Annotated in this window: 220 protein-coding genes and 6 tRNA genes (2 of these 226 cut by a window edge); 77 read left to right on the top strand and 149 right to left on the bottom strand. The window is 58.8% G+C overall.

Translation table 11 applies throughout. The features are described 5' to 3' along the window. From AB4Z23_RS13465 to AB4Z23_RS13500, 8 genes are all read right to left on the bottom strand, one after another. Positions 1 to 274, bottom strand: partial view of an SGNH/GDSL hydrolase family protein gene (locus AB4Z23_RS13465; protein WP_003512881.1) — the start only. Its footprint begins 371 nt before the window's first position; 274 of the gene's 645 nt are visible here — the first part of the coding sequence; its start codon is at positions 272 to 274; the stop codon falls past the left edge of the window. Positions 275 to 286: 12 nt separating this feature from the next. After that, positions 287 to 1657 carry a pyruvate dehydrogenase complex dihydrolipoamide acetyltransferase gene (locus tag AB4Z23_RS13470; protein ID WP_025593356.1) on the bottom strand — a complete coding sequence of 457 codons (1371 nt, stop codon included), beginning with the start codon at positions 1655 to 1657 and terminating at the stop codon, positions 287 to 289. 14 nt (positions 1658 to 1671) lie between these two features. Further along, on the bottom strand, positions 1672 to 3093 hold the full coding sequence (locus AB4Z23_RS13475; RefSeq protein WP_003512876.1) for a pyruvate dehydrogenase complex E1 component subunit beta: 1422 nt from the start codon (positions 3091 to 3093) through the stop codon (positions 1672 to 1674). Positions 3094 to 3110: 17 nt separating this feature from the next. Beyond that, a complete protein-coding gene (pdhA, locus tag AB4Z23_RS13480; protein WP_003512874.1) occupies positions 3111 to 4154 on the bottom strand; it encodes a pyruvate dehydrogenase (acetyl-transferring) E1 component subunit alpha in 1044 nt (347 codons plus the stop codon). Positions 4155 to 4307: 153 nt separating this feature from the next. After that, entirely contained in the window at positions 4308 to 4625 is a 318-nt protein-coding gene (locus AB4Z23_RS13485) for an FtsB family cell division protein (protein WP_003512872.1), read from the bottom strand. A 336-nt stretch (positions 4626 to 4961) separates the two neighbouring features. Next, on the bottom strand, positions 4962 to 6236 hold the full coding sequence (gene eno / locus AB4Z23_RS13490; protein ID WP_003512870.1) for a phosphopyruvate hydratase: 1275 nt from the start codon (positions 6234 to 6236) through the stop codon (positions 4962 to 4964). Between the two features lie 147 nt (positions 6237 to 6383). After that, a complete protein-coding gene (gene kdsA, locus AB4Z23_RS13495; protein WP_113473216.1) occupies positions 6384 to 7229 on the bottom strand; it encodes a 3-deoxy-8-phosphooctulonate synthase in 846 nt (281 codons plus the stop codon). Then, complete coding sequence (locus tag AB4Z23_RS13500) at positions 7229 to 8110, bottom strand: VOC family protein (RefSeq protein ID WP_441360281.1); 882 nt, start codon at positions 8108 to 8110, stop codon at positions 7229 to 7231. The genes kdsA and AB4Z23_RS13500 overlap by 1 nt, the downstream gene beginning before the upstream one ends. Positions 8111 to 8321: 211 nt before the next feature. Here AB4Z23_RS13500 and lexA point away from each other — a divergent pair, with 211 nt between their 5' ends. Both lexA and AB4Z23_RS13510 read left to right on the top strand, forming a co-directional pair. After that, entirely contained in the window at positions 8322 to 9044 is a 723-nt protein-coding gene (gene lexA, locus AB4Z23_RS13505) for a transcriptional repressor LexA (RefSeq protein WP_065657947.1), read from the top strand. 439 nt (positions 9045 to 9483) lie between these two features. After that, positions 9484 to 10167, top strand: a complete 684-nt coding sequence (locus AB4Z23_RS13510; RefSeq protein WP_025593350.1) for a glutathione S-transferase family protein — start codon at positions 9484 to 9486, stop codon at positions 10165 to 10167. Between the two features lie 16 nt (positions 10168 to 10183). On the opposite strand, the gene AB4Z23_RS13515 is transcribed toward AB4Z23_RS13510, so the two are convergent. Then, the gene (locus tag AB4Z23_RS13515) at positions 10184 to 12619 is read right to left on the bottom strand and encodes a ComEC/Rec2 family competence protein (RefSeq protein WP_441360282.1); all 2436 of its coding nucleotides are present in this window, start codon (positions 12617 to 12619) and stop codon (positions 10184 to 10186) included. A 306-nt stretch (positions 12620 to 12925) separates the two neighbouring features. Here AB4Z23_RS13515 and gltA point away from each other — a divergent pair, with 306 nt between their 5' ends. Then, on the top strand, positions 12926 to 14215 hold the full coding sequence (gene gltA / locus AB4Z23_RS13520) for a citrate synthase (RefSeq protein WP_003496202.1): 1290 nt from the start codon (positions 12926 to 12928) through the stop codon (positions 14213 to 14215). Positions 14216 to 14345: 130 nt separating this feature from the next. On the opposite strand, the gene lpxB is transcribed toward gltA, so the two are convergent. The 15 genes from lpxB to AB4Z23_RS13595 all read right to left on the bottom strand — a co-directional run bounded on the left by lpxB (position 14346) and on the right by AB4Z23_RS13595 (position 28670). Continuing rightward, positions 14346 to 15527 (bottom strand): lipid-A-disaccharide synthase, encoded by a 1182-nt coding sequence (gene lpxB, locus AB4Z23_RS13525; RefSeq protein ID WP_035198207.1) that lies wholly within the window; start codon positions 15525 to 15527, stop codon positions 14346 to 14348. Next, positions 15524 to 16405, bottom strand: coding sequence for an LpxI family protein (locus AB4Z23_RS13530; RefSeq protein WP_441360283.1), 882 nt, complete (start codon positions 16403 to 16405; stop codon positions 15524 to 15526). The genes lpxB and AB4Z23_RS13530 overlap by 4 nt, the downstream gene beginning before the upstream one ends. A 3-nt stretch (positions 16406 to 16408) precedes the next feature. Next, complete coding sequence (gene lpxA, locus AB4Z23_RS13535) at positions 16409 to 17224, bottom strand: acyl-ACP--UDP-N-acetylglucosamine O-acyltransferase (RefSeq protein ID WP_013636021.1); 816 nt, start codon at positions 17222 to 17224, stop codon at positions 16409 to 16411. Next, complete coding sequence (fabZ, locus tag AB4Z23_RS13540; RefSeq protein ID WP_111803668.1) at positions 17221 to 17688, bottom strand: 3-hydroxyacyl-ACP dehydratase FabZ; 468 nt, start codon at positions 17686 to 17688, stop codon at positions 17221 to 17223. Before fabZ ends, lpxA begins: the two co-directional genes overlap by 4 nt. Beyond that, positions 17681 to 18748 (bottom strand): UDP-3-O-(3-hydroxymyristoyl)glucosamine N-acyltransferase, encoded by a 1068-nt coding sequence (gene lpxD / locus AB4Z23_RS13545; RefSeq protein WP_003512851.1) that lies wholly within the window; start codon positions 18746 to 18748, stop codon positions 17681 to 17683. Before lpxD ends, fabZ begins: the two co-directional genes overlap by 8 nt. 49 nt (positions 18749 to 18797) lie before the next feature. After that, positions 18798 to 21122, bottom strand: a complete 2325-nt coding sequence (gene bamA, locus AB4Z23_RS13550; RefSeq protein ID WP_019565536.1) for an outer membrane protein assembly factor BamA — start codon at positions 21120 to 21122, stop codon at positions 18798 to 18800. Positions 21123 to 21321: 199 nt separating this feature from the next. Then, positions 21322 to 22443, bottom strand: coding sequence for an RIP metalloprotease RseP (gene rseP, locus AB4Z23_RS13555; protein ID WP_003512847.1), 1122 nt, complete (start codon positions 22441 to 22443; stop codon positions 21322 to 21324). Positions 22444 to 22492: 49 nt separating this feature from the next. Next, on the bottom strand, positions 22493 to 23326 hold the full coding sequence (locus AB4Z23_RS13560) for a phosphatidate cytidylyltransferase (RefSeq protein WP_003512845.1): 834 nt from the start codon (positions 23324 to 23326) through the stop codon (positions 22493 to 22495). Next, the gene (locus AB4Z23_RS13565; protein WP_003512842.1) at positions 23326 to 24069 is read right to left on the bottom strand and encodes an isoprenyl transferase; all 744 of its coding nucleotides are present in this window, start codon (positions 24067 to 24069) and stop codon (positions 23326 to 23328) included. The genes AB4Z23_RS13560 and AB4Z23_RS13565 overlap by 1 nt, the downstream gene beginning before the upstream one ends. Positions 24070 to 24133: 64 nt before the next feature. Next, on the bottom strand, positions 24134 to 24691 hold the full coding sequence (gene frr, locus AB4Z23_RS13570) for a ribosome recycling factor (protein ID WP_003512840.1): 558 nt from the start codon (positions 24689 to 24691) through the stop codon (positions 24134 to 24136). Between the two features lie 66 nt (positions 24692 to 24757). Then, positions 24758 to 25480 carry a UMP kinase gene (gene pyrH, locus AB4Z23_RS13575; protein WP_003502561.1) on the bottom strand — a complete coding sequence of 241 codons (723 nt, stop codon included), beginning with the start codon at positions 25478 to 25480 and terminating at the stop codon, positions 24758 to 24760. A 97-nt stretch (positions 25481 to 25577) separates the two neighbouring features. Then, complete coding sequence (gene tsf / locus AB4Z23_RS13580) at positions 25578 to 26504, bottom strand: translation elongation factor Ts (RefSeq protein WP_003512838.1); 927 nt, start codon at positions 26502 to 26504, stop codon at positions 25578 to 25580. Positions 26505 to 26866: 362 nt separating this feature from the next. Continuing rightward, the gene (gene rpsB / locus AB4Z23_RS13585) at positions 26867 to 27634 is read right to left on the bottom strand and encodes a 30S ribosomal protein S2 (RefSeq protein ID WP_003512836.1); all 768 of its coding nucleotides are present in this window, start codon (positions 27632 to 27634) and stop codon (positions 26867 to 26869) included. A 6-nt stretch (positions 27635 to 27640) separates the two neighbouring features. Beyond that, positions 27641 to 27766, bottom strand: coding sequence for a hypothetical protein (locus tag AB4Z23_RS13590; RefSeq protein ID WP_003512833.1), 126 nt, complete (start codon positions 27764 to 27766; stop codon positions 27641 to 27643). A gap of 61 nt (positions 27767 to 27827) precedes the next feature. Beyond that, positions 27828 to 28670 (bottom strand): cell envelope integrity EipB family protein, encoded by an 843-nt coding sequence (locus AB4Z23_RS13595; protein WP_112681829.1) that lies wholly within the window; start codon positions 28668 to 28670, stop codon positions 27828 to 27830. Between the two features lie 116 nt (positions 28671 to 28786). Between AB4Z23_RS13595 and AB4Z23_RS13600 the strand changes: the two genes are divergently transcribed. The 4 genes from AB4Z23_RS13600 (at position 28787) to AB4Z23_RS13615 (ending at position 31748) form a co-directional block, all read left to right on the top strand. Continuing rightward, positions 28787 to 29257, top strand: coding sequence for a RidA family protein (locus AB4Z23_RS13600; RefSeq protein ID WP_003512829.1), 471 nt, complete (start codon positions 28787 to 28789; stop codon positions 29255 to 29257). Then, positions 29254 to 29994 (top strand): glycerophosphodiester phosphodiesterase, encoded by a 741-nt coding sequence (locus tag AB4Z23_RS13605; RefSeq protein WP_112752820.1) that lies wholly within the window; start codon positions 29254 to 29256, stop codon positions 29992 to 29994. The genes AB4Z23_RS13600 and AB4Z23_RS13605 overlap by 4 nt, the downstream gene beginning before the upstream one ends. Then, entirely contained in the window at positions 29991 to 31190 is a 1200-nt protein-coding gene (locus AB4Z23_RS13610) for a GNAT family N-acetyltransferase (protein WP_421476375.1), read from the top strand. Before AB4Z23_RS13605 ends, AB4Z23_RS13610 begins: the two co-directional genes overlap by 4 nt. Before the next feature lie 126 nt (positions 31191 to 31316). After that, positions 31317 to 31748: an HIT family protein gene (locus AB4Z23_RS13615; protein WP_111789258.1), complete on the top strand. Its 432-nt coding sequence runs from the start codon at positions 31317 to 31319 to the stop codon at positions 31746 to 31748. Between the two features lie 176 nt (positions 31749 to 31924). Here the strand turns inward: AB4Z23_RS13615 and AB4Z23_RS13620 are convergent, their stop codons facing one another. Continuing rightward, on the bottom strand, positions 31925 to 32776 hold the full coding sequence (locus AB4Z23_RS13620) for an urea carboxylase-associated family protein (protein ID WP_441360284.1): 852 nt from the start codon (positions 32774 to 32776) through the stop codon (positions 31925 to 31927). 110 nt (positions 32777 to 32886) lie between these two features. Between AB4Z23_RS13620 and AB4Z23_RS13625 the strand changes: the two genes are divergently transcribed. Beyond that, positions 32887 to 33777, top strand: a complete 891-nt coding sequence (locus tag AB4Z23_RS13625; RefSeq protein ID WP_421476379.1) for a LysR family transcriptional regulator — start codon at positions 32887 to 32889, stop codon at positions 33775 to 33777. Here the strand turns inward: AB4Z23_RS13625 and AB4Z23_RS13630 are convergent. The 7 genes from AB4Z23_RS13630 to AB4Z23_RS13660 all read right to left on the bottom strand — a co-directional run bounded on the left by AB4Z23_RS13630 (position 33756) and on the right by AB4Z23_RS13660 (position 42250). Then, complete coding sequence (locus AB4Z23_RS13630) at positions 33756 to 34706, bottom strand: phosphatase PAP2 family protein (protein WP_421476381.1); 951 nt, start codon at positions 34704 to 34706, stop codon at positions 33756 to 33758. The genes AB4Z23_RS13625 and AB4Z23_RS13630 overlap by 22 nt on opposite strands. 70 nt (positions 34707 to 34776) lie before the next feature. Continuing rightward, positions 34777 to 35121 (bottom strand): AzlD domain-containing protein, encoded by a 345-nt coding sequence (locus AB4Z23_RS13635; protein WP_421476383.1) that lies wholly within the window; start codon positions 35119 to 35121, stop codon positions 34777 to 34779. Further along, a complete protein-coding gene (locus AB4Z23_RS13640; protein WP_013636011.1) occupies positions 35118 to 35876 on the bottom strand; it encodes an AzlC family ABC transporter permease in 759 nt (252 codons plus the stop codon). Before AB4Z23_RS13640 ends, AB4Z23_RS13635 begins: the two co-directional genes overlap by 4 nt. A 158-nt stretch (positions 35877 to 36034) precedes the next feature. After that, positions 36035 to 38551, bottom strand: coding sequence for an ATP-dependent Clp protease ATP-binding subunit ClpA (clpA, locus tag AB4Z23_RS13645; RefSeq protein ID WP_421476385.1), 2517 nt, complete (start codon positions 38549 to 38551; stop codon positions 36035 to 36037). A gap of 10 nt (positions 38552 to 38561) precedes the next feature. After that, complete coding sequence (gene clpS / locus AB4Z23_RS13650) at positions 38562 to 38915, bottom strand: ATP-dependent Clp protease adapter ClpS (RefSeq protein ID WP_003512812.1); 354 nt, start codon at positions 38913 to 38915, stop codon at positions 38562 to 38564. A 293-nt stretch (positions 38916 to 39208) separates the two neighbouring features. Further along, positions 39209 to 41797, bottom strand: a complete 2589-nt coding sequence (gene cckA, locus AB4Z23_RS13655; RefSeq protein WP_003512808.1) for a cell cycle histidine kinase CckA — start codon at positions 41795 to 41797, stop codon at positions 39209 to 39211. A gap of 165 nt (positions 41798 to 41962) precedes the next feature. Next, on the bottom strand, positions 41963 to 42250 hold the full coding sequence (locus tag AB4Z23_RS13660) for a hypothetical protein (protein WP_421476387.1): 288 nt from the start codon (positions 42248 to 42250) through the stop codon (positions 41963 to 41965). 232 nt (positions 42251 to 42482) lie between these two features. Between AB4Z23_RS13660 and AB4Z23_RS13665 the strand changes: the two genes are divergently transcribed. After that, positions 42483 to 43721 (top strand): flagellar biosynthetic protein FliO, encoded by a 1239-nt coding sequence (locus AB4Z23_RS13665; protein WP_421476389.1) that lies wholly within the window; start codon positions 42483 to 42485, stop codon positions 43719 to 43721. 126 nt (positions 43722 to 43847) lie between these two features. Here the strand turns inward: AB4Z23_RS13665 and dksA are convergent, their stop codons facing one another. Next, the gene (gene dksA, locus AB4Z23_RS13670; RefSeq protein WP_003512796.1) at positions 43848 to 44267 is read right to left on the bottom strand and encodes an RNA polymerase-binding protein DksA; all 420 of its coding nucleotides are present in this window, start codon (positions 44265 to 44267) and stop codon (positions 43848 to 43850) included. Between the two features lie 268 nt (positions 44268 to 44535). Between dksA and AB4Z23_RS13675 the strand changes: the two genes are divergently transcribed. The 4 genes from AB4Z23_RS13675 (at position 44536) to AB4Z23_RS13690 (ending at position 48421) form a co-directional block, all read left to right on the top strand. Continuing rightward, entirely contained in the window at positions 44536 to 45045 is a 510-nt protein-coding gene (locus AB4Z23_RS13675; protein WP_035198195.1) for a SixA phosphatase family protein, read from the top strand. 131 nt (positions 45046 to 45176) lie between these two features. Then, the gene (locus AB4Z23_RS13680; protein WP_421476391.1) at positions 45177 to 46655 is read left to right on the top strand and encodes a YcjX family protein; all 1479 of its coding nucleotides are present in this window, start codon (positions 45177 to 45179) and stop codon (positions 46653 to 46655) included. After that, positions 46652 to 47731 carry a YcjF family protein gene (locus AB4Z23_RS13685; RefSeq protein WP_038490816.1) on the top strand — a complete coding sequence of 360 codons (1080 nt, stop codon included), beginning with the start codon at positions 46652 to 46654 and terminating at the stop codon, positions 47729 to 47731. Before AB4Z23_RS13680 ends, AB4Z23_RS13685 begins: the two co-directional genes overlap by 4 nt. A 129-nt stretch (positions 47732 to 47860) precedes the next feature. Further along, positions 47861 to 48421 carry a hypothetical protein gene (locus tag AB4Z23_RS13690; RefSeq protein ID WP_003512790.1) on the top strand — a complete coding sequence of 187 codons (561 nt, stop codon included), beginning with the start codon at positions 47861 to 47863 and terminating at the stop codon, positions 48419 to 48421. A gap of 14 nt (positions 48422 to 48435) precedes the next feature. On the opposite strand, the gene folK is transcribed toward AB4Z23_RS13690, so the two are convergent. From folK to folP, 3 genes are all read right to left on the bottom strand, one after another. Further along, entirely contained in the window at positions 48436 to 48951 is a 516-nt protein-coding gene (gene folK / locus AB4Z23_RS13695) for a 2-amino-4-hydroxy-6-hydroxymethyldihydropteridine diphosphokinase (RefSeq protein ID WP_112496944.1), read from the bottom strand. 4 nt (positions 48952 to 48955) lie between these two features. Beyond that, positions 48956 to 49321 (bottom strand): dihydroneopterin aldolase, encoded by a 366-nt coding sequence (folB, locus tag AB4Z23_RS13700; protein ID WP_013636000.1) that lies wholly within the window; start codon positions 49319 to 49321, stop codon positions 48956 to 48958. A gap of 77 nt (positions 49322 to 49398) precedes the next feature. Further along, the gene (folP, locus tag AB4Z23_RS13705) at positions 49399 to 50259 is read right to left on the bottom strand and encodes a dihydropteroate synthase (protein ID WP_162692011.1); all 861 of its coding nucleotides are present in this window, start codon (positions 50257 to 50259) and stop codon (positions 49399 to 49401) included. A gap of 104 nt (positions 50260 to 50363) precedes the next feature. On the opposite strand from folP, the gene AB4Z23_RS13710 reads away from it, so the two are divergent. After that, positions 50364 to 50990, top strand: a complete 627-nt coding sequence (locus AB4Z23_RS13710) for a DUF922 domain-containing Zn-dependent protease (RefSeq protein ID WP_038490810.1) — start codon at positions 50364 to 50366, stop codon at positions 50988 to 50990. A 308-nt stretch (positions 50991 to 51298) separates the two neighbouring features. On the opposite strand, the gene AB4Z23_RS13715 is transcribed toward AB4Z23_RS13710, so the two are convergent. Together AB4Z23_RS13715 and AB4Z23_RS13720 are read right to left on the bottom strand one after the other, a co-directional pair. Beyond that, entirely contained in the window at positions 51299 to 51619 is a 321-nt protein-coding gene (locus tag AB4Z23_RS13715; protein ID WP_003512782.1) for a 2Fe-2S iron-sulfur cluster-binding protein, read from the bottom strand. Positions 51620 to 51746: 127 nt separating this feature from the next. Next, the gene (locus AB4Z23_RS13720; protein WP_003512780.1) at positions 51747 to 52115 is read right to left on the bottom strand and encodes an Hpt domain-containing protein; all 369 of its coding nucleotides are present in this window, start codon (positions 52113 to 52115) and stop codon (positions 51747 to 51749) included. Between the two features lie 479 nt (positions 52116 to 52594). Between AB4Z23_RS13720 and AB4Z23_RS13725 the strand changes: the two genes are divergently transcribed. Beyond that, on the top strand, positions 52595 to 59146 hold the full coding sequence (locus AB4Z23_RS13725; RefSeq protein ID WP_441360285.1) for a hypothetical protein: 6552 nt from the start codon (positions 52595 to 52597) through the stop codon (positions 59144 to 59146). A 104-nt stretch (positions 59147 to 59250) separates the two neighbouring features. Here the strand turns inward: AB4Z23_RS13725 and AB4Z23_RS13730 are convergent, their stop codons facing one another. Beyond that, positions 59251 to 60168, bottom strand: a complete 918-nt coding sequence (locus AB4Z23_RS13730) for a PhzF family phenazine biosynthesis protein (RefSeq protein ID WP_421476499.1) — start codon at positions 60166 to 60168, stop codon at positions 59251 to 59253. Positions 60169 to 60474: 306 nt separating this feature from the next. Between AB4Z23_RS13730 and AB4Z23_RS13735 the strand changes: the two genes are divergently transcribed. Both AB4Z23_RS13735 and AB4Z23_RS13740 read left to right on the top strand, forming a co-directional pair. Continuing rightward, on the top strand, positions 60475 to 61248 hold the full coding sequence (locus tag AB4Z23_RS13735) for an NAD kinase (protein ID WP_003512774.1): 774 nt from the start codon (positions 60475 to 60477) through the stop codon (positions 61246 to 61248). 21 nt (positions 61249 to 61269) lie between these two features. After that, complete coding sequence (locus AB4Z23_RS13740) at positions 61270 to 61770, top strand: hypothetical protein (RefSeq protein WP_065688310.1); 501 nt, start codon at positions 61270 to 61272, stop codon at positions 61768 to 61770. Between the two features lie 80 nt (positions 61771 to 61850). Here the strand turns inward: AB4Z23_RS13740 and AB4Z23_RS13745 are convergent, their stop codons facing one another. The 4 genes from AB4Z23_RS13745 to AB4Z23_RS13760 form a co-directional block, all read right to left on the bottom strand. After that, entirely contained in the window at positions 61851 to 62321 is a 471-nt protein-coding gene (locus AB4Z23_RS13745) for a cysteine hydrolase family protein (RefSeq protein WP_003512771.1), read from the bottom strand. A 73-nt stretch (positions 62322 to 62394) separates the two neighbouring features. Then, a protein-coding gene (gene prfB, locus AB4Z23_RS13750) for a peptide chain release factor 2 (RefSeq protein WP_097102382.1) occupies positions 62395 to 63526 on the bottom strand; the annotation gives its coding sequence in 2 pieces (ribosomal slippage) (positions 62395 to 63456 and positions 63458 to 63526; 1131 coding nt in all). A gap of 99 nt (positions 63527 to 63625) precedes the next feature. After that, a complete protein-coding gene (locus AB4Z23_RS13755) occupies positions 63626 to 66070 on the bottom strand; it encodes a penicillin-binding protein 1A (RefSeq protein ID WP_003512768.1) in 2445 nt (814 codons plus the stop codon). A gap of 326 nt (positions 66071 to 66396) precedes the next feature. Next, entirely contained in the window at positions 66397 to 67668 is a 1272-nt protein-coding gene (locus tag AB4Z23_RS13760) for an N-acetylmuramoyl-L-alanine amidase (RefSeq protein WP_421476397.1), read from the bottom strand. Positions 67669 to 68313: 645 nt separating this feature from the next. Between AB4Z23_RS13760 and AB4Z23_RS13765 the strand changes: the two genes are divergently transcribed. Continuing rightward, entirely contained in the window at positions 68314 to 71271 is a 2958-nt protein-coding gene (locus AB4Z23_RS13765) for an Rne/Rng family ribonuclease (RefSeq protein WP_421476399.1), read from the top strand. A gap of 206 nt (positions 71272 to 71477) precedes the next feature. On the opposite strand, the gene AB4Z23_RS13770 is transcribed toward AB4Z23_RS13765, so the two are convergent. From AB4Z23_RS13770 to AB4Z23_RS13780, 3 genes are all read right to left on the bottom strand, one after another. Then, positions 71478 to 72182, bottom strand: a complete 705-nt coding sequence (locus AB4Z23_RS13770; protein ID WP_025593304.1) for an SDR family oxidoreductase — start codon at positions 72180 to 72182, stop codon at positions 71478 to 71480. Between the two features lie 147 nt (positions 72183 to 72329). Beyond that, positions 72330 to 72695: an antibiotic biosynthesis monooxygenase family protein gene (locus tag AB4Z23_RS13775; RefSeq protein ID WP_421476401.1), complete on the bottom strand. Its 366-nt coding sequence runs from the start codon at positions 72693 to 72695 to the stop codon at positions 72330 to 72332. After that, on the bottom strand, positions 72692 to 73018 hold the full coding sequence (locus tag AB4Z23_RS13780; protein ID WP_421476403.1) for an NIPSNAP family protein: 327 nt from the start codon (positions 73016 to 73018) through the stop codon (positions 72692 to 72694). The genes AB4Z23_RS13775 and AB4Z23_RS13780 overlap by 4 nt, the downstream gene beginning before the upstream one ends. A gap of 74 nt (positions 73019 to 73092) precedes the next feature. Between AB4Z23_RS13780 and AB4Z23_RS13785 the strand changes: the two genes are divergently transcribed. Beyond that, positions 73093 to 73776 (top strand): ArsR/SmtB family transcription factor, encoded by a 684-nt coding sequence (locus AB4Z23_RS13785; RefSeq protein ID WP_025593299.1) that lies wholly within the window; start codon positions 73093 to 73095, stop codon positions 73774 to 73776. A 30-nt stretch (positions 73777 to 73806) separates the two neighbouring features. On the opposite strand, the gene AB4Z23_RS13790 is transcribed toward AB4Z23_RS13785, so the two are convergent. Next, positions 73807 to 74964, bottom strand: a complete 1158-nt coding sequence (locus AB4Z23_RS13790; RefSeq protein WP_421476501.1) for a pyridoxal phosphate-dependent aminotransferase — start codon at positions 74962 to 74964, stop codon at positions 73807 to 73809. A gap of 171 nt (positions 74965 to 75135) precedes the next feature. Between AB4Z23_RS13790 and AB4Z23_RS13795 the strand changes: the two genes are divergently transcribed. The 5 genes from AB4Z23_RS13795 (at position 75136) to aat (ending at position 78955) form a co-directional block, all read left to right on the top strand. Then, positions 75136 to 75903: a DsbA family protein gene (locus tag AB4Z23_RS13795; RefSeq protein ID WP_421476405.1), complete on the top strand. Its 768-nt coding sequence runs from the start codon at positions 75136 to 75138 to the stop codon at positions 75901 to 75903. 124 nt (positions 75904 to 76027) lie between these two features. Continuing rightward, entirely contained in the window at positions 76028 to 76465 is a 438-nt protein-coding gene (gene aroQ / locus AB4Z23_RS13800) for a type II 3-dehydroquinate dehydratase (RefSeq protein WP_003496340.1), read from the top strand. A 25-nt stretch (positions 76466 to 76490) separates the two neighbouring features. Further along, positions 76491 to 76976 (top strand): acetyl-CoA carboxylase biotin carboxyl carrier protein, encoded by a 486-nt coding sequence (accB, locus tag AB4Z23_RS13805; RefSeq protein WP_003512759.1) that lies wholly within the window; start codon positions 76491 to 76493, stop codon positions 76974 to 76976. Positions 76977 to 76988: 12 nt separating this feature from the next. Beyond that, entirely contained in the window at positions 76989 to 78335 is a 1347-nt protein-coding gene (accC, locus tag AB4Z23_RS13810) for an acetyl-CoA carboxylase biotin carboxylase subunit (protein ID WP_097171841.1), read from the top strand. A gap of 5 nt (positions 78336 to 78340) precedes the next feature. Continuing rightward, entirely contained in the window at positions 78341 to 78955 is a 615-nt protein-coding gene (gene aat, locus AB4Z23_RS13815; protein WP_003512757.1) for a leucyl/phenylalanyl-tRNA--protein transferase, read from the top strand. A 16-nt stretch (positions 78956 to 78971) separates the two neighbouring features. Here the strand turns inward: aat and AB4Z23_RS13820 are convergent, their stop codons facing one another. The 5 genes from AB4Z23_RS13820 to gatB all read right to left on the bottom strand — a co-directional run bounded on the left by AB4Z23_RS13820 (position 78972) and on the right by gatB (position 82696). Continuing rightward, positions 78972 to 79409 carry a DUF2155 domain-containing protein gene (locus AB4Z23_RS13820; RefSeq protein ID WP_003512756.1) on the bottom strand — a complete coding sequence of 146 codons (438 nt, stop codon included), beginning with the start codon at positions 79407 to 79409 and terminating at the stop codon, positions 78972 to 78974. Positions 79410 to 79555: 146 nt separating this feature from the next. Further along, entirely contained in the window at positions 79556 to 79954 is a 399-nt protein-coding gene (locus AB4Z23_RS13825) for an NADH:ubiquinone oxidoreductase subunit NDUFA12 (protein ID WP_003512753.1), read from the bottom strand. Between the two features lie 109 nt (positions 79955 to 80063). Then, complete coding sequence (locus AB4Z23_RS13830) at positions 80064 to 80537, bottom strand: GNAT family N-acetyltransferase (RefSeq protein ID WP_112152854.1); 474 nt, start codon at positions 80535 to 80537, stop codon at positions 80064 to 80066. Then, the gene (locus tag AB4Z23_RS13835; protein WP_025593289.1) at positions 80534 to 81031 is read right to left on the bottom strand and encodes a GNAT family N-acetyltransferase; all 498 of its coding nucleotides are present in this window, start codon (positions 81029 to 81031) and stop codon (positions 80534 to 80536) included. Before AB4Z23_RS13835 ends, AB4Z23_RS13830 begins: the two co-directional genes overlap by 4 nt. Before the next feature lie 159 nt (positions 81032 to 81190). Then, on the bottom strand, positions 81191 to 82696 hold the full coding sequence (gatB, locus tag AB4Z23_RS13840; RefSeq protein ID WP_112152853.1) for an Asp-tRNA(Asn)/Glu-tRNA(Gln) amidotransferase subunit GatB: 1506 nt from the start codon (positions 82694 to 82696) through the stop codon (positions 81191 to 81193). Positions 82697 to 82847: 151 nt separating this feature from the next. Between gatB and AB4Z23_RS13845 the strand changes: the two genes are divergently transcribed. Further along, positions 82848 to 83180: a DUF1294 domain-containing protein gene (locus AB4Z23_RS13845; protein ID WP_173992534.1), complete on the top strand. Its 333-nt coding sequence runs from the start codon at positions 82848 to 82850 to the stop codon at positions 83178 to 83180. Here the strand turns inward: AB4Z23_RS13845 and AB4Z23_RS13850 are convergent. After that, positions 83162 to 83671, bottom strand: a complete 510-nt coding sequence (locus tag AB4Z23_RS13850) for a GNAT family N-acetyltransferase (RefSeq protein ID WP_041694376.1) — start codon at positions 83669 to 83671, stop codon at positions 83162 to 83164. The two genes, AB4Z23_RS13845 and AB4Z23_RS13850, sit on opposite strands and share 19 nt — an antisense overlap. 299 nt (positions 83672 to 83970) lie before the next feature. Between AB4Z23_RS13850 and AB4Z23_RS13855 the strand changes: the two genes are divergently transcribed. Next, positions 83971 to 84228: a YjhX family toxin gene (locus tag AB4Z23_RS13855; protein ID WP_003512746.1), complete on the top strand. Its 258-nt coding sequence runs from the start codon at positions 83971 to 83973 to the stop codon at positions 84226 to 84228. Positions 84229 to 84287: 59 nt separating this feature from the next. Here AB4Z23_RS13855 and gatA read toward each other — a convergent pair whose 3' ends face one another. The 3 genes from gatA to AB4Z23_RS13870 all read right to left on the bottom strand — a co-directional run bounded on the left by gatA (position 84288) and on the right by AB4Z23_RS13870 (position 86942). Next, positions 84288 to 85769 carry an Asp-tRNA(Asn)/Glu-tRNA(Gln) amidotransferase subunit GatA gene (gene gatA, locus AB4Z23_RS13860; protein WP_421476409.1) on the bottom strand — a complete coding sequence of 494 codons (1482 nt, stop codon included), beginning with the start codon at positions 85767 to 85769 and terminating at the stop codon, positions 84288 to 84290. Positions 85770 to 85824: 55 nt separating this feature from the next. Then, positions 85825 to 86112, bottom strand: coding sequence for an Asp-tRNA(Asn)/Glu-tRNA(Gln) amidotransferase subunit GatC (gene gatC, locus AB4Z23_RS13865; RefSeq protein WP_003512734.1), 288 nt, complete (start codon positions 86110 to 86112; stop codon positions 85825 to 85827). A gap of 125 nt (positions 86113 to 86237) precedes the next feature. Beyond that, positions 86238 to 86942, bottom strand: coding sequence for a metal-dependent hydrolase (locus AB4Z23_RS13870; RefSeq protein WP_003512733.1), 705 nt, complete (start codon positions 86940 to 86942; stop codon positions 86238 to 86240). An 84-nt stretch (positions 86943 to 87026) separates the two neighbouring features. Between AB4Z23_RS13870 and AB4Z23_RS13875 the strand changes: the two genes are divergently transcribed. Then, the gene (locus tag AB4Z23_RS13875; RefSeq protein ID WP_025593281.1) at positions 87027 to 87329 is read left to right on the top strand and encodes an alkylphosphonate utilization protein; all 303 of its coding nucleotides are present in this window, start codon (positions 87027 to 87029) and stop codon (positions 87327 to 87329) included. Positions 87330 to 87344: 15 nt separating this feature from the next. Further along, positions 87345 to 87824, top strand: coding sequence for a Holliday junction resolvase RuvX (ruvX, locus tag AB4Z23_RS13880; protein WP_003512731.1), 480 nt, complete (start codon positions 87345 to 87347; stop codon positions 87822 to 87824). On the opposite strand, the gene AB4Z23_RS13885 is transcribed toward ruvX, so the two are convergent. The 5 genes from AB4Z23_RS13885 to AB4Z23_RS13905 form a co-directional block, all read right to left on the bottom strand. Continuing rightward, positions 87776 to 88093 carry a DUF6105 family protein gene (locus AB4Z23_RS13885; RefSeq protein WP_003512730.1) on the bottom strand — a complete coding sequence of 106 codons (318 nt, stop codon included), beginning with the start codon at positions 88091 to 88093 and terminating at the stop codon, positions 87776 to 87778. The genes ruvX and AB4Z23_RS13885 overlap by 49 nt on opposite strands. Then, a complete protein-coding gene (locus AB4Z23_RS13890; protein WP_013635969.1) occupies positions 88090 to 88251 on the bottom strand; it encodes a hypothetical protein in 162 nt (53 codons plus the stop codon). Before AB4Z23_RS13890 ends, AB4Z23_RS13885 begins: the two co-directional genes overlap by 4 nt. Positions 88252 to 88509: 258 nt before the next feature. Continuing rightward, a complete protein-coding gene (locus tag AB4Z23_RS13895) occupies positions 88510 to 89154 on the bottom strand; it encodes a TetR/AcrR family transcriptional regulator (protein WP_003512728.1) in 645 nt (214 codons plus the stop codon). A 135-nt stretch (positions 89155 to 89289) separates the two neighbouring features. After that, a complete protein-coding gene (locus AB4Z23_RS13900; RefSeq protein WP_003512727.1) occupies positions 89290 to 89901 on the bottom strand; it encodes a GNAT family N-acetyltransferase in 612 nt (203 codons plus the stop codon). 139 nt (positions 89902 to 90040) lie between these two features. Then, positions 90041 to 91693, bottom strand: a complete 1653-nt coding sequence (locus tag AB4Z23_RS13905; RefSeq protein ID WP_025593276.1) for an acyl-CoA dehydrogenase family protein — start codon at positions 91691 to 91693, stop codon at positions 90041 to 90043. Between the two features lie 129 nt (positions 91694 to 91822). Between AB4Z23_RS13905 and AB4Z23_RS13910 the strand changes: the two genes are divergently transcribed. The 4 genes from AB4Z23_RS13910 to dprA are packed head-to-tail and all read left to right on the top strand — an operon-like array spanning position 91823 to position 95880. Beyond that, entirely contained in the window at positions 91823 to 92764 is a 942-nt protein-coding gene (locus AB4Z23_RS13910; protein WP_003512724.1) for an aspartate carbamoyltransferase catalytic subunit, read from the top strand. Further along, complete coding sequence (locus AB4Z23_RS13915) at positions 92761 to 94053, top strand: dihydroorotase (protein WP_065657978.1); 1293 nt, start codon at positions 92761 to 92763, stop codon at positions 94051 to 94053. Before AB4Z23_RS13910 ends, AB4Z23_RS13915 begins: the two co-directional genes overlap by 4 nt. Before the next feature lie 48 nt (positions 94054 to 94101). Beyond that, entirely contained in the window at positions 94102 to 94719 is a 618-nt protein-coding gene (gene plsY / locus AB4Z23_RS13920; RefSeq protein WP_003512722.1) for a glycerol-3-phosphate 1-O-acyltransferase PlsY, read from the top strand. A 21-nt stretch (positions 94720 to 94740) separates the two neighbouring features. Continuing rightward, a complete protein-coding gene (dprA, locus tag AB4Z23_RS13925; RefSeq protein ID WP_441360286.1) occupies positions 94741 to 95880 on the top strand; it encodes a DNA-processing protein DprA in 1140 nt (379 codons plus the stop codon). On the opposite strand, the gene AB4Z23_RS13930 is transcribed toward dprA, so the two are convergent. Further along, entirely contained in the window at positions 95836 to 96066 is a 231-nt protein-coding gene (locus AB4Z23_RS13930) for a hypothetical protein (protein WP_019565491.1), read from the bottom strand. The genes dprA and AB4Z23_RS13930 overlap by 45 nt on opposite strands. 258 nt (positions 96067 to 96324) lie before the next feature. Between AB4Z23_RS13930 and topA the strand changes: the two genes are divergently transcribed. The 6 genes from topA (at position 96325) to rpmG (ending at position 103977) form a co-directional block, all read left to right on the top strand. Further along, positions 96325 to 99009 carry a type I DNA topoisomerase gene (gene topA, locus AB4Z23_RS13935; RefSeq protein ID WP_025593271.1) on the top strand — a complete coding sequence of 895 codons (2685 nt, stop codon included), beginning with the start codon at positions 96325 to 96327 and terminating at the stop codon, positions 99007 to 99009. Next, on the top strand, positions 99006 to 101360 hold the full coding sequence (rnr, locus tag AB4Z23_RS13940; RefSeq protein WP_003512718.1) for a ribonuclease R: 2355 nt from the start codon (positions 99006 to 99008) through the stop codon (positions 101358 to 101360). Before topA ends, rnr begins: the two co-directional genes overlap by 4 nt. 46 nt (positions 101361 to 101406) lie before the next feature. Continuing rightward, the gene (locus AB4Z23_RS13945; RefSeq protein ID WP_003512717.1) at positions 101407 to 101850 is read left to right on the top strand and encodes a DUF983 domain-containing protein; all 444 of its coding nucleotides are present in this window, start codon (positions 101407 to 101409) and stop codon (positions 101848 to 101850) included. Between the two features lie 20 nt (positions 101851 to 101870). After that, on the top strand, positions 101871 to 102539 hold the full coding sequence (locus AB4Z23_RS13950) for an NUDIX domain-containing protein (protein WP_174049401.1): 669 nt from the start codon (positions 101871 to 101873) through the stop codon (positions 102537 to 102539). Between the two features lie 17 nt (positions 102540 to 102556). After that, positions 102557 to 103720 carry an MFS transporter gene (locus AB4Z23_RS13955; RefSeq protein WP_019565488.1) on the top strand — a complete coding sequence of 388 codons (1164 nt, stop codon included), beginning with the start codon at positions 102557 to 102559 and terminating at the stop codon, positions 103718 to 103720. A gap of 89 nt (positions 103721 to 103809) precedes the next feature. Then, positions 103810 to 103977: a 50S ribosomal protein L33 gene (gene rpmG / locus AB4Z23_RS13960; RefSeq protein ID WP_003496403.1), complete on the top strand. Its 168-nt coding sequence runs from the start codon at positions 103810 to 103812 to the stop codon at positions 103975 to 103977. Between the two features lie 878 nt (positions 103978 to 104855). Here rpmG and AB4Z23_RS13965 read toward each other — a convergent pair. Beyond that, on the bottom strand, positions 104856 to 106226 hold the full coding sequence (locus tag AB4Z23_RS13965; protein ID WP_019565487.1) for a PleD family two-component system response regulator: 1371 nt from the start codon (positions 106224 to 106226) through the stop codon (positions 104856 to 104858). 18 nt (positions 106227 to 106244) lie between these two features. After that, on the bottom strand, positions 106245 to 106616 hold the full coding sequence (locus AB4Z23_RS13970; RefSeq protein ID WP_003496409.1) for a response regulator: 372 nt from the start codon (positions 106614 to 106616) through the stop codon (positions 106245 to 106247). Positions 106617 to 106747: 131 nt separating this feature from the next. Between AB4Z23_RS13970 and AB4Z23_RS13975 the strand changes: the two genes are divergently transcribed. The 3 genes from AB4Z23_RS13975 to AB4Z23_RS13985 all read left to right on the top strand — a co-directional run bounded on the left by AB4Z23_RS13975 (position 106748) and on the right by AB4Z23_RS13985 (position 109813). Beyond that, a complete protein-coding gene (locus tag AB4Z23_RS13975; protein ID WP_421476412.1) occupies positions 106748 to 107056 on the top strand; it encodes a DUF3572 domain-containing protein in 309 nt (102 codons plus the stop codon). Positions 107057 to 107125: 69 nt separating this feature from the next. After that, positions 107126 to 108409 carry a DNA polymerase IV gene (locus tag AB4Z23_RS13980; protein WP_025593266.1) on the top strand — a complete coding sequence of 428 codons (1284 nt, stop codon included), beginning with the start codon at positions 107126 to 107128 and terminating at the stop codon, positions 108407 to 108409. Between the two features lie 165 nt (positions 108410 to 108574). Then, entirely contained in the window at positions 108575 to 109813 is a 1239-nt protein-coding gene (locus AB4Z23_RS13985; RefSeq protein WP_112154933.1) for a L,D-transpeptidase family protein, read from the top strand. A gap of 12 nt (positions 109814 to 109825) precedes the next feature. Here AB4Z23_RS13985 and dnaE read toward each other — a convergent pair whose 3' ends face one another. From dnaE to AB4Z23_RS14115, 26 genes are all read right to left on the bottom strand, one after another. After that, on the bottom strand, positions 109826 to 113326 hold the full coding sequence (dnaE, locus tag AB4Z23_RS13990) for a DNA polymerase III subunit alpha (protein ID WP_421476413.1): 3501 nt from the start codon (positions 113324 to 113326) through the stop codon (positions 109826 to 109828). A gap of 482 nt (positions 113327 to 113808) precedes the next feature. Continuing rightward, on the bottom strand, positions 113809 to 114492 hold the full coding sequence (locus AB4Z23_RS13995) for an ABC transporter ATP-binding protein (protein WP_013635957.1): 684 nt from the start codon (positions 114490 to 114492) through the stop codon (positions 113809 to 113811). Between the two features lie 15 nt (positions 114493 to 114507). Continuing rightward, positions 114508 to 115815, bottom strand: coding sequence for a lipoprotein-releasing ABC transporter permease subunit (locus AB4Z23_RS14000; RefSeq protein ID WP_003512696.1), 1308 nt, complete (start codon positions 115813 to 115815; stop codon positions 114508 to 114510). A 122-nt stretch (positions 115816 to 115937) separates the two neighbouring features. Continuing rightward, positions 115938 to 117260 (bottom strand): proline--tRNA ligase, encoded by a 1323-nt coding sequence (gene proS / locus AB4Z23_RS14005; RefSeq protein WP_111795870.1) that lies wholly within the window; start codon positions 117258 to 117260, stop codon positions 115938 to 115940. 686 nt (positions 117261 to 117946) lie between these two features. Continuing rightward, on the bottom strand, positions 117947 to 118252 hold the full coding sequence (locus AB4Z23_RS14010) for a DUF1467 family protein (RefSeq protein ID WP_162633693.1): 306 nt from the start codon (positions 118250 to 118252) through the stop codon (positions 117947 to 117949). Between the two features lie 148 nt (positions 118253 to 118400). Continuing rightward, positions 118401 to 120068: a ribonuclease J gene (locus AB4Z23_RS14015; RefSeq protein ID WP_003512693.1), complete on the bottom strand. Its 1668-nt coding sequence runs from the start codon at positions 120066 to 120068 to the stop codon at positions 118401 to 118403. Positions 120069 to 120275: 207 nt separating this feature from the next. Then, complete coding sequence (locus tag AB4Z23_RS14020) at positions 120276 to 121016, bottom strand: biotin--[acetyl-CoA-carboxylase] ligase (protein ID WP_421476414.1); 741 nt, start codon at positions 121014 to 121016, stop codon at positions 120276 to 120278. A gap of 26 nt (positions 121017 to 121042) precedes the next feature. Further along, positions 121043 to 122485, bottom strand: a complete 1443-nt coding sequence (gene nuoN / locus AB4Z23_RS14025) for an NADH-quinone oxidoreductase subunit NuoN (RefSeq protein ID WP_003512691.1) — start codon at positions 122483 to 122485, stop codon at positions 121043 to 121045. A gap of 18 nt (positions 122486 to 122503) precedes the next feature. Further along, positions 122504 to 124015 (bottom strand): NADH-quinone oxidoreductase subunit M, encoded by a 1512-nt coding sequence (locus AB4Z23_RS14030; protein ID WP_421476415.1) that lies wholly within the window; start codon positions 124013 to 124015, stop codon positions 122504 to 122506. Next, positions 124015 to 126012, bottom strand: coding sequence for an NADH-quinone oxidoreductase subunit L (nuoL, locus tag AB4Z23_RS14035; RefSeq protein ID WP_013635952.1), 1998 nt, complete (start codon positions 126010 to 126012; stop codon positions 124015 to 124017). Before nuoL ends, AB4Z23_RS14030 begins: the two co-directional genes overlap by 1 nt. A gap of 7 nt (positions 126013 to 126019) precedes the next feature. After that, positions 126020 to 126328, bottom strand: coding sequence for an NADH-quinone oxidoreductase subunit NuoK (nuoK, locus tag AB4Z23_RS14040; protein ID WP_003496445.1), 309 nt, complete (start codon positions 126326 to 126328; stop codon positions 126020 to 126022). 29 nt (positions 126329 to 126357) lie between these two features. Beyond that, a complete protein-coding gene (locus AB4Z23_RS14045; protein ID WP_003512680.1) occupies positions 126358 to 126972 on the bottom strand; it encodes an NADH-quinone oxidoreductase subunit J in 615 nt (204 codons plus the stop codon). Between the two features lie 141 nt (positions 126973 to 127113). Next, positions 127114 to 127605 (bottom strand): NADH-quinone oxidoreductase subunit NuoI, encoded by a 492-nt coding sequence (gene nuoI / locus AB4Z23_RS14050; RefSeq protein WP_003512679.1) that lies wholly within the window; start codon positions 127603 to 127605, stop codon positions 127114 to 127116. 36 nt (positions 127606 to 127641) lie between these two features. Next, positions 127642 to 128688 carry an NADH-quinone oxidoreductase subunit NuoH gene (gene nuoH, locus AB4Z23_RS14055; RefSeq protein ID WP_013635951.1) on the bottom strand — a complete coding sequence of 349 codons (1047 nt, stop codon included), beginning with the start codon at positions 128686 to 128688 and terminating at the stop codon, positions 127642 to 127644. Between the two features lie 12 nt (positions 128689 to 128700). Then, complete coding sequence (gene nuoG, locus AB4Z23_RS14060; protein WP_041694373.1) at positions 128701 to 130782, bottom strand: NADH-quinone oxidoreductase subunit NuoG; 2082 nt, start codon at positions 130780 to 130782, stop codon at positions 128701 to 128703. A 156-nt stretch (positions 130783 to 130938) separates the two neighbouring features. Next, a complete protein-coding gene (gene nuoF, locus AB4Z23_RS14065) occupies positions 130939 to 132243 on the bottom strand; it encodes an NADH-quinone oxidoreductase subunit NuoF (RefSeq protein ID WP_003512673.1) in 1305 nt (434 codons plus the stop codon). A 10-nt stretch (positions 132244 to 132253) separates the two neighbouring features. Next, the gene (locus tag AB4Z23_RS14070) at positions 132254 to 133363 is read right to left on the bottom strand and encodes an NADH-quinone oxidoreductase subunit E (RefSeq protein ID WP_003512671.1); all 1110 of its coding nucleotides are present in this window, start codon (positions 133361 to 133363) and stop codon (positions 132254 to 132256) included. Positions 133364 to 133379: 16 nt separating this feature from the next. Next, the gene (locus tag AB4Z23_RS14075; protein WP_025593255.1) at positions 133380 to 133640 is read right to left on the bottom strand and encodes a hypothetical protein; all 261 of its coding nucleotides are present in this window, start codon (positions 133638 to 133640) and stop codon (positions 133380 to 133382) included. Next, complete coding sequence (locus AB4Z23_RS14080; RefSeq protein ID WP_003512668.1) at positions 133640 to 134830, bottom strand: NADH-quinone oxidoreductase subunit D; 1191 nt, start codon at positions 134828 to 134830, stop codon at positions 133640 to 133642. The genes AB4Z23_RS14075 and AB4Z23_RS14080 overlap by 1 nt, the downstream gene beginning before the upstream one ends. 1 nt (position 134831) lies before the next feature. Further along, positions 134832 to 135260, bottom strand: a complete 429-nt coding sequence (locus tag AB4Z23_RS14085; RefSeq protein ID WP_421476417.1) for a GFA family protein — start codon at positions 135258 to 135260, stop codon at positions 134832 to 134834. Continuing rightward, positions 135257 to 135859 carry an NADH-quinone oxidoreductase subunit C gene (locus tag AB4Z23_RS14090; RefSeq protein ID WP_003512657.1) on the bottom strand — a complete coding sequence of 201 codons (603 nt, stop codon included), beginning with the start codon at positions 135857 to 135859 and terminating at the stop codon, positions 135257 to 135259. Before AB4Z23_RS14090 ends, AB4Z23_RS14085 begins: the two co-directional genes overlap by 4 nt. A 21-nt stretch (positions 135860 to 135880) precedes the next feature. Then, positions 135881 to 136465, bottom strand: coding sequence for a NuoB/complex I 20 kDa subunit family protein (locus tag AB4Z23_RS14095; RefSeq protein ID WP_003512655.1), 585 nt, complete (start codon positions 136463 to 136465; stop codon positions 135881 to 135883). Continuing rightward, a complete protein-coding gene (locus AB4Z23_RS14100) occupies positions 136456 to 136821 on the bottom strand; it encodes an NADH-quinone oxidoreductase subunit A (RefSeq protein ID WP_003512653.1) in 366 nt (121 codons plus the stop codon). Before AB4Z23_RS14100 ends, AB4Z23_RS14095 begins: the two co-directional genes overlap by 10 nt. A gap of 435 nt (positions 136822 to 137256) precedes the next feature. Then, a tRNA-Asp gene (locus AB4Z23_RS14105) sits at positions 137257 to 137333 on the bottom strand. A 41-nt stretch (positions 137334 to 137374) separates the two neighbouring features. Then, a tRNA-Asp gene (locus tag AB4Z23_RS14110) sits at positions 137375 to 137451 on the bottom strand. Between the two features lie 89 nt (positions 137452 to 137540). Next, the gene (locus AB4Z23_RS14115; protein ID WP_003512651.1) at positions 137541 to 137672 is read right to left on the bottom strand and encodes a hypothetical protein; all 132 of its coding nucleotides are present in this window, start codon (positions 137670 to 137672) and stop codon (positions 137541 to 137543) included. A 226-nt stretch (positions 137673 to 137898) separates the two neighbouring features. Here AB4Z23_RS14115 and AB4Z23_RS14120 point away from each other — a divergent pair. Further along, positions 137899 to 137974: transfer RNA gene (locus tag AB4Z23_RS14120), tRNA-Val, on the top strand. A 298-nt stretch (positions 137975 to 138272) separates the two neighbouring features. Beyond that, positions 138273 to 138413 (top strand): hypothetical protein, encoded by a 141-nt coding sequence (locus AB4Z23_RS14125; RefSeq protein WP_003512649.1) that lies wholly within the window; start codon positions 138273 to 138275, stop codon positions 138411 to 138413. A 208-nt stretch (positions 138414 to 138621) separates the two neighbouring features. On the opposite strand, the gene AB4Z23_RS14130 is transcribed toward AB4Z23_RS14125, so the two are convergent. From AB4Z23_RS14130 to clpP, 5 genes are all read right to left on the bottom strand, one after another. Then, positions 138622 to 140820: an esterase-like activity of phytase family protein gene (locus tag AB4Z23_RS14130; protein WP_441360288.1), complete on the bottom strand. Its 2199-nt coding sequence runs from the start codon at positions 140818 to 140820 to the stop codon at positions 138622 to 138624. Between the two features lie 358 nt (positions 140821 to 141178). Further along, positions 141179 to 141454, bottom strand: coding sequence for a DNA-binding protein HupB (gene hupB / locus AB4Z23_RS14135; protein WP_003496481.1), 276 nt, complete (start codon positions 141452 to 141454; stop codon positions 141179 to 141181). Between the two features lie 288 nt (positions 141455 to 141742). After that, a complete protein-coding gene (lon, locus tag AB4Z23_RS14140; RefSeq protein WP_003512645.1) occupies positions 141743 to 144160 on the bottom strand; it encodes an endopeptidase La in 2418 nt (805 codons plus the stop codon). A 412-nt stretch (positions 144161 to 144572) separates the two neighbouring features. Further along, the gene (clpX, locus tag AB4Z23_RS14145; protein ID WP_003512644.1) at positions 144573 to 145850 is read right to left on the bottom strand and encodes an ATP-dependent Clp protease ATP-binding subunit ClpX; all 1278 of its coding nucleotides are present in this window, start codon (positions 145848 to 145850) and stop codon (positions 144573 to 144575) included. A 291-nt stretch (positions 145851 to 146141) separates the two neighbouring features. Then, positions 146142 to 146774 (bottom strand): ATP-dependent Clp endopeptidase proteolytic subunit ClpP, encoded by a 633-nt coding sequence (gene clpP, locus AB4Z23_RS14150; RefSeq protein WP_003496491.1) that lies wholly within the window; start codon positions 146772 to 146774, stop codon positions 146142 to 146144. 455 nt (positions 146775 to 147229) lie between these two features. Here clpP and AB4Z23_RS14155 point away from each other — a divergent pair, with 455 nt between their 5' ends. Continuing rightward, positions 147230 to 148477: a GGDEF domain-containing protein gene (locus tag AB4Z23_RS14155; RefSeq protein WP_174068294.1), complete on the top strand. Its 1248-nt coding sequence runs from the start codon at positions 147230 to 147232 to the stop codon at positions 148475 to 148477. Between the two features lie 84 nt (positions 148478 to 148561). Beyond that, positions 148562 to 149815 carry a cytochrome P450 gene (locus AB4Z23_RS14160; RefSeq protein WP_421476421.1) on the top strand — a complete coding sequence of 418 codons (1254 nt, stop codon included), beginning with the start codon at positions 148562 to 148564 and terminating at the stop codon, positions 149813 to 149815. Positions 149816 to 149873: 58 nt separating this feature from the next. Here AB4Z23_RS14160 and AB4Z23_RS14165 read toward each other — a convergent pair whose 3' ends face one another. The 4 genes from AB4Z23_RS14165 to AB4Z23_RS14180 all read right to left on the bottom strand — a co-directional run bounded on the left by AB4Z23_RS14165 (position 149874) and on the right by AB4Z23_RS14180 (position 152694). After that, complete coding sequence (locus tag AB4Z23_RS14165) at positions 149874 to 150242, bottom strand: cupin domain-containing protein (protein WP_421476423.1); 369 nt, start codon at positions 150240 to 150242, stop codon at positions 149874 to 149876. Between the two features lie 15 nt (positions 150243 to 150257). Continuing rightward, positions 150258 to 151541, bottom strand: a complete 1284-nt coding sequence (locus AB4Z23_RS14170; protein WP_003512640.1) for an O-acetylhomoserine aminocarboxypropyltransferase — start codon at positions 151539 to 151541, stop codon at positions 150258 to 150260. 73 nt (positions 151542 to 151614) lie between these two features. Beyond that, on the bottom strand, positions 151615 to 152049 hold the full coding sequence (locus tag AB4Z23_RS14175; RefSeq protein WP_421476425.1) for a CoA-binding protein: 435 nt from the start codon (positions 152047 to 152049) through the stop codon (positions 151615 to 151617). A gap of 498 nt (positions 152050 to 152547) precedes the next feature. Then, positions 152548 to 152694 carry a hypothetical protein gene (locus AB4Z23_RS14180; RefSeq protein ID WP_162163069.1) on the bottom strand — a complete coding sequence of 49 codons (147 nt, stop codon included), beginning with the start codon at positions 152692 to 152694 and terminating at the stop codon, positions 152548 to 152550. A 239-nt stretch (positions 152695 to 152933) separates the two neighbouring features. Between AB4Z23_RS14180 and AB4Z23_RS14185 the strand changes: the two genes are divergently transcribed. From AB4Z23_RS14185 to AB4Z23_RS14210, 6 genes are all read left to right on the top strand, one after another. Beyond that, positions 152934 to 153770 carry an EamA family transporter gene (locus AB4Z23_RS14185; RefSeq protein ID WP_441360290.1) on the top strand — a complete coding sequence of 279 codons (837 nt, stop codon included), beginning with the start codon at positions 152934 to 152936 and terminating at the stop codon, positions 153768 to 153770. Between the two features lie 251 nt (positions 153771 to 154021). Beyond that, positions 154022 to 154486, top strand: a complete 465-nt coding sequence (rplM, locus tag AB4Z23_RS14190) for a 50S ribosomal protein L13 (RefSeq protein WP_038490710.1) — start codon at positions 154022 to 154024, stop codon at positions 154484 to 154486. A 2-nt stretch (positions 154487 to 154488) separates the two neighbouring features. Next, complete coding sequence (gene rpsI, locus AB4Z23_RS14195) at positions 154489 to 154956, top strand: 30S ribosomal protein S9 (RefSeq protein WP_003512631.1); 468 nt, start codon at positions 154489 to 154491, stop codon at positions 154954 to 154956. A gap of 131 nt (positions 154957 to 155087) precedes the next feature. Next, entirely contained in the window at positions 155088 to 156041 is a 954-nt protein-coding gene (speB, locus tag AB4Z23_RS14200; protein WP_441360291.1) for an agmatinase, read from the top strand. A gap of 71 nt (positions 156042 to 156112) precedes the next feature. After that, positions 156113 to 157045 (top strand): N-acetyl-gamma-glutamyl-phosphate reductase, encoded by a 933-nt coding sequence (gene argC, locus AB4Z23_RS14205; protein ID WP_019565461.1) that lies wholly within the window; start codon positions 156113 to 156115, stop codon positions 157043 to 157045. Positions 157046 to 157055: 10 nt separating this feature from the next. Further along, entirely contained in the window at positions 157056 to 157901 is an 846-nt protein-coding gene (locus AB4Z23_RS14210; protein ID WP_112752845.1) for an aminoglycoside phosphotransferase family protein, read from the top strand. Between the two features lie 6 nt (positions 157902 to 157907). Here AB4Z23_RS14210 and AB4Z23_RS14215 read toward each other — a convergent pair whose 3' ends face one another. After that, the gene (locus AB4Z23_RS14215) at positions 157908 to 159026 is read right to left on the bottom strand and encodes a COX15/CtaA family protein (RefSeq protein WP_421476429.1); all 1119 of its coding nucleotides are present in this window, start codon (positions 159024 to 159026) and stop codon (positions 157908 to 157910) included. 227 nt (positions 159027 to 159253) lie between these two features. Between AB4Z23_RS14215 and AB4Z23_RS14220 the strand changes: the two genes are divergently transcribed. After that, on the top strand, positions 159254 to 159466 hold the full coding sequence (locus AB4Z23_RS14220) for a DUF2842 domain-containing protein (RefSeq protein ID WP_003512618.1): 213 nt from the start codon (positions 159254 to 159256) through the stop codon (positions 159464 to 159466). Between the two features lie 98 nt (positions 159467 to 159564). Continuing rightward, on the top strand, positions 159565 to 160797 hold the full coding sequence (gene uppA / locus AB4Z23_RS14225) for a polysaccharide biosynthesis GNAT family N-acetyltransferase UppA (protein ID WP_421476431.1): 1233 nt from the start codon (positions 159565 to 159567) through the stop codon (positions 160795 to 160797). A 21-nt stretch (positions 160798 to 160818) separates the two neighbouring features. Here the strand turns inward: uppA and uppB are convergent, their stop codons facing one another. Beyond that, positions 160819 to 163083 (bottom strand): polysaccharide biosynthesis protein UppB, encoded by a 2265-nt coding sequence (gene uppB, locus AB4Z23_RS14230; RefSeq protein WP_421476433.1) that lies wholly within the window; start codon positions 163081 to 163083, stop codon positions 160819 to 160821. 209 nt (positions 163084 to 163292) lie between these two features. Between uppB and uppC the strand changes: the two genes are divergently transcribed. The 6 genes from uppC to AB4Z23_RS14260 all read left to right on the top strand — a co-directional run bounded on the left by uppC (position 163293) and on the right by AB4Z23_RS14260 (position 169176). Further along, on the top strand, positions 163293 to 163865 hold the full coding sequence (gene uppC / locus AB4Z23_RS14235) for a polysaccharide export protein UppC (RefSeq protein WP_003512614.1): 573 nt from the start codon (positions 163293 to 163295) through the stop codon (positions 163863 to 163865). A 17-nt stretch (positions 163866 to 163882) separates the two neighbouring features. Next, the gene (gene uppD, locus AB4Z23_RS14240; RefSeq protein WP_111795798.1) at positions 163883 to 165025 is read left to right on the top strand and encodes a polysaccharide biosynthesis type 4 glycosyltransferase UppD; all 1143 of its coding nucleotides are present in this window, start codon (positions 163883 to 163885) and stop codon (positions 165023 to 165025) included. Positions 165026 to 165246: 221 nt separating this feature from the next. After that, positions 165247 to 166800 carry a polysaccharide biosynthesis glycosyltransferase UppE gene (uppE, locus tag AB4Z23_RS14245; protein WP_019565455.1) on the top strand — a complete coding sequence of 518 codons (1554 nt, stop codon included), beginning with the start codon at positions 165247 to 165249 and terminating at the stop codon, positions 166798 to 166800. Next, positions 166797 to 168038, top strand: coding sequence for a polysaccharide biosynthesis O-antigen ligase family protein UppF (gene uppF / locus AB4Z23_RS14250; RefSeq protein WP_013635932.1), 1242 nt, complete (start codon positions 166797 to 166799; stop codon positions 168036 to 168038). Before uppE ends, uppF begins: the two co-directional genes overlap by 4 nt. A gap of 78 nt (positions 168039 to 168116) precedes the next feature. Continuing rightward, positions 168117 to 168266, top strand: a complete 150-nt coding sequence (locus AB4Z23_RS14255; protein WP_003512607.1) for a hypothetical protein — start codon at positions 168117 to 168119, stop codon at positions 168264 to 168266. A 229-nt stretch (positions 168267 to 168495) separates the two neighbouring features. Then, complete coding sequence (locus AB4Z23_RS14260) at positions 168496 to 169176, top strand: hypothetical protein (RefSeq protein ID WP_113291476.1); 681 nt, start codon at positions 168496 to 168498, stop codon at positions 169174 to 169176. A gap of 96 nt (positions 169177 to 169272) precedes the next feature. Here the strand turns inward: AB4Z23_RS14260 and AB4Z23_RS14265 are convergent, their stop codons facing one another. After that, positions 169273 to 169809 carry a DUF1269 domain-containing protein gene (locus tag AB4Z23_RS14265; RefSeq protein WP_421476436.1) on the bottom strand — a complete coding sequence of 179 codons (537 nt, stop codon included), beginning with the start codon at positions 169807 to 169809 and terminating at the stop codon, positions 169273 to 169275. Positions 169810 to 170028: 219 nt separating this feature from the next. On the opposite strand from AB4Z23_RS14265, the gene AB4Z23_RS14270 reads away from it, so the two are divergent. The 3 genes from AB4Z23_RS14270 (at position 170029) to AB4Z23_RS14280 (ending at position 170878) form a co-directional block, all read left to right on the top strand. Then, positions 170029 to 170105, top strand: a tRNA-Pro gene (locus AB4Z23_RS14270). Between the two features lie 138 nt (positions 170106 to 170243). Continuing rightward, positions 170244 to 170504, top strand: coding sequence for a hypothetical protein (locus AB4Z23_RS14275; protein ID WP_003512603.1), 261 nt, complete (start codon positions 170244 to 170246; stop codon positions 170502 to 170504). Between the two features lie 170 nt (positions 170505 to 170674). After that, positions 170675 to 170878: a hypothetical protein gene (locus AB4Z23_RS14280; protein WP_013635930.1), complete on the top strand. Its 204-nt coding sequence runs from the start codon at positions 170675 to 170677 to the stop codon at positions 170876 to 170878. 59 nt (positions 170879 to 170937) lie between these two features. On the opposite strand, the gene AB4Z23_RS14285 is transcribed toward AB4Z23_RS14280, so the two are convergent. From AB4Z23_RS14285 to AB4Z23_RS14315, 7 genes are all read right to left on the bottom strand, one after another. Beyond that, a complete protein-coding gene (locus AB4Z23_RS14285) occupies positions 170938 to 171435 on the bottom strand; it encodes a ferritin (protein WP_003512602.1) in 498 nt (165 codons plus the stop codon). Between the two features lie 116 nt (positions 171436 to 171551). Beyond that, positions 171552 to 172007, bottom strand: a complete 456-nt coding sequence (locus AB4Z23_RS14290; protein ID WP_421476438.1) for a pseudoazurin — start codon at positions 172005 to 172007, stop codon at positions 171552 to 171554. Next, positions 172004 to 172825 (bottom strand): ABC transporter ATP-binding protein, encoded by an 822-nt coding sequence (locus AB4Z23_RS14295; protein ID WP_421476440.1) that lies wholly within the window; start codon positions 172823 to 172825, stop codon positions 172004 to 172006. Before AB4Z23_RS14295 ends, AB4Z23_RS14290 begins: the two co-directional genes overlap by 4 nt. Beyond that, positions 172822 to 173874, bottom strand: a complete 1053-nt coding sequence (locus AB4Z23_RS14300) for a FecCD family ABC transporter permease (protein ID WP_065704973.1) — start codon at positions 173872 to 173874, stop codon at positions 172822 to 172824. The genes AB4Z23_RS14295 and AB4Z23_RS14300 overlap by 4 nt, the downstream gene beginning before the upstream one ends. Positions 173875 to 173994: 120 nt before the next feature. Then, entirely contained in the window at positions 173995 to 175089 is a 1095-nt protein-coding gene (locus tag AB4Z23_RS14305) for an ABC transporter substrate-binding protein (RefSeq protein WP_421476503.1), read from the bottom strand. 312 nt (positions 175090 to 175401) lie between these two features. Continuing rightward, on the bottom strand, positions 175402 to 175956 hold the full coding sequence (locus tag AB4Z23_RS14310) for a dual specificity protein phosphatase family protein (protein ID WP_003512595.1): 555 nt from the start codon (positions 175954 to 175956) through the stop codon (positions 175402 to 175404). A 138-nt stretch (positions 175957 to 176094) separates the two neighbouring features. Beyond that, positions 176095 to 176682, bottom strand: coding sequence for a YqaA family protein (locus AB4Z23_RS14315; RefSeq protein ID WP_003512594.1), 588 nt, complete (start codon positions 176680 to 176682; stop codon positions 176095 to 176097). A 516-nt stretch (positions 176683 to 177198) separates the two neighbouring features. On the opposite strand from AB4Z23_RS14315, the gene AB4Z23_RS14320 reads away from it, so the two are divergent. Then, complete coding sequence (locus AB4Z23_RS14320; RefSeq protein WP_003512591.1) at positions 177199 to 177843, top strand: exopolysaccharide biosynthesis protein; 645 nt, start codon at positions 177199 to 177201, stop codon at positions 177841 to 177843. A 3-nt stretch (positions 177844 to 177846) separates the two neighbouring features. Here AB4Z23_RS14320 and AB4Z23_RS14325 read toward each other — a convergent pair whose 3' ends face one another. After that, positions 177847 to 178125, bottom strand: coding sequence for a hypothetical protein (locus AB4Z23_RS14325; protein ID WP_013635921.1), 279 nt, complete (start codon positions 178123 to 178125; stop codon positions 177847 to 177849). Between the two features lie 176 nt (positions 178126 to 178301). On the opposite strand from AB4Z23_RS14325, the gene AB4Z23_RS14330 reads away from it, so the two are divergent. Next, positions 178302 to 178376, top strand: a tRNA-Asn gene (locus AB4Z23_RS14330). Positions 178377 to 178467: 91 nt separating this feature from the next. Here AB4Z23_RS14330 and AB4Z23_RS14335 read toward each other — a convergent pair. After that, the gene (locus tag AB4Z23_RS14335) at positions 178468 to 178860 is read right to left on the bottom strand and encodes a DUF2934 domain-containing protein (protein WP_065688224.1); all 393 of its coding nucleotides are present in this window, start codon (positions 178858 to 178860) and stop codon (positions 178468 to 178470) included. 167 nt (positions 178861 to 179027) lie between these two features. Between AB4Z23_RS14335 and AB4Z23_RS14340 the strand changes: the two genes are divergently transcribed. Beyond that, positions 179028 to 179267 (top strand): hypothetical protein, encoded by a 240-nt coding sequence (locus AB4Z23_RS14340; RefSeq protein WP_013635919.1) that lies wholly within the window; start codon positions 179028 to 179030, stop codon positions 179265 to 179267. 69 nt (positions 179268 to 179336) lie between these two features. On the opposite strand, the gene AB4Z23_RS14345 is transcribed toward AB4Z23_RS14340, so the two are convergent. The 3 genes from AB4Z23_RS14345 to AB4Z23_RS14355 form a co-directional block, all read right to left on the bottom strand. Then, the gene (locus AB4Z23_RS14345) at positions 179337 to 179780 is read right to left on the bottom strand and encodes a TIGR02594 family protein (protein ID WP_025593218.1); all 444 of its coding nucleotides are present in this window, start codon (positions 179778 to 179780) and stop codon (positions 179337 to 179339) included. Positions 179781 to 179893: 113 nt separating this feature from the next. Continuing rightward, positions 179894 to 180451, bottom strand: coding sequence for a methylated-DNA--[protein]-cysteine S-methyltransferase (locus AB4Z23_RS14350; RefSeq protein WP_065704975.1), 558 nt, complete (start codon positions 180449 to 180451; stop codon positions 179894 to 179896). A gap of 131 nt (positions 180452 to 180582) precedes the next feature. After that, entirely contained in the window at positions 180583 to 180870 is a 288-nt protein-coding gene (locus tag AB4Z23_RS14355; protein WP_003512562.1) for a DUF982 domain-containing protein, read from the bottom strand. Between the two features lie 189 nt (positions 180871 to 181059). On the opposite strand from AB4Z23_RS14355, the gene AB4Z23_RS14360 reads away from it, so the two are divergent. The 4 genes from AB4Z23_RS14360 to sseA all read left to right on the top strand — a co-directional run bounded on the left by AB4Z23_RS14360 (position 181060) and on the right by sseA (position 185847). Beyond that, entirely contained in the window at positions 181060 to 182499 is a 1440-nt protein-coding gene (locus AB4Z23_RS14360) for a cryptochrome/photolyase family protein (RefSeq protein ID WP_065661108.1), read from the top strand. Positions 182500 to 182621: 122 nt separating this feature from the next. Then, a complete protein-coding gene (locus AB4Z23_RS14365) occupies positions 182622 to 183659 on the top strand; it encodes a cysteine synthase A (protein ID WP_003512558.1) in 1038 nt (345 codons plus the stop codon). Between the two features lie 12 nt (positions 183660 to 183671). Next, positions 183672 to 184409 (top strand): alanyl-tRNA editing protein, encoded by a 738-nt coding sequence (locus AB4Z23_RS14370; RefSeq protein WP_003512557.1) that lies wholly within the window; start codon positions 183672 to 183674, stop codon positions 184407 to 184409. A 16-nt stretch (positions 184410 to 184425) separates the two neighbouring features. After that, positions 184426 to 185847: a 3-mercaptopyruvate sulfurtransferase gene (gene sseA, locus AB4Z23_RS14375; protein WP_025593211.1), complete on the top strand. Its 1422-nt coding sequence runs from the start codon at positions 184426 to 184428 to the stop codon at positions 185845 to 185847. A 138-nt stretch (positions 185848 to 185985) separates the two neighbouring features. Here the strand turns inward: sseA and AB4Z23_RS14380 are convergent, their stop codons facing one another. Both AB4Z23_RS14380 and AB4Z23_RS14385 read right to left on the bottom strand, forming a co-directional pair. Beyond that, positions 185986 to 186630, bottom strand: coding sequence for a dihydrofolate reductase family protein (locus tag AB4Z23_RS14380; RefSeq protein WP_441360292.1), 645 nt, complete (start codon positions 186628 to 186630; stop codon positions 185986 to 185988). A gap of 54 nt (positions 186631 to 186684) precedes the next feature. Then, a complete protein-coding gene (locus tag AB4Z23_RS14385; protein WP_013635909.1) occupies positions 186685 to 187569 on the bottom strand; it encodes a DUF4344 domain-containing metallopeptidase in 885 nt (294 codons plus the stop codon). A 162-nt stretch (positions 187570 to 187731) separates the two neighbouring features. Between AB4Z23_RS14385 and AB4Z23_RS14390 the strand changes: the two genes are divergently transcribed. The 3 genes from AB4Z23_RS14390 to AB4Z23_RS14400 all read left to right on the top strand — a co-directional run bounded on the left by AB4Z23_RS14390 (position 187732) and on the right by AB4Z23_RS14400 (position 190836). Then, positions 187732 to 188199, top strand: a complete 468-nt coding sequence (locus AB4Z23_RS14390) for a DUF1203 domain-containing protein (protein WP_111799001.1) — start codon at positions 187732 to 187734, stop codon at positions 188197 to 188199. Positions 188200 to 188297: 98 nt separating this feature from the next. After that, the gene (locus tag AB4Z23_RS14395; protein ID WP_019565441.1) at positions 188298 to 188633 is read left to right on the top strand and encodes a PilZ domain-containing protein; all 336 of its coding nucleotides are present in this window, start codon (positions 188298 to 188300) and stop codon (positions 188631 to 188633) included. Positions 188634 to 188847: 214 nt separating this feature from the next. Continuing rightward, positions 188848 to 190836: a bifunctional 2',3'-cyclic-nucleotide 2'-phosphodiesterase/3'-nucleotidase gene (locus AB4Z23_RS14400; protein WP_141193683.1), complete on the top strand. Its 1989-nt coding sequence runs from the start codon at positions 188848 to 188850 to the stop codon at positions 190834 to 190836. Between the two features lie 45 nt (positions 190837 to 190881). Here AB4Z23_RS14400 and AB4Z23_RS14405 read toward each other — a convergent pair whose 3' ends face one another. Next, entirely contained in the window at positions 190882 to 191433 is a 552-nt protein-coding gene (locus AB4Z23_RS14405) for a DUF2087 domain-containing protein (RefSeq protein WP_121556521.1), read from the bottom strand. A gap of 200 nt (positions 191434 to 191633) precedes the next feature. Then, positions 191634 to 192602 carry a LysR family transcriptional regulator gene (locus AB4Z23_RS14410; protein WP_013635904.1) on the bottom strand — a complete coding sequence of 323 codons (969 nt, stop codon included), beginning with the start codon at positions 192600 to 192602 and terminating at the stop codon, positions 191634 to 191636. Positions 192603 to 192751: 149 nt separating this feature from the next. On the opposite strand from AB4Z23_RS14410, the gene AB4Z23_RS14415 reads away from it, so the two are divergent. Then, positions 192752 to 193369 (top strand): FMN-dependent NADH-azoreductase, encoded by a 618-nt coding sequence (locus AB4Z23_RS14415; RefSeq protein WP_003512545.1) that lies wholly within the window; start codon positions 192752 to 192754, stop codon positions 193367 to 193369. Between the two features lie 42 nt (positions 193370 to 193411). Here the strand turns inward: AB4Z23_RS14415 and AB4Z23_RS14420 are convergent, their stop codons facing one another. The 3 genes from AB4Z23_RS14420 to ilvA form a co-directional block, all read right to left on the bottom strand. Further along, positions 193412 to 194677 (bottom strand): GGDEF domain-containing protein, encoded by a 1266-nt coding sequence (locus tag AB4Z23_RS14420; RefSeq protein ID WP_025593206.1) that lies wholly within the window; start codon positions 194675 to 194677, stop codon positions 193412 to 193414. A gap of 117 nt (positions 194678 to 194794) precedes the next feature. Then, positions 194795 to 195103 carry an HlyU family transcriptional regulator gene (locus AB4Z23_RS14425; RefSeq protein WP_421476452.1) on the bottom strand — a complete coding sequence of 103 codons (309 nt, stop codon included), beginning with the start codon at positions 195101 to 195103 and terminating at the stop codon, positions 194795 to 194797. A gap of 76 nt (positions 195104 to 195179) precedes the next feature. Next, positions 195180 to 196454, bottom strand: coding sequence for a threonine ammonia-lyase (gene ilvA, locus AB4Z23_RS14430; protein ID WP_441360293.1), 1275 nt, complete (start codon positions 196452 to 196454; stop codon positions 195180 to 195182). Between the two features lie 79 nt (positions 196455 to 196533). Here ilvA and AB4Z23_RS14435 point away from each other — a divergent pair, with 79 nt between their 5' ends. Beyond that, the gene (locus AB4Z23_RS14435; protein WP_421476454.1) at positions 196534 to 197991 is read left to right on the top strand and encodes a TrkH family potassium uptake protein; all 1458 of its coding nucleotides are present in this window, start codon (positions 196534 to 196536) and stop codon (positions 197989 to 197991) included. Between the two features lie 107 nt (positions 197992 to 198098). After that, complete coding sequence (locus tag AB4Z23_RS14440) at positions 198099 to 198353, top strand: heavy-metal-associated domain-containing protein (RefSeq protein WP_003496638.1); 255 nt, start codon at positions 198099 to 198101, stop codon at positions 198351 to 198353. Between the two features lie 281 nt (positions 198354 to 198634). Here the strand turns inward: AB4Z23_RS14440 and AB4Z23_RS14445 are convergent, their stop codons facing one another. The 16 genes from AB4Z23_RS14445 to AB4Z23_RS14520 all read right to left on the bottom strand — a co-directional run bounded on the left by AB4Z23_RS14445 (position 198635) and on the right by AB4Z23_RS14520 (position 214508). Continuing rightward, the gene (locus tag AB4Z23_RS14445; RefSeq protein WP_421476456.1) at positions 198635 to 200128 is read right to left on the bottom strand and encodes an ABC transporter substrate-binding protein; all 1494 of its coding nucleotides are present in this window, start codon (positions 200126 to 200128) and stop codon (positions 198635 to 198637) included. 239 nt (positions 200129 to 200367) lie between these two features. Further along, positions 200368 to 201378, bottom strand: a complete 1011-nt coding sequence (locus AB4Z23_RS14450) for an ABC transporter ATP-binding protein (protein ID WP_025593203.1) — start codon at positions 201376 to 201378, stop codon at positions 200368 to 200370. A 12-nt stretch (positions 201379 to 201390) separates the two neighbouring features. Continuing rightward, entirely contained in the window at positions 201391 to 202455 is a 1065-nt protein-coding gene (locus AB4Z23_RS14455) for an ABC transporter ATP-binding protein (protein WP_003512538.1), read from the bottom strand. 141 nt (positions 202456 to 202596) lie between these two features. Further along, entirely contained in the window at positions 202597 to 203502 is a 906-nt protein-coding gene (locus AB4Z23_RS14460; protein WP_013635895.1) for an ABC transporter permease, read from the bottom strand. Continuing rightward, entirely contained in the window at positions 203492 to 204436 is a 945-nt protein-coding gene (locus AB4Z23_RS14465) for an ABC transporter permease (protein WP_003512536.1), read from the bottom strand. The genes AB4Z23_RS14460 and AB4Z23_RS14465 overlap by 11 nt, the downstream gene beginning before the upstream one ends. 72 nt (positions 204437 to 204508) lie before the next feature. Beyond that, positions 204509 to 204997, bottom strand: coding sequence for a Cu(I)-responsive transcriptional regulator (gene cueR / locus AB4Z23_RS14470; RefSeq protein ID WP_421476458.1), 489 nt, complete (start codon positions 204995 to 204997; stop codon positions 204509 to 204511). An 11-nt stretch (positions 204998 to 205008) separates the two neighbouring features. Further along, positions 205009 to 206031: a 2Fe-2S iron-sulfur cluster-binding protein gene (locus AB4Z23_RS14475; RefSeq protein ID WP_441360303.1), complete on the bottom strand. Its 1023-nt coding sequence runs from the start codon at positions 206029 to 206031 to the stop codon at positions 205009 to 205011. A gap of 12 nt (positions 206032 to 206043) precedes the next feature. Then, positions 206044 to 208548 carry a heavy metal translocating P-type ATPase gene (locus AB4Z23_RS14480; protein ID WP_421476460.1) on the bottom strand — a complete coding sequence of 835 codons (2505 nt, stop codon included), beginning with the start codon at positions 208546 to 208548 and terminating at the stop codon, positions 206044 to 206046. A gap of 247 nt (positions 208549 to 208795) precedes the next feature. Further along, positions 208796 to 208881: transfer RNA gene (locus AB4Z23_RS14485), tRNA-Leu, on the bottom strand. Between the two features lie 141 nt (positions 208882 to 209022). Continuing rightward, the gene (locus tag AB4Z23_RS14490; RefSeq protein ID WP_013635890.1) at positions 209023 to 209751 is read right to left on the bottom strand and encodes a hypothetical protein; all 729 of its coding nucleotides are present in this window, start codon (positions 209749 to 209751) and stop codon (positions 209023 to 209025) included. A 116-nt stretch (positions 209752 to 209867) separates the two neighbouring features. Continuing rightward, positions 209868 to 210401, bottom strand: a complete 534-nt coding sequence (locus AB4Z23_RS14495) for a MerR family transcriptional regulator (RefSeq protein ID WP_003512531.1) — start codon at positions 210399 to 210401, stop codon at positions 209868 to 209870. Positions 210402 to 210676: 275 nt separating this feature from the next. After that, positions 210677 to 211015, bottom strand: coding sequence for an integration host factor subunit alpha (locus AB4Z23_RS14500; protein WP_003512530.1), 339 nt, complete (start codon positions 211013 to 211015; stop codon positions 210677 to 210679). A gap of 244 nt (positions 211016 to 211259) precedes the next feature. Further along, positions 211260 to 212231 carry a beta-ketoacyl-ACP synthase III gene (locus tag AB4Z23_RS14505; RefSeq protein WP_003512529.1) on the bottom strand — a complete coding sequence of 324 codons (972 nt, stop codon included), beginning with the start codon at positions 212229 to 212231 and terminating at the stop codon, positions 211260 to 211262. Between the two features lie 4 nt (positions 212232 to 212235). Then, positions 212236 to 213297 (bottom strand): phosphate acyltransferase PlsX, encoded by a 1062-nt coding sequence (plsX, locus tag AB4Z23_RS14510; RefSeq protein WP_003512528.1) that lies wholly within the window; start codon positions 213295 to 213297, stop codon positions 212236 to 212238. Between the two features lie 99 nt (positions 213298 to 213396). Continuing rightward, complete coding sequence (locus AB4Z23_RS14515) at positions 213397 to 213960, bottom strand: YceD family protein (RefSeq protein ID WP_441360294.1); 564 nt, start codon at positions 213958 to 213960, stop codon at positions 213397 to 213399. Between the two features lie 8 nt (positions 213961 to 213968). Then, on the bottom strand, positions 213969 to 214508 hold the full coding sequence (locus tag AB4Z23_RS14520) for a ubiquinol-cytochrome C chaperone family protein (protein ID WP_112154955.1): 540 nt from the start codon (positions 214506 to 214508) through the stop codon (positions 213969 to 213971). A 270-nt stretch (positions 214509 to 214778) separates the two neighbouring features. Between AB4Z23_RS14520 and AB4Z23_RS14525 the strand changes: the two genes are divergently transcribed. Further along, a complete protein-coding gene (locus tag AB4Z23_RS14525) occupies positions 214779 to 215309 on the top strand; it encodes an outer membrane protein assembly factor BamE (RefSeq protein WP_003512524.1) in 531 nt (176 codons plus the stop codon). Between the two features lie 74 nt (positions 215310 to 215383). On the opposite strand, the gene AB4Z23_RS14530 is transcribed toward AB4Z23_RS14525, so the two are convergent. The 12 genes from AB4Z23_RS14530 to AB4Z23_RS14585 form a co-directional block, all read right to left on the bottom strand. Further along, positions 215384 to 217522: a sodium-translocating pyrophosphatase gene (locus tag AB4Z23_RS14530; RefSeq protein ID WP_013635889.1), complete on the bottom strand. Its 2139-nt coding sequence runs from the start codon at positions 217520 to 217522 to the stop codon at positions 215384 to 215386. Positions 217523 to 217741: 219 nt separating this feature from the next. Beyond that, positions 217742 to 218965: an MFS transporter gene (locus tag AB4Z23_RS14535; protein WP_111789307.1), complete on the bottom strand. Its 1224-nt coding sequence runs from the start codon at positions 218963 to 218965 to the stop codon at positions 217742 to 217744. Positions 218966 to 218986: 21 nt separating this feature from the next. Continuing rightward, positions 218987 to 219484 (bottom strand): transcription antitermination factor NusB, encoded by a 498-nt coding sequence (gene nusB, locus AB4Z23_RS14540; protein WP_013635887.1) that lies wholly within the window; start codon positions 219482 to 219484, stop codon positions 218987 to 218989. A gap of 4 nt (positions 219485 to 219488) precedes the next feature. After that, positions 219489 to 219935 carry a 6,7-dimethyl-8-ribityllumazine synthase gene (gene ribH / locus AB4Z23_RS14545; RefSeq protein WP_013635886.1) on the bottom strand — a complete coding sequence of 149 codons (447 nt, stop codon included), beginning with the start codon at positions 219933 to 219935 and terminating at the stop codon, positions 219489 to 219491. Between the two features lie 164 nt (positions 219936 to 220099). Next, positions 220100 to 220732, bottom strand: a complete 633-nt coding sequence (locus AB4Z23_RS14550; RefSeq protein ID WP_421476463.1) for a LysE family translocator — start codon at positions 220730 to 220732, stop codon at positions 220100 to 220102. A 262-nt stretch (positions 220733 to 220994) separates the two neighbouring features. After that, positions 220995 to 221606: a riboflavin synthase gene (locus AB4Z23_RS14555; protein ID WP_003512512.1), complete on the bottom strand. Its 612-nt coding sequence runs from the start codon at positions 221604 to 221606 to the stop codon at positions 220995 to 220997. After that, positions 221606 to 222847, bottom strand: coding sequence for a bifunctional diaminohydroxyphosphoribosylaminopyrimidine deaminase/5-amino-6-(5-phosphoribosylamino)uracil reductase RibD (gene ribD / locus AB4Z23_RS14560; RefSeq protein ID WP_421476465.1), 1242 nt, complete (start codon positions 222845 to 222847; stop codon positions 221606 to 221608). The genes AB4Z23_RS14555 and ribD overlap by 1 nt, the downstream gene beginning before the upstream one ends. 2 nt (positions 222848 to 222849) lie before the next feature. Further along, positions 222850 to 223329, bottom strand: a complete 480-nt coding sequence (nrdR, locus tag AB4Z23_RS14565; RefSeq protein ID WP_003512508.1) for a transcriptional regulator NrdR — start codon at positions 223327 to 223329, stop codon at positions 222850 to 222852. A 12-nt stretch (positions 223330 to 223341) separates the two neighbouring features. Then, a complete protein-coding gene (gene glyA, locus AB4Z23_RS14570) occupies positions 223342 to 224631 on the bottom strand; it encodes a serine hydroxymethyltransferase (RefSeq protein WP_003512506.1) in 1290 nt (429 codons plus the stop codon). A gap of 210 nt (positions 224632 to 224841) precedes the next feature. Beyond that, positions 224842 to 226173 (bottom strand): L,D-transpeptidase family protein, encoded by a 1332-nt coding sequence (locus AB4Z23_RS14575; protein WP_013635882.1) that lies wholly within the window; start codon positions 226171 to 226173, stop codon positions 224842 to 224844. A 375-nt stretch (positions 226174 to 226548) separates the two neighbouring features. Then, entirely contained in the window at positions 226549 to 227058 is a 510-nt protein-coding gene (gene ldtR / locus AB4Z23_RS14580) for a transcriptional regulator LdtR (RefSeq protein ID WP_025593036.1), read from the bottom strand. A 234-nt stretch (positions 227059 to 227292) separates the two neighbouring features. Continuing rightward, positions 227293 to 227730 carry a DUF6163 family protein gene (locus tag AB4Z23_RS14585; protein ID WP_003512497.1) on the bottom strand — a complete coding sequence of 146 codons (438 nt, stop codon included), beginning with the start codon at positions 227728 to 227730 and terminating at the stop codon, positions 227293 to 227295. A 180-nt stretch (positions 227731 to 227910) separates the two neighbouring features. Between AB4Z23_RS14585 and hemB the strand changes: the two genes are divergently transcribed. Continuing rightward, on the top strand, positions 227911 to 228461 hold the 5' portion of the coding sequence (gene hemB / locus AB4Z23_RS14590; RefSeq protein ID WP_003512495.1) for a porphobilinogen synthase. It continues 463 nt past the right edge of the window; 551 of the gene's 1014 nt are visible here — the first part of the coding sequence; its start codon is at positions 227911 to 227913; its stop codon lies beyond the right edge, outside the window.

The following is a 228461-nucleotide window of genomic DNA, read 5'->3' on the forward strand; positions in this document are numbered from 1 at the left end:
CGTTGGTGCCGAGCATGATGATGACCAGATCAAGCGGCGCGTGGCTGTGCAGAAGCGTCGGCAAGAGCCTTGCGCCGTTGCGATCGCAATCAGCGGTATGATCATCATAGGCGGTGGTTCGTCCACCCAGCCCTTCGTGGATCACCTTCACATCAGGCCCGAGCGCCTTTTGCAAGACGCTCGGCCAAAGATCGTCATGGCTGTGCCGGCCACCCGTTTCCGCATCTGATCCCCATGTCAGGGAATCGCCAAAGCAGAGGACCGACTTCACCATCTCACTCTCCGATCAAACCAGCATGCCCATCGGGTTTTCGATGTAGCGCTTGAAGGCGCCGATCAGCTCGGCTCCGAGCGCGCCATCGACGCAACGGTGGTCGGTAGAGAGCGTAACCGTCATGACATTGGCGATCTTGATCTCGCCGTTCTTCACGACAGCACGCTGTTCGCCCGCGCCGACTGCCAGAATGGTGGCATGCGGCGGGTTGATGACGGCGGAGAAGCTCTTGACGCCCATCATGCCCATGTTGGACACGGCCGTCGTGCCGCCCTGATACTCCTCGGGCTTCAGCTTGCGCTCCTTGGCGCGCTTGCCGTAGTCCTTCATCTCGTTGGAGATGGTGGAGAGCGACTTCTCTTCCGCCTTGCGGATGATCGGCGTGATCAGGCCACCCGGAATGGAAACGGCAACGCCGACATCCGAATGCTTGTGCTTGACCATGTTGCTTTCCGTCCAGGAGACGTTGGCATCAGGCACATCGCGCAGCGCAAGAGCCAGCGCCTTGATGACCATGTCGTTGACCGAAAGCTTGTAGGCGGGCTTGCCGTCCTTTTCGGGAGCGGCGGCGTTGAGCTGGGCGCGCAGCGCCAGAAGCGTATCCAGTTCGCAATCCACGGAAACGTAGAAATGCGGAACGGTCTGCTTGGATTCGACCAGACGCTTGGCGATGACCTTGCGCATGCCGTCATGCGGCACCAGTTCGTAAGAACCGGGTTCGAACAGCTTGAGAACAGCTTCTTCGGACGGGCCCTTGGCAAGTGCGGCAGCCGGTGCGCCTGCGGATGCTGCGGCGGCAGGAGCTGCCTTCGCACCACCGGAAGCGGCGGCCTTTTCTACGTCTGTCTTGACGATACGGCCATGCGGGCCGGAACCGGACACGGCCGTGAGGTCGAGACCGGCTTCCTTGGCGAGACGACGGGCAAGCGGCGAAGCGAAGATGCGCTCGCCGGATTTTGCAACCGGGGCCGGGGTGGAAGGTGTGGAGGCCTGGTCGGCAGCTGGCTTTTCAGCCTTGGCCGGGACAGCTTCTTCCTTTGGCGCTTCGGCCTTTGCAGCTTCCTGCTTAGGAGCCTCGGCTTTGGCCTGGGACGCGGCAGGAGCAGCATTGCCGCCCTTTGCTGCCTCAGCCACATCCTCGCCATCGGCGGCGAGGATAGCGATCAGGGCGTTGACCTTGACCGCTTCCGTGCCTGCGGGAACCACGAGCTTGGCGACCGTGCCCTCATCGACGGCTTCCACTTCCATGGTTGCCTTGTCGGTCTCGATCTCGGCGATCACGTCACCGGGTGCGACCTTGTCGCCTTCCTTGACCAGCCACTTGGCCAGATTGCCCTCTTCCATGGTGGGAGAAAGGGCAGGCATGGTGATGTTTATCGGCATCGAAACGCCTCCCCTTACTTGTAGCAGACGGTTTTGACAGCCTGAACGACTTCATCGACGTTCGGCAAAGCCAGCTTTTCGAGGTTTGCCGCGTAAGGCATCGGAACGTCTTTGCCGGCAATCGTCAGGATCGGCGCATCGAGATAGTCGAAAGCGGCACGCATGACCTGATTGGCGATGAAGTCACCAACCGATGACTGCGGGAAGCCTTCCTCGACGGTGACCAGACGACCGGTCTTCTTGACCGATTCGATGACGGTGGGCAGATCCATCGGACGGATGGTGCGAAGGTCGATCAGTTCGACGTCGATGCCGAGCTTTTCGAGTTCCGCAACCGCCTTGATTGCGTAGGTCATGCCGATGCCGAAGGAAACGATCGTCGCATCCTTGCCCTTGCGGTGAATGCGCGCCTTGCCGATCGGCAGCACGAAATCGTCGAGCTTCGGCACTTCGAAGCTCTGGCCGTAGAGAATTTCATTCTCAAGGAAGATGACCGGGTTCGGGTCACGGATGGCTGCCTTCAGGAGACCCTTGGCGTCCGCTGCCGTGTAGGGCATGACGACCTTGAGGCCCGGAATATGGCTGTACCATGCGGCGTAACATTGCGAGTGCTGAGCGCCAACGCGGGCAGCAGCACCCGAGGGGCCACGGAACACCATCGGCGCACCCATCTGGCCGCCCGACATGTAAAGCGTCTTCGCAGCCGAGTTGACGATCTGGTCGATCGCCTGCATGGCGAAGTTGAAGGTCATGAATTCGACGATGGGCCGCAGGCCCGTCATTGCCGCACCGACGCCGATACCGGCAAAACCGTGCTCGGTGATCGGGGTGTCGATAACGCGGCGTTCGCCGAATTCCTGCAACAGGCCTTGGGTAATCTTGTAGGCGCCCTGATATTCGGCGACTTCCTCCCCCATGACGAAGACTTTTTCGTCGGCGCGCATTTCTTCGGCCATGGCGTCGCGCAGCGCTTCACGCACCGTCGTCATCACCATTTCCGTGCCTTCAGGAATATCCGGATCGGCAGCGACTTCGATCTTAGGTGCTGCCGGAACCTTTGCGGCTTCCTTGGCAGCGCTCGGCTCCTCGGATGCTTCGCGGGTCTTGCCGCCTGCGGCATCCGAATCGGAATTTGCAGCTTCAGCCTTCGGCTCTTCCTTCTTGGCAGAAGAAGAAATGTCGGCAGCGCTTTCGCCTTCCTGGATGAGAACGGCGATCGGCGTGTTGACCTTGACGCCTTCGGTGCCGGCGTCGATCAGCAGCTTGCCGATAACACCTTCATCCACAGCTTCCACTTCCATGGTCGCCTTGTCGGTCTCGATCTCGGCAATCACGTCGCCGGAAGTGACCTTGTCGCCTTCCTTTTTAAGCCATTTGGAAAGCGTGCCTTCCTCCATGGTCGGGGAAAGGGCGGGCATAAGAATTTCTACTGGCATGGGTTTCCCTTTCCCGATCAGAGCAGAATGTCGGTGTAGAGCTCGGATACATCCGGCTCTGGGTCGTTCTGGGCGAAGTCTGCGCTATCGGCGACGATATCACGGACATCCTTGTCGATGGCCTTCAACTCGTCTTCGCTTGCCCAGCCCTGCTCCAGAAGCCGTGCCTTGACCTGCTCGATCGGGTCATGTTCGGAGCGCATCTTCTGCACTTCGTCTTTCGAACGGTATTTCGCCGGGTCGGACATGGAGTGACCACGGTAACGGTAGGTCAGCATTTCCAGAATGATCGGACCCTTGCCGGAGCGGCAATGTTCCAGCGCCTGATCGGCGGCTGCCTTTACGGCGCGCACATCCATGCCATCCACCTGGATGCCGGGAATGCCGAAGGACTGGCCGCGCAGCGAATAGTTCGACTGTGCGGTGGCGCGGGCGGTCGAGGTGCCCATGGCGTAACGGTTGTTTTCAACGATATAGATGATCGGCAGTTTCCAGAGAGCGGCCATGTTGAAGCTCTCGTAGACCTGACCCTGGTTGGCGGCGCCGTCACCGAAATAGGTCACGGAGACATTGTCGTTGCCGCGATATTTATTGGCGAAGGCAAGACCGGTTCCGAGCGAAACCTGCGCACCGACGATGCCGTGGCCGCCGTAGAAATGTTTCTCCTTGGAGAACATGTGCATCGAGCCGCCCTTGCCCTTCGACAGGCCGCCCTTGCGACCGGTCAATTCGGCCATGACGCCACGCGCGCTCATGCCCAGAGCCAACATATGGCCGTGGTCACGGTAAGCGGTGATGACCTGATCGCCTTCCTTCTGAGACATCTGCATACCGACAACAACGGCTTCCTGACCGATGTAGAGGTGACAGAAACCACCGATGAAGCCCATGCCGTAAAGCTGACCGGCCTTTTCCTCGAAGCGACGGATGAGAAGCATCTCACGATAGGCGTGAAGCTCTTCTTCCTTCGAAAAGTCCGGGCTGTTCTTACCGGTGAATTCGCCTGCAGCCTTTGCCGTTGTCTTTCGGCCGGATACGGACGCGGTTTTTCGCGGCGCCATTCATCCCTCCCTGAGTTGTCGTTTGAATGGATAGATTGGCGCGTACCATATGCAAGAAAATGCCATGCAGCAATGCTTTAAACGCATGGCACATATTCATGCTAAAGTGCTGTGAATAAATCACAAATCATTAATTAACTTTATTTCGGTTAATTAGAAGTAGGTATTCATGATGACAATTTCGTCCGTACGGGACATATTCAACTGATAACGGGAAATCTCGTCAATCATGTCACGTTCGAGAGAACCGTCGCTCAATAATTCGACCTGCCGCTCCAGCGCAACGCGCGCCTGCGTCAGCTTGGCAAGCTCTGCCGTTCTGGCAATACGCTGCCGCTCCAGCCGCTCCGTCGCCTGAAGGCCGAAGTCGCCGTGGATGGAATGATACCCGAAATAGGAAAGAAAAGCGATCGTAATGGCCGGAACGATCAAACGGCCGAATCGTCTCTTTTTATGATGTCTGGTCCACATGCCGGAGAGAAGCCTTAAAACGCATAATGTGAGTCTCGAGACTAATGCGGATTGTTTAACTATCCGTTGACCTTAAATTCCGGGCGACTGATAGACGCAAAAAAGCCCGCCAGAGGCGGGCTAATAATGACGACGATATCAGAGAGAGTTCGTTATGCCGAGCGTGATCCGGCATCAAGCCACAGCGCGTCTTTGCCGTGAAAAGAGTCCTTTCAACCCAGGGACCTGGGCTGACTGAACCCCGGATCAACTCGGGAGTGAGCAGTGCGGATAAACCGCCCATCCCTGAGACTGGCCCGCCAGGCGGCGGGCCATATCGCGAAACCCGAACGCGGATTATCCGCGCAGGATCGAACGGCCGGCGTAAGCAGCCTGCGGGCCCAGCATTTCTTCAATGCGGATAAGCTGGTTGTACTTTGCGAGCCGGTCGGAACGGGCAAGCGAGCCGGTCTTGATCTGACCGCAGTTGGTTGCGACCGCGAGATCGGCGATGGTGGAATCTTCCGTTTCGCCCGAACGGTGCGACATGACGGCGGTGTAACCTGCCTTGTGCGCCGTTTCGACTGCGTCCAGCGTCTCGGAAAGCGAACCGATCTGGTTGACCTTGACGAGGATGGAGTTGGCGACACCCATCTTGATACCGTCGCGAAGGCGGGCGGAGTTGGTGACGAAAAGATCGTCGCCCACCAGCTGGCACTTGTTGCCAATGAGATCGGTCAGCGCCTTCCAGCCATCCCAGTCGTCTTCAGCCATGCCGTCTTCAACGGAGATGATTGGATATTTCGCGACGAGTTCGGCCAGGTATTCGGCCTGCTCGATCGGCGAACGGGTCTTGCCTTCGCCTTCATAAACGTAATTGCCGTTCTTGAAGAATTCGGTCGCCGCACAGTCGAGACCGATGAACATGTCGTCGCCTGGACGGTAGCCAGCCTTTTCGATCGACTTCATGATGAAATCGAGTGCTGCCGGCGCGCTTTCGAGACCCGGTGCAAAACCGCCCTCATCGCCGACATTGGTGTTGTGGCCCTGTGCGGACAGTTCTTTTTTCAGCGTATGGAAGACTTCGGAGCCCATGCGCACGGCTTCGCGAATGTTTTCTGCACCGACCGGCAGGATCATGAATTCCTGGAAGTCGATGGGGTTATCGGCATGCGCGCCGCCGTTGATGATGTTCATCATCGGAACCGGCAGCAGATGCGCGTTCGGGCCGCCGACATAACGGTAAAGCGGCAGGCCGGAGGCTTCAGCGGCAGCCTTCGCAACGGCGAGCGACACGCCGAGGATGGCGTTGGCGCCGATGCGCGACTTGTTCGGCGTGCCGTCGAGCGCGATCATCATCTGATCGATCTGGATCTGGTTTTCAGCGTCGAAACCGCCAATCGCGTCGAAGATTTCTGTATTGACGGCTTCGACCGCCTTTTCCACGCCCTTGCCGAGATAACGCTTGCCGCCATCGCGCAGCTCAACCGCCTCATGCGCGCCGGTGGAGGCGCCGGAGGGAACGGCGGCACGGCCCATGGAGCCGTCTTCGAGATAAACGTCGACTTCAACGGTCGGATTGCCGCGGCTGTCGAGAATTTCGCGCGCGATGATATCGGTAATGGCAGTCATGGTCTCTCCCTTGGGAATGGAACAGATATTTTCCGTCGCCTGTCTTAGACGATGGCGAAGAAATTACAATGACGGTGGGCAGCGGAAACGGCCCGCCCGCCATTAAAATCGATTGGCACAAAAGTGCCCGCCGTCACGGTCAGCCGATCAGGCTTTCGTAATCGCGTCGAAAGCCAGAAGCTTTTCGAGCAGTTTCGGCATGTCCTTCAGGTGGACCATGTTAGGGCCGTCTGACGGCGCATTGTCCGGATCCTCATGGGTCTCGATGAAGAGGCCGGCCACGCCAACCGCAACGGCCGCACGCGCCAACGTCTCGACGAATTCGCGCTGGCCACCTGTGGAGCCGCCCTGCCCGCCCGGCTGCTGCACCGAATGGGTGGCATCGAAAACGACAGGTGCGCCGAGCGCTGCCATGATCGGCAACGAGCGCATGTCGGAAACCAGCGTGTTGTAACCGAAGGACGCGCCGCGCTCGCACAACATCACATTCGGATTGCCGCTCTCATTGAGCTTGGCAAGCACGTTCTTCATGTCCCAGGGCGCCAGAAACTGGCCTTTCTTGACGTTGATGACGCGGCCGGTCTTGGCGGCAGCAACGAGAAGATCGGTCTGGCGGCTGAGGAACGCCGGAATCTGCAGAACGTCCACCACCTCGGAAACGACGGCGCATTGCTCTTCCGTGTGGATGTCGGTCAGAACAGGAAAACCGAATTCCTTCTTGAGATCGGCAAAAACCTGCATCGCGTTATCCAGGCCGATGCCGCGTTTTCCGGAAAGCGAAGTGCGGTTCGCCTTGTCGAAAGAGGACTTGTAGACAAGCCCTATTCCCAGCTTGTCGCAAAGCTCCTTCAGGACGCCAGCGATCATGAAGGCATGTTCGCGGCTTTCCATCTGGCACGGACCGGCAATCAGCGAAAACCGCTCGGTATTCGAGAAGGAAACCTTGCTGGCGCCGTCGCCGGCAGTGACTTTAAGATTGTTCGTAACGCTCATCATTTTTCCTCGAAGGCGAAGGCAACGCCCTGACCGGGTGCCGCGGGCACCACCAGACGGCCGTCCGCTTTTGCGCAGGACACGCCATTAGCAGCAAGCACCGCCTCTGTCACGGCAAGATCGTGTGACGAAAAGACGATGCCCGCGCCGCGCAATCCGCCTTCGTTGCCATCCTGAGCATTCAGGGTCTGCCCGCCGAAAGGCGGTTTTCCGGTCAATCTGATGCTGGCATTGCCGGTCGCGAAAACCATATCACCGCCCGGAGACCATTTGCCTTCACAGCCAAACACCGTCTCGATCAGGCCCGCCACCTTCGTATCGCCGCCGGTAAACAGGACGATTTCACTGAGGCCGGTGACACCATTGGCGTGGCGCTCCAGCATGGTGCGATCGCCCGGAAGGGCTTGAAGCCGTTGACAACTGAACAAAAAGAAATCCGCGGCCGCCCCGCTTGCCGCAAAAGCCAGCCGGAACGCCGCCTCGCCTTGCGAGCCATCCGGCATCCGAACAGGCCGCGAAAACTCGAAAACATCGCCCGCCGAAAGGCCGGCTGCCCGAAACCGCTCATGGTCAACCAAGGCGTCTTCAGTCTTGGCAACAAGAGCCGAAAAACCCTCCTGCCCGTCCCGTTGCCGGAAGGCCACATCCCTGCCGGTGAATACATCACCCCTCTCTATTGAGGCATTATATTTAGCCGGATCAGCAATTGCGAGCGGCTCCAGATAGGTGCCATCGGCGAAAAATACGCAGGCATTTTGGGTGCCGAAAGGATGCAGAGCCTCCGGCGCAACCGTAAAGCCAAGACTGACGAGGCGCTTCACGGCGACGCCTATGACTTCCACGGGCAAAACGAGATGGTCGACGCTATAGGGTTTCGTCATGAAAATGTATCCTGCTGGCCTTCCGCTCGGAGCATGCCGGGACGGGTTTGACCGCACAAAAGCACAATTGCGTGCTATGAGGCAAATCATCACAGCAACGGATGGCACCTTCACGAAATTTTAGGGGATTGCAGAACACATATGGAACATATAGTGTTCGTTCTGTATTTGTTTCGCGACTTCCACTACGATTCTAAAGGGTGTTTTCCTCATGCTCACGCGCAAACAGCAGGAATTGCTTCTCTTCATTCATGAACGAATGAAAGAGTCCGGCGTGCCGCCCTCCTTCGATGAAATGAAGGACGCACTCGATCTTGCTTCGAAATCCGGCATCCACCGCCTGATAACCGCTCTCGAAGAGCGCGGGTTCATTCGTCGGCTACCGAATAGAGCTCGGGCGCTGGAAGTCATCAAGCTGCCCGAGGCTTATACGCCGGGTGCAAGGCCGCAGCGCGGCTTTTCGCCGAGCATTATCGAAGGCAGCCTTGGCAAGCCCAAGACGCCGGAACCGGCCCCTGCCCCCAAGACGCCGGCCAACGATCTGGGCGGGGCTGTCACCGTGCCGGTCATGGGCCGCATCGCTGCGGGCGTGCCGATTTCCGCCATCCAGAACAACACCCATGATGTGGCCGTGCCAGTAGACATGCTTGGCACGGGCGAACATTACGCTCTTGAGGTCAAGGGTGATTCGATGATCGAGGCCGGCATTTTCGACGGCGACACAGTCATCATCCGCAACGGCAACACCGCCAATCCCGGGGATATCGTTGTGGCTCTGGTAGATGACGAGGAAGCCACGCTGAAGCGCTTCCGCCGCAAGGGTGCCTCCATTGCGCTCGAGGCGGCAAACCCAGCCTATGAGACCCGTATCTTCGGGCCCGACCGGGTGAAAATTCAGGGCAAGCTGGTGGGGCTGATCCGTCGCTACCATTGATCTTATCGAACCGAACGTATTCGCTTTACAATAGGCGTCATCGTGAAGATGGCGCCTATATTGGGTTTGGCTGTTTCCAAACGTGGCGGGCTTTTGCGGGTGCACGAGGATATGCGCCATCCAGCCTATGCGCGTTGCCCTTTCTAAACTGAGTTCCTGGTCCATAAAGATGCTTCGGTTTCGCTACAGGCGTGGTGGCGAATGGGCTGCTCGCTGTAATTGTCGAAGCGATCACATCCGCTGTTTTTTAGCGACGCTGTTCTGTCGTGTTGCGCAGTCAGTTTTAGTGGTCACCAAAGGGTGACTTATCGCAAGGCGCGCTCTCAGCGACCCCACATCACCATTCATCAACGGCGTTTATGGGAGCCATGGATAATTTTCGATATTCCGTGAACGCTTGGCAGGTGTAGAAATACGCGTCATATCCGGGAGATACGCCATGTACGATCTTTATATAGCCAACAAGAACTATTCTTCATGGTCGCTGCGGCCGTGGGTATTGATGCGCACGCTCGGTATCGCCTTTGATGAAAAGCTCATTCCGTTCGGCGAAGGCGTCTCCTTCTCCTCCTTTTCGCCGACGGGCAAGGTGCCCTGCCTAGTCGACGAGGGTATGACGGTTTGGGAAACGCTTTCGATCGTCGAATATCTTGCCGAAAGACACCAGGGTGTCTGGGCAAGCGACAAGCATGCGAGGGCCTGGTCGCGTTCGGCCGCAAGTGAGATGCATGCCGGCTTTTCCTCGCTGCGCAATCTCTATCCCATGTCGGTGGGCATTCGGGTCAAACCCAGGGGCGGCGATGCCGGGCTTAAGGCCGATATAAAGCGGATCGATGCGTTGTGGAGCGAGGGTCTCACAAAATTCGGCGGGCCATATCTTGCCGGTCAGAAGTTCACGGCGGTCGATGCTTTCTTCTGCCCGGTTGCATTCCGTTTCCAGACCTATGGCAGCGCGGATCTTTCGCCAGCAGCGAAAGCCTATTGCGACCGGCTGCTCGCCCTGCCTGCCATGCAAGAATGGTACGAGGCCGGTTTGAAGGAGAGCTGGCGCGACGCTGGTCATGAAGAGGAAGTTGGCGGGATCGGCGAATTGACTGAAGATTTGCGCGCCAAGGCCCGATGATCCATGCTGGCGGCTGTCATTGCGACGCCGCCAGCAGCCGGATGATGGGCTGCGGCAGATCACGGTCGAAACGTCCGCTTTTCCAGTCGTAATAACGGTGCTGGCTCCAGGGCCTGTCCGTTCCGGCGATTGCGGCGCGCAGCCCGCTCGCCACACCCTCCTCCCTCTTGTCAGCAAAATCTATTTCCACAGAACCGAGACGCCGCAAGATGTCACGGCTGAGCAGGAGTGCACCCGAGCGGCACTGCGAAAAAGAGGTTCTGCGGGAAACAACGACGATATCGGCAATATCGCAGGCTTTTCCGGCGAAGCGGCCATCGTCCAGAACGACGATCCACTCTCCGCTCGCAGCGCTCGCTACGCACCATATGTCTTTCCTGCAGGTGAAGACGCCAACTTTGGCGTCTTTGAGCGCCGCCGTCATCTCGCGTACCACCACAGCCATGTCTTCCGGCGACAGTTTCGATCTCGAGTCAGAACCAGCAGTATTTGCCATGCTCTCACCATTTATAAAACCCGGCGGCACGGTTTTTTCCGGCAGCAGCAGCGCCCTTTGCCACTGGCCGTAAACGAAGCCCTGCGGACGGGCTTTTGTGGTTGAGACCTTGCCGTCCTCCAGGAGTGCCACCAATTCGCCGTCCTCGTGAATCAATAGATCCGGCAGATCACGATAGGCCGTAACTGCCGACACACCGAAGGCGAAGAGCAGAAACGGGATGCCAAGAAGCGCAAGCCGGCTGCGCAGCAATGTCAGCAGCAGGAAACCCACCGAAGCCAAACCGATAAACCAGCCATGCGGACGCCCAGTCGCTGCGCTGCCGCCCCAGGAGGCCACCTCGTTTGCAACCTCGATGACGAGTGCCATGCCATAACCCATGATCTTCAGGAACGGCGCATCGAGCCCGAAGGGCATCAGCAGCATGGCGATAAGAGCGAATGGCATGACGATCAGCGACATGAGCGGCATTGCAGCCAGATTGGCGAACAGTCCATAGGTGGTGACACGGTGAAAATGTTCGGCTGAATAGATCGCCGTCGAAAGGCCCCCGATCAGCGACGTCGTGATAACGCCGCCAATGACCGCGCCCATCATTTCCGCCACCTTCAGCCATGCGGGCTTGCGCCCGATGAACAGCCTTTCGCGATCCGTGCGCCAACGGCTCCAGAAGGCATAGGCGGACACAAGCGCTATGGTGGCCGCAAATGACATCTGAAAACTCGGACCCATGATTTCCGAGGGCGAGAAAGCCAGAATGATCAGGGCGGAAATGGCAACGTTTCTGAGGCTGAGTGATGGCTGATCGAAAAGGACCGCGATCAGCATCACAGACATCATCAGCCAGGCACGCTCGGCGGAAACGGCGAAACCGGAAATCAGATAATAGGCAAGCGTCATCAGCAGTGCCGCGAAAGCCGCGATCTTCTTGACCGGCCAGCGCTGCGCAAAGGCGGGAAACAGGCTGAAAGCCAGTCTCAGGCCAACAAAGAATATGCCGGAGGCCAGTGCCATGTTGAGCCCGGATATGGCAACGATATGGGCAAGGCCGGAGAGCCGCAACGCCTCCATCGTCTCCGCCGATATAGCCTGTCTCTCATCGGTGATGATGGAGGCGGCGAAGGCTCCGGCATCACCGCCGATGGTGGTGCGGATGCGTTCGGCAATTGCGCTGCGAAGGCCGTAAAGCCGCATATCGGCCCATTCCAACCAACCCTTGTCAGGCCTTGCGTCACCAACGGGTGATACAAGCGCATCCGGTGATTTATAAAAGAAACCGGTCGCGCCTATGCCTCTGAAATAGGACGTGAAGGCGAAGTCGTTCAGTCCCGGTAAGGCCGGGCCGGATGGCGGCGAGAGGCGGACCTTGCCGCGAAGGGTTGCGCCGAGTGCGATCGGCTCGCCTCCGCCACGCGAAAGCACCGATATCCTCTGCGGCGGACGCGACAATGTCGGGTCCGCTGTTGCGGTCAGATCGACGACATATCGCCAGTAGCCGCGTGCATCGACCTCCCGGCGCGCCACGGTGCCGGTGATGGTGGTGGTCACGGGGGTATCCAGCACCACGGTCCCTGCCCGTCGGGTTTCGAAATCGGCCAGGAGCATGCCGAGCAATAGAAAAGCGAAGGGGCCGCAAACCGCCGCCGCAATGCCAGCTTTATATCTCACTAAGAGCGCCAGAACGGCGACAAATAGAAATGTGGCAATCAAAATGACCGGGGAAGGCGTGGCATCTAGAGAAAACCAGAGTACCGCGCCGCAGCCGATGGAAACGGGAATGAAAAGAAAATCGTGGCCGAATGCGCGCTCCTCGGCCAGGCACGTGGCGATTTTTTCGGCCAAGGTAGTGTTGCGGTTAATCTCGGGAATAATGGCGGGAGTGTCATATGTTGTCGCATCACTGCTTCGGCGGAGAGGAAACAGAATTTCCCGTGTGCCGGGCAAGTCTCCCTGCATCGTTTTAGCATATTCGAAATGCTGTTTTTCCCCTTGACCGAGCAATCCCCACCGCCCCTTGCCGCACCAAAAACAGGTTTGCAGACCAGCGCTGGGGATTGCAATCCTTTACTTTAACGATGCGTTGACCGAGATTGAATTGCTGCTGCCGGGAAAGCCTGAAGCAACGCGATTGCGTTTGCCGCAATGCACAATTTGACCTTTGGATAGCTTGGCATCCGCGCAAGGATCATATAGCTAATCGGTAGACGCTTAACCGCGGGGCGTATCTCAACGCCCCCACCCGCATGTTTTCGGAGGATCAGTATGACGGAAAAAAGCGCTACAGTGACACTTGGCGAAAAACAGGTCGAACTCCCGGTCAGGGAAGGCACGATTGGACCAAGCGTCGTCGATATCGCCACGCTGTACAAGCACACGGGCTCCTTCACCTACGACCCCGGCTTCACCTCGACAGCCTCCTGCGAATCCAAGATCACCTATATCGATGGTGACGAAGGCGTTCTTCTGCACCGCGGATTCCCCATCGAGCAGCTTGCCGAACAGGGCGACTTCCTGGAAACCTGCTATCTGCTGCTTTACGGCGAATTGCCGACGGCTGCGCAGAAGAAGGACTTCGACACCCGCGTAACGCGCCACACCATGGTGCACGAGCAGATGAGCCGCTTCTTCACCGGCTACCGTCGCGACGCACATCCGATGGCTGTCATGTGCGGCACGGTCGGCGCTCTCTCGGCCTTCTATCACGACTCGACCGACATTACGGATCCGCACCAGCGCATGGTCGCTTCGCTGCGGATGATCGCGAAAATGCCGACGATCGCCGCCATGGCCTACAAGTACCATATCGGCCAGCCCTTCGTTTACCCGAAGAACGACCTCGATTACGCTTCCAACTTCCTGCACATGTGCTTTGCCGTGCCTTGCGAAGAGTACAAGGTCGATCCGGTTCTGGCCCGTGCCATGGACCGCATCTTCATACTGCATGCGGATCACGAGCAGAACGCTTCCACCTCCACGGTGCGTCTTGCCGGTTCGTCGGGTGCAAACCCGTTCGCCTGTATTGCAGCGGGCATCGCCTGCCTCTGGGGTCCGGCACATGGCGGCGCCAACGAAGCGGCGCTCAACATGCTCAACGAAATCGGCACGGTTGACCGCATTCCGGAATACATTGCCCGCGCCAAGGACAAGAACGATCCGTTCCGCCTGATGGGCTTTGGCCACCGCGTGTACAAGAACTACGACCCGCGCGCCAAGATCATGCAGAAGACGATGTACGAAGTGCTGGAAGCCACCGGCAACTCCGACGATCCGATCATGCAGGTCGCGCTCGAACTCGAAAAGATCGCTCTTTCCGATCCTTATTTCGTCGAGAAGAAGCTGTACCCGAACGTCGACTTCTATTCGGGTATCACGCTGAAGGCGCTTGGCTTCCCCACGACCATGTTTACTGTGCTGTTCGCACTGGCCCGCACCGTCGGCTGGATCGCGCAGTGGAACGAAATGATCGAGGATCCGCAGCAGCGCATCGGCCGTCCGCGCCAGCTCTACACGGGCGCCGGCAAGCGTGACTACGTTCCGGTTTCCAAGCGTTAAGCCGGGAAACCAACCAACATAAAAAAGCCGGCGGGTTTTATCCGCCGGCTTTTTTGTTGGATATGATCATCGAGAAGAATAGCGAAACCTGCCCTGCCAACCCCAGGAAGCAGAGAGGATCGCTGCCGGTTCAGCCTTGCTGCTTGCGGCTGTTCAGCACATCGAGAAGGATAAGGGCGCCGGTTTCGCCAGGAGGCACTTCGGTGTGCAAACGCTCCTGCACAAGAGCATAGCCTTCCAGCATCGCCCGCCGTTCGGTGGTGTCGGATGAGAGCCGTTCGGCCCAGCGCAACATCGACCCTGCCCGTACCACCTCGTTGAAATATTCCGGCACCACGACATAGTCGGCAATCAGGTTCGGAAGCGCACCGGTCCAGGTTTTCACCCGCTTGCTCAGCATCGTGAAAATCCAGTCGGTCTTGTAGACCGATATGGTCGGTACGCCGACGAGAGCGAGCTCGAGAATAACGGTGCCGGACGCGGCAATCGCCGCATCGGCGCGCGCAAATGCATTCCACTTGAAGGCGGGATCGATGCCGATTTCAGGCCTGATATCCTGCGGCCATGTTGCCGCCAGTTCGCGGATGCGGTTTTCCTGGCGCGGCACTGTCGGCAGCAGAAACTTCGTCGGGCCGTTGCGCTCGACATAGGCTTTTGCCGCTTCCTGAAACGGCTCCATCAACCGGGTCGTTTCGGTGGAACGTGACCCCGGCAGGAGCAGAATGGTTTTCGGTTCGCCGTTGGCAGGCAGGGGCCGCTCAGCCCGCCTCTGCCGCACGGAGAGCACGTCTTGATCGACGCTGAGGCGATGGCCGACAAAGGTTGTCGGCGGGCCGCCGAGACGCCGCATCGCCTCCGGCTCGAATGGAAGCAGGGCCAGAACGTGATCGACATAGGACAACATCGCGGTGGCGCGATATTCCTTCCACGCCCAGACGCTGGGGCAGACATAATTGACGACCGGCAGATGCGGCAATTGTTTGCGGACTTTTTTCGCAACACGATGGGTGAAATCCGGGCTGTCGATGATCAGCAGAATATCCGGCTTGGCGACAATGATTGCCTGCGCAGTCTGGTTGATCCGCGAAATCAGCTTCGGCAGCTTCTTCAGAACCTGCGTGAAGCCCATGATGGAGAGTTCGGAATAATCGAACAGCGAAACCAGCCCCTGCGCCTCCAGAGCCTCACCGCCGACGCCCATCAACTCGACAGAACCCGAGTAATGGCCTTTCAGGGACCGGATGAGATCGGCACCCAGAAGATCGCCCGATACCTCGCCGGCTATAACCGCCACCTTCAACGTTGCCGTCATCCCACCATGTCTCCGCCCATCATGTCTTCACCGAGTGACGTATCGATACCGCAGACGAATATGCCGGCCTGATCTGACGCCTTCAACATCTCATCGCGATCAAGTACCAGCGCGCGCCCGGCTTCAACGGCGATCCCCGCCAGCCCGGCCTTATGCGCGTTCTCCACCGTTTCCACGCCGATGGTCGGCAAGTCAGCGCGGATATCCTGCTGCGGCTTGCAGAGCTTCACCAGAACACCCTTGCGACGGGTCGAGATGCGGCCCTCAGCGCGTAATGCCGCGACACGCGCCAGCATCGCGTCTGTGCCCTCGACGCCCTCCAGTGCAACGATACGGCCGCCAACGGCGACTGCGCCCTGCCCGACATCAAGCGTGCCGAGTGCCAGTGCGGCCTGCGCGGCCTTGCGTATGTCGCGCAGATCGTCTTCAGCAGGTTTATGCGCACCGAAAGGGCCGGTCGTAGCAAGCAGACCGGGTGCGATCTCGTGGGCGCCAATGACTTTTGCCCCAAGCGTGCCGATGACCTTGATGACCATCTGCAAAACGGCGTCATCGCCGCTCGACAGCAGGGTGCGGACGATGGATGGCAGTTTCAGCAATATGCCGATCGTGGGGCGGATTTCCCGCCATTCAGGGCGGCGCGCCACGGCGCCGGAAAGCACGACGCGGTCCACCTGGTTTTCGCGCAGCAGGCGACCAAGCCCGGCGACATCGCCGACGCTAATCACCGCACTGTCGAAACCGCTCCAGTCAAACTGGGAATCATCGCGTAGCTGTACAATGAAGGGGTCCTCCCCCATCTCGCGCGCAGCCGCCGCGACATGCAGCGGCAGCTGACCGCTGCCGGCCACGATGGCGAGACGCCCGCCGCCTGTCACGGCTCACTTGCCCCGGTTTGGCGAGGAAAGCGCGCGGTCGCTGTCCGCACCGATGAAATCGAGGATTTCGATGACCTGGGGGCAATCGAGATATTCTGCGCGGTCAATCGCAGCCGCATTGCTGCGGATAGCGCCTTCGCCTTCGAAGATCTGCTTGAAGACGCGCCTGACCTTGTGAATATCCGCGCGGTCGATACCGGAACGCGTCATGCCAACGACATTCAGCCCGCCGAGAATGCCGGGATTACCGTTCAGCATGCCATAGGGAATGACGTCATAATTGACCGCCGACAACCCGCCGATAAAGGCCTGACGACCGATTCGGGTGAACTGGTGCACGGCACAGCCGCCGCCCAGGATAGCGCGGTCCTCAATGGTGACATGTCCCGCCAGCATCACATTGTTCGACAGAATGATATGGCTGCCGAGGCGACAATCATGCGCCACATGCGAATTGGCGAGGAACAGGTTGTCATCGCCGACAATCGTCTTGCCGCTACCATCGGAGCTGCCCGCATTCATCGTTACGCCTTCGCGCATGATGCAGCGGGCACCGATCTCGAGCGTCGTTTCCGAGCCATCGTGGCGAATTGCCTGCGGTGTACCGCCAATAACGGCCATTGGATGGATGACCGAACCACGGCCAATGACGGTGAGACCGGAGACGACGGCATGATTGTGCAGCGTGACCTCGTCTTGCAGAGTAACTTTCGCGCCGACATAGCTCAGGGCACCGATGACGACATTTTCACCGATAACCGCGCCGTCTTCGACAACGGCGGTCGGGTGAATTTTTGCCGAAGCCGCGATAGTGCTCATTGCTGGTCCTCGGGGATCATCATCGCACCGACGTCAGCTTCCGCCACCAGCGCGCCTTCGACCTTGGCCTCGCAATGAAATTTGAAGACATTGCCCCGCTGGCGCTGCTTGACCACGTGAATTTCCAGACGATCGCCGGGAACGACGGGTCTGCGGAAGCGCGCGTTGTCGATTGTCATGAAATAGACGAGATAACCGCCCTCACCCTGGCTGCGGGCGCAGATCGCACCTGCCGTCTGGGCCATGGCCTCGACGATCAAAACGCCCGGCATGATCGGGCGATCCGGGAAATGACCGGTGAAATGCGGTTCGTTGACCGTCACGTTCTTGATGCCAATCGCCGAATTATTACCATCGATCTCGATGATCTTGTCGATGAGCAAGAACGGGTAACGATGCGGCAAAAGCTTCATGACTTCCAGAATGTCAGCCGCGGCGAGCGTCGTCTTGGTTTCTTCAGCCATCGTTTTTTTCTCCTGTTTTTTTATCACGCCCTTCAGCGCGCGCCAGAATATCGGCCATGTCGCGCAGGAAATACTTCATCGGACGCGCTGGCGTCCCACCATAACGGGCGCCGGCCGGAACGTCGGCGACAACACCGCTCATCGCCGCAATCTGCACGCCGTCACCAATAGTGATATGGCCGTTGATACCCGCCGCGCCGCCGATCATCACACCATCGCCGATGCGGGTGCTGCCCGCAATGCCGACCTTGCTGACGATGCCGCAATGGCGGCCGATGCGGACGTTGTGGCCGATCTGAACCTGATTGTCGATCTTGGTACCTTCGCCGATGACCGTGTCGTCCATCGTGCCACGGTCGATCGTCGTATTAGCGCCGATCTCAACATTATCCTGAATGATAACCCGGCCGATCTGCACGATTTTCAGCATGCCGCGCGGACCGGGCGCATAACCGAACCCGTCCTGACCGATGCGCGCTCCGTTGTGAATAATCACATTGTTGCCGATGAGAGCGGCAAGAATGCTCGCGCCGCCGGCAATCGTGCAATCACGCCCCACCTGAACATCCGCGCCGATGATGACACCAGGCCCGATCCGCGTACCGGCGCCGATATGGGCACCAGCGCCAATCACGGCGAGCGGCTCGACAATCACGCCAGCTTCCAGCTTTGCAGACGGATCGACATGCGCGGTATGGGAAACTTCAGCTTCCATCACCACAATCGTACCGGGACGCATCGCGGCGGGATGCAACAAGGCACCTACCTGCGCAAAAAGCGTGTGCGGGTTTTTCGATATCAGCGCCGGGATGTGAGACGGCAGCATATCCGCAAGTGCAGCGTCACAAATGACGGCGCCAGCCTCACAGGTCGGCAACTCATCGCGGTTTTTGCGAGAAAGAATATAGCAGAGCTGGTCGGGTTTTGCGCGGTAGACCGGCGCAACGGACCTGATGATCCGTTCTCCCGCCGCCTCATCAGACAGTTCCGCCCCAAAACGGTCTGCGATGTCTTTCAATCGCAGTCCCTCGTGGGGCGGAAAAAACGCGTTGTATTCCATTAGCCGGACACTCCAGAACGTTCAAAGTTGCAGTTCTGGACTGCCGATATCAGAAAGTGTTGGACATGCCAAACCGGAAACGCTGTTCCTCGTCGTAGTCTTCCTTGGCGATCGGAACCGCATAGTCGACGCGGATCGGGCCGAAGGGCGATGCCCACATCACGCCGATACCGGCGGATGCGCGGATGGAGTTGTCATCCTTCACGCCTGCGCTGTTGGCAACCTTGTTGCCGTACAGCGTACCGGCATCGACGAAACCGGCGAGACGGAGGCCGAAATCTTCCGGAACACCTGGCATCGGAGCCGTGACTTCAGCAGAAGCCGCGAAGTAGGTCGTGCCGCCGATGGAGTCGGAACCGATACGCGGGCCAATACCATCGTTCTTGAAGCCGCGAACCTGACGACCACCGAACTTGAACTGATCGAACACCAGCAGATTGTCGCCCGTCGGAACAACGTGACCCGCCTGACCGGTGAGCGAGCCGATAACATCGTACTCGTCCGAAAGCGTGTAGTAGAAGCGCGCCTTGGCGTAGATCTTGTAATATTCGGAATCGCCGCCGAGGCCTGCAAATTCGTTCGTCAAGGCAGCCTGCCAGCCTTCGCGCGGCATGTTGCGGTCGTCGAGCGTATTGTAGTTCAGCGTGTTGGAGATGATGGACTGTGTCCAGTCACCGCCACGGATCAGAGCCTTATAGGGCTCGGCAAGATTGCTGCCGGTTTCCCAATCGCCCTCACCGTCGTAGTTGAGCTGCTTGTAGGTGTACTTGAACGTCGTCGAGAGGTTCTCGGTGATCGGCGCCGTCACGCGCAGTGCGAAGCCCTGCTCGTCGTAATCGTAATAGTCTTCGCTGCGGCTCTGGCTCTTGAACAGGTCGAAACCTGCGGCCAGACGGTAACCAAGGAAATACGGCTCGGTGAAGGACAGCGTGTAGCTGCGTGCATCGTCTTCACCCGCACCGGCGGCGAGACGAATGTACTGGCCACGACCGAGGAAGTTCTTCTCTTCGATCGATGCTTCAAGCAGCACACCGTCGTTCTGCGAGTAACCCGCACCGATACCGAACGAACCAGTCGACTGATCTTCCACGTCGACAACGATGACGACGCGATCAGGCGCGCTGCCGCCGGCAGTCGAGACATTGACCTTCGAGAAATAACCGAGCGCTTCAAGGCGGCGCTTGGCAGCCGTGATGACCGTCTGATTGAAAGCATCGCCTTCGGAAATATCGAACTCGCGACGAATGACGTAGTCACGCGTACGCGTGTTGCCACGGATTTCGATACGCTCGACATAGGCGCGCTCGCCCTGATCGACGATGTAGGTCACACCGATGGTGTTACCGGACATATCGCGGTCGCCGCGCGGCGTTACACGGGCGAAAGGATACCCCTCACCGGCAACGCGCTTGGAAATCGCTTCCATGCTCTGCTGGACTTCTTTGGCGCTGTAGCTAGCGCCCTGGCGGGTTTCCACGAGACCCTGAAGCTCGGAGCCGTCAATACCCGGAACAGTCGATTCGACTGCGACGTTGCCGAAGTCGTACTTCTTGCCTTCGTCAACAGTGATGGAGATGGTGTATTCGTTCTTGGACTCATCAAGCACCGCGTCGGACGACACGACCCGGAAGTCAGCATAACCACGGTTGTAGTAGAACTGGCGCAGCGCCTCTTCGTCGGCGCGCAGCTTGTCCTCGTTATAGACGTCCTTGCGTGTCAGGAACGACAGCATGTTGGACTTCTTGGTATTGATGACAGCGGCCAGACGACCGTCGCTATAGGAATTGTTGCCGACAAAATCGATGCGGCCGATCTTCGTGCGCTCGCCTTCGTTAATGACGAAAGCGATGTTCACACGGCCCTGACCAACGGAAACGGTCTGGGTGGTGATTTCGACGTCGCTGCGGCCGATCGCGGAATAGGCTTCCTTGATGCGCGCGATATCGGCAGTAACGATTGCCTGATTGAACGGGCCGAGCGGCTGGGTCTGCACGACGCCAGCGAGCTTGTCGTCCTTGATCTTGCGGTTACCGTTGAAAACCACCTGATTGACGAGCTGGTTTTCGTTGACCGTTACAACCAGCGTGCTGCCGGAAACGCGCATGGAGACATTCGAGAAGTAACCGGTGGCGTAAAGACGCTTCACCGATTCATCGATGTCCGAATTGGAAAAGTTCTTACCCGGCGCAATGGTAATGTTGGAGCGTACGGAGTCCGCACCGGATCTCTCAGCGCCGCGAACATCAATCTTGCTGATGACGGCTGCATTCGCAACACCAGCAGAGGCAAGCACGCCGAGGCCCGCAACCGAAGAAACACCAGCAGACAGCGCAACCGCCGACACCGCGTTCAAAAATCTTGAACCAGCCTTCATTTCAATTCTTACCTTTTTACGTTGTCCCTCAGCGGGCGGAACCCGACTCCGGCCATGTGCGTCGTTTTACCTGCTTTTCCCCTACAAGCAAGTCAGAACGTTAAATTCTGTTTACTTCGTGATCCAGAGTGGCGCATTCGCCACTTCGGGATAAAAACAGGGTAAACAATCGACTAACAAAACCGTTAAAACACTATCCTCAGCCAATCAAGCTGCTGATATCATTCCATGTTGCAAAAACCATAAGACCCAAAATCATTGCCATGCCGATACGGAACGCAACCTCCTGCGCACCGGCACCAAGGGGTCTGCCGCGGACGGCCTCGATTGCATAAAACACCAGATGTCCGCCGTCCAGAACCGGCACAGGCATCAGGTTCAAAAGACCGATCGATACGGAGAGAACCGCTGCAAGCTGGATGACGGCCGAAATACCGAGCGTCGCCATCTGGCCCGAAGCCTGTGCTACGCGGACGGGACCGCCCAGTTGATCGGCGTTCATGCGCCCGGTCACGAGGTTACCGATGTAGTTGAAAGTACCGGTGATGACGTGGCCCGTTTCACGCACGCCCTCAAGCAGCGCCTCAGACGGCGAATACTCGATGTGGCGGAAATTGCCGCTGTTCTGGTCGGTGACAATGCCGATGATGCCCATTTCCAGCTTGTTGCCGAACTGGTCCGTGGTTTCGGTGCGGGTCGGAACCATCGGCAGCTTCAGCTCCTCGCCTGCCCTTTCGACGGTCACAGTGATCGGCGTGCCCGGACGGATGCCGACATAACGGCGTACGTCCTCGAACGTCTTGACCTTTTCACCGTCGATCGCAACGAGGCGGTCACCGGGGTGCACGCCGGCGGCCGCAGCCGCGCTGTTTTCACGCACTTCCGCCACGACCGGATCGGCGATCATACGGCCATAGACACCGAACAGGACCGCGAAGATGAGAATGGCGAGAATGAAATTGGCAATAGGTCCGGCGGCAACCGTCGCCGCCCGTTTCCACAGCTTAGCGCCGGAAAGCGTCTGCGCCCTCTCCTCAAGCGACATGTGCGACAGGCCGGAACTATCCGGCTTGCTGGACGCATCCTCGTCGCCGAAGAATTTTACATAGCCGCCGAGCGGTATGGCGGAAATCTTCCAGCGCGTGCCGTGCCTGTCGGTAAAGCCGATCAGCTCCGGGCCAAAACCGATGGAAAAGGCGGTGGAGCGAATGCCGCTCCAGCGGCCGACAAGGTAGTGGCCCATTTCATGGACGAAAACGAGCAGGGAAAGTACGAGGACGAAGGGCACGATATAGCCGGTCAGAAAACCGGTCGCCGCCATTATTGTGTTCATGACAATCTGCCCTTTATTTCATGACCTTGCGCGCCGATTAAAAGCCCGGCAACAGGCCGCCGCCCGATCCGGGCACGTCGCCGGTTGCCGCCGCATGCACGAAAGCAATGAGGAATACCGTAAAGCAGGCGAAAACAAGACCGTCAACCCGGTCCATAAAGCCGCCATGGCCGGGAATGAGATGGCTCGAATCCTTGACCTGAAAACGCCGTTTCACGAAGGATTCGAAGAGATCGCCTATCTGGCTGAACACCGAAAGAATGAGAGCGAGCCCAAGCAGCAGCAGGCTGATTCTGCCGTGATAGGCAAGAGACACCGCGCCGCCGCCGATCAATGCGGCCACCGCTCCGCCGATAGCGCCTGACCAAGTCTTGCCCGGTGAGATCGACGGCGCAAGTTTTGGCCCGCCGATGGCGCGCCCGACGAAATAAGCGAGAATATCCGTCGACCAGACGACCGCGAAAATGAACAGGATGGCGACGAAACCGGTCAGCTCATCACCGCGAATGGCGGCCAGCGATATGCCGCTCAGACCCGCATAAACGATGCCGCCCACCAGCCACCAGTTTCTGCCACGCAAGACGGGAAAAAGTGCCGCCGTCAGCGTGAAGCCAGAGAGCAGAGGCAGGTCGAGCGAAGGTTCGCCGAAAATCGTGTTGCCGGCGATGACGGCAACCGCAAACCAGCCCCAGGCATTGCCGGTGGAATTGGTTTCCGACATGCGGGTGATTGTCGCCCATTCATAATAGATGAGGATCGCCAGCAGACCGGCCACGATGCGGAACAGAATGCCGCCATACCAGGTCGCAGCCAAAATGACCGCCGCCATGACGATTGCGGATATGATCCGCAGTCTGAGTTCACGGCTCATCAGGCGCCTGCCACGGCAACCTGCTCGGCCAGAGCGCCAAAACGGCGATCACGCGTTGCATATTGCTCGATTGCGGAAAAAAACCGCTGCCGGTCGAAGTCGGGCCAATATTCGGGAACGAACAGGAACTCGGAATAGGCGGCCTGCCAGAGCAGGAAGTTCGACAGCCGTTCCTCGCCGCTGGTGCGGATGATCAGATCAGGATCCGGTATGCCTGATGTATCAAGTCTTGCCGAAATAATCTCCGGCGTGATCGATTCTGCATCCAGCCGGCCTTCGGCGACATCGCGGGCAATCGCCATTGTCGCGCGGGCAATCTCGTCGCGGCTGCCGTAATTGAAGGCAATCACCAGCGTCAGCCTGGTGTTATCAGCCGTCATATGTTCCGCTTCTTCGAGAAGACTGCGGATATCGTTTTTCAGCCCCTGCCTATCGCCGATGATGCGCACACGCACGTTTTCGCGGTGCAGTTCCGCAAGGTCGCGCCTAATGAAAGCCTTCAAGAGCCCCATCAGGTCGCTGACCTCGGATTCGGGCCTGCGCCAGTTTTCCGACGAGAACGCGAAAAGTGTGAGATAGCGGACACCGCAGTCGCCGGCCGCACGCACCGTTTCGCGCACAGCCTCGACCCCGCGGCGATGCCCCATCACGCGCGGAAGACCGCGCTGTTTTGCCCATCGCCCATTTCCATCCATGATGATGGCGACGTGCTCGGGTATTGAGGAACGTGTCGTCGTCGGCATATCGATCCAGTAACAGGCAGCGTGGAATTAAAACGAATAAAATACAGGTCTATCGCAAGCGATACTAGACCTGCATGATTTCCTTTTCCTTCTCGCCAAGCAAGCGCTCAATTTCCGAAATCGTGTCGTCGGTGATTTTCTGCACTTTTTCCGACTGTCCACGGCTTTCGTCCTGACCGATATCACCGTCTTTTTCGGCTTTTTTCAGACCATCCATGCCATCGCGACGCACGTGACGAATCGCCACCTTGGACTTCTCGGCGTAGTCATGAGCTACCTTGACGAGTGATTTGCGGCGCTCCTCGTTGAGTTCTGGCAGCGGGATACGCAGGTTCTGACCATCAACGATCGGGTTGAGGCCGAGATTGGATTCGCGGATGGCACGGTCGACGGCGTTCACCATCGACTTGTCCCAGATGTTGACGCCGAGCATGCGCGGCTCCGGAACCGTGATGTTTGCGACCTGGTTTAGCGGAACGCGCGAGCCATAGGCCTCGATGGTCACCGGATCGAGAATGTTGGCCGAAGCGCGGCCGGTGCGCAGCGATGCGATATCGCTTTTGAATGCATTGATGGCACCATCCATGCGGCGCTTGATATCGTTGAGGTCAATACCACTCATCTTGATACTCCATCTCTATCGGCCGTGGCGGCCGGAATACGCCACAGGGGCGACATCGTTTTTTGATTATTTGTCGTGCACGATGGTCTTGCGGCCGCCGCCGGTCAATATCTGCGCGAAACCGCCCTTCTCGTGGATCGAGAAAACAATGATCGGGATGTGATTCTCGCGGGCAAGCGCGACAGCTGCAATATCCATGACCGCCAGTCCCTTGCCGAGCACTTCGCTGTGGGTCAGCTCGTCGAAACGGGTGGCTGTCGGGTCCTTTTTCGGATCGGCGGAATAGATGCCGTCCACCTGGGTGCCCTTGAAGATTGCTTCCGCGCCCATTTCCGCGGCGCGCAGCGCTGCAGCGGAATCGGTTGTGAAGAAGGGGTTGCCCGTGCCGCCGGCAAAAATCACCACACGGCCCTGCGCCAGATGGTGGAGCGCTGCACGCTGCGAGAAGCTCTCACAGATTTCCGGCATCGCAATTGCGGACAGAACGACGGTGTCAATGCTGAGCTTGCGCAGGGAGGTTGCGAGCGCCAGCGCGTTGATGACGGTGGCCAGCATGCCCATATGGTCGCCGGTAACGCGATCACCGCCCTTGGACGCCACGGCAACGCCGCGGAAAATATTGCCACCGCCGACGACAACGCCGACTTCAACGCCCATCGCCCTCGCCTCGGCAATATCGGAGGCGATACGGTCCGCAACCGCCACATCGATACCGAAACCCTGATCGCCCATAAGGGCTTCACCGGAAGCCTTGAGAAGAACACGTTTGTAGATCGGCTTGGAAGACATCATGACTCCTCGGAAATGTAACCGAAACGCGGATACACGAAGGGCACCGCGTTGTCACGCGATGCCCTCCCGTTTTCCCAAGATTGGGTAAATATAATCAGCCCTTGGCGACTGCGGCGACTTCTGCTGCGAAATCGCTTTCTTCCTTTTCGACGCCTTCGCCGAGCAGCAGGCGAACCATGCCCGTCACTTCGATGGCAGCACCGGCTTCCTTTTCAGCTTCCTTGACGGCCGCGCCGACAGTGATGTCGGGGTTGATGACGAAAGCCTGCGACAGAAGAGCGACTTCTTCGAAGAACTTGCGCATGCGGCCATCAACCATCTTTTCAATGATGGCTTCCGGCTTGCCGGATTCACGGGCCTGCTCGATGAAGACGTTGCGTTCGCGCTCGGCCACGGCTGCGTCAACTTCCTCGGCGCGGATGGCGAGCGGGTTGGTTGCAGCGATGTGCATGGCGACCTGGCGGCCGATGGAGCTCAGAACGGCCTTGTCGCCGACCGACTTCAGGGCAACGAGAACGCCAAGCTTGCCGATGCCTTCGCCGGCAGCATTGTGGATGTAGGTCGCGACAACGCCGTGCTCGACTTCGAGTGCTGCCGAACGGCGCAGCGTCATGTTCTCGCCGATGGTGGCGATCGCGTCCTTGATGCTGTCGGAAACGGACTTGCCGGTTGCCGGATAGGTGGCGGCGCTGACGGCTTCAACGGTGCCGTCGGTGGAGAGCGCTACCTGGGCGATGCCGCGAATGAGATCCTGGAACGCGTCGTTGCGGGCAACGAAGTCGGTTTCGGAGTTGAGTTCGACAACAACAGCCTTGTGACCCATGGTGGCGACGCCGATCAGACCTTCGGCAGCCGTACGGCCAGACTTCTTGTCGGCCTTTGCGATGCCCTTGGCGCGCAGCCAGTCGATCGCCGCTTCCATGTCGCCATTGGTTTCAGCAAGAGCCTTCTTGCAGTCCATCATGCCTGCGCCGGATTTCTCGCGCAGTTCCTTCACCATTGCGGCTGTGATTTCGGTCATTGTTTGCCTCTTATCGGTTCGATCGGTCAGCCGGCTGAATTCGCCGTGCCGAAGTTCTGGGTGATGAGTGTACCCGGCCGCACACCCTTTGAAACCGGGACGATTTCAGGAAAGGGGCATGCGCATTCCCAAGTGCTGCGGCGTCTCCATACATCGAAACGATGGGTGCCGCTCAAGTGTGACAGCGTTATGAAGGCTGCCACCGGATTTCATCCGCATCAAAACGCCAGAGACTTCACCGAAGCCCCGACGGAGCGGTTTGAAACGAACAAGGCCGTCAACCCATTTAAGGTCTTTGACGGCCTTGTCATATCCTGGTCGAGGAGACGGCGACACGAAATCGCCGCCAGACAGGGCCTATATCAGGCGCCAGCCTCGTCTTCGAGCGCGGGCTCGATCGGAGCTTCTTCCGAAGCGCCGATGTCGCGGCCGGACGAACCCTGCTGACGCAGGATGCCGTCGATGGCGGCGCGGGCGATCAGGTCGCAATAGAGCGAGATGGCGCGCGATGCGTCGTCGTTACCCGGGATCGGGTAGTCGATGTGATCCGGGTCGCAGTTGGAGTCGATGATCGCAACGACCGGAATGCCAAGACGCTTGGCTTCTTCGATCGCGATCTTTTCCTTGTTGGTGTCGATGATGAACATCAGGTCCGGAACGCCACCCATATCGCGGATACCGCCGAGAGCCTTTTCAAGCTTTTCGCGTTCGCGCTCGAGGGTCAGACGCTCTTTCTTGGAATAGCCGGTGCCTTCCGAGTTCAGGATCTCGTCAACCTTGCGCAGACGCTGGATCGAGTTGGAGATCGTCTTCCAGTTGGTCATCATGCCGCCGAGCCAGCGGGAGTTGACGTAATACTGGGCCGAACGCTTTGCGCTGTCGGCGATGATTTCAGACGCCTGACGCTTGGTGCCGACGAACAGAACGCGGCCGCCACGAGCAACGGTGTCGGACACGACCTGAAGGGCGCGCGACAGCATCGGAACGGTCTGAGCCAGGTCGATGATGTGGATGTTGTTACGGTCGCCGAAGATGTACGGCTTCATCTTCGGGTTCCAGCGATGTGTCTGGTGACCAAAGTGAACACCAGCTTCCAGAAGCTGACGCATAGAAAAATCGGGCAATGCCATGCCTAGTTACTCCTTTTCCGGTTTAACCCCCGCGAAGCGAACAGCGCCGATTTTCATCGACACCACCGGGCGGAACGGACCGGATTTCTCCCGGAACATCCCAAGCTTCGCGTGTGGAATGGTGAGGCGCATACAGTCGCCTCAGATAAAAAGCAAGCATTTCTGCGAAAAAACCACGCAAACGGTCCGTCTTTTAGCGAACCGGCTTGTTTTCGCAGGTTTCCGGCTTGAGGATATCAAGCTTCGCGAGCTTGCCGGTCAGAACGAAATCGCCGTAATCCATCGTCAGATCGCGGGTGATTCCGTTATCGTAAAGCTTGAACGACATGCGGTAGATCGGCAGGGCGTCGGTGCCGGTCTTGTCGTTGTAATAAGCGATCGTCACCGGCCAGAACGCGGCTTTGCCGAATTCGCCCGCCTTGCCTGCCTCAGTATCGCCGTCCTTCGGCATCTGCGCCTTGCCGACCAGCGTCGAAGTGATCAGGCTTTCATCGCCGTCATCCGAGCCGTCGAAAATACGGGATTCGAAGATGCGCTTTCCCTGCTTGGCGTTTTCAATGACCTGAAACATGTGCTCGGTCGGAAATTCGCTGGCGACGAGATCGATCTGACGGGGGTCCGGGCGGGTTAGATCAACCTTCACACCCTCTTTGTTGTCGACTGCAGCGCCCTGCACTTCCTTGTCCAGCTTGTCGTCGGTGTAGGACTTGGTCTCGAAGGTGAACTTCCGGGCCGCCAGGTCCTCGAAGGTCGTCGTCTGCTGGTCGGTCATGCGGACCGCGTCGCCGGTGTTGATCTGTGTCACGAAACGGAAATCCGTCTTGTAACCCTGACACGCAGAGCCAGTGAATTCATAGACCATTCGGCCCGTCATGCCCTCGATACCGGAACGATCCGTCGCGTCCTTGAGTTCGAGATCGTAGACGGCGCGATGGGCGATGAGGTCCGGAACCGTGACGGGCAAGGCATTGGCACCGTTCGACAGGCCGGTCATGAGCCCTGTGGCGGCAACGAAACCAAGCGTCCTGACAAACATTCAATATCTCCTGTTGGACTCGCTGCTCATATTGTACAAGCAACCGCCCGGCTTTTGGATCAACATCTTCTGAATGCCGGATTCTTGAAGGATTTACAACAAAACCGGAGACGAAAATGTCTGATGTCATCGAAGGCCGCCTCAAGGAACTGGGCTTTACTCTTCCCGTAGCGGCAGCACCTGCCGCAAACTACGTTCCGTTCACCATCAGCGGCAATCTTCTTTATGTATCGGGTCAACTGCCGATGGAATCAGGCAAGATTGCGGTGACGGGCCTCGTTGGCCGCGATGTTGACGTTGCAACCGCCCAGCGCGCCGCCGAATTATGCGCCGTCAACATTCTCGCACAGGTCAAGGCTGCCTTGAACGGCGACCTATCGAAAATCCGTCGTATCCTCAAGCTGAACGGCTTCGTTGCCTCGGTTCCGGAGTTCGTTGAACAGCATCTCGTCATTAACGGCGCCTCCAATCTGCTCGCCAACGTTCTGGGTGATGCCGGCAAGCATGCCCGCGCCGCCGTCGGCATGGCCTGCCTGCCCTTCAATGCCGCCGTCGAGATCGACGCGATCGTGGAAATCGACGTATGACCCTTAAACTTTCCTGGCTTACCGCCCAGCCCGTCGCCCATCGCGGTTATCATGACCTGAACAAGGCGGTATGGGAAAACACGCTATCCGCATTTTCGCGCGCCATCGACGCTGGTTTTGCCATCGAATGCGACGTGCAGCTGGCCGCCGATAGCGTGCCGGTGATTTTTCACGACGACGACATGGCCCGGCTGACGGGTATCAAGGGCGACGTGCGCGAACATACCGCCAGTGAATTGTCTCTGCTTTCGGTCGGTCAGACCAAGGACCGCATACCGACGCTGAAACAGCTTCTGGCGCTATGCGCCGGCAAGGTGCCGCTGGTGATCGAACTGAAAGGACGTCAGGGCGAAGGCGTCGATGACGGGTTTGCCGAAGCGGTGCTGGAAGATCTCGATGGCTACAAGGGCCAGGTGGCGCTGATGAGCTTCGACCATCACCTCCTCAGAGACCTGAAGGCTGCAGGCTCGCCCTGGCCGCTCGGCCTTACCGCCGAAGGCGCCAAGCCGGAAGACTTCTTCAAACACGACGAGGCGATGCAGATCGGTGTTGATTTCATCTCCTATCATTGGGGTCATTTGCCCAACAGTTTCATCGAGGCGCAAAGAAAACTTGGGCTTCCCGTGATTACCTGGACTGTCAGGGATGAAAATGCGCGCGAGACTACCTATAAATATGCGGATCAGATGACATTCGAAGGTTTCGACCCGAGAGAGAACCCCTCCGCCACGGCATGACAGAAGACTATTCCATACGCGTTGCGCAATCCCTGAGGGATATCGATCCGGACAGCTGGAAACGGCTTTCCGGAACATCACGCAATGTGTCAGGAAAACCATACAATCCTTTCATTTCCCACGCATTTCTATCCTCGATGGAAGATTCCGGATCGGCCACTGCCAAGACCGGATGGCTTGGGCACCATCTGCTTCTCGAAAACGGGTCGGGCGAACTTGTCGGAGCCGTTCCGGCCTATCTGAAGAACCACAGCAAGGGCGAATATGTCTTCGACCATGGCTGGGCGGATGCCTTTGAGCGAGCCGGCGGCCATTATTATCCGAAGCTGCAATGTTCGGTGCCGTTTACGCCGGCGAGCGGGCCGCGGCTGCTGGTATCCGAAACCGAAGACGAGACGCGCTTCAAACCGCTTCTGGCATCAGGCCTTGTCCAGGTGACGGAAAAGATCGGCGTTTCTTCCGCGCATGTCACGTTTCTGGAAGACGCCGACCTATCCGCGCTTCTGCCCCGGGACTTCCTGCACAGGACCGATCAGCAGTTCCACTTCATCAATGACGGCTATCGCGATCACAACGATTTTCTTGATGCCCTTTCATCGCGCAAGCGCAAGGGGCTGAAAAAGGAACGTCGGGCAGCGCTGGAAAACGGCATCGAGATCGACTGGTTGACCGGAAGCGACCTGACAGAGGAGATCTGGGACCAGTTCTTCGCCTTCTACATGGATACCGGCAGCCGCAAATGGGGACGGCCCTATCTGACGCGGGAATTCTATTCGCTGATCGGCGAGCGCATGCCTGATGACGTTCTGCTGATCATGGCCAGACGCGAGGGACGCTATATCGCCGGTGCAATCAATTTCATTGGCTCGGATGCGCTTTACGGCCGACACTGGGGCTGTATCGAGGACCATCCCTTCCTGCATTTCGAGGTCTGTTACCATCAGGCGATCGATTTCGCGCTGTCGAAGGGTTTGAAGCAGGTGGAGGCGGGTGCGCAGGGTGAGCACAAGCTGGCGCGCGGTTATGTGCCGGTCACCACCCATTCAGCGCATTTCATCGTTCATCCGGGTCTGCGCCGCGCGATTGCCGATTATCTTCAGCGCGAGCGTGAAGAGGTCGAACATATTGGCGACTACCTGGAAGACCACACGCCCTTCCGCAAGGGTGAGCGACAGGAACACGAGCCGGATGCATAAAGCGATCGCGATCTTTCAGATTCGCTGCCCACGCTTTATGCCTTTGTTTTGTCGCATGTCGTTATCGCAAAACCGCTACACGCTTTTAGGCGACATGTTTTAGTCCGTTACGAGGAGAGACCACCGATGACCGCCAGCGCCTATGATGACAACAATATCTTCGCGAAAATCCTGCGCGGCGAAATTCCGAGCCACAAGCTCTATGAAGACGAGCATACGCTGGCTTTCATGGATGTGATGCCGCAGGCACCCGGCCATCTTCTGGTCGTTCCGAAAACCGGCTCGCGCAATCTGCTCGATGCCGACCCGCAAGTACTGGCAAAGACCATTGCCGTGGTGCAGAAACTGGCAGTCGCAGCAAAGGAAGCCTTCGACGCTGATGGCGTCTTTGTCGCCCAGTTCAACGAACCGGCGGCTGGCCAGACCGTGTTCCACCTGCATTTCCACGTCATTCCGCGCAAGGAAGGCGAACCGCTGAAGCCGCATTCCGGCGCTATGGCCGATGGCGAAGTGCTGAAGGCCCATGCGGAAAAGATAAAGGCGGCACTTGCCTCGTGATGTTTGCCAAGACGCCCGCGCGTTTGGCAGAATGGCGGCATCCGCACACCGTCACCCCGGAGCTTATCCGGGGTGCGGCGCGATCCAGTCCTTGATCGCGCAATACTCCTCTCGGCGCAGACGCGCCTTGGCTGGTTGCCGGATCTAGTCCGGCATAACGACCGTGGTGTTTATCATCACTCCACAGGACGATAGGCATTCCTCTCCGGCCAGGGCCAGCCTTCAAGCACCGCCATATCCGGCCGGAATATCTCCACCTTCAGGGGATAGCACGGAACCGCGTCGCTCGAATGGCTGGCACCACAATCGCCGCCGGGGCAAGCGGAGAGCGCGCCGATGAGATCAATTTCCGCGAAGAGTTCCAGATAGTCGCCCGGCCGCACCGGGCTTGCCTTCATGAAATACTGATGCGTATCGCGGGTGAAACCCGTGCACATAAAGACGTTCAGAACATCGTGTACATGCGGTTCCGCCTCGCCGAATGACAGGCCTTTGGCCGCGGCGAGCGCATTGGTGAGGTTCGAATGGCAGCAATGGTGATAGTCGCCGCCGCTCAACAGCTTGTTGGTGTAGGGATCGCACCGGGTGCCGATCACATCATGCACGCCACCGCCATCTTCATCCCAGCCATACCATGACAAAGTATCACGGGTGATGGTCGCCATCGGTCGCAGGGACGGCAGATTGCTCCACAGGCGGTTGCCTACGGAAACATGGGTCGCATGCAGGGCGCGGGTTTTGCCGCTGAAAAAGCGCTCCGTCAGATCATGGGCATTCCAGAGATTCAAATCCCCCACCTGCGGGCCTTCGGTGCTGACGATGCGGAAAAAGTGTCCCTTCGGAACATTGAAAGTGCCGCCCTCGCGCGGTGGCACGATGACTTCGTCTATCTTCACCATGGCTTTTTTAGCCTGTTCAAGACGCGCAAGGTCCGGTGTCTGAAGTGTGCCGTTCGGATAAACGACGACGGGACGGACGGCGCGGCGCGCGGCGGCATCAATGGGTTCGGCGGCGGACAAGGGGGTCATGAAATCCTCGGATGGATGAAAATGTGACGCGAAATTGCGGCACGAATGGCGTGATGACAAGACGGGTTTTTCTTGCGCTCAGACCAAGTCTGACTTAGCCTCGCAGCATCATGAAACTGCCACCGCTCGCCACCCTCCGCGCGTTTGAAGCTGCGGCCAGAAGGACAAGTTTTTCCCTGGCCGCGCAGGAACTCGGCATGACGGCGGCGGCCGTAAGCCAGCATGTGCGCAATCTGGAAACATGGCTCGGCGCGCCGCTTTTCGAGCGCCATGCGAGAGGCGTGAGACTGACACCGGCGGGTCAGGAATTCGGCATGACGGTTTCGTCCGGCTTGGGGCAGATCGCTTCCGGTGCGGAACGGATCAGCCGGGGCCGAAACCGCATCACCGTTCGTCTGGCCAGCCTGCCTTCAGTGGTTGCGCATTTTCTGACACCCCGCCTGCCCCGTTTCCGCGCGCTCTATCCATACATACAGGTTTCAATCAGCTATTCCGGCAGGAATGAGACCACGCAGCCCGATCTCAGCATCACCCACGGCCCACGCCCTGCGCAAAAAGCCGTGGCGCTTTTCAGTGCCGAGACGCGCCCGACATGCGCGCCCGCTTACGCCACGAAGTCCGGTCCCTTCGACGATGTATCAAGCCTGCGGCGGGCGGAATTGCTGCATGACGCCACCGAGACGGCATGGCGGGACTGGCTGGCGACTGCTGGCCTATCCCTGTTCCAGGGCACGGGCCCAATCTTTGCGGACTTCAATCTGCTCGTGACCGCTCTCAAGGCGGGACACGGCATCGGCCTTTGCCCGACAGCGCTTCTTCGCGACGAAATCGCTGACGGTCAATTGAACGTGCTTTTCGATCGGGCGGCCGATGCGGACAAATATTACTGGTTGATTGAAGCAGAAGAGATGACCGCATCAGCCCGACTCCTGTCGGACTGGCTTGTTGCTGAAGCGCGCGAGAGCGAAAACCGGGACGATTACTCCGCCGCGATGACTTGAGTCGAAGCGCGAGCCTTCTCTCCGTTTCTTTCCCTTACCGAAAGCCACTTGAGCAGCCAGGCTGAAGCTGCACAGACGATTGCAAACGCGACGAGACCGCCGAAAATATCAGACAGATGATGACCGCCTTGAACGAGAACAGCGGGCAACATCAAGATATTGATCGGCAAGATCACCGCCATCACCAACCAGTGACGCGGAACGAACCAGACGGACATCGCCGCCATGAAGGTGTGGAACGATGGGAAACTGATTAAACCTAAAACGTTTCGCGGAGATATATACGCTACTCCCTCCTGACCCAGCCTTATGGTCTCACGACCGTACGCAGGATCAAGTGCTATGGGAATGGTTTCCAAAACCCATTGTGGGAGTTCGTTATATGCTGCGGCTCCATAGGTTGGAAAAAAAATCCAGAAGATGATGCTCGTAAAGGCCCCAAGCACCCCTGTTACCAGAAACTGGTGCAGCATCCGGTCCTTGCCGGTAAAGCCCAGAATTATGATTATTGCCAAAAGCTGTGGCAACGACGTCGCGTAGACCAAAAACAGGATTTTTCCGATCCATGGGTATGTTGCAGCCCATATAACGATGCCTGTCCAGCTATAACCGAAGGCCGCGTCCACGCGGAAAAGCAAGTGATCGATTGCCGGGAAAGAGACGGGCAGAAACATGTAATTAAAGACGGACGCGACAAGCGTAAACAGAATGAACAGTCCACCAGAAATCAGAGCGGCGGCTATGCGCAGATCGCGGCCGCTTGTGCGATAGAACTGACCGAGGATAAAAATGCCGGCACCCGCGAGTCCGCATAAAAAATATCCGGCGTAATCGACATGAATACCTTTGGCAAAGATCAATACTGCATCTGTTAAGAACAAGATGGCGATAAAGACAAGTACAAAACGTTCTGCCGCAAATAGTCGCATTGAATTGACGCCCCGGTTCAAGCCAGCAGTAAAGTAGAGTAGAGCGCTTAATATTCGGATAAGACGAGTACTAAAAACCGAGCACAAACAACCCGGCTGCCAAAAGTGCGATGGGCACGGCTACGCCGACAATGACACGTTGGCCGGCGGCCAGGAACGCTGTGAAACCGAGTGCTGCCGCGCCGATGCGTAGCCATAGCGGTGAAGCTTCAAGCGTTCCGGTTGGAAAGACGATCAGCTTGGCGGTGACGGCCATCACGAGCGCGGTGGCGACTGCCCTCACCCAGTATAGCGCCTCGGAATCCTCCTTCAGCCGGTTGCCGGCGAGCGCGCCGAGCCAGCGCCAGAGATCGGTCGCCAGCCAGCCGGCAATGGCGATGAAGAGATAGGGCGCCCACCACTGTTCGGTCATCATGGTTCGCTCTCCGGTGAGACGGGAATGATCTTTCGACGAAAGACAAAACGGTCGATCAGATAAGCCACCGTGCCGCCACCGATCCCGGCATAGAGAATGTCGAATTCCGGCGCGATTACCGCAAAGACCGGCCCCGCGATCACACCGATGATGAAGGCGACCTTGACGACGGAATGGCGGGCGGTCGCCCAGATCGACGCTATGAAATAGACAGGCGTCAGAAAAAACAGCACGCCTGCGACAAGGGGTGGAAAAGCCGCGACGACGCCGTAACAAAGGCCGACAATGATAGCGTTGACGACGGTAAGGGTAATGCCGAAACCGGCAAACCACGCAGCCCGTGCTTCGCGCGGTATCTTGGAAAGATTTTGCGTGGCGAAGACCCAGGCTGTGATCGCCACGAAGTGGGAGAGGAACAACAAAATCCATGTCGGCGTTTTTGCGCCACGCATCTCCGGAACGATGGAGGCAACCATGGGCATCATTCGCACCGATGACAGCGTCACCGCCAGAAAACACGCGGCAAGATTGGCGCCGCCGACCATCGAGCCGATCAGGATCATCTTGGCCGGCAAAGCCCAGATAACCAGCGTCATAAACACCGCTTCCCCACGTTGAACGCCCGATTCCAGCGCGAAGGCGCTGAAACCGACAAAGGATGTCATGAGAATGAGCGAGGGCAGCGAGAATATGCCCCGCATTCCCCTGAAAAACCAGCCGCGCAGGGGGATGGTATCGCTGTCTGCTGATTGCATTGCTGGTCCACTAATGCATGTCGTCCGAAAGTGCGCAGCGGTTTCGGAATGATGAGAAAAATAAAGCGCGTTTCACGAATCCGGTAAAATGCGACGCGCTTCAGGCATGAAAATGCCGGGCTTTCGCCCGGCACCGTTTGTCGGTCGGAAGACCGTTATCATTTCTTCTTCGGCACCTTCGGCACCGTATTCGCCTTGCGGCGCGGCTTGCTATCCTCGTCGGGCTTGCTCGCCTCGGCAACCAGAACATCCGCTTCCTCATTGGCAATCGCTGCCTTCGAGGCGGGCTTCGCCTTGGCCTTAGACGCCTTGCCCGGAGACTTGGCAGCATTGAGCTCTGCTTCCGGCTTCGGCCTTACCGGCGCTGTTTCCGGCAGAACCTCGAGCTTGAGGCCGTCGGAACCATCATCCTTCTTGCCGACGGTGACGCTGACGACACCGCCCTTCTTGAGCTTGCCAAAGAGGATTTCGTTGGCGAGCGGCTTCTTGATGTGTTCCTGGATTACGCGCGACAGCGGGCGAGCGCCCATCTTTTCGTCGTAACCCTTTTCCGCCAGCCAGGAGATCGCGTCTTCGTGCAGATCGAAGGTGACATTCCGCTCGGAGAGCTGCGTCTCGAGCTGCATGACGAACTTCTGTACCACCTTGTGGATAACGGCAGTCGGCAGCGGCGAGAACGGAATGATCGCATCCAGACGGTTGCGGAATTCCGGTGTGAACAGGCGGTTGATCGCCTCTTCATCCTCGCCCGTGCGTCGCGAAGAACCGAAACCGATGGCCGATTTCGCCATTTCGGAAGCACCCGCATTGGTCGTCATGATGAGGATGACGTTGCGGAAGTCGATCTTCTTGCCGTTATGGTCGGTCAGCGAGCCATGGTCCATTACCTGCAACAGGATGTTGTAGATATCCGGATGGGCCTTCTCGATTTCGTCCAGCAACACCACGGAATGCGGATGCTGATCGACGCCATCGGTCAAGAGACCGCCCTGATCGAAGCCGACATAACCGGGAGGCGCACCGAGCAGACGCGAGACGGTATGGCGCTCCATATATTCCGACATGTCGAACCGCAGCATCTCGACACCAAGCGAGGCGGCGAGCTGCTTGGCCACTTCGGTCTTGCCCACGCCGGTCGGGCCGGAGAAGACATATGAGCCGATCGGCTTGTTCGGTTCGCGCAGACCGGCGCGTGCCAGCTTGATGGCGGTGGCCAGCGCCTCGATGGCGATGTCCTGACCATAAACGACCGAGCGCAGTTCCTTTTCGAGGTTGGCGAGAACCATCTCGTCATCCTTGGAAACGGTCTTCGGCGGAATGCGGGCCATCGTCGCGATGGTTGCTTCGATTTCCCGTTCCGTGATCAGCTTGCGACGCTTGGACGCCGGCAGCAACATCTGCGCCGCACCGGTTTCGTCGATTACGTCGATCGCCTTGTCCGGCAGCTTGCGGTCGGAAATGTAGCGGGCCGACAATTCGACAGCAGCCTTGATCGCTTCGTTGGAATATCTGAGGTGATGATAATCCTCGAAGTAGGGCTTCAGGCCCTTCATGATCGCGATAGCATCATCGATCGACGGCTCGTTGACGTCGATCTTCTGGAAGCGACGCACCAGCGCGCGGTCCTTTTCGAAGAACTGGCGATATTCCTTGTAGGTGGTCGAACCGATGCAGCGGATCGCGCCTGACGACAGCGCCGGCTTCAATAGGTTCGATGCATCCATTGCGCCGCCAGACGTCGCACCCGCACCGATGACGGTGTGGATTTCGTCGATAAACAGGACTGCGCCGGGGTATTCCTCGAGCTCCTTGACGACCTGCTTCAGGCGTTCCTCAAAATCACCACGATAGCGGGTTCCGGCCAGAAGCGTGCCCATGTCGAGCGAGAAGATCGTGTCATTGGCCAGCGCTTCAGGCACCTTGCCTTCAACGATACGCTTGGCCAAACCTTCGGCGATCGCCGTCTTGCCCACGCCCGGATCGCCCACATACAGCGGGTTGTTCTTGGAGCGGCGGCAGAGGATCTGGATGGTGCGGTTGACTTCCTCATGACGGCCGATCAACGGGTCGATCTTGCCGTTTTTCGCCTTTTCATTGAGGTTGACGCAATAGGCCTTCAGCGCATCCTGCTGTTTCTTGGCGGATGAGCCTTCTTCCTCGGGATTGCTGCGTGCAGCCTTGGGGTCGGCCTCCGGCTCGTCTGCGCCACGCGGAGCGCGGGTCTGCGACGTGCCCGGACGCTTGCCGATGCCGTGGGAGATATAATTGACCGCATCGTAACGGGTCATTTCCTGCTCCTGCAGGAAGTAGGCAGCGTGGCTTTCGCGCTCGGCGAAAATGGCCACAAGCACGTTCGCTCCGGTCACTTCCTCGCGACCGGACGACTGAACATGAATGACAGCCCGCTGGATAACCCGCTGGAAGCCGGATGTGGGCTTGGAATCCTCGTCATAACCGGTCACTAGGTTGGTCAGTTCGTTGTCGACATAATCGCTGACAGTCTTGCGCAGCGCATCGAGATCAACATTACAGGCGCCCATCACGGCGGCGGCATCCGCGTCGTCGATCAGCGCCAGAAGGAGATGTTCCAGCGTCGCATATTCGTGGTGACGCTCATTTGCAAAGGTCAGTGCCTGGTGCAGCGCCTTCTCGAGACTTGGGGAAAAAGTTGGCACGTTGCGATCCTCATTTCTTTTCCATGACGCATTGCAGCGGATGCTGGTGCTGTCGGGCGAAATCCATGACCTGGCTTACTTTCGTCTCTGCGACCTCATATGTAAACACCCCACATTCTCCTACGCCGTGCTGGTGCACGTGCAGCATGATGCGGGTCGCCGCTTCGCGATCCTTCTGGAAAAAACGCTCCAGAATATGAATGACGAACTCCATTGGAGTGTAATCGTCATTCAGTAAAAGAACACGGTACAAATTCGGTCTTTTCGTCTTTGGCTTGACGCGGGTTATAACGGACGTTCCGCGGTTCGTACCGCCGTCTTCCCCGTCGCCCTCGCCCTGCATGTAGATCGGCTCAGCGATCATCTTTCATCATTCTCCAAACCGTTCTCAAACCGGCAGTCATCACCAGGAGGGAGAACTTCGCCTCTACATATCTAGGTCGTTAAGATCGGATTTTAAGCCCCCTGTGAAACGGTGCAATCACTATTGCGTTTGCGAAGAGGCAAACCTTGGGAAAAACAGGGGGCTTGCGATAGCACTGCGGGAAAGCGCGGTGCTATCCGGCTTTCCTGACGTGGTTTCAGCCTTGACGCCAAGCGCCTGCAAGGGAATCGCGAGCGACAGCGGACCCAATCTCACGCCCGCGCCATCCGCCGTCATTCCTTGTTGTCGAGCATTTCGCGAACGGCGATCGCCAGCTGTTTCAGCGAGAAAGGTTTTGGCAGGAAGCCGAACTTGGCATCCGCCGGAAGGTTTTTCGCAAACGCGTCCTCGGCATAACCAGAAACGAAGATGAATTTCAGGTCGGGATAGGATTTGCGCAATTCCCTCAGGAGTGAAGGACCGTCCATCTCGGGCATAACGACGTCCGACACGACGATATCGACCTTGCCTTCCAGCTCTTCCATCACCTCCAGCGCCTCGACACCCGAACCCGCCTCATGAACGGTGTAACCACGGGTTTCCAGCATGCGTTTGCCGCCGCGCCGCACTGCCTCCTCATCCTCCACCAGAAGCACGACGGCGGAGTTGCCGGTCAGATCCAGCGGCTCTTCCTTCACCGGTTCGGGCAGAGCCACAGGGGCGAGTGCCGCTTCACCGGGCTGCTGGCCCGGAACGTGCACCACTTCCACCACGTGGCGCGGCAAATAGATGCGGAACGCAGTGCCTTTGCCCACTTCCGATTCGGGATAGATGTAGCCGCCGGACTGCTTGACGATGCCATAGACCATCGACAGGCCGAGACCGGTGCCCTTGCCGACATCCTTGGTGGTGAAGAACGGCTCGAAAATCTTGTCCATGATCTCCGGCGGAATGCCGGTTCCGTTATCGGCGACTTCCACCATGACCATGTCTTCCGCCGGGACTTCCGGCCGACCGAGCGCTGCGGCTTCATCCGCATCCACATTGCGCGTGCGGATGGTGATCTTGCCGCCATCGGGCATGGCATCGCGCGCGTTGACGCAAAGATTGATCAGCACCTGCTCAAATTGCGACAGGTCGGTCTTCACCGGCCAGAGATCGCGGCCGTAATCCACTTCCAACTTGACATTGGTGCCGGAAATCAACCGGTCTACCAGCATGCGCAGGTCGCCGATAACGTCGGTCAGGTTGAGGATCGCCGGGCGCATCGTCTGTTTGCGCGAGAAAGCGAGAAGCTGTCGCACCAGCACCGCCGCGCGGTTGGCGTTGCGCTTGATCTCCATCAGGTCGGCGAAGCTCGGGTCTGCGGGCCGGGCCTGCAACAGCAGATGGTCTGATGACAACAGGATCGCAGTCAGCACATTGTTGAAATCGTGGGCGATGCCGCCTGCCAGCGTGCCGACGGCGTTCATCTTTTGCGTCTGCGCCATCTGGGTTTCGAGCGCCTTCTGCTCCGTCACCTCGATCGCATAAACGATTGCCACCTCTTCGGGCGCCTCGTCGTCCTGATCGATGACGGCATTGACGTAGAAACGGAAATGGCGGCCCTCGTCGCTCGGATGGCGGGAATCGAACGGGGCGATATCGCCCTGCCGGTCCTTCGCCTCGGCCAGCGCCTGCTCAAGCCTGGGTTTCTCATTGTCGTGGATGATGGCTTCGAGGGCAACGCCGCGATCGATATCGTCACGCCCGACGACGCCGGAGAACAGCTTGAGGAATGGCGCGTTGATACGAAGAATGCGGCCTTCGCCGTCGAGCGAGGCAATCGCCATCGGCGTATTGTTGAAGAAACGCGTGAAGCGCATGGCGGACGAGGATTCCGTATCCTCCTGCCCTTTCGGACGCATCAGAACAATCGTCCGGCTTTCGCCGGGCGCGCCGTCCTTCGAGGTAACCTGATGCACGAGGCGGGCCGGCATGCTCTGGCCGTTGACCCGGCGCATGTCGAGATCGAGAATCTCGGTGCGCTTGGCTGAACCCTGCGGATGGACGGATTCGATCAGCGCCATACCCTCGCCGGCGACGATGTCCGACACAGTCATCGAACCGGGCGAAAATTGCGCGAGATCGATGCCGAGCCATTCGGACAGGGTGGCGTTCAAATAAACGATCTCACCCTTGCGACCTGCGGAAAAGAAACCGGCCGGCGCGTGGTCGAGATAATCGATGGCGTTCTGCAATTCGCGGAAGAAGCGTTCCTGATCTTCCCGCTCAGGCGTGATGTCGGCGATCTGGAAGACGTGCAGCGCCTCGCCGCCCGCATCCTTCAGCACCCGACCTTTCAGCCGGTACCAGTGCGGCCCGCCGGAAGTGGCCTCCCCGAGCGGCTTGAGCAGACGGAACTCCTCGTAACCGTCACGCCCCTCCCGCAAAACATTGATGAGGCGATAGAGCGCTTCGGTCGATTCCCGGCTGCGCGAGAGCAGCGTCTCCAGGCTCTGGATATCGCTCGCCTTCGTGGTGCCGCTCATCCGGCAATAGGTGGCGTTGGCGTAGACCATATGCCCCTTGGCATCGGTAATCAGTGTGCCGTCCGGGTGTGCCGACAGGAAACGGCGGGCCAGCCCGTCCGATTGCGACTGCGGCATGACCTCGATGAAACCGATGATCGACGACACCAGAAAAAAGATACCCATCATCGCCAGCACGCCGAGAATGCCGAGCACGATTTCGTTTTCCAGCGAATCCTTGAAATAGACGAAAGCAGCGGCGGCAGCGATGAGCACCAGCGCCAGCAGCAGAATCCGCAGAACCGTGCCGGAACGGGCACGCCTGTCCACCAGCGGAAGGTCGTTGTCGCTTGTCTCGCGCACCCGTGTCATCTTGGCCTCGCAGTCCTGCAGGTCGTCATTCGGTCAGCCCTATTTCCTCAACGGAATCGGGCAGTAGAATTTCTTGTAGCAACTCGCTTGACCGTCAAAAAGCTCCGCTGCACCACAAAGGCTTAAAATCGCACAGAGAAACGGCCCTAAAGAGGCGCAAATGCCTCAGAAGCCTATTTTGCGGCTGCAGGTCAGCGCTTTAACCTGGCATTGAATGCGTGGCGCGGAGCATACGATGTTGCCGTCCGCAACCGTGCAAACCGAGCATCCATCCGTGAAATCGATACAGGATGGATTGTCTCTTACGAACTCGATCATGTTCGCAGGATTTTCGGACGCCTTGTCATCCGCCGTCGCGGCCTGAGCGGCAAAAACAAATCCCGGCAATCCAAATAAAACAACAAAAATGAAAACTCTTACCGGAAACCCGTCAACCAGCAATTTCGCAAGCATTTACAATCGCTCCTTCGAAGAGAGAATTGCAACCTTCATTGCTCCCCGGCATTGAAGGGAAAGATATGGCGCTTTGGTGGCGCCCGGCCGGCTGATGAGACGATCCTATGAAGCGATCCTGGGGACGAAATGAATAAACCTTGTATCACGCAAAAAAAAATCGTCTTTTCCTGCTTGACGTTCACATTATAAGAACCACAGCAATATTAATTGCACGAAAAAATCTGAAGGGATGATCTCCATGATGGAAGATTTTATCGGCACCTATGGAAACAATCTCATCGTCGCCGTCGTCGGTGTCGGTCTCGCCCTGCTTGTTCTGGCAATTGTTCTCTGGATACTGCGCAGGCGCGGCGGGGCGGCCCCGTTTATCCGTGGCGGTCGCAACCGGCAGCCGCGCTTGCAGGTTCTCGATGCGACGGCGGTGGACGCCCGGCGCCGTCTGGTGCTGGTGCGCCGCGACAATGTCGAGCATCTTGTCATGATCGGCGGTCCAACCGATATCGTCATCGAGAGTGGTATCGGCGCCATCCCAATCGTCAGGGAAGTGCGCGAACCGCAGGAAGCGGAACTCAAGGCGCTGCCGCGTCAGGACAGCGAACCTAAAAGGGCTGAACCGCCGATCCCTCGCGAAAGCCGCCCAGCTTTGCCACAGCAGCCAATCGCAGCGGCATCTCCAGCCTCCTTGCCGGAAGAACCCGTAAAGCAGCCGCAGCGGCCGGAACCGCCCGCCCCGGCTGCTCGTGCAGCACCCACCTCTGCACCGGCCGCATCGCTGCCACCACGTCCGTCTACGCCGCCGCAACCGGTATCCACGCCCATGACGGCACGCGAGCCCGTTGCACCGATAAGACCAGCCGTCCCGGAAAGGGATGCTACCCGTCCTGCGCCACCACCGGCATCGGTCATTGCGGCACCGGCCGCCGCTGTTCTGCCTCTCGCCGCCGCATCACTCGACATGCCCGCCGAGCGACCGGAACAGCGCCGCCCTGATCCCTTCGTGCCGGCTCCTCTACCCTCGGCGCCGCCCGCACCGCCTGTCGAGGCAACGGTTCCTGAAGAACGGCCGACGGTCGTTGCGCCGCCGGTTTTTGCCGCGCGCGAACCGGTCATCGACCAAACGAATGCCGCAGATTTTCTGGATGCCGCGCGCGAGCGCGTTCTACCCGGCCTGAAACCGGGGCAAGATGCGCCTGCGCCCTTTGCGCCAAAGCCCGAAAATCCGCCCGTCGTCTCCGCTAACGCCGAGCCGAAATTTTCCGATGACCTTGCCAGCGATTTCGAAAGCTTTCTTGAGGCGGAGATCGCCAAGAGCAAAGATGCGGATAGCGAACAGGCAGTCGCCGCTGCTGCGGAAAAGCCAAAAACCGAACCCGTCTCGCCGCCTGTTACCGGTGCAACGCCGGATGGCGACATGCAGAAGGAAATGGCGCGCATTTTCGGCGAACTTTCCGTTACCCGCGACCGCTGACAGGTTCACATCTGTCGGCAGACAGACATTCAAAACAAAAAAGGGCGCGGAAACAAATCCGTGCCCTTTGTCATTTTGGTTCTGTTCATTGGCCGGCTCGCCGAAGCGCCCGGAACAACGCTGGCATTATTCGTCGCGGTAGACTTTTTCACGACGCTCGTGACGTTCCTGCGCCTCGATGGACAGGGTCGCTATCGGTCGTGCGTCGAGGCGCTTGAGGCCAATAGGCTCACCCGTTTCTTCACAGTAACCGTAAGTGCCGTCATCAATCCGCTGAAGGGCAGAGTCGATCTTGGAGATCAACTTGCGCTGCCGGTCACGGGCGCGAAGTTCGATCGCCCGGTCAGTTTCCGAAGATGCCCGATCGGCTAGGTCGGGATGGTTGGCGCTTTCTTCGGCGAGATGTCCGAGGGTCTCGCGCGCTTCTCTCAGGATGTCGTTTCTCCAGGCGACCAGCTTCGCGCGGAAGTAGGCACGCTGGTTTGCATTCATGAACTCGTCGTCTTCCGAGAGCACATATTTGCTAAGATCGATCTTCTCACTCAACGCGATTCTCCTCGAAGAACATCTCAATGCGGCGGTGTATACTCCAATGATATAGGCTGATTCAAGTCTACAGATCAGTTTTCAGGCATTTTTAAAACTGACACAAAAATCATCTAAATGACTAATTTTTATCCTTTATTCGTATTCAAGCGATCTCTTCTTAAATCACTTAAACGCGACTTACCAACAGGAAAGAGGACTTGCGGTCATGCAACCCTATCCTGTAGCATTCCTCCATTGCCTCCCATTCGAACGTCGGTCCCCGCCCTTGACAGCATCTTCTCCGAGCCGAGTGTATCTTTTGCGCCACGCCAAAGCCGCCTGGGCGGCACCGGGAGAACGCGATTTCGACCGGGGATTGAACGAGGCCGGTTTTGCCGAGGCGGAGATCATCGCCGACCTTGCCGCAGACCGGCGCTACCGCCCGGACGTGCTCTTGTCCTCCACGGCCACGCGCTGCCGGCAGACCACGCAGGCCTGGCAGCGGGCCTTCAACGAGGGCATCGACATCGTCTATATCGACGAAATGTACAACGCGCGCAGCGAAACCTATCTTTCTCTCATCGCCGCGCAAACGGACGCACAGTCCGTGATGCTGGTCGGGCACAACCCCACAATGGAGGCGACGCTGGAGGCGATGATAGGCGAGGACCTGCTGCATGCCGCCCTGCCCTCCGGTTTTCCGACATCCGGTCTTGCGGTTCTCGATCACGACGACAGTGCCGGGAATGGTAAAAATCGCTGGCGGCTGGTCGATTTTCTCTCGCCCGGCAAATAGCCGCAGCAGCGTGTGACCAATGCGTTGCCGAAGCCAGACCCGTTGAAAATCCATTGGCGCGCTTCTTTTTTGGGCAACCGCCCCTTCCTATATTGCAGCTGTGACCGTGAAAAATAGCTGGGAAACTGCCATTGCCGCCTTCTCTTACGTCCCTGACAGACAGTGCGCTCATTGCATTCGACAATCTGGCCGACCGTGCGAGCACCCTTACAAATCCGACATTGCGGCTTGGCGTCACCGGTCTTTCGCGGGCGGGCAAGACGGTTTTCATCTCCTCGCTCGTCCACAATCTTCTGAATGGCGGTCGTCTGCCGCTGTTTGAGGCCATGCGGTCCGGGCGCGTCTCGAATGTGCGTCTGGAGCCGCAACCGGACGATGCCATTCCCCGGTTTCAGTATGAGGACCATATTCAGGCTCTGGTACGCGACAGGCTCTGGCCGGATTCGACACGGGCAATCTCTGAACTGCGGATCACGCTCGACTACCAGAGCGCCAGCGGTTGGGGCCGTTGGTTTTCCTCAGGCAAGCTCTCCATCGATATCGTCGATTATCCCGGCGAATGGCTGCTCGACCTGCCGCTGCTTTCGCAGGACTACAAGAGCTTCAGCGACAGCACCGTCGCGCTGGCGCAAAATGGCATCCGCGCCGAACTCGCGCAGGAATGGTTGGCAATAGCCTCCTCGCTCGACATCAATGCGCCTGCCGACGAGATGACGGCGCGACGCCTCGCGGAAAGCTTCGCCGCCTATCTGAAGGCCTGCAAATCCGACGAGCGGTCGCTCTCCACCTTGCCGCCGGGCCGTCTGCTGATGCCGGGGGATCTCGAAGGATCACCGGCGCTGACCTTTGCGCCCCTGCCGGGCCTGACAGACGACAAGGCACCTAAGGGGTCGCTGCGCGCCATGATGGAGCGGCGCTACGACGCCTACAAGGCAATCGTGGTGAAACCCTTCTTCCGCGAACATTTCGCCCGCCTCGACCGGCAGATCGTGCTGATCGACACTCTTCAGGCGGTCAATCGCGGCCCGGAGGCGGTGCAGGATCTGGAACGGGCGCTGGGCGATGTTCTCGCCTGTTTCCGCCCTGGCACCAACAGTCTTTTGTCATCACTGCTGGGCCGGCGTATCGACAAGGTGTTGATTGCCGCTACCAAGGCCGACCACCTGCATCATGAAAGCCACGACCGGCTGGAACGGCTAACCCGCCGTCTGGTGGACCGCGCCATCACCACCATCGGCATGAATGGTGCCGGCATCGAGGTCATAGCACTGGCTTCCGTGCGCGCTACGCGGGAAGCAAGCGTGAGACAGGACGGTCACGAGCTTCCGGTCATCGTCGGCACGCCGATGGCGGGTGAAACCATCAACGGCGAGATATTTGACGGCAACCGTAAGACGGCGATCTTTCCCGGCGACCTGCCCGAAGATCCGGAGCCGCTTTTCCGCAGCATCGACAGGGATGGCGACAAGGCGACGTTGCCGGACGTCAATGTCGTGCGGTTCCGCCCGCCCAATATCGATGAACCGGGCAGCGGCGGCATCCGGCTTTCCGTTCCCCACATAAGGCTCGACCGCGCCATGCAGTTCCTGTTTGGAGACAAGCTCGCATGAAGGCTCCCACACCAAACGATCCGCAGGCACGCCGCCCGGCGGCGTTCACGCTCGAAACCGAAGAAACGGCAAGCGCAACCGTCGCGCAAAAACGCGCACCGCGCAGCTTCGACACCGAGATTTCCCTGACGCCCGATGAGGATGATCCATTTTTAGCACCTGAAGAGACGGATGCCGCCGCATTGCCGGTGGCCGTGCCGAAGAAAAGCCGCTTCTCCTTCGGCAAGCTCGCGCTTGGTGCACTCGGCGTGCTGTTCTCGCTGGCCTTCGGGCTCTGGGCGGATCAGCTTATCCGCAATCTCTTTTCCCGCTCCGACTGGCTGGGTTACACGGCGAGCATTGCGCTCCTTGTTGCGCTTTTTGCCGTCCTCGTTCTGGTCGGACGAGAAGTGTTCGGCATCATGCGGCTCAACGCCGTTCAATCGCTGAAAGCCGATGCGGAGACGGCCAGCCTCGACAAGAGCCCGAAACCCGCCCGCGCCATCGTTACCCGCCTCAATGCAGTTCTCTCCCACCGCGCCGAAACGGCCAAGGGGCGCGCCGCACTCAAGGACACCGAAAACGACGTGATCGACGGGCCGCATCTGATCGAACTTGCCGAACGCGAATTGCTTGTGCCGCTCGACCGGCAGGCCCGCGCGCTGATCCTCAACTCCTCCAAACGCGTCTCCGTCGTTACCGCCGTCAGCCCACGCGCCGTGGTCGATCTCGCTTATGTGCTGTTCGAGGTGACAAGGCTGGTGCGCGCCATGGCGGAACTTTACGGCGGCCGGCCGGGCACGCTCGGCATGCTCAGGCTTTTGCGTGACGTCGTCGCCCATCTCGCGGTCACAGGTTCGATCGCCGTCGGTGATGGGCTTGCCCAGCAGGTTCTCGGTCACGGGCTTGCCTCAAAACTCTCCGCACGCCTGGGTGAAGGTGTCATCAACGGTCTGATGACGGCGCGAATCGGCATTGCGGCGATGGATCTGTGCCGCCCGCTACCCTTCAAGGCGGTAAAGCGACCCGGCATAGGTGATTTCATGTCTGACCTCACGCCCGATCTCGGTGGCGGAAAAACCGGTCAAAAAGCCTGATCAGCCGGACTTGTACGGCTCAAAAGGTTACGGACGAAGCTGTAAATAAAGCCGAAATAAACCAAGCATTAACCATTCCGCCGGTAGATTGCCGCTTATCGAACAGGCTTCTTCGCCGGGGAAAGTATCATGTATTCGCGCTTCTTTTCGCTTGTGGGCGGACTTGCCGCCATATTGTCCGTCAGCGGCAGCTTTGGCCTGTCTGACGTCCATGCCGCATCGCGCGATCGCGACGACGTGTTTTTCCGTTCCGTTGCCGGAAGCTGGAAAGGTCCGGGCGAAATCGTCGCCGGCAAGTACAAGGGCACCAAGTTTACCTGCGACCTGACGGGCGAGCCGCTCGACGACAAACAGACGGGCATCAAGCTCGCCGGCACCTGCCGCGTCGGCGTCTTCAGCCAGCCCATGTCCGCGGTCATCAGCCAAAAGGGCGGCTCTTACGAGGGCAAGTTCCTCGACGGCGCCGAAGGCAAGGGACTGGACATCATTTCCGGGCAGGTCAGCGGTGACAAGGTCGTTGTAGGCATCAATCGCGCCAAGCTCAACGGTGCCATGGTCGCCCGCGTCTCGAACGACAATTCGATGAACATCACCATTTCCGTCAAGGTCGCCGACCAGATGATCCCGGTTATCGGCGTCACACTCGCGCGCGACATCGACCAGATCGCCGTCGGTTCGATCAAGCCGTAAAACCCGCGACCTTTTCAGCCATCGCCAAGCGGGAGTGTCCACCACTCCCGTTTTTCGTTTGCGCTGATGATGCCGGTTGTATCCGCCTGCCGCAGCCATTCCCGCACGGGCTTGCCCCGGACTTCGAGATCGGGTGCGATATCGGCTAGCGGCATCAGCACGAAAGCACGCTCCGTCATGCGCGGATGCGGCACTTCAATGCTTTGCGTAACGACAACATCATTACCATAGGTCAGCACGTCGATATCGATGGTGCGCGGCCCCCAGCGCTCCGTTCTGACGCGTTTCATGCCCTTTTCGATATCGAGGCACAATTGCAGCAGCGCGGGTGCTGAAAGCGAGGTTTCGACCAGCGCACAGCAATTGAAAAAATCCGCCTGGTCCGTCTTACCCCAGGGCGGCGTGCGATAAAGCCCGGAGACAGACAGCACCCGGCAATCGCCGTGTGCATCCAGTTCGCGCAAGGCTCTGGCCATTGCAGCGGCAGGGTCACCGATATTCCCGCCAAGGCCCAGTGCGGCAACTGTCATCCTGTCAGGCACGGTGTTCAACACTCACCTGCGCATAGTCGAGAATGCCGGGAACCGGCGCAGAGGGCTTGCGAACCGTGATACGCAGCCAGACAATCTGCGGATAACGCGCGCGCAGCGCCTTCGCGATATCGTTCGCGAGGGCCTCGATCAGGTAACGGCGCTGGCCGACGACGATCTTTTCGATAACGGCGAAGGCGACGCCATAATCGACGGTATTTTCGATATCGTCGGTTTCGAGCGCGTTACCCGCTTCAACCTCCATCTCGGCATCGACGAAAAAGCGCTGGCCCAGCACCTCCTCCTGCTCGAGAAGGCCATGACGGGCGAAAAAGGAACAGTTTTTCAGAATAATGGTGTAGCGGCTCATCGCATCGCCTCCATGGCGGGGTTATACCGGAATAGCCGGCCTCTTTTAAGGCATGCGGCACTCCGGCATCTATTGATCTATGCATCGGGCCTTGCCGACGCTTTGGCAAGAACCGCGTCGGCAATTGCCAAAGCGTCGCGTGTTACGGCGACATTGTGCACGCGAAAAATCGCGGCACCCGCCAGCCTGAGGATCACTGTCGTCGCTGCTGTTCCGATATCGCGTTCTTGGGCCGCATCCCTGCCCGTCAGCGACCCGATGAACCGCTTGCGCGACGTCCCGGCCAGAACAGGCAGGTCAAACGCGGCAAGTTCGCCAAAGCGCGCCATCAGCTCGACATTTTCACGCTCGTCCTTGGCAAAACCGAAACCTGGATCGAGCACGATGGCGTCACGGGCAATTCCCGCAGCTTCCGCCATCTCAAGCGAACGATTGAGGAATTCGAACTGATCCTCGATAACATCGGCGCGCTTCTGCCTGTCGCGCCCGGTATGCATGATGCAGACGCCCGCGCGCGCGGCGGCAACAACACCCGCCATGTTCCCGTCCTTCTGCAGGCCGAAAACATCGTTGACGATATGGGCGCCCGCCTCGATCGCCAGCCTTGCCGTGGATGCGCGGTAGGTGTCGACGGAAATCAGAACATCCGTCTCGCGACGGAGCCGTTCGATAACCGGCAGCACGCGATCCTGTTCCTCACCCTCGGTCACCTCGGCCGCGCCCGGGCGGGTGGATTCGCCGCCGATATCAATGATATCCGCCCCCTCCTCGACACAGGTCAGGGCATGGGAAAAAGCCGCATCAACGGCAAGATAACGGCCGCCATCCGAAAAGGAATCGGGCGTCGCATTGACGATGGCCATAATACGGCCACGTCCATCAAGTTTCAGGGAGCGACCATGGGCCGCTTGCCACACATTGCTGCCGGCTGTTATCACGTAACACGCGCCTTTCGGGAATAACGGAGTGTTATGCCAATTCTTATAAGTTCCGCTCCGCCTATGCAGCAAACGTTTTTCAAGTTCAACCGGAAGGCCGGGTTATGACCATATCTTCACGTGCTCTTTGCGCCGTTTTCGCTGGCGCATTAGCCTTTTCCATGCCCGGATCGGCCTTTTCCGAAACCATCGTCAGCAAGACCTATTCCTATTTTTCGATCAGCGGTAAAACCGCCGCTGACCTCGACAAGCAGCTTTCCAAGCATGGCCCGCTGACGCGCAACACCGGCGCACGCCATCCCGGTGCCACCGAGATCAAATTCGGCGGCGAACTCACCTATGTCGAGAAAAACGGCATGTGCAGCGTTGGAAGTACCAAGGTGTTGCTGAACACCCGTATTCTCCTGCCGCAATGGAAAAACCGCCGCCGCACCACGGCGGAACTGGCCTTCATCTGGGATACGTTGCTTGCAGATATCAAGCGCCACGAGGAACGGCACGCGGAAATCGCCCGCACCCATGCCCGCTCGCTCGAAAGGCAACTGACGGCGCTTCGTCCGCAAAAAGACTGTGAAACGCTACAGGCAATGGTCGGCAAGATCACTCAGACCGTCATGGACGAGCACGACAAGGATCAGTTGCGGTTCGATATCGTGGAATCCAAAAACTTCGACGCGCGCATGACCCGGCTTTTGAAGAACCGGATCGAACAGGGCCAGAACCGGCGCTGAGGCGCCTTTCCGCCCATACTCCCCTGGACGCGAAACGCAACGCTAACATGACGTTACGTCATGTTCGATATCACCCGTGACTTCTCGTCATGGTGCGGTCGACGAGACTCATTGTAGCTTGTTCACATGGTTTTTAACGGTGGTGATCCGCAGGGGTCCGGCGTTCGAAACCACCTCCGGTTCTCCCGGTGCGCACTTGAGGCTCGCAGGTGTTTCCTCCCTCGCTTGCATGCTGCGTACCCGCCTCGCCCCGCTCCCCGCTAACAGGTGAGCGGGGCTTTTTCTGTGGCGTATAATGCGGCTTGCCGTCAGCCCTGACGTTCGGGAACGTGAACGACAAGGCCGTCAAGCTCGTCCTTCATCTTGATCTGACAGGAAAGACGCGAGGTCGGGCGTACTTCGAATGCGAAGTCCAGCATGTCCTCTTCCATCGGCTCGGGTCCGCCGACGCGTTCCGCCCATGCGTCATCAACATAGACATGACAGGTCGCACAGGCACAGGCGCCGCCGCATTCCGCATCGATGCCGGGTATGGAGTTGCGCACGGCATTCTCCATGACGGTGGAACCGTTGCTTACGTCGAGTTCATGGGGCGTGCCGTCAAAGGCAACAATGGTCAGTTTTGTCATGCCGGAGATCCAAAATGGTGTCTAAGAACTGTTCTAAACAAACACATAGAAAGGCCGGTTCGCCTTGGCAACCCGCTTCTCGCAGGCGCCAAGCGCAACCGGCCCTGTAAAACAGACTGGATTCGCCTTAACGGCAGAGCTTTAGGATGAAATTTTCCGCTTCGACAATCGCTGCCGCAAGTCTGGCTACGGCCGCGCTATCGTTGCCCTTGTCCTCCACTGCCGCCGCCGCCGTGGAAACGGTGGAGGCACCAACCGCCTGCGCGGCCCCCTTTAGACGATGGGCAGTTGCCTTGACGGTCTTGTCGTCAGCGCCGGCCATTTCATGCAGGGCAGCACGGGCGTTACGGCTGAAGAGTTGCAGCACCTCGATTTCAAGTTCCTTGTCGCCCATCGTCTGGCGCGCGAGATGTTCGAAATCGATTGGTCTTGTCGCGGCGGCCGGCGCACCACCAAAATTATCCGGAGCTTCGAAAGCAATACTGACGGCTGCCATATCTGAAATTCCTTTGTCTCGCCGTTTCCTGTTTCGTGTCACATCTGTGTCGTATTTACGCATTGAAGCCGGTGCTATCAGCTTAAATTACGGCGTGACGCGGGCGAAAATCTTCTGCTATGGTTAATTTATGTTAAACTTATGCGAAACAAGGCGTTCAGCGTGAAACTCAGGTTTAAAAACTGTTAAAAAGCCGACACTTCGCTGCTGCGGCAAACCCGCATTAATTGTTTCGAACACCTAAATGTGTCACTACGGTACTGCCGTTCCGACGAGGCTTATGCTCAAGCTTTGTTATTCCGGCACAGTGATGTAATTTCGCCCGAAAGCTGGACCACCAGCAATTCGGGATTGGTAATGGCGGAATTGTTCTCTTTAACGGGATAATGTTCCGCTGGCATGATGGCGGCAGTCCATTTGCGGGTCGCAGATGGTCAAACGGCATGAAGCCGGGCGTATGTGTAACGAGGCGTAACCGCATGGCGAATAACAAGATCAGCGACTCTGTCGACGAGACTGCATTTCAGGCGTTGGAAGACGCCCTGCAGCTTGGTGCTTTCGAAGACAAGCCGGAATCGCGGAAGACGACAGCGCCAAAGCAGCCGGAGGCCAGATTGAAGGAAGCAAGCAGACAGACCCCTGCTCCCGAGGCCGCGCGCGCGCCTGCCGAACAGGCACCCAGATCCCCCAATCTGGAAGCTGCCAACGACGGCTCCAAGCGCAGCCCGGCCATGATCCTGAAATCGCTCGAAGGCGGCTCGATCGGCGGCGCGCTCAGAAACGCGACGATCATGTCGGTGATCTGGGCGCTCGGCGGCCTCGGCATCGCGCATCTTATCTACGGCAGTGCACTCTGGAACATCGGCTCGGTTGCCGATCTCGCCGCAATACCTGGGCTGATGGCGATCGTCGTCGGCATCGTCGTTCCGATCATGCTGTTCTTCGCCTTCGCGATCATGATGGCGCGTGCCCGCGATCTGCGCAACGCTGCCCGGTCGATGGCAGAAGTCGCCCTTCGTCTTGCTGAACCCGAAACTGTCGCCTCCGACCGGATCATGTCCGTCGGCCAGGCGGTTCGCCGAGAAGTCTCGGCCATGAACGATGGCATCGAGCGCACCATTGCCCGCGCGACGGAACTCGAAACGCTCGTCCATTCTGAAGTCAACGCGCTTGAGCGCAGCTATGCAGACAATGAACTGCGCGTGCGCAGCCTCGTGCAGGAACTGAGCGCCGAGCGCGACGCCATCGTCAACCATGCGGAGCGTATCCGCTCCTCCATTGTAGGCGCGCAGGAACAGATCAAGGAAGAGCTTTCCATCGTCGGCGAAGAGCTTTCGATGCGGCTTTCCACGACCGGCGAGGCCTTCGCCTCGATGATCGACACACGCTCGGCCGCGCTGCTCGAAAAATCGCGCGCCTCGACCGAGGCGATGGGCAGCCTGATTGCCGCCAAGACCGAAAACCTGCTTCAGGCACTGAATTCCTCGGGCGCAACGCTGTCGAGCGAATTCGACATGCGTCTGCACAACCTCACCTCGACGCTGGACGAGCGCGGCGAAGTGCTGCTGGAGCGCTTCGCGATCCACGCCTCGACGCTGGACAGCGGCGCGGAAAGCCTCAACAGCGCACTCGAGGAACGCACCCGCCAGCTCAACGAGACCCTTTCCACCCGCACACTCGAACTCAACCGCAATATCGATCGCGGCCAGCAGATCATCGGCGGTTCGCTGGATAACGTGCTCGACAAGCTGTCCACGACGCTTGAAGAAAAAGGCCTGTCTTTCCGCCAGAGCCTGCAAAGCACGGCTGATGACGCGATCATGGATCTCGATCTTCGCTCGGGCCTCTATGAAGAACGCCTGCAGGCGACGGTCGGCCAGGTCAACTCCGCCTTCGACGAACATGTGGCGGATTTCGCCAGTGCCTTCGACCAGCGCGCCGGCAGCCTCGACAGCAAGCTGATGGAAAGCCTCGCCCGGATCAACGAAACCGTTGCCGGCGGCTCCGAAGCCCTCGACACCATGCTGACCAGTGGACTTGAGCGCATCGGCAACACCATGACCGACCAGTCGCTTGCTCTTGCAACCGCACTGGGCACCGGCCAGGAAATGCTCGAAAGCGCGCTTGAGACCCGTACCCGCGCGTTCAGCGACGCAATCGGCCAGCGCACCGCTGAAATCACCGATGCCTTCGCCAATTCGCACGAGAAGATCGACGGCGTGCTGGCGGAGCGCAGCAATGCCCTGTTTGGCGCGCTTTCGGCAAGCCAGGACCGTTTCGACGAGGCGCTCGCCAGCCGTTCGCTGGCCATTACCGGCTCGGTCTCCGGCACGGCGGAACGTCTAGCCGCGATGCTTGAGGAGCGTGCAGCCGCAATCAACAGCGTCGTTGCCGATGTCGAGCGCCGTCTTTCGGAAACGCTCGAAACCCGCGCCGCCGCCATCACCGGCGCCGTTTCCGGCATCGAGGACCGCATTTCCGATACGCTGGAAAGCCGCACGGCTGCCCTGCACGACGTCGTATCCGGTGCGGAAAACCGTATTGCCGAGACGCTGGATGGCCGCACGGCCGCTCTTTCCAGCGCCATTTCCGGCGTCGAGGAACGCATCGCCGACACGATGGACAGCCGCACGCTGTCGCTCGACATGACCTTCGCCAATGTCGAGGAGAGGCTGTCGGAAACGCTCGACAACCGCACCTCCGCTCTGTCCGGCATTGTGGCAAGTGCCGAAGAGAGGATTGCGGGCGCACTCGACAGCCGCACGTCCACGTTCGGCGACGTGGTTGCCGGTGCCGAGAGCCGTATCGCGGAAACGCTTGATGGTCGCACGGCAGCACTCAACGCCGTCGTTTCGGGGGCTGAAGAACGCATCGCGGATGCACTCGACAGCCGCACCATGGCACTCGACATGGCGTTTTCCGGCGCCGAGCAAAAAATTACCGAAGCACTCGATACCCGCACCGCCGTGCTTGGCGAATTGGTGGCCGGTGCAGAGACCCGTATCGCAGAAACGCTTGATGGCCGCACGGCAGCGCTTAACGCCGTCGTCTCCGGCGTTGAAGAACGCATTGCGGATGCACTCGACAGCCGCACCATGGCATTTGACATGGCGTTTTCCGGCGCCGAGGAAAAAATTACCGAAGCGCTCGATACCCGCACCGCCGTTCTTGGCGAATTGGTGGCCGATGCCGAGACCCGCATTGCCAGCGCACTCGACAGCCGCACGGCTTCGCTCAAAAATGTCGTATCCGGCGCGGAAGAGCGGATCACGGACGTGCTCGACAGCCGCACCATGGCGCTCGACCTGAGCTTCTCCGGCGTCGAGGAAAAGATCGCCGACATCCTCGACGGACGCACTGCTGCGCTTCACTCGGCGGTTTCCGGGGTCGAAGATCGTATTGCCGATGCTCTGGACAGCCGCACCGCCGCCCTTTCCGGCATTGTCTCCAGTGCAGAAGAACGCATCGCGGACGCGCTCGACAGCCGCACCATGGCGCTCGACATGACGATTTCCGGCGTTGAGGAGCGTATCTCCGAGGCGATGGATGCCAGAACCGCATCACTGTCGCTCGCGGCCGCAGGCGTCGGCCAGCGACTGGAATCGACGGCTTTCACGCTCGAAAACGCACTTGCCAGCGGCCACGAGCGGCTGGAGACCATGCTGGGTTCGCAGGCCGAACGCATTGCCGGTTCGCTTGAGCGCAATAGCGGCCTGATCGAGCAGAGCGTCTCCGGCGCGGCCAGCCGCATCGAAAGCGTCGTGGAAGACGGCAGCAGCCGTTTTGCGCAGACGGTGGAAGAAGGCGTCTCCCGCCTCGAGAACAACCTGTCGCAATCGCATGAGGACATCCGTACCGCGCTCGAGCAGCGCCAGGCGGATATCGCCGCGACGTTGAGCTCAGCCACGACCCAGATGGGCGACATGCTCTCCGAGCAGGCGATGATGATCGGCACAACCGTTGCATCCAGCGCCAGCATGCTCGAACTCTCGCTCGAAACCCAGCAGGAGACGTTGCAGAAGGCCATAGACGGCAGTGCAGCCACGCTGGAACAGCGTCTTCGCAACAGCGCCGGCGATATTGCCGTCAAGATCGGTGAGGCCGCCCGCGAAATTGGCGGTGCGACCGATGCTCTCTCCTCGCGGATCGAAACCTCGATCGGAAGCGTCACGGGCAGGCTCGACGAGACCGGCACCCGCATCGAGACTTCGCTCGGTGCGCTGCAGGAGCGTGTGTCGAGCGATCTCGGCAACGTCAACACCTCTATCGAGGATGCCGGACGTCGCTTTGCCGACGCGCTGGAAGACAAGACAGCCGCCTTCGCCCGCACCAGCGACGATGCGGCTCAACGTATCACCGGCATTCTGGACGAGCAGACGATACGGGTTGCCGACACCTTCGAAAGCCGCACCAGCCGTCTGGCGGAAACCTTCGATGCCGGTTCGGCCCGCATCGATGAACGCCTCGGCACCATGGACCGCGCGCTGACGATCGGCCTCGAAAACGTCAACCGCACCATCGAAGGCAAGGCGAGCGAACTCGCGGTCGGCCTGCGTGGGGCGGTCATTTCCGCCACCCAGAGCATCGACGAAGAAGCCGTTCGTTCCACTGCCCTGCTTGCGAAAACCGGCTCGGAATTCGCCGAACAGGTACAGGCCCAGAACGACGCCTTCACCAAGGCGATCGAAGAACGCTCCGGCGAGATCGTCAATCGCATCTCGGATGCACAGACACGCCTGTCCGGCCAGGCGGCAGCCGTCGCCCAGACCTTCTCCGAGGCGGGCAACATCATCGTCAACAAGGTTGCCGAGGCCGAAGCGGTCGTTCGCTCGCAGGTGGGCGTCATTTCCGAGACCCTGACCGGTGTCGAATCCGCTCTCGATGCGCGCGGCGAATCCATCCGCTCAGCGCTGGACAACCGCACCCGCGAACTCAACTCGATGCTGGCCAGCCGTTCTGCTGAACTGTCGCGCCTGATCGAAGAGAAGGCAAAGCCTGTCGTCGACGAATACGCCACCATCGGTCGCGAAGCCGCCGAAAAGATCGTCTCCGCCGCCCAGCAGAGCGCCGAACTTCTGTCGCAGAGCAACAGCGGCATGGTCGGCATGGTGGAACAGGCGATCAGCGATTATGCCAATGCCGGAAGCGAGGCAGCAAGCAAGCTTGTCGCGGCAACCCGCCAGAGCACGGACATGCTGTCGCAGACGCATACGGCCATGGCCGACGCCGTCGAAGAAGGTATCGACAAATACACCCGCACGGGAAGCGATGTGGCAAACAAGCTTGTCGCCGCCACGCGCCAGAGCACGGATATGCTGTCGCAGACCCATAACAGCATGGCCGAAATCGTCGAAAAGTCGGCAAACAACTTCAACTCTGCGGTTGAGCGCGCCGCGCAGGAATTCGGCACGGCCGACGAAGCGTTGAACGCATCGGCCACCCGCTTCTCCGAATCCGCCTCGCAGGCCGCCGACATGGTGTCCAGCTCCAGCCGTCTGCTCGAAGGAAAGATCGATCGTCTGTCGAATATTTCTGGCCAGACACTGGCGCAGGTTGCCGGCATCGTCGGACGTTTCGAGGAACATTCGAAGGTTCTCAGCCAGGCGTCCGAACTGCTCAATGCCGCGCAGTCGAGCCTTGTCGGTACGCTGGAAGAGCGTCAGGATGCACTTCGCAGCCTGTCTGTCGGACTAGTCAAGCGTTCCGAGGAAATCGAAACCGCCATGCGCGGCGTCGTCAGCGTGGTGGAAACCACGCTCAACGAGGCCGAGGAGCGTTCGCAGAACGTCGCCGGCAACCTGCGTGACAATCTGCAGGCATCCTTCTCCGATATCGGCCGTTCGCTCGACGAGACGGAACAGCGCGCCCGCTCGGCAGCACAGACCATGCGGGGTGCCCTCCTCGCCGCTGGTCAGGATGCCAGCCGTTCGATCGAGAGCACGCTTTCCGACGCGCAGAAATATTCCGACGAGCTGGTCAACCGCCTGCGTGGCGGTGTCGAATCCTCGCTTTCGGAAGTCGACAACCTGCTCGGCAGTGCCTCGGAAAAATCGAATGCCGCCGCCGCCAACCTCAAGGAAACGCTGCGTCAGGCAGTTGAGGAAGCTGTCAGCCGTTTTGCCGGCGCGACGGACGAAATCCGCCGCTCCAGCCACGATATCCGCCGCGAACTGGATGCGACCCGTGCCGAACTGAAGCGCGGCGCGTTCGACCTGCCGGAAGAGGCCAAGGAAAGCGCCGCAGCGATGCGCCGCGCCGTTTCCGAGCAGATCAAGGCCCTGCAGGATATTTCCCAGCTTGTCGGTCGCTCGACCCAACAGATGGAAGTTTCCGAACCCGTCGCCCGCGCCATTGCAGCGACCCAGCCTGCCGCTGAACGCCGTGTCGAAGCGCGTCCGCAGCCGGCAGCAGCCACGCCGGCACAGCCACCACGCCCGGCTCAGCCGCAGCCGGCAGCCGCACCCGCCTTGCGTGGCACCCTGCCGCTTGAGAACCGCCAGGTCGAAAACCGTCAGGCGCCTGCCCCGTCCCAGGCGGCTGCAGCGCCTGCCGCACGCCGCGAAGAAGGCGGTGGCTGGATCAGCGATCTTCTGCGCGGCGCCTCGCAGGAATCGGCCGCCGCTTCCGCACCCCGCGCAAGCGGCGATCAGCAGCCGACCCGTGCTGCCGATACCCGCAATCCGCGTCACATGGTGGAATCGCTGAACTCGCTGTCCGTCGACATCGCCCGCGCGATCGACCACGATGCCTCGGTGGAACTGTGGCGCCGGTACCAGCGCGGCGAACGTGATGTCTTCACCCGTCGCCTCTATACGCTGAAGGGCCAGACGACGTTTGACGAGATCAAGCGCAAATACGAGCGGGAGGCCGAATTCCGCACCGCCGTGGACCGCTACATAACCGATTTCGAAAAGCTGCTCGCTGATGTCGCCCGCACGGACCGTGACCGGACAGTCACCCAGTCCTACCTCACCTCCGATACCGGCAAGGTCTACACGATGCTTGCTCATGCGGCGGGTCGGTTCAACTGATCTCTGGTTAAGACCAGAAACAATAAAACCCCGGTCATGGCCGGGGTTTTTCGTTTTGGTCGGCAGGTAGCTTTTCGACTGTAGTTCAGTCGCTCACGTTGAAATCAGATCTCGAACGTACCCGATGCTACACGGACCGCGTGGCCACCGATGCGGGCGCGGGCGATTTCGTTGTCCTTGATGTCCATGCGCAGATGGATGTGGGAAGGACGTTCCATCTCAACGCCCTGCTCTATCAAGAGCGGATAGTGACCGTCTGTCAGGCCGTCGAAATGATGGATTGCACCGGAAAGGGCGGCGGCGGCGGAACCGGTGGCGGGGTCTTCCGAAATTCCCATTTCCGGGGAAAACATGCGGGCATGGAACTTTGCCGCGTGATTGACGCCGCCGCGACAGTAGATATAGGCCGCCGTCAGGCGCCCCTCCACCAGCGGTGCGGTGCGTAGCCAGAGATTGGCGTCGAAATCCATTTCGCTGATAGCGGCAATATTGTGCAGCGGCACGAGCAGGAACGGCACACCGGCCGTCCAGATCGACGGTACGTGGTTCTCAAAGCCGAGATGGCCTTCGCTCACGCCCAGCGCATCGGCAAGTGCGGCATGATCGAGCGGCAGGGTGACGCGGGACGATTTGCGCGGCAGGTCGAATTCGGCGAAGCTGACCGCACCGGCGCGCATTTTCACCGCACAGCGGACCGGACCCACCCTTTCCTCCAGCACACAGACCATATCGATATCGTCGTCACCTTCGTTTCGATTGCGCTCGGCTATCGCGATCGCCGCGCCAACAGTCGGATGGCCCGCGAAAGGCAACTCGCCCGAAGGCGTGAAGATACGCAGCGAAGCCGCGTGGGCCGGGTTGCCCGAGCGGTTGACGAAAACGGTCTCGGAGAGGTTCATTTCTCTGGCTATCGCCTGCATCGTCACTTGGTCGAGGCCATCCGCGTCATACATGACCGCCAGCGGATTTCCCGCCATTTTGGTCTCGGTAAAGACATCGTAGATATTGTAATTCAGCACCACGCCCGTCTCCTGCCACTCGCCGTTCCGCTTGTTTCGCGCAAGTTGCCTCACGTCGCGCCGCATCGCAACCCTTGTCGAAGGCCGGAAACCAAGAAGCTGTGGACCGCACGCGGGCAAACCCGCCTGCTGCGAACGCCTGTCCGCCGGAAAGGCCTTGTCGCCTGCTGCCGTCTTCATGTACCAAGGATGCGTCTTGTGGCTTGCGATCGACCGTTTTATCGACGTTTGGAGATTATGAGCTGCTTCAACAGGTTACAGCATCGTCAGCATATCGATTCCGTTATGCGTCGTTGCCGAGGGAAGCGAATGTCGCATTCTAACTGTTCACTATCCTTCGTGGCCTCCGCAACCGAGGAGGCGCAGAGGGCGCTGGAGGAGCTGAAAGGCGCTTACGGCAACACGCCCTTCGACGAGGCGGAAGTGATCGTGGCGCTCGGCGGCGATGGCTTCATGCTGCAAATTCTCAACGAAACGATGAATTCCGGCAAGCGGGTCTATGGCATGAACCGGGGATCGGTCGGCTTTCTGATGAACGACTACCGGGTAGACGGCCTGGTCGAGCGTATTGCGGTGGCGACCGGCAATGATTTTCATCCGCTGCGCATGACGACGACGGATTCCGACGGCGATGAATTTACAGCGCTTGCCATGAACGAGGTCAGCCTGTTCCGGCAATCGCATCAGGCCGCCAAGCTACGTGTCGAGGTGGACGGCAAGACGCGGCTTGAAGAGTTGATTTGCGACGGCATGATGGTTGCGACACCGGCAGGATCGACAGCTTATAACTTCTCAGCCCATGGACCGATCCTGCCGCTGGAATCACCGCTTCTGGCGCTCACACCCGTCAGCGCCTTCCGGCCAAGGCGTTGGCGCGGCGCACTTTTGCCCAACAAGGTGACGGTCGATATTCACGTTCTGGAGCGCGACAAGCGTCCGGTGAACGCGGTCGCCGACCATACGGAGGTGAAATCCGTACGGCATGTGCGGATTGCGCAATCGCAGGATAGGACGGCCAGAATTCTCTCGGACCCGGACCGTTCATGGTCAGACCGCGTTCTCGCCGAACAATTCAACAATTGACGCCAACCACTGATGATGGCCATGCCCCTGAAAAAACCTCTTCTCGCCGCCCTCATTTTCGCCGCCACAGCGCTTCCCGTGCGGGCGCAAACGGAGGCCATCGACAACTTGCCGGTATCGGCGATCTTCGTTGTCAGCAGCGGCATGTGGGAAGAGCATAATCTTGAGCCGGTGAAAGGTCCTGACGGCCAGTTGCGGCCACCGCCAGCGACGCCCTCACGCGGTTATTACAAGGTGGTTGCAATCCGCCAGGGCGATGGCACCGCTAAAGTCTATCTACAGCGCATCGCCACTACCGCAAACGGACCGAACCTTCTCGAAAACATCGAGCTGGAAGAGTTCAGCCAGATGAAGTCCTACGTCACGGATATTCGCCCCGAAAGCTCAAACGGTGCGTCAGCCTCGCCCGGCCTGTTTGTGACCGTCTATCTGAAAACCGATCCGCAGATCAGGGAAGCGGAAAGCTGGACGATCCTGATCGACGAACTCGGCGAGATGAAGATCGAAAAGGCCTCGAACTGAGGGCGAGAGAACGTCGGTTTGAACGGAATCGTTGGAGGTTCTCTACCTCCTGGATTATACGCAGTTTTACTGGAAACTCTCTACGCGTTAAGCTCATGCGGCCCGGCCAGAACCGCACCGAAATGATGTTTCCATAGTCTGGCGCCGAGTTCGCCGCTGCGATCGAGGCTGGAGCCCACCGTCAGCCATGGCAGAAGCGTGGGATGAAGCCCCGCATCGAACAGGGCAAAACCCGCAGCCAGCACGCAGGTATCGGCCTGAATGCCGCAGACCAGCACCCTGTCGAGCTTTAGAGACAGGAGGTGGTCGATAGCCGCCCTTGGCGGAGCGTAGCCGTGCTTTATGAAAATCCAGTCCGCCGCAACCAGCGAGCAGTCGTCCCTGCCCGGCTTCCAGCCGAGTTGCCGCTCGAAAGGCGTGACGCTTTCATCATGGCGCTCGACGCTGGCAACGCTTGGCATGGTGGCGGCCAGCGCGGATATGTCCGCCACAAGTGCAGCCGGCGGATTGAAGCTCGGCTGAACGTCGACGATGTAAAGCGCCTGTTTCATCCATCTCCTCCAACGAAAAACCCCTCGCAATGGGTTTGCGAGGGGTGATTTTTTCAAGCGACGCTGTGACGCGTCAGTCGATATCAGCCACTTCCACGTCTGCGCCGCCGCTGATGCGGTGCGCGAGGGCCGCTTCCATGAACTGGTTCAGATCGCCATCCAGCACGTTGCCGGGTGCGGTGCTTTCCACGCCGGTGCGCAGGTCCTTGATCAACTGGTAGGGTTGCAGAACGTAGGAGCGGATCTGGTGGCCCCAGCCGATATCCGTCTTGGATGCGGCCTGGGCGTTTGCCGCATCTTCCCGCTTTTGCAGTTCCACCTCGTAAAGGCGGGCGCGCAGCATGTCCCACGCCTTGGCGCGGTTCTTGTGCTGGGAACGCTCCTGCTGGCAGGCCACGGCAATACCGGTCGGTATGTGGGTAATACGCACGGCCGAATCGGTGGTGTTGACGTGCTGGCCGCCTGCACCGGACGAACGATAGGTATCGATGCGGCAATCGCTCTCATTGATGTCGATCTGGATCGAATCATCGACCACCGGGTAAACCCAGACGGAGGAGAACGATGTGTGGCGACGCGCATTGCTGTCATAAGGCGAGATGCGGACGAGGCGGTGTACGCCCGATTCCGTCTTCAGCCAGCCGAAGGCATTGTGGCCCTTGACGAGGATCGTCGCGGACTTGATGCCGGCCTCTTCGCCGTCATGAACTTCCAGCACTTCAACCTTGAAGCCTTCGCGGTCGGCCCAGCGGGTATACATGCGCAGCAGCATGTTGGCCCAGTCCTGGCTTTCCGTACCGCCAGCGCCGGAATGAACTTCGAGATATGTATCGTTGCTATCAGCTTCACCGGAAAGCATGGCTTCCACCTGACGGCGGTTCGCCTCGCTCCTCAGCGCCTTCAGCGCATCTTCGGCGTCCTTGACGATCTCGTCGTCGCCTTCCATCTCGCCGAGTTCGATCAGCTCGACATTGTCCTTGAGCTGCTGCTCAAGCGCCTTCACGCCATTGATGCTGTCATCCAGCTGCTGGCGCTCGCGCATCAATTTCTGCGCTTCGGTGGCATCGTTCCAGAGGGTCGGGTCCTCTGCCTTGTTATTCAACCAGTCCAGTCGTCTTATCGCCTGGTCCCAGTCAAAGATGCCTCCTCAGCAGGCTTATGGCCTGCTTGATTTCGTCGACTACGTTCACAATTTCATTGCGCATTTCGCTGGTTCTTCGCCTTCATTTAAACTGGTAGCTCAAATAAATGCGGGGGGCGCGGATGTAAAGACCCGCCCCCCCCCGCCAAACATAAGACTGGTATCAATAAAGACCGCCGCCACCGCCGGTGATGGCCTGCTGGGCCTGTGGCGAGGTCTTCAGAATATCCTCCTGCGACATGCCTTCCGCGCCGATCACCGAGAAGGTATCGGCCGGGCCGGTGCCCGGCTTGAAGGCTTCCATGATCGTATCAGGTTCGCCTTCCGAAGCGGCCATGCCGGTCTTGCGGTTGACGGCGATGAACTTCATGCCTTCAGGCACGATGAACTTGCTCGGTTCCAGGTGCTTGGCCGCATCGGCGATGAACTCGCCGAAGATCGGTGCCGACAGCGAACCACCGGTGCCGCCGCGCCCAAGCGGTGCGGGCGAATCGAAGCCGATATAAAGACCGGCAACCATGTCCGGCGTGTAACCGACGAACCAGGCGTCCTTTTCATCGTTGGTGGTGCCCGTCTTGCCAGCAACCGGCAGATCGACCTTGATCTTGCCCGCCGCCGTGCCGCGCTGCACGACACCTTCAAGCATGGAGGTCGTCTGGTAAGCGGTCATCGGGTCGAGAACCTGCTCGCGGTTATCAACGATGACCGGCTCATCCTGATTTTGCCAGCTGGTGGCGTTGCAGCCCTCGCAGGCACGCTCCTCATGCCGGAAGATCGTCTTGCCGTAACGGTCCTGGATGCGGTCTATCAGCGTCGGCTTGATCTGCTTGCCGCCATTGGCGATCACAGAATAGGCCGAGACCATGCGCATGATGGTTGTTTCGCCCGAACCGAGCGACATTGCCAGAAGCGGCGGCATCTTGTCGTAGATGCCGAAGCGTTCGGCATATTCAGCCACCAGATTCATGCCCATGTCCTGCGCCAGACGCACTGTCATGAGGTTACGGGATTTTTCGATGCCGAGACGCAGGGTCGAAGGACCGGCGGAACCCCCGCCGTAATTCTGCGGCTTCCAGACCTGACCGCCCGAAACAACCTCGATTGGCGCGTCGAGAATGACCGAGGCCGGGGTATAGCCGTTGTCGAGTGCAGCCGCATAGATGAACGGCTTGAAGGAGGAGCCGGGCTGGCGCATCGCCTGCGTGGCGCGGTTGAATTCCGATTGCGCATAGGAGAAGCCGCCAACCATGGCCAGAACGCGGCCGGTGTGCGGGTCCATCACCATCATGCCGCCCTGCACCTTCGGGGGCTGGCGCAGACGATATTCGTTGCCGGAACCGGACAGCGGCTGTGCGTAAACGACGTCACCAACAGCCAGAACGCCAACCGGCGACTTAGCCGTCGGTTTTTTGCCGGTGGCATCGCGATAGGCCCAACGCATGTTTTCAGCGGAGATATGGCCGCGTGTGCGCTTGTCGCCATCCTCGGCATCAGGATCGACCTGCACGCCAATATCAATGCCATCTGCAGCAACGGCGAGGACAACTGCGATCTTCCATTCGGGAACGTCGCGAAGGCCCTTTACCTTGGCGAGCGCCGCAGTCCAGTCACCGGTTGTCTCGATCTTTTCGACGGGTCCGCGGAAACCGCGACGCTCGTCATATTGCACCAGACCGTCCTGAAGCGCCTTGCGCGCCTCCATCTGGATCTGCGGATCGAAAGAGGTGCGAACCGAAAGGCCGCCTTCAAGAAGCGCCTGCTCGCCGTATTTCTCGACGATCTGGCGGCGGACTTCCTCGGCGAAATAGTCAGACGCGAAGATATGCGCGCCGCCACGGCGCAGATTGACGCCAAGCGGCTGCTTCTTTGCGTCCTCGGCATCGCCGACCGTGATATAGCCGTTCTCGGCCATGCGGTCGATCACCCAGTTGCGGCGCTCCAGCGCCGCCTTCTCGCGGCGGATCGGATGGTAGTTGGCCGGGCCCTTCGGCAGCGACGCGAGATAGGCGGTTTCCGCGATCGTCAGTTCGGTGACCGATTTGTTGAAATAGGTGAGTGCCGCACCGGCGATACCGTAGGAATTCAGGCCGAAAAAGATCTCGTTGAGATAAAGCTCGAGGATCTTGTCCTTGGAATAGGTCTGCTCAATGCGGAAGGACAGAAGCGCTTCCTTGAGCTTGCGGTCGAAGGTCTGGTCGTTGGTGAGCAGGAAGTTCTTTGCCACCTGCTGGGTGATTGTGGACGCGCCGACCGGACGACGGCCGGAGCCGATATTCTGGAGGTTGACGAGAACGGCACGGCCGAGACCCCAGATGTCCACACCCGGATGGTTGTAGAAATTCTTGTCTTCCGCCGAAAGGAAAGCTGCCTTCACACGGTCCGGAATAGCCTGGATCGGCAGGAACAGGCGCTTTTCATGGGCGTATTCCGCCATGAGCGCGCCGTTGCCGGCGTGCACGCGGGTCGTCACCGGCGGCTCATAAGTGCTCAGAACTGCGTAATCCGGCAGGTCCTTCGTCACGCCGTGCAAATAAATTGCACCGGCGGCGGCGGCGCACAGGAAGAGCACGCTGGCCAAGCCGAAAAAATATCCAATCAGTCTGATCATACCAAGCTACCGATAATTCGAATCGTAACCATCAACGCCCGATGATACGGGCGCATCCTTGCATATCGCGTGCCGTTTTGCACACCATACCTTCGATGACAAGCCGGAACGACAGCATTCGCTGATATGTTACCGGGCCGACTGCCGCAATTGCGGTTCCAGCCGCAATGGCGGATCACCACAGAATCCGCTTCCGCAATAACGCGGCGAATGTGAGTAAAATAGGGCTTCACCAACCTAATCGTCCGCAAGGCCCAAGAATTGAACAGCTTTTCGGCAGCAAGGGGCACGGCAACAACGGGGGCGCCGCTTACCCGCCCGGCCCTTCAGCCGCCGTTCGCCATGGCCTTGGTGCGGTATCGTCCGACCGCAGTTGCAAGCGTATCGGCGACCTTCTTGCGCCATTCCGCATCAAGAAGCAGTTTTTCATCTTCCGGATTGGAGAGAAAGCCGAGTTCCAGCAACACCGATGGCACGTCATGGGCGCGCAGCACCATGAAACCGGCATAACGATGCGGATTGTTGATGAGGCCGACCTGTCCCTCGAAGGACGATACGATATTTTCTGCCAGCGTCACCGAAAAGGCCTGTGTTTCGCGCCGGGTGAAATCGAGAAGGATATCGGCCACCTCAGGCGGCTCGCTGGAGGCTGCCACACCGGCAATCTGGTCGGACTTGTTTTCGCGCTCGGCCAGCTCCTGCGCCCTGCGGTCTGAGGCGCGGTCTGACAATGTATAGACGGTCGCGCCCCGGATGCCCTTCTGCTTCAGTGTATCGGCGTGCAATGAAATGAACAGGTTGGCATTGTTCTGCCGGGCGATCGTCACCCGTTCGGACAGAGCGAGAAACGTGTCGGAATCACGCGTCAGGAACGCCTTGATGCCGGGCTCCCGGTTCATCCGCTCCACAAGTTCCTTGGCAAAGGTCAGCGTGATGACCTTTTCCTCCGTGCCGGTTACGCCACCGGAAGCGCCGGCATCGATGCCGCCATGGCCGGCATCAACAGCGATGACGAAATCCGTCTGCCGCGATGTCTTGTCGTCAGGCGTGATCGCCGCTGTCGAGACCGGCGTCGGCGCGCGCCATTGCTGCTCTTTCACCAGTTCGGCGAATTTGGCCTTGGTGGTGATCTCCGCATCCAGGACGAAGCGGAACGATGTGCCGTCCTCGCCCTTCTTGGTTTCGGCAACCGCCACCTGAACCGGTTTTTTTGCCGTCAGCACGATGCGGGCGCTGTCTTGCCCCATGCTACCGAAGCGAATGTCCGAGAAAAGGCCGGTTGGCGCCAGAGCCGATGCGGGGAACGCAAAATTCACCGCCGGAAAGTCCACGACGATGCGGGCGGGCGAATCGAGATAGTGAATGTCGAATTCCGGCTCCTCGGCAAAATCGAGAACGATGCGCGTGCGCGCCTCGTCGCCGATGATGCGTGCCTGATTGGCGATGAGCGGCTCCACGGCGAAGGCCTGTGGAACGCAGGAGACTAATGCGGCGACCGAAAAGACAACCGGCAAGACAAGGGCACCCGCAAGCCGCGCGATTCGCGCGCCAAGCGGCCCTGCCCCATCGAATATCGCTGCGCTGCGCGTGAAATTCATGGTCTTCAAGAAATTCCGTATTTCAGTCATTTTTCATAAATGGTGCGGCAAAGTGCCGGGAACGTCGTAGTTTCGGGCACGCCGGACGCGTGTTTGTGCGTTTGCGCCCCACAATCGCAGGCGTTGGTGAACCAATTGTTAACCCGGAAATTCCACCAACAATATGGCATATTTAGCCAGCCTATTGCTATTATGACAGAGAAAACATACAACAAGGATGAGGGTTAAAAGTGTTGACGGGATAGATGCCCGCCGGCTGCCAATCGAAAAAGACGCTGGCGCTGCAAAACGGGCAATCATCTGCCGTCGTTACATTTATCCTGAAACTGGATCAATTCCGGCCGTGGTCGGAGACCTACCCGGTGGCAATGCCACCGCTGCTCTGAGGAGAGCAAATTCATCGGACCCCAAGGGGTCTATATATTATTGTCGTTCCGCCTGGCCAATGATGTCGCAGCAGTTTTCATATGAACCGGATACCAGGAGCAGGCCAAGCGCCTCGCCGTCGGTCCGGATGCTGCCAGTTTACAGAGGCCCGGCTGGAGACTTCATTTCCGGCACATCCTTGCACTCATATGAAAGGCTCGTCCGTGTGGCGGGCCTGTTCTCGTATAAAACAAGGCTGCGCCGAGGAGCACAGCTTACATGGCAGACAAAATGCTTATCGACGCCTCCCACGAAGAGGAGACACGCGTAGTCGTTGTCCGTGGGAACCGGATCGAGGAATTCGACTTCGAATCGGAGCACAAGAAACAGATCCGCGGCAATATCTACCTTGCCAAGGTCACGAGGGTTGAGCCCTCCCTTCAGGCGGCGTTCGTCGATTACGGTGGAAATCGCCACGGGTTTCTCGCTTTTGCGGAAATCCACCCTGACTATTACCAGATCCCGCTCGCCGACCGTCAGGCGCTCCTCAAGGCGGAAGCCGAGGATCATCGCCGCAGCGACGACTTTGAATCGGCTGACGCCCCCGAGCCCGGCGCACCGGCTGTCGACCTGTCGCAGGCGGACCAGCCGGATGTCGGCATCGTTGCCGTCAGCGAGACGACTGACGCCGTGGTCGTGGACGAAACCGTTGCCGCTGCCGCTGCCGAAGAGGTATCCGAAGATGTGACTGCTGTGGCCGTCGAGGCCGTTGCGGAAGAAGCACCGAAGAAGCGTACCCGCCGCCCCCGCGCCAAGAAGAAGGTAGCGGAAGAAGAAGCCGTTTCCGACACCACTGCTGAGGCCTCTTCCGAAGAAGACGGCAGCACGGGCGGCGAAATGGCTGCCATGGTCGATACAGATACGATTTCCGAGGAAGTCGAGGGTCTTCGCCGTGGCAATGATGATGATGACGACGACGATGATGACGATCATCACGAGAAGGAAGTGATTGAATCCGTCGGCGCCGAAGACGCCATGGAAGAGGTTCCCGATCGCGTTGCCCGCAAGCCGCGCAAGCAGTACCGCATTCAGGAAGTCATCAAGCGCCGCCAGATCCTTCTCGTGCAGGTTGCCAAGGAAGAACGCGGCAACAAGGGTGCCGCACTCACCACCTATCTGTCGCTTGCCGGCCGTTATTCCGTGCTGATGCCGAATACCGCACGCGGCGGTGGCATTTCCCGCAAGATCACCCAGCCGACCGACCGCAAGCGCCTGAAGGAAATCGCGCGCGATCTGGAAGTTCCGCAGGGCATGGGCGTCATTCTGCGTACTGCAGGCGCCAACCGCACCCGCGTCGAGATCAAGCGCGACTTCGAATATCTGATGCGCCTGTGGGAAAACGTCCGCACGCTGACGTTGAACTCCACGGCCCCCTGCCTTGTTTACGAGGAAGGCTCCCTCATCAAGCGTTCGATCCGCGATCTCTACAACAAGGATATCAGCGAGATCATCGTTTCGGGCGAAGAAGGCTACCGTGAAGCAAAAGACTTCATGAAGATGCTGATGCCGAGCCACGCCAAGGTGGTTCAGCCTTACCGCGACATCCACCCGATCTTCTCGCGCTCGGGCATTGAAGCCCAGCTCGACCGCATGCTGCAGCCGCAGGTTACGCTGAAATCGGGCGGTTACCTCATCATCAACCAGACGGAAGCTCTGGTTGCCATCGACGTGAACTCCGGTCGTTCGACCCGCGAGCATTCCATCGAAGAAACGGCGCTGACGACCAATCTGGAAGCGGCGGAAGAAGTGGCTCGCCAGCTGCGTCTTCGCGACCTTGCCGGTCTTGTTGTCATCGACTTCATCGACATGGAAGAAAAGCGCAACAACCGCTCCGTCGAGAAGAAGCTCAAGGACTGCCTGAAAAACGACCGGGCGCGCATCCAGGTCGGCCGTATCTCGCATTTCGGCCTTCTGGAAATGTCGCGCCAGCGCATCCGCGCTTCGGTGCTGGAATCGACCACGCAGGTCTGCCAGCATTGCGGCGGCACGGGTCACGTTCGCTCGGAATCCTCCATCGCGCTGCACGTGCTGCGCGGCGTTGAGGAATATCTGCTGCGCAACACGACCCACAACATCACCGTGCGCTGCACGCCGGAAACGGCTCTCTACCTGCTCAACCACAAGCGCGGCACGATTGTCGATTATGAAGGCCGCTTCGGTGTGGCGATCATCATTGCGGCCGATGCCGGCGTCGGCGCGCAGCATTTCGCCATCGATCGTGGTGAAGCGGTTGAAAATCCGGTGAAGATCGAAAGCCTTATCCAGATGCTCCCGAGCTTCGTGGAAGAGGAAGACGATTTCGTTGTTGAGGTGGAAGAGGACGAAGAAGAGGAAGAAATCGTCAAGGCGCAGGCCAGCGAGCCGCGCCAGCAACAGCAGCAGGGCGACAACGGTGAAGACGGCAAGCGCAAGCGCAAGCGTCGTCGTCGCCGTCGTGGCAAAGGCGGACAGAACGACCAGAACGGTGCAGTTGATGCGCAGGCTGGCGATGACACCGGCGCTGATGATGCGGATGACGAAGATGGCGTCGAAACCGATGAAGCCGCAGACGACGCTGATGAAAACGGTGTGAACGAAGCTGCAAGCTCTGATGAAGAGGGCAAGCGCAAGCGTCGCCGTCGTGGCAAGCGTGGCGGCCGTCGCAACCGTGCTGAAGACGAGGCTCTCGATGCCGCAGGCAATGAGTCCGGCGAAGAAGGCGAAACGGAAGGCGAAAGCGAAGAGGTTTCCGCCGCAGCATCCGTAACCGAAGAGCCTACCGCTGCCGAAGTGGTGGAAGGTGTGGTTGCCGACGTTGGGGAAGCGGAAGCCCCGAAGAAACCGCGCCGCACCCGCAAGGCGAAGGCCAAGACCGAAGACGTGCCGCCGGCTGAAGCGGCACCGCAGGCTGAAGTCGCAGCGAAAACCGTTGAAACGGTCGAGCCGGTGATCGTCGAGCCCGCAGTCGTTGTGGAAACCGTCGTCGATGTCGCCCTCGACGAAGTGGGTGAAGCCTCGGCCGATCTGGGTTCGGAAGCGGTAGCACCCGCGACGGAAGAAAAGGTTCGCGCGAACCGGGGCAGCAATGTCTCGAATTCGGAGCCGGTCGTGACCTCGTCGGGCACGCCCGCCAGCCCTGACGGCGACGAGCCGAAGCCGCGCAAGGGCGGCTGGTGGCAGCGCAAAGGCTTCTTTTGATAGAAGACACTGAAACGAAAAACGCCCGCAACCATGTTGCGGGCGTTTTGCTTTGTTAGCGGATGTTAGGTTTATCTCACGCCGTAATCGATCCGGCATCCAGCCACGGCGCGTCTGCGCCGTGAAAGAAATCTCTCCCGATCAACGACTTGACCGCGTTGGCAAAGGACCAAGTCCGGGGTGACGGAAGCCCGATATGCCAATCGTCAAACAGACCGTGTCAGACCACCATCGACGCGGATGTTCTGGCCGGTGATGTAACCCGCACCTTCCGAGGCGAGGAAGGCAACGGTTGCGGCTATCTCCTCGCTCGTTCCGTAACGCTGCATCGGCACACCCTGGCGGCGCTCTTCCGTGGCTGGCAGGCTATCGATCCAACCGGGCAGAACATTGTTCATGCGCACATTGTCGGCCGCATAGGTATCGGAAAAAATCTTGGTGTAGGAAGCAAGGCCGGCGCGGAACACTGCAGAAGTCGGGAACATGCTGCTCGGCTCGAAAGCCCAGGCAGTCGAGATGTTGACGATCGACCCGGCTTTCTGTTTCACCATGAATGGAGCCACGATCCGTGTCGGGCGGATGACGTTCATCAGGTAGACATCAAGACCCGTGTGCCATTGCTCATCGGTGATATCGAGGATGGAAGCGCGCGGGCCATGGCCTGCACTGTTCACGAGAACGTCGATACGGCCGAATTTTTCGAGCGTCAGCTCCACCAGTCGATTGAGATCGTCGTTGGACTGGTTGGAGCCGGTGACGCCGATGCCGCCCAGTTCCTTCGCCAGCGCCTCTCCCTTGCCGGAGGACGACAGGATCGCGAGCTTGTAACCATCAGCGCTTAGACGTTTCGCCACGGCCGCGCCCATGCCGCTGCCGCCTGCCGTCACAATCGCCACTTTTTCTGCCGACATCGTTCTTCTCTCCATGTCCAATCGGGCGGACCGCCGCGTGGTAGCCCTTCTCCATCCATAACCCGCTCCATCTATAGCGGGTTTTGGCAGCGAGTTCGAACCAGAAAGCCTTGGACCGGCTTGAAGAAAAACTGATCTGAAGGCCCGTCAACGCCGCACTTGATTATCCGCCGCATGGACCTGTCTGCTGTCGGTAGGGGCCTCCTCCCTCTCCTTCAAACCATAGTCCCGCATCACGGTGGCGATACGCAGGCGGTAATTGCAAAAGACGCCGGACCGTCCCAGCGACTGTGCTGCTCGATGCGGCGCGGTGTTGCGCCATGCCTTCACCGCCTCCTCATCCCTGAAGAATGACAGCGAAAGCATCTTGTTGGGATTGCTGATGCTCTGAAAGCGTTCGACGGACAGGAAGCCGTCGATGGTTTCGAGCTCGGCGCGCAGGCTGGCGGCAATATCGAGATAGTGCTGTTTTTCGCCCTCAGCCTGCCAGACCTCGAAGATGACGGCGATCATCGTCCGCCTCCGCCGTGCGGCGCAGATGCCAGCCTCAGGAACAGCCTGTCCTCACGGCGGATGAATTGCTCGCGCCGGGCGAATTCATAATTTTCCTGCCCTGCCGGGTCGGCAGCAAGTCGCGCCCGGTAGGCTTCGTACGCGGCAAGGTTTTCGATGTTATAGACGCCGTAGGCAATAGTGCTCGATCCCTCTTTCGGCGCGTAATAGCCGATCAGATCGGCGCCGCAGCGCGGTATCGCCTCACCCCAGTTGCGGGCATAGTGATCGAAAGCATCGACCTTGAAGGGGTCGATCTCGTAACGGATGAAACAGGTCAGCATCGTCGGTCTCCTCGTGTTGTGCCTTTCCTGTCTACGCCATTGCCTCACATCAATGCTTCGGCTATCATCGAACTATGAAAGACGGACCCTTGATCGCAAATGTCGCCGCCCTGATCGGCGACCCCGCCCGCGCCAACATATTGACGGCGCTGATGGACGGACGCGCGCTGACGGCAAGCGAGCTTGCCGAAGCCGCCGGCGTGACACTGCAGACCGCTAGCGGGCATCTGTCAAAACTCTCCGACGCCCAATTGCTCAAAGCGGAAAAACAGGGGCGGCATCGCTATTTCCGGCTTTCCGACGCGGATGTGGCGCAGGTTCTTGAAGCGCTGATGGGACTTGCGCAGCGCACCGGGGCCGTGCGCGTGCGTACCGGACCAAAGGACACCGCGCTTCGCGAGGCGCGCATCTGTTACGATCATCTGGCCGGAGAAAGCGGCGTGGCACTGCTTTCGACCATCACCGCAAAAGGTCTCGTGACATCAGGCGACGATCCCGCACTTACGGATAGCGGGCGGGGTTTCTTCTCGAGCTTCGGCATTGATCTTTCGCCGCTGGAAAAGGCAAGGCGCCCGGTTTGCCTGCATTGCCTGGACTGGAGCGAACGTCGTCACCACCTCGGCGGCGGGCTCGGCGCATCGCTTCTGAAAGCCATGCAGCAGCGCGACTGGCTGCGGCAAGGAAACGGGCGCGTGCTGACCTTCACCACAAAGGGTGAAAAGGCCTTTGCCAGCACCTTCGGTTGCTCGCCCGCCTGATCCCCGCCAAAGGGGAGAAGAACCGAGGGCTTATTTCAGCCAACCAGCAATGCGCCCAACGGCCTCGGCAATATCCGACACCGAACCCGCATAGGAAATGCGCAGCGCCCTGTGGCCCTCCTCTGGATCGAAATCCATGCCGGGCGTCGCCGCCACGTCGATTTCCGCCAACATGCGTTTGGCGAAATCCATGCTGTCATTGGAAAAGCGGCTGGTATCGACATAGGCGTAAAATGCGCCATCCATGGGAGACGCCAGCGGCAGGCCTATTTCCGGAAGGCGCGTCATCAGGAAATCGCGGTTGGTGCGGTAGCTTTCCCGGTAGACGTCCAGTTCCTCTGCCGCCGAAAAGGCTGCGGTTGCCGCCAGCTGGGATAGTTCCGGCGGTGAAATATACAGGCTCTGAGCAAGACATTCGACCGGACGGACGAGATTTTCCGGCAGGACCATCCAGCCGATGCGCCAGCCGGTCATGCAATAATATTTAGAGAAGGAATTGATGACGACGGCATTGTCGGTGAGTTCGAGCGCGCTCGTTTCCTCGCCGACGAAAGTCAGGCCGTGGTAGATCTCGTCGGAAATGAAGGCGATATCCCGGCTTTCACAATAGTTTGCTAGCCGTTTCAGCGCTTCGCGGCCGGTGACCGTGCCGGTTGGGTTGGCCGGGCTTGCCAGGAGCACGCCCTTTAACTTGCAGCCCGCCCTCGTCTCCGCCCGCTCGAGGCTGGCAGGCGTCAGCGTATAGCCGGTTTCCGCCGTTACCGGCACTTCCACGACATTGAGGCCAAGCGCTTTCAAGATATTGCGATAGGCGGGATAACCGGGCCTTGCGATCGCGACATGATCACCGGCATCGAAAAGGCTGAGGAAGGAGAGGTTGAAAGCGGCAGAAGACCCGGTGGTGACGGCAATGCGCGCCGGATCGACGATAACCTGGTGGCGCAGACGGTAGTGGCCGGCAATCGCTTCGCGCAATTCACGCAGGCCCAGCGCATCGGTATAGCCGATCCGCCCATGCTTCAGCGCCTCCTGCGCGGCCGCCAGAGAGGCTTTCGGTGCGGGATGGGAAGGCTGGCCAACCGCCATGGAAATGACGGGGCGTCCCGCCTGCCGTCGCCGGTTCGCCTCCGCCAGAATATCCATGGCGTGAAAGGGTTCGACTGCGCTCCGCTTCGACATCGTTATCAAGGGCATGCTCTTTCCTGAACCGTATTTCAGAGACTTGCCCCAGAATCACACGCTTCACAATCGTGCGACCATAATGCGGACAACTATTTTTGGCGTATGGCATTTGGCTTAAAGTAAGGTAATTGCATCATAACATTCATGAGGCATTGGCCGCACAGTATGAGGACCGATATGGCGCATCTTCTCCGTTCAACCCTTCTCGCCAGCGTAACGGCCCTTTCCATGGCTTTCGCTTCTCTGCCCGCCCATGCCCTCGATGACAAGCAGAAGAAGGAAATCGGCGAGTTCATCAAGCAATATCTGATCGAGAACCCCGAGATCATGCTTGAAGTTCAGGACGCGCTTGAACGCAAGCAATATGCGACCCGCAACGCCAAGGCGGCGGAAGCCGTGGCCGACAACCAGAAGACCATCTTCGAATCGAAATACGATCTGGCGCTCGGCAATCCGGACGGCGACGTCACACTGGTCGAGTTCTTCGATTACAATTGCGGTTATTGCAAACGCGCCATGGGCGACATGGACAATATTCTGAAGACGGACAAGAAAGTGCGCGTCGTGCTCAAGGAATTCCCGATCCTCGGGCCGGAATCGGTCGCCGCGCATCGGGTCTCCAACGCCGTCAAGCTGCTTGCGCCTGCCAAATATCCCGAATTCCAGCGCGCCTTGCTTGGCGGCCGCGGACGGGCGAATGAAGACAGCGCCATGGAAGTCGCGACGTCGCTCGGTCTCAAGGAAGCCGACATCCGCAAATCGATGGCAGAAAACCCCAACGACGCGCAGGTGCAGGAAACCTACAAGCTCGCCAACAGCCTCGGCATAACAGGAACACCGTCCTATATCGTCGGCAACGAGGCTGTTTTCGGCGCTGTTGGTGCGGACCCGTTGAAGGAAAAAATCGCCAATATGCGCAGCTGCGGAAAAGCCACCTGCTCCTGATTCCGCAAAAAGCCGCTGCATTCCCTGTGGATGCCGGGCCTGCCGGCTGTTTACGGCTTTCGGGGGCTTTTCCTTGAAGGCTGCGCAGTCTATAGGTGTCGCTGATTTTCTTATGGAAACACGAATGAGCAACATCATCATCGTCATCAACGGCCCCAATCTCAACATGCTGGGAAAAAGGGAACCGGGTATCTATGGTGGCAAGACGCTGAAAGACATCGAGAATGATTGTCTTGCTGCTGGTGCAGATCTCGGGTTCGCTGTGGAATTCCGCCAGTCCAACCACGAAGGCGTGCTCGTGGACTGGTTGCATGAGGCGGGAGAGAGAGCGGCAGGTGTCGTCATCAATCCCGGCGCCTACAGCCACACCTCGATCGCGCTGCATGACGCCATTCGTGCGATTTCCACGCCCGTCGTGGAAGTGCATATTTCCAACATCCACGCGCGGGAAGAGTTCCGTCACAAATCGATGGTATCGCCCGCCGCGAAGGGCATGGTCTGCGGTTTCGGACCATATGGCTACATCATGGCGCTTCACGCGCTGAAGAACATCACGGCATAAAAAGAAACAAAGAATAGGGTTTGTCATGTCTGAAAAGAAACAGGGTATCGACAAGGAACTGATCCGCGAGCTCGCGAATATCCTCAACGATACCGACCTTTCGGAAATCGAAGTGGAGCAGGAAGACCTGCGCATCCGCGTTTCCCGCGCCGCTCCGCCCACCACGGTCTATGCCGCAGCGCCCACCGGTTACGCAGCACCGGCGCCAGCCCCTGCAGCGGCGGCAGTTGCCGCTCCGGCAGCACCTGCGGTCGCCGCAGCACCTGCCCGCAACCCGGCCAATACCGTTACCTCGCCAATGGTCGGCACGGTTTACCTGTCGCCTGCTCCGGGCGCACGTCCGTTCGTCGAAGTGGGCGCGACCGTCAAGGAAGGCCAGACCATCCTCATCGTCGAAGCCATGAAGACCATGAACCAGATTCCGGCTCCGAAGTCCGGCAAGGTCGTGGAAATCGTCGTCAACGACTCACAGCCCGTGGAGTATGGTGAAGCTCTCGTGGTCATCGAATAAAGGCGGTTCAGCATGGTTTCGAAGATCCTCATAGCCAACCGCGGCGAGATTGCGCTGCGCGTCCTGCGCGCTGCCAAGGAGCTTGGCATTCCGACAGTCGCCGTGCATTCCACCGCAGACGCGGACGCCATGCATGTGCGCCTTGCCGACGAAAGTGTGTGCATCGGCCCGCCGCCTTCGCGTGACAGCTACCTCAACATCCACCAGATCGTTGCGGCCTGCGAAATCACCGGTGCGGACGCCGTTCACCCCGGTTACGGCTTCCTGTCGGAAAACGCCAAGTTCGCCGATATCCTCGACGCGCACGGCATTACCTTCATCGGACCGACCGCAGAGCATATCCGCCTTATGGGCGACAAGATCACCGCCAAGCAGACGGCGCAGGAACTCGGTATTCCCGTGGTTCCCGGCTCCGACGGCGAAGTGAAGCCCGAGAATGCGCTCGAAATCGCCCGGACGATCGGCTTCCCGGTCCTGATCAAGGCGACGGCAGGCGGCGGCGGTCGCGGCATGAAGGTGGCGAAGACGGAAGCGGATCTCGACGAGGCGGTCTCGACGGCCCGCTCCGAAGCGGCAGCTGCCTTCGGCAACGACGCCGTTTATATGGAAAAATACCTCGGCAAGCCGCGTCATATCGAAGTGCAGGTTTTCGGCGATGGGGAAGGCAACGCCATTCATCTTGGCGAACGCGATTGCTCGCTGCAGCGCCGTCACCAGAAGGTGCTGGAAGAGGCGAACTCCCCGGCCCTCACCGTTGAACAGCGTATGGAGATCGGCGAAATTTGTGCAAGCGCCATGCGCAAGCTGAAATATCGCGGTGCCGGCACCATCGAGTTCCTTTATGAAAACGGCGAGTTCTATTTCATTGAAATGAACACGCGTCTTCAGGTGGAACATCCAGTCACGGAAGCGATCACCGGCATGGACCTCGTGCAGGAACAGATCAGGGTTGCTTCGGGACAGGGCCTGTCGGTGACGCAGGCGGATATCGAATTCCATGGCCATGCCATCGAATGCCGTATTAATGCCGAGGACCCGCGCACATTCGTTCCCTCCCCCGGCACGTTGACCTATTTCCATACGCCGGGCGGCCTTGGCGTGCGCGTCGATTCGGGTGCCTATCAGGGCTACAAGATCCCGCCTTATTACGACAGCATGATCGGCAAGCTTATCGTTCACGGTCGCGACCGTGACGAATGCATCCGCCGTCTGCGCCGGGCACTGGACGAGTTCGTCGTCGACGGCATCAAGACCACGCTCCCGCTTTTCCAGGATCTTCTTCAGAACGAAGATATCCTCAGCGGCAATTACGACATTCACTGGCTGGAAAAATACCTGGCCGGTGATGCGTCTCACTAAGAGATATGGTTGGGCGGCGCAGCAAAAATAACGGCATAACCGTCGATATATTGCTGCGCGCCTATTCCGCCGGCCTGTTTCCGATGGCCGATTCGGCTGATGATCCAGAGCTTTTCTGGGTCGAGCCGGAAATACGCGGCATCATTCCGCTCAACGATTTCCACATTTCCAAAAGCCTCGCCAAGGCGATGCGCAAGAAGCCGTTCGAGATACGCTTCAATACCGCTTTCGAAGCGGTGATGGCAGGATGTGCGGCTGAAGCGCCGGACAGGCCGAGCACCTGGATAAACGCCACAATTCGCAAACTCTACACCGAACTGCACCAGATCGGCCATGCCCATAGTGTCGAGGCGTGGGATGGCAAGGAACTTGTCGGCGGACTTTACGGCGTATCGCTTGGGGCCGCATTCTTCGGCGAGAGCATGTTTTCCCGCCGCACCAACGCCTCGAAAATTTGCCTCGTGCATCTGGTGGAGCGGCTGAGAGCAAGCGGTTTCGTGTTGCTCGACACTCAATTCACCACCGAGCATCTGAAGACATTCGGCGCGATCGACGTGCCGAAGCAGCAATACGCGAAAATGCTCGATCAGGCCGTCAACCAGCCAGACCTGCAATTCTAAAAATCATAACGTAACGTTATTTGCTTGCCGTTGAGGGAGCGGGAACTTCGGAGTCCTGCTTGCAGCCAGTCAGCCATACGTCGTAGATCGGGTGCTCGACGGCATTGAGGCCGGGGCTGTCGGCGAACATCCAGCCAGTGAAAATCCGCTTTATCTTGCGGTCGAGAGTAATTTCATCCACCTCGATGAAAGCATCGATCTTCTGGGCTTCCGTCTGGTCGCGCGAGTAACAGACCTTAGGCGTCACCTGGAGCGCGCCGAACTGAACCGTTTCGTCGATATAGACATCGAAAGACGTAATGCGGCCGGTGATCTTGTCGATGCCGGAAAACACTGCCACGCGGTTTTCAAGACGGGCGGCGGAGACGGGCGATACGAGGATGACAGCAGAGATCGCTGCAAACAGCGAGACTGTCAGCGCACGCAAAGAACGATCCCGCGTGAATATCCTCATACGATATGTCTCCAAAAAATTGCCTGTGTCGGGACGACGACCGGATCAACGCGTAAGGGCGGAATGTGGCAAAAACCGGTGAGGTCGTGTGCCAAGCGCGGCGTTTTGCACAACACCGCGCATCGCAATGCTCATTTTTCCCCTGCTCAGTTGCCGGGGGTCCAGGCGTCGTAGTCGCCGGTTACGCGTGGACGCTCGCCTGCGACCGCCAGCGATCCCTGTGGGCGATAGGCCTTGGATGTGCCGGTAAGGTTGGCCTGATGCGCCTTCTGCCATTCCCGGGGAACGTATGTTTCCTGGGTCGGCGGCACGTCGGTGCGGTAGTGCATCCAGCCATGCCAGCCGGGCGGAATGGCCGAAGCTTCAGCATAACCGTTATAGATCACCCAACGGCGCGGCATGCCCCAGGAGGTGGTGCCGCCTTCGTAATAGGTGTTGCCCAACTCGTCCTGTCCGACCTTCTTGCCGAAACGCCAGGTGTGAAACCGCGTTCCGATCGTCTGGCCGTTCCACCAGGTGAAGATTTGCGTCAGGAGAGTCTTCATTATGCGTTCCTCGGGCTTGAATGCGCCGCAGCGATTTTCCGTGCACGGCACAAGACAAGCTTATGCCGCCCCTCACGGCGATTGTCCAGTATTTCCCGATATATCCGCGCTATTTCAGCTTCATCCTGAAACCGAAATGCCGCTTCTCGAAACCCAGCCGCTCGTAAAAGCGATGGGCATCGAGCCTCGCCACGTTGGAGGTGAGCTGCACGGCTTTCATGCCCTTGGCGCGCGCTTCATCAAGGCAATAGTTGATCATGACCGCACCGATGCCACGGCCGCGCATGTCGGGCCGCGTCTGCACCGCTTCAATCACCATGGATTTGGCGCCGCGCCCGATAAGCTTGGTCAGGATGGCCGTCTGGAAAGTGCCGACGATCTCGCCGTCCAGTTCCGCCACGTAAAGCGTCTCGGTGGGGGACGCCTCGATATCGCGGAAGGCTGCGAGATAGTCCGGCAGCGCCGATTCGTCGGCCGTATCGCCGTGGCCTCCGATTTCGTCAGCGGCATAGATGGCCGCGAGTGCGGGAACATCCTCTTGCCGTGCCGCGCGGATTATCAGCGTATCTAATGTCGCATTCATCGTTTCAGGCTCTTTTCCATGACGATACCGGGAAAACCATCGATACCCGCCATGCGCTCGATTCGGTCAACCTCGCTAAATCCGACGCCTTCATAAAAGGCTATTGCGACAGTATTTTTGGGCTCCACTTCCAGACGCATGATTTCCGCATCCGGAAAGCAGGTTTCAAGCTCGGCGAAGAGATCGCGGCCGACCCCCTGACGCTGGAATTCGGGCCCGACATAAAGCTGGTGCAACAGGGCTGTCTTGCTCATCTTCGCAGACATGGAAGCATAAGCCATACCGCCGATCTGCCGGCCATTATCGGCCACCAGAAATTCGCCGCCCTTTTTCTCGATGCGGTCCTTCATGGCCTGTGGCGAATGCCATGCGGCAATCAGCTCCTTCACCTTGTCTGCGCCGTAGATCGCGTCATAGGTCGCATGCCAGGTGGTAGCCAGAAGCGCCCGGACCGGCTCGATATCGCGCTGGCTTGCCGTGCGTATAAAAAACATGATGTTTGCTCCGTCTCGAAACAGAAATGCCGGGCGTGATCCCGGCATAAATCAATGTCAGTCCCAGTGCTCGACGTCATCCTCGGGCTTATGCCGAGAATGACGGACGAGAACTTGCTACTTCAATGCCATTGTACCGGCACGGGAAGCAGCGTCCGCTTACTCGTCCTCGATGCCGAGCTTGGCCTTCACCAGCGCCTGCACGGCCTGCGGGTTGGCCTTGCCGCCCGTCGCCTTCATGACCTGGCCGACGAACCAGCCGGCAAGCGCCGGCTTCGCCTTCACCTTCTCGACCTGATCTGGGTTGGCGGCGATGATCTCGTCCACGGCCTTTTCGATGGCGCCGGTATCCGTCACCTGCTTCATGCCGCGCGTCTCGACGATTTCGGCCGGGTTGCCGCCCTCGTTCCAGACGATTTCGAACACATCCTTGGCGATCTTGCCGGAAATGGTCTCTGCCTTGATGAGATCGATAATGCCGCCCAGCTGTTCGGGAGAAACCGGCGTCGTCTCGATGTCCTTGCCTGACTTGTTCAGCGCACCGAGAAGATCGTTGATGACCCAGTTGGCGGCGGCCTTCGGGTCGCGGCCGGCAGCAACCGCCTCGTAATAATCGGCGATGGCCTTTTCCGAAACGAGGATCGAGGCGTCGTAGACCGACAGGCCAAGATCGGCGACGAAACGGGCCTTCTTGTCATCAGGCAGTTCCGGCAGATCGACCTTCAGCGCCTGGACGAAAGCATCGTCGAATTCGAGCGGCAGCAGGTCCGGATCAGGGAAATAGCGATAGTCATGCGCGTCTTCCTTGGAGCGCATGGAACGCGTCTCGCCCTTGCCGGGATCGAACAGGCGAGTTTCCTGATCGATGACACCGCCGTCTTCGAGAATGGCGATCTGGCGGCGCGCCTCATATTCGATGGCCTGGCCGACGAAGCGGATGGAGTTGACGTTCTTGATCTCGCAGCGTGTGCCGAAACCTTCGCCGGGACGGCGCACGGAGACGTTGACGTCGGCGCGCATCGAGCCTTCGTCCATGTTGCCGTCGCAGGTGCCGAGATAACGCACGATGGACCGCAGCTTGGTGAGATAGGCCTTTGCCTCATCCGACGAGCGCATGTCGGGCTTGGAGACGATTTCCATCAGCGCCACGCCCGAACGGTTCAGGTCCACGAAGGACATGGTCGGGTGCTGGTCGTGCATGGACTTGCCGGCGTCCTGCTCCAGATGCAGGCGCTCGATGCCGATCTCGATATCCTCGAAGTTGCCCTGACGGTCCGGACCGAGTGAAATCGTGATGATGCCCTCACCGACGATCGGGTCCTTGAACTGCGAAATCTGGTAGCCCTGCGGCAAATCCGGATAGAAGTAGTTTTTGCGGTCGAAGATCGAACGGTTGTTGATCTTGGCCTTCAGGCCGAGACCGGTGCGCACGGCCTGCTTGACGCATTCCTCGTTGATGACGGGAAGCATGCCGGGCATGGCGGCGTCCACCAGCGACACGTTGGAGTTCGGCGCATTGCCGAAAGTGGTCGAAGCGCCGGAAAACAGCTTGGAATTGGAGAGAACCTGCGCATGCACCTCCAGGCCGATCACGATTTCCCAATCGCCGGTGGCGCCGGGAATGAAGCGTTTCGGGTCGGGGGTGCGCACGTCTACAAGGGTCATATGAAGCTCACGATATACGGGTTCTTTGGCCTTGGTGGGTAGAACAAATGGAGCGCGGGCGCAAGACATCTTGCACCCTGTCGCGCCAGGCACCGGATTTTCGCCGAAACCGGATACGCGTTTTTTAAGGTTCTCAGTTTCAATTCACGTCATGACCATGATCGCTCTCTGCTTCATGACCTATATCGCCTTCAATCTTTTCGTCTTTCTTGTCTATTGGTGGGACAAGGAGGCGGCTAGAAACGGTGGCTGGCGCATTCGGGAAAGTACTCTGTTATTGCTTGCTTTTATTGGCGGCAGCATGGGCGCAGTCTCGGCTCAACGCCTGCTGCGGCACAAAACCCGCAAGGAACCCTTCCGCAGCATCCTGATATCCATCGTAATTTTACAGGTGGGCCTTGTCGCGTCCCTCGCCATCATGCCGGACTGGCCGATACGGCTTGTAACCGGCTTGCAGACGCTCTCTCAGAACCCCGGCCCATAAAGGCCACTCTCGACCTCGACCAGCTGCTTTTGCAGGCCGACGGATTGCACGTCGCGATCAAGCTTCGGCGCATAGGAGACGGAGAGCCAGTGGACGCTGTAACCGTGATGACGGAAAAAGGCGACCGCCGGTTCGTTCTGCGCATGGGTTTCAAGCCGGATGGTTTCGAAATCACGTTGCAATATCTGCCGTTCGATATCCGCAAGCAGGAGGCTGCCTATGCCCCTGCGCTGAAAATCCGGATCGATCCAGAAATCGGAAATCGCCTCGTTAAAATGTTCCCGTGCCGCCCATCCGGCAACCGCGCCGCCGAACTCCGCCACGCGGATGGCACGCCAGGACGAGCGGGTGAAATTGGAAAAGGCACTGGCGGCGTTATCGTAAAGCGTCGTGGTAATGCCGAGCGCCGTTGTGGCCTGCCGCCATGCCCTGAGGCCGATGGCCGCCAGAACCTCCGCTTCCTGCTCCTGCGCATTGCGAATGACGATCAAGCCGCGCCCTCCATGGCCCAACGAAGTAAAGCACCGGCGGTGCGATTCGGCCAGTGCGGTTTCCACACCGCCCTGGCCGCCGGGTCGGGTGATGCCCCGTGGGGCTTGACCGCGCAGGTCTCCCCCGCTAACCAAAAAGAGCAAACAAGGAGCTTTTATGTTCGCTCAATCGGAGTCCCGGTAACGGCCCTGCCCGCAAGTTTCTTGCGCGCCGGGCCATGATGAAACCGACCTGGATGCCTTAACGGCACCCGGACTTGTTTTCATGCGTCTAGAAGACGCCGACCGGATTTCCGACAATGGACATTTCCCGCGCCGAACAGCGCATTCTTCACCTGCTCGCCCAGGGCGGCAGCATCGAACTCGTTCGAGACGACCATCACAAAATCGAAAAACTCGCGCTCTATACGCGCGACGGCTGGATTTTCAGCGGCCTCGATCTCCTCACCTTCCGCAAACTGAAACGGAAGAGAGCCATCGCCTCGTCAGGCGGCAAGCCTTACCGCATCACGACGCGTGGCTTGGAACTCGTACGGGGTGAGCTGGACAATCGATAAAAACAAACGGGCGGCACTTGATGCCGCCCGTGACAATTATAGAGCTTTTGTTCAGCCGCTTACCACCACTTGGCAGGCGTGAACTTGCCGGCAGCCTGCTCGATGGCATGCGCCGTCTTGAAGAGCGTCTCTTCTTCGAAAGGCTTGCCGATGAGCTGCAAGCCGAGCGGCAGGCCCTTGCCGTCCAGGCCGGCAGGCACCGAGAGGCCGGGAAGACCGGCCATGTTGACCGTGATGGTGAAGACGTCCTGGAGGTACATCTTCACGGGATCGGAAGCGAGTTCCTCATCACCGACAGCGAAGGCGGAAGACGGGGTAATCGGCGCCAGAATGGCGTCGACGCCCTCATGGAAGACGTTTTCGAAATCGCGCTTGATCAGCGTGCGGACCTTTTGCGCCTTCAGGTAATAGGCGTCGTAATAACCGGCTGAAAGCACGTAGGTGCCGACCATGATACGGCGCTGCACTTCCTTGCCGAAACCGGCTGCACGGCTCTTCTCGTACATGTCGGCAATGTCCTTGCCGTCGACGCGCAGGCCGTAACGTACGCCGTCATAACGAGCGAGGTTGGACGAAGCTTCCGCGGGCGCGACGATGTAATAGGCAGGAAGCGCGTATTTGGTGTGCGGCAGCGAGATATCGACCACTTCGGCACCGGCATCGCGCAGCCATTCGACGCCCTTTGCCCAGAGCTTTTCGATTTCTTCCGGCATGCCATCGACGCGATATTCCCTGGGGATACCGATCTTCAGGCCCTTGAGCGACTGGCCGATGGCCTTTTCGTAATCCGGCACCGGCAGGTCGACGGAGGTCGTATCCTTTGCGTCAACGCTCGCCATCGTCTTCAACAGGATAGCGGCGTCGCGCACGTCACGTGCGATCGGGCCGGCCTGATCGAGCGAGGAAGCATAAGCAACGATGCCGTAACGCGAGCAACGGCCATAAGTAGGCTTGATGCCGACGGTGCCGGTAAAGGCCGCTGGCTGGCGGATGGAGCCGCCGGTGTCGGTTGCCGTGGCGCCGGCGCACAGATGCGCGGCAACGGCTGCGGCCGAACCGCCGGAGGAGCCACCGGGCACGAGCTTCTGCTCCGAGCCGTTGGCGCGCCAGGGGTTGATGGCCGGACCGTACCAGGAGCTTTCGTTGGACGAGCCCATGGCGAACTCGTCCATGTTGAGCTTGCCGAGCATGACGGCGCCCTGGTCCCAAAGGTTCTGGGTGACGGTCGATTCGTATTTCGGCTTGAAGCCATCGAGAACATGCGAACACGCCTGAGTGTGCACGTCACGTGTGGCGAAAAGGTCCTTCACGCCGAGCGGAACGCCTTCCAGCTCGCCCGCCGCGCCTGCGGCGATGCGGCCATCGGAGCCTTTCGCCATGTCGCGCGCCTTTTCAGGCGTCAAGGCAACATAGGCGTTCAGCGCGCCGTTGGCGGCGTCGATGGCGGCAATATAGGCGTCGGTCAGCTCGAGGGCGGAAAACTCTTTCGCCTTGAGCTTTTCGCGGGCTTCGGCAATGGTCAGGCTCGTCAGGTCGGTCATGGTCGGCAACGGCTTTCGAAATCTTGAAAAAATCGGGCGGCAAACGGCGGTCGGATTACTCGACCACTTTCGGAACCATGAAGAAGTCCCGGTCGGTAGCAGGCGCATTGGCGACGATGTCTTCCGCCTTGTTGCCGTCGGTCACGACGTCGGCACGCTTTTTCATATCCACGGGGGTAACGGAGGTCATCGGCTCGACGCCGTCAACATTCACTTCCGAAAGCTGCTCCACGAAACCGAGTATGCCGTTCAACTGGCCAAGCATATTTTGTGCTTCGTCTTCAGTAACAGCGATACGGGCAAGGCGCGCAACGCGCTTTACGGTGGCGAGATCGACGGACATGGTTCTACTCCGGTCAGAATTTTCCTAACCGCTATAATCACCATGTCCGCCATTCGCAACGGTAGAAAGCATGTCGCGTAAAACTGTGTAGCGGTTTTGCTGTAGCGACATGCGTCAGCAAAATGTCAGAAGGACAGTATTTCGCCCGGCTTCGGCGTGTGGACGCGCGCATCCGAGCCTTCCATGCCGGCCACGAACTTCTCCGGCGTCTGGTCAACGATCGGGAAGGAACCGTAGTGGCAGGGAATGACGTTGGCGAATTTGAAAAAGCGCTGGCAGGCGAGTGCAGCCACCGCACCACCCATCGTGAAGCGGTCGCCGATTGGCACGAGACCGATATCCGGCTGGTGCAATTCGTTGATGAGCTTCATGTCGGAGAAAATATCCGTATCGCCCATATGATAGACGGCCGGACCGTCTTCGAAATGCAGCATCAGTCCATTGGCGTTGCCGAGTGAATGGGAAACGCCATCCTCCGTGATCTGGGCGGACGAATGCAGCGCATTGGTAAAGGTTACGGAAAAACCGTCGAAATGTACCGTGCCGCCAGTATTACCCATATCGACCTTCGCCACGCCCTTGGTGGAAAGCCAAGCGGCGAGATCGGCATTGGCAAGCACTGTCGCGCCCGTTTCGCGAGCAAGCTGGACGGTATCCCCCACATGATCGCCGTGGCCGTGGGTCAGGAGAATATGGGTGATGCCTTCAGCCGCGCTTTTCGCATCCTGTCCGGCAAAACCGGGATTGCCGGTGAAAAACGGATCGATAAGGATCTTCGCGCTGCCGTTTTCAAGGCGGAAGGCGGAATGGCCGAGCCAGGTGATTTTCATGGGAAGTTCTCCTTTGTATTGCCCGTATATTATGACATAGGACGGCTTGAACAACCGCACTACCGATATTTCAGAGAGGCGACAATGGCCGCGGATAATGACGATTACGTGTATGACGAGGCGACCGGCGAATGGCGGCCTGCGTCCGAGCTGGCCGCAGAAGCTTCGCGCGCGAACGAAGTGCGCGATGCGGCAGGCAACGTGCTTGCGGATGGTGACCAGGTAACGCTGATCAAGGATCTGAAGGTCAAAGGCACCAATACTGTCATCAAGCAGGGCACTGTCATCAAATCGATCCGCCTGACCGGAAATCCGGAAGAAATCGATTGCAGGCACGAGACGGTCAAGGGTCTGGTGCTGCGCACCGAATTCGTCCGCAAAAGATAAGGGACAGCGCACGACATGGCGATACTTACCATCGAGGAGCTCGCGGAAACGCTTCAGCCGGCACAGGCGATTGCGGGCCTCGACCTTGGGACGAAAACCATCGGACTTGCCATGTCGGACCTGTCGCGGCGCTTCGCCACGCCGCGCCCCGTCATCAAACGGGTCAAATTCACTCGGGATGCCGAGGTGCTGCTGGCCTTTGCCGAAAAGGAAAAGGTATCCGCTTTCATCATCGGCCTGCCCATAAACATGGATGGATCGGCCGGACCACGCGCGCAGGCAACACGCGCCTTCGTTCGTACCATGGGGGAAAAAACCGCCCTGCCCTTCATTTTCTGGGATGAACGGCTTTCAACGGTCGCCGCCGAACGTGTGCTTCTGGAAATGGATGTCTCTCGCGCCAAACGGGCCGAACGCATCGATTCGGCAGCCGCAAGCTTCATTCTTCAGGGCGCGCTGGACAGGCTTTCGGCACTCGCCCGCGCAACGGGCTGACGTCCCTGCCACCAATTGGCAATCTGTTTTCGCTTGCGGAAAGCAAGGATCGCAAAAACGATCAGGCTGTCGACCGCTATGGCGCGCGCGACCAGCGGCGGCAGGCTTTCCGGCGGCAGGCCGAGGATATTGCCGTAAATCTGGAATACCAGATCATGCGTCTGGCGCGTCAGCATGAAGAAGCCGAAGCTCAAGTCGTAATAGGATAGCCAGTACCAGCTGCCGAGCAATGCAACGGGACCGGCCCAGAGGATCAAAAACCACTTCATGCAGTCTGCTCCCGCGTGAAAATCGTATCGGGAATGCCAGCAAGCACCGCCCAGCGCACCAGAGCCATCAGGCAAAGGTTAAACGCTGGCGCGTCAATATCCAACGGCAGCATAGCAAAAAACGTCATCATGACGCCCAAAGCTGTCCAGCGGCTCACTTGCGGCTCCCTTATACGCAGTCATTGCGCATGGTTAACATTTTGTTAATGCACACTGGACCGGTAACCATGGCTAAGCAAATGAAAGCTGTCGGTATGGTTAACGGTGGCGGGTCCGGCTGTGGAAAACACCCCTCACGAAGCCAACGGCATGCGATGCCGCAAGGTTGCCGGACCGCTGAAAACATGGTTGATTTTTCGTCAAATAACGGCCGATTTTGTTGAGGCGACCATCTCGCCCGGCTCGTTACGCCGCGCTCAGCCGTAAACGCCGCGCACCAGTCTTTTGACGGCGGTTGCAATCTTGTCCCAGTCCTTGTCCGACTTCAACGGCACGCCGGCGAACTGGCCGCTGGTGGCGGCGGAAATCACGAGATGCTGGATGGCGGCGAACAACACGGCATTGACGGCTGCGGTATCTACGCCCTTGGGTGCTGCCAGCGATCCGCGCATGCGCTCCAGCCATTTGCCGAGCGATTTGGCACGGGCTTCGGCAAGCTGCCTGACCTGCGGCGAGCCATCCGACACTTCCCAGGCAATGATCTTGCAGACGAGAGGATCGCTGCGCAGCGCATCCATGAAATAAAGCGCCAGCTTTTCCATGAGATCGCCATAGGTCAACAGGAACATGCCGCCGGTATCTTCAGGAATACGGTCCTTCACCCAGGATCCGAGATCCTCGCCGATCGCCTCGATCAACCCTTCCAGACCGCCGAAATAACGGTAGATCAGCTGCTTGTCGCATCCGGCGCGGCGGGCAACGGCATTGATGCCAAAACCCTGAAAGCCCTCTTCGGCCAGAAGCGACCGGGCTGCCTCAAAAATCGCCTTCTCGGTCGCGGCGCGATCCTTGATGCGCTTTTCCGGCTTGTCGGCTGAAATCACCTCTGCGGTCGCCAGCATGCTTCCCTACCCGTCTTTTAAAAGGCCTGACCCAACGGGTTAACAAAGCATGAAGACGAGGACAATGCAGCGCAGCGGCTGGGGAGAAGGTTCCTGTGGATGAATGAAGATCGAGGACCCGTACCCCGCAAATAATCACTCCAGCGCCATTCCAAACCACACGGTGCCTGGTGTGTCGTGGGTTTCGAGACGTTTGAAGCCGCGGGTTTCCCAAAAGCGAATACCCGCCTGGTTGCGCTCGCTGGCGCCGAGGTGGATGCCGTAGACGTTGTTTTGTCTCGCCATATCCAGCCAGCGCGACAAAAGCCGCGTGCCGCCGCCCTTGCCCTGTGTGCGTGGCAGAAGGTTCAGGTGGATATGGGCCGGAAACGGATCGGTCAGCCAGGTTGGCGTATGGCGCGGGTGGTGGATGAAATGTGCACGGCGCTGATCGGCGTCCCATGTTTGCTGGTCGCCAACGGGGTCGGGATAAAGGGCGCGAAGATGCGGCCACCACTCACGCTCCAGCCGCTCATCATGCAAGGCGGTATCGAGCGCGCCGGCGATGTAACCGCAGACACCCTCTTCGTCTTCCGCCACAAAAACGGCATCGGGCCACAGATGCAGATAAGGCACGGAATAGATATGCCCCACCATGCGGCCATCGCGATAAAGCGGGGTGGCATCCTGCCCGGCATCGCCGGTGGCAAGACTGATGGCGTAGAGCGCCTCTTCATCTTCAGGACGGGCGGAGCGGAAGGTCAGCATCTGCTATCGACCTCCATCTCCATGCGCGCGCACGCGCCCAACGACCTAAAGACAGAAATACGCCCCACTCCAACGCCTTTTCTCAAATCCGATACCCCTCCCACAGGGACAGCAACAACAGCCTTCCACCCTTTATCGGTCAGGACGCGGGCGGATACAATAAATCGATTATATAATTCGGATCAAAGCGAGAATCGAGCATGCCGTAAGTATGTCGCCAACCACCCGCCAGACGGGTTTCGAGGAAGGCGTCTGCGATCTTGCCGGCGCCGAGCCGGCAAAGCTCGGCGGCAGCGGCAGCGAGTGCGAATTGCTCCACCAGCAGGCGGGCAGCACCCTCATCGCGTTCGGCAAGCGCGATTGCGGCGCGCAGCACATCCGTGGTCTTTTTGCCGGCGGGTCCGAGATCGCGCTCCAGCGTCTGGAAAACGAGATCGAACAGATCCTTGCCGCGCTGAAGAACACGCAGCACATCCAGCGCCATGACGTTGCCGGAGCCTTCCCAGATGGCATTGACCGGCGCTTCGCGGTAGTGGCGGGCAATCGGCCGTTCTTCCACATATCCGTTGCCGCCAAGGCACTCCATCGCCTCGTAAATCAACGCCGGCGCGATCTTGCAGCACCAGTATTTCACAATCGGCGTCATCACCCGCGCATAGGCCGCCTCGGCGGCATTGTTGCGGGCGGCATCGAATGCCGATGCCAGCCGGAAGGAGAGTGCCGTCGCGGCTGCGACATCCAGCGCCATATCGGCGAGAACGCGCGTCATGATCGGCTGGCTGACCAGCGTCTTGCCGAAGACGGAACGGCCGCGTGCGAAATGCACGGCTTCGGCGAGCGAAGCGCGCATCATGCCTGATGATGCCAAAGCGCAGTCGAGCCGCGTCAGCGTCACCATGTCGAGAATGGTGCGCACACCGCTGCCGGGTTCACCCAGAAGATAACCGAAAGCATCGGTGAACTCGACTTCGGCGGAGGCATTGGAGCGGTTGCCGAGCTTGTCCTTCAGGCGCTGGAAATGCAGGCCGTTGGCGGAACCGTCTTCCAGATAACGCGGCACCAGGAAACAGCCCATGCCGTCGCCCATCTGCGCCAGCATGACGAAACCGTCGCTCATCGGCGCGGACAAGAACCATTTGTGGCCGGACAGGCGATAGATGCCCTCGCCCACCCGCTCCGCCGTGCTGCGGTTGGCGCGCACATCCGTGCCGCCCTGTTTTTCCGTCATGCCCATGCCGACGGTGACGGCGGTTTTCTGCAAGGCCGGCTTCTGCGAGGAATCATATTTCCGCGACAGTATCTTCGGCACCCATTCCTTCTGCACACGCGACGAGGTCATGATGGCGGCAACGGAGGCGCTGGTCATGGTCAAGGGGCACAGATGCCCGGCCTCGAGCTGCGAGGTCAGATAAAATTTGGTGGCGCGCGCCTTGTGTTCATTGCCGCGCGTCTCAGCCGCATTTTCCCAGACGCTGGAATGAAGACCCGATGACATGGAACGGCGCATCAGTGCGTGCCATGCGGGATGGAACTCAACCTGATCGAGACGTTCCCCGCGCGGGCCATGCGTGTGCAGCTGCGGCACGCCCTGATTGGCCATGCGCGCCAGTTCCTGCGCTTCGTGCGAGGTGACGTAACGGCCGAGCTGGTCGAACTCGTCCCTCAGATTGCGTGACAGGCCGGATGTGAGGTCGACGATCAGCGGATCGGAACGATAGGCATTGATACCGGACCATAGGCTAGGCTGGTTTAGTTCGGCGAGCGATTCTTCTGTCCGGTTCATGCCTGTCATTCGCATCCTTCTATCGGGATTCGTGCTTTATTGCGTGTATATGCCAAAACCCGGCTTATCGCATGCTTGCCCGCAAAGCCACCTGTCTTTATAGACCCGTTGACTATTGCGACCCGGAGGACAATTTCCATGGTCTATTTTCCCCACCGCCATCTCCTCGGCATAAAGGGGCTTTCCCATCAGGATATAACCCTGCTTCTCGACAAGGCCGACGAAGCGGTGAAAATCAGCCGTCAGCGCGAGAAAAAAACCTCGACGCTTCGGGGCCTCACGCAGATCAACCTGTTCTTCGAAGCTTCGACCCGGACACAATCCTCCTTCGAACTTGCCGGAAAACGGCTTGGCGCCGATGTGATGAACATGTCGGTCAGCAATTCCTCGGTGAAGAAGGGCGAAACGCTGATCGACACGGCGATGACGCTGAACGCCATGCGCCCCGATGTGCTGATCGTGCGTCACTCCTCTGCCGGTGCCGCAGCCCTTCTCGCGCAGAAGGTTGCCTGCTCCGTGGTCAATGCCGGCGACGGCCAGCATGAACACCCGACGCAGGCCCTTCTCGACGCGCTGACCATTCGCCGCGCCAAGGGTGATCTTTCGGGAATAACGGTGGCGATCTGCGGCGACGTACTGCATTCGCGCGTTGCCCGCTCCAACATCATCCTGCTCAACCAGATGGGCGCGCGCGTGCGCGTCGTGGCTCCCGCGACGCTTCTTCCCTCCGGAATTCGCGACATGAGTGTCGAGGTCTTCCATGACATGAAGGAAGGCCTGAAGAACGCCGATGTGGTGATGATGCTGCGCCTGCAGCGCGAGCGCATGTCCGGCTCCTTCGTGCCTTCGGTGCGCGAATATTTCCACTATTACGGTCTCGATGCCGAAAAGTTGAAGGCCGCGAAAGAAGATGCGCTGGTCATGCATCCCGGCCCGATGAACCGTGGCGTGGAAATCTCATCCGAAGTGGCTGATGGTCCGCAGAGCGTCATCGAAAGCCAGGTGGAAATGGGGGTTGCCGTGCGCATGGCTGTCATGGAAACCCTGCTTGTCTCGCAAAATCAGGGTGAGCGCGTATGAGTGCCGTGACCGTTCTCAAAAACCTTCGCATCGTTGATCCCTCCCGCAATCTGGACGAGGTGGGCAGCATCGTCATCGGTGCCGATGGCACGATCCTCGCCTCCGGCGGGCAGGCACACAACCAGGGTGTGCCCGAGGGTGCGACGGTTCGCGACTGCAAGGGGCTGCTGGCCGTTCCCGGTCTGGTGGATGCCCGCGTCTTTGTCGGTGAGCCGGGTGGCGAACACCGTGAAACCATCGAATCCGCATCGCGCGCGGCAGCGGCCGGCGGCGTCACCAGCATCATCGTCATGCCGGACACCGACCCCGTTATCGACGACATTGCGCTGGTCGAATATGTAAAAAAGGCGGCACGCGACAAGGCGCTCGTCAATGTGCATCCCGCTGCAGCCCTGACCAAGGGCCTCAACGGCGAGGAAATGACCGAGATCGGCATGCTGAAGGAAGCCGGTGCGGTTGCCTTCACCAATGGCCGCAGGGCGCTTTCCGACACGCTGGTGCTGCGCCGCGCCATGACCTATGCGCGCGAATTGGGTGCGGTGATTGCACTTGAGACCCGCGACAAATATATCGGCGGCGGCGACATGAACGAGGGGCTTTTCGCAAGCTGGCTCGGTCTGTCCGGAATCCCCAAGGAAGCCGAGATCATTCCGCTGGAGCGCGACCTGCGCATTGCCGGTCTGACGCAAGCGATCTATCACGCCGCCAAGATTTCCGTGCCGGAATCGGCAGAAGCGATCCGTCTTGCCCGGCAGCGGGGCGTCAAGGCGACCTGCGGCATCTCGATCAACCATCTGACGCTGAACGAGAACGATATCGGCGAATACCGTACCTTCTTCAAGCTCTCACCTCCCTTGCGCGCGGAAGACGACCGCAAGGCCATGGTCGAGGCGCTGAAGGATGGCACGATCGACATCATCGTTTCGTCGCACGACCCGCAGGACGTGGACACCAAGCGCCTGCCCTTTTCGGATGCGGCAAGCGGTGCGGTGGGGCTGGAAACCATGCTGGCGGCGGCGCTTCGCCTTCACCATAGCGGCGAGGTTCCGCTGATGCGGCTGATCGATGCGCTTTCCACCCGCCCGGCGAAAATCTTCGGACTGGATGCGGGAACGCTTAAAGCCGGCGCGAAGGCTGATATCACGCTGATCGACCTGGACGAGCCTTGGCTGGTTGCGAGAGATCAACTGGTGTCGAAATCCAAGAATACGCCGTTCGAGGATGCCCGTTTCAGCGGCCGCGCTGTCGCCACTTATGTGGCTGGCAAAGCGGTTCATTCCTTGGCATAAGATCACGGGCATGGGATCACGCTGGCGCGCGACGAGAGGGAACGTTGAATGAGTGCTTTGACTGACTGGCAGACGGCGCCTGCCCTTCTCGCGCTTGCGGCGCTGATTGGCTATCTATTCGGCTCGATACCCTTCGGCCTGCTTCTTACCCGCATGGCGGGGCTGGGCGATGTGCGCAAGATTGGTTCCGGCAATATTGGCGCCACCAATGTGCTGCGCACCGGCAACAAGAAGCTCGCCGCAGCGACATTGCTGCTCGATGCGCTGAAGGGCACCGCCGCAGTGCTCGTCGCCAATGCGCTCTGGGGTTACGAGGCGTCGCTGGTTGCCGGTTTCTTTGCCTTTCTCGGCCATCTGTTTCCGGTGTGGCTCGGTTTCAAGGGCGGCAAGGGCGTGGCGACCTATATCGGCGTGCTTTTAGGCGCTGCCCCCCTGATGATGCTGGCTTTTGCGCTGATCTGGCTCGCAACCGCGTTCATCACCCGGTATTCCTCGCTGTCGGCGCTGGTTGCCATGCTTGTGATCCCGGTCGCCCTATGGATAGTCGGGCCTGAAAAGACGGCGCTTCTGGTAACGTTGCTGAGCGTGATTTCCTGGTGGAAACACCGGGAAAACATCGCACGGCTTCTGGCCGGCACGGAAAGCAGGATCGGGCAAAAGGGCTAAGGCCAGCTTTAGGGATACGTCATGCCGCATGAGGAAACGACACGGCAGGGCATAGAGCTTTCCGCGCGGCAGCGGGTCGCATGGCTTCGGCTGATCCGCAGCGACAATATTGGCCCCGTCACCTTCCGCGAACTCATCAATCATTTTGGCAGCGCTGAAAAAGCGCTCTCTGCCCTGCCCGAGCTTTCAAGGCGCGGCGGTTCATTGCGCAGCCCGCGCATTGCCACACAGGCGGAAGCGGAAGGCGAAATCGAAACGGCTGAAAGATTCGGCGCTCGCTTCGTCGGCATCGGTGAGCCGGACTATCCGCCTGCCCTGCGACAGCTCGACGGCGCGCCGCCACTGATCGCCATGAAGGGATCAGCATCCACCGCAACAAGACCTTGCGTCGGCATCGTCGGATCACGCAACGCCTCCATCAACGGCGCGAAATTCGCCGCGATGCTGGCGCGCGATTGCGGTCGTGCGGGCTATACGATCGCATCCGGGCTGGCGCGCGGCATCGATGCGGCAGCGCACCGGGCAAGCCTTGCAACCGGCACGGTGGCCATGCTGGCGGGCGGTCTCGACCGTCCCTACCCGCAGGAAAATTTCGGGCTTTTGCAGGACATCTACGAACAGGGCGGCGCGACGATTAGCGAAATGCCCTTCGGCTGGGAGCCACGCGCTCGGGATTTCCCCCGCCGCAACCGGCTGATATCGGGCGTCTCGCTCGGCGTCGTCATAGTGGAAGCGGCAGAACGATCCGGTTCGCTGATCACGGCGCGGCTTGCCGGCGAAGCGGGCCGGCTGGTTTTCGCCGTGCCAGGCTCCCCACTCGATGCACGCTGCGAAGGCACCAACCGGCTGATCAAGGAAGGCGCGATGCTGACCACGGGGGCGGCCGATATTCTCGATGCGCTACGACCGCTGATGGAACCGCAATTGCCCTATGACCGCAAGGTCGAGGAACCACGACCCGATGAGGAAATGTCACCGCCCGGAGATGACGAGCGCAGCATCGTTGCCGCCGCTCTCGGGCACTCGCCCGTCGAAACGGACGATATCATTCGCCACACGGGTTTTTCCGCGGCCACGGTTCACATGGTGCTGCTGGAACTCGATATTGCAGGGCGGTCAAACCGGCACGCCGGGGGGCGGGTTTCGCTCCTCGCGGATTGAAAGCTTGCGCCGCCCGCTCTGGATATCGCCGACTTCCACATAGGCCATTTCAATCAGATAGCACAGCATGTCGGCGCCCTCGCGATTGGCGACGAGCCTCAGTTCCGCGAGCATCTGGCGAATGTAAGCCAAGTTCTCTCTGGTCCCTTCATTATCGGCATTATTGTTTGTTGCGTTCGGGACCATATATCTATCCTGGAATTTCAACCTGAAACAAAGATCATTACGTCAATTCAAATCATGTTGGTCACTATAACAAATTTACCAAAGATTGCAATACAACGACAGATTATCCATAGGTTGCAATTGCCTTGGAGCGATAAAATCGGGCTTGCCTCTTGACCCGCGCGCATTACCTGTCCATGTCGAATTATAAAGAAGGCGAATTGCGGCATTATGCCGTGATCCGGCTATGTTAACGGACCAGTTCCAGAGAAAAACAATATGAATGTCGTCGTCGTAGAATCTCCTGCCAAAGCCAAGACGATCAACAAGTATCTTGGTCCGGGCTACAAGGTTCTTGCATCCTTTGGCCACGTCCGGGACCTTCCTGCCAAGGACGGATCTGTGCTGCCCGACCAGGACTTCGAAATGTCCTGGGAGGTCGATAGCGCATCCGCCAAGCGCATGAAGGACATTGCCGACGCGGTGAAGTCCTCCGACGGCCTGTTTCTCGCAACCGACCCGGATCGCGAGGGTGAAGCGATTTCCTGGCATGTGCTTGATCTCTTGAAGAAGAAGCGCGTTCTCGGCGACAAGCCGGTGAAGCGCGTGGTCTTCAACGCCATCACCAAAAAGGCGGTACTGGACGCGATGGCGAACCCGCGCGACATCGACGTGCCGCTGGTCGATGCCTATCTTGCCCGCCGTGCGCTGGATTATCTCGTCGGTTTCAACCTGTCGCCGGTTTTGTGGCGCAAGCTGCCGGGCGCCCGTTCCGCCGGCCGCGTACAGTCCGTTTCGCTGCGTCTCGTCTGCGACCGCGAAGCCGAGATCGAGCGTTTCGTCTCCGAGGAATACTGGAACATCAGCGCGCTGCTGAAGACACCGCGCGGTGACGAGTTCGAGGCGAAGCTGGTTTCCGCCGATGGCAAGAAGCTGCAAGGCCGTTCGATCAAGACAGGAGATGACGCCAACCGCCTGAAGGCGCTCCTGGAAGGCGCGACCTATATTGTCGATACGGTCGAGGCGAAACCCGTCAAGCGCAATCCCGGCCCGCCCTTCACCACCTCGACGCTGCAGCAGGCTGCCTCCTCGCGCATGGGCTTTTCGGCCTCGCGGACCATGCAGGTGGCCCAGAAGCTTTATGAAGGTATCGACATCGGCGGCGAAACCGTTGGTCTGATCACCTATATGCGTACCGACGGCGTGCAGATGGCGCCGGAAGCGATCGATGCCGCACGCCGCGCCATCGGCGAGCAGTTCGGCGACCGCTATGTGCCGGAAAAGGCGCGCTTCTACTCGACCAAGGCAAAGAACGCGCAAGAAGCGCACGAAGCTATCCGTCCGACCGATTTTAACCGCACACCGGATCAGGTGAAGCGTTACCTCGATGCCGACCAGTTGCGTCTTTACGACCTGATCTGGAAGCGCGGCATTGCGAGCCAGATGGCATCTGCCGAAATCGAACGTACCACCGTGGAAATCCTTGCCGACAAGGACGGTGAAAAGGCCGGGCTTCGTGCCGTCGGTTCCGTCATCCGCTTCGACGGCTTCATTGCCGCCTATACCGACCAGAAAGAAGATGGCGAGCAGAGCGACGACGGTGACGATGAAGGCCGCCTGCCACAGATCAATGCGCGCGAGAACCTCGCCAAGCAGAAGATCAACGCCAGCCAGCACTTCACCGAGCCGCCGCCGCGTTATTCGGAAGCATCGCTCATCAAGAAGATGGAAGAACTCGGCATCGGCCGTCCTTCCACCTATGCGGCGACACTGAAGACGCTAAGCGACCGCGAATATATCATCATCGACAAGCGCAAGCTCATTCCCCACTCGCGCGGACGGCTGGTGACGGCTTTCCTCGAAAGCTTCTTTGCCAAATATGTCGAATACGACTTCACCGCCGATCTGGAAGAAAAGCTCGACCGCATTTCCGCGGGCGAACTGGACTGGAAGCAGGTGCTGCGCGATTTCTGGAAGGATTTCTTCGCGCAGATCGAAGATACCAAGGAATTGCGCGTTACCAACGTGCTGGATGCGCTCAATGAAGTTCTGGCCCCGCTGGTCTTCCCCAAGCGTGAGGACGGTTCCGATCCGCGCATCTGTCAGGTTTGCGGCACCGGCAACCTTTCGCTGAAGCTCGGCAAATACGGCGCTTTCGTCGGTTGCTCCAATTATCCGGAGTGCAACTTTACCCGCCAGCTCACGTCCGATGGCTCGGAAGCCGAAGCTTCCGTGTCTAACGAGCCGAAAGCGCTGGGTGCCGATCCGATGACTGGCGAGGAGTTGACGCTTCGGTCTGGCCGTTTCGGCCCGTACATCCAGCGCGGCGATGGCAAGGAAGCCAAGCGCTCCTCGCTGCCCAAGGGCTGGAAGCCTGAGGACATCGACCACGAAAAGGCGCTGGCGCTCATCAACCTGCCGCGCGATATCGGCAAGCATCCCGAAACCGGCAAGATGATTTCCGCCGGGCTTGGCCGCTACGGACCCTTCCTGTTGCATGACGGTTCCTATGCGAACCTCGAAAGCATCGAAGATGTGTTCTCGATCGGCCTCAACCGTGCCGTTACCGTTATTGCCGAGAAGCAGAGCAAGGGACCGGGGCGCGGCCGCAACGGCACGCCCGCGGCGCTGAAGGAACTGGGTGATCACCCCGATGGCGGCCCGATCACCGTCCGCGACGGGCGTTACGGCGCTTACGTCAACTGGGGCAAAGTTAACGCCACCATTCCAAAGGGGCAGGATCCGACCTCCGTGACGCTTGACGAATCGCTGGTGCTGATTGCCGAGCGTATCGCCAAGACAGGAACCGGCGGCAAGCCCGCCAAGGCCAAGAAAACTGCTGCCAAGAAGGCCGATGGCGACACAGCCGCAAAGCCGAAGGCGACAAAAGCCAAGGCCGCAACGAAAAGCAAGACGGCTGCCAAGCCGAAGGCCGCAGCCAAACCCAAGAAGGCAGAATCGTGAGCAAGGCGCCGCGTCAGAGACAGGGTTCCGCCAGCGACGGCTTCGGACGTACCGGGCGCGGCAAGCGGGCAAATGAAGGTGAAGGCATCATCCATGGCGAGGTGCCTTCCCGCGAAGTGCTGCTGAAATTCATCGCCGAGCATCCGCAGCAGGCCTCCAAGCGCGAAATCGCCAAGGCTTTTGGGCTGAAAGGCGACGACCGCGTTGTGCTCAAGGCACTGCTAAAGGAGCTTGAAACCGATGGCATGGTGCAGAAGAGCCGCAAGACGCTGACGCGACCGGGTGGCCTGCCGCCGGTGACGGTTCTCGACATCACCACCCGCGACAAGGACGGCGAATTGATCGGCCGGCCTGCCGAATGGCCTGAAGATCAGGGCGCGGCCCCCGCCGTGCTCATCCGCCAGTCTTCGCAGGATCGCAGTAAGAAAGCCCCTGCCGCCGGTCTCGGCGATCGCATTCTGGCAAAAATATTCCCGTCCAAGGACAGCGTCGGCCCGGCCTACACGGCCCGCGTCGTCAAGCTGATCGACCGTCGTCAGAACGCACTGCTTGGCGTGTTCAAGGAAACGGAAGGCGGCGGCGGACGCCTGATGCCGATCGACCGGCGCGGCGAGGAAATGGTCATCGACCCCGAGGGTGTGGGCGATGCCAAGGACGGCGACCTGATCGAGGTGGAAACCTCGCGCAACAGCGGTCGTTACGGCCTGACGCGCGCAAAGGTTCTTTCGGTCGTCGGCTCAGTCGCCTCGGAAAAGGCGATCTCGATGATCGCGATCCATGCCCACGGTATTCCGCACATCTTCCCGCCGAATGTTCTGGCCGAGGCGGATGCCGCAAAACCCGCGACCATGTCTCACCGCGAAGACTGGCGCGACCTGCCGCTGATCACGATCGATCCGGCCGACGCCAAGGACCATGACGACGCGGTCTATGCCGAACTCGACCCCTCGCCCGACAATCCCGATGGAGTGATCGTCACCGTCGCTATCGCCGACGTGTCCTGGTATGTGCGATCAGGCGCACCGCTCGACCGCGAGGCGCTGAAGCGTGGTAACTCCGTCTATTTCCCTGATCGTGTCGTGCCGATGCTGCCGGAACGCATCTCCAACGACCTCTGCTCGCTGAAGGAAGGCGTCGACCGCCCTGCCCTTGCTGTGCGGATGACGTTCTCGAAGGAAGGCCGCAAGGCGAGCCACACTTTCCATCGCATCATGATGAAGAGTGCCGCCAAGCTCTCCTACCAGCAGGCGCAGGCCGCAATCGACGGCCGCCCGGACGACAAGACCGGCACGCTGCTGGAGCCGATCCTGAAGCCGCTGTGGCACGCCTATGCCGTGATGAAGCGCGGCCGCGATCGCCGCCAGCCGCTGGAACTCGACATGCCGGAGCGCAAGATCCAGCTCAGGCCCGACGGCACGGTGGACAAGGTCGTCATTCCCGAACGCCTCGACGCGCACAAGCTGATCGAGGAAATGATGATCCAGGCGAACGTCGCCGCCGCAGAGACCCTGGAAAAGAAAAAGCAGCGGCTGGTCTACCGCGTGCATGACGCCCCCACACTTACCAAGCAGGAAGTGCTGCGCGAATTCCTCGGCACCATCGGCATTTCCATGGCCAAGGGTGTCGCGATGCGCGCCAATTCCTTCAACGGTATTCTGGCGCGCGCACTCGACACGCCGCACCAGATCATGGTCAACGAGATGGTGCTGCGCAGCCAGAGCCAGGCGATCTACAGCCCGGAAAATATCGGCCATTTCGGCCTCAACCTGATGAAGTACGCGCATTTCACCTCACCGATCCGCCGTTATGCCGACCTGATCGTGCATCGGGCGCTGGTCGGATCGCTAGGCCTCGGCGAAGGCGGCATCACCCCGCAGGAAGAGGCGACGCTGGACGATATCGCCGCCGAAATCTCGACCTTCGAGCGCCGCGCCATGGCCGCAGAGCGCGACACCATCAACCGGCTGATCGCGCACCATCTTTCCGAGCGCGTCGGTGAGGAGTTCGATGGCCGCGTCGCGGGTGTCACCAAGGCGGGACTATTTGTCGCGCTGCCGCAGTTTGGCGCCGACGGGTTTGTTCCTATATCTACACTTGGAACCGACTATTTCCTCTACGACGAAGCCCATCAGGCTCTGACGGGGGAAAAGACGGGTCTCGGTTATCAACTCGGCGATACGGTTCAGGTGCGGCTTGCAGAAGCGGTACCCTTGGCTGGTGCGCTGCGGTTTGAAATGCTGAGCCCGGGGCGCAAGATGCCGGTCGGCTCGCGGTCGTTCCACAAGGCAGGCCGGCGGACATCACGTCCTTCCGCCAAGCCGGGAACAAGGCCGCCGAGAGGACGTCGGTAACAAGACCGCGTCAAGCGGTTAAGACAAACGGGAGAAGGACTTCAGGATGAGTGCAAATCAGGGCTCGGAAACGGTTACCTTCGGAGATGGAAGCGCGGAGCGTCCGCTTGGCCGCTCGATCATGCGCGGCATGGCCAATCGCTGCCCGGCCTGTGGCAGCGGTCGCCTGTTTCGGGCCTTCCTGAAGCCGGTGGACAATTGCGCGGCCTGCGGCGAGGAAATGCATCATCACCGCTCCGACGACCTGCCGCCCTATATTTCCATCGTCATCATCGGCCATATCGCCGTTGGCGGCTTCATGATGACCGATCTCGTGCTTTCCGTTCCCATGTGGGTACACTTCGCCATCTGGGTGCCTATCACCATTTTGGCCGCGCTTCTGACGCTGCAACCGATCAAGGGTGGCGTCATCGGCCTGCAATGGGCACTTAGAATGCACGGCTTCGACGGAAAACAGCCAAAAGTGCAGATAGACGGCTCCTCCCACTGACGGCGGACGGGAATTTGAACGTGTCCGAGCTTCCCTCGAGCACCAAGGCGGCGAGCGGCCCGTTGCGGCCGCGCGATGCCGCCTCAATCATCCTGTTTGATCGTTCCGGCCCTGCTGTTCGCGTGCTGATGGGCCGGCGCAGTAATGCGCACATATTCATGCCCGGCGCTTACGTGTTTCCCGGTGGCAAACGCGATCCACGCGACCACGCCCTGCCCTTCTCCGGCGATCTGCACCCCGCCGTGCTGCGCAGCCTCACCTCATCTGCCGCGCGCCGCCTGAGCGCTGCCGGGGCACGGGCGCTGGCGCTTGCCGCCGCGCGCGAGCTCGTGGAGGAAACCGGCGTCGATATGGGCATGGACGCTGATGGTCCGGATCTTTCGCGTTTTCGATATGTGGCGCGCGCAATCACCCCGCCCGGCAATATCAGGCGTTACGACACGCGATTCTTTTGCTGTTACGCCGACGAGTTGCGGCTGGATACCCGGCTAATCAGGGATTCAGATGAGCTGCACAATGTGCAATGGCTTGACATGACAGCGCTTTCCAGTCTGAACATGCCGAAAATCACACGCACGGTTCTCGAAGATGTCACAAAACTCATGATAGGTGATCCGTCACTGCCCTTTGAAAGCCCCGCGCGGCTCTATGTCACGCGCCACGGCCGATTCATTCGAGACTTTGTATAAAGGCCGTCATGTCACAAATGAAATGCGAAGCGGACGCCATTCACTGGCCCTCACTGATCGCCGCCATCTCCGCCATCAGTGCGGTCGGTGTCGCCATCGGCCTTGGCCTGCCGCTCCTGTCGATCATCCTTGAGAAGCGCGGCATCTCCTCCACCATGATCGGGGTAAATTCGGCAATGGCCGGCGTTGCGGCGATGATGGCAGCGCCGGTGACCACCAAGATCGCCCATGATTTCGGCGTGGCGCGAACGATGCTATTTGCCGTTGTCGTGTCGGCCCTGAGTGCGCTCTGTTTCTATTTCGCCGACGCCTTCTGGATGTGGTTTCCGCTGCGAATCGTCTTCCATGGCGCAACCACCACGCTGTTCATCCTCTCCGAATACTGGATCAACATGACCGCGCCACCGAAAAAACGCGGCATGGTTCTCGGCATCTACGCCACCGGACTTGCGGTTGGGTTCGCGGTTGGCCCGTTATTGTTTTCCGTGGTCGGCAGCGATGGCATCCTGCCATTTCTGGTCGGGGCGGCAATCATACTGCTTGCCGCGATCCCGATCTTCCTTGCGCGCGGCGAAAGCCCGGAGCTGAGCGAAAGGCCGAACCACCATTTCGCCCGTTATATATGGCTGGTGCCGATGGCTTCTGCGGCGGCCTTCGTGTTCGGCGCCGTGCAAGCGGGCGGTCTGTCGCTCTTTCCCATCTATGCGACCCGCGAAGGCTTCAACGAATCGCAGGCGGCACTTCTGCTGACAGTGATGGGCATCGGCAACATGGTCTTCCAGATACCGATCGGCCTGCTTTCGGACCGAATGAAGGACCGGCGCACAATGCTGGCGCTGATGGCCTTTGCGGGCGTTTGCGGCACGCTGGCGCTGCCCTTGCTGGTGGATAGATGGATTCTCGTCGCGGCCCTGCTGCTGTTCTGGGGCGGCCTCGTATCCGGCATGTATACCGTCGGCCTCACCCATCTGGGATCGCGTCTCAAAGGGGCCGATCTGGTGGCCGCCAACGCCGCCTTCATCTTCTGCTATGCCATGGGCACTATAGCCGGACCACAGGCCGTCGGCATTTCCATGGATGTTGCGGGTACCGATGGTTTCGCCTGGGCGCTTGCCGTGTTTTTCGGGCTTTACGTGGTGCTTTATGCCTTCCGTTTTGTTTTCAGGGCAAAACAGACTTGACTTTTCAGGCGCGATACGTAGTTTCGCGCCAGATTTAGCCGAGGTGAGAAGCGCCTGCGGCTTCTCTTTTGTTTAAAGGCAGGACGACCATGGCGAAAGCTACAACAATCAAGATCAAGCTGCTGTCGACAGCCGACACCGGTACCTTCTACGTCACCACCAAGAACAGCCGTACGTTCACGGACAAGATGACGAAGACGAAGTATGACCCGGTTGTACGCAAGCACGTTGAATTCAAGGAAACCAAGATCAAGTAATTCTTGATCGGGTTCTCCGGCAAAAGCGCGCCCAACGGGCGCGTTTTTTGTTTGTACGGAAAGGATTGCCGCCAACGGCATTCTTTGCGCCAGCGCCCTCGCAAGGCCCGCCACGGGCCAACGAATCGTAACCTTCCTAGTTGCGGTTCTTGAGTTTGGAACCCAGTCGGCGCTATCGGCACTGCGGGAAAGCTCTTTATCACCGTCTCGCCTACCAGCGCCTCTCCTAATCAGCGTCTCATCGGTCAAATGCGTCAACCGCTGCGACAGCGCGCAGCCTGCGCGCGCAGCCGGATGTGCTGCGCTATAAGCGGCAGCACAAGCACAGAATATTTTCGGAGATAAGGCGGTCGGCCAACGATGTGATCACGGCACGAGGAACCGATTCGGACATCGTCAGCCGACCGACCCCACGATCCAGGAGATGCGGCGGACCTGAGCATCATGGGGCATTCAAACTACGCAATACCAGCCCCTGACGACCGAAACATCAGCGGTGTAAACCGCCATCGTTTCTTCATCACTAGACGGAAAAACCGCCGGAAGAACTGTTATTCTCGATTGGGAGTGTGCGCAGAAGTAAAATAAAAATCAACAAATTCTTAAGCCAGAGATACATCACCTGGAAAACATGGTTAAATATACAACGCAGGCACACTATAGTTCCGTGAGCGATTGAATTCAACGTATTTTTCAACTTGAACTCTATTAACCCTGTTAGACTTCACCCCCTCATTGTAAGAAGATAAAATACTGGCAAGGTCAGGGACTTCGCGCTTGCCACAGTTTGCCGTCAGGTCTTTGGGCGGCTATCGATAACGGTAAACGTCGAAAGTCTCAAAAGGCGGCACGGATTGTCAGCGTCATGGTCTGCGCCTTTAGGCGGCGGCCGCCACGACGCGGTTGCGTCCTGTGTGTTTCGCCTCGTAGAGCGCCCTGTCGGCCTGCTTCAGAAGCTCGTCCGGCGCGCCGAATGCTCCACTGCTGGTGGCGATGCCGAGCGAAGCCGTGATACTCAACTCGCGGTCGATGGAACGAACGTGAAACGGCTTGTCCTCGATGATTGCCCGCAGGCGTTCGGCAACGCTTGTGGCAAGCTCCATAGGCGTGTCGGGCATCACAACCACGAATTCCTCCCCGCCATAACGGCAGGCAAGATCGGCGCCGCGCACCGTGCTGCGGATGCGGGCTGCAAACTCGCGCAGAACCTCATCGCCGACATCGTGGCCATAGGTATCGTTGACCAGCTTGAAGCGGTCGATATCGGTCATGCAAATGGAAATCGGGCGGCCACGCACGGCGGCGCGGTCGAAAAGTATTTTCAGATGATTGTCGAGATAACGGCGATTGTTAAGACCAGTCAGCCCGTCGACGATAGCAAGCTCCATCGTGTGCTGGAGATTGAGCCGCAGATGCTCGTTATAGCGCTTGCGCCGGATCTGAGTCAGAGACCGGGCGACAAGTTCGTTGGGATCGATCGGGCGAAGAATATAATCGTTCACGCCAAGATCGAGCGCCCGCGCCACCATGTCGTCCGCCCCCTGTTCCGCTACCAGAAGCAACGGCAGGAACCGGGTACGCTCCAGCGAACGAAGCTGCGAACACAGTCTCAGCGGATCGTAATCCTCAAAATTGGAATTGACGATGACAAGCTCGAAGGGGTTGCTCGCGGCCTTCAACAGGGCCGCCTGAGGCTCCGTGACGGCATCGACCTCGGCAACCGGCTTCAGCGCCCTGACGATGCGTTCCTGCGAGCTGGCGCGGCCATCAGCCACCAGAACGCGGCCAGGCGTTTGCATGAGGCCATCGCTGCGCAGCATCTCCTCGATGCCGATCTCGCGCGCGGTCTCGGCCCGCAGCCGCAATTCGTCACTGACGGCCTTGAGGCGCACGAGGCTTTTGACACGGGCGATCAATTGAAGGTCGTTAACGGGCTTGGTCAGAAAATCATCGGCGCCGGCTTTCAGGCCGCGCACGCGGTCTGAGGGCTGATCGAGTGCGGTGACCATGACAACAGGAATATGCGCCGTTTTCGGATTGGCCTTCAGCCGTTCGCAGACCTCGAAACCGTCCATGCCAGGCATCATGATGTCCAGCAGGATGATATCGACCTGTTCCTGGTCGCAGATATCAAGTGCCTTGAAACCATCCTCGGCGGTTACGACGTCGAAATATTCCGCGACAAGCCGGGCTTCGAGAAGCTTTACGTTTGCGGGTATGTCGTCAACAACCAGAACTCTCGCCGTCATAACAGTTCCCCAACCGCCTTACGCATCGCCTAGATAGGTCTTGATGATTTCGATGAATTTCGGAACGGAGATCGGCTTGGACACATAGGCCTCGCATCCGCCCTGACGAATGCGCTCCTCGTCCCCCTTCATGGCGAAGGCGGTTACCGCGATGACCGGAATGACGTGCAGCTCGTCATCTTCCTTCAGCCATTTCGTCACCTCCAGCCCGGAAACCTCCGGCAGCTGAATATCCATGAGAATGAGGTCGGGGCGATGCTTGCGGGCAAGATCCAGCGCTTCCATGCCATTGCGCGTCTGGATCGTCGTATAGCCAGACGCCTCGATAAGGTCACGAAAGAGCTTCATGTTCAGCTCGTTGTCTTCGACTATCATGACCTGCTTGGGCATGGTGGGCAGTCCCCGTTTCGCTTTGAAACCTTCTCCCAGACATATAGGGTGCCAGAGAACCGATTCCATCGTCCATTTGTTGCGCAAGGCTAGAACGATTTGGTTTCAAAATAGGTAACTTCGGTAGAGAAATGCTGAGAGATACAAAAAACAAAGACAATGCCGGAAAATATCCGCAAGAAACGGCAGCCGCCATACTTGGCTGGCTGGCAAACGAGCCGGAAATGCTCGGGCGTTTTCTGGCGCTGAGCGGATTGCAGGCCAATATGCTGCGCCATGCCGCCGACGATCCCGGCTTTCTGGCGGGGCTCACCGATTTTCTGATGAGCCACGAACCAGACCTCATGGCCTTCTGCGCGGCGACCGACACATCCCCCGAAACGGTTGCCGCCGCCTGGCACCATTTTTCCGGCCCGGGGTTGGATTCGGGTGAGTATTGACAGGCCACCCCTTCAGCCACCGTCACGGCCGGAGTATGGTTAGCGACGTTCTGGTTTTGTTTTCGGCCCATGTCCACATCGCATCTTTATGATCCCGGTTTTTGCCGCGACTGTCTGGCCGGCCAGCCAGCGGACCTGAGGCGTTGTCGCGCCTGTGGCAGTCCCCGCCTCGTCTACCATGACGAACTCTACGACCTCAGCATCGCCCATATCGATTGCGACGCGTTTTACGCCTCCGTTGAAAAACGGGACAATCCCGAGCTTGCCGACAAGCCGTTGATCATCGGCGGCGGAAAACGCGGCGTGGTTTCCACTGCCTGCTACATTGCCCGCATTCAGGGCGTGCGCTCCGCCATGCCGATGTTCAAGGCGCTGGAAGCTTGTCCGGACGCCGTGGTCATCAAGCCCGACATGGAAAAATATAGCCGCGTCGGCCGTCAGATCCGAACCATGATGCAGGATTTGACGCCGCTCGTGCAGCCGCTTTCCATAGACGAGGCGTTTCTCGATCTTTCCGGAACGGAGAGGCTGCATCACGATCCACCTGCCCGGGTTCTGGCGAAATTTGTGAAACGGGTGGAAAAAGAAGTGGGCGTAACCGTCTCGGCCGGGCTGTCCTACTGCAAATTTCTGGCCAAGGTCGCGTCTGACCTTAAAAAACCGCGCGGTTTTTCGGTGATCGGCGAAGCGGAAGCGCTTTCCTTTCTGGCAGCACGGCCCGTCACGACGATATGGGGCGTTGGAAAGGCGTTTGCGGCGACGCTGGAGGCGGACGGCATCCGCATGATCGCGCAGTTGCAGGAGATGGAGGAAGGCGACCTGATGCGCCGCTATGGCGTGATGGGACAACGGCTGTTCCGGCTTTCGCGCGGTATCGATGAACGGCACGTGCACAATAACGACCCCGTGAAAAGCGTGTCTTCCGAGACCACCTTCTTCAACGATATTTCCCGCCACGAGGACCTCGTACCGATCCTGCGGTCGCTTTCCGAAAAAGTTGCCTGGCGCCTGAAGAAGAGCGGCATTTCCGGCCAGACGGTTGTACTGAAAATGAAGACGGCCGATTTCAAACTCCGCACCCGCAACCGCAAGCTTGATGACCCTACCCAGCTTGCCGACCGCATATTCCGTACCGGCCTTTCGCTGCTTGCGAAAGAAACCGACGGCACCAAGTTTCGCCTGATCGGCATAGGCGTCAGTGATCTGCGCGATGCGGACCTTGCCGATCCTCCTGATCTCGTCGACAGGCAGGCGGAACGGCGGGCGGCGGCGGAAGCGGCAATGGACAAATTGCGCGACAAGTTCGGCAAGGGCAGCGTCGAGACCGGCTACACTTTCGGCACACGCAAATAGCGGCCATGCCGCTTGCAAACGCCGTGAAACCCTGCGGCCTGCAACACCCCGCCCCTATTTTAGATATTACACAAATTAGTGATGTGGCAGACGCCCTATCCTTAAACTTCATTAAACTTCGCGTGGTTGAGTAAACGAAGTTTTGTGCATGTGGTGTATTGCGTCATGTCCCTTCGCTTCCGTCTTCTGACCGGCATGCTGTCGGCCAGCATTCTTGCCTTTCCGGCGCTTGCCGCCGACAACAAGTCCCTGCAGATCGTCGTTTCGAAAAGCGATCAATCGCTGGCGCTATACGAGAACGGCGAGATCGTTGCTACATCCAAGGTCTCAACCGGCAAGGCCGGGCATGAGACGCCGAGCGGCATTTTTTCGATTCTGGAAAAACGCAAATACCACGAATCGAACATCTACTCGGCCGCGCCCATGCCTTTCATGCAGCGACTGACATGGTCGGGCATCGCGTTGCACGAAGGCAAGGTGCCGAATTACCCGGCCTCGCATGGCTGCGTGCGCCTGCCTTCGAAATTCGCGCAGTCGCTGTTCGGCGAGACCCGCTACGGCGTGCATGTCATCATCACCGACCGGCCGGTTTCTCTGCGCTCCGTACAACATTCAGCCCTGTTTGAGCCGCGGGACGATGCCGATGACGGCAAGCTGCTTTTATCCGACGTCGAGCTGCGCCCCGCGACCTTCGACGCCGCATTGGGCACCGTTGAGGTGGCCGTGAATGAAAAAACGCAAGCCATCAAACCGATGGCCAAAGGCAAGGAGCCCTCGCCCTTGCGCATCCTCATCACCCGGCGCGGCGAGCGCGAAAAGGTGATGGATATTCAGGCCGTGCTGACCCGCCTTGGCTTCGATGCCGGCGCACCGGACGGCTATACCGGAGAAATGACGATCAGCGCCGTCAACGGGTTCAAGCGCTGGAAGGGGCTGAAAACCACCGGGCCGCTACTGACCGACGATTTCGTCGCTGCGCTTTACGCATCCGCCGGCGAAGATCATCCACCGAATGGCCAGATCATGGTGCGACAGGATTTCAAGCCGCTATTCGAGGCTGCGATCGACATCAAGGATCCCGAGGTGGCACTCGGAACGCATTTCTTCGAAGCCGTTGCCGTTAACCGCGCAGCCGGAACCGCCGAATGGAATGGCGTAACACTGGAAAACCATCTGCCGGCCGCAGCCCGCAAGCGGCTCGGCATCACCGTTACCGAAGCGCCCGGTGGCTTTGACCAGCTAAGCGCCGTGCTCGATCGCCTCGAAATACCGGCTGAAATTCGCTCCCGAATCGAGAAAGAGCTTTCAACCGGCAGTTCGATTACCGTTTCCGACCTCAGTCACCAGATGGAGACAGGGATGGGAACGGACTTCATTACCGTGACAAAGGAAGGGCCGGTTTGAGGGCTTGAGGCCTCACACCAGCTCTACATCAACAACGCCGGGGGCGGAGCGAAGTGCGGCGGCGATCTCAGGGGAAATACGGTATTTCTCCGTCAGCTCCACCTCGATCTCACGGCTCCCCTCGTCCTTGATGACGATAAAATAAACCGATCCGTCACCTTTGGTATTGAGGTGGCGGGCGACGGTTTTCAGCGGGCCTGAATCGCGCACATAAACTCGCAACGCCTTTTGCATTTGGACGGATTTTTCCTCGAGCGATTGCGCCGTCTGGATGCGAAGACCGATGCCTTCCGGGCGCTCTTCCGCCTGCACGGTGATAACAAGCGATTTGCCCACCTCGAGCAGATCGCGAAACTGGGCAAGCCCTTCGGAAAACAACACCGCCTCATATTGGCCGGAGGCATCGGAGAAGGTGACGATACCCATCTTGTTTCCGGTCCGGGTCTTGCGCTCCTGCTTGCCGGTGACGGTGCCGGCCAGACGCCCGGCGGTCGCACCCTGTTTCACTGCGGCGGAAAAATCGGCGAAATTCTGCACCCGCAACTTTTCCAATACAGGGCGGTAGGTATCGAGCGGATGTGCGGTCAGGTAAAAACCGAGCACCTGATATTCGCGCAGCAGTTTTTCCGAGGCGAGCCACGGCTGGAAGGCAGGCAGGATGAGCTTTTCCGGACCGCTTGCGCCGCCGGAGCCGAACATGTCCGACTGGCCGGTAACGCGGCTTTCCTGCGCGCGTTGCGAATAACCGATAATGCGGTCCAGCCCGCCGATCATCTCGGCACGGTCGCGGCCAAAACAATCGAAACCGCCAGCATTGATGAGGCTTTCGAGCACACGCCGGTTGATCTGCTTCGGATCGATGCGCAGGCAGAAATCCTCCAGGCTCGCAAATGGCTTGCCGTCGCGCACGGTAACGATGTGTTCCACCGCGCCCTCGCCCACGCCCTTGATGGCGGCCAGCGAATAATAGATGCGGTTCTCACCCGTCTCGAACTGCCGGAAGGACGTCTGCACCGAAGGTGCCACGACCTCTATACCGAGACGGCTGGCATCCTGGCGGAAATCATTGAGTTTTTCCGTGTTGGCCATATCCAGCGTCATGGAGGCCGCAAGGAACTCCACCGGATAATGCGCCTTCATATAGGCGGTCTGATAGGACACGATGGCGTAAGCGGCGGCGTGGCTCTTGTTGAAGCCGTAATTGGCGAATTTCGCCAGCAGGTCGAAGATGGTGTTGGCCTGCGGCTTCGACACGCTGTTTCTGATCGCGCCGTCCACGAAGCGCTCGCGCTGCTGGTCCATCTCCTCCTTGATCTTCTTGCCCATGGCGCGGCGCAGAAGATCGGCTTCGCCGAGCGAATAACCTGACAGAACCTGGGCGATCTGCATCACCTGTTCCTGATAGACGATAACGCCCTGCGTTTCCTTCAGGAGGTGGTCGATGGTGGGGTGGATCGACTCCAGTTCCTCCTCGCCATGCTTGCGGGCATTGTAGACCGGAATGTTTTCCATCGGACCCGGACGATAAAGCGCCACCAGCGCAATGATGTCCTCGATGCAGTCCGGGCGCATGCCGATAAGCGCCTTGCGCATGCCGGCACTTTCCACCTGAAACACGCCGATGGTTTCGCCGCGTGACAACATCTCGTAGGTTTTGGCGTCGTCCAGCGGAATTGCGGCGAGATCGACCTTGATGCCGCGTTTGGCAACGAAATCGACGGCAACCTTCAGCACCGTCAGCGTCTTCAGACCGAGAAAGTCGAATTTGACGAGGCCGGCGCTTTCCACCCATTTCATATTGAACTGGGTAACCGGCATGTCGGAGCGCGGATCGCGATACATCGGCACCAGCTTCGACAGCGGCCGGTCACCAATGACGATACCGGCAGCATGGGTGGAGGCGTGACGGTAAAGCCCCTCGATCTTCTGGGCGATATCCAGAAGTCGGGCAACGACGGGTTCCTTGTCCGCCTCTTCCTGCAGACGCGGCTCTTCCTCGATCGCTTTTGACAGCGGCGTCGGATTGGCCGGGTTGTTGGGTACCAGCTTGCAGATCTTGTCCACCTGCCCATAGGGCATTTCCAGCACGCGGCCGACGTCGCGCAATGCCGCGCGAGCCTGCAACGAACCGAAGGTAATGATCTGCGCCACCTGCTCGCGGCCATATTTGCGCTGCACGTAGCGGATCACCTCTTCGCGGCGGTCCTGGCAGAAGTCGATATCGAAGTCGGGCATCGACACGCGTTCGGGATTGAGGAAGCGTTCGAACAGCAGCGAGAAGCGCAGGGGATCGACATCGGTGATGGTCAGCGCATAGGCCACGAGCGAGCCTGCACCCGAACCGCGGCCGGGGCCGACCGGAATATCCTGCTGCTTGGCCCATTTGATGAAGTCCGCAACGATCAGGAAGTAACCTGGAAAACCCATGCGTTCGATGACGCCAAGCTCGAAATCCAGCCTGTCGCGATATTCCTGCTCTGTGTAGCCAGGTGCCATGCCGAGGGCCGCAAGGCGAAGATCGAGACCTTCGACGGCCTGACGGCGAAGCTCTTCGGCCTCTGCCCGTTGCGCCGCTTCGGGATCGTCGCTGGCACCGGTGAAGCGCGGCAGGATCGGCCCACGCTTCTTCAGCACATAAGAACACCGCATTGCGATTTCGACGGTGTTTTCCAGTGCCTCCGGAAGGTCGGCAAACAGCTCCGCCATCTCCTCACGGCTTTTCATATAATGGTCGGGGGTCAGCCGGAACCGGCTGTCATCCGAAACGATGGCGTTATGCGCCACCGCCATCAATGCATCATGCGCCTCATAATCGGCCCTCGAAGGGAAGAACGCCTCGTTGGTGGCGACCAGCGGAATATCATGTTCATAAGCAAGCCCGATCATACGCCGCTCATGGACGCGGTCGAAACCGGACTGACGCTGCAATTCGATATAAAGCTTGTCACCGAAGAGTGATTTCAGCGCCAGCAGGCGTTCTCTCGCCTGCGCCGTATGCCCTTCCTTCAGAGCCATATCCACCGGACCACCGGAGGCACCCGTCAGCACGATCAGCCCGGCATTGGAGGCTTCCTCCAGCCATGCACGGGTAATATGCACGGACTGGCCACCGCTTTCGCCTTCCAGATAGGCGCGGCTGATAAGGTCCACCAGCCGCTCGTACCCTCCGGCATCAGCCGCGAGCAGCACGATGGCTGGAAGCTTGGCAAGGTGGCTGTTGTGGTTGCGGCGATCATCCACCGCATCCTGCATGTCGATCGACACCTGACAGCCGATAATAGGCTGCAAGCCCTCGTCACGCGCCTTTTCGGAAAACTCCAGCGCGACGAAAAGATTGTTGGTGTCGGTAATGGCTATGGCTGGCTGGCCGTCTGCAACGGCCTTGGACATGATTCTCTTGAGGGGTAAAGCCCCCTCAAGCAGGGAGTAAGCGGAGTGAACCCGCAGATGGACGAAACCGGGTGTTTTCAGCGTTTCGCCAGAGGTCTCTCCACGCGTAACCGTCTCGCCCATATCGTCATCCTGTCATTCTGAATCGAGGGGGCGATTTTCCGATTTTCGGCCTTCAAAGTCCACCGCCTTTCGGCGTCTATACAGGCTTCTGCGCCGGTGTGCCCTTCACAGGGCAGTGAGGATCACCGAAAAGCTGGCGACGAACACAGCGATGGAGGCGAAAGCGGCAACGTCACGGATGAAATCAGTCATTGGTCTCTCCTTACTCGTTATGTTCTAACTTTGTTCTCATTTTGTTCGATTGTCAACAGGCTTTTACCGATATTCCCCTTGCTAACGCGGCAGAATTGGCTGCGGTTCCACCTTCGTGAATGGCAAGCCACTGACTCCAAAGCAAAAAACCCGGAGGCAAAAACACCTCCGGGTTCGTGAAAATTCAATTGTGGAAGGACGAGTGGCCTTGCGGGAAACCTGACCGTAGACAGACTCAGCCGCAGAAAAGATCGCAAAGGCGGCGTTATGGTCGCCTTACTGCATCACGATCAGAAGTCTACGATCTTGCCGTCTGCAAGCGTCACGCGGCGGTCCATGCGGTTGGCAAGCTCGTGATTATGGGTGGCGATCAGTGCGGCAAGGCCGGACTGGCGCACCAGCGCCTCCAGCGCGTCGAACACGTAATGCGCGGTCTCGGGATCGAGATTGCCGGTCGGCTCGTCGGCGAGAAGCAGGAGCGGTGCGTTGGCAACGGCACGCGCAATCGCCACACGTTGCTGTTCACCGCCGGAAAGCTCAGCCGGGCGATGTTCGCCGCGATGGCCGACGCGCATGTAATCGAGCAGCGCGCTCGCACGCTTGCGGGCCTCGCCCTGCGTCAGACCGGCGATGAGTTGCGGCATCATCACGTTCTCCACCGCCGTGAACTCCGGCAGCAGATGATGGAACTGGTAGACAAAACCGATGTCGCTGCGGCGGATCGCCGTGCGCTTTTCATCCGGCAGACCATTGCAGGGCGCGTCATTGATGAAAACCTCGCCAGCATCCGGATGTTCGAGAAGCCCAGCGAGATGCAACAGCGTGGATTTGCCGGTGCCCGAGGGGGCAACAAGCGCCACCATCTCACCACTCTTCAACTCGAAATCGGCCTTGCGCAGAATGGAGAGCGACGTCTCGCCCTGACCATAGGTCCTCTCGACGCCGGTAAGCCGCAGCACTGATTTTTTTGCCATATTGTGAAGCGGTCCTTATTCGTAACGCAGGGCCTGCACCGGATCGAGCTTGGAAGCCCGCCATGCCGGAAAGATGGTTGCCAGGAAAGAAAGCGTCAGCGCCATGATGACGACGGTAATGGTCTCGCTGATATCCATTTCGGCCGGAAGCTGGCTGAGGAAATAGAGCTGCGGATCAAACAGCACCGTGCCCGATACCCAGGAGAAGAACTGCCGGATCGATTCCACATTGAGGCAGACGATGACGCCAAGTGCCACACCGGCGAATGTGCCCACGGTACCGATGGCAGCTCCCGTCATGAAGAAGATACGCATGACGGCGCCGGAACTGGCGCCCATGGTGCGCAGAATGGCGATATCGCTGCCCTTGTCCTTAACCAGCATGATGAGGCCGGAAATGATGTTGAGCGCCGCCACCAGAACGATGAGCGTCAGTATCATGAACATCACGTTTCTTTCCACCTGCAGGGCGGAAAAGAAGGTCTGGTTACGCTGTCTCCAGTCGGTGATATAGATCTGCCGTTCAGCTGCCTGCTCCACCAGCGGGCGGATGCCGTCTACATTGTCGGGGCGACTGACGTAAAGCTCGATGGATTGCACCAGGCCTTCGGCATTGAAATAAAGCTGGGCTTCGGACAGCGGCATATAGATCATCGACGCATCATATTCCGACATGCCGATCTCGAAGACGCCCGAAATCTTGTAGGATTTGACGCGCGGGTTGACACCCATCGGCGTCACATCGCCTTCAGGCGAAATGAGGGTGATATCGTCGCCCGCCGTCACGCCAAGCTGTGCGGCAAGCCTTGAGCCAACCAGAACCCCGTCGCCCGCCATGAAGCCGACGAGATCGCCGGTCTTGACGTTAGTGGCGACTTCCTTGATCTTGTCGATATCGTCCTGGCGAACGCCGCGCACGAGCGCACCGGAGCCGGCGCCACCGCGACCGGAGGCCAATGTCTGCCCCTCTACCAGCGGCAGGGCCATCGTCACGCCCGGAATGGCGGAGAACTTCTTCGCCAGCTCATCGTAATTGTTGAAGGGCTGATCGATCGGCTGGACGATCATATGGCCGTTGATGCCGAGAATGCGCGAAATCAGCTCGGTGCGAAAACCGTTCATGACAGCCATGACGATGATAAGCGTCGCGACGCCCAGCATGATGCCGACGAAGGAAAAGCCGGCGATGACGGAAATGAACGCTTCCTTGCGCCGCGACCGCAGATAGCGCCAGGCCACCATGCGCTCGAAAGCAGAAAACGGCCGGGCGGTCCTTTCCCGGGCGGAAGGAGCCGCACCCTTGTCAGCCTCGGCTTTTGCCATGTCGTCTCCCTGATCTGAACTTGAAAGGCCGGTTTTCACAAAAAACCGACCCCTGATCTTGATCTCATAAAGCTGGAGCGGATTTCAGGCGAAAACCGCTCGTCATTTTCACCATTTCGCGCTTAGCCAAGCACCCTGTTCATTGCCGCTTCGATTGTGACGGTTTCACGGTCGCCGGTCTTGCGATCCTTCACCTCGACTTCACCGTTCGCTGCCGAACGTGGGCCGACGATGATCTGCATCGGCACGCCGATCAGGTCAGCAGTCGCGAACTTCTGGCCCGCGCGGTCGTCCGTATCGTCATAAAGAACATCCTTGCCGGCATTGGAGAGCGAGTAATACAGCTTTTCGCACGCCGCATCACAGGCTGTGTCACCTGCCTTCATGTTGATAATCACGACATCGAAAGGAGCGACCGAAGCCGGCCAGATGATTCCGTTTTCGTCATGCGATGCTTCAATGATGGCGGGAACAAGGCGTGTCGGGCCAATGCCGTAGGACCCCATGTGAACGGGGTGTTCCTTGCCATCAGCACCCTGCACCTTGGCTCCCATCGGCTCGGAATATTTGGTGCCGAAATAGAAGATGTGGCCGACTTCGATGCCGCGCGCGGAAAGGCGCTCGCCGTCGGGAATGGCGTCATAAGCAGCTTCGTCGTGCATTTCCGAGGTGGCGGCATAGTCGGCCGTCCATTCGTCGAAAACGCCCTGAAGGGCTGCGACATCGTCGAAGTTCGTATCATCGGCGGGGATGGCGCGGTCGAGGAAGCTCTTGTGGCAGAAGACTTCGGATTCGCCGGTATCGGCCAGAATGATGAATTCGTGGCTGTGATTGCCGCCAATCGGGCCGGTATCGGCACGCATGGGAATGGCGCGCAGGCCAAGCCGTTCGAATGTGCGCAGGTAAGCCACGAACATCTTGTTATAGGAGTGGATCGCGTCTTCCTTGGTCAGATCGAAGGAATAGGCATCCTTCATCAAAAACTCGCGCGAGCGCATGGTGCCGAAACGGGGGCGCACCTCGTCGCGGAACTTCAGCTGAATATGATAGAGGTTTAGCGGCAGGTTCTTGTAGGATTTCACATAGGACCGGAAGATGTCAGTGATCATCTCCTCGTTAGTGGGGCCATACAGCATCTGGCGGTCCTGACGGTCCTTGATGCGCAGCATTTCCTTGCCGTAATCGTCATAACGGCCGCTCTCCTGCCACAGCTCAGCGGTCTGCAGCGTCGGCATCAGAAGCTCGATCGCGCCCGAGCGGTCTTGCTCTTCGCGGATGATCCTGTTGACCTTGTCCAGAACGCGCTTGCCGAGCGGTAGCCAGGAATAGATGCCCGCCGATTGCTGCCGGATCATGCCCGCACGCAGCATGAGGCGATGAGAGACAATCTCCGCTTCCTTGGGGTTTTCCTTCAGGATGGGCATGAAATAACGGCTGAGACGCATGACGACTTCCATTGGTATGGGCAACAACACGCAAAGGCGCGGGAATCGCCCCGAATAGAGGGATATTGGCGCCGTACATAGCTGTTTCTGACCAAGAAGAAAACCCGCCATGCAAAGACCTGCCTAGGCGATTTCGTGGCATTTTCGCGATAGCTAATTCGCGTCAAAACGCTTTGGCCGGAATATTATTCTTGATCCGGTGCGACAAATTGCACCACAGGGAATTTTTTGCCGACTGTAACAAATATGCAAAAAATGAGATGACAAGCATGGGTGATTGGGCTAACTTTAGCTCACAAAAGAGGCAGGAAGTCTAAATTCTTGCCGTTTTCGCGGTCAGTCTTGGGAGGATTCGATCTTAGGCGCGCTTGTCGCTGCCCCGGTAACGGTTACAGATCACGCGAAACCTGAAAAACAAGGCTGAAATGCCTTGTTTTTTTTTGATTCCGGCGAAGTTCACAACCCCGAATGCTTATTCCGGTAAAATTGTGACAGCGAATTGCCCGCCAGACACGCTTATGGTGTGTGCACGACTGATATGACATCCATGTGACAGCACTGGCGCATCTTGTGGCGACCGTTCATAAAACGGCAGCACAGCTTATGTTGCCTTAAATCGCATCACGAAGCCCGCCACGCTGCAAAATTCTGCGGCGCGCTTAATCCTAGGGCGTGGGTGAGGTGCTTCAGTCGAAAACCGGGATAATTCTCGGAAGGTCGTCCATGCTGACGCCGAACCACCAGGTTCCGCCGTACCAGAGCCCGCAGATCAAAGCCGATATCAGCGTTGTCCACAAGACGATGCGCCCGCCCCTGAACCTTGACGGGGCGCTTGCAACCGTGCCGATCGCCACATCGCCGTCTTCCTCCTGGGTGCGAAGGCCAATCGGCAGCACAACGAAAAGCACCGTCCACCAGACGATGAAATAAATGGCGAAGACCGAAAGAAGCGGCATGACGTCCTCCTGCGTGATGCGCCCCTTGTAACGCATTCATCCGCGAACCGGAATCACTTCCCTGCAAGATGTGTAAAAAGCTGCAAGAGAGGAGAGTGAACGATCGCAGACGGCGATTGCGTCATGTCCGAGATGGTCCGGACATGACGGGGCGTTACGGTTTGAAAACCCGGTATTTTCCGGTTCAGACCTTGGTGACGAAAACCGTCACGATCGGCTTCTTGCCCCATGCCTGATTGGCAGCGGCGCGTACGGCGCGGCGCACTGACTCGCGCAGCAGCGCAAGGTCCTTGCGGCGGGCCCGGGGGATGCTTTCCACGGCGCCGAGTACGGCGTCATAGAGCGTATCTTCCATGTCCTCGCCCTCATCATCGAATTCCGGCAGGCCGAAAGGTACGACATCGGGATCTCCGAGGAAGTCGTAGCGGCTGTCCAGCAGCACATTGACGGAGACGTGGCCGGCGAAGGAAAGCTTGCGGCGGTTGCTGATCCCCATCTCGTCGAGGTCACCGATGAGGTTGCCGTCCTTGAAGACGCGGCCGTGCGGTGCGTCGTTGATGACTTCCGCAGGACCAGGCGCCAGACGCAGAATGTTGCCGTTACGAACCTTCGGCACCTGCGAAATGCCGGCCTGTTCAGCCAGTTCCTTCTGCGCCACCAGATGCGCCGCCTCGCCATGCACCGGTACCAGGATTTGCGGCTTGGTCCATTCGTACATCCTCAGAAGTTCGTTACGGCGGGGATGGCCGGAGACATGCACCAAAGCCTCATTGTCGGTAACGATATGGATGCCCTGCTCTATCAGGCCGTTCTTGATCTCGATGATCGCCTTTTCGTTGCCCGGAATGGCGCGCGAGGAAAATACTACCGTATCACCGGCAGCCAGCGCCACATTACGCATCTCATCGCGCGAAAGCTTGGCAAGGGCTGCCCGCGGCTCGCCCTGCGAACCCGTGAGAATGACGACCACCTTGTTGCGCGGAATATAGCCGTATTCGTCTTCAGCCAGGAACGGCTTGATACCTTCCATGATGCCGAGATCCTGCGAAACGTTGACGACGCGCTTCAGCGACGAGCCGAGCAGCAGCACTTCGCGTCCGGCAGCTTCCGCAGCCTGCGCGATGGAGCGGATACGGCCTACATTGGAGGAGAAGGTGGTGATGGCCACGCGACCCTCGGCATTTTCAATGATCTGGCGCAGCCCCTCAGACACTTCGTGCTCCGAAGGCGATACGCCGTCACGCAGCGAGTTGGTGCTGTCGCACATCAACGCCAGCACGCCCTCCTCGCCGATGGCGCGGAAACGCGCCTCATCCGTCAACGGACCGAGAGACGGCGCCTCGTCAATCTTCCAGTCGCCCGTGTGGATGACATTGCCAAGCGGTGTGCGGATGACCAGCGACATCGGCTCGGGGATCGAATGGTTGACGCCGACGGCCTCGATTTCGAACGGGCCGACATTGATGCGATCACCCGCCTTGAACGGGGTGATTGGAATTTCGGCACGGCTGCCCTCGTAGGCGCGCTTTGCCTCCAGCATGCCGGCGGTGAAACCCGAGGCATAGACGGGCACGTTGAGGCCCGGCCACAGATCGTTCAGCGCGCCGTAGTGATCCTCATGGGCGTGGGTGATGATGATGCCTTTGAGGTTCTTCTTCTGCTCGGCGATATAGCTGATATCGGGCAGAACCAGATCGACACCAGGCAGATCGAGACCGGCAAAGGTAACGCCGCAATCCACCATGATCCATTGGCGCTTGCTTTCCGGACCGTAGCCGTACAGCGCCAGATTCATGCCGATTTCGCCGACGCCGCCAAGCGGCAGAAATACCAGTTCGTCCTGTTTAGTCATTGTTCTTCTTATCCATTCACGAGAGCGCGCTGGCGACGGCAATATGCCGCGCCCAGCCGCCCGTTTAACAGCATCGGACCTGAAACATCATCTGATCGACCGGGCCGATGCGGAGCCGGTCTGTCACCCTGCTTTTCATGAGCAGCAGGAAAGCTCCAACCTGTGGGAAGAGGTTCGGCGCGGGTCCTTGAAGACACGCCGTCCACCTCATCCAAAAAACACGTCGCCGGCGGCGATGGAGCGCCTTGTGCCCTCATCCTCATCCAGCAGCAGATAACCATTATCATCAATTCCAACGAAACGCCCGCCGATCGAGCGATCCGGAAAATTGACGGTGATATGTTCGCCGATACCGCAGGCAGCCGCCCGCCATCCGGCCATGACACCGGAAACGCCCCTGCCCTCATCCCAGCTTTGCAGCACATCCGCTGTCTCGCGGAAGAGATGCGCGAACAGCTCGTCGGGGGAGCACGAGGCCCCGTGCTCAGACAGCATGGTGACGGGGTAAAGCGGATTTTCAGGCTTGTGGGCGATATTGATGCCGATGCCGATGACGATGACGCGGCGTCCATCCGGCAGAAGTTCGGCTTCCATCAGAATGCCGCAGGTCTTCCGGCGCCCGATCAGCACGTCGTTCGGCCATTTTATCTCTAGCGGTTCGCCACCCGTCGGCAGCACAGCGCGAATGGCGCGGTAGACGGCGAGCGCAAAGGCAAGCGGCAATGAGCCGATGCGGTCCATTGGCGCGGGATCGATGAGAAGAAGCGAAGCGTAGAGATTGCCTGGTTCAGACACCCAAGGCCGGCCGCGGCGACCGCGCCCGCCAGTCTGGCGGATGGCGGTGATCCACAGATTGCCGCCATCGCCTGCCCTTGCCCGGGCGAAACATTCTATGTTGGTCGATGGCGTTTCCGCCAACGCCTCGTGCCGGAAGTCATCCATGGACATCCGGCCCGTATGCTTGTGCGTATTGCTCAAAAGAACGTCTTTGCCGCAACCGTGACTGCATTGCCGAGCGCACCACCGAAGACGATGAAGGCGACGACGAACAGTCCAGAGAGCGCATAAACGATTTTCAGTTCGCCAGCCGGACGCTCGAAGCTGCCCTTGGCTTCATCGAACCACATGACCTTGACGACGCGGATATAATAATACGCACCGACAACCGAGCCGATCACACCGATGACGGCAAGCGGATAGAGTTTGGCTTCAATGGCAGCAAGGAAGACGTAGTACTTGCCGAAGAAGCCGGCGAGCGGCGGAATGCCGGCAAGCGAGAACATCAGGATCGTCAGAACAACTGCCATGAAGGGGTTGGTGGACGAAAGCCCGGCCAGATCCTCGACATTTTCGACATTGCCGATTTCCTTGCGACGCATGGAGAGAATGCAGGCGAAGGTGCCGAGCGTCATGACCATGTAGATTGTCATGTAGAGAATGACGCCCGAGATACCGGCCTCGGTGCCCGCCGCAAGACCAACCAGCGCGTAACCCATGTGACCGATGGAAGAATAGGCCATCAGGCGCTTGATGTTCTTCTGACCGATTGCCGCGAACGAGCCGAGCAGCATGGAAGCGATGGAGATGAAGACGACGATCTGCTGCCAGTCGGCAAAGACCGGCTGGAAAGCGTCAACAACGATGCGAACGAAGATCGCCATGGCGCCGATCTTGGGCGCGGCAGACAGGAAGGCCGTGACCGGTGTCGGCGCGCCTTCATAAACATCAGGTGTCCACATGTGGAACGGCACGGCGGAAATCTTGAATGCCAGACCGGCAAGAACAAAAACCAGACCGAAGACGAGGCCGAGCGAACGGGTCTCTGCCGTCAGAACCTGGGCGATTTCGGTAAAGCCGGTATTGCCGGTAAAGCCGTAAACCAGCGACATGCCGTAAAGCAGCATGCCCGAGGAGAGCGCACCGAGAACAAAATATTTCAGGCCCGCTTCGGTGGAGCGCAGGCTTTCCCGGTTGATGGCGCAGACAACGTAGAGCGCAAGCGACTGCAGCTCCAGCGCCATATAGAGCGAGATCAGGTTGTTGGCCGAAATCATCAGCAGGATGCCGAGCGTCGCCAGAACCAGAAGCACCGGATATTCGAACCGGCCGACCGGCTCAAAACGGCTCTGGCCGACAGAAAGGATCATGGCGGTGATCGAGCCGATCAGCGCCAGCACCTTCATGAAGTTGCCGAAGGCATCGGCGACGTAAACGCCGCCGAAAGCCACACCCGAAGCGGGCGCAAAGACGATCCAGAGACCGACGACGAGCAGCAGGGCCACGGAGAGGCCCGTGACCGTCGTTGTCGACTTGTCGCCCGAGAAGACGCCAATCATGAGCAGCGCCAGCGCGCCGACCGCAAGGATCAGCTCGGGCGTCGCGATGTGCAGACTGGCAAAAAGAATTTCAGCGGTCATGTCCAACGGGTCCTGTCGTCAATTCATAGAAAGCGCAACATTTTGCGCCGCCTGCAATGCAGCCGTATAGTTGTTTACCAGAAGATCGACCGAAGCGGCTGTCGCATCGAAAACCGGAGCCGGGTAGACGCCGAAGAAGATCGTCAGCGCAACCAGCGGATAAAGGATGACCTTTTCGCGGGTCGACAGATCGAGCATCGATTTCAGGCTTTCCTTCTCAAGCGCACCGAAAATCACGCGGCGGTAAAGCCACAGCGCGTAAGCGGCCGAGAGGATGACGCCACTTGCCGCAAACAGCGCGACCAGCGTGTTGGCGCGGAATACGCCGATCAGCGTCAGAAATTCACCAACGAAGCCGGAGGTGCCGGGCAGACCGACATTAGCCATGGTGAAGATCATGAAGGCGACGGCATATTTCGGCATGTTGTTCACGAGACCGCCATAGGCCGAGATCTCACGGGTATGCAGCCGATCGTAAACGACGCCGACGCAGAGGAAGAGCGCGCCCGACACGATGCCGTGCGACAGCATCTGGAAAATTGCGCCCTGCACGCCCTGCACATTGGCCGCGAAGATGCCCATGGTCACGTAACCCATGTGGGCGACGGAGGAATAGGCGATCAGCTTCTTGATGTCGTCCTGCATCATCGCCACCAGCGAGGTGTAGATGATGGCGAGAACCGACAGCGTGAAGACGAAGGGAGCGAAATAGTCCGACGCCAAGGGGAACATCGACAGCGAGAATCGGATGAAACCGTAACCGCCAAGCTTCAGCATGACGCCTGCCAGAATGACGGAACCTGCGGTCGGCGCCTGCACGTGGGCATCCGGCAGCCAGGTGTGAACCGGCCACATCGGCATCTTGACCGAGAATGCCGCGAAACAGGCAAGCCATAGCCACGTCTGCATGCCGGCCGGGAAGCCGTATTTCAGAAGTTCGGTCATGTCTGTTGTGCCGGACTGCCAGTACATCGCCATGATGGCGAGCATGGTCAGAACCGAGCCAAGCAGCGTGTAGAGGAAGAACTTGTAGGATGCGTAGACGCGATCCTTGCCGCCCCAGACACCGATGATGATGAACATCGGGATCAGCGTTGCTTCGAAGAAGACGTAGAAAAGAACGGTATCCAGCGCCACGAAGACGCCGATCATGACGACTTCCAGAAGCAGGAAGGCGATCATGTATTCCTTGATGCGCTTTTCAACCGACTGCCAGCTTGCCAGCACGCAGAAAGGCATGAGGAAGGTGGTGAGGATGACGAACAGCATGGAGATGCCATCGACGCCCAGATGATAGGCGGCGATGTTGCCGAACCATGCGTGTTTTTCCACCATCTGGAAACCGGGGTTCGAATTATCGAAGCCGATCCAGACGAACAGCGAAACCAGGAAAGTGAAAACGGTCGTCAGCAGCGAGACGTTGAGAATGTTGCGGCGACCGTAAGGGCCGTTCTCATTGGTCAGCAGCAAGAGCACCACGCCGACGAGCGGCAGAAAGGTGACCGTTGAAAGAATTGGCCAATCGGTCATCAAAACGCACTCCCGAGCATCATCCAGGTGACAAGCGCCGCGATGCCGATCAGCATCGCAAAGGCATAGTGATAAAGGTAACCGGATTGCAGGCGGACCATGCGGTTGGTCACGTCAACCACACGCGCTGCAATGCCGTTCGGTCCATAGTGGTCGATGACGGCCACGTCGCCCTTCTTCCACAGGAAGCGGCCAAGCGCCTTTGCGGAACGCACGAAGAGGAAGTCGTAAAGCTCGTCGAAATACCACTTGTTCAAGAGGAACTGATAGAGGCCGCGATGGGTCGCTGCCAGACGCTTCGGCGTCTCCGGCGACTTGATATACATGTACCATGCGGTGACAAAACCAAGCGCCATCGCGAAGAACGGGCTCCACTTGACCCACAGCGGAACATGGTGGAACTCGTCAAGGATTTCATTTTCCGGAAGCGTGAAGAGAGCACCCTTCCAGAACTCGGCATATTCATGGCCGAAGAAATAACCTTCGAAGACAACACCGGCGAAGATCGCGCCGACGGTGAGGATGAAGAGCGGGATCAGCATGACCATCGGCGATTCATGCACATGGTGCATCACGTCAGCCGAAGCACGCGGCTTTCCGAAGAAGGTCATGAACGCCAGCCGCCAGGAATAGAAGCTGGTGAACAGCGCGGCGATGACCAGCAGCGTGAAGGCGAAACCCGACAGCACCGAATGGGACGCATAAGCGGATTCGATGATCACGTCCTTCGAGAAGAAGCCGGCAAAGCCGATCATCGTGCCCGGAATGCCCACACCTGTCAGCGCAAGCGTGCCGACGGTCATCGTCCAGAAGGTGATGGGGATATGCTTGCGCAGGCCGCCCATGTAACGCATGTCCTGCTCGCCATCGACGGCATGGATAACCGAACCGGCGCACAAGAACAGCAGTGCCTTGAAGAAGGCATGCGTGAAGAGGTGGAACACGGCCGCGCCATAAGCGCCGACGCCAAGTGCCACGAACATGTAACCGAGCTGCGAGCAGGTCGAATAGGCAATCACGCGCTTGATATCGTTCTGAACGAGACCGACGGTCGCTGCGAAGAAGGCGGTGATGGCGCCGACCAGCGTCACGACGGTGAGCGCATCATGCGACAATTCGAACAGCGGCGACATGCGGGCAACCAGGAAGACACCGGCGGTGACCATGGTTGCGGCGTGAATGAGGGCGGACACAGGGGTCGGGCCTTCCATCGCGTCCGGCAGCCAGGTGTGCAGCAGGAACTGCGCCGACTTACCCATGGCGCCCATGAAGAGCAGCAGGCAGACGCCCGTCATCGCATTGGCCTTGTCCAGCTGCATGCCGAACAGGTTGATGACGGTTTCCGTCGAAGCTGCACCTTCAGCCGGCAGATAGGTGCTGGCGGCAGCGAAGATGGTCTCGAAATTGATCGAGCCGAACAGCACGAAGACGCCTGATATGCCGAGAATGAAGCCGAAGTCGCCAACACGGTTGACGATGAACGCCTTCATGGCAGCAGCAGACGCCGAAGGCTTCTTGAACCAGAAACCGATCAGCAGGTACGACGCCAGACCAACGCCTTCCCAGCCGAAGAACATCTGCAGCAGGTTGTCGGAGGTCACCAGCATCAGCATGGCGAAGGTGAACAGCGAAAGATAGGCAAAGAAGCGCGGACGATGCGGATCGTGGTGCATGTATCCGATCGAATAGAGGTGCACCAGCGTCGAGACGGTGTTGACGACGACGAACATGACGGCCGTCAGGGTATCGATGCGGAACGCCCACTCGACGTCGATGCCGCCGGACTGAATCCAGCGCAGCACGGTGACCTTGATCACCTCGCCCGGCTCGCCATGGGCAAGCGCGACGGAGAAGAAGACGATCCACGACAGGACGGCGACCACGATCATCAGACCGGTGGTGACATATTCCGAAGCCTTGGCGCCGATCGACCGGCCAAACAGGCCGGCAATCAGGAAGCCGATCAGGGGAAGAAAGACGATAGCCTTGTAGATCATAGCCTTATCAGCCCTTCATCATATTGACGTCTTCGACAGCGATCGATCCGCGGTTGCGGTAGAAGACAACGAGTATTGCAAGACCGATGGCCGCTTCGGCGGCTGCGACGGTCAAAATGAACAGTGCGAAGACCTGGCCGACGATGTCGTTCAGGAAAGCCGAGAACGCCACCATGTTGATGTTGACCGCCAACAGGATGAGCTCGATCGACATGAGGATGACGATGACGTTCTTCCGGTTGAGGAAGATACCGAAGATGCCGATCGTGAAGAGGATCGCGCTGACCGTCAGGTAGTGGGAAAGACCGATTTCCATATTCTGTTTCCTTGGATCCGTTCGCGCCTTCAGATGCCCTGGCCCGGCTTGACCTTGACCGTGGTGACGGCGGTCTTCGGGTCACGTCCGACCTGCGTGGATATGTTCTGCCGCTTGATGTCGGTGCGGTGACGCAGCGTCAGCACGATGGCGCCGATCATGGCCACCAGCAGCACGAGACCGGCAAGCTGGAAGAAGTAGACGTAATTGGTATAGAGCACGTCGCCCAGTGCGGCCGTATTGGTGCGCACGGCCGGTGACGGGATCGGCATGGTAATCGATTTGGCCGCCTGCGGGTTAAGCACGCTGCCGCCGACCACGACAATCAGTTCAGCCGCGAGGATGATACCGATCAGCGCACCGATCGGCGCATATTGCAGCACGCCGGAGCGCAGCTCCGCAAAATCCACATCCAGCATCATGACGACGAAGAGGAAGAGCACAGCCACCGCACCGACATAAACGACGAGCAGGATCATGGCGAGGAATTCGGCCCCCGTCAGCAGGAACAGCGCGGCTGCGTTGAAGAAGGTCAAAATCAGAAACAGCACCGAATGAACAGGGTTCTTCGATGCGATGACCATGAACGCAGACGCCACGGCGACGAAAGCGAATATATAAAAGAATACAGCGTGCAGACCCATGTTGGTGCCTTCTTGTCCTCATCCGGGCAAAGACCGCGCAACCGCGCGCTCTACCCGTTTCGTCCCCGCCGGCGATAACCGTGCAGGCTCTTTTACTCTTTCTTCGCTTCCCGGGGTCTCCCCCGGAAAGACGGTTGCGCCTTAACGGTAAGGCGCATCCAGTGCGAGGTTGCGCGCAATTTCACGCTCCCAGCGGTCGCCATTGTCGAGAAGCCTTTGCTTGTCGAAATAGAGCTCCTCGCGGGTTTCCGTCGCGAATTCGAAGTTCGGGCCTTCGACGATGGCATCCACCGGGCAGGCTTCCTGGCAGAAACCGCAATAGATGCACTTCACCATGTCGATGTCGTAACGCACCGTGCGGCGGGTGCCGTCATTGCGACGCGGACCGGCTTCGATGGTGATCGCCTGAGCGGGACAGATCGCCTCACACAGCTTGCAGGCGATGCAGCGCTCTTCACCGTTCGGATAACGGCGCAGCGCATGCTCGCCGCGGAAGCGCGGAGACACCGGGCCCTTTTCGAAAGGATAATTCACCGTGGCCTTCTGCTTGAAGAAGTGGCGCATCGTCAGGAAGATCGCACCGACGAACTCCTTGAGGAACAGTGAATTGACGGCTTGGGAAAGGCTTGCCATCTCAAACTCCAGATTTCTGAGCGAGGAGTACGGACATCAACCGGCCCACCCCGTCAGCTTCAATACGAATGCAACAATAACGACCATGGCGAGCGACAGCGGCAGGAATACCTTCCAGCCAAGGCGCATGAGCTGGTCATAGCGGTAACGCGGAACGAAGGCCTTCACCAGAGCGATCATGAAGAAAACCATGCAGCCCTTGAGCGCGAACCAGACAATACCCGGAATCCAGTTCAGGAACCACACATCCACGATCGGCAGCCAGCCACCAAGGAACAGGATCGTCGTCAGGCAGCAGATCAGAACGATCGCAGCATATTCGCCGAGCATGAACATCATGTAAGGCGTCGAGCCATATTCGACCATGTGACCGGCAACCAGTTCCGATTCCGCTTCCGGAAGGTCGAAGGGCGGACGGTTGGTTTCGGCAAGGCCCGAGATGAAGAACACGATGAACATCGGGAACAGCGACAGCCAGTGCCAGTCGAGGAACGAGGCCGGCAGACCGATCATTGTGCCGAGGCCGGTACGCTGCGCCAGAACGATATCCGTGAGGTTGAGCGAGCCGACGCACAGAAGCACGGTGACGATGACGAGGCCGATCGACACTTCGTAGGACACCATCTGCGCCGCCGAACGAAGCGCGCCGAGGAACGGGTATTTCGAGTTCGAAGCCCAGCCGCCCATGATGATGCCGTACACTTCAAGCGAGGAAATCGCGAAAATGTAGAGAATGCCGACATTGATGTTGGCAACGACCCAGCCATCGGCGAAGGGGATGACCGCGTAGGTGGCGAGCGCCAGCGTTACGGCAACCAGCGGCGCCAGAAGGAAGACCGCCTTGTTGGCGCCCGCCGGAATGACGGGCTCCTTCAGGATGAATTTCAAAAGGTCGGCGAAGGACTGGAACAGACCAAAGGGGCCGACGACGTTGGGACCACGGCGCAACTGCACGGCTGCCCAGACCTTACGGTCGGCAAGCAGAAGGAAGGCGATGGCCACCAGAAGGCAAACGAGAAGCAGCAGGGACTGGCCGACCATGATCAGCGCGGGCCAGACGTAGCTCCAGAAAAACGATTCCATAATCCCCTACCCTTACTCTGCCGCAGCCTGGAAATTGTTGCGGGCCAATGCGGAACACTCGGCCATGACGGCGGATGCGCGCGCAATCGGGTTCGTCAAATAAAAGTCTTTTACCGGCGAGGCAAACGCAGACTTATTGAGGCTGCCCGCGCGAGCGGCAAGTGCCTCGACATCCGCGCCGTTGCCGGCAACGATCTCATCGGTTTCCGCCAGATGCGGATGCGCGACATAAAGCTGGCCGCGCAGCGCCGACAGCGAATCGAACGGCAGCTTCTTGCCGAGCACGTCGGAAAGCGCACGCAGGATCGCCCAGTCTTCACGGGCCTCGCCCGGTGCGAAACCGGCGCGGTTGCCCACCTGAACGCGGCCTTCGGTGTTGACCCAGATACCGGATTTTTCGGTATAGGCCGCACCCGGAAGGATGACGTCGGCGTTCATCGCGCCATGGTCGCCGTGGCTGCCGATGTAGACGGTGAACTTGGCGCCCTTGTTCGACAGGTCGATTTCATCGGCGCCGAGCAGGAAGAGAACGTCCATGGACGTTACCATTTCGGCAGCAGCAACACCGCCCTCGCCCGGCACGAAGCCGATGTCGAGACCACCGACGCGGGCAGCGGCAGTGTGAAGCACCGAGAAGCCGTTCCACTCTTCGCTGATTGCGCCAACCGAAACGGCAAGCTTCGCAGCGGCCGCGAGAACGGCTGCACCATCGGCGCGTGCCAGAGCGCCCTGGCCGATGATGATCAGCGGGTTCTTGGCGGACTTCAGCTTCTCAACGAAGCTGTGAGAGCCATTGGCGAGATCGGAAAGCGTTTCCGCGCCGGAGCCGAGATATTCATAATTGTAGCGCAGCTCACCGGCTTCGCCGATCACGCCGATCGGGAAACCACCGCGACGCCAGCGCTTGCGGATACGTGCATTGAGCACGGCCGCTTCATAACGCGGGTTGGCGCCGACGATCAGCAGCGCATCCGCGTGCTCGATGCCTTCGATTGTGGAATTGAACAGGTAGCTGGCGCGACCCAAAGACGGATCAAGCGCTGCGCCATCCTGACGGCAATCGACATTGGCCGAGCCAAGCGACGCCAGAAGCGACTTCAGCGCGAACATTTCCTCGACGGAAGCAAGGTCACCGGCAATCGCGCCGATCTTGCTGCCGCTGGTTGCGGCAACCGCCTGCTTGATAGCGCCGAAGGCTTCACCCCAGCTTGCGGGCTGCAAGCGGCCATCCTTGCGGACGTAAGGGCGGTCGAGACGCTGCGTCTTCAGGCCGTCCCAGATGAAGCGGCTCTTGTCGGAGATCCACTCTTCGTTGATCGCCTCGTTGACACGCGGCATGACGCGCATGACTTCGCGGCCACGGGTATCGACGCGGATTGCCGAACCGAGAGCGTCCATCACGTCGATGGTTTCGGTCTTGTTCAGTTCCCACGGACGGGCAGTGAAAGCGAAAGGCTTGGAGGTGAGCGCACCGACCGGGCAAAGATCGACGACGTTGCCCTGAAGCTCGGAGGTCATAGCCTGCTCGAGATAGGTGGTGATTTCAGCATCCTCGCCGCGGCCGATGAGGCCGAGTTCGGCGATGCCAGCAACTTCCGTGGTGAAACGGACGCAGCGCGTGCAGTGGATGCAGCGGTTCATCACCGTCTTGACGAGCGGGCCGATATATTTGTCTTCAACCGCACGCTTGTTTTCCGCGTAACGCGAACCGGCAATACCGAAGGCCATAGCCTGGTCCTGCAGGTCGCATTCGCCGCCCTGGTCGCAGATCGGGCAATCGAGCGGGTGGTTGATGAGAAGGAACTCCATCACGCCTTCGCGGGCCTTCTTGACCATCGGCGTGTTGGTGAAAACTTCAGGCAATTCGCCATTCGGGCCGCCGCGAACGTCGCGCACGCCCATGGCGCAGGATGCGGCGGGCTTGGGCGGTCCGCCCTTCACCTCGATGAGACACATGCGGCAGTTACCCGCGACCGACAAGCGCTCATGAAAACAAAAGCGCGGAACTTCAGCACCAGCCTCCTCGCACGCCTGCAACAGCGTGAAATGATCCGGAACCTCGATCTCTTTACCGTCAACCTTGAGCTTTGCCATGGTTCTACTTACGTCCTGTTGCCTGTTCGTCCCGTGTCTCTCACACGGTCCGCAACAAATCCTTAATCGCGCCCGACACTTCATCTCGTCGGTCAGGCGCTTCATGGTTTTCCGGCGCCGGGATCATCCCCGCGCCGCATGCAAACTGCGAAAAGCTTATTCGGCAGCTTCCAGAACAGCGCCATCATCCATGGCCCTGTAGGTATATTGGTCGATGCGCTTTTCGATCTCCGGACGGAAATTGCGGATCAGCGCCTGTACCGGCCATGCGGCGGCGTCGCCGAGCGCACAGATGGTGTGGCCTTCGATCTGCTTCGTCACTTCGAACAGCATGTCGATTTCGCGCTTCTGCGCGTTGCCCTTCACCATGCGTTCCAGCACGCGCCACATCCAGCCGGTGCCTTCACGGCACGGCGTGCACTGGCCGCAGCTTTCATGCTTGAAGAACGCCGCGATGCGGGCGATCGCCTTGATGACGTCGGTGGACTTGTCCATGACGATCATGCCGCCGGTGCCGAAGGACGACTTCACTTCGCGCATGCCGTCGAAGTCCATGATGGCGTCCTTCATGTCCTCACCGCGCACGATGGGGCAGGATGCGCCGCCGGGGATGACGCCAAGCAGATTGTCCCAGCCGCCGCGAATGCCACCGCAATGGTGTTCGATCAGCTCACGGAAGGACAGGCCCAGCGCATCTTCGAAGGTGCATGGACGCTCGACATGGCCGGAGACCATGAACAGCTTGGTGCCGACATTGTTCGGACGGCCGATAGACGAGAACCATGCCGCACCTCGGCGCAGAATGGTCGGAGCAACGGCGATGGATTCGACGTTGTTGACGGTCGTCGGGCAACCGTAAAGACCCATATTGGCCGGGAACGGCGGCTTCAGGCGCGGCTGGCCCTTCTTGCCCTCAAGGCTTTCAAGCAGTGCCGTCTCTTCGCCGCAGATATAGGCACCTGCGCCGTGATGGACGTAGATGTCGAAATCCCAGCCGTTCTTGTTGTTCTTGCCGAGCAGGCCCGCATCGTAACATTCGTCGATGGCCGCCTGAAGCGCCTCACGCTCGCGCATATATTCACCGCGCACGTAGATATAGGCGGTGTGCGCACCCATGGCGAAACCGGCGATCACGCAGCCTTCGATCAGCGTATGCGGATCGTTGCGCAGGATTTCGCGGTCCTTGCAGGTGCCGGGCTCGGATTCGTCGGCGTTGACCACGAGATAATGCGGACGGCCGTCGCTTTCCTTGGGCATGAAGGACCACTTGAGACCCGTCGGGAAGCCTGCGCCGCCGCGACCGCGAAGGCCGGAAGCCTTCATCTCGTTGATGATCCAGTCACGACCCTTTTCGATGATCTGCTTGGTGCCATCCCAGTGGCCGCGCGCCCTCACGCCCTTCAGGGACTTGTCCTTGAGGCCGTAGAGATTGGTAAAGATGCGATCCTGATCTTTTAACATGCTTCACCCTTTACCGCGGCTTCTTGCCGAAGACCTTGATATACTCGGCTTCGCCACCCTTGGCGAGCGCCTCGGCCTGCTTGATCCACTCATCGCGTTCGATGCGGCCCTTGAAATTCAGATAACCATCCACCCAGTCGCACTCGGCCTTCTTCCAGCCGGCAATCTGCGCATAGGTGAAGATACCGAGCTCGTTAAGCGTGCCTTCGATCTTCGGGCCAACGCCTGAAATGAGTTTCAGGTCATCGGGCGCAGCGGGCTTTTCAATGCCTGCCGGACGGTCGGCCGACTCAAGCGACGGTCTGGATGCTGTCGCTTCCTTGCCTGCCGATTGCTGTTCCCCTGCCTTTGCGTTTTCCGCAGCAGCCTTGGGCTCGTTCGCAGGCGTCTTCAGCTTCGGATCGGTTTCCGGTGCGTCCGTCTTCGGCTTGGCGGCATTCGAAGGAAGAACGGGGGCTGCTTCCGCCGGAGCTTCCGCAGGCTTGTCGAGATTGGAGCGATCTGGCTTGATCTCTTCCGTCAGCGTCGTCAGGCCGCCAACGGGCACCGACTGGTGACGGTCGATCTGGGGGCCGGTCTTGACCGTGTCGCCCTTGCCTGCCTCGAACGTGTCGATGATCTCTTCCAGGCGCTCGGGCGTCAGATCCTCATAGGCATCCTTGAAGATGATGACCATCGGCGCGTTGACGCAGGCGCCCTGACATTCCACTTCTTCCCAGGACAGCGTGCCGCTCTCGTTGGTGTGCAGCGGATCGTGATGGATCTTCTTGCGGCAGACATCCATCAGCGCTTCCGAGCCGCGCAGCATGCAGGGCGTGGTGCCGCAAACCTGAACATGGGCCCGTGTGCCGACAGGCTTCAGCTGGAACTGGGTGTAGAAGGTCGCCACTTCCATGACGCGGATATAGGCCATATCCAGCATGTCGGCGATTTTTTCGATGGCGGCGCGGGTAACCCAGCCGTCCTGCTCCTGCGCACGCATAAGCAGCGGGATAACCGCCGATTGCTGGCGTCCCTCCGGATATTTCTGGATCGTCTTTTCCGCCCATGCGGTATTATCCGCGTTAAAGGCAAATGCCACGGGCTGGAACTGATCTTCGGCTAGTCGACGAACGGACATACTTCCTCACGCCTTTTCAGTTTAACGTCTCACAACGCGATCTCGCCACCGTGACGAATTCGCAGGCATAAGCCGCCTTGTCTTTCTGCATGAACACGATGAACTTGCTGCCATTGGGAACCGAGGCCTTGATCTCGTATCCCGAAGACAGAAGCTGCTTGATGGTGGAACCGCCGCTGCTTGATAGCGATACGCCCCCCTCGTCCGTCGCCGTCTGGGCGAGAACGGAGGTCGACATCGCAGCAAGAAAAGCCAAGATGGCCAGCGGCAGACGCATCAGCGGTCGACCTCCCCGAACACGATGTCGAGGGAGCCGAGCACGGCTGTAACGTCGGCAAGCTGATGGCCCTTGCACAGGAAATCCATCGCCTGCAAATGTGCATAACCCGGCGCGCGGATCTTGCAGCGGTAGGGCTTGTTCGAACCATCGGCGACCACGTAGACGCCGAACTCGCCCTTCGGCGCTTCGACGGCGGCGTAAACTTCGCCGGCCGGAACGTGATAGCCTTCGGTATAGAGCTTGAAGTGATGGATAAGAGCTTCCATCGAACGCTTCATCTCGCCGCGCTTGGGCGGAACCACCTTGCCATCCAGCGAGGAGACCGGGCCGATGCGGTGCTTGCCGGACAGAAGATCGACGCACTGCTTCATGATCTTCACCGATTCGCGCATTTCCTGCATGCGGATCAGGTAACGGTCATAGCAGTCGCCGTTCTTGCCGACGGGGATATCAAACTCCAGATCGGAATAGCACTCGTAGGGCTGCGCGCGACGCAAATCCCAGGCAGCACCCGAACCGCGCACCATGACGCCCGTGAAACCCCAGGCAAAGGCGTCTTCAAGCGAGACGACGCCGATATCGACGTTACGCTGCTTGTAGATGCGGTTGTCGGTCAACAGGCCTTCGATATTGTCGAGAACGGTAATGAAGGGATCGCACCATTTGCCGATATCCTCGACCAATTCCGGCGGCAAATCCTGATGCACGCCGCCCGGACGGACATAGGCCGAGTGCATGCGGGCGCCACAGGCGCGCTCGTAGAACACCATCAGCTTTTCACGTTCCTCGAAGCCCCAGACAGGCGGCGTCATTGCGCCGACGTCCATGGCCTGAGTCGTCACGTTCATGATGTGCGACAGGATGCGGCCGATTTCCGAATAAAGCACGCGGATTAGCTGGCCGCGCATCGGGATTTCGAGACCCAGCAGCTTTTCGACGGCGAGCGCGAAAGCGTGTTCCTGGTTCATCGGCGCGACGTAGTCGAGACGGTCGAAATAAGGCACCGCCTGAAGGTAGGTCTTGGTCTCGATCAGCTTTTCGGTACCGCGATGCAGAAGACCGATATGCGGATCGACGCGCTCGACGATTTCGCCGTCCAGTTCCAGAACCAGGCGCAGCACGCCGTGCGCGGAAGGGTGTTCCGGACCGAAGTTGATCGTGAAATTGCGGACGTTATGCTCAGTCATTCTAGTGCTCCGCCGAGGTGATCATGGCGATGAATTCGGGGCCGGTCATGTTCTGCGTGGTTTGCGCGAAAGAATAGCTCGAAGGCTTCTCATCCGTGAAAATCTGCGACGCAAAATGGAAACTGGAAGGGTTGTCGAAAGCCTGCAACGAGACGGCAAAATGCTTGCCATCCTTGGAGCGCCACATCAGCGTGCTGCCGCAATTCTTGCAGAAGCAACGCTCGCCCCATTCCGACGAGGTATAAACACCGAAATGTTCCTCGTTCTCGATGGCGACGTCAGCGCATTCGACAGCCAGAAATGTTCCGCCGGACCAGCGGCGGCACATCGAGCAATGGCAAACGCCGAATTCGCGGGCGCCGATGCGGGCATTGAAGCCAACGGCGCCGCAAAGACATTGTCCGTGCTCTGTCGCGGGGGCTTCGCTCATTGCTTGGCCTTTTCGTCACCCGGGAGAACATAGTCAGTCCCCTCCCAGGGAGAGAGGAAATCGAAATTGCGGAATTCCTGCTTTAGTTCGACCGGTTCATAGAGAACCCGCTTCAGAACGTCATCGTAGCGTACTTCCACAAAGCCGGTAACCGGAAAATCCTTGCGCAGCGGATGACCTTCGAAACCGTAGTCGGTGAGGATTCGGCGAAGATCCGCATGGCCTTCGAAAGGAATGCCGTACATATCCCAGGCTTCGCGCTCGAACCAGTCTGCACCCATGTAAACGGAGGTTGCCGAGGGAACGCCCTCGTCTTCCGCCACCTGCAGCTTGATGCGCACGCGCAGATTCTGGCGCGGCGACAAGAGGTGATAGACAACGTCGAAACGCTTCTCGCGCTGCGGCCAGTCGACGCCGCAAATATCGATGATGTTGACGAAACCGCACTGCACATCGTCACGCAGGAACGTCAAAAGCGCGATAACGCTTTCCGTCGTCGTGTTCAGCGTCAACTCGCCATAGGCGATATCGGCCGAAACCACGAGGGAACCACGCGCTTCCTTAACGTAAGCAGCAAGATCGTTTAGAGCTTCGCTCATTCCTTAATCCGTCCTTTGCCCTTAGCGCTCAATCGTACCGGTACGCCGGATCTTCTTCTGCAGCAGAAGCACGCCGTAAAGCAGCGCCTCCGCCGTGGGGGGACAGCCCGGAACGTAGATATCCACCGGCACAACTCGGTCGCAGCCGCGCACGACGGCGTAGGAATAATGGTAATAGCCGCCGCCATTGGCGCAGGAGCCCATGGAGATGACGTAGCGCGGCTCAGGCATCTGGTCGTAGACCTTGCGCAGTGCCGGCGCCATCTTGTTGGTCAGCGTTCCCGCGACGATCATCACGTCCGACTGGCGCGGCGAGGCGCGCGGGGCGACACCGAAGCGCTCCATGTCGTAACGCGGGCCGGAAGCCTGCATCAGACCCTCGACGGCGCAGCAGGCAAGACCGAACTGCATCCACATCAGGGAGCCGGTACGCGCCCAGGTGATCAGCTCGTCGGTCGAGGTGACGAGAAAGCCCTTGTCGGCCAGCTCGTCGTTGATTTCCGTGAAGTAGGCATCGTTGCTGCCGACAGGCTTGCCGGTCGCGGGATCGATGATCCCCTTCGGCTGCGGTGCAACGAGCGTGCTGTTGTTCTGGCTCATGCCCATTCCAGCGCTCCCTTCTTCCACTCATAGATAAAGCCGATGGTGAGAACGGCGAGGAACACCATCATAGACCAGAAACCGAACCAGCCCATATCACCGAAGGACACAGCCCAGGGGAACAGGAAGGCGACTTCCAGGTCGAAGATGATGAAGAGAATTGACACCAGATAAAACCGGATATCGAACTTCATGCGGGCGTCGTCGAAGGCATTGAAACCGCACTCGAAAGCGGAGAGCTTTTCCGGGTCCGGCGCCTTATAAGCGACAGCGAAAGGCGCGATGAGAAGCGCCAGGCCAATGACAAGAGCGATACCGATAAAGATTGCGATCGGAATATAGGAACTGAGGAGTTCAGTCATGGTCTCTTCCCTGTCCGGCCGGGTGCCGGACCTGCCTTTGCGACTGAAAGTCTAAAGGCGCACAAATATGTTGCAACGCCAAAGTGGTTAGCGCAGCCGCGCTCTCTCTGCAAGAGTTTAGGCACCATTTCAAGACACCTGCCGCATTGATTGGCAACAATATTGCCGGAATTGACGCAAATTTGGGCCACAATTCCGAGCTAAGCCCCTCAAATACAATAATAATCGATTGAACGACGCAACCGCAAAAAAGTCACACGAATTTTACGTCAAAATGGCAGCGAAGTGACGATCTCTCGATATCGAAACTTGACTAAAAACAGCAGGAAAAACCGCGCTCGCAAATGCCGGAAACAGGCGCTGAAATCGCCATTGCCGATATGGCAGGACGATGCCTGCTTGCTTCGTTTGGGAGTGTCATTTCAGTGAAAGAAATGGCGCGAGTGACGGGGCTCGAACCCGCGACCTCCGGCGTGACAGGCCGGCACTCTAACCGACTGAGCTACACCCGCGCTCCACAGACATTCGTCTGCGTTTTTTCCGAGGAACAGGATGGCGCGAGTGACGGGGCTCGAACCCGCGACCTCCGGCGTGACAGGCCGGCACTCTAACCAACTGAGCTACACCCGCTTATCCTGACCGACAAGACCTTAGTCTCGCCGTACGAACCAGCCTCGGCTGTTCGTTGAGCGGCTAACTACGGCGTTCGTGCGGGGGTGTCAAGCAGGTTTCACGACAAAAGAATAAGCTTCTTCATTTTGATCGGAAAAAACTGAAAGGCCTTTGACCGGCATTGCAGCGAATGCCTTGTTTTCCGGGCTTTTCCCAACAAAAACAAAAAACTTGTCCACAGCCGGAGCGTCCGTAACGCGATTCCAGCATACCGCCAAAGGTAACGGCCGGGCGTTGTTTTTATCGAAAAGCCCGCAGTTCCCGGCTTTTTGCCGATCACCTCTGCCAGTGGGCAAAGCTGTCCGGAAAAAAAACAAAAAAACTTCACAAAAGCCCTTGCGGTTTTTTTCCGATCCGAATACATCACGGCCACCGACGCGGCAGACACGATCTGCAAGACGCGAAGGGCGATTAGCTCAGTTGGTAGAGCGCCTCGTTTACACCGAGGATGTCGGGAGTTCGAGTCTCTCATCGCCCACCATTTTCCAGCTTCTTCAAATTGTGCGCATTACCAAGCCGAAGCTCTTTCGGATGTCGGTGCCTTCCGGCATCGGGAATCACGGGCCCTGCCCCCGATTCTGTAGACGGCCGCGGCCTTGGGCTGGTGGAGCGGCTTTTCCGGCGTGAGTCTATGCCAGATCGGCACTCCTGTTCCACATTAATACAGGCCGGCTCCTATAGGTGTGCCACCCCGCAACATCCCGAAAAATAAGCAGATTCAGACTTTTTAAAGAGATTTCATGCATTGTTTTCGAGCCGTTTCATGATGAACGGTATAAATGATGGATGAAACCATGTCGGTCGACGCGTTTGTAACACTCGCGCTTATTGCGCTGCCTGTTTATATTTTTTTCCGCTGGGTCCAGCAGGACTCGGAAAAAGACAGCACTCCCAAAAGCAAGAATTCCATGGGGCGGTGATCTCTAGCGATCTGGTCCACTGCACATTCATGGAAATCCTCCGGATAACACCCTCGATTATGCGATAGCGACGCGACCATGCCGGTTTTAACGGCTGGTGTGCGACTCATCGTGGGGAATCGGCATTCCCCAGATCGGGGTTTCTTCCGCAGCACAAAAAAGCCGGGCTATGCCCGGCTTTTCTCATTTGCGATTCTATTCGGACCGATCAGTTGATCGCCTTTAGATCGACGGTAAAGAACAGCGTTTCGCCGGAAGATCCGTCGACGCCGTCATTGTCAGTGACGACATAGGCCGTTCCTGCCTTGTCGAAGGTGAAGCCTTCCAGCTTGTCAACGGTATAGCCATTCGTCTGGGCCTTGAGGTCCGGCAGGAAATCATGTGCTTCCTGCTTGGCCACCAGAGGCAGTTCGCCACCGATCTTGCCCGGCTTCAGGTCAGCGATCGCGACGCGGTAAAGCTTCTTGATCTTTGCCTTGTCACCGACCTGATTGTCGCGCTCGACGATATAGACATAGTCACCCTGTGCGGTGATTTCAGAAAGGCCGACCCAGCCCGCCTCGGTCTTGTCGAGCGGGTAACGCACGGCACCCCATTCCTTGGACTTCGGATTGTAGGAGACGAGCTTGACGAAACCCTTCTCGTCCGTGCCCCACTCGCGCTGTACGGCCATCCACAGCGTCGCGTTGTCGCCCTTGCCGATCATGGTCACGCCTTCGAAACCGAAGCGGGTTTCGCCAGCCAGCAGTTCCTTCGGCAGAGCGATCTCAGCCTTGATCTCGCCCTTGGCGCTGACATTGTAGAGTGCGTGGGGCACGAGCTTGGCACTGTCACCTTCCGAGGCCAGCCAGAAGCCGCCCTTACCGTCAAGCGTAATGCCTTCGATGTCGAGTTTCTGGGCTGCGATACCGTCGCGCTTGATGCGCAGGGCGCTGGTTATGGTGGCAGGCTTCTTCGTTGCGTCGATGGTGTAGATCGACGGCTGGTTTCCATAGACCGAGTCGGACACGGCATAGAGGATGCCAGGCTTTTCAGCATCGCCCACCAGACCGGAGAGAGCGCCCCAGCCGATCGGTGCGCCATCAACGGTGGCGGAAGCGAGCTGCGGGTAGGCAATCTGGCCTTCTGCGCGTTCATAGATCATGACATGCGAGCGAGCGCCGCCATCTTCGACGAGATCGGCTTCGTTGGCAGTGACGAGAAGATTGCGCGACGGAATGGCGACGGCACCTTCAGGCGAAATGCCCGAGGGCAGAAGCTGGACCAGTTCCGGTGTGCCGCCCGTATCCTTGTAGACCGCAGCGAGAGACGCGCGCTCGGCAAGAACGAAGAAGTACTTCTGACCATCGAAGGTTGCCGTCTCCAGACCTTCCGGCTCGATGCCCTTGGCCTTGGAGCGCTTTTCCGGATAGTGGCCGATGCTGGCGGCAGCGTGCTCAAGGGTGGCACCGGCTTCATAAAGAAGCTTGCAGGTCTTGTCGAAAATGGTGAAGCCGCGCGCGCCGCCCTGCCAGTCACCCTCATTGGCGATGACGATTCGGTCATTGTCCAGCCACTTCACGGCATCTGGCTCACGCTTGCGGCCTTCCTGCTTGTCGGTGAATTTGATCTGGCCGTCCGTCTTCGTGTCGACGCCTTCCAGATCAACCGTGCCGGCGGAGAAATGCGTCTTTACCGTACCGGTCTTGCCGTCGATGATGACGATGTGGTTGTTTTCCTGCAGCGTGAGCGCGATCTCGCCATTGGCATTGATCGAGACGAATTCCGGCTCCGGATCTTCCGGGGAGATTTCGGCAAGGCCGGTCACGTCGATCTTCTTCAGCGTCGCGCAGTCGGCAACGCCGTTTTTCAGACCGACCGTCACCAGATAACCGGCCGGCATCTGTGGCAGGGCGCCTTCGTTCACCTCTTCATCGCGTTCGTTTTCGATCGCGATAGCGGCGAAGGTCTTGTCCGGGGAAATTGCGACAGAATCTGGCTGGCCGCCGAGATCGCAGCTCGCTTCAATCTTCTTGGTGGCGATATCGACCGTCACCAGCTTGCCGGACGGCTTGGCGCGGTTTTCGGACGTATTGACACCGGCCAGAACCTTGGCGCCAGCAACGGCAACCGAGGTCGGTTCGCCTTCCAGCAGCAACGCGCCTCCAGCCTTGGGTGCCTTCGCATCGGTGATGTCAACGAAACCAATGCCGCCAAGCGGGCTGTCCGAATAGATCAGCGTCTTGCCATCTTCGCTGGCGGTTACGATTTCAGCTGAAGTGACGGCCTTCGCGTCCTTGTCCGCTGGCAGGTTCTTTACGACCGGGAAAGATGCGATGCGGTTGAAAACCGGCTCGGCAGCAGCCGGAAAGGCCGCGGACGTGAGCAGAGCAGCAGTCAAAGCCATCTGAGAAAGTCGGAACGCCATTATAAATCCCCCTTGGATCCAAAAAAACACCCTATGGCTTCTGCGTCAGAGACATGACAGCGGCATGACATTTCCTGTCGGAGGAATCAAAAAGCCCGACCATGAAGGCCGGGCTTTCCTGTTCTTGCGCACATTCCGCGTATCAGAGCGCCGTGTGACCGGATGGAGGCTACACAGGCGCGCTCTCCTACTTTCAAGTACATCTTGCCGGTTCGAAAAAAGGGCTATCCGAAAAAGCATTTCGAAAAGCCGCCCGGTTTACGTGCCGGCATGATGGCGTCAGGGCGTCAAAACATGTTTCCTCGTGAACCTGAAACGCCGTCCGCCCGCCGCCGGACGTCACGGCCTTTCGGAAACCTTACGAGTTGACGGCGTCCTTCAGGCCCTTGCCTGCGGAAAACTTCGGTACGTTGCGAGCCGGGATATCGACTTCAGCACCCGTGGAAGGGTTACGACCCTTGGAGGCTTCACGACGGCTTACGGAGAAGCTGCCGAAGCCAGCGAGACGGATGTCGCCACCGCTCTTCAGTTCGTTCTGTACGGTTTCGAATACGGCATCAACAGCGGAAGCAGCATCTGCCTTCGTGAGACCAGCCTTTTCGGCAACAGCAGAGACGAGCTCGTTCTTGTTCATGTTTCCACCCCTTTCAATGGTTTGAAACGACTCAAATTAAGCCGGCGCAGAATACGTCTGTATCCGCGCGCAGCAACTCAAAAGCGCTGGAATCGCCTGAAAAACAAGGGGTCTGCGGGGTTTTTCACAAAAAAGGCCGACATTTCTGCCGGCCTTTCCCTTAAACGTGCCAATTTCGCACCAGTTCTGCGAGCATCAAAGAAGCATCGCGCCTTTCGGCGTCTAACACATTGAATCTACGCACAGGTGTCGCGAAAACCGATTCTGGCTTTCACAACGATGTGGCAATCAATGTGCGATCGTCTGTCCGCCCTCGTCGACACCGTCGACAGTTGCGATAACAGGCGTTTCGATGCTGCCGTCCCACTCGATTGGCTCGGGCATGCGAAGCAGCGCGTGCTTGATGACCTCACCCATGCGAGACACCGGGATGATCTCCATCTCGTTCTTCACATTATCAGGAATATCCGCCAGGTCCTTGGCGTTTTCTTCCGGGATGAGCACCTTCTTGATACCGCCGCGAAGCGCCGCAAGCAGCTTTTCCTTCAGGCCGCCGATTGGCAGCACGCGACCACGAAGCGTGATTTCGCCCGTCATCGCCACATCCTTGGAGACCGGGATACCGGTCATGATGGAGACGATGGCGGTTGCCATGGCAACACCGGCAGACGGTCCGTCCTTCGGGGTAGCCCCTTCCGGAACGTGAACGTGGATGTCGCTCTTGTCGAAACGCGGCGGTTCGATGCCGAAGTCCACGGCGCGCGAGCGGACATAAGATGCCGCTGCCGAAATGGATTCCTTCATCACTTCCTTGAGGTTGCCGGTGACCGTCATGCGGCCCTTGCCCGGCATCATCACGCCTTCGATGGTGAGCAACTCACCGCCAACTTCCGTCCATGCCAGACCGGTGACGACACCAACCTGATCCTCACGCTCTGCCTCGCCGTGGCGGAACCGCGGAACGCCCAGATAATCCGGGACATTGGCTGCGGTGACTTCCACGGACTTGACCTTGCCCTTGATGATCTCGGTCACGGCCTTTCGTGCAAGCTTCATCAGCTCGCGCTCGAAGCTGCGCACGCCCGCCTCGCGGGTGTACTGCTGGATCACGATCATCAGAGCGTCATCGCTGACCGAGAACTCTTCCGGACGCAGGGCATGTTCCTTGATCGCCTTCGGCAGCAGGTGACGCTTGGCGATTTCGCGCTTTTCGTCCTCCGTGTAACCGGCGATGCGGATCACTTCCATACGGTCCATCAGGGGACCTGGAATGTTCAGCGTGTTGGCCGTGGTCACGAACATCACGTCGGACAGGTCGTATTCCACTTCAAGATAGTGGTCCATGAAGGTGGAGTTCTGTTCCGGATCGAGCACCTCCAGCAGTGCGGAAGACGGATCGCCACGGAAATCCATGCCCATCTTGTCGATCTCGTCGAGCAGGAAGAGCGGATTGGACTTCTTGGCCTTCTTCATCGACTGAACGATCTTGCCCGGCATAGAGCCGATATAGGTACGGCGGTGACCGCGGATTTCCGCCTCGTCACGCACACCACCCAGCGCCATACGCACATATTCGCGGCCGGTCGCCTTGGCGATCGACTTGGCGAGCGAAGTCTTGCCGACGCCGGGAGGACCGACGAGGCACAGGATCGGGCCACGGATCTTCGAAGCGCGAGCCTGCACGGCCAGATATTCAACGATGCGTTCCTTGACCTTGTCCAGACCGAAATGATCCTGATCGAGGACCGCCTCGGCGCTGTTGAGATCAACCTTGACCTTCGACTTCTTGCCCCAGGGCAGGCTGAGCAGCCAGTCCAGATAGTTGCGCACGACAGTCGCTTCCGCAGACATCGGGCTCATCTGGCGAAGCTTCTTCATTTCCGCCTCGGCCTTATCCTTGGCCTCCTTGGAAAGCTTGGTCTTGGCAATGCGCTCTTCCAGTTCGGCCATCTCGTCACGGCCGTCCTCGCCGTCGCCGAGCTCCTTCTGGATCGCCTTCATCTGTTCGTTCAGATAATATTCGCGCTGCGTCTTCTCCATCTGGCGCTTGACGCGCGAGCGGATACGCTTCTCAACCTGAAGCACGGAAATTTCGCCTTCCATGAAGCCGAGCGCTTTTTCAAGCCGCTGCTTCACGCTGACGGTTTCCAGCATTTCCTGCTTTTCGGTGATCTTGATCGACAGGTGCGAAGCAACCGTATCGGCCAGCTTCGAATAATCGTCGATCTGGCCGGCAGCGCCGACAACCTCGGGCGAAATCTTCTTGTTGAGCTTCACATAGCTCTCGAACTCCGAAACGACGGAACGCGACAGCGCCTCGATCTCAACCGGGTCTTCCGCAGGCTCCTGCAGCGGCGTCGCAGACGCTTCGTAGAAATCCTCGCGGTCGGTATAGGCCTCGATCTGGGCGCGGCCCTTGCCTTCCACAAGCACCTTCACGGTGCCGTCGGGCAGCTTCAGAAGCTGGAGAACGTTAGCGACCGTGCCGACCTTGTGGATGGCTTCCGGGGACGGATCGTCATCGCTGGCGTTGATCTGGGTAACAAGCATGATCTGCTTGTCCGAGCCCATGACCTCTTCGAGAGCGCGAATGGATTTTTCCCGCCCGACGAACAGGGGAACGATCATATGCGGGAAAACGACAATGTCGCGCAGGGGAAGTACCGGATAGATACCGCCGGATGCCGCAGACGTGATGTTCGTCATATCATTTCCTTTCATGGTCCCTTTCAGGACACTTTGCCTGACGTCTTGGGGCGTCCGGCATATTCATTTCTCGAGACTGAAAATGGAGTTTCGGAACGCCGATTTCAAGTCACCGGAAGAGACGACCCCGCGCAACGGCACGGCCGTAAAATTCAAACAAATACAGCGCCGGCTATTACTCCCGACATTTCCGGTTATCCCACAGGATCAGGAACCGGGTCGCCGACGGTAATTCACATTTCCGTCATATCGCGCTGCAAATCAGTTTTAAGACTTTATCAGCAAAGCGCAATCCGCTCCAAACGCAAAATCGGGTTACTCCAAGTTAGCGGCAAGTTTCGCACCTGCCACAACAGAAAAGGCCCGCACGAGTGCGGGCCTTTTGAATTCATCAAAGCGTCGGATCGGTCAATCAAGCCGAAACATTGGCCTTTTCTTCCTGACGATCCGCATAGATGTAGAGCGGGCGAGCGATGCCGCTGACGACATCGTTGGAGATCACCACTTCGCGCACGCCTTCCAGCGTCGGCAGTTCGAACATGGTATCCAGAAGGATCTTTTCCATGATCGAGCGCAGACCGCGGGCACCCGTCTTGCGGGTAATCGCCCGGCGGGCAATCTCGCGCAACGCGTCCTCGTGGAAGGTCAGTTCCACATCTTCCATCTCGAAAAGACGCTGATACTGCTTGACCAGCGCGTTCTTCGGCTCGGACAGGATCTGGATCAGCGCATCCTCGTCAAGGTCCTCCAGCGTCGCCAGAACCGGCAGACGACCGATGAATTCCGGAATAAGACCGAATTTCACCAGATCTTCCGGCTCCAGTTCGCGCAGCACCTCGCCAACGCGGCGATCGTCTTCCGCCTTGACGGTCGCACCGAAGCCAATCGAGGTCTTTTCGCCCCTGGCCGAGATGATCTTGTCCAGGCCGGCAAACGCGCCGCCGCAGATGAAGAGAATGTTGGTCGTATCCACCTGCAGGAATTCCTGCTGCGGATGCTTGCGGCCGCCCTGCGGCGGAACGGAAGCGACCGTGCCTTCCATGATCTTCAGAAGCGCCTGCTGAACGCCCTCGCCCGACACGTCACGCGTGATCGACGGGTTGTCCGACTTGCGGGAAATCTTGTCGACTTCGTCGATATAGACGATGCCACGCTGGGCGCGCTCGACATTGTAATCCGCAGCCTGCAACAGCTTCAGGATGATGTTTTCCACGTCCTCGCCGACATAACCGGCTTCGGTCAGCGTCGTTGCGTCCGCCATTGTGAAGGGAACGTCGATGATGCGGGCGAGCGTCTGGGCAAGATAGGTCTTGCCGCAACCCGTCGGACCGACGAGCATGATGTTCGACTTCGCAAGCTCGACATCGCCATTCTTGGAGGCGTGCGCGAGGCGCTTGTAATGGTTGTGAACGGCCACCGACAGGATTTTTTTCGCCTGCTTCTGGCCGATGACGTATTCGTCGAGGATCTTGATGATGTCCTGCGGGGTGGGAACACCCTCGCGCGACTTCACCATCGACGTCTTGTTCTCCTCGCGGATGATGTCCATGCACAATTCGACGCATTCATCGCAGATGAATACCGTCGGTCCGGCAATGAGTTTCCGGACTTCGTGCTGGCTCTTGCCGCAGAATGAACAATAGAGTGTATTCTTAGAGTCGCCGCCGTTGCTGCCGCTGACTTTGCTCATATCACTTTCCTTCCAGCACGCCGCAGGTCCGCCAAACGGATCGCGGTCAACTTACCGCCCGCCGATACGGCCGCCCTTGGGTGCATCGCCGTATCCGCCTCGTTTCCCGGGGTACTAACCGGTATCAGATACATGAGCTGACAACCGGCTGCAACGAATTCCCCATCAAACCAAAGGCCACGTCATAAAAATTCAACACAGCCTTTATATATACTAATATCGCTTTCTGTTGCGGTTGAAAGCCCCGAAATTACTTTGCGGGGTTAAACAACCGTCAAAAAGCGTCGCGCCTTAATTCGCGGCGGCGCCTTCCATTTCCTGGCGCGAGGTGAGGATCTTGTCGATCACACCCCAGTCCTTGGCCTCGTCGGCATCCATGAAGTGGTCGCGATCAAGGGTTTTTTCAACCTCTTCCAGCGTGCGGCCGGTGTGCTTCACGTAGACTTCATTAAGGCGACGCTTCATTTTGATGATGTCGCGGGCGTGACGCTCGATATCCGAAGCCTGCCCCTGGAAGCCGCCGGAGGGCTGATGCACCATGATGCGGGCGTTCGGAGTTGCGAAACGCATTCCCTTTTCGCCAGCGGCCAGAAGCAGCGAGCCCATGGATGCGGCCTGGCCGACGCAAAGCGTCGAAACGGCAGGGCGGATGAACTGCATCGTATCGTAGATCGCCATGCCGGCGGTCACGACGCCACCCGGCGAATTGATGTAGAGCGCGATTTCCTTCTTCGGGTTTTCAGCCTCAAGGAAAAGCAGCTGCGCGCAGACGAGCGAGGCCATCTGGTCTTCCACCGGTCCGGTGAGGAAAATGATGCGTTCCTTGAGAAGACGGGAAAATATGTCATAGGAGCGTTCGCCGCGATTGGTCTGCTCTACGACCATCGGCACCAGAGCCATGGCGGTATCAACTGGATTTTTCATGTCCGTCCTTTGTCAAACTCTGCCCTTCGCGGAAAACCGCTCCGGAATCACTTCTAACCTTCGTTCTCCCTACATAGAGTGTCCCTGCCCGGTACTTCAAGACACGAAGCCGCATATCCTTAACGGCTCAACAGCGTTTACGGGCGTTTTCCACCCGCGGGGTAACGGCTATGGACAAGCCGATGCCAACCGGACCATTCTCTGTCGCCCGCATTATTTTTTAACAGGAGCAAACCGCAAACGCAAAAACCGGTGTGTTGCCCAGATATAACTTCTCACTGGCAAGAACTCGTTAGGTATTTGCGGCTGATACTACGCCCGCGAATTTCCGGTTTCCCGTCAGGGGGCGGGAGCCTCTTTTGAGGCGAAATGGCATCTCCACCAATTCGGCGGGCATTGCGCACATCGTGCCGCGAACCGCTTTTACGGCATGATAGCGCAGATAGGATTTTGCAATGCTGGATGCAAAGACGGGCATGCTGCTTTGGGCGTCGGAAACGCTGACCCTTGCCCTGCTGCTGGGAACCCTGTGGCTGCACCGCCCTGCCCGCCGGCACAATATCTATTTCGCAGCCGGTTTTGCCGCGACGAGCGCCGGCACGGTGATGGTGGCGCTGCGCGGCGATATTCCCAACTTCCTATCGATCGAAGTCGGCAATACGCTTGCCCTTTCGGCCTTCAGTTTCTGGCTCGCCGGTCTCCTGTCCTTCGAACAGCGCAAGACCGCCGGCTGGATCGCCATTCCGGCGCTGTTATGGGTAGCGGGCATGCTGATCGGCCCCGTACGCGAAAACATGGTCCCGCGCATCCTGCTCTATCACATCTGTGCCGCCACCGGTTATTTCATGCTGGCCGGCATTCTTCTGGCCAGCAAGGCACGCGCGTCATTCAGCCGCAAGGTGCTGGCGGCCACCTTCATCGTGCAGGCATTTTGCGGGGCGCTCGTGGCGTCCATCGTCATTCCCGTCAACGCCGCCGCCCCCAACGCCATTCCGCTGACGGCAGCGCTCGCCTTTTCAGGCATTCTCGGCTTTACCATCATCGTCATGATGAGCGCCAAGATCATCATGGAAGACACGGAAACCCGCCTGCACCGGCTGGCCATGACCGACCACCTGACCGGCGTCCTCAACCGGCGAGGGCTGCTTGAAGAGTTCGAACACATCAAAAAAAGGTCGCCCGGCTCCAGCCGTTACGTGGCGCTGGCGCTGTTCGACATCGACCATTTCAAGAAGATCAACGACAAATACGGCCATCAGTCGGGAGACGCGGTGCTTGTGCATTTTTGCAATATGGCGCAGCGGGTCATCGGTGAGCGCGGCCTGTTCGTCAGGATGGGCGGAGAAGAATTCGCGCTCGTCGCCGAAGTGGAAAGCCCCTCCAGCACCGTGACGCTTGCGGAAGCCATCCGCAGCAACCTGCGCCTTTCGAAGATCAGCGCACGCGGCGAAAACATCGAGGTCACGACCAGCGTCGGCATATCCGAAGCCATGATCAAGGATGCGGACCTGAGCGTGATGATGACGGAGGCCGACCGCGCGCTTTACGCGGCCAAGAAGGCCGGCCGCAACCGCACCGTGATCCACGTCAATTCAGCCAATGTTGTCGTCCCCTCCCCGGACCGGAACGAAAACCCGATGGACAACAATGCCAACCGGCAGGTTGCGGCGCTGAACCGGATAGCGGCCATCGCCAACCGGTGACAAAGTAACCATGCAGTGACATGCGGATAAACACACGGAACGGCATTTTCCCGCCCTTCCCAAAGTGCGGCGCGCGGATAAACCATGGACATGACAGCGACATTTCCCTTTCTCAAAATCGATCCCGCCACGCGTCGTGTTTCACTCGATGCACGCAATCCGGCTTTCTACAACGATCCGAACCCGGTCTACGCTGCCCTGCATGCCCAATGTCCCACTTTCTATTGGGAAGAGCAGCGGCAGTGGTTTTTCACCGAATACGACCATGTCAGCGCCCTCCTGCGCGACCGCCGGTTCGGACGGCAGATCCTGCATGTTGCGAGCCGCGAGGAGATCGGTCTGGCAGAGCCGCTCGAGCATGTGAAGCATTTCGACGCCGCAGAGCAGCACTCGCTTCTGGAGCTGGAGCCGCCGGAACACACACGGCTGCGCACCCTCATCAACCGCGCTTTCGTTTCGCGGCATGTCGACAAGATGAAGCCGGAAATAGAGGAACTCGCCAACCGGCTGATCGACGCCTTCGAACGAAACGGCGAGACGGAACTGCTCTCTTCCTATGCCGATATCATCCCGGTCACGATGATCGCGCGCATGATCGGCATTCCCGAGGAAATGGGACCGCAGCTTCTGAAATGGTCACATGCCTATGTCGGCATGTACATGTTCAAGCGCACGCCCGAGGACGAGCTTCTGGCCGACAGGGCCGCACATGAGTTTTCAGACTATGTGCGCAGTGTGATCGCGGAGCGCCGGGCGGAGCCGAAAGACGATCTGCTGAGCCACATGATCCATACGGAGCACAAGGGCCAGTATCTGACCGACGACGAGCTGATCTCGACCACCATCGTTCTGTTGAACGCCGGGCACGAGGCGACGGTGCACCAGATCGGCAATTCCGTGCGCATCATTCTGGAAAGCGGCATTGCGCCTGACACACTTTTCCACGACGAGACGGCAAGGGAACGCACGGTGGAAGAAACGCTGCGTATCTGCGCGCCCGTCCATATCTTCCAGCGCTGGGTTCTGGAACCGGTCGAGATCGACGGCGTGGAATTCAAACGCGGCGACAAGGTCAGCCTCATTCTGGCAGCCGCCAACCTCGATCCGGCAAAATTTTCCGATCCCCTAGCATTCAGGCCGGACCGGAACGAAGGCGCCAACGTCTCCTTTGGCGCCGGCATCCATTTCTGCATTGGCGCGCCGCTGGCAAGGCTGGAGCTGAACCTCGCTTTGCCGCTGCTTTTCAAGCGCCTGCCGGGCCTGAAGATTGCCGAGCCGCCCAAGGTAAAGGACGTCTATCACTTCCATGGTCTGGAACGGCTCGATCTCAGCTGGTGACAGCCACGCCGGGAACAACCTTTATCCCGGCGATGGACCAATAGAAATCATCCGGCCCCTACAACCGGATGACATAATCCTTGCGGGTCGTTTCGATGACCTCCCAGGTTCCCTTGAAGCCCGGCCGCAGGACCAGCCTGTCGCCCGGTTTCAGGTCGCGCGGGGATCCGCCATCCTCCGTCAGGATCGAGTGACCCTCGAGGATGTTGAAATATTCCCATTCGTCATAGACCACCCGCCATTTGCCGGGTGTCGACTGCCAGATGCCGGCATAGATGCCACCGGGCGCTTCCTCCAGATTCCACGTGGTGAATTTGGGCTCGCCGGAAATCAGCCTTTCCGGTGCGGGTGCACTGTGCTCCACCTCCGCCTCTACATCACCGGCCGTAGCGGTTCGCGTATCTTCGAATGCGAGAAAATTCGTCATGACGACACCGGTCTCTCAGAGCTTCGCAAGCGATTGTTCGAGATCGGCGATGATGTCCTTGACATCCTCGATGCCGATCGAGAGGCGCACCACATCCGGTCCGGCACCCGCCGCCGTCTGCTGTTCCGGTGTCAGCTGCGCATGTGTCGTGGAAGCCGGGTGGATGACGAGAGATCGTGTATCGCCGATATTGGCGAGATGGGAGAAGAGTTGCAGACCTTCCACCAGCGCCTTGCCGGCGGCATAACCGCCCTTGATGCCGAAGGTGAAGACGGAACCAGCGCCCTTTGGCGAATAATGCTGCTGGATTGCGTAGTTGTCGCTGTCCTCCAGCCCGGCATAATGCACCCAGCCGACCTTGGGGTGCGCCTTCAGCCATTTGGCGACGGCCAGGGCATTGTCGGAGTGGCGCTGAACGCGCAGCGGCAGGGTCTCTATGCCTGTGAGGATGAGGAAGGCATTGAAGGGCGAGATCGCAGGGCCGAGATCGCGTAAGCCAAGAACGCGGCAGGCAATCGCGAAGGCGAAATTGCCGAAGGTCTGGTGCAGCACGACGCCGGAATATTCTGGGCGGGGCTGCGACAGCGACGGATATTTATCCGTGGCCGACCAGTCGAAAGTGCCGCCATCGACGATGATGCCACCCATGGAATTGCCATGGCCGCCGAGGAATTTCGTCAACGAATGCAATACGATATCCGCGCCATGTTCCAGCGGCCGCAACAGATAGGGGCTTGCCATGGTGTTGTCGACGATGAGCGGCAGGCCGTGACGATGGGCGACATCTGCAATCGCGGCGATATCCACGAATGTGCCGCCCGGGTTGGCGAGGCTTTCGATGAAGATGGCGCGTGTGCGGTCGTCGATCTGCCGTTCGAAAGTGGCCGGATCAGCCGCATCGGCCCAGCGCACCTGCCAGTCGAAACCCTTGAAGGCGTGGCCGAACTGATTGATGGAGCCGCCATAAAGTTGGCGTGCCGCGACGAAATTGTCGCCGTGTTGCAGCAATGTGTGGAAAACCAGCAATTGCGCGGCGTGACCGGATGCAACGGCAAGTGCCGCCGTGCCGCCTTCAAGCGCTGCGACACGCTCCTCCAGAACCGCCTGGGTTGGGTTCATGATGCGCGTGTAGATATTGCCGAACTCTTTTAATCCGAACAGCGCGGCTGCGTGATCGGCGTCACGGAAGGCATAGGCCGTTGTCTGGTAGATCGGCGTCGCGCGCGCACCGGTGGTCGGATCGGGCTGTGCGCCCGCGTGCACGGCCAACGTTGAGAACCCGGGATTGCTGCTCGGCATGATGTTTCCTCCAATGATATTTTGGAGGGATCATAATGCCTTGCCGCCAAATGATAAGTCCAATCCGTACCAACTATCGCACAATATTGAGACGCGGATACTCAATTGCGGGGCAACGGTCCATCACCACGTTCATGCCGTAGGCCTCGGCCTTGGCCGCCGCATTGTCGTCTCTGACCGAAAGCTGGCCCCAGATCACCGATGGCCGCTGCGGCAGCAATATCGCCTCTTCGACAATTGCCGACAAATATTCCGGCGCCCGGAACACATCGACCATATCAACGGGTTCGGGAATGTCGGCAAGCCGCGCATACACCTTCTGCCCCAATATTTCCTTGCCCGCCTGACCGGGATTGACCGGAAACACGCGGTAACCCTTGGACAGCAGAAAGCGCATGACGCCGTGGCTCGGCCGATCCGGATCGGGAGAGGCGCCAAGCAGGGCGATGGTCCTGACATCCGTCAGAATTTTTCTGAGGTAATCCGGTTCATAGGTATCATGCTGCATGTCAACTTTTCCCTCTGCCATATCGCGCGGTTCAAGGACCTCATGCGCCGGGTCGACGCTCAATGGCCCAGCGAGAATTGCCTCTCCCGCATAAATCCGCGGACGAGCTTTTCGCACCGCTTTTTTGCGGCCCCTTTCCTAGATCTAGGAACCCTCTTCCTTCTCTTGAACCCCCGCCCGAATGAAAATATTGAACAAGCCGGGCTCGTGGTGTCACGAAAGTACACCTAGTTTCGCGCAAAATGATTTCATAAAAACACCTTAAGCGGCGTTGTGCTGAGTATTTTTATCCAGTTTTTCAAAAGCATGCATTTCGATGAACATTTGCTGAAACAACATTTGCGTGCATCTTATGCGCCCTTCGTCTCCTGTTTGTTTTCATTCCGTTCACCGATGCATTAGGCGTATCTAATTTTCAGAAAGTTATTCCGTAAATCAAGTTATAGGTAAAACTGTAACGTTGTAGCGAGCCATTCAGTAATGAATTGAAACTTCTTTTCATTTTGAGCCTGCATGTGCTCGCTTGATTGATACAGTTTTATCTTCTGGATATGGGCAATTTTGAGCAGGAATAATCGCCGCAATCGGTCGCATTTTTGCAAAAAACACGTTCCACAGCAAAACCATAAGCTGTGCATCCGGCATCGGCGCGTCTGTCCTGCTGATGAAATCGTGAGCACGGCCGCATATCGCCTCTCGCACAGTTGCCCACTCCATCCCGCAACACGCACAAACCCGAAACTTGACACGCGTCATAATCCGCAAAGAAGCAACCGCTTACGACAGGAGGATTTGCGTCTCCCACAGCCACCACGGAAAATGGATTCCGGTTTTCAAGCCGATGCTGTAGGTTGCCTGGAATAGCCCATGAGCGAGTCTCTATCGTGACATTTGACATTCTAATTCTGGTGCTTCTGGGCGCGATATTGCATGCCGGATGGAATGCGCTGGTAAAATCCGGATCCGACAAGTCGCTGGACGCCTCGCTGATCGCGGCGGGCGCCGCAGCTTGTTCTTTACCCTTCCTGCCCTTCCTGCCGTTTCCTGCGCCGGTAGCCATTCCCTTTCTCATCGCCTCGGCCGTTCTGCAATTTGCCTATTTCCGCCTAGTCGCCGCCGCCTATACGATCGGCGATATCGGCCTCGTCTATCCCGTCATGCGTGGCGTGGCGCCGCTGATCGTCGCAGCGACGAGCAGCCTTTTTCTCAGCGAGATTTTAAGCCCGCTTGCGCTTGCCGGGATTGCCATCATTTCCGGCGGCATCCTGACGCTTGCCTTCGAGGCGCGGCGCGGCGGCGGAAAGGCGATCATTGTCGCGCTCATCAACGCCTTCGTAATTGCATCCTACACCTTCGTTGATGGTGTCGGCGCAAGGCTTTCCGGCAACGCGATTTCCTATACGCTGTGGATGTCGCTTCTGCCGCCCGTCCTCCTCTTCGGTTTTGCCTTTTACCAGCGCGGCGTAAGCGCCGTTGCGCAGCATGTGCAGCGAAACTGGTGGCGCGGCCTGATCGGCGGCGGCGGCTCCATCCTATCCTACGGGCTGGCGCTCTACGCCATGACCAAGGCCCCCGTCGCCGTCGTCGCGGCGCTGCGCGAAACCTCAATTCTGTTTGCGCTGGTGATCTCCGTCGTCATCCTCAAAGAACGCGCCAGCGTCTGGCGTTATCTCGCTGGCGGCATCATCGCAGCAGGTGTTCTGGTCATGCGGCTGGGATGAAATAGGCAAATCTATGGGGTAAAATAATACCACATAAATAAACCATTGTTTTTATTGGTTTATTTTTACAGTCAGCAAAATCCGTCATATTGACGCTTCATCCAGCACACCGTATAAGCGCGACAGATCGGATTCCAAAGGGAATATGGTCATTTGCGGTCGCCTTCGGGTGACCAAACCAAGCAACAAGAAACGCCCGTATGCTCTTACTTTAAAAGAGGATGACGGGTCCACGTTAGAAAGTGAAATCCATGTCTACTTTCGTTCAGAAGCCTGCTGAGGTGGAGAAGAAGTGGGTCATCATCGACGCCGAAGGCCTCGTTGTTGGTCGCCTCGCCACCATCATTGCAACCCGCCTGCGCGGCAAGCACAAGGCCACCTACACCCCCCACGTCGATGATGGCGACAACGTCATCGTCATCAACGCGGAAAAGATTGCCTTCACCGGCAACAAGTACTCCGACAAGAAGTACTACTGGCACACCGGTCACCCGGGTGGCATCAAGGAACGTACGGCTCGCCAGATCATCGAAGGTCGCTTCCCGGAGCGCGTCGTTGAAAAGGCCGTCGAGCGCATGATCCCGCGCGGCCCGCTCGGCCGTCGTCAGATGAAGAACCTGCGCGTTTACGCCGGCTCGAACCACCCGCACGAAGCACAGCAGCCCGTCGTTCTCGACGTAGCCGTGCTCAACAAGAAGAACGTAAGGAGCGCCTGATAATGGCCGATCTTTCCTCTCTGAAAGACCTCGCCCCTGCATCGGAAGCTTCTGCTCCCGTGCACGTCCGCAAGGTTGACACTCTCGGCCGCTCCTACGCGACCGGCAAGCGCAAGAACGCCGTTGCCCGCGTATGGGTAAAGCCGGGTTCTGGCAAGATCATCATCAACGGCCGCGATTTCACCACGTATTTCGCACGTCCGGTTCTGCAGATGATCCTTCAGCAGCCGATCGTTGCCGTTGCACGCACGGGCCAGTTCGACATCATCGCTACCGTTGCCGGTGGTGGTCTGTCCGGTCAGGCCGGTGCCGTTCGTCACGGTCTGTCCAAGGCCCTCACCTACTTCGAACCGGGCCTGCGCGCCGTTCTGAAGAAGGGTGGCTTCCTGACCCGCGACAGCCGCGTTGTCGAACGTAAGAAGTACGGTAAGGCCAAGGCCCGCCGTTCGTTCCAGTTCTCCAAGCGCTAATCGCTTCTCGGAACCGTTCGTTCAAAACTTCGAAAAGGCGGGGCTTCGGCTCCGCCTTTTTTCATTGCCATCCTCCTTGTTTTTTCGGCGAGAAGACAGCACCCTCAGCGCAAACCGCAATGGGGTGATCAATGCCATCAAAAACCATCGACCATGCCTTCACCGCAGCAACGCTGACATCGGCTGCGACCGACCCGACCCATGCGGGCGTCCTCTCCTTTATGCGGCGCAAATATACCAAGATCCTCAAGGGCGTATCGACGGCCGTCTGGGGTGTCCCCTTCGATGCAGCGACATCCAACAGGCCGGGTGCACGCTTCGGGCCGCAGGCGACCCGCCGCGCCTCCGCGATTTTCGACAACGACCCGCAATATCCCTTCGCCCGCGATCTTTTCGCCCATATGCCGACCATCGATTATGGCGACTGCCTGCTCGACTACGGCAATCACTGGAAAACGCCTGATACAATCGAAAAGGAAGCGCGCAAGATCATCTCCAAGACGGATTATCTGCTGACGCTTGGCGGCGACCATTTCATCACCTGGCCGCTGCTGAAGGCGCATGTGGCAAAGCACGGCCCGCTGGCGCTGGTGCATTTCGATGCGCATCAGGATACCTGGTTCGACGACGGCAAACGCATTGACCATGGTTCCTTCGTGGCACGCGCCGTGCGCGATGGTCTGATCGATGCCGATCGTTCCATCCAGATCGGCATTCGCACCCATGCGCCTGAGGATTTCGGCATCCGCATTCTCCACGGTTACGAGGTGGAGGAGATGCGGGCGAGCGACATCGCCTCGCTGATCATCAAGCACACGGCAGGGATGCCCACCTATCTGACCTTCGATATCGATTGCCTCGATCCAGCCTTTGCGCCCGGAACCGGTACGCCTGTGGCCGGTGGGCCGACAAGCGCCAAGATATTGTCCGTCCTTCGCGGACTCGGCCAGCTCGATATTCGCGGCTCCGATGTGGTGGAGGTCGCGCCCGCTTACGACCATGCTGATATCACTGCCATTGCCGGAGCGACCGTTGCAATGTATATGCTTGGCCTGCGCGCCGAACGGCTGGCGAAGGCCGGCTGAACCGACGCCCGGGCGCTTAGCAAACTGAATCCGATTACACTCGCAACCCTCTGAAAAGTCAGGACAAGGACATGACAGCGAAGATCTTCATCGATGGCGAACACGGCACAACGGGTCTGCAGATCCGCACGCGCCTTGCTGGTCGCCGCGATATCGAGTTGCTGTCCATTCCCGAAGCAGAGCGCCGCAACGCCGCTATCCGCGAGGACATGCTCAACAACGCCGACATTTCGATTCTCTGCCTGCCGGATGATGCTTCCAGAGAAGCTGTCACCATGGTGGCAGGCAACAACAATGTCCGCATCATCGACACCTCGACCGCCTATCGTATTCACAAGGACTGGGCTTACGGTTTTGCCGAAATGGACAAGGAACAGGGCGAAAAGGTTCGTTCCGCCCGCTTCGTCGCCAATCCGGGCTGCTACCCGACCGGCGCGATCGGCCTTCTGCGTCCGCTGCGCGCCGCCGGCATTCTGCCCGATGGTTATCCCGTCAGCGTCAACGCCGTGTCCGGATATACCGGCGGCGGCAAGCAGATGATCGCGCAGATGGAAGATCAGAGCAGGGACGATGCGATCAGTGCCAACAACTTCCTCTATGGCCTGACGCTTGCACACAAGCACGTGCCGGAAATGACCATTCACGGCCAGCTGGACCGCGCGCCGCTGTTTGCACCCTCCGTCGGGCGCTTCCCGCAGGGCATGATCGTGCAGGTTCCGCTGTTTGCCGCCGACCTCAAGGACGGCGCGACCATCGAGACCGTGCATGCCGCGCTCACCGCCCATTATGCCGGACAGGACATCGTCAGCGTCGTTCCACTTGCCGAAAGCAAGGGGCTGTCCCGCATCGATGCCGAGGAACTGGCGGGCAAGGACACGATGAAGCTGTTCGTCTTCGGCACGCCGGGCGGCGAACACATCAATCTCGTCGCGCTGCTCGACAATCTCGGCAAGGGCGCATCGGGTGCGGCTGTCCAGAACATGGAGCTGATGCTCTCGGCATGAGGCTTTCTGCGTGAGCCGAGCTATCCCCTTTTTTCCGGCCTCGTGGAATATCGAGGCCGCAAAACAGATTGCCGATACGCCGGCCGGGGTGGTTTACGAAGTCAGACTTGGCAATGGTTCCCTTGCCATCGCCAAGGTACTTAAACACAAGGTTCTAAAAGACAGCCTTCGCGGGGCGGATTTCATCGAATGGCGGGCGGGTGTCGGCTGCGTGAAGCTGCTTGATCGTTCCGACGACATATTGCTCATGGAACATGCCGGCAATGAGACATTGCGCGACGTGCTTTTTCGCGACGGCGACGATGATGCCACGACCGCAATCGCCGCCGATGTTCTCCTTCACTATCACCAGCCTTCAACGCAGACGCCACCAGCCAGCCTGCTGACGCTGCCGCAATATTTCGAAAGTCTGTTCCGTAAAGCCGAGCACGATCGCAGCGAAGGCACCGACAGCCCCTACATCGAAGCCGCTTCGCTTGCCGAGGAGCTTATCGGGCACCAAAGCAATATTCGACCGCTGCACGGCGATCTGCACCACGAAAACATCATGCGCAGTGCGCGTGGCTGGATCATCATCGACCCGGCAGGCCTGATCGGCGATGAAGCACTCGACGTCGCCAACATGTTCTCCAATCCACTCGACCGCTTCGATCTGACACGCAGCGAGGCACGCATTGCCTCCATGGCGTCGATTTTTGCGAAAGCGCTCAAACGGGACGAACGGGTACTTCTACAATATGCGTTCGCCTACGGCTGCCTTTCGGCGGCATGGCACGAGGAAGATGGCAACACGCGCGAACGCGACGACGAACTGGCCGTCGCGACAACCATCAAGTCTGTCCTGAAGCAATTTTAATGGTTTTCAGTCCCTGATCTCAACCGCGACAGGTGCCGGGTATTCGCCGAGGAAGCCTCGCCAATGGGCGACTGCAAAACCAAGCACCAGCAGCGCCATGCCCTGATGGGCGAGCGCCACATGAATGTCCACATGCATCAGAAGCGTGGTGATGCCGAGCGCCGCCTGAATGGAGATCAACACGAAGAACAGTACGGCGCGGCGGGCATGCGGCGTGCCGGGCAAGGCGCGCGCCAAGGACACCATATGCCACAGCGTGGCGGCAAACAGCGTATAGGCGCCGAGGCGGTGGACGAACTGCACCGTCTTCGGGTTTTCGAACAGGTTGATCCACCAGGGCTGTTGCAGGAAAAGATCGCCGGGCACCAGGGAGCCGTCCATCAGCGGCCACGTGTTGTAGGACAGGCCGGCATTCAGCCCCGCCACCAGCGCGCCGAGATAAATCTGGAACAGACAGAGGAAGGTCAGCAGCGCAGCAAAACGGCGGCCGGTCGTTTCTTTGGCAGCATCGGGCGAATGGTGCGACAGGCCGCGCAATATCCACATGCAGCCCGCAAAGATGAGGCACGCGATCGTCAAATGCGTTGCCAGGCGATATTGCGAGACATCCGTACGGTTGACGAGGCCGGAAGACACCATCCACCAGCCGACGAAGCCCTGAAAGCCGCCAAGTCCCAGAAGGCCGATGAGCGGCAGGCGCAAGCGCCTTTCGATGCGGCCGGTCAGCCAGAAGAAGGCGAGCGGCAGGGCAAAGATGAGACCGATGGCGCGGGCAAGCAGTCGATGCGCCCACTCCCACCAGAAAATCGTCTTGAACTCATCGAGCGACATGCCCCGGTTGATTTCCTGATATTGGGGAATACGCTTGTAGAGCTGGAATTCCTCTTCCCATTCGGCAACGGAAAGCGGCGGAATGGCGCCGTGGATGGGCTTCCATTCGGTAATTGACAGGCCGGATTCGGTCAGCCGCGTGGCGCCGCCGACAAGCACGAGACAGAACAGCGTGAAGAGAACGACGCGCAGCCAGATGCGCAGCAGGCGGCGATCCTTCTCCTGTTTCTGCAGGGCAGCCTCCACCACCATTTCCGCAGAACCATTTGCCATCGTCATGCCGCTCGAATGCATCTTTGAGGTCTCCATCATACAGTCATGTTGATTAGCCCCAACCGGCACAACAAAACAAGGCCTCAGGGTTTGCGGCATCCGGTCGCGGCGGTATAGTTTCGCCAGACACTAGATCGTCCTGTTTCTGCTTCGAATCACCACGACGATCTAGATTTTTTGTTTTACGCATGTCTTTTCCCCAAAACCGATGACACTTTTGGGATACATGCTCGGTTACGGAAGATTTCATGCACCCTCGCCTCAGATCGCTCATCGGCACCATCGTCATCATCTGCCTCGTCGTCATCTACGCCGTAGCGGCGACGGCCATCGCGTCGGCGACGCTGGCGCAATCTCCATGGTGGGTGCATCTTGCCTACTTCGTGCTGAGTGGGCTTTTGTGGATACTGCCCGCCATGCTGGTCATCAAATGGATGGCCGGCTCCAAAAAACAGGAATAGGCACCTGCCTTCTACGGGACATCCAGAGGTCGCAATTTTATAAACCTCTTGTTTGCCGCTCAACGATATAGTCTCACCGAAACAACCGGAGAGCGTGGATGGCGGCTGAAGCGCCGGTCATAGTCAGCGAGGGTGAAGGACCAGCCGCCGTGCAAAACGAGCGGCGCGGCGCCGATCGCCTGGCTATCGATCTCGTCGACGATGCCTCCACTATCCGCGCCGACTGGGAACAGCTGGAGTGCGACCCGCTCAATTCGCTGCATCAGGGTTACGGCTGGTGCTCCATCTGGGCGCACACGCAGGACAGACCCCTCCTCATCATTCGCGGCAGGCAAAGCGGAAAGACCGTGTTCCTGCTGCCGCTCGAAATCGTTCTGGAAGGCGGCATCCGCAAGGCACGTTTTCCCGGCGGCCGTTTCAACAATATCAATACCGGGCTTTTCGACCGGTCCTTCGCCGAAGCAGCCAGCCAAAAAACGGCGGCAGCCATTGCCCGCGAAGCGCGAAAGCTGCTGCGTGGCCAGGCGGATATTCTGGCCTTGCAGAACATACCGCTGATCTGGCGTGGCAGGACCAACCCGCTCTCGCATCTGGCATCCGTCGAAAACCAGAACCCGGCCTTCCAGATTCCCTTACTGGCAAATTTTGAGAGCACGCTTCGGCAGATCAACGCCAAGAGGCGCCGGAAGAAATTCCGCATCCAGAGCCGAAGAGCCGAGGAAATGGGTGGTTACAGCCATGTGATCGCCCGTTCGCCACGGGAAAAGTGCGAATTATTGCAGACGTTTTTCCGACAGAAGGCAGCCCGGTTCGCATCGCAGGGCATTCCGGATGTTTTTCGCGATCAATCGGTAAAAGACTTTTTCTATGACCTCGCAAATTTTCCGGAGATCGGCACAGACAGTCTTCTGGAACTACACGCCATTCGTCTGCATGGTCAAAATGAAGGTTTCATCGCTGCCATATCCGGCCTTTCGCGCAAGCAGGATCACATCATCTGCCAGTTCGGTTCTATCGATGAGACCTTCGCGGAAATCAGCCCCGGTGAGCTGCTGTTCTGGCTGATGATCGAACGGGCTTGCAGTGAAAATGCGGCGATCTTCGATTTCGGCGTCGGTGACCAGCCCTACAAGCGTAGTTGGTGTCCGCTTTTCACCGTGCAGCATGATATTTTCCTGCCGGTGACGTTGAAGGGCCGCGCGGCAGCCTCTGCCTACGTTGCCATTGCCCGGACAAAGAGCCTGATCAAATCCAATCCGGCACTCTATGCGTTCATTCAGCGTTTCCGCGCCGGTCGGCGGAGCATGGACGCAACGCCCGCTGCCGACTGACCGGTTATCGGCCGCAGCATCTCATGCGGCGCTCAGACGGTCCGGTTTGCGCATGCCGGTCATCGGCAATGCCTGCTCGTAGCCGTGGGCAACCAGTTCTCCGAGGGTCTTTTCCAGCAATTCGCTATCATTATCGGGAACGGACACGACGATTTCCGCCGGCAGATTGCGCAGCATTTTCTCAAGGCTCGATATCTGCACCGCGCCGCATTCCACCAGAACTGTGTCATAGGCGTCGGAAAGCGCGCTGAGGATCATGGTCAACCGGTCGATCGCGCGCATGGCCTCACGCGGCTGCGCATTGCCGCGCGGCACGATATGGGCATCGGAAAGCCGGTCGCCGTGAATGGTTTCGCCAAAGGCGGCGGCACCCGCCAAAAGGTCCATGACGCCCGGCAGTCCGGTCTCAGGCGCCATCAGGCGCGTCGGACAGGCCGATGCCGTCATATCGACGAGAACGACCGAACGGCCCATTTCGGACAGGGCGCGCGCCAGCATGACGGTAGTGGTCGAACCACTATCACCAGCTGGAGACACGACCGCTGCGACGGATTTGGCAAGACGAGTGGCGAGGAAAGACGCGACGGCGTCGATCGAGAAATTGTCGGCGTTGTCGATCTCTTCTTCCGCAGCGTCCGCTTTCGCAGCCATGGCGTCTGCAGCCGGCAGGACCGGTTTGGCAGCAACCGCTGCGACCGGTATCTGCGCTTCCTGTTCGACAATGGACTGGCGGGCAGCGGCAGGCATGGAACGAACCGCAGGCAGCGCATCCTCTTGACGTGCGGGAAGCGGTTGCTCCGGCGTATCCGGTGTCTCATCCGTGTCAGCACGCGCTTTGGCGGGTGGTGGCGGATCGGACAGCGGCGGGACATGGGTCTTGCCAACCGGCTTCAACGCCCGCCCGGTGAACAGTTCCACGAGCATGACGACGATGCAGGAGAGAAGGAAGGCCGCCAGCGTGACGACGATGGTGATGGCGCCGGTCTTCGGGAAATAGGGTTCGCGCGGCTCCACTGCGGTTGAAATCACGCGGGCATCGGCGGGCGTGGATTCGGCTGAACCGGCGCGCGACGTCGCCTCGCGGTAACGGGCGAGATAGGTTTCAAGAAGCTGGCGCTGAGCCGAAGCCTCGCGCTCCAGGTCGTTGAGGCCAACCTGCTGCTCACCGGCGCGTACGCTTTCCGTTTTCAGCACGTTCAACTGCTGAACCAGTTGCCGCTCCCGCAGTCGGGACACATTGGCCTCGTTTTCGAGACTTGCGAGCACCTTGCGGGTCTCTTCCTGAATCTGCCGCTGTATGCCGTCAATTTGGCTGCGCAGCGCCTTGATACGCGGATGGCCTTCCAGCAGCGAGGAAGACAGATCGGAAATCTGGCTGCGCATGGCAGCCTCGCTTTCCTTCAGTCTCTGGATCATCGGCGAGGCGACGACGTCGGGGAAAGTATCCAGCGGGCGACCGCTCGAAAGCGCGTTGCGCACGCCCTCTGCCCGCGCCTCCGCATTCGCCCGCTCGCCGCGGATACGGCCAAGTTCGGTCGAGATATCGCTGAGTTGCCGGGTGGCGAGCGTTTCGCCCTGACCTGCCGACAGAATATCGGACGAGGCGCGGTAATCCGCGACCTTCCTGTCCGCATCGCGAACCTTCTCACGCAGACTGGCGATTTCCGGCTCCAGCCAGCGTGCCGCCTCCGTGCTTGTGTCCAGTTTCGCGCCGCTCTGCAGCGCGATATAGGCCTTCATCATCGCGTTGGGGACTGCTGCCGCAAGCATGGGGTCCTCGGACGAGAACTCGACCGTGATGACGCGCGAGCTTTCGACCTGGTATACCTGCAACCTCTCCTGGAACGCCTTCAGTATCCGTTCCTCTGGCGGCACCTGCTGCGGATCTTTCTTGACGCCGACAGTAACCAGCAGCTTCGAGACGAGAGAGGGACGCGCCGCCGGGTCAAGCTCCTGCCGCTCATAAAGCTTCATATCTTTCGCGACCTGCTTGATGAGGTCAACAGATTGCAGGATCTGCACCTGGCTGGAGATGGTCAATTCATCGAGCACGGGTTCGGCGGGCGCATTCGACTGCTGCGACGCACCGAAGGAGGCTGCGCGCGATTCGATGAGGACGCGCGCCTCGCCCTTGTAAGCGGGCGACATCATGCTTGCGACAACGAAGGCGGCGCCCCCGGCAAGCAGCGTGATCGCCGCTATCCTGCCCTTGCGCTGCCATATGGCAGCGACGAGCCGCGCGAGATCGATATCCACATCCCTGTCATCAATGCGATCGCCGTTCATACGCGCTCCGTAACCGAGACACACCTCGGGCGCTCAAATATAGAGGCCAATTTTCGCGAAGTTTAAGTCTTTCCGGTAACACAACAGTTAATTGTGACGAAGCCGATGAAATAAAGCCGATATTACCATCCTTGCGACTGGCTGTTTACCGCCCATTAACCCTAACAGAAGGATAAGAATGCTCATAGTTCGACTCGGAGCCAGATGAGATGCCGCTCGCCGGATCACGACATGTCACCGCACTGACGCTTGCCGTTCTAACGGCCCTTTCCGGTTGCGCGGCATATCAACCTGCGCCCAAGGCGTTTCACGAGGGCGCCCTGCAGCCCTATCATGTCGATAGCGGTGACAGGCTGCGCATCAACGTGTTCGAACAGACCGGGCTGACAAATACCTATACGGTCGATCAGGCTGGTTATGTCGCCTTCCCGCTTGTCGGTCAGGTTCCCGCCCGAGGCAAGACGCTGCCGCAGCTCGAAGCCGCCATTGCCGCCAAGTTGCGTCAGGGTTATCTGCGCGATCCCGACGTCACGATCGAGATCGATCGTTATCGCCCCGTCTTCATCATGGGCGAAGTCGGCCGTCCCGGCCAATATTCCTACGTGCCGGGTATGACGGCGCAGAACGCCATCGCCATCGCCGGCGGCTTCACGCCACGCGCGAATCAGGCCGATGTCGATATCACCCGCAAGATCAATACCGAGGTGATGACCGGCAGGATCGGGATCACCGCACCAATTCTTGCGGGCGATACGGTCTATGTGCGTGAACGCTTCTTCTGAAAAACGGAGCGGCTGACATGGCGGATGACGGTCCTCCCCTGCGCATCATTCACTGTTTTCGCTCTCCCGTCGGTGGCGTGTTCCGCCATGTCCGCGACCTGATCGAAGAACACGTCAAGCAGGGCCACAAAGTCGGCATCGTCTGTGATAGTTCGACCGGCGGCGCGCATGAGGAACGGCTTTTCGCGCAGATCGCCCCGATGCTGGAGCTAGGGTTGACCCGCCTGCCGATCAAGCGGTCGATCAGCCCCGGTGACCTGTGGGCGCTCGTTAAGTCCTACAACCATATCAAAAGTTTGCGGCCGGATATTTTGCATGGGCACAGCGCCAAGGGTGGCGCTCTGGCCCGGCTGATCGGCTCATTGTTGCGGGTGAACAAGTATCGCGTAGCCCGCCTCTATTCGCCGCACGGCGGCAGCCTGCATTACGATCGCAAAAGCCTTAAAGGGCAGCTGTTCCTGCGTATCGAGCGGTTTCAGGAGCGTTTCACCGACGCCCTGTGTTTCGTTTGCAATTTCGAACAGGAAACCTACGAAACCAAGGTCGGCAAACCACGCACCCGCACGGCGATGATCTATAACGGCGTGCAGGAAAGCGAGTTTGAAACCGTGCCCACCCGCGAAGGGGCAGCGCGCTTTCTCTATATCGGCATGCTGCGTGACCTGAAGGGCCCCGACATCTTCATCAAGGCATTCGCCAAGATGGAACGCAGCATCGGCCAGCCCATGTCCGGCGTCATTGTGGGCGATGGGCCGGACAGGGACAAATATGCTGATATGATCGCCAAGGCCGGACTTTCGCAGCGCATTTCCATGCACGCCGCCATGCCCGCCAGACAGGCATTTGCGCTGGCGACGACTGTTGTCGTTCCCTCACGCGCCGAGGCGATGCCTTACATCGTGCTGGAAGCGCTTGCTGCGGGGAAAACCGTCATCGCCTCGCATGTTGGAGGCATAGCTGAGGTTCTGGGAGAAGACAGCGAGGCGCTCGTTCCGGCTGGAGACGCCGATGCGCTGGCAAAGATAATGGTCAAGGATGCCGAGAGCCCGGACTGGGGGAAACGGGTGATGCCCCGCCCCGACAGCTTCAAGGCGAAATTTTCAACGCCTGTCATGGCCGACGACATGATGAAGCTCTATCGTCACCTGCTTTCCCTCTAGAAACATTTCAAAAACACGATTTTTAATTGTATATTCCGCCGTCCTGTAGAAACTCATCATAAACGTTTCTTAGCATGTTTCGGCTAGTTTCCTGCTCGTAGAGCGCACGTATCCGCACGGATGCGAAAACTGTGCTCTACCACTTTGAAGTTGCGCATCGTTCCCTTCGAAAATCGATTCCGATTTTCGGGCCGATGGGCTGGAGGGTGCGGACCAAAGCAATGACCAAGGCTGACAAGGGAAGACTTGAATTCGATCTGGCAACGTTGCGCCAGCAAATCTCCGAGCGCGATACGGGTGAGCCTTCCGCATCGGAAAGCGTTGTTCTCAATCCACTTGCACGGCAGATCGCCAACCAGCTTCGCGCCGGCAACCATTCGCCAAACATGGTCATAGGCCAATTGCGTCTTCTCGAATTTTCGATGCTGGCGATCATCGCGGCCATCGTCAACGGCATCGCTGCGCGGCAGGGGCTTGAAACCTTTCTTGCGGTTTTCGGCATTGGGGTGCTGGGCGCGGCGGTTTGCGTGTTTCTTTTGCAGGCCGGCGACTGTTACCAGTTGCCGACACTTCGCGCGCCGCTGAAAATGTTTGCCCGCATTCAGGGCGCCGTCTGCCTGTCCTTCGTCACCGTCGCCGGCATCCTTCTCCTATTTTTGCCGGAAGCGCTGCATTCCTGGCAGACTTTTGCCATCTGGTACGCCACCGGCGCAATCGCCATTTTCACTGGACGGCTGATCCTCGGCTTCGCCATTCGCCACTGGGGCCGCAACGGCGTGATGGAGCGTCGCGCCGTGATAGTCGGTGGCGGCGATGCCGCCAAGGACCTCATCCGCTCGCTCGAACAGCAAACGGACAATGATATCCGCATCTGCGGCATTTTCGACGACCGGAAAAGCGAGCGTTCGCCCGATGTGGTTGCCGGCTACCCCAAGCTCGGCACCTTCGCGGAACTGGTGGAATTCGCCCGCCTGACGAAGCTCGACATGCTGATCATCGCCCTGCCGCTCAGTGCCGAGGCGCGTATCCTCCAGCTCCTGCGCAAGCTTTGGGTGCTACCCGTCGATATCCGTATCGCGGCCCATGCCAACAAATTGCGTTTCCGCCCCCGCGCCTATTCCCATGTCGGTGCGGTGCCGATGCTCGACGTGTTCGACAAGCCGATACGCGACTGGGATTCGGTGGGGAAAAGGGTGTTCGACATCGTTTTCAGCATTATCGGTATCGTTCTGTTGTGGCCGGTGATGCTGGGCGCGGCGATTGCCGTCAAGACGACATCCAAAGGCCCGGTGTTCTTCAAGCAGAAGCGTCATGGCTTCAACAATGAAACGATCAATGTCTGGAAGTTCCGTTCCATGTATACGGAACTCAGCGACCCCACGGCGAAAAAGGCCGTCACGAAAAACGATCCGCGTGTCACGCCGGTCGGGCGGTTCCTGCGAAAATCCTCGATGGACGAGCTGCCACAGCTTTTCAACGTTCTTTACGGCGATCTTTCTTTGGTCGGGCCGCGTCCGCACGCCGTGCACGCCCAGACGGGCGACCTGAAATATACCGAGGTGGTGGAGCATTATTTTGCCCGGCACAAGGTCAAGCCCGGCGTTACCGGCTGGGCGCAGATCAATGGCTGGCGTGGTGAGATCGACCACGGCGACAAGATCAAGTTCCGCACCGAATACGATCTCTATTATATCGAGAACTGGTCGCTGCTTCTCGATCTCAAGATCCTGTTCCTGACGCCGATCCGGCTGCTCAAATCGGAAAATGCCTATTGACCCACACCGGTTACCAGCACGCACCGGATTTTGACGCACCGCTTGCCGCCATGCGGCTGGTCGGCGCGTTCTTCATTGCCTTCGGCGTCTTTCTTTCCGGCTTCGTGATTTCCGAACCGGCGCCCTATGAGCTGATGATGGTGGGGCAAGTGGCCATCTGGTTCCTGCTGGGATTGCGCCTTTCGCGCACCGTCGTCCTGCTTCTGTGCCTGCTGCTTGCCTTCAATGTCGGCGGTTATCTTTCGCTCACCACCATGGCCAATCTCGACGAGGGGCCGCTTTATCTCGCCGTATCGACCTTTCTGGCGCTGACCTCGGTTTTTTATGCTGCCATCATCGAGGACAAGCACCAGCGGCTGCTGCTGATTTTCCGGGCCTGGCTCGCCGCAGCGTTGATTACCTCCCTGCTCGGCATCATCGGATATTTTCACGCCATTCCCGGTTTCGAGGTCTTTACCCTTTACGATCGCGCCAAGGGCGCCTTTCAGGACCCGAACGTCTTCGGCCCCTTCCTGGTGACGCCGTCGCTGTACCTGATTTACGGCCTGCTCTCCGGCAAGGCGATGCATGCGCCATGGCGGATCCTTGGCCTGCTCATTCTGTCTCTTGCCGTGTTCCTGTCGTTTTCACGCGCCGCATGGGGCCTTTTCCTGTTTTCGGCCGTGCTTCTGGTTTTCGTCATGCTGCTGAAAGAGCGTACGGCGGCATTCCGGCTGAAAATCCTCGTTCTGTTTCTCGTCGCCGTGGCATTGATGGTAGCAGCCGTCATCATCGCCCTGCAATTCAAGCAGGTAGCAGACCTGTTCTCCAGCCGCGCCTCGGCGGTGCAATCCTATGATGGCGGCCATCTCGGGCGTTTTGCCCGCCACTATCTCGGTTTCCTGATGGCGATGGAACATCCCCTCGGCATCGGCCCCATGGTGTTCGATGACATCTTTCCCGCCGCGGAACATAATATCTGGCTGAAGAGCCTGACCACGCATGGCTGGTTCGGCTTCGTCATCTATCTCACGCTGATCTGCTGGACCATTGCCGCCTGCTTCAAACTGCTGCTGCGCCAGCGGCCCTGGCAGCCGTTTCTCATCATTTCCTGGGTAACCTTTGTCGGGCATGTGATGATCGGCAACGTCATTGACACCGACCACTGGCGGCATTTCTTCCTGCTGCTCGGCATATTGTGGGGATGCATGGCTCTGGAAAAGCGCGAAAACCTGCGCCGAAGCAGAAGTGCCACCTAAAGTCCTTACCCTTACGGAACCTTACATTATTTCATGCGTTTAGCCCGCGATCATGATTGTCAAACGGGGAGACATCCTATGACGCAGACGAACAATCTCTATTTTATCATCGGCGCACTCCTGGTGGTTCTTGTCGGCCTTGGAGCCTATGTCTGGCACGAGGAAAGCAAACCGAAGGGGATCGAGATGAATATCGGCCCGAACGGTGTTTCCGTGCAGGAAAACTGAGCACTTCGAGTAAAAATGCGTAGCGGTTTCATGACTGAAACCAAGGCATTGAGTGCGTCCAACGCTTCCGTTCATTAGAGACGCACTATATGTCCGCAAGCGTCGCGCAAAGTTCGGCTATTAGACCGGGTGCATCCCAAGCTTGAGACGGCTGCGGATACACCCGGTCTTCTTATGAGAGGAGACGAAAGGCGGGATCGAGAATCTTCGCCGAGCCGGTTCGGTATGCATGACGTGTATCGGCCTGATCATGGAAACAGTGAGCGCAATGGTCTCCTCCGTCGACCTGTCCACACGCATCAACTCCACCAAACTCGCACTCAAGGCCATCAAGGAGCAGGAGGACAATTCCGCTTCGACCTCCTCACCACGAACTGCGATCCTCGACTCCTACGGGATCGACACCTCGCCCTCCTCCACCAATACGCGGCTGACCCAGCTTCTGGCGCAATATGCGCAAGTCTCCGGCACTGACGCGGAGACCGACGACACCAGCACGCAGGCGCCATCCGGCGACATTACACAGGCCAGTTTCATGACAAGCCTGAAGGCGACGCTGGAAGAACTCTCCAAGGACCCCAGCAAAGCTACGCAAGCCAAGGCAATGCTGGAAGCGCTGGCCGCTGGAACGCTGACAGTCTCCGATCCTACCGAAGGCACAAAGATAAAAGCCTGGGACGTGGAGGCCGACAAGACAACCACCTCAAAACCGGCAACCGAGATCACCACGACCGGCTGGAGCGATTTTCTGAAGGACCACCTCAAGCGCGACGGTTCCGCTTATGCCAAGACCACCGGTGGCGCCTATGTCGACAGTATTTCCGGCGACAATGCATTTTTTGGCAATGTCGGCAGTCGGTATTATTATCTGACCTGGCCGCAGGCGAAAACCGGAACCCTGACGGTTTAAGCCAACGTTTCCGGCGCGGGTCGCAAAGAGCGCCGCCGCACTTTCATAGATCTGCTGCGACATGAATCATGCCGCAGCATTGTCTCTCTGCATCGTTCAGACGGCAGGTGCTGCCGCTTGTTCCGTCCCGCCGGAAAGCGCCTTTTGCAGTTGCGCTTCCTGCTCTGGCGAAAGCGAGGTTTTGATGACCCGCCCACGAAGACCTTCCAGTTCCGCCATCACCTTTTCCGGCTGCACCTTGCGGATCAGCACGAACAACGCTGAAGAGCTATTCGGGATGGTTTCACCCAGAGATTTGATGAAATCGTCGTCGATGCCGTAATCCGTCAGCGAACCCGCAAGCGCACCCGTTCCCGCACCGATCGCGCCGCCAATCGCAAATCCCGCGAGCGGATTGAGGAACAGCAGGCCAACGAGGCCGCCCCAGAGACCACCGGAGAGAAAACCGGAGCTTGCACCGATCGCCGTCAGATTGACGCTCTGCTTCAGGTGCACCTTGCCGTTTTCATCGCGAACGACGACGACGGCATCTTCCAGATCGACCAGATATTCCTTTTTCATTCCAGCAAGTTTCAGAAGGACCCGGTCGGCCTCTTCCGTTCCGTCAAAACCGACAACGACGAGTTCGGACATGTTTCATCTCCCTGAATTTCAGTTTCGCTTAGATTGGAACGCCAAAGAACACGGCAGGTTCCCGCCATGATGGAAGGATGATGTGTCACGCGTTTGACGGGCAACATCTTCGGGAAGAAAGTCCCCTACCCACCGTCCACAGCCTTTGTTCCTTTTTTCAAGAAAAGGCTATTTTCCGCTTGCGCCCTAACAGGCTTATATATAAACGGCTTTCAGGTTCGGAGCGTAGCGCAGCCCGGTAGCGCACTTGACTGGGGGTCAAGGGGTCGTGGGTTCGAATCCCGCCGCTCCGACCATTAAAAACAGATAGATAGCCAGTTCCCCCAGAGCTGGCTATAATTTTTTCAGCCACATTCTCGCCGGCGCCATGCGCGAATTGACAAGATGCGGTCTGGGTGTGCGTTTATCCAAGCCTGAGAACGAGGTGTGCTGTGATGGTCAAAAAAACAAAAATTGAACACTCGGAATTCTCGGGCGAATTTGAAGACGATGGTATCACGGTTCTGGTTGATATCTACCGGCCGGCTGGCACCCAGCAGGATTGGACGCTCGAGGTTATCAGCGAGCATGATGATGTCACCACCTGGGAAGAACCTTTCACGACAGACAAGGACGCCTGGGAAGAATTCCTGGCCACCTGTGAGAAAGATGGAATTCGCAGCTTCCTGGACGGCGAAGATCCATCCGTTCATTGACGCTTGACACTGCGGTGCGAGGCCGTGGCGGGCGCGAGTGCATTCAACGATAATTCCAGAAATATACTCTTATTGCAAAGCCTGTGACCGTCCAGAGACGGCACGCATTTGCCTTGTTGACTCTCTGCTAAAATTAGAACATTTAGTGAACAAACGAGAGGTCAACCGATATGCCCGATGCGGAAAAAATCACCCCTGTACGGCCTGACGACATAGCTGGATATGTCATCCAGTGTCATGATGGCGATGCGAAGGCGGCTGTTGAAACGCTGCTGGGCGAAATCGAACATTTGCAGGAACAGCTTTCCCTTGCGGTTGCCATCATGGGAAAAGGCTATACGCGTGGATGGACGCCGGATTTAGGAAGTGACTGAACCAGCCACAAGCTGCGTTTGATGCAGCTTGTGGAATATCAGTGAATGCTGCGCAGCTTTCAGGCCTTTTCAGCCAGTTCGCCGATTTCGCGGTCAATCAGATAAAGCGCATTGGGACCGTCACCGATCAGCTCGATCTTACCCATTATCGTGCGGCACAGGCTGTCCTCCTCATGCTGTTCGTTCACGAACCATTGCAGGAAGGATGTGGTCGCATGGTCTTTTTCAGACCGCGCGAGATCAACCGCCGCGTTGATGGCGGCGGTGACACGCGATTCGTGTTGCGCGACAATTGCAAACAACCCCTTGATATCGTTTGCAGTGACCTGTGGGGCAGGCAGCTCGGTGAAAATAACTGGAGCTCCGAGATCGTTCAGAAAGCTGAAGATGCGGTGCATATGCTCCAGCTCTTCGGCAGCATGGCCAAGCAGAAACTTGTAGCAACCATCGAGATTGCGCTCAGCCGCCCAGGCGGCTGCCTGAAGATAGGCGTGGTGGGCGCGCAATTCGCCGTTGAGCAGGTCGTTCAATGTCGTTTCGACTAGTTTATTTGCCATTGGTTTATCCTTGTTATGGTGATTGCAGCCAATTTTTTCGTGTGGGCTGCTTCACACACCCGGCGAGCGAGATTTGAGGGATCGAGCGTCCCATCCGGTCGAGCACGGAGATGGCGTCATTGCGCCGGCGTTAGCTGTGCCAGAGTCGCGTCCAGCCTTTCGCCCTTCATGACCAGTTTGGGGCGCAGCTTCTCCGCCTTTTGCCTGACCGCTTCCAGATTGACGGGCTTGCCGACCTGGATCACACCGATCATCGCCATCATCAGATGCGGCGGGCAATAATAGAGATAGACGCCTTCCTTCTCGACGGTAACGGTGAAGGCCTCATCGAGCTTGCCTTTCCAGGGCGTTACGCCTTCCGGAACGGCATAGGACTGCACGTAATGGCTGGAATTTTGCGGCACGAAGGTGATGGTGTCGCCGGGCTCTGCCTTTACATAGGAAGGCTCAAACACCATGCTGCCGTCCGTGCCGTAATTGAGCATCAGCACCTTGTGTTCGGCAGCAAAGGACGGCGCGACAGAAAAGGTTACGGCCAAAGCCGCGGCAAACGTCATCAAAAATCGTTTCATGCAATTATTCCTTCAAGGGTTTTCAAATGTTCGGGCAGCGGGTCGCCAGCCGGCTGGATGACGGGATTGCCGCGCCTGTCCCGCAAAACTTCCACCGTCACCCCGTAGGTCTCGGAAATGAGTTTCGGCGTGACGATATCTCCCGGCGCGCCGGTCGCCTTCAATGCGCCACCGGAAATCACCAGCAGGTTGTCGGCATATTGGCAGGCGAGGTTGAGATCATGCAGCACGACCAGCGTTACCCAGCCATTGGCGCGGGTTTCCTGCCGCACCAGATCGAGAAGTGCCACCTGATGTTTGAGGTCCAGCGCGCTGACCGGCTCGTCCAGCAGCATCGCCTGCGGCTCGCGCATCAGAACCTGCGCGAAAAGCGCCATCTGCCGCTGCCCGCCGCTGAGGGAGGCGATCTCCCTGCCCGCCAGATGCGCTATGCCCGCCTGATGCAGGCGTGTCATGGCCAGGTCGAGCGTCTCGTCGTCAATATGCAGCGACAGACGCCCGAACCGGCCGAGTGCCACCACCTCCAGCACGCTGAGCGCAATATCGGCCGTGGTGTCCTGCGGCATGTAGGCAAAGCCATCGCGCCACTGCCTTATATACCGCCCCGCCCGCTCCCCGGCCCGAAGACGGCGGTCGCCGAGGCTGATCGAACCGGCAGCAAGTGGCAGATCGCCGAAGATCGCTCTCAGAAGGGTCGTCTTGCCCGTTCCGTTTGGGCCGATGACGGCATGAATATGCCCCGCCTCCAGACGCGCCGACAGCCCTTTCACAACAGTCTGTCCGCCGCGCTCGGCGGAAATCGAATCGAGAACCATCATCGGCCGCGCCTCTTCGGAGCGAAAATCAGCCACATCAGAAACGGCACGCCGACAATGGCCGTGACGATGCCAACCGGGAACAGCGCACCGGGAACGATCGATTTGGAGAGGATCGAGGCGGCCGACAGCATCAGCGCGCCGCTCAGCACCGACATGGGCAGGAAGAAGCGCTGATCCTCGCCCACGGTCATGCGGGCGATATGCGGCGCGACCAGCCCGATAAAACCGATGACGCCGACGAAGCTGGTGGCCGTCGCGGTCATGATGGCGACGATGACGAGAACCTTCATGCGCAGCCAGCGGACATTGATGCCGAGGCTTGCCGCCCGCATCTCCCCCATTCTGAGCGCGGTCAGCTTCCAGCAATCCGCCATCAGCAGGGCGCAGCAGAGGGCGGTCACGGCAGCGGTCAGGCCAAGCGTCGGCCAGGTCGCCTTGGTCAGGCTGCCGAACAGCCAGAAAAGGATCTGCTGGGACAGCTCCGGTGAGGACAGGAACTGGATGAGCGACAGCAGCGACTGAAACAGGAAAAGAAGCGCGATGCCGCCGAGAATGATGGTTTCGGTGGTCATCTGCCGCATGGAGGCCAGCGTGAAGAGAAAAAGTGCTGCGAGCATGGAAAAGACGAACGCGCCCAGCGGAACGGCAATCATGGCATCCAACCCGAGACCGCCAAGCGCCAGTACCAGCGCCGCACCGAAACCGGCCGCTGCGGCCATACCGAGCGTATAGGGGCTCGCCATGGGATTATTGAGCAGGGTCTGCATTTGCGCGCCACCTGCCCCGAGTGCCGCACCGACGGCAAGCGCCATCAACGCCATGGGCAGGCGAAGGCCGCGCACGATGGAATCGGTCATGGCGGCCCGTTCACCAAGGCCGGTCAGCGACTTCACCACTTCGGCGGGCGACAGCAGCGAAGGACCAGTGGCGATATCGAGAACGAGGCTCACCGCCATCAATACGAAGAAGATAGAGACGACACGCCAGCGACGGCGCTCGCGCAGCCGGTGCGCACCGATGGCCTCGGCGTTGCGGGCAGCAATTGTCATGAAAACCTGCCTGAAAGGACTGTCTGGAAAAGCGGACGCCGCAACGGCGGCGTTCGCGATATTTCGCCACTGTGGCGGCGAAGAAAGCACGTTTCCGTGCCGCCCCAGGCAAGCGCGATATCAATCCTTGACGGCGATGGCGAAAGTGCCTTGAGGCGTTACCGGAAGGTACTTCTTGTAATAGCCGAGATAGTTGGCGATCGGATCGACATCCTTGAACTGCTCGGGATATAGCTGCTTTGCGATGTACTGAACCATGGCGAAATCGGAGAGCGTGCGCGACGCACCCTGGTAGACACCGAACAGCTGGCCGTTCTTGATGGCGGGCAATTCGCTCCAGCCCTGACGGGCCTCAAATGCCTTGAGTTTCTCGCCTGCGTCTGCCGCCTTCACCGCCTGTCCCATTGGCAGCGCTGCCGGGTTCTTGTTGTTTTCGCGACCGGAAATGAAGATGGCGTCAGGCTTGGACGCCAGAACCTGTTCTGGATTGATCGGTCCCCACCATTCGACGAAGGGAGCGGCAATGTTGTCGCCGCCAGCCGCCGTGGACATGGCGCCCCACATGTTCTTGCCGTAGGTGAAAGAATATTCGGCCGGGCCCTTGTTGCCGAACTCGACATAGACCTTCGGTTTCGGCTTTCCGGACTTGGCGACCCGGTCAGCGACCTCTTTCAGCGAACCGGCATAGAAGTTGGCAATTTCCTTGCCACGCTTCTCCTGGCCGGTCAGGTCGCCAAAAAGCCGGGTCGAGGCGACGTGCCGCTCGACCGTCTGGGCGTTGTAGTCGACGACGACGACGGGAATGCCCTCTTCTTCCAGACGATCGGCATCGAGACCAAGCGCTTTGTATTGCCAGTCTGCCAGAATCACCAGATCGGGATTGAGGCTCAACACTTTTTCGACCGAGAAAGTCTGCGCTTCCACTTCACCGACATCGGCAATGTCGGCAAGCGAGGCGCGATGCGCGAGGTGCATCTTCCAGTTGGCGGGTACCCAGCCTTCCCAGGCTTCGCGAGAAATGCCGACGACGGAATCATAGGCTTTCTCGCCGCCGACCGCCATGTAGTCCTCGAAGTAGAAACCGAGAACAACGCGCTTTGCTGGAAGGTCAACCTTCACTTCGCGTCCGATGACATCTGTGATGGTCTTTTGTTCAGCCATTACATAAGGGGCGGTAAAGAGAATAGATAAGAGCGATGCGGCAAGGCCGCTCATAAATGATTTTGGGGTCATGATGCGATCCAGAAGTTGAAACAACGTCGCTCTATAAAAGATGATTAAAGGAGTCAACTTAATTGTTGGATTGCATAAGTTACTAATATATAGACAAAAAATGTGATTTCCGACGAACCTTGAGAGGGAGAAATCGGGTCGCCTGATGAAAGACAGGCTGCGTCGTTGAGAACTCAACAGTTAAGAAACCAAGCGTTTGGGCCCCGTCCCGACCGTTGCGCGATCAGAACGGAACGCAAAATCCCGCTTCAGGAGATCGATCAGCAATTTTGCGGATGTTATGCCCGACCGTTTTCAAAACTCGTTTGAAGCAATTGTGAAGTCGTCGGCGATCGACATGTGTTCGACATTTTCCCAGGTCTGGTCCATGGCATAGGTCTCAGACAGATAGGGGATGCCGATATGGCCGTAGCGGACGGAAAGCTGGCTCTCAGCCGCCTTTTCACCGAGATACGCGACGCGGCCGAGATAGAGCGCGGTCGCAAGGCCTGTCCTGTCCGCACCGGACTTGCAATGGATGAGGATGGGTTTCGGCGCATCACGCATGATCGCGACCAACTGGTTCACCTTGGTCATGTCGAGTTCGTGGCGAGCTGACATGCCAAAATCGATATGGGTCAACCCAAGCTCGCGCGAGGTTTTGATCTCATCCTTGTACCAGTCCTCGGATTCATTCTCTCCGCGCAGATTGATGACCGTCTTGATGCCATGGTCCCTGGTATAGCGGACCAGCTGCTCACTGCTTGGCTGGTTGGAGCGGTAAAGCTGCCCTGCCACCACCTCGTGAAAGTTGCCGAGAAGCTGGATAGCAAGGAGATAACCGCCTGCGGCAAGCACAGCAATACCCATGCCCCCAAAGGAGCACTTCCATAATCTTCGCATAATAAATCGGTTCTCTCATTGGACGAGACAACCGATACAGCTGGATTCTGACAGTAGGCTGAAAGTTATGCGACAGTATTGTAAGAGTAGAAAAACTGCGTTTCGTCAGCGCACGAAAACGTAGACCGCATAGATGGCGATGAGCGCTGCGGCCACAGCGGCGGCAATAACACCAAGGCGTTTTTCGATGAAGTGGCGCACCGGTTCACCGTATCTTTGCAGCAACCCGGCGAGGATGAAAAAGCGCGCGCCGCGCGTGACGACAGCCGAGAGAATGAACAGGCCGAGGCTGATATTGGCCGCACCGGAGAGGATGGTGACAACCTTGATCGGCGGCAGATGCGCAAAGCCCGATGTCACCAGCAGGAGAATGATGGTCTCGTAATTTACCGAATTCTTGAGCTGCTCGAAGCTGTCCAGCTTGCCGTAAAATTCCAGAATTGGCCGCGCGATACTCTCGAAAGCATAGTGGCCGAGAAACCAGCCGGCAATGCCACCGAGAACGGAAGCGACCGTTGCCACGAGCGCATAAAACATCGCCTTTTTTGGCTTTGCCAGCACCATGGGCAGGAAAAGCACATCCGCCGGCACAACGAAGACGGAGCTTTCGACGAAGGCCACGATCGCCAGCCACCACACGGCGCTTTTGCGCGCGGCAAGCGCCATCGTCCAGGCATAGATGTTTTTCAGCATTTCATGTCCCCGGGCAAGATCGTTTTAGACCGAAGGCAAGGCGGGAGCCAAGGCATCTCAGTGGCGGTTTGTCAGCGGCGGACGGTCTGACTATCGACCGCCGCCAAATCAGGATTAGAGACAACGCAAGAGAATGGCAAATGTTGGAAGATTTATTTTTTGCGTTGCGGCAAATGAGAAAAACAAACAATTCCAGACCGCAGCGGCGAATGGTTGCTGCGATGCGAAATTTCATCCTCAGGTAGATAAACCGGCCTTTTTGCGGTAGAATAAGGTGTGGCGGAAAGAGGAGGAAATTATCATGGACTATGTAAGCTTCATTACGTCGATCAATCCGGTCATACTGGTCATCCTGCTGATTGTTCTTCTCGTAGGCGCCTACAGCAGCTGGGTTTCCCACTGACAAAGGCGGGCAGCAGCACCGGTCCGAAAAGACGCTGATTTTCCATCGGCGGTAGGCATTCGGCCGGATGAATGTTATCAAACCCGGAGTTAAAGCAACTTCCGGGAAGCCTGATGTCGAACGAATTCGCATTCACTGATACGTCTGAAAAGCTCAGCACCACGCTCGAAAAGCTGATTGGGAAACTGCAAGGTCAGACGATCACATTGCGCGAGCTGATGGAGGCAATCGGCGAACAGGGCCTGCTGCTCATCTGTGCCATAGCTTCCCTGCCCTTTCTCATTCCGGTCTCCATTCCAGGCGTCAGCACCGTGTTTGGCGCAGCGATCATTCTCGTCAGTCTGGCCATCACCCTCAACCGTCTGCCATGGCTGCCGGCCAGGATTCTCGACCGGCAGATGGAAACGGCAAAGCTGGTACCGGCACTGCAGAAAGGCGTCGCCATCGTCTCCAGGCTCGATCGCTTCATCCGCCCGCGCCTTCCGGCGCTGACGGCGGGCATCGTCGCCAATAGAGTGAACGGACTTGCGCTGATGACCGCTGGCGTGTTGCTGATGATGCCGCTTGGCTTCATTCCCTTCTCCAACACCCTGCCTGGCGTCGCCATCCTGCTTTTTTCGGCGGGTATGATCCAGAGGGACGGCGTGACCGTTCTCGGCGGGTATCTGTTTCTCATCCTGACGGCGATTTATTTTGCAGCACTCGCCTATGCCGCCTTCTGGGCCGGACAGGGCCTCAGCAGCTCGATGGGCGGCTGAGCCTTATTGTCCACCTCTATTGCGGGTGTTGCGGCCATTGCGTCGCGATGCCCACCAGACTGCCAGCCGCCGCCGCCTGCGGCGAACCGCCGGCAAATCGTGAGAAAGCACGATAAGACCAAGCGGGACCATCCAGAAACCGAGGATGGGCAAAAACCCGAGCGTTCCGCCCACCACCAGCGCCGAGCCGGTGGCGATCCTGCCGACGCGCGAACGCGGCATGGCAACGCTCCATTTTCCGAGATTGAGACGACCCGTTCTGTGGTCCATTCCAAATTTCATTCCATACTGCCCTTTAACATCTGGCCTGTGGATAATTTTTTCACCGTCGATAAGCCCGGAAAATCGGGACTCCGGCGAGATAAAACAAGATGAATGCGTTTTTTTTGAAAAAAGCGCTTGGCAAATCGGAAAAGCATTTGTATTACCCCGCTCACACCGCGCCAAGCAGCGCACGTTCCCTGGTAGCTCAGCGGTAGAGCATTCGACTGTTAATCGACAGGTCGCCGGTTCGAATCCGGCCCGGGGAGCCATTTTTTCCAAAATATGGCATGACGAGCGAGATGCCGCAGCATTCGCTCTATATCGATCTTGGCATAGGCGCGTAGCTGGGCGTTATTGACCTCAGGTCTTCTTCGCCACACGCTTCGTCGCAGTAGACGCGTTGGTGAGTGCCGGCGGATCACTTGCCGGGAAACTTTCCTCCAGGCTTTCGGTCAGGTCGTCGTCTCTTCGGCTGGTCTCCGCTTTTTGCTCTTTCTGAAGAGATTTTACCGCTGGTGATTTGGCATTTTTTGCCGAAGCCTTATCCGCAGTCACCTTCTTCTGGACCAAGGGCTTGGCGGCAGCGGGTTTCTTCGCGCCATTTTTGCCATTGGTCTTTCCGGTTTCTGTGCTTGCCGAGACCTCCCGTTCCGCCTCCATCCAGTGGCGTTCGTGATGTCCCTCCGGCCTGCCTTCCCTCTCCCATATTGCGCGGGCTTTTTCGCGGATTGCTGCTTCGCGATCATGGTTCATAACGTCCTCCTCTTTGCGTCGCATCGGCTTTGACTGTGCCAATTGAAAAACAGAAATGGCCGGAAATTGTTCCGCGTCCGGAGATTGCGCATGCGCATTTCCCTAAAAAGGGAACCCTACTCACTGCAGGATCGTTTGTCCGGCAGGAACCCGCAGGAGGACCATCCATGAGCGATCCGAAACAGAAGAAAAACGAACCTCTCGATATCAAAGACGAAGATTTGCCGCGTTTCGAAACCGACAGTGAACTCAAATCGAAAGAAAGTGAGATTTACCCCGATGAATCCATAAGCCTGCGCGCACGCCGGCAGGCAGCGCGGCAACACGAGGATGCCTTCATCGTCGCCACAGACCTTGAGGATGACGACCAGCGCGATGCGGCACCCGGCACAAGGGAACAGCCATAGGGGCCTTAAAACGCATAAGGCGGGCCACAGCCCGCCTTTATAAGGATCGTCGTAAAGTTGGTACGGTCTTCAGCGACGCACGGAAACGATGGCCTTGCGGTTGAAGTTCGACACCTGCACCCGGCCGGACTGATTGCCGCCGAGAATTTGCGCTGTCTTGCCGCTCATGCTCTTCAATATTCCGGCGTGATAACCGCGGCCGTTGCGAATGACGACAACATCGCCCGGTTTGGCGGCGGCGACGGGAACGGCATAACCGAATGACGTCCAGGATTTTGCAAATCCGTAGGATTTGGGAGATGCGCGCCCGGCCTTGCTGGCAACGGCATGCAGGAACAGGCCACACCACGGTGTGCTGCGGGGATTTGCCCCAAGAATATTCTTCAGGCTCTTGTTGTTTTTGGATTCATGCAGTCCGGTGTATTTTTCAGCCTGGTTCAGCATGCCAGCGGACGCGGGTGCCACGACTGTAAAAGCCAAGGCAGCGGATAGAATTAACGCGGATACTCTCAAACGTCTCGCCCTTATGTTAGAGGGCGTCCGTGTATTGTGACAATTTAGCGACAATTTGACGAGAAAAGGGCAGAAATCAGACGGCTATTCATGTGGACTGATCTGTCATTGCTTTAAAACAGGCTGCCCTGTGCATCGTCAGCACGGCTGCGGCCGGCATTTTCGAGATCCAGCATGCGTAATTTGGTGTTCGTACCGCCCGGCGCGGAAAAGCCACCCAGCCGGCCGCCAGCCGCCAGAACACGGTGGCAGGGAATGATCAGCGGCACGGGATTTTTCGCCATGGCCTGCCCGACGTCGCGGGCCTTTTCCATGGAGAGGCCCAGCGTTTTTACGATACCGCCATAGGTCGTCGTGCGGCCCCAGCCGATATGCCGTGCCACCTCATAGACATCTAGGAAGAACCGCTCCTGCCCGGCAAGATCGAGTTCCACGGGCGTAAAATCAATCTCTTCACCATCGAAATAGCGGGTAACCATCGCAATCGCCTCACGGGCGCGTGTGTCGGGTACCGCGATGGAAGATGACGGCAGGCGTTTCTGGATAAGTTTCTCGGTTTCACCGGCATCTGTGCTGGGCAATTGCAGACGGGCGATACCGCGCTCTGCCCATGCGAGGCCGCAATGGCCGAGAGCTGTCGGGAAAACAATATAGCCGTAGTGGTTGGTCATTGCCGTATTCATCCGCTTTGCACGCGCACGATGCCATATCCTGCGTTCGACACAACCCGTTTCTGGCGGCGGATAAAACAAGGCCACCCGGCTTTACGGGTGGCCTTTCACATCTCAATCCGGGAACGCTGTCAGGATGCAAGTTTGCCCTGATCTTCCACCTTGTTTCCGGCCTCCAAGAGGCATTGCGCCTGGCGGCTTGCGGTAACGAAGGCGGCGCGCGCAATCTCTCCAGCCACGTCCCCCATCAGCGAGGCGCGGCACAGACGCAGGGCCTGCTCATGCGCCTTGTCACCGCGTTGTGGCCATTCGTGCTGGAGAAAATCGAAGGCCTCGTAAACGCCGTTGAAAATCCGGGGAGCACCGTTTTCCAAGGATATGGTAACAGGCTTTTCCCACTTAACGTCTTTCAGCAACATTGATTGTACTTCCATGCTCTATTAACCAGCGAAAAACGCCGGCTCCTCCAGTTGGTTCCCTTCACTTTTGGTTTCAAGGTCGAAAAAATAGCCCTCGAAAAACCATGTGCCTCCAGCTTTCCATTCTACGCGATTTGAGGAACAAAGCGTTTCAACACTCGTTCAAGCGGAAGTGAACCGGATCCCTTCATGCCAACAAAATCCTCTCCTGTTATCGTCTGGTTCCGCAAGGACTTGCGTCTTGCGGACAATCTCGCCCTTCTCGCAGCGGTGGAGCATGGCGGCCCCGTCATACCGATCTATATCCGTGAGACATCCAGCGGCCCGCTGGGCGGCGCGCAGGAATGGTGGCTTCACCATTCGCTTGCCTCTCTTTCCGCGGCGCTGGAAAAATGCGGCAGCCGTCTACTGCTCAGAAGCGGCAACGCAGAGGAGACGCTGCGCCGGCTTATAGCCGAAACCGGCGCGAATGCAGTCCTCTGGAACCGTCGTTATGAGCCGACCGGCATGGCAACGGACAAGACACTAAAAGAGGCGCTTGGGGACGACGGCCTGACAGTTCGCAGCTTTGCCGGACACCTCCTGCATGAACCATCCCGGGTGCAGACCAAATCCGGCGGTCCCTACCGGGTCTACACGCCCTTCTGGCGGGCTCTGGAGGGCGGCGAGGAGCCACATACGCCGGCGGATGCACCGCAGAGCCTGAAGGCACCTGAGACATGGCCAAAATCGGAGAAACTCGATGATTGGAAGCTTCTGCCGGTCAAACCGGACTGGGCCAGGGGTTTCAGCGAGATATGGACACCCGGCGAAAATGCCGCGCGGGAAAAACTCGATGATTTCATCGATGGTGCCTTGAAGGGTTATGAGGAAGGCCGCGATTTTCCGGCGAAGGACGCCACGTCGCTTCTTGCGCCGCATCTGGCGCTCGGCGAAATATCGCCCGCCGCCGTGTGGCATGCGACGAAGGGGCTATCACGCCATATCGCGTCCAACGATATCAGCCGTTTCCGCAAGGAACTCGTCTGGCGGGAATTCTGCTACCATCTGCTGTTCCACTTTCCCGAGCTGGACGAGAAAAACTGGAACGACAGTTTCGACGCCTTCGGCTGGCGGGACGATGAGACATCCTTCAACGCCTGGACGCGTGGCCTGACGGGTTATCCGATCGTGGATGCCGGCATGCGGCAATTGTGGAAACATGGCACCATGCACAACCGGGTGCGCATGATAGTTGCATCCTTCCTCATCAAACATCTACTTATCGACTGGCGCAAAGGCGAGAAGTGGTTCCGGGATACGCTTGTTGATGCCGATCCGGCCTCCAACGCCGCCAACTGGCAGTGGGTGGCGGGTTCGGGCGCGGACGCCTCGCCGTTCTTCCGCATTTTCAACCCCATATTGCAGGGGGAGAAATTCGATGCCGAGGGAGACTACGTGCGCCGCTTCGTGCCGGAGCTTGAAAAGCTTGAGCGAAAATACATCCACAAGCCGTTTGAAGCACCGAAAGAGGTGCTTAAAAAGGCGGGTATCGAGCTCGGCAAGACCTATCCCCTGCCGATCGTCGACCATGGGAAGGCACGGGAAAGAGCACTTGCATCCTACGCCGCAGTGAAGAACAACGCATAAAATTGGGTATCGGCAAAATTTTGCGTGGCGAAGCCTAAGGCGGGAAGATAATTTCTTGCCTTGAGGCGGTTGTAACGGGACATAACGGCACCTAATTTCCGCTCAGACAAGAAGGCTCAATCATGACCATTCATCCCTCTGCGCTCAGTGCTATCGGCAACACGCCGCTTATCCGTCTGAAAGCTGCCTCTGAAGCGACGGGGTGTGAAATCCTCGGCAAGGCGGAGTTTCTCAATCCCGGCCAATCGGTAAAGGATCGCGCCGCGCTTTACATCATCCGCGATGCGGAACGGCGCGGACAGCTGCGGCCGGGCGGCACCATCGTGGAAGGCACGGCAGGCAATACCGGCATAGGCCTGTCGCTGGTGGCCAATGCGCTCGGCTACAAGACTGTCATCGTCATTCCTGAGACGCAAAGCCAGGAAAAGAAGGATGCGCTGAAGCTTCTCGGCGCAAAGCTGGTCGAGGTTCCGGCGGCACCCTATTCCAACCCGAACAATTACGTGAAGGTTTCCGGCCGCCTGGCAAAACAGCTGGCCGCGACGGATGAAAACGGCGCGATCTGGGCCAACCAGTTCGACAATATCGCCAACCGTCAGGCCCATATTGAGACAACGGCACCGGAAATATGGGACCAGACGGACGGCAAGGTCGATGGTTTCATTTGCTCCGTCGGTTCCGGCGGAACGCTTGCGGGCGTGGCTGACGGCCTGCGCGATTTCAATCCCGATATAAAGATCGGCCTTGCCGACCCTGAGGGCGCCGCCCTCTACGAATTTTACAAGCATGGCGTCCTGAAGTCGGAAGGCTCCTCTATCACCGAGGGCATCGGCCAGGGGCGCATCACCGCAAATCTGGAAGGCTTCGCGCCGGATTTCTCCTATCGTATTTCGGATGCGGAAGCCCTGCCGGTGCTGTTCGATCTGGTCACGAAAGAGGGTCTTTGCCTCGGTGGCTCCTCCGGCATCAACATTGCCGGCGCAATCCGCCTTGCCCGCGAGCTTGGTCCGGGGCATACAATCGTGACGATACTTTGCGACTACGGTAATCGTTATCAGTCGAAGCTGTTCAATCCGGATTTCCTGCGCTCCAAGGGGCTTCCGGTTCCCCAGTGGCTGGCAACGAAAAGCGAGATTGCGGTTCCGTACGAAACCGTTTGAGGACATGCCGAAATGCCTGTGAATGCCCTGTTCCGTGACGATTTTTATCTTTCCACCGCAGAAGCGATCGTCACGGCGGTGCATGAGGATGGCGGCATCGAGCTCGACCAGACCTGCTTTTACGCCACGTCCGGCGGCCAGCCGGGCGACAGCGGCTTTCTCGAGCGGGCCGATGGTTCGCGCATCGAACTCGGCATTACCAAAAATGGCGCCGACAAGAGCGTTATCATCCATGTGCCGCTGGAAGGTCAGCCTTCCCCCGAAGTCGGTGAAAAACTGACCCTGCACGTAGACTGGCCGCGCCGTTACAAGCTGATGCGCATGCACACGGCCTGCCATCTGCTATCAGTCGTCTGCCAGTGGCCAATCACAGGTGCTGCCGTCGGCGAAGACGAATCGCGCGTCGATTTCGACATGTCGGAAACCATCGACAAGGATGAAGTGACGGCAAAGCTGATGGAACTGGTGAAAGCCAACCATCCCGTTTTCCTGCAATGGATTACCGACGAAGAACTTCAGGCCAATCCGGGCATCGTCAAATCCAAGAATGTGCGCCCGCCAATCGGCCTTGGCCGGGTCAGCCTTGTCTGCATCGGCGAAAATTCTACCATCGACAGCCAGCCCTGCGGCGGCACCCATGTTTCCGAAACGCAGGAAGTGGGCGATATTCACATTGCCAAGATAGAAAAGAAGGGCAAGGAGAACAGGCGGTTCCGCATTCGTTTCGGCACGCCTGAAGCTGCTGCCTGAAATCAGGAGAGACATCGTGAGCACGGATAAGAGCCGTTTCGTCGTTTCGGCGGACTGGGTAGAAAAGCAGCTCGGCACGGCCGGGTTTCGTCTCGTTGATGCCTCGTGGTATCTGCCGGCGCATAAACGCAACGGTGCGGAAGAATTTGCGGCGGGTCACCTGCCCGGTGCCGTGTTCTTCGATCAGGACAAGATCGCCGATCATGCAACCGGATTGCCGCATTCCCTGCCCTCGCCGGAGTTCTTTGCGGAACAGGCGGGAGAGCTTGGCCTCAGCGACACCGATACCATCGTGGTCTATGATGGCCCCGGTTTCTTTTCCGCACCGCGCGTGTGGTGGATGCTGCGGGTGATGGGCGTGCGCAAGGCCTACGTGCTGGATGGCGGTCTTGACGGCTGGAAGCGCGAAGGCCGGCCGCTAGAAACCGGCACGCCGGAAATCGAGCCTGCCACCTTCACACCCGATTTCAACGAAAAGCGCGTGACCTCGCTATCGACCATGCGCGGCATCGTTGACAGTGGTGAAAAGCAGATTGCCGATGCCCGCGGCGCGGGACGTTTCACCGGCGACGAGGCCGAGCCGCGTGCCGGCATGCGTTCGGGCCATATGCCTGGTGCTCGCAGCCTGCCCGCCACCGCATTTTCCGAGAACGGCCACTTCAAGGACCTCACCGCCATCCGCAAGATGGTGGCGGATGCCGGTATCGATCTTGGCAAGCCTGTGGTGACGAGCTGCGGCTCGGGCGTTACCGCCGCCGTCATTACGCTGGCGCTGGAATCGCTCGGCCACCAGGATAATTCGCTCTATGACGGTTCGTGGTCGGAATGGGGTGGACTGGAAGACACGCCTGTTGTCACCGGCCCTGCCGAACCTCTTCCCGTGGTGTCACATGGGCCGTTGAAGGCGCATGTCACGCAGCTTGAAATGACGGCGCCGCCGAAGGTCAGCCTTGCTATCCCCGTCAACATCCAGACGGCACTGATGCGGGTCACCGATATTCCCCTGCACTTCTACCGCTACATGTACTGGCGGGTGGGAAAACGTTGGCACTGGCAGAAACGCATGCGCATGAGCGATGCGGAACTGTCCGCCGTCCTCAAGGACCCGAAGAACAGCGTTACCGTCCTTTATATGAACGGTGCACCCGCCGGTTTCTTCGAGCTGAACAAGGCAAGCGACGAGGTAACCGAGCTTTCCTATTTCGGGCTTCTCGAAGAGGCAATCGGTGCTGGCGTCGGCAAGTGGTTCCTGTTGCAGGCGCTTTACGCCGCCTGGCAGGACAATCCGAAGCGCGTGACGGTGACCACCAACACGCTTGACCATCCCCGCGCGCTGCAACTCTACCAGATGATGGGATTTTCGCCTGTTGGTACCTATGAGGCCTGGGTAGAGCCGCTGTCCGATACGGAGCTTCTGGAAATCTCGCTGCGCAACTGAGTTCGTCACGTCGGGGATGGCCCGCGCTATTCCCCGACTGTAGAGCAGATCCGACTACTCCTCCCTCATTCCTGTGCTTGTCACAGGAATGAGGGAGTGGGAGGCAACCGCGTATGATACCATTGTGCAGTTTGCGACTCAGGCTTTATCGATAATCAAATGGGTCGCGCCCTCACCCGCCGAGGTCCCGGTGCAGCGATAACCAAGCGCAGGCAAATCCAGCCCCTCGAACAGGTTTTCGCCCTTGCCGAGAAAGACCGGGGCCAGCGCCAGATGCAGTTCGTCGATCATGCTTCCGGCCATATATTGCCGAATGGTTGAAACGCCGCCGCCGATCCGGACGTCCCTGCCGTTTGCCGCCTCCAACGCGATGTCGAGGGCGGCCTTGATGCCCGTGTTGACGAAATGGAACACGGTGCCGCCCTTCATCGCAAAGGAGGCGCGCGCATGGTGCGTCAGCACGAAAACCGGCACGTGATAAGGCGGCTCTTCCCCCCACCAGCCCTTCCAGTGTTCATCCGGCCAAGCACCGCGGATAGGGCCGAACATGTTGCGGCCCAAGATCCAGGCGCCGATATTTTCGAAACTCTTCTCGGAAAACTGCTCGTCCGTGCCGGTCGAGCCGCCTTGCTTGCCGAACATGCGGTGAAAGGTGCGGGTCTTGAACGCCCATTGATGCAGGGTTTCGCCATTCACACCCAGCGGGTTCTGAAGACTTTGATCCGGCCCGGCACCATATCCGTCAATCGAAATGGCGAAATTTCGAACGACAACCTTCGGCATGGCAATATCCTCCCGTTTCAAGAGGACAGGTTGCCGTGCATCCGGTAACTGGCCTCAGATTTCTCTTTCCAGAGTGACGGCCGTCGGGGTATGCCCGCCGGCGGAACCTTTGTCTTCGGTAACGCTGTTGAGGAGATGATCGGCAATCAGCTCCGCCTGGAATTTACCCAGCTCGTAGCAATAGGTGATCTCACGTTTTTCGGCCGACCAGTAGACATCGGGACGCCCGCAGGACTTCGCCGTCAACTTGACCTCGCCTTTCAAGCCGTAAACGCCGAAACTGCGGCTGATAAGATCGAGAACCTTCGATTCCTTGACCATGATGGCGTAAGGTTCCAGCTCCGGATCGCGCGGCGGCACGTAGCTCACAGTAAATCTGGATGGTGTCTGCGCGCGGTGGGGCGTCAGAAAATCTTCCCACGCCGATGCGATACGCGGATAGGCGGCGCCACATTTGGCAAATTCGTCATTGGCGAGCCCCATCATGGTGGCAAGATCGCCATAGCCGTCCTTGTCGCGGCCGACCATCAGGCAGGCCATGTTGCGATCACGGCTCCTGTCGGGAACAAGCGCCGAAAACACCGGTGCTTCGTGCTGGGGCAAAGCCTCCGTCTCGCGCGCCAGATACCAGCTGTCGGTAGCGTTGACGAGTGCGGTATCAAGCCATTCCTCGTTGGCCTGAAGGATGAGCGTGCCCGCCAGCTGATCGGCAGGTGCTTGCGCGCTGCCGGTCTCCGGCGCGCCGAAATCCGAGATCAGCATGCGTGCACCTTCGTGATAAAGCGAGAAGATCGCATTGCCGATGACGAAATTGACCGCTTGCTGGAGCTGATCGTCGGACAGGCCATCGAGACCGGAGGCGACCTGCGCCTGCGTGTCGATCGGAACCGTCAAAGAAACGAAAGCCAGCGGAACAGCGGCCAGAAAACGACGGAACATAAAATCAGACCTTCCGGGATCGAGGAGCGCCACTGATTCCCGATGCTAACGAGTCACGCAATGGGCTGGTTGCATCACCCGTCAAGAATCGGGTGGATAGAGGTCTGTTTCGGGATCATAGCTGCAAAGAAGCAACGCCGATCCCAACAGAAGGACCTCGCCATGACCGATCTCGTCTTTACAGCAATGCCGGCTAAGGAAGCTGAGGCTTTCCGGGCGGGAGCCGCCGACGCCTATGGCAACCCGCCGGAAAAGGCCGTTTCTCCAGGCGGCATGCCGTGCCGCCATTGCCTTTCCCAGATTAATGAAGGCGAAGGAATGCTGATCCTCGCCTACCGGCCCTTCCCTTCGCTCCAGCCCTATGCGGAAACGGGGCCAGTCTTTCTTCACGCTGAGGCCTGTGAGCACTATCCGCAGACGGATGCCCTTCCCCCGATGCTTAACAGCCCCGATTATATCGTTCGCGGCTATGGCACTGACGACCGCATCGTCTACGGCACCGGAGCGGTGACGGCGACGGACGAAATCCTTTCACGCGCAACGCATCTTCTGGAGAGGGCAGACGTCGCTTATGTGCATGTGCGCTCCGCCCGCAACAATTGCTACCAGTGCCGTATCGACACAGCATAATCGCGCGATTACTTGCAATTTTAAGCAAACGGCTAAACGGCTCTCAAACTTTCTACGTCATGATGCAAGCATCGGAAACAATTGATTTGAGTAGCGAAATGGCAAACAACCTCAATATGGCGACCCGCACTGCGACCCGTAGCAAGACCCGGATCTACGCGACCGTGCACTATTTCAGCCAGTCGACCCGAGGCCGCGTGGTGGACCTGTCCGCCACCGGCATGGCGCTGGAACTGGACGGACCTTTCGCTGCCGCCAAGGGAAGCCGGGTGAAGGTGCAGAGTGAAGATCTGGGTTTCATCGAGGGTGTCGTGCAATGGCAGCACATGAACCGGCTCGGCCTGCAACTCAAGCTTTCCACCAACACGCTGGCACAACTGTCGTCTTATTTCCGCTTCTTCCACGAAGAAGTAAAACCGACTCTCGCCCGCTAAGCAGACGTTTCCGACAAGGGGAATGCGCAGACCGGACATAGCGCATTCCCGAAGCGCGCCATGCGCGCGCGGCCACCTTGTGACAAAAAATTTATCAAACGGTTGAAAACTGGCCTGTCCGTCACGCGCTTGTCATTTTGATGATGGACTCCTCGGGGATTGCTTCTACCTTGTCGTTTTCCTGACAGAGCAAGCTTCATACGAAGGAGTTCCCATGTCGTCGCTTCTCGCTCTCCACCCCATCACTCGCCGTTCGCTTCTGGGTGGCATCGCCGCCTCTTCGGCTCTGGTGCTGTTGCATCCCTTCGCCGCGCGCGCCGCAGCCAACCAGGCGCATCTGCGCATCATGGAAACGACTGACATCCACGTTCACGTCTTTCCCTATGATTATTACGCCGACAAACCGAACGACACGATGGGTCTGGCGCGCACCGCTTCGATCATCGGCGCCATCCGTGCCGAGGCCGGAAACTCGATGCTGGTGGACAATGGCGACTTCCTGCAGGGCAATCCGCTCGGCGATTACATCGCCTATGAGCGCGGCATGAAGGCCGGCGACAAGCATCCCGTCATCAACGCCATGAATGTCCTTGGCTATGATTGTGGCACGCTTGGCAACCACGAATTCAATTACGGCCTCGACTATATGTCCAATACGCTGGCGGGCGCCGGTTTCCCTTATGTCTGCGCCAATCTCACCAAGGGTCAGCTGGCTTCCGATCCCAAGCAGGATGAGCTGTTCTTCAAGCCTTACGTCATCCTCGAGAAACAGATCCGCGATGGTGCAGGCGTAACCAGCCCGGTCAAGGTCGGCATCATCGGTTTCGTGCCACCGCAGATCATGATGTGGGATTCCAAGAATCTGGAGGGCAAGGCCCAGACGCGCGATATCGTCCAGGCGGCTAAAGCCTGGGTTCCGGTCATGAAGGAAGAAGGTGCCGATATCGTCATCGCGCTTTCCCATTCCGGCATCGATGGCAAGGGCCAGACCGATCGCATGGAAAACGCCTCGCTTTATCTGGCGGGCGTGGAAGGCATTGACGCCATCTTCACTGGTCACCAGCATCTGGTCTTCCCCGGTCCGAAGACATGGGACGGCATCGAGGGTGCGGATGCGGTCAAGGGTACGCTGATGGGCAAGCCGGCCGTGATGGCCGGTTTCTGGGGCTCCCATATGGGCCTCATTGACCTTCTGCTCGAAAAGGACGGCAAAAGCTGGAAGATCGTCGATTTCACCTCCGAGGCCCGGCCGATCTACCACCGCGACGACAATCGCAAGGTCGTTGCAGATGTCACGGACAAGCCTGAGGTCATAGCCGCCGCCAAGGCAGATCACGAAGCGGCGCTCGCCTATGTGCGTCGCCCGGTCGGCAAGACGTCGGCGCCACTCTATTCCTACTTCGCGCTGGTGGCCGACGACCCGTCCGTGCAGATCGTCTCCAATGCCCAGACGTGGTACATCAAGGACATGCTGAAGGAAGGGCAATATAAGGATCTGCCCGTGCTTTCGGCAGCAGCGCCCTTCAAGTCTGGCGGTCGCGGTGGTGCGGATTATTACACCGATGTCCCTGCCGGTGACATCGCCATCAAGAACGTCGCCGATCTCTACCTCTACCCCAACACGGTGCAGGCGGTGCTGATCAACGGTGCGCAGGTGAAGAACTGGCTGGAAATGTCCGCCGGCATGTTCAACACGGTCGAGGCCGGCGCAAAGGATGCGCCGCTCCTAAACGCGGATTTCCCGTCCTATAATTTCGACGTCATCGACGGTGTCACCTACCAGATCGACATTTCCAAACCGGCAAAGTTCGACAAGGACGGCAAGGCCGTCAATCCCGACAGCAACCGCATCGTCAATCTGCAATTCGACGGCAAGCCGATCGACCCCGAGCAGAAATTCGTGGTGGCGACCAACAATTACCGTGCAAGCGGCGGCGGAAAATTCCCCGATATCGCCGCCGACAAGGTGATTTTCGTGGCGCCCGACACCAACCGCGACGTGATCGTGCGCTATATTATCGATCAGGGCACCATTAACCCGTCGGCGGATGCCAACTGGTCCTTCGCCCCGGTTGCCAATACGACCGCCATCTTCGAGACTGGTCCGAAGGGTCGCAATTACGCGGCTGACATCAAGGGCGCAAAAATCGAGGATGCCGGCGACGGCGCCGAAGGTTTCGCAAAGTTCCGCCTCGTTCTCTAGAGCTTGCAGCCCTCCCGGCGTTTCATCGGCCGGGAGGGCATTTACTCAATTGCGGTCACTCACGATACGCAACAGCAGTGGCAGTTCCGGCGGTGGCTTTTGCTCGATGCGTTGATAGTCGCTGCCATCGCGGTTACGACGGATGAGCCGGAGACCCGCCATGTCACGCCGCAGCATCGCGGCATCTCCAAACAGATGCAGACCATCGAGAAAGCTGCTGAATTCGCGCTCTGAGAAACTGCGACCGGCTGGGATTCTTGCCCAAAGATACCAGAGGCACAGTTCCTGCTGGGAGCGGCGGGCCGGCCACTGCACCAATCTACCGGCAGCATCGAAAGTCCGCGCGGTCTTCAGCACCCTGCCCTCATTGGCAGGCATTGTCTCCGGTCGTGTCTGCGGTGGCGGCGAGCCACTTGCTACGGGTGGCGTGCGCGCGGCGCGCAGATGCTGAAAGTTGCGAAACCCGGCAGCCCGGCTCAGGAGATTGAGCATCTCCACATGGCTTGGCTGGCGGTCCAGCCTGCCGATTTGTTCGCGTAGCGATTTGGCAAAGGTGGAGAGGTCGGCGATATCAATGGAAAAGATCGAACGTGGCATGACTTACCCTCGAGTGCCATTCCGAAGAGGTGTCGCTGATCGCCGGCTTCCGACTAGGCACGGGATAAGTGCTGTCAATCTTTCAAAATGCAGGTTTAGCTTCCCTTGCGGGACGGCGATGCCTCGGTGAACTGCTGACCGTGTTTCCTGTATAAGGCAGGCCATTCACCTTCGTCAATTGGTCACTCAATCAACCCATGTCACTCGGCGGCGACAGAAATAGTCCGCTGTTTGCCTCCGGCAATTATCCTGTTGAAATCCTTCTGGTTCGGGCATGCCGACAGACGCTGCTGAAAGGCCGTGGCAAGCCACTGGCCAGCGGGACCGGCGGGTGAATCCACCCGGCGCAGCGCAAAGATCGGATATTCGCCCTGCTCATAAGCTTCAAGATCAAGTGCCTTCAGGCTGCCATTGGTCAGGTCGTTGCGCACGATCGATGCGGGCAGACCGCCCCAGCCGAGACCGCCCTTGATGAGCTGGTATTTCGTGGCAATGTCGCTGACCCGCCATGTCTTGTAGGACAGCACGTTGAAATCGCGCCCCTTGGTCAGCCCCGACGCATCGGTGACGACGAGCTGGACCTCCTCGCGGACATCGCCCAGAACCAGCGGCCTCTCGATCTGTGCCAGTGGATGATCGGCGGCGACGACCGGCAGCATGAAGGAATGGCCGACCTTTTCGACGACGAGTTCGTCATCCTGGCGCAACAGCGCCCCGCCGATGCCAATCCCAGCCTTGCGGGAGAGCACCATATCCATAACCATGCCCAACTCACCCACATTGAGGCTGAGGGTAACGGTGGGGAATTCCTTGCGAAAATCGCGAAGCACCGCAACGACGGCTTCCGCCGGTACCATGGTGCTGATGGCGACAGAAAGCTCGGCCTCCAGCCCCTGCTTCAAACCCTTGGCGCGCGCACGCATTTCCTGCAGACCGGCCACGATGCGCCTTGCATCTTCCAGCATGGCGCGACCCTCGTCCGTCAATCGAGGCTGGCGTACGCCATTGCGCTCGAACAGGCTGACTTCAAGCTGCGCCTCGAGATTGGCGATGGTGTAGCTGACAACAGACTGGGCGCGATTGAGCGCCCGTGACGCGGCAGAGAAACTTCCGGTTTCGGCAACCGTCAAAAACACCTGCAATTGGTCGAGCGTCGGGTTCGCGTCCATGTTCCATCCATTTCATCGATAGGTCGCTTCCACATTATCACAGTTTTCTTGATGGCATCAATTGGTCATATAGGGGGCAAAGGAAGGGCATCGTGCTCTCCCGCCCTCCCAAGGCGCCCGTCAATTCATCGCTTATGCAAGGAAAGACCATGTCCAACATTCTGCTCATCACCTCCAGCCCGCGTGGCGACGAGTCGGTTTCCAACAAGTTTTCCGGCGAACTCGCAAACAAGCTGAAGGCCAAGTCGGCTTCCAACACCCTTGTCCACCGCGATCTTGCTGCCGACCCCATTCCGCATCTCGACACCGTCAAAACCGCTGCGATCCGCAAGGCTCCAGACCAGCGCACGGCTGAAGAAGCGGTTGCAGCCGATTATTCCGACAAGCTGGTTGCAGAGCTTATGGCCGCCGACACTGTCGTCATCGGCACCGGCCTCATCAACTTCAATATCTATTCCGGCCTGAAGTCGTGGATCGACAACGTCGCCCGCGCTGGCCAGACCTTCAAGTACACAGAAACCGGCCCGGTTGGTCTTGCCACCGGCAAGAAGGTCTACATCGTGCTGGCCGCCGCCGGCGTTTATTCCGAAGGCCCGGCTGTGTCGATGAACCACGCCGTTCCCTACCTCAAGACCGTTCTTGGCTTCATGGGCATGACGGATGTTGAAGTGATCTATGTCGAAGGTCTGGCATTTGGCCCGGAAGCCGTTGAGAAGGCTGTTGCGGCAGCCGAAGCAAAGGTTGCCGAACTGGCGCAGGCCGCCTGAGGCGCCATTTGACACGTGGTGATGCCGGCTCGATCGCCGGTATCAGCCGACCCACATTCCGTAACGGCCGTGCACCTGATCGCGGCCGTTATTTTTTGCCGCATAGAGCCGCGCATCGGCTTCCGATAGCAGCGCGCGGAAAAGCTGCCCGTCCTCGAAAGCCGTGGCGACGCCGATGCTGACAGTCAGCGGCGAACCGTCTGGCCGTTGCAGATCCTTCAATATCGCCGTCCGCAGACCTGCTGAAAAGGCAAGTGCCCCCTCATGGGTCATCGTCGGCAACAGGGCCACGAACTCCTCGCCGCCGAACCGGTAGAGATGGCCGTGCGGTTGCACGATGCGTTTCAGAACGGCGGCGAATTCCCGCAATATCTCATCGCCCTGCAAATGCCCAAAGGTGTCGTTGACGGTCTTGAAGTGATCGATATCGACGATCAGCACGCTGACGGGACGTTTCTTTTCCAGACATTCCACGACGACGGACGGCGCATCGAGTTCCATGCGGGCGCGGTCAGACACACCGGTCAGCATGTCGCGGCCAGACCGGGACAGAAGCTCCTCGTAGCGTTCCCTGAAGGTGAGGTCGTTGAAGACATCGGCAACGCTGCGGCGCGTCAGGAAGCGGCCTTTCGCCGCCGTCAGCTTCAGATAAATGGCAAAGAGCAGAGCATAGATGGCAACGGCCACCATCTTCGCTTTCCAGCCATCGTAAAAGACATCGACCGGCGCGTTCAGCATATATCGCAACGCCGCGTAAAAGCCTGCCTGATCCAGGCTCAAAATCACCACGCCACAGATTGCAAAGCGCAGGACAATATGGCGCTGCAAATAGCGTCCCAGCTTTTCGTAAAACAGGATGATGGCGATGGCGTCGATATAAAGCAGGCTGGTTCCCCAGACCATCAGCACGCCCATCTCATCCAGAAATCCGGTATCTACCGACTGTCCGGGGACAATTGCCACCGTCGGATGGAAGCGGATGATCTGCACCATGATGATGGTGAGTATATTGCCGAGAAACAGGCCGTAGATCGGCTGGCGGACGACTGCCGCATCCTCGCGCATATAGAGCATGAGGATCATCATCAGTTTGCCGGCAAAAAGGATCGAGGAGCCGGGTGATACCACGCCAAAGGGCAGCTCGACGTAAAAGACCGCCGCCAGGTAGGTTTCCAGGAAATGCATGACGCCAAGCGCGGTGAGAAAAACACCGATGCCGAGAATATGCCGGTAATGAAGGAATGCCGTCATTACCGAAAAATAGACTATGGCTTCCGCCACGAAGAGGGCCAGATTTGCCCATTGCATCGGCATACGCCCTATCGATCCACATCGCGCCGGTTCATCGGCGCGACTTCATGCCCTCTGAAGACGATAGGCCGAAGCAACCAACGGAATCTTAATGTCCAGCAGAAGAAACCGCCATCATTTTCCTGGGAAGAGCGATGCACCGTTCTGGTCGATGATCAGCTTTGCCTTGCGGATGGTGAACTCAACCGCATCGTCCATGCTGGTGAAGACATCGGCGCGCACGAATTCATGCACGAGCGTGTCCTCGCCGTCCTTTTTCTCGATGCGGCCCGCCAAACGGAACTGGCCGCCTTCCTTCAGCGGCGTCGCATAGATCAGATAGTCTCCATGCACATGCGGTTCCGACTGCGCTGCCTTCTGCGGCGCATCCGCGGACTGGCCGGAGCCGAAGGCCGAAAGGATTTTGGAAAAAAACGATGCCATGGCTTTCACTCCCTTAATCTGTCTCGCATTTCGAAGGGCGGATATGCTCCGCCCTTCCCCGTCGCTCTTATCCCGATCAGATGATCAGGTTCGACAGGATCTCGTTTTCGGTAATATCCTCATAGCCGAGGCCCGCAGCCTCGAAGCGCTCCAGAAGCCCTGCGAAGTTTTCCTGCGCGTTGGTTTCGATGCCGATCAGGATCGAACCGAAATTGCGGGCCGATTTCTTCAGATACTCGAAACGGGCGATATCGTCGTCCGGGCCAAGCAGATTGAGGAAATCGCGCAGCGCGCCGGGGCGCTGCGGCAGGCGCAGAATGAAGTATTTCTTCACGCCGGTGTAACGCATGGCGCGTTCCTTGACGTCAGGCAGGCGCTCGAAATCGAAATTGCCGCCGGAGACGACGACGATAACCGTCTTGCCTTCCAGTTTCTCGCGGCCGAGCTTCTCCAGCGCGGCAATGGACAGCGCACCCGCTGGCTCCAGCACCACGCCTTCGAGGTTCAGCATCTCGATGATGGTCACGCAAATGGCGTTTTCGGGGATGAGCAAAACCTGCTCGGCCGGAAAATCCTTCAGCGCCTGAAAGTTGAGATCGCCGATGCGGGCAACGGCGGCGCCGTCGACGAAATTGTCGACCTTGGGGAGCGTTACCGCTTCGCCGCACTCAAGGCTCCTTTTCAGGCTCGGAGCGCCTTCCGGCTCGCAGAACACGAAGTTGCCCTTTTCAACGGTGCCCGCCAGAAAGCCGGTAAGGCCTGCCGAAAGCCCGCCGCCGCCAACCGGCATGACAACCATATCCGGTTTGGTGCCTTCGGGAAGCTGGTCCATGATTTCGGCAGCAACCGTCGCCTGGCCTTCGATGATATCCTGATGGTCGAAGGGCGGCACCATGTAGGCGTCATTGTCTTCGACGTATTTGCGCGCGGCGGCGTAACATTGGTCGAAAATATCGCCCACCAGACGGATGCTGATGAATTCACCACCGAAGATACGGGTCTTGTCGATCTTCTGCTGCGGCGTGGTCACCGGCATGAAAACAACACCGTGAACGCCGAAATGGCGGCAGGCGAAAGCAAAGCCCTGCGCATGGTTGCCGGCCGAAGCACAGACAAAAACCTTGTCCTTGCCAGCCTTCGCAACAGCCTTGCGGAGAAAGTTGAATGCGCCTCTAATCTTGTAGGAACGAACCGGAGACAGATCCTCACGCTTCAGCCAAATCGACGCGCCATACCGACGGCTGAGATGTTCATTCAACTGCAACGGCGTTTCCGGGAATATCTCCCGCACTTCCCGCCGCGCTGCCTCCACAAGCTGCTTGTCCACGATTGTCAATCCATTGAAATTCATAATGGCACCCGCTATGCCATAGGAAGGCGTCAGAGACAAAGACTCATTTCACGCTGCCACGAACCCTGGGTTTCATTTCTTGAACAGCAATCTTCTGCGCTCGGTCATATATGTGGCGTCCATCTTCGGGCTCTATCTCGCGACGGCCATGTTCCTACCCGCGCTGACGGACCTTTATTACGGCAATGACGACTGGACGGTGTTTGCGCTTTCAGGCTTCATGTGCGGCGGCTTTGCACTTGCCTGTGCGCTGGCCACGCGCGCACCGATCGCGTCCTTCAACAAACGTTTCGGCTTCCTGCTCGTCAACGTGCTCTGGCTTGTATTTTCCATTGTCGGAGCGGTTCCGCTCTATCTGTCCGAGCTTGACCTGACGCCCGGTCAGGCCCTTTTCGAATCGGTATCGGCCATCACGACGACGGGATCGACCGCCATATCCGGCCTCGATAATGCGCCGCAGGGCATTCTTCTGTGGCGGTCGTTGCTCTGTTGGCTCGGCGGCATCGGTATTGTCGCGCTTGGCCTCTTCATCCTGCCGCTCTTGCGCGTCGGCGGCATGACCTTCTTCCGCATGGAATCATCCGACACCGGCAATGACCGGCCCTTCGCGCGGCTGGCAAGCTTCACCCGCGCTTTCGTGGCGATCTACATCATCATGACCATCGCCTGCACGGTGGCTTTCGATTTTGCCGGTATGTCGCATTTCGATGCCCTCAACCATGCCATGTCGACGGTTGCGACCGGCGGTTTTTCCACCCACGACGCCTCGTTTGCCTATTTCAACAACACGGCGCTGCTTTGGATTGCCACCATCTTCCTGATCTTCGGCAGCCTGCCCTTCTCGGTGATGATCCTGCTTGCGGTGCGCCGCAGGCTGGAGACGCTACGCGACCCGCAGATAGCCGTCTTCCTTGGCTATCTCTGCGCGATTTCCATCGCAGTCGGCGTTTATCACCACCTTAGAAACGGCGTGCCGCTGGATACTGCGCTCAGCCATTCCTTCTTCAACATGACATCAATCCTCTCGACCGGTGGCTTTGCGAGCGACGACTACACCCTGTGGGGTCCGTTCGTTGTCGTCGTTGCCTTTTTCGCAACCTTCATGGGCGGCTGCTCCGGCTCGACGGCGGGTGGTATCAAGGCCTATCGTTTTCTGATCATGTTCAATGTCGTTCGGGCGGGCCTCAAAAAGCTGATCTATCCGAACGCCGTTTATTCGGTCCGTTACGGCCAGCAGGTGGTCGATCCCGACACGATCCGGACGATCTTCCTTTTCGTCAGCTGTTTCATCGCGCTCTGGATCGCCGGCAGCCTTGCCATGAGCCTGATGGGTTACGATTTCCTGACTGCGACCTCGAGCGTTGCGACCGCACTTGCCAATGTCGGCCCCGGCATCGGCCCGATCATCGGGCCTGTCGGCAATTTCTCCACGATCAGCGATCCGGCGCTCTATCTCCTGTCTGTCCTGATGCTGCTTGGACGTCTGGAAATCCTCACCGTTCTCGTGCTGCTGATGCCGATTTTCTGGCGCAACTAAAATGCCGGTGCGCTTATTTTGGCTGCCTTAATAAAGCGCTTGACCTTCCCACGTTGGAATAGTCCAGGCTCCTGCTGTTACAAGTTCCAACCCAAGGAGAACCGCCTATGTGTACCGCCCACCAGCATCACCCCGAAACCGCTGCCGCACCTGTTGATGCCGACCTTTCTTTCCACGTTGAAGACATGACCTGCGGTCACTGCGCCGGTGTGATCAAGGGCGCTATCGAAAAGACCGTTCCCGGTGCCGCCGTTCATGCTGATCCGGCAAGCCGCACGGTTGTGGTTGGCGGCGTCTCCGACGCGGCACGTATTGCTGAAATCATCACCGCTGCAGGCTATACGCCGGAAGCGCGCGCCTGATTTGACGAGATGCCGGCGGCGGCCTTCATCCCTGCCGCCGGATCGACCTGCCTGCCCCCGCTTCACGCCGAGCTTGCGTGACAGCCGCTGGACGACATCAACGTCCGCCCCTTCTTACCTCCCCCAGGCTGCATATGCCCTCTCCCTTCCCAGGGATGACAGCGGAGGTTTTCCGGATTTCAAACCCGTATTCGTGAAACGCCGGCATCAATCGTCTCTGTGCGCACGAAAAACCCGGCTCTTGCGAGCCGGGCTGGGCTTCATCGGCAATGTCGCACGCCTTACTTCGTTGCCAGATCCTTGGTCATGACGAAGTAGTTGATGGGATGGGGCTTGTAGTTTGCAAGCTTCTCCGAATAGGCGTCGAATACGGTCTCATGGATCAGGAAGACGGTGACGGCCTCCTCATACAGCTTCTTTGCCGCCTCGCCGTAAATTGCATACCTCTTGGCAGGTTCGGCCGTCGCATAGGCCGATTTGATCAGCTTGTCGGTGTCTTCGTTGCAATAATGCGAGATATTGTAGCTGCCGCCGCAGGTATAGTCGGCATTTAGGAAGCCGGCCGGTTCGGCAACATCTGTGGCATAACCGCGGGACAGAAGCGCCATGTCGAAATTACCGGACAGCAGATCTGGCTCGATTGCACTGTAATCGGCGACGCGAACATCAACCTTGATGCCGACTTCCTGCAACTGGGCCTGGATAATGGCCGCGACATCCTTCAGTTCCGTTTTTGCCGTATAGGCGAGGAGCGCGATCTTCAGACTGCCTGGCGCTACCCCTGCCTCTTTCAGCAGAGCCTTGGCTTTCTCGACATTATAGGCGGGCTCGACTTCCTTCGCGGCCCATGGCTCTCCCGCTGCGAACGGCAGGGTAGCACCCTTTACCGCGCCTTCATAAATGCTGTCGGCGATACCGGTGGTGTCGATGGCCGCCTGGATCGCCTGACGCACTTTCACATTATTGAAAGGCGCCTTCGCGTTGTTCAGCAGGAGTTCCGTAATGCGCGGCGAAGGAATTGGCGCGATCTTGACGCCGTCGGTGGATTCGATGGTCTTGACCGTCCATGGTGGCACGAGGCGCGAAATCTGCGCTTCGCCGGTTCGGACCTGGGTGGCGCGGGTGTCGGCATCGGGAACGAAGTTGACGCGGCCTCCGGAAAGCTTCGGCATGCCGCCCCAATAATCGTGGTTGGCGGAAAGAAGCATATACTGGCTGGGGTCGACCTCCGTGATCTTGAAAGGTCCGGTGCAGGTCCCGACCGGATCGACTTTCCCGTCCTTATAAGCGGCGGGGGCAAGGATTGACGTGGCAGGGCTCGCCATTTGCGCCGGCAGCATCACCGATGGTTCGATGGTGGTTATCTTCACGCTGTCGTCGCCGCTCGCTTCGACTGAAGCAATCAACTTCGGCGAGAAGGCGCGGGCTGGAACCGGCGCCTTTAGAAGATTGGTCAGCGCATTGACTGCGGTTGCGGCATTGAGCGGCTCGCCATTCTGGAACTTCACACCCTTGCGCAGCTTGAATTCCCAGACCTTAGGGTCCGTCTGCTTCCAGCTTTCGGCAAGACTGGCCTCCAGTTTCATGTCGTAGCCGACCCGCACGAAGCTTTCGAAACAACCCGCGCGTGAGCCGAGATAGGCGTCGTCCGACGCCATTTGCCAACCGGTCTTGACACCGAAATTGTCGTCATAGGTAATCGTATCGGCCTTGGCCGTTTGAACTGAAAACGAAACCACAATGGCGCTTGTCGCCAAAAGTACGTGCTTTATCATTGAATATTCCCCTTTTATTTTTGATGACAACGCTCAAAAGCCAGTCGTCTCAGGAGATTTAAGATTGTCATAAAATAAATCTCGCAAGACATAAGAATATCCTTCGGACGCTCCACGAACATCCGCTTGAATATCATTCATTTTATGTTTTTATACTCGGAATTTAATTCCGATATTAATTCATAAACGCACAATTCATCTGTTTTTACAGAACCAGAAGACTGTAACTGCGCTGCTCCTCAGCCCCATTCGCGCCAGTGATGGCAACGAGCGAAATGCTCCCCGGCAACGTCTTCCAGAACCGGTTCCTGTTCGCTGCAAATCTGCGTCGCATATTTGCAGCGGGTGTGAAACTTGCAGCCACTTGGAGGATTGAGCGGGCTTGGCAAATCACCATCCAGAAGCATTTCCGGTGCATATAGTCCGGTTTCATCAAGCATCGACGAGGCAATAAGAGCCTTCGTATAGGGATGCTTAGGCGCCCGGAAAAGCTCATCCCGGTCGGCGATTTCAACGATCCGCCCGAGATACATCACCGCGATACGGTCGCAGAGATAACGCACCACGCGCAGGTCATGGGAAATCATCAGCACCGTCAAACCATGACGACGCTTCATGTCCATCAGGAGGTTCAGGATCTGCGTGCGCATGGAGGCGTCGAGCGCCGATGTCGGTTCGTCGCACACAAGGAAGCTTGGATTGAGAAGAAGCGCGCGGCCTATGACCACGCGTTGCAACTGCCCGCCGGAGCACTGGCTCGGATAACGGTCATAATAGGAGGCATCGAGGCCGACCTCCTCCAGCATCTTGAACACGCGTGCGATGCGTTCTTCGCGCGTGCCGATGCCGTGCTGGGCAAGCGGCGCTTCCATGCTTTGCCCTATGCGCATGCGCGGGTCGAGCGCGGAATAAGGATCCTGGAACACCAGTTGCACGACACGGCGCATGCGCCGCAGCGTCTCGCCCTGCATGTGCAGAATATCGTGGTCTCCGATGCTGACCTCGCCTTTCGTCGCGTTGGTCAACCGCGTTATCAGCCCGGCGACAGTGCTTTTGCCGCAGCCGGATTCGCCAACGAGACCAAGAACCTCGCCCTCGCCGATCGTGAGGGAAACATCGTCCACGGATTTGACCACGCGATTGCCGAAACCCGATATCGGATAATATTTGCACAGGTTGTTTGCGACCACATAGGGCTTGATCTTGCCATCCGCCTGAGGCCGGTTCGGTGTTTTCACTGTCGATAGCATCGCAACCCTCCTTCAGCAGACTGTGTGACTGGCATGGCTGCCGGCATGGTCGTCGTCGACCGCCCAGCACCGCGCCTTGCGACCTTCCGGCAAGGCATTCAGATCCGGCTCCGTTGCCATGCAACGGCCGCCCATGCCGGCCGACTGTGCAAGCGCGCAGCGGGGATGGAAACGGCAACCGCAGGACATGTCATGGGCCTGCGAGCTGGAACCGGGGATCGTCAGCAGCTGCCCCTCGCTGTCGGTCGTCAGAAGCGAGCAGCTGATGAGCGCCTTGGTATAGGGATGTTGCGGCGCCTTGAGGATTGCCTGCGTCGGCCCTTCCTCGACAATGCGACCAGCATACATCACCGCAATCCGGTCCGCGAAAGCGGCAACAACCGAGAGGTCATGGGTGATGAGCAGCGTGGCGAGCCGCCGCTTCCGACGCTCATCGTCGAGCAGGCGCAATATTTGTGCCTGGACGGTGACATCGAGTGCCGTCGTCGGCTCATCGGCGATCAACAGTTGCGGATTGCCGGAGAGTGCCGCAGCAATCATGACGCGCTGCGCCATGCCGCCGGAGAGTTCATGTGCGAAGCATTGCGCCCGCGCCGACGGATCGGGAATTCCAACATCCGACAGCATGCCGACAACCCGGCCCAGTGCCGCATGCCGGCTCATCTTGCGGTGGACCCACAGTGGCTCGGCGACCTGCGTCCTCACCCGGCTGGTCGGATCGAGCATTGCCTGCGGTTGCTGAAAAAGCATTCCGATATCGGCGCCGCGCAACGCATCAAGCTCGGAGGGCGAGAGAGCGAGAATGTCGCGCCCGGCAAAGGAAATGCGGCCGGAGTTGATTTCAGCGCCGTGCGGCAACAGCCGCATCAGCGACAGAGCCGTCATGCTCTTGCCGGATCCGGATTCGCCGACCAGTGCAACGACCTCTCCGGCATCGACCGAGAGCGTCAGACCGGAGATAACAAACTTGCGGCCATTTGCAGACGGCACCGAAACGTGCAGATCCTCGATTTCCAGAAGCGGTGTCCGCTCCGGGGCGATGGCCGTATTGGCATGCGTGTGTCCTTCGATATTCATAAGAGTTCCCCTTATTATTATTGCATCGGAGGCATGGGCGTATTTTCAAGCGGCTTCAGACGATAATACTCTCCTTGGGGCTATCGTGCCCTGTGTATGTTTGATCGGCGCGGGCGCCGGTCATTGCTCTAACCGCAGGCGTCAATGGCCGTTCGGTTTCCTGGTATCCATGTTCAGGCCGTGGCCGATCCATGTCACGCTCAACGCCGACAGGAAAATCGCCAGACCCGGTGCGATCACGAGAATGGGCATACGTTCCGCATAGGCCTGCGCATCGGCCAACATCAGCGCCCAGTCTGCGGCAGGCGGCTGCACGCCGAGGCCGAGAAACGACAGTCCGCCCACCGTGATCAGCTTGTGGCCGAAGCGCAAGAAGGCAACTGCTGCGATGGGCCAGATCGTGTTGGGAATGACATGCCGGAAAATAATGAAGCGGCGTGTGCATCCAAGCACCTCGGCGGCGCGCATATATTCTCGGGAATTGATCGAAAGCGTCAGTCCGCGTGCCAGTCGCGCAAAAGGTGTCCAGCCGACGATCGTCAGCGACGCGATCAACGTTCCATATCCCGGGCCGAAGATGGCGACGAGGAAAATGGCGATCACCACGTCAGGGATGGCGATGAGCAGATCCACCACCCGCATCAGGACTTCATCGACAACGCCGCGGCTGCGACCGCTGATGATGCCGATAAATGTTCCGATGGCGACCGACAGGATGACGGTGATGGCGGCAATCGTGACCGTGAAGCGTCCGCCGATAAGCAACCGGCTCAAAACATCACGCCCAAGATGGTCAGTGCCCAGCCAGTAGGCGGCGCTTGGCGCATTCAACCGCAGGCGAAGGCTTTGCTGCGCGGGATTATAGGGCGAAATCCACGGCGCGATGACGAGCAGCACGATGATGACGAGAAAAATCGCCGAACCCGCGTAGAACGTCCAGTGCCGCCGGCGGATGAAATCCGTGAACCGGAAAAGTGTCGACGGGCGCTTGGGCAAGGTCATTGGCATGGCGGCTACCGGCGCGCTCGGGAAGTGACTAATGGTCATGTTGACCTCGCATTGCTGGATTGATCAGGACATAGAGGCCATCGGCCAGGGTATTGATCAGGATGGAAAGGGCGACGATGCAGATGAAACCGCCCTGCAGCATGGGGATGTCCCGATTGACCACGGCGTCGTAAAGAAGCCGGCCCATTCCGGGGATGGCGAATATCACCTCCACGACCACCGATCCGCCAAGCAGGCCCGCAAGCCATAGGGCAAAGAAGGTGACGATCGGAAGCGAACCGTTGCGAATGCCGTGGCGCATGACCGTGCCATGCATGCCGAGACCGCGGCTGCGGGCCGCCGTGATGTAAGGCGCGCGCAGAACCTCAGCCATGGCGGCGCGCGTCACCTGCGTGAAATAGGCCAGTGGGCGCAGCGTCAACGTCAAAGCGGGAAGCACCAGCGAGCGCCAGCTATCCCAGCCCGCGGACGGCAACCAGCCGAGATAAAGCGCAAAGACGAGCGCCGACATCGGCGCAAACCAGTATTCCGGCGTGGCAACGAAGGTCTGGATCATCAGCGTTGCGAAATTGTCCAGCCGGCCACCCGGGCGCATCGCCGCCAACGTGCCGAGCGGCAGGGCGACGGCGACCGCAATCGCAAGCGCCGTCAGTGCCAATGTCACGGACACGCCGAGAGAGCGCAAAAGCTCACCCGCCACCGGCTGGCTGCTGGTGAAGGAAAAGCCCAGATCACCGCGCAGCGCTCCCGACAGCCATGCGAAATATTGGACGTAAAGCGGCCGGTCGAGCCCGAGGCTTAACCGAAGGGCCTCGACTGCATGCGGATCGAGCGCCGTATCGCGCATGCGCGAAAACAGAATGGTGCGAGCAGGATCGCCACCGGCCATGTAGGGCAAAAGAAACGCGATGACGGAGACGATCATCAGCATAAGGCACAGAATAAGGAAGCGTTGTATTATCTGTATCCACATTGCCTGTTCTCCTTCGCCGAAAATGGCCATTGCACTGCAATTGATGATCGGTCCCCGCCGGGGAAATGCGGTTTATTTCATGAGGCGCGGCAAATCCGTCCCCACACCGGACGTGCCCTTCAGCATGCCGGAACGCTTGGGCAGGATCGCCACCGGCGTAAAATCGGGGTCTTCAGATTGGGCAAGATCCTGAATGATCGGGCAATCCGGCTCACCATTGTCAGGGCAATAGGTCGCGATATTTCGCAGCGTGTCGGCCATCTCCCGAAGAGCATGCATCTTGGCCTCGAGATCTACGACATGTTCCATGACGATGCGCTTGACGTCGCAGGATGCACCGCCGGGATCGCGCCACAGGGTCATGAGCTGCCTGATCTTTTCGATCGAGAAACCGAGGTCGCGGCCGCGGCGGATGAAACGCAGCGTCTCCAGATCGTTGGTCGTATAGACTCGATAACCGGATTCCGTGCGGTTTGCGGATTTGATCAGCCCGATCGTCTCGTAGTGGCGGATCATCTTTGCGGAAACACCGGATGCGGTGGCGGCTGTACCAATGTTCATCGATCCTGCTCCTATCTTTCCGGGGTGAAAAACACGTCTGCATGAATGTCGGCGGTGCGGATGCCCCTTGCCAGGAGCTGCTGCACCGTTGCCTCGATCATCGCCGGCGGTCCGGCCAGATAGGCTTTCCAGCCATCGAGATCGTCGAAGTCGTCCGCCACGGCGGAACCGACATAACCGCGCCGCATCTGCGCATGGTATTCATTCGAGAGAACCGGAACGAAGCTCAGATTGCCGTGGCTTACGGCAAGTTCTTCGAAACGGTCGACCATATAGAGGTCACGCTCGGCGCGGGCGCCGAAATAGACATGGATCGGGCGTTCCCGGCCCGTGGTCCGATCAGTGGCAAGCGCTGCCTCTACCACCGCCTTCACCGGCGCCAGCCCCGAACCGCCGGCAATGCCGAGGATCGGTCCGCAATGCTTTTCCCGCAGATACGAAGACCCGAAGGGACCGACCAGTACGACAGGGTCACCCGCCTTGGCGTTCGCGAAAATATGGCCACTCGTGGCGCCGCCGGGGACATGCCGGATATGGAATTCGATCAGGTCCTCATCGATGCGGCTGGCAATGGAATAGTCACGCGGCGAACAGTCCGGATAAAGCAGGCGCACATATTGGCCGGCCTTGAAGGTAAACAGTTCGCGATCGTCGAGCCTGATGCGGATGAGCTTGATATCATGCGTCGCATCCACCGCTTCCGCGATGATGCCATCGAAGCGGCCGGCCGGAATATCGGCAAACTCATCCTCACCGTCGAGCCAGCCGATCGTCACCTCGCTCAACGGCACGGCGCGGCACGCGAGTGTCAGTCCTTCCGCCTTTTCCTCTTCTGTCAACGAAAAGGGCGTATGCTTGAGAAGGTCGATCTCGCCTGAGACGAGGTGCGATTTGCACGCCCCGCACCGGCCCATGCGACAGCCGTGCGGATAGGAAATTCCGGCGGCAAGGGCGGCCTGAAGGACGGTCTCACCCTGCGCTGCCACAATGCTGCGTCCGATACGTGGCAAATAGACTGTGTTTCCAGGCGTTATCACATCCGCCCCCTATTCTGCCGGTGCGATTTGCATGCCGGACGATCTGTCCAGCAGCGGCGGGCGGAAGCTTTTGAGACGCAGCGCGTTGGTCAAGACAAACACGCTGGAAAGCGCCATGGCTCCGGCAGCAAGAACAGGCGACAGCAGAACACCGTTGGCAGGATACAATATTCCGGCCGCCACGGGAACGAGTGCGGCATTATAGGCAAAGGCCCAGAACAGGTTCTGGCGGATGTTGCGGATCGTCGCCTTGGACAACGCAATGGCATTCGCGACACCGCGCAAATCGCCAGACATCAACACCACATCGGCGCTTTCTATGGCGACATCCGTACCCGTGCCGATTGCGAGACCGACATCGGCCGCCGCAAGGGCCGGCGCATCGTTGATGCCATCACCGACGAAGGCCACCCGCCGGCCATCGGCCGCAAGTCTTTTAACGGCCTCGACCTTGCCGTCAGGCAGTACTTCCGCCACCACTTCGTCGATACCAAGACGGCGGGCAATGGCTTCGGCCGTGCGGCGGTTATCGCCTGTTATCATCGTGACCTTGAGACCAAGCGCATGCAGCGCTGCTATCGCCTCCGGGGTCGTCGGCTTGATCGGATCGGCAACAGCGATGATGGCGGCCAGCCGGCCGTCGACAGCGGCATAAAGCGGCGACTGCCCTTCCCTGCCCAGCCGGTCTGCATCGTCGGCGAACTTCGCAATGTCGTAACCGAGCTTCACCATGAAGCGGTCGGCGCCCGCCTCGACCTTGCGGCCGTCAACCGTTGCCGCAACGCCGAAACCGGGGGTCGCCTCAAAGCCGGCCGCGTCGGCAAGCGTCAGGCCACCATGTTTCGCCGCCTCGACGATCGCTTCGGCTATGGGATGTTCGGAACGGCTCTCAAGCGAGGCGACAAGGCGCAACACCTCATCCTGATCGAAGCCTTCGGTCGTGGTAAAATGCACCAGTGTCGGCTTGCCGAGCGTCAGCGTGCCGGTCTTGTCGACGGCGATGACATCGGCGTCACGCAAAGTCTGGAGAGCATCGCCGCGCCGGAACAGCACGCCCATTTCGGCTGCACGGCCGGTTCCGACCATGATCGAGGTCGGGGTGGCAAGGCCCATGGCGCAGGGGCAAGCGATGATGAGGACAGCGACGGCGTTAACCAGCGCAAAGGTCAAGGCCGGGTCCGGTCCGAGAATGAACCAGACGATGAAGGTGACGAGTGCAGCGAGCATGACTGCAGGCACGAACCAGTTGGTCACCTTGTCCACCAGCGCCTGTATCGGCAGTTTGTCGGCCTGCGCTTCCTCGACCATGCGGATGATCTGCGCGATCAGCGTGTCGGCGCCGACCTTCGTGGCGCGGAACGTGAAGGAGCCGTTTCTGTTGACCGTACCGCCCACGACTTCCGACCCAGCCGTCTTGGTCACCGGCACCGGTTCGCCTGTAATCATCGATTCGTCGACATAGGAAGAACCATCAAGCACCAGACCATCGACTGGCACTTTCTCGCCGGGACGGACGACGATGACATCGCCGGACGCAACATCCTGCAGCGGCACATCGATGGTTTCACCATTGCGCATCACACGGGCCGACTTGGCCTGCAGGCCGACGAGCCGCTTTATCGCCTCGCTGGTGCGGCCCTTGGCGCGCGCCTCGAGGAAACGGCCGAGCAGGATAAGCGTGACGATCACCGCTGCGGCCTCATAATAGACATTGGCCGTGCCTCTCGGCAGGATTTCGGGCACGAAGGTGGCGACGACCGAGAACCCCCAGGCGGCGGCGGTGCCCAGCACCACCAGCGAATTCATATCCGGCGCCAGCCGCAGAAGTGCGGGGATGCCTTTTTTGAAGAACCGCAGGCCCGGCCCGAAGAGGACAAGCGTGGTCAGCGCGAATTGCAGATACCAGCTTTCCCGCATGCCGACGGTTTCCATCACGAAATCATGGATGGCGGGCACCAGATGCGAGCCCATCTCCAGAATGAAGACCGGCAGCGTCAGGGCAACAGCGGTGGCCAGGCTGATTTTCAAACCGCGCAATTCGGCTTCGCGCCGGTCCGGCTCGTTACCCTTGGCCTTGTCGGCGACGATCTCGTTTGCCTTGTAACCGGCTTGGCTGATTGCTTCGGCCAACCTGGCGGCAGAGACGGCATTGCCGGCGACGCGGACGGTGGCGCGCTCCGTTGCGAGATTGACACTCGCGTCGGAGACACCGGAAACGGCCTTCAGCGCCTTTTCGACACGGCCGACACAGGACGCGCAAGTCATGCCCTCGATATCGAGTTCGATGGTTTTCTCGTCGACGCTATAGCCTGCATTTCGCACGGCATCGACAACGGCCGAAACGTTGGGCGCTCCCGAAAAAGCAATATCGGCGCGCTCCGTCGCAAGATTGACCGAAGCCTTGACGACCCCCGGCACCTTGGCAATAGCCTTCTCGACACGACCGACGCAGGAGGCACATGTCATTCCCTCGATGGCTATCGAATGGTTCGCCTGTATCTGGATTTGTGACATGCACATGACCTCTTTTTCTCTTTACAAAAAAAAGATAGGGCTTCCCATCGTGGCAAGGTCAATAGGCTCTTTTGGATGATTTTCACGGAGAAATGCCGCGAGCGTGAACAAGCCCATTTTTTAGGCTGACTCATCCGTCATGATGCAATCGATTGCCCGGATATCGACTATCCTGGCGCAGAATCTATCCCGAATGCCCGCATGTCGCAGGAAAACGGCAGAGAAATCTTTTAATTGGAGATGGAAATGGTGCGGACGGCGGGACTTGAACCCGCAAGACCAATGGTCGGCAGATTTTAAGTCTGCTGCGTCTACCGATTTCGCCACGTCCGCATTGTCGCACCGCGTGCCAACAGGCCCCGGCGCTACAAAATTGCCTTGTCATTCCTCAGGCGCAGGATCGAACGAGACCCTGACCCCAAACACCGACAGCGCCACATCTACACAGGCCGCACCGTTTCGGTCAACCGGGCCTTAGCCACACCAGGACTGATTTTTTGCCGAGACCGGATGAGCCAGGCCTTCCCGCACGAGTTGATCGGCAAAGGATACGCCCGAACGTGAAATCCGTTTGCGTTCCATGGCTTGCCCGCCGGCTGTTGCCGACGACGCCACATCGAATGCGCCAGCATTCAGCATATCCCGCAACCGCACCTTGGCAATGAAACCGCGCTGACGCTCTTCCATGCATCGCGCCCGGTCGATCTGCGGGACCTCGATGCCGGCGAGCTGCATTTTCACGCCCTTCATCCAGAAGGTATTGCCATCGGCCACGCAATTGGTGAGACCTGAGCGACCACAAAAGGCAAAGGCGCCGCTTTTTTCTCCCAGCGAGACTTTTTCGACCGAAGGGCGTGTTTCCGGCAGGATAGCGGCAACCTGGCTCTGCTGTGCCGCAGGCGGCATGGCAATCGAGCGTGGCGGCACCGGACCATTGATCGGTGAAACCGGCGATGCGGGGCGGATGGCCGCCACCTTCTCCGGTGCGGCCGTCTCGCGTTTGGCGGCTACGGCGATCTTGGGGGAATTTGTCGTGGTGGATGTTGCCTTCGCGACATGCCGCTGCGGCATAAGACTGTCGCGATGTTCGTAAGCCTGAATGCCGCCGGCCACGACGCCCAGCATCAGCACCCAGGGCCAAACGCTGCCGCCGGCCGATTTCTTCGCCGTACGGCGTCGCGTTGTCGGTTTTCGATTGCTCACGATCAGACTCCTTTTTACGGAGCCGCATTATCGGTCAAGAGAGTTTCTGAAAGGTTGGCATTCCAGAGCGCCTTCGCTTTTCCTGAAAATGCTCGAACAGAGTTGTGGAAAAACGATCAGCGAACCTGATCAAGCAGCCGCTTGCATTCGAGAAGATCGAACAGCGCCTCCTGCAACAGCGCTTGGTCATCCTTGCCGATGCCAGATTTGCCGACCGATATCTCGGTATCGCTGTTACCGCCACCGAAGCCGAAAAATCGGCCGCTCGGCTTGGCTTTCGGGCGGCCGACGACCTCGTCTCCGTCCGGATCCAGCACGCGCGGTTCGGCAACTTCCTTTTCGCCGCTCGCTGCCATGATGGCTTCCATGGTCGCAAGATCGCCCGACGCGATTGCCGCCACGAAACGGTTTCCGTTGGTTTTCAGAAGTTTCTGCACACCTTTGATGGTGTAGCCGTGGTCATAAAGAAGATGACGAATGCCCTTGAGGAGATCGATATCATCAGGCCGGTAATAACGGCGGCCCCCGCCCCGTTTCATCGGCTTGATCTGCGGAAAGCGCGTTTCCCAGAAACGCAGCACGTGCTGCGGCAGGTTCAGCTCATCCGCCACTTCACTGATCGTCCGAAACGCGTCGGGGCTTTTGTCCAAACTTCCACTCCCATCCGGACCTTGAGCGCCATGCACCCAGCCGGACACTGAACAAGAACGCTTTTCACCAGCCGATACCGTGCATCATGTATTGCGAAAAATCGAACCCGATCCTCGCACCGATGCCCGTGGCGGCAAGATACCATTTATCTAAAATTGATTATGATGTGAGTCGACCAGATTTCAACGGCTTGCACGTCGAAATTCAAGCATGTTCACAAGAAGAATGGGGATAAAGGCTTGCCATGCGGCAAAAAACCCGTGTTACAGCCGGCTTACGCCCCGGCTTTCTGACCCTTTTGCTTGGTCTTGCGAGCCGTATGCGCCTTCAGGATTCGCTGTTTCAGCACGTTTGACGCCTTGAAGGTCATGACGCGGCGCGGCGAAATCGGAACTTCCTCACCCGTTTTCGGGTTGCGGCCGATACGCTCGTTCTTTTCCCTGATCTGAAATGTCGCGAAGGACGAGAGCTTGACGACCTCGCCGCGCGTGATCGCATTACAAATCTCGTCGATGATCGTTTCGACCAGTTCGGCGGATTCGGTGCGGGACAGCCCGACTTTACGAAACACAGATTCTGCAAGATCTGCGCGTGTCACTGTCTTCCCGGCCATTTTTCCCCACAAACCGTGTCTGAATTTTTCTCTAGGAGCCGCCGAGATTATTTCCCTTGTGGCGACCGGTCAAGGGATTGTTCCAGATTCATTTGAGGCTTTCGGCAATCAGTGCAATGGCTTAGAGCGACTGACGCGGTTTTGCCGCACGCGGGGGGTCGCTTCAGCGCGTTTGAACGGGGTACTGCCGCAAAAATCACAACCGATTTTGTGCCAGCGCCCCGGTAAACGCTAAAATTTGCCGTTACCAGCGCAGCAGCACTGCGCCCCAGGTGAAACCGCCGCCCATGGCTTCCAGCATGACCAGATCGCCTTTCTTGATGCGTCCGTCACTGGCCGCAACGGCAAGCGCCAGCGGAATGGATGCGGCCGACGTATTGCCGTGCTTGTCGACGGTGATGACGACTTTTTCCGGATCGATGTTGAGCTTTTTTGCCGATCCGTCGATGATGCGCTTGTTGGCCTGATGCGGAACGAGCCAGTCGAGATCATCAGCCGTCGTGCCTGTCGCCTCGAAAGCCTGTTCGATGACGTCGGTGATCATGCCGACAGCGTGCTTGAACACTTCCCGGCCTTCCATGCGCAGATGGCCGACCGTGCCGGTCGTGGAAGGTCCACCATCGACGTAAAGCTTATCCTTGTGCGAACCGTCGGAGCGCAGCTGCGAGGTGAGGATGCCACGATCGCTGGAAGTACCCTCGCCTTCGCCTGCCTCGATTACGAGCGCGCCTGCACCATCACCGAACAGAACACAGGTGGTGCGGTCCTTCCAGTCGAGAATGCGCGAGAATGTTTCGGCGCCGATCACCAGCACGCGCTTGGCCATGCCGCCGCGAATGTAAAGATCGGCGGTGGCCACGGCATAGACGAAGCCGGAGCAGACGGCCTGCATGTCGAAGGCGAAACCGTGGGTCATGCCGAGACGGTTCTGGATGTTTACCGCCGTTGCCGGAAATGTATTGTCCGGTGTCGAGGTTGCCAGAATGATGAGGTCGATGTCATCGGGCGTCAGGCCGGCATTGTCGAGCGCCGCACGCGCCGCAGCCTCGCCGAGCGAAGCGGTGGTCTCGCCTTCTCCCGCTATGTAGCGCTGACGAATGCCCGTGCGCTGCACGATCCATTCATCGGAAGTCTCTACGACCCCTTCGATTTCACTATTGGTCATGACACGCTTCGGAAGCGCTGCCCCGAAACCACGTACGATAGAGCGGATCATTCCCTTATTCCTCGTCAGCCACGAGAGCTTCGGGCGCCGGGGGCGGAAGCCGTCTTGCGTGGTAAATCTTCAGATCGTTTTCAATTTTTGCCGTAAGACCGTTATGGACCATGTCGTAGCCGACATCGACCGCGGAGGCAAAACCGATGGCATCCGTGCCGCCATGGCTTTTGATGACAATGCCGTTCAGGCCGAGAAACACGCCGCCATTGACCTTGCGCGGGTCCATTTTTTCTCGCAGCACATCGAAAGCGCTTTTCGCGAGAATATAACCGATCTTGGCAAAGAAGCTGCGGGAGATCGCCTCACGCAGAAGCGTGGTGATCTGGCGCGCCGTGCCTTCGGCGGCTTTGAGCGCAATGTTGCCGGTGAAACCTTCGGTCACCACCACATCCACCGTGCCCTTGCCAATGTCGTCACCCTCGACGAAACCGCGGTAATCGATGGTGCCTAAATCGGCCTCGCGGATCAGCCGTCCGGCTTCACGGACCTCTTCCTGACCCTTCACCTCCTCGACACCGACATTCAGCAAACCGACGGTCGGACGGTCGATATCGAAAAGCGCACGCGCCATGGCGCCGCCCATCAGGGCAAAATCGAGCAATTGCTGGGAATCGGCGCCAATCGTGGCGCCAACATCGAGCACGATGCTTTCGCCTTTCAGCGTCGGCCATATGCCGGCGATGGCCGGGCGTTCCACCCGCGCCATGGTGCGCAAACAGAATTTGGCCATGGCCATCAGCGCGCCGGTATTGCCGGCGGATACGACGACGTCCGCTTCACCGAGCTTCACGGCCTCGATGGCGCGCCACATGCTGGAGACATAGCGGCCACGACGAAGCGCCTGACTTGGCTTTTCGTCCATGGCGACCGAAATTTCACAATCGTGAAAGACCGATTTTTCCCGAAGTGCGGGATATTGTGCCAGAATGGGGTCGCACTTGCTTTTCTGCCCGTAGAGCAGAAAAGTCACATCGTTGTGCCGTTCAAGCGCCTTGGCGGCACCGGGTATGGCAACATCAGGGCCGAAATCGCCACCCATGACGTCAATCGCTATTCTGATCACTCGTCCCTTATCCTTTTTGCCGCCACTCAAGCGGATTTTGCGCGAAAATACCTGTTCCGGCCTGTGTTACAATAAAATTATTTCAGCCCGGCGGCGCATTCAGTCTTTTTTCCAGTCTTTCAGCACGGCGAAAGGCGACGGACGCTTTTCTTCTTCAGGCTCATTTTCGGTCGTATCGGTAAATTCGATATCCGATTTGCGCGGATAGGGATCGATCGCAAGGGCCGCGAATTCCGCAACAGTCGCGCCAACATCAATGCTGTCGCCGGTGAACTGGTCGGGAATGTCAGGGCCATTGGGGTCGAGTACGATCTCCCCTTCCTCATTGGTGACCATCCGCGCCAGCTTCGACCCTTCCGGCACGAAAATATGCTCGACGCTCTCGTCGATCTTGCTGGAGACCGGCTCCAGCGTCACGACGCAGGCCTGGGTCACGGCCGCATGCACCTCGCCCTTGATCTTCACGCCATCCCTCTTCCAGCGGGCAACCTGCAGTTCCGCCTTCAGATATTCGACGGAAACCACATCCCAGAATTTCGCCAGCGCCTTCAGTTCCTCGGCATTGGCTTCAAGACCAATCCTCACCGGATTGGCGGAAATATGGCCTACCTTTACGGGGTAGGAAAAAGGCAGATCGTCATTTGCGGCGTGTCGCGCGTTCATCGTAAACCTCATAGTCCAGGCAAAGGCAGCTTCAGGCTTCCGGTTGCTATCGTTTCTTCGGAGCCTGCGGAAAGGTTGGAAGACGCCTCCATCATCCAGCCCGCAAGCCCGTCCAGTTCCGGTGCCTTCTCATCTGTCTGGGGGTATATATTGCGCCGGAGCGCTGCGGCAAGGGCAACAGGGTCGGATGCATCCAGCGCCGCCGCATAGGATTCGAGCCGCCCGTAGAACATGCCGGCAAATTTCTTCATGCGCTTCGGCACGCCCTGGTCGCCAATGCCGAGCTCACGGATGGAATGGTCGATATCCTGAAAAAAGGCGTCGACGATCTCCTGCGCGATTTCCTGCCCGCTCACACCGGAGGATTTGGTGCGGCGGAAATAGAGAATCATGACGATCGACAGCATCTCGAAGCGGCCCATCACCGTGTCTGGAACGCCGAGATCAAGATAAAAAGCGGGCGTGCGGGCCGCAGCCGTCAAGATCGCATATTGCCGGTCTACTATGGCGCGGTTGTTGTTTTTCTGTCTGAACAGCCCGAATATCATCGTTTTTTTCCGAACGGGGCTGGTGAATTCGCTCACCCGCCTATCGCACTTGTTGCATGATCGCCAAAGCTGGTTTACCGAAGCATCCACGAATTGCAATGCTGTCGCGGTCACGTTCGTCTTTCGGCTGAAACAGTCTAAGAGACCGGAAGAGTTTCCAAAGGCCGTGAAAGCGTTGAATTTGGGGGGTGATCGGGATTTTCCGTCCCCGGATTGACACAATCATGTGCACAGACACTGTGCACCACGCAATGCCGGAAGGTGCCATTCATGATCGCAGTCGGGGAAAAGCAGTTGAGCAAGCAGAAATCCGCAAGTCACGGCAAAATTCTGGGCAAGACCGCCATCGCAATCGTCGTCGCGTCCACCCTGCTCTCCGCCTGCACCAGCACCACCGATGTGTTCCACAACGGCTACGTCATGGACGAGCAGTCGCTTCAGCTGATCCCGGAAGGTTCCAGCCGCGAGCAGGTTCTGCTTACCATGGGCACGCCCTCCACCACGGCGACGTTCGGCAACGAGGTTTTCTATTACATCTCGCAGAAGCGTGTGCGCCGCGCCGCTTTCATGAAGCCGACGTTGGTCGAACAGAACATTCTCGCGATCTATTTCAACAAGGACGGCGTAATCGAGCGTAAGGCCAATTACGCGCTGCAGGACGGCAAGGTCTTCGACACGATTTCGCGTACCACCCCGACAGGCGGCAAGGATCTCACCTTCCTGCAGCAGCTGCTGTCCGGCGGCACCTCGGGCGCCAACATCGCCAAGAGCATTCTTGGCCAGGGCGGCAACACCCCCTGATCGTTGAAGAACGGCAAAATCAAAGGCCCGGGGATCGCTCCCCGGGCCTTTTTCTTTGTCGATGCTGCAAGTCCTTAGTGGGCGAGAACCGCCAATAGCAGCAGCGCCACGATATTGGTGATCTTGATAGCCGGGTTGACGGCCGGACCGGCGGTATCCTTGTAGGGATCGCCCACCGTATCGCCCGTAACCGACGCCTTGTGGGCGTCCGAACCCTTGACGTGGCGCACGCCGTCCTTGTCGATGAAGCCATCCTCGAAGCTTTTCTTGGCGTTATCCCACGCACCACCACCGGAGGTCATGGAAATCGCCACGAACAGGCCGTTGATAATGACGCCAAGCAGCGATGCACCGAGTGCGGCAAAGGCAGAGGCCTTGGAACCTGAGATAAGCAGCACGCCGAAATAAACGACGAGTGGCGCCAGAACCGGCAGCAGCGACGGAATGATCATCTCCTTGATCGCCGCCTTGGTCAAAAGATCGACCGCCTTGCCGTAGTCCGGTTTTTCCGTTCCTGCCATGATGCCAGGCTTTTCGCGGAACTGGCGGCGAACTTCCTCAACGATCGAGCTTGCCGCCTTGCCCACCGCCGTCATGGCGATGCCGCCAAAGAGATACGGAATGAGGCCGCCGAACAGCAGACCGGCAACGACGTAAGGATTGGCAAGGCTGAAGGATATTTCGCCGATATCTTTGAAGTAAGGATAGGTATCGCCATTGGCAGCGAAATAGGACAGGTCGTTGGAATAGGCGGCAAACAGCACCAGCGCGCCGAGACCGGCAGAACCGATGGCATAGCCCTTCGTGACGGCCTTGGTGGTGTTGCCGACGGCATCCAGCGCGTCGGTCGCCTTACGCACATCCGGGTCGAGACCGGCCATTTCGGCAATGCCGCCGGCATTGTCAGTCACCGGACCGAAGGCGTCGAGCGCCACGATCATGCCCGCCAGACCAAGCATGGCGGTGACCGCGATGCCCGTGCCGAACAGGCCACCGAGCTGGTAGGTGCCGATGATGCCGCCAACGATGACAAGCGCCGGCAGCGCCGTCGATTCCAGCGAGACTGCAAGACCCTGGATGACGTTGGTGCCGTGGCCCGTGACCGAAGCTTGCGCAATGGAATTGACCGGGCGTTTGTTGGTGCCGGTATAATATTCGGTGATGACGACGATAAGCGCTGTTACCACAAGGCCGACCAGCCCGCACAGGAAGAGGTTTGTGCCGGTAATCTCCATTCCGGCAACAGTGCCGATGGTACCCCAGCCCACGGTCGCGTAAGTTGCCACGGCAAGCCCCGCAATCGAGAAGACACCGGTGGCAATCAGCCCTTTATAGAGAGCTCCCATGATGGAGTTGTTGGTGCCGAGCTTGACGAAGAAGGTGCCGGCAATCGAGGTCAGGATGCAGGCGCCGCAAATGGCCAGCGGATAGACCATCGCGCTTTCCAGTATCGGCGTTCCGGCAAAGAAGATCGCCGCAAGCACCATGGTTGCCACCACCGAGACGGCATAGGTCTCGAAAAGGTCGGCCGCCATTCCGGCGCAATCGCCGACATTGTCGCCGACATTATCTGCGATGGTTGCAGGGTTGCGGGGATCATCCTCTGGAATGCCTGCTTCGACCTTGCCGACGAGATCGCCGCCGACATCTGCACCCTTGGTGAAGATGCCACCGCCGAGACGGGCGAAGATGGAGATAAGCGAAGCGCCGAAACCGAGCGACACCAGCGCGTCAATCACCTCACGCGATCCGGGCGCATGGCCGAGTACCGAGGTGAGGATGAAATAATAGATGGACACGCCAAGCAGCGCGAGGCCAGCCACCAGCATGCCCGTGATGGCGCCTGATTTGAACGCGATGTCGAGACCGGCGGCAAGGCTGTGGGATGCGGCTTGTGCGGTGCGCAGATTGGCACGGACGGAGACATGCATGCCGATGAAACCGGCAGCACCCGAAAGCACGGCGCCGATGATGAACCCGATGGCCGCGAGAGCCGACAGCAGATACCAGGCGAGAACGGCGACGATCAATCCGACGATGGCGATGGTGAGATATTGACGGGTGAGATAAGCCTGCGCACCTTCACGGATAAAACCTGCTATTTCACGCATACGCTCGTTGCCCTGATCGGCAGCGAGAACGCTCCTGGTCGTCCATGCCGCGTAAACCACGGACAGGACCCCACATAAAATCACTATGGGTATTACGGTCATGCGCACTTACCTCCCAAAAGGCCGGGTCTCACTCCCTCCCCGGCGTGGCGAACCATGTGCAAGGACAGGAGCGATCAAATGCGCGGCCTGTCCTGTCGTGGCCATTCTTCCCCTCCCAAGGAAAAATGACCTGCGCGGCAAGATTGCGTTGGCGAAAGGCGTGGCGTCAAGCCCACAAATTTGCCTGAAACATGAAAGGGGTAGAGATCGAAGGCGATCTTACGCGGCGTTTCTGCGCGGGGTCAGCAACAGCGACGCCACCAGCACGAGGCATAGCCCCGCAACCGGCCAGATAACGAGGTTCATGACCGACCAGCCCCAGGCTGTAAACACCTTGCCGGAAGAGAAGGACGACAGCGCTACCGTGCCGAACAGCACGATATCGTGAAAGCCCTGTACCTTGTCTGCCTCATGCGGGCGGTAGCTGGAGGTGATGATGGCGGTAGCGCCGATGAAGCCGAAGTTCCAGCCGAGACCGAGGAGAATGAGCGCCGCCCAGAAGTTCCACAATTCGATGCCCATATGGGCGACGACGGCGCAGGCCATCAGCACGACGAGACCGGCTGCAACGATTTTTTCCGCGCCGAATCGCGCGATCAACATACCGGTGAAGAAACTTGGGCCGAACATGGCGAGAACGTGCCACTGGATGCCGAGCGTCGCAAGTTCGGTGGGAAACCCGCAGCCGACCACCATGGCGAGCGGCGCGCCGGTCATCATGAAGGTCATCAACGCATAGGAACCGATGCCGCAGACCATGCCGGTGACAAACCGGTGCGTGCGCACGATTTCCGACAACGGCCGTGCCGCATGCGCGTGGACAGAGGCGGCCTTCGGGTCCGGCAATTTCAGGAATGCGAGAATGGCAATCGCGATGATGCCGAGCGGCACCAGCGCGATGAAAGCACCGGCGAAGGTGACCGGTGCGAAGACATCCTTGCCGAAAATGGCAAGCTGCGGCCCGATGATCGCCGAGACGATGCCACCCGCCAATATCCAGGAAATGGCTTTCGGCTTGTAAAATGAGGGGGACGCGTCGGCAGCAGCGAAGCGGATTTTCTGCGTGAAGCCGCCGGAAATGCCGATAAGCAGCAGGCCGATCGCAAACAGCCAGAAGTCGGAGCGGAAGAGTGCCACGGCAGCAATGCCGCCGCCGATGGAGCACATCAGCGCGCCGACCATGAAACCCGCCTTGCGGCCGAGAAAACGCGATGCTGCGGCAACGCAGATGGCGCCCAGCGCCACGCCGATGTTGAAACCGGTAAGCGGCGCCGTTGCCAGCGACTTGTCAGCCCCGAGCAACTGGTAACCGGCAAGCGCGCCAACCGAGAAGCTCATAGGTGCTGCCGAGCCCATGATCGCCTGTGCGGCGGTCAGGAGGAAGACGTTGCGCTTCGCCTCGTCCAGTTGAACTTCAAGTCCGGGGACGGAAACGGCGCTCATATCTTCCTCACCTAACGTATTTTAGCGTTTTGCCTCGCCGCGTACCTGCTTGGCAATGCGGTCCAGAACCGCGTTCACCAGCTTCGGCTCGTCGTGCTCGAAGAAAGCACGGGCGATTTCGACATATTCCGTAACGATGACGGCGACCGGCACGTCCTTGCGCTCCAGAATCTCGAAAGCGCCGGCACGCAGGATAGCGCGAACGGTGGCATCAAGACGCGACAGCGGCCAGTCTTCCAGAAGTGCGGAGCGCACCAGTGGGTCGATCTTCGTCTGATCGCGGACGACGCCGGACACGATGGAACGGAACCAGGAAGGATCGGCCTTCAGATAGGTATCGCCATCGACTTCCTGACCGAGACGATGTGCCTCGTATTCCGCCACGACTTCCATCACGCCGGTGCCGCCGACATCCATCTGATAAAGTGCCTGCACGGCCGCGAGGCGCGCAGCGCCACGCTGGTTGGCGGGCTTTACCGAAGGCTGGCGCGGTTCGCCGCCATTTTCAACATCCGACATGCGTTCAGCCACCCAGTTTTTTCTTGAGCTCGATCATCGTCAGCGCCGCGCGGGCCGCAAAACCGCCCTTATCCTTGTCAGAACGGCGAACACGTGCCCATGCCTGATCGTCGTTTTCGACGGTGAGGATGCCGTTGCCGATGGCCAGCGATTCGCTGACGGCGAGATCCATCAGGGCGCGGGAGGATTCATTGGAAACGATGTCGAAGTGGTAGGTCTCGCCACGAATGACCATGCCGAGCGCTACGAAACCATCATATTCAGTGCCTTCGTTGTCGCCGCCATCCAGCGCCATGGCAATGGCAGCGGGGATTTCGAGCGCGCCGGGAACGGTGATGATGTCATAAGTTGCGCCAGCCTCATCCAGCGCGAACTTCGCGCCTTCGAGAAGAGCGTCTGCCATATCGTCGTAAAAGCGTGCTTCCACGATAAGAAGATGGGGTTTGGACATGGGATTTTCCTGAAAAGGTTCGGGCCGGATCATACCGGCTTTTGCGGCGGTCAAACCACGGCTGGCCGTTTTTGGCAAGTAATTTCATGTGTCACCCGCGCAAGAGGCCCCGTTTGCAAGACAATTGCGCAGGTTTTCGCCTTATCCGGCGAGGCTTACGAAAATCAGGTTTTCTGGAAAGCCAGATGCACGCCAAGCCCCATCAGCACCGTTCCCGCAGTGCGACGGGCAAGCGCCTGCACCCTGCTGGAACGCTTGAGCCGCCCGACCATCGCGCCCGCCAGAAGCACGCCAACGAGATCGGCGGAGGAAAAAATGAAATTGACAGCGATACCGAGGATCAGCAATTGCAGCCAGATCGGAAAGGCCGCCGCCGGATCAACGAATTGCGGCAGAAACGCCAGAAAGAACAGCGCCGTCTTCGGATTGAGCACGTCGACGATGATGCTGTCGATGAAGGCGCGCCTTGCCGATTTCGGTTCGATGGTCAGATTGACGGCCTCACCTTCAAGCTTGCTGCGCAGCATCGAGAAGCCGAGCCAGATGAGATACAGCGCGCCACACAGCTTCACGGCCAGATAAAGCCACGGCACCGCCTGGAACAGCACCGAAAGCCCCGCCGCAGAGGCGACGATATGGAAATAGCAGCCGACGTGGATGCCAAGCACCGCCATCAGCCCGGCAAACCGGCCGCGCGCCATTGTCTGCGCCGCCGCATAAAGCATGGCCGGGCCGGGAATATAGGCAAACAGGGCGGTGGTGATGAAAAAGGCTGTCAGCAGTTCGAAAGACGGCATGTCGTAATCCCCCTACCCCGTTTGGGCCTAAAGACGTCTTTATAGTGTTTGCGCGTCAATCGAAAGCGGAGTGCGGGACAACAACTGATCTGTCGCGATGGCGGAGGATTGTAAAGTCTATCCGGCATTCTGGCCTTGAGAGGTACTCCAGTCAACGCGCGTCTGCGCGGCGGCAAGAGTCTTTTCAGCCCAAGGATTTGGGCTGGCTGGATACCGGCTCAAGGCCGGGAGTATATTTCAGCACAATAGATGCCGAACGTTGTTACGCCGAGGGGAACTCCGCAAGCCTTGCGGCATATCGCGCCATGGTGTCGACTTCGAAATTGACGAAATCACCCGGTTGGCGCTCACCCCATGTGGTGACTGTGAGCGTATGGCGGATCAAGAGCACGTCGAAATCCGTTCCGTCGACCGCATTGACGGTCAGAGAAGTGCCATCGAGTGCAATGGAACCCTTGGGCGCCACGAATTTCGCCAGATGGTCGGGCGCGCGCAGGCGGATACGGACCGCCTCACCTTCCGGCTCGACCGACAGAATCTCCGCCTTGCCATCGACATGGCCGGAAACGATGTGACCGCCAAGCTCGTCGCCAATCTTCAGCGCGCGCTCCAGATTGACGTGCGTGCCCTTCTGCCAGCCCGCAATCGTCGTCAGGCGCAATGCCTCTTCCCAGGCCTCGACCTCGTACCAGCGCTCGTTGCTGCCGTCTTCGGGCAGTTTGGTCACCGTCAGGCAGACGCCGCCATGGGAGATCGATGCGCCCATATCGATGGTCTTGGGATCGTAATTGGTCGCCACCCGCAGACGAATGCCTTCCGCCAGAGCTTCCAGCTCGGACACGGTTCCAACATCGGTGACAATTCCGGTAAACATCAAAGCGGCCTTTCGTAATCGAAGCAGCGATCCGGCCCGTAGGCGGTTTCGCTGACCAAAACATAATCGCCCGGAATATCGGCACGGCTGAGCGGCGTTTCAATCCCGCCTTCACCAACCACGACCGGGCTTTCAAACAGCATGATACGGTCCACGAGATCGGCTTCAAGGAACGATTTTGCGGCAAAAGCGCCGCCTTCGACCAGAAGTTCCGACATGCCGCGTTCAGCGAGAATGTGAAGGAGGTTCTCGAGGGTTGGCGCTTCAAGGATTTCCACGCCCGCGTCGATCAGTGGTTGGCGACGGTCGTGGCTACCCCCCTCTGCCCTGCCGGGCACCTCCCCCTCACGAGGGGAGATCGATAGGGCAGCATTTTTTCCGACACCAAAGGTGGGCGAATGAGTAACGGATACAAGATCTGAACGAGTCGGTCGCGGCGAGTCGATCTCCCCCCTTGAGGGGGAGATGCCCGGCAGGGCAGAGGGGGGTAGCGCAGCAACGACAACCGGCAAGTCCCTCGCCGTCTTCACCAGCTTAGACGTCAACGGTAGTTCAAACTTGCGATCAAGCACGATTCGGACCGGAGAACGATCTTCGAGACCTGCAATTCGAACGGTCAGTTCCGGATCGTCCGCTATCGCGGTACGGATGCCCACGAGGATGCAATCGCAGCGCGCTCTCAGTTCATGCACGGCGTGCCTGGCCTGCGGACCGGTGATCGCTACCTGCCCCTCCCCTTGTCTGCCGATCATGCCATCGGAAGAAATGGCAAGCTTCAGAATCACATGCGGGCGTTTTTTCACCTGGCGTGTGAGGTAACCCGCAAGCGCTCTCTTGCCTTGTTCGCGCAGCAGGCCGGTTTCCACGACAATACCCGCCTCCCGCAAGATGGAGTAACCACGACCGGAAACACGCTCGTCCGGGTCGTCAACCGCCACAACGACACGGGCCACGCCGTATTCGACCAGCGCATTGGCGCAGGGCGGCGTCTTGCCCCAGTGCGAGCAGGGTTCGAGGGTGACATAGGCTGTTGCGCCGCGCGCCGCTTCGCCGGCGATTTCCAGCGCCTGGCGTTCGGCATGGGGGCGGCCGCCAATTGCCGTCACCGCTTCGGCGATGATTTTTCCGTCCTTGACGAGAACGCAACCGACGGAGGGATTGGTCTCGGTTTGACCCTGATGGCGCAGGGAAACCTCGATTGCCCGGGCCATGAATTTTTCGTCATCGGCGCGGCTCGTCACGTCTATGCTCCGGCGTCTGTATCTCGGGCGATCTTGGCGTTGATTTCGGCAATCACGTTCTCGAAATCCTCGGCATGACTGAAATCGCGATAGACCGAGGCGTAGCGTACGAAGGCCACGTCATCGAGGCTCTTCAGCGCTTCAAGCACCTGGAGGCCGATTTCTTCCGAGGGGATTTCCGTCTCACCGGAACTTTCCAGACGGCGAGCAATGCCGGAGACGGCCCGCTCGATCCGGTCCCGGTCAACCGGGCGTTTGCGTAGCGCGATCTCGAAGGATCGCACCAGCTTTTCCCGGTCGAAGGGCAGCTTGCGGCCGCTTTTCTTGATGACCATCAGCTCGCGCAGTTGCACGCGCTCATAGGTCGTGAAGCGGCCGCCGCAATCGGGGCAGATGCGCCGCCGGCGGATGGAGGTGTTATCCTCCGCCGGACGCGAGTCCTTGACCTGTGTGTCTTCGGAACCGCAAAATGGGCAGCGCATCTCTTTACGTCCTTACATGTACGGATACATCGGGAAACGGTCAGTCAGGCCGACGACCTTTTCGCGCACCGCAGCTTCAACAGCAGCGTTGCCCTCATCCGAGTTGGCGACTTTCAGACCATCGAGAACCTCGACGATCAGCTTGCCGATTTCGCGGAATTCCGCTTCCTTGAAACCGCGCGTCGTGCCGGCCGGCGTGCCGAGACGCACACCCGAGGTGACGAAAGGCTTTTCCGGATCGAAAGGAATGCCGTTCTTGTTGCAGGTGACGTAGGCGCGACCGAGAGCTGCTTCAGCACGCTTGCCGGTGGCGTTCTTCTTGCGAAGGTCAACCAGCATCAGGTGGTTGTCGGTGCCGCCGGAGACGACATCAAGACCACCTTCGATCAGCGTTTCGGCAAGCGCCTTGGCGTTCTTGACGACCTGTGCGGCGTAATCCTTGAATTCCGGCTGCAAAGCTTCACCGAAGGCAACTGCCTTTGCGGCGATGACGTGCATCAGCGGACCGCCCTGCAGGCCGGGGAAAACGGCGGAGTTGAACTTCTTGGCCAGATCCTCGTCATTGGTGAGGATCATGCCGCCACGCGGGCCGCGCAACGACTTGTGCGTCGTCGTGGTGGCAACGTGGCAATGCGGGAACGGCGACGGATGCTGGCCACCGGCAACGAGACCAGCGATGTGGGCCATATCGACCATCAGATAGGCGCCGACTTCATCGGCGATCTCGCGGAAGCGCTTCCAGTCCCAGATACGGGAATAGGCGGTGCCGCCGGCAAGGATAAGCTTCGGCCGGGTTTCCTTGGCCTTGCGCTCCACCTCGTCCATGTCGAGCAGGTTGTCGCCTTCGCGCACGCCGTAAGACACGACGTTGAACCACTTGCCGGACATGTTGACCGGCGAACCGTGCGTCAGATGGCCTCCGGAGTTCAGGTCGAGACCCATGAAGGTGTCGCCCGGCTGGAGCAGCGCGAGGAACACGGCCTGGTTCATCTGCGAACCGGAATTTGGCTGGACGTTGGCGAAGTTGACGCCGAACAGCTTCTTGGCGCGCTCGATGGCAAGCTCTTCAGCAATGTCTACGAACTGGCAGCCGCCGTAATAACGCTTGCCCGGATAACCTTCGGCATATTTGTTGGTCATGATCGAACCCTGCGCTTCAAGCACAGCGCGGGAAACGATGTTTTCCGAGGCGATCAGTTCGATCTCGTGGCGCTGGCGACCCAGTTCCTTCTCGATCGCGCCGAAAATATCCGGATCGACTTCGGCAAGCGGACGGGAGAAGAAAGCATCTGTGTTCGACATGGTGAAGGCTCCTGAAACAGTAATGCGATGGCGTCTTAGCGCCCTGCCCGAACAAGAGCAATACGGGCAGCGAGATTTGCCCGTCAAACTGCGACGTTGCGACAAAAAACGGCAGCTGTTTTTTCAAAACCAGCAGCGAAAATGAAAAAAGCCACACCCGACGGGGTGCGGCCTTTCACTTAAATATAAAAACCTGATGGCAGCGCCGGATCAGTTGCGCGGCAACAGGTCGTCGTCGACAGGTCCAGCCGGCTGTTCGATGCCGGTGGTGGTGTTGAGCGCCAGTTCGGCGTTGCCGTCCTTTTCATAGATGTCGTCGCGGAACTGCACCACGCCGTCCTTCGCCGACCATGCGGTGATGTAGACGAAATAGACAGGCACTTCCTGCGCCAGCTTGATCGGTGTGTTGACGCGGGTGGCGATGACGCGTTCCATTTCCTGACGCGACCAGCCGGGCGTGTCGCGCAGCAGCCAGCTTGTGAGGTCGCGCACGTTCTGTACGCGCACGCAGCCGGACGATTCGAACCGCATCAGCTTGTTGAACAGACCCTGCTGCGGCGTGTCGTGCATATATTCGTTGTTCGGATTGTGGAAGTTGATCTTCGTCGAGGACATGGCGTTGATCTTGCCGGGGTCCTGGCGGAACATCAGGTTCGGTGCCTTTGGCGCAAACCAGTCGACCGCCGTCGGCGAAACTTCCTGCCCCTTGCCGTCGATGAGGCGGATGTTGTTCCGCTCCAGATAGGTCGGGTCCTTCTGCATCAGCGGCACGATGTCCTTTTCGACGATCGAGCGCGGCGCTGTCCAGTAAGGGTTGAGGATGACTTCGTAAATCTTGGAATTGATGACGTGCGTCGGGCGGCTGGCGCGACCGACGACGGCGGTGTTGCGCAGGACGACGCGCTCATTCTCAACCGCCTCGATGGCAGCGGCCGGAATGTTCACCATCAGGTGACGCTGGCCGAGATCGCCGGACATGGACTGAATGCGCACGAGGTTGGTCTGCAACTGGGCCAGACGGATCTGGGCCGAAACATTGAGCGCCTTGGTCGTGTATTCGCCGCTGACACCATCGGCGGGAAGGCCGTGGCGGGCCTGGAAGCGCTTCAACGCACCATCGACGTAAGAGTCGAAGGCGCTGGAAATGCCAGCTTCGCGCGGCAGGTCGCCGGAGACCATCAGTCGCTGGCGAAGCGCCTGAACGGAAGGATCGGAAACGCCGATCTGGAGACGCTGCTGGGTGACGGGCACGTCCGGCCAGCCGCCATTCTGCACGATCTGCTGATATTGCATGATCGCCTGCTGCATGTAGACAGGCGCTTCCCGTCCGAGAACCGGGTTGTTGGAAACGACACCAACGGCGGAACGCGACGAATTCGCGTCGAACTGGTCATCCCAGTTGCCGCGGCGCGATGAGCCCATGAGATCGTTGAGCGCATTCTGCGCCAGGGCGGGCGCGGCAAGCGCGGCAACACCAACGGAAACAGCCGAGCGCAGAAGCGCACGGCGCGATACGGATTCGGAAACGGTTTTTTTTGTCATTCTACCTACCAGCCACTCTCTTCGGCATTCTCAACAATGCCTAAATCAATATGATTAACAAACACGTACAACGTGTCTGCCGGCCGGTAATGCTCAATACCCATGGTCTGGGCGCTATTGTCTGGCAGAACAGTCGGGACTTGCCACGACAGCAGGAGAAACCGCCGGCTCCTTCACCTTTGCGGGTCCCATATCAATATGGCCAATTCGTGTCACGGACCTTTTCTCACGAAGCTGTGTATGCCTGCAAAACAGGGCGAAAACGCACCTGAGAGAACGGGCTTGACACGCACAGGTGAACGGCGCCTCCAACACGAATCCGCAAGCCGGAGGCAAACCGATGCCCCCGGCTCTAACAGTGAAACCGCCGCGGAATTAGAGACGATAAGCGATCGAGTCGTTCCAGAAGCGATCGAGGCGCTGCAGCAGCTTGTTCATTTCGGAGAACTCGCCGGTGCCGATGCCGCCGACCTTTTCGATCGAGCCGACGTGGCGCTCGTAGAGGTGAGCAACCGTTTCGGCGATTTCCTGGCCTTTTTCAGTCAGGCTGATGCGGACCGAGCGGCGGTCGACACGCGAGCGCTGGTGGTTGATGAGACCGAGGTCTACCAGCTTCTTGACGTTGTAGGAGACGTTCGATCCGAGGTAATAACCACGCGAACGAAGCTCGCCGGCCGTCAGTTCGGAATTGCCGATGTTGAACAGCAGGAGCGCCTGAACGGCGTTGACGTCATCGCGACCCTGACGATCGAACTCGTCCTTGATGACATCGAGGAGGCGGCGGTGGAGACGTTCCACCAGGTGCAGCGACTCCATGTAGAGCGAACGGATGGTATCTTCATGTGCGTCGGCAACAACGGCCTGCGGCTTTGCTTTGCTATTGATCATGACTGCCTCACTGTTTTGTTTGGCGGTGTGTTTGTTTGTCTCCCGCCTTGAGTGAGAACCTAATCAATGCGCATAAAATTCTACTTAAAAGCTACGATTAACAAATGCTTACCTGCATTTTCCCAAGTGGGTCAAACTTGTGGCGAAGCGGGACTGGCTTATTGCCATACATTAAAAATCAAAGACTTAGCAATAAAATTCGACCGAAAACCAGGCTGAATTGCTTTATTCTTATGGTAAATCAATTCTTGCGCGCTCTTCATTCTGGCGCTGATCGAGCCAAAAAGCGACCAGGAATAGTATATAAATGGTTGCCACGAGACCGTGCATGACGGGTACAAGCGTGTTGGCGCCGAAGATATATGGCCACACCTTATACATGGCGATCTGGGTGCCGGCACCCAAGACCCACATGACTGCCCCCCAGGAGGCGCCGAGCCAGAGACCGAGCGCCGCGACCGGGAAAATCACCGCAAGCGCACTACCCGCCACTCGCCATGGCAGGTTAAGCATATCGAACCGCCCATGCCCGCCGAGAGAATATCCCGTCAGCATCGCCCAATATTGCAGGCCGAACCAGAAACAGGAAACCGCGACCAGCCTCATGAAGACCAGAAAGAGGATTTCCGTCAGCGGACGTTTCGGCAGAGGTTGAGAATCAGGTTCCATGGCCGGAAGATACGGTTTCGACGGGCGGGCGACCAGCCCATATTGAATTCGGCGGCTTGCCTTGTCAAAGCACCTCGCCCGCCGGGGAAGTCCAGGGGGAAACATTGTCGCATTCGCACGGCGCTTGCTTCGTGTTATGCAGCTTTCCTGACTTGGGTGGGATACGAAGGACATTCTTACATGCAGGACAAAACGCATCTGGTCGACGCGATCACCGGCCATCGCCGCATGCGCCGCAATCGCAAGGCCGACTGGACTCGCCGTCTGGTTCAGGAAAGCCGCCTGACCGTCGATGATCTCATCTGGCCGGTCTTCATCGTACCGGGCAGCAATATCCTCGACCCCATACCGGCGATGCCCGGCGTAAACCGCATGAGCGTCGACAAGCTGGTCGAAGCGGCGAAGGAAGCCGCCGATCTCGGCATTCCGGCGATTGCGACCTTCCCGAATATCGAGATGGACTTGCGCGACGAGACCGGCTCGAATGCGCTCGAGGCCAACAACCTCATCAATCAGGCGACCATCGCGGTCAAAAAAGCGGTTCCGAATATCGGCATGATCACCGATGTTGCGCTCGATCCCTTCACCAGCCATGGGCATGACGGCATTCTGCGCGGCGACGAAATCGTCAATGACGAGACCGTGGATCAGGTCGTTCGTGCTGCAATCCTTCAGGCCGATGCCGGTTCGGACATTATTTCTCCGTCCGAGATGATGGATGGCCGCATCGG

The organism is Agrobacterium sp. MCAB5, assembly GCF_052114365.1.
Taxonomy (GTDB): Bacteria; Pseudomonadota; Alphaproteobacteria; order Rhizobiales; family Rhizobiaceae; genus Agrobacterium; species Agrobacterium tumefaciens.

Coding starts and splice junctions, on each gene's coding strand:
- AB4Z23_RS13470 (WP_025593356.1), bottom strand. CDS start 1,657: ATGCCGATAAACATCACCATGCCTGCCCTTTCTCCCACCATGGAAGAG.
- AB4Z23_RS13475 (WP_003512876.1), bottom strand. CDS start 3,093: ATGCCAGTAGAAATTCTTATGCCCGCCCTTTCCCCGACCATGGAGGAA.
- pdhA (WP_003512874.1), bottom strand. CDS start 4,154: ATGGCGCCGCGAAAAACCGCGTCCGTATCCGGCCGAAAGACAACGGCA.
- AB4Z23_RS13485 (WP_003512872.1), bottom strand. CDS start 4,625: ATGTGGACCAGACATCATAAAAAGAGACGATTCGGCCGTTTGATCGTT.
- eno (WP_003512870.1), bottom strand. CDS start 6,236: ATGACTGCCATTACCGATATCATCGCGCGCGAAATTCTCGACAGCCGC.
- kdsA (WP_113473216.1), bottom strand. CDS start 7,229: ATGAGCGTTACGAACAATCTTAAAGTCACTGCCGGCGACGGCGCCAGC.
- AB4Z23_RS13500 (WP_441360281.1), bottom strand. CDS start 8,110: ATGACGAAACCCTATAGCGTCGACCATCTCGTTTTGCCCGTGGAAGTC.
- lexA (WP_065657947.1), top strand. CDS start 8,322: ATGCTCACGCGCAAACAGCAGGAATTGCTTCTCTTCATTCATGAACGA.
- AB4Z23_RS13510 (WP_025593350.1), top strand. CDS start 9,484: ATGTACGATCTTTATATAGCCAACAAGAACTATTCTTCATGGTCGCTG.
- AB4Z23_RS13515 (WP_441360282.1), bottom strand. CDS start 12,619: ATGCAGGGAGACTTGCCCGGCACACGGGAAATTCTGTTTCCTCTCCGC.
- gltA (WP_003496202.1), top strand. CDS start 12,926: ATGACGGAAAAAAGCGCTACAGTGACACTTGGCGAAAAACAGGTCGAA.
- lpxB (WP_035198207.1), bottom strand. CDS start 15,527: ATGACGGCAACGTTGAAGGTGGCGGTTATAGCCGGCGAGGTATCGGGC.
- lpxA (WP_013636021.1), bottom strand. CDS start 17,224: ATGAGCACTATCGCGGCTTCGGCAAAAATTCACCCGACCGCCGTTGTC.
- fabZ (WP_111803668.1), bottom strand. CDS start 17,688: ATGGCTGAAGAAACCAAGACGACGCTCGCCGCGGCTGACATTCTGGAA.
- lpxD (WP_003512851.1), bottom strand. CDS start 18,748: ATGGAATACAACGCGTTTTTTCCGCCCCACGAGGGACTGCGATTGAAA.
- bamA (WP_019565536.1), bottom strand. CDS start 21,122: ATGAAGGCTGGTTCAAGATTTTTGAACGCGGTGTCGGCGGTTGCGCTG.
- rseP (WP_003512847.1), bottom strand. CDS start 22,443: ATGGCGGCGACCGGTTTTCTGACCGGCTATATCGTGCCCTTCGTCCTC.
- AB4Z23_RS13560 (WP_003512845.1), bottom strand. CDS start 23,326: ATGAGCCGTGAACTCAGACTGCGGATCATATCCGCAATCGTCATGGCG.
- AB4Z23_RS13565 (WP_003512842.1), bottom strand. CDS start 24,069: ATGCCGACGACGACACGTTCCTCAATACCCGAGCACGTCGCCATCATC.
- frr (WP_003512840.1), bottom strand. CDS start 24,691: ATGAGTGGTATTGACCTCAACGATATCAAGCGCCGCATGGATGGTGCC.
- pyrH (WP_003502561.1), bottom strand. CDS start 25,480: ATGTCTTCCAAGCCGATCTACAAACGTGTTCTTCTCAAGGCTTCCGGT.
- tsf (WP_003512838.1), bottom strand. CDS start 26,504: ATGACCGAAATCACAGCCGCAATGGTGAAGGAACTGCGCGAGAAATCC.
- rpsB (WP_003512836.1), bottom strand. CDS start 27,634: ATGGCATTGCCCGATTTTTCTATGCGTCAGCTTCTGGAAGCTGGTGTT.
- AB4Z23_RS13590 (WP_003512833.1), bottom strand. CDS start 27,766: ATGCGCCTCACCATTCCACACGCGAAGCTTGGGATGTTCCGGGAGAAA.
- AB4Z23_RS13595 (WP_112681829.1), bottom strand. CDS start 28,670: ATGTTTGTCAGGACGCTTGGTTTCGTTGCCGCCACAGGGCTCATGACC.
- AB4Z23_RS13600 (WP_003512829.1), top strand. CDS start 28,787: ATGTCTGATGTCATCGAAGGCCGCCTCAAGGAACTGGGCTTTACTCTT.
- AB4Z23_RS13605 (WP_112752820.1), top strand. CDS start 29,254: ATGACCCTTAAACTTTCCTGGCTTACCGCCCAGCCCGTCGCCCATCGC.
- AB4Z23_RS13610 (WP_421476375.1), top strand. CDS start 29,991: ATGACAGAAGACTATTCCATACGCGTTGCGCAATCCCTGAGGGATATC.
- AB4Z23_RS13615 (WP_111789258.1), top strand. CDS start 31,317: ATGACCGCCAGCGCCTATGATGACAACAATATCTTCGCGAAAATCCTG.
- AB4Z23_RS13620 (WP_441360284.1), bottom strand. CDS start 32,776: ATGACCCCCTTGTCCGCCGCCGAACCCATTGATGCCGCCGCGCGCCGC.
- AB4Z23_RS13625 (WP_421476379.1), top strand. CDS start 32,887: ATGAAACTGCCACCGCTCGCCACCCTCCGCGCGTTTGAAGCTGCGGCC.
- AB4Z23_RS13630 (WP_421476381.1), bottom strand. CDS start 34,706: ATGCGACTATTTGCGGCAGAACGTTTTGTACTTGTCTTTATCGCCATC.
- AB4Z23_RS13635 (WP_421476383.1), bottom strand. CDS start 35,121: ATGATGACCGAACAGTGGTGGGCGCCCTATCTCTTCATCGCCATTGCC.
- AB4Z23_RS13640 (WP_013636011.1), bottom strand. CDS start 35,876: ATGCAATCAGCAGACAGCGATACCATCCCCCTGCGCGGCTGGTTTTTC.
- clpS (WP_003512812.1), bottom strand. CDS start 38,915: ATGATCGCTGAGCCGATCTACATGCAGGGCGAGGGCGACGGGGAAGAC.
- cckA (WP_003512808.1), bottom strand. CDS start 41,797: ATGACACGGGTGCGCGAGACAAGCGACAACGACCTTCCGCTGGTGGAC.
- AB4Z23_RS13660 (WP_421476387.1), bottom strand. CDS start 42,250: ATGCTTGCGAAATTGCTGGTTGACGGGTTTCCGGTAAGAGTTTTCATT.
- AB4Z23_RS13665 (WP_421476389.1), top strand. CDS start 42,483: ATGATCTCCATGATGGAAGATTTTATCGGCACCTATGGAAACAATCTC.
- AB4Z23_RS13685 (WP_038490816.1), top strand. CDS start 46,652: ATGAAGGCTCCCACACCAAACGATCCGCAGGCACGCCGCCCGGCGGCG.
- AB4Z23_RS13690 (WP_003512790.1), top strand. CDS start 47,861: ATGTATTCGCGCTTCTTTTCGCTTGTGGGCGGACTTGCCGCCATATTG.
- folK (WP_112496944.1), bottom strand. CDS start 48,951: ATGACAGTTGCCGCACTGGGCCTTGGCGGGAATATCGGTGACCCTGCC.
- folB (WP_013636000.1), bottom strand. CDS start 49,321: ATGAGCCGCTACACCATTATTCTGAAAAACTGTTCCTTTTTCGCCCGT.
- AB4Z23_RS13710 (WP_038490810.1), top strand. CDS start 50,364: ATGACCATATCTTCACGTGCTCTTTGCGCCGTTTTCGCTGGCGCATTA.
- AB4Z23_RS13715 (WP_003512782.1), bottom strand. CDS start 51,619: ATGACAAAACTGACCATTGTTGCCTTTGACGGCACGCCCCATGAACTC.
- AB4Z23_RS13720 (WP_003512780.1), bottom strand. CDS start 52,115: ATGGCAGCCGTCAGTATTGCTTTCGAAGCTCCGGATAATTTTGGTGGT.
- AB4Z23_RS13725 (WP_441360285.1), top strand. CDS start 52,595: ATGGCGAATAACAAGATCAGCGACTCTGTCGACGAGACTGCATTTCAG.
- AB4Z23_RS13735 (WP_003512774.1), top strand. CDS start 60,475: ATGTCGCATTCTAACTGTTCACTATCCTTCGTGGCCTCCGCAACCGAG.
- AB4Z23_RS13740 (WP_065688310.1), top strand. CDS start 61,270: ATGCCCCTGAAAAAACCTCTTCTCGCCGCCCTCATTTTCGCCGCCACA.
- AB4Z23_RS13745 (WP_003512771.1), bottom strand. CDS start 62,321: ATGAAACAGGCGCTTTACATCGTCGACGTTCAGCCGAGCTTCAATCCG.
- AB4Z23_RS13755 (WP_003512768.1), bottom strand. CDS start 66,070: ATGATCAGACTGATTGGATATTTTTTCGGCTTGGCCAGCGTGCTCTTC.
- AB4Z23_RS13760 (WP_421476397.1), bottom strand. CDS start 67,668: ATGAATTTCACGCGCAGCGCAGCGATATTCGATGGGGCAGGGCCGCTT.
- AB4Z23_RS13765 (WP_421476399.1), top strand. CDS start 68,314: ATGGCAGACAAAATGCTTATCGACGCCTCCCACGAAGAGGAGACACGC.
- AB4Z23_RS13770 (WP_025593304.1), bottom strand. CDS start 72,182: ATGTCGGCAGAAAAAGTGGCGATTGTGACGGCAGGCGGCAGCGGCATG.
- AB4Z23_RS13775 (WP_421476401.1), bottom strand. CDS start 72,695: ATGATCGCCGTCATCTTCGAGGTCTGGCAGGCTGAGGGCGAAAAACAG.
- AB4Z23_RS13780 (WP_421476403.1), bottom strand. CDS start 73,018: ATGCTGACCTGTTTCATCCGTTACGAGATCGACCCCTTCAAGGTCGAT.
- AB4Z23_RS13785 (WP_025593299.1), top strand. CDS start 73,093: ATGAAAGACGGACCCTTGATCGCAAATGTCGCCGCCCTGATCGGCGAC.
- AB4Z23_RS13795 (WP_421476405.1), top strand. CDS start 75,136: ATGGCGCATCTTCTCCGTTCAACCCTTCTCGCCAGCGTAACGGCCCTT.
- aroQ (WP_003496340.1), top strand. CDS start 76,028: ATGAGCAACATCATCATCGTCATCAACGGCCCCAATCTCAACATGCTG.
- accB (WP_003512759.1), top strand. CDS start 76,491: ATGTCTGAAAAGAAACAGGGTATCGACAAGGAACTGATCCGCGAGCTC.
- accC (WP_097171841.1), top strand. CDS start 76,989: ATGGTTTCGAAGATCCTCATAGCCAACCGCGGCGAGATTGCGCTGCGC.
- aat (WP_003512757.1), top strand. CDS start 78,341: ATGGTTGGGCGGCGCAGCAAAAATAACGGCATAACCGTCGATATATTG.
- AB4Z23_RS13820 (WP_003512756.1), bottom strand. CDS start 79,409: ATGAGGATATTCACGCGGGATCGTTCTTTGCGTGCGCTGACAGTCTCG.
- AB4Z23_RS13825 (WP_003512753.1), bottom strand. CDS start 79,954: ATGAAGACTCTCCTGACGCAAATCTTCACCTGGTGGAACGGCCAGACG.
- AB4Z23_RS13830 (WP_112152854.1), bottom strand. CDS start 80,537: ATGAATGCGACATTAGATACGCTGATAATCCGCGCGGCACGGCAAGAG.
- AB4Z23_RS13835 (WP_025593289.1), bottom strand. CDS start 81,031: ATGTTTTTTATACGCACGGCAAGCCAGCGCGATATCGAGCCGGTCCGG.
- gatB (WP_112152853.1), bottom strand. CDS start 82,696: ATGACCCTTGTAGACGTGCGCACCCCCGACCCGAAACGCTTCATTCCC.
- AB4Z23_RS13845 (WP_173992534.1), top strand. CDS start 82,848: ATGACCATGATCGCTCTCTGCTTCATGACCTATATCGCCTTCAATCTT.
- AB4Z23_RS13855 (WP_003512746.1), top strand. CDS start 83,971: ATGGACATTTCCCGCGCCGAACAGCGCATTCTTCACCTGCTCGCCCAG.
- gatA (WP_421476409.1), bottom strand. CDS start 85,769: ATGACCGACCTGACGAGCCTGACCATTGCCGAAGCCCGCGAAAAGCTC.
- gatC (WP_003512734.1), bottom strand. CDS start 86,112: ATGTCCGTCGATCTCGCCACCGTAAAGCGCGTTGCGCGCCTTGCCCGT.
- AB4Z23_RS13870 (WP_003512733.1), bottom strand. CDS start 86,942: ATGAAAATCACCTGGCTCGGCCATTCCGCCTTCCGCCTTGAAAACGGC.
- AB4Z23_RS13875 (WP_025593281.1), top strand. CDS start 87,027: ATGGCCGCGGATAATGACGATTACGTGTATGACGAGGCGACCGGCGAA.
- ruvX (WP_003512731.1), top strand. CDS start 87,345: ATGGCGATACTTACCATCGAGGAGCTCGCGGAAACGCTTCAGCCGGCA.
- AB4Z23_RS13885 (WP_003512730.1), bottom strand. CDS start 88,093: ATGAAGTGGTTTTTGATCCTCTGGGCCGGTCCCGTTGCATTGCTCGGC.
- AB4Z23_RS13895 (WP_003512728.1), bottom strand. CDS start 89,154: ATGCTGGCGACCGCAGAGGTGATTTCAGCCGACAAGCCGGAAAAGCGC.
- AB4Z23_RS13900 (WP_003512727.1), bottom strand. CDS start 89,901: ATGCTGACCTTCCGCTCCGCCCGTCCTGAAGATGAAGAGGCGCTCTAC.
- AB4Z23_RS13905 (WP_025593276.1), bottom strand. CDS start 91,693: ATGACAGGCATGAACCGGACAGAAGAATCGCTCGCCGAACTAAACCAG.
- AB4Z23_RS13910 (WP_003512724.1), top strand. CDS start 91,823: ATGGTCTATTTTCCCCACCGCCATCTCCTCGGCATAAAGGGGCTTTCC.
- AB4Z23_RS13915 (WP_065657978.1), top strand. CDS start 92,761: ATGAGTGCCGTGACCGTTCTCAAAAACCTTCGCATCGTTGATCCCTCC.
- plsY (WP_003512722.1), top strand. CDS start 94,102: ATGAGTGCTTTGACTGACTGGCAGACGGCGCCTGCCCTTCTCGCGCTT.
- dprA (WP_441360286.1), top strand. CDS start 94,741: ATGCCGCATGAGGAAACGACACGGCAGGGCATAGAGCTTTCCGCGCGG.
- AB4Z23_RS13930 (WP_019565491.1), bottom strand. CDS start 96,066: ATGGTCCCGAACGCAACAAACAATAATGCCGATAATGAAGGGACCAGA.
- topA (WP_025593271.1), top strand. CDS start 96,325: ATGAATGTCGTCGTCGTAGAATCTCCTGCCAAAGCCAAGACGATCAAC.
- AB4Z23_RS13945 (WP_003512717.1), top strand. CDS start 101,407: ATGAGTGCAAATCAGGGCTCGGAAACGGTTACCTTCGGAGATGGAAGC.
- AB4Z23_RS13955 (WP_019565488.1), top strand. CDS start 102,557: ATGAAATGCGAAGCGGACGCCATTCACTGGCCCTCACTGATCGCCGCC.
- rpmG (WP_003496403.1), top strand. CDS start 103,810: ATGGCGAAAGCTACAACAATCAAGATCAAGCTGCTGTCGACAGCCGAC.
- AB4Z23_RS13965 (WP_019565487.1), bottom strand. CDS start 106,226: ATGACGGCGAGAGTTCTGGTTGTTGACGACATACCCGCAAACGTAAAG.
- AB4Z23_RS13970 (WP_003496409.1), bottom strand. CDS start 106,616: ATGCCCAAGCAGGTCATGATAGTCGAAGACAACGAGCTGAACATGAAG.
- AB4Z23_RS13975 (WP_421476412.1), top strand. CDS start 106,748: ATGCTGAGAGATACAAAAAACAAAGACAATGCCGGAAAATATCCGCAA.
- AB4Z23_RS13980 (WP_025593266.1), top strand. CDS start 107,126: ATGTCCACATCGCATCTTTATGATCCCGGTTTTTGCCGCGACTGTCTG.
- AB4Z23_RS13985 (WP_112154933.1), top strand. CDS start 108,575: ATGTCCCTTCGCTTCCGTCTTCTGACCGGCATGCTGTCGGCCAGCATT.
- dnaE (WP_421476413.1), bottom strand. CDS start 113,326: ATGGGCGAGACGGTTACGCGTGGAGAGACCTCTGGCGAAACGCTGAAA.
- AB4Z23_RS13995 (WP_013635957.1), bottom strand. CDS start 114,492: ATGGCAAAAAAATCAGTGCTGCGGCTTACCGGCGTCGAGAGGACCTAT.
- AB4Z23_RS14000 (WP_003512696.1), bottom strand. CDS start 115,815: ATGGCAAAAGCCGAGGCTGACAAGGGTGCGGCTCCTTCCGCCCGGGAA.
- proS (WP_111795870.1), bottom strand. CDS start 117,260: ATGCGTCTCAGCCGTTATTTCATGCCCATCCTGAAGGAAAACCCCAAG.
- AB4Z23_RS14010 (WP_162633693.1), bottom strand. CDS start 118,252: ATGCGTTACAAGGGGCGCATCACGCAGGAGGACGTCATGCCGCTTCTT.
- AB4Z23_RS14015 (WP_003512693.1), bottom strand. CDS start 120,068: ATGACTAAACAGGACGAACTGGTATTTCTGCCGCTTGGCGGCGTCGGC.
- AB4Z23_RS14020 (WP_421476414.1), bottom strand. CDS start 121,016: ATGTCCATGGATGACTTCCGGCACGAGGCGTTGGCGGAAACGCCATCG.
- nuoN (WP_003512691.1), bottom strand. CDS start 122,485: ATGACCGCTGAAATTCTTTTTGCCAGTCTGCACATCGCGACGCCCGAG.
- AB4Z23_RS14030 (WP_421476415.1), bottom strand. CDS start 124,015: ATGACCGATTGGCCAATTCTTTCAACGGTCACCTTTCTGCCGCTCGTC.
- nuoL (WP_013635952.1), bottom strand. CDS start 126,012: ATGATCTACAAGGCTATCGTCTTTCTTCCCCTGATCGGCTTCCTGATT.
- nuoK (WP_003496445.1), bottom strand. CDS start 126,328: ATGGAAATCGGTCTTTCCCACTACCTGACGGTCAGCGCGATCCTCTTC.
- AB4Z23_RS14045 (WP_003512680.1), bottom strand. CDS start 126,972: ATGGGTCTGCACGCTGTATTCTTTTATATATTCGCTTTCGTCGCCGTG.
- nuoI (WP_003512679.1), bottom strand. CDS start 127,605: ATGGCAAGCCTTTCCCAAGCCGTCAATTCACTGTTCCTCAAGGAGTTC.
- nuoH (WP_013635951.1), bottom strand. CDS start 128,688: ATGGAATCGTTTTTCTGGAGCTACGTCTGGCCCGCGCTGATCATGGTC.
- nuoG (WP_041694373.1), bottom strand. CDS start 130,782: ATGGCAAAGCTCAAGGTTGACGGTAAAGAGATCGAGGTTCCGGATCAT.
- nuoF (WP_003512673.1), bottom strand. CDS start 132,243: ATGTTAAAAGATCAGGATCGCATCTTTACCAATCTCTACGGCCTCAAG.
- AB4Z23_RS14070 (WP_003512671.1), bottom strand. CDS start 133,363: ATGTCCGTTCGTCGACTAGCCGAAGATCAGTTCCAGCCCGTGGCATTT.
- AB4Z23_RS14075 (WP_025593255.1), bottom strand. CDS start 133,640: ATGCGTCTGCCGCTGGCCATCTTGGCTTTTCTTGCTGCGATGTCGACC.
- AB4Z23_RS14080 (WP_003512668.1), bottom strand. CDS start 134,830: ATGACTGAGCATAACGTCCGCAATTTCACGATCAACTTCGGTCCGGAA.
- AB4Z23_RS14085 (WP_421476417.1), bottom strand. CDS start 135,260: ATGAGCGAAGCCCCCGCGACAGAGCACGGACAATGTCTTTGCGGCGCC.
- AB4Z23_RS14090 (WP_003512657.1), bottom strand. CDS start 135,859: ATGAGCGAAGCTCTAAACGATCTTGCTGCTTACGTTAAGGAAGCGCGT.
- AB4Z23_RS14095 (WP_003512655.1), bottom strand. CDS start 136,465: ATGGGCATGAGCCAGAACAACAGCACGCTCGTTGCACCGCAGCCGAAG.
- AB4Z23_RS14100 (WP_003512653.1), bottom strand. CDS start 136,821: ATGACTGAACTCCTCAGTTCCTATATTCCGATCGCAATCTTTATCGGT.
- AB4Z23_RS14125 (WP_003512649.1), top strand. CDS start 138,273: ATGATGGATGAAACCATGTCGGTCGACGCGTTTGTAACACTCGCGCTT.
- AB4Z23_RS14130 (WP_441360288.1), bottom strand. CDS start 140,820: ATGGCGTTCCGACTTTCTCAGATGGCTTTGACTGCTGCTCTGCTCACG.
- hupB (WP_003496481.1), bottom strand. CDS start 141,454: ATGAACAAGAACGAGCTCGTCTCTGCTGTTGCCGAAAAGGCTGGTCTC.
- lon (WP_003512645.1), bottom strand. CDS start 144,160: ATGACGAACATCACGTCTGCGGCATCCGGCGGTATCTATCCGGTACTT.
- clpX (WP_003512644.1), bottom strand. CDS start 145,850: ATGAGCAAAGTCAGCGGCAGCAACGGCGGCGACTCTAAGAATACACTC.
- clpP (WP_003496491.1), bottom strand. CDS start 146,774: ATGAAAAATCCAGTTGATACCGCCATGGCTCTGGTGCCGATGGTCGTA.
- AB4Z23_RS14155 (WP_174068294.1), top strand. CDS start 147,230: ATGCTGGATGCAAAGACGGGCATGCTGCTTTGGGCGTCGGAAACGCTG.
- AB4Z23_RS14160 (WP_421476421.1), top strand. CDS start 148,562: ATGGACATGACAGCGACATTTCCCTTTCTCAAAATCGATCCCGCCACG.
- AB4Z23_RS14165 (WP_421476423.1), bottom strand. CDS start 150,242: ATGACGAATTTTCTCGCATTCGAAGATACGCGAACCGCTACGGCCGGT.
- AB4Z23_RS14170 (WP_003512640.1), bottom strand. CDS start 151,541: ATGCCGAGCAGCAATCCCGGGTTCTCAACGTTGGCCGTGCACGCGGGC.
- AB4Z23_RS14175 (WP_421476425.1), bottom strand. CDS start 152,049: ATGCAGCATGATACCTATGAACCGGATTACCTCAGAAAAATTCTGACG.
- AB4Z23_RS14180 (WP_162163069.1), bottom strand. CDS start 152,694: ATGCCGGATGCACAGCTTATGGTTTTGCTGTGGAACGTGTTTTTTGCA.
- rplM (WP_038490710.1), top strand. CDS start 154,022: ATGTCTACTTTCGTTCAGAAGCCTGCTGAGGTGGAGAAGAAGTGGGTC.
- rpsI (WP_003512631.1), top strand. CDS start 154,489: ATGGCCGATCTTTCCTCTCTGAAAGACCTCGCCCCTGCATCGGAAGCT.
- speB (WP_441360291.1), top strand. CDS start 155,088: ATGCCATCAAAAACCATCGACCATGCCTTCACCGCAGCAACGCTGACA.
- argC (WP_019565461.1), top strand. CDS start 156,113: ATGACAGCGAAGATCTTCATCGATGGCGAACACGGCACAACGGGTCTG.
- AB4Z23_RS14215 (WP_421476429.1), bottom strand. CDS start 159,026: ATGCATTCGAGCGGCATGACGATGGCAAATGGTTCTGCGGAAATGGTG.
- AB4Z23_RS14220 (WP_003512618.1), top strand. CDS start 159,254: ATGCACCCTCGCCTCAGATCGCTCATCGGCACCATCGTCATCATCTGC.
- uppA (WP_421476431.1), top strand. CDS start 159,565: ATGGCGGCTGAAGCGCCGGTCATAGTCAGCGAGGGTGAAGGACCAGCC.
- uppB (WP_421476433.1), bottom strand. CDS start 163,083: ATGAACGGCGATCGCATTGATGACAGGGATGTGGATATCGATCTCGCG.
- uppC (WP_003512614.1), top strand. CDS start 163,293: ATGCCGCTCGCCGGATCACGACATGTCACCGCACTGACGCTTGCCGTT.
- uppD (WP_111795798.1), top strand. CDS start 163,883: ATGGCGGATGACGGTCCTCCCCTGCGCATCATTCACTGTTTTCGCTCT.
- uppE (WP_019565455.1), top strand. CDS start 165,247: ATGACCAAGGCTGACAAGGGAAGACTTGAATTCGATCTGGCAACGTTG.
- AB4Z23_RS14255 (WP_003512607.1), top strand. CDS start 168,117: ATGACGCAGACGAACAATCTCTATTTTATCATCGGCGCACTCCTGGTG.
- AB4Z23_RS14260 (WP_113291476.1), top strand. CDS start 168,496: ATGACGTGTATCGGCCTGATCATGGAAACAGTGAGCGCAATGGTCTCC.
- AB4Z23_RS14265 (WP_421476436.1), bottom strand. CDS start 169,809: ATGTCCGAACTCGTCGTTGTCGGTTTTGACGGAACGGAAGAGGCCGAC.
- AB4Z23_RS14275 (WP_003512603.1), top strand. CDS start 170,244: ATGGTCAAAAAAACAAAAATTGAACACTCGGAATTCTCGGGCGAATTT.
- AB4Z23_RS14280 (WP_013635930.1), top strand. CDS start 170,675: ATGCCCGATGCGGAAAAAATCACCCCTGTACGGCCTGACGACATAGCT.
- AB4Z23_RS14285 (WP_003512602.1), bottom strand. CDS start 171,435: ATGGCAAATAAACTAGTCGAAACGACATTGAACGACCTGCTCAACGGC.
- AB4Z23_RS14290 (WP_421476438.1), bottom strand. CDS start 172,007: ATGAAACGATTTTTGATGACGTTTGCCGCGGCTTTGGCCGTAACCTTT.
- AB4Z23_RS14295 (WP_421476440.1), bottom strand. CDS start 172,825: ATGATGGTTCTCGATTCGATTTCCGCCGAGCGCGGCGGACAGACTGTT.
- AB4Z23_RS14300 (WP_065704973.1), bottom strand. CDS start 173,874: ATGACAATTGCTGCCCGCAACGCCGAGGCCATCGGTGCGCACCGGCTG.
- AB4Z23_RS14305 (WP_421476503.1), bottom strand. CDS start 175,089: ATGAGCGGCCTTGCCGCATCGCTCTTATCTATTCTCTTTACCGCCCCT.
- AB4Z23_RS14310 (WP_003512595.1), bottom strand. CDS start 175,956: ATGGGTATTGCTGTGCTTGCCGCAGGCGGTTATCTCCTTGCTATCCAG.
- AB4Z23_RS14315 (WP_003512594.1), bottom strand. CDS start 176,682: ATGCTGAAAAACATCTATGCCTGGACGATGGCGCTTGCCGCGCGCAAA.
- AB4Z23_RS14320 (WP_003512591.1), top strand. CDS start 177,199: ATGTCGAACGAATTCGCATTCACTGATACGTCTGAAAAGCTCAGCACC.
- AB4Z23_RS14325 (WP_013635921.1), bottom strand. CDS start 178,125: ATGAAATTTGGAATGGACCACAGAACGGGTCGTCTCAATCTCGGAAAA.
- AB4Z23_RS14335 (WP_065688224.1), bottom strand. CDS start 178,860: ATGAACCATGATCGCGAAGCAGCAATCCGCGAAAAAGCCCGCGCAATA.
- AB4Z23_RS14340 (WP_013635919.1), top strand. CDS start 179,028: ATGAGCGATCCGAAACAGAAGAAAAACGAACCTCTCGATATCAAAGAC.
- AB4Z23_RS14350 (WP_065704975.1), bottom strand. CDS start 180,451: ATGACCAACCACTACGGCTATATTGTTTTCCCGACAGCTCTCGGCCAT.
- AB4Z23_RS14355 (WP_003512562.1), bottom strand. CDS start 180,870: ATGTTGCTGAAAGACGTTAAGTGGGAAAAGCCTGTTACCATATCCTTG.
- AB4Z23_RS14360 (WP_065661108.1), top strand. CDS start 181,060: ATGCCAACAAAATCCTCTCCTGTTATCGTCTGGTTCCGCAAGGACTTG.
- AB4Z23_RS14365 (WP_003512558.1), top strand. CDS start 182,622: ATGACCATTCATCCCTCTGCGCTCAGTGCTATCGGCAACACGCCGCTT.
- AB4Z23_RS14370 (WP_003512557.1), top strand. CDS start 183,672: ATGCCTGTGAATGCCCTGTTCCGTGACGATTTTTATCTTTCCACCGCA.
- AB4Z23_RS14380 (WP_441360292.1), bottom strand. CDS start 186,630: ATGCCGAAGGTTGTCGTTCGAAATTTCGCCATTTCGATTGACGGATAT.
- AB4Z23_RS14385 (WP_013635909.1), bottom strand. CDS start 187,569: ATGTTCCGTCGTTTTCTGGCCGCTGTTCCGCTGGCTTTCGTTTCTTTG.
- AB4Z23_RS14390 (WP_111799001.1), top strand. CDS start 187,732: ATGACCGATCTCGTCTTTACAGCAATGCCGGCTAAGGAAGCTGAGGCT.
- AB4Z23_RS14395 (WP_019565441.1), top strand. CDS start 188,298: ATGGCAAACAACCTCAATATGGCGACCCGCACTGCGACCCGTAGCAAG.
- AB4Z23_RS14400 (WP_141193683.1), top strand. CDS start 188,848: ATGTCGTCGCTTCTCGCTCTCCACCCCATCACTCGCCGTTCGCTTCTG.
- AB4Z23_RS14405 (WP_121556521.1), bottom strand. CDS start 191,433: ATGCCACGTTCGATCTTTTCCATTGATATCGCCGACCTCTCCACCTTT.
- AB4Z23_RS14410 (WP_013635904.1), bottom strand. CDS start 192,602: ATGGACGCGAACCCGACGCTCGACCAATTGCAGGTGTTTTTGACGGTT.
- AB4Z23_RS14415 (WP_003512545.1), top strand. CDS start 192,752: ATGTCCAACATTCTGCTCATCACCTCCAGCCCGCGTGGCGACGAGTCG.
- AB4Z23_RS14420 (WP_025593206.1), bottom strand. CDS start 194,677: ATGCAATGGGCAAATCTGGCCCTCTTCGTGGCGGAAGCCATAGTCTAT.
- AB4Z23_RS14425 (WP_421476452.1), bottom strand. CDS start 195,103: ATGGCATCGTTTTTTTCCAAAATCCTTTCGGCCTTCGGCTCCGGCCAG.
- ilvA (WP_441360293.1), bottom strand. CDS start 196,454: ATGAATTTCAATGGATTGACAATCGTGGACAAGCAGCTTGTGGAGGCA.
- AB4Z23_RS14440 (WP_003496638.1), top strand. CDS start 198,099: ATGTGTACCGCCCACCAGCATCACCCCGAAACCGCTGCCGCACCTGTT.
- AB4Z23_RS14445 (WP_421476456.1), bottom strand. CDS start 200,128: ATGATAAAGCACGTACTTTTGGCGACAAGCGCCATTGTGGTTTCGTTT.
- AB4Z23_RS14450 (WP_025593203.1), bottom strand. CDS start 201,378: ATGCTATCGACAGTGAAAACACCGAACCGGCCTCAGGCGGATGGCAAG.
- AB4Z23_RS14455 (WP_003512538.1), bottom strand. CDS start 202,455: ATGAATATCGAAGGACACACGCATGCCAATACGGCCATCGCCCCGGAG.
- AB4Z23_RS14460 (WP_013635895.1), bottom strand. CDS start 203,502: ATGACCATTAGTCACTTCCCGAGCGCGCCGGTAGCCGCCATGCCAATG.
- AB4Z23_RS14465 (WP_003512536.1), bottom strand. CDS start 204,436: ATGTGGATACAGATAATACAACGCTTCCTTATTCTGTGCCTTATGCTG.
- cueR (WP_421476458.1), bottom strand. CDS start 204,997: ATGAACATTGGTACAGCCGCCACCGCATCCGGTGTTTCCGCAAAGATG.
- AB4Z23_RS14480 (WP_421476460.1), bottom strand. CDS start 208,548: ATGTCACAAATCCAGATACAGGCGAACCATTCGATAGCCATCGAGGGA.
- AB4Z23_RS14500 (WP_003512530.1), bottom strand. CDS start 211,015: ATGGCCGGGAAGACAGTGACACGCGCAGATCTTGCAGAATCTGTGTTT.
- AB4Z23_RS14505 (WP_003512529.1), bottom strand. CDS start 212,231: ATGATCCGCTCTATCGTACGTGGTTTCGGGGCAGCGCTTCCGAAGCGT.
- AB4Z23_RS14515 (WP_441360294.1), bottom strand. CDS start 213,960: ATGAACGCGCGACACGCCGCAAATGACGATCTGCCTTTTTCCTACCCC.
- AB4Z23_RS14520 (WP_112154955.1), bottom strand. CDS start 214,508: ATGATATTCGGGCTGTTCAGACAGAAAAACAACAACCGCGCCATAGTA.
- AB4Z23_RS14525 (WP_003512524.1), top strand. CDS start 214,779: ATGATCGCAGTCGGGGAAAAGCAGTTGAGCAAGCAGAAATCCGCAAGT.
- AB4Z23_RS14530 (WP_013635889.1), bottom strand. CDS start 217,522: ATGACCGTAATACCCATAGTGATTTTATGTGGGGTCCTGTCCGTGGTT.
- AB4Z23_RS14535 (WP_111789307.1), bottom strand. CDS start 218,965: ATGAGCGCCGTTTCCGTCCCCGGACTTGAAGTTCAACTGGACGAGGCG.
- nusB (WP_013635887.1), bottom strand. CDS start 219,484: ATGTCGGATGTTGAAAATGGCGGCGAACCGCGCCAGCCTTCGGTAAAG.
- ribH (WP_013635886.1), bottom strand. CDS start 219,935: ATGTCCAAACCCCATCTTCTTATCGTGGAAGCACGCTTTTACGACGAT.
- AB4Z23_RS14550 (WP_421476463.1), bottom strand. CDS start 220,732: ATGCCGTCTTTCGAACTGCTGACAGCCTTTTTCATCACCACCGCCCTG.
- AB4Z23_RS14555 (WP_003512512.1), bottom strand. CDS start 221,606: ATGTTTACCGGAATTGTCACCGATGTTGGAACCGTGTCCGAGCTGGAA.
- nrdR (WP_003512508.1), bottom strand. CDS start 223,329: ATGCGCTGCCCATTTTGCGGTTCCGAAGACACACAGGTCAAGGACTCG.
- glyA (WP_003512506.1), bottom strand. CDS start 224,631: ATGTCGAACACAGATGCTTTCTTCTCCCGTCCGCTTGCCGAAGTCGAT.
- AB4Z23_RS14575 (WP_013635882.1), bottom strand. CDS start 226,173: ATGACAAAAAAAACCGTTTCCGAATCCGTATCGCGCCGTGCGCTTCTG.
- AB4Z23_RS14585 (WP_003512497.1), bottom strand. CDS start 227,730: ATGGAACCTGATTCTCAACCTCTGCCGAAACGTCCGCTGACGGAAATC.